The following is a 230686-nucleotide window of genomic DNA, read 5'->3' on the forward strand; positions in this document are numbered from 1 at the left end:
CAAGGGAGTGGGGCCCAGGTGCCGGGTGACCTCGGCGCAGTCCCGGCGTACCCCGGCGTCACCGAAGAAGGCGTCCGTCCACTCGTCGATCATTTCGTGGGGCAGTGCACCCTTGGTCAACAACCCGTAAGCGAAGGGGAGTCGGCGCACGGCGCGCAGTCGGAGCGACCGGAAGGACAGGCCGAGCAGGCCGGGTACCCGGGCGGCCGGCACGAGCGGCCGGAACCAGACGGGTGGGCAGTTGTCGAAGCACTCGCCGCTGGTGAGGACGAGTCGACCGATCCGCTCGGGGTGGCGGGCGGCGACGATCTGGGCGACGGCCGTGCCGAAGTCGTTGCCGACCAGGGTCACCCGCCGCAGGTCGAGTGCGGCGAGCAGGTCGGCCACCAGCCGGGCGATCCCCGCCGGGCTGAGGTCGGTGCCGCGGTTCAGCGGAACGCGGTGGGCGCCGAGGGGCAGGTCGGGGACGATGCAGCGGAAGTCCGGGGCCAACCGGTCGACGACCGGCTCCCAGAGCCTGCCGTCCATCAGGTAGCCGTGCAGCAGGAGCACCGGTTCGCCGTCTCCGGTGTCCCGGTAATGGACGGTGCCCTGGTCGAGCGTGAGTCGTGGCATGCGGAAGCCCCCTGCGTCAATTACATACAGACTGTATGTACGTAGGATGGGGTGCAGACTGTACGGAACACGAGGGGGCGGGATGGAATCGGCCGGCAACAAGCACGCACGGCGTTCCCGGGAGACCCGGGCGGCGCTCGTCGCCGCGGCCCGGGAGCTGTTCGCCGAGCGCGGCTACGCGGACGTGGGGACCGAGGAGATCGTCCGGGCGGCCGGAGTGACCCGCGGGGCGCTCTACCACCAGTTCCGGGACAAGGCCGACCTCTTCGACGCCACGGTGCAGACGGTCGAGGCCGAGCTGACCGAGCGGATCGCCGGAGGGGTCATGGCGGACGCCGTGGACCCGGTCGTGGCGTTGAAGGCGGGCGCACGCGCCTTCCTGGACGCCTTCGCCGAGCCGGACGTGGAGCGGATCCTCCTGCTGGACGCTCCGGGGGTGCTCGGTTGGCGCCGCTGGCGGGAGATCGGACAGGAACACGGGCTCGGGGTGATCGCGGCGGCGCTGGAAGCGGCGATGGCGAACGGCGCCCTGGGCCGCAGACCGGTGGCGCCCCTGGCCCACGTGCTCCTCGGCGCCCTCGACGAGGCGGCGTTGTTGGTCGCCCACTCCGACGACCCGGCGGCCACCCGCGCGGAGGTGGCCGACACCCTGGACCACCTGCTGGACGGACTCCTCGCCCGCGGGGAGCGCTGAGGCGTGGAGGAGGAGATCCTGACCGGGGGCGGGGTGAACCACGTCGTGCGCGTGGGGGACACCGTCCGCCGCCCGACCGGCCCTTGGACCCCGACGGTGCACGCCCTGCTGGCCCACCTCGCCGCCGTGGGCTTCACCGGCGCGCCCGAGGCGCACGGCCTGGACGGGCAGGGCCGGGAGGTGCTGGACTTCGTTCCCGGAGAGGTCGGCGCCCCACCACTGGCCGGACGGCACGGCGACGCGCGGCTGGTCGCCGCGGGCCGACTGCTCCGCGCCTTCCACGACGCCACCACGGGGTACCGGGCGCCTGCCGACGCCCACTGGTACTTCGCTCCCCGCGCGCCCGCCGAGGTGATGTGCCACGGTGACGTGGCGCCCTACAACACGGTGTTCCGCCAGGGCCTGCCGGTGGCCCTCATCGACTTCGACACCGCACACCCGGGGCCGAGGATCTGGGACGTGGCCTACGCCGCCTACCGCTTCGCTCCCCTGACCGTGGCGCCCGAAGAGGGCGCGGTGTCGACGGCCGAGCAGGCTCGACGGCTGCGGCTCTTCGCGGACGCCTACGGACTGGTCGAGGAGGACCGCACCGCCCTCGTCGACACGGCGATCGCCCGGCTCGAACACCTGGTGGCCCACATGAAGGCGCAGGCCGCCGCCGGCAGTGCGGCGTTCGCCGGACACCTGGCCGCCGGACACCACGTCCACTACCGGACCGACATGGACCACCTGGCGCGGTGCTCCGACGAACTCACCCGGGCACTCCTCGGCTGACGCGACCCCGGGGCGCCGACCCCCGGCCCCGGACGGCACGGGACCGACGGGCGGACCCGTGCCACGGACCGTCAACGCGTCCGGTGGGCACCACCGTTCACCTGGAGGACCTGACCGGTGAGGTGGCGTGCCCCGGGGGAGGCGAGGAAGGCGACGGCGGCGGCGACGTCCTCTGGGGCGCCGGCCCGTCCGATCGCGGTCGCGGCGACCAGCTGCTCCCTGCGGGTGGCGCTGAGCCGGTCGCGGAAGAACTCCGTCTCCCCGGTGTACCCGGGGGAGACCACGTTGGCGGTGACGTCCCGGGCTCCGAGTTCCGTCGCGACGTCCACGTTCCAGGCGGCCAGTGCCGCCTTCGCGGCGCCGTAGGAACCCGCCCCCTGGTCGGCGGCGATGGAACCGATCTGCACCACCGAGCCGCCCGCGGCGAGCCGGTCGGCGACCGCCCGGGTGGTCAGCACCGCGGTGAGGAGGTTGGCGTCCAGGTTCGCCCGGTAGGCCCGTGCGCAGGACGCCAGGTCCGCCTCGGTGCCCTCCGCCCCGGCGCCCTGTCCGGCATCGTCGAAGTCGGTGTTGCCGCCGGCGTTGTTGACCAGGACGTCGATCGTGGCGGGCAACTCCGCGAGGAGCGCGGCGAGTGCCCCGGGGTCGGTGTGGTCGCACACCACCGCTCGGGCGCCGATCTCCCGTGCGGTGGCAGCCAGGGGTTCGGGCCGCCGACCGGTGACGACCACCCGGTGGCCCGCCTCCGCGAAGTGTCGTGCGACGGCGCGGCCGATGCCCGTGCCGCCGCCGGTCACCAGGATGTCGCGAGTCATGGGAACTCCTCGTGCTGGTATGGTCCGATCTATATTTAGATCTAAATCTAACACCTGGGAGCGAGAGGCCATGACCGGAACATCCGATGGGGCGCCGGAGCCGACCCACCAGGCCCCCGAGGCCCCGGACACCGCGGAGGACATCGCCGCCGCCTGGGAACGGGAACGCCCCGGCACTCCGGTGGCGTCCATCGGGATCGTCACCCCCGTCTGGCAGTTGGCGAAACTGCTCGGGGACGACCGGCGCAGGGTGCTGGCCCGTGCGGGAGTGGACGCCGCCACCCTCGACCTGCTGAGCGTCCTGCGCCGGAGCGGACCGCCCTACACTCTCAGCACGCGTGAACTCGCCCGCCGTTCCCTGGTGACGGCGGGAGCCGTCTCCCAACGCGTCGCCCGGGCCGAGCGCGAGGGGCTGATCAACCGGGCGCCGGCCGGGACCCGCCCCCGCACCGTCCTCGTCACGCTGACCGCCGCCGGCCACGAACTGGTCGAGATCACCGTCGACCGGGTGCTGCGCCGGGAAGCCGAACTGCTCGCCGGGCTCACCCCCGCACAGCAACAGGACCTGGCCGCCCTGCTGCGGGTGTTCCTCCGCGACGTCCAGGACCGGGTGGGCGACCACGGGCTCACCCAGGTGGGGCAGGGCTGAGCCGACCGCGCGGCCGCCCGTGCGGTGCCGTCATCCGCCGTCGAACTCGGACGCGTGGTCGGCGGCCCACCTCGCGAAGGTGCCGGCCGGTCGACCGGTGAGGCGTTCGACGTGGTCGGTGACGAAGCGGGACTCCGGTCGTTGCACGGACGCGGTGATCAGCGCGTCCACCAGCGGCTCGGGGAGGCCGTCCGCCCGCATGCGCGCCCGGGCGAGCTCGGCGGGCAGCGCCTGGAAGCGGAGGGGACGGTTGAGTGCGGCGCCGAGGATCGCCACCTGGTCGGCGCGACCGAGCACCTCGGGTCCGGTCAGCGCGTACGGTTCGCGGCGGAGCCGTCCGTGCCGTCCGAGCAGGACGGCGACGGCGGCTTCGGCGACGTCGCGCTCGTCCACGACGGCGGTGCGTGCCGGGTCCGGTCCGGACACCACGTCGCCGCCCCGCAGTTGGGCGATCCAGCCGCGGGTGTTGGAGGCCAGGGTGTCGCTGCGCAGCACGACCGGACGCAGGCCGGCGCCGTGCAGCAGGGCCTCCATCCCGGCGTGCACCCGGGCGACGGGGTCACTCTGGCGAGCGGCTCCGTCGACCACCGCGGTCGTGGACAGATGGACGATCCGGGGGGTCGTCGCGGCGAGCTCCGCCACCAGGGCCCGGGCCGGGGCCACCTCCAGCAGCGGCCAGAGCAGGAACACCGTGTCGACGTCCACCAGCGCCTCGCGGACGGCCACGGGATCGGTGAGGTCACCGGTCAACGCCCGGACCCCCGGCCGGGGTTCGGTGTGGCGGCGCGCGAGGGTCCGCACCCGGGCCCCCCGGGCCAGGAGACGGTCGACGACCTCCCGGCCCAGGTTGCCCGAGGCGCCGGTGACCAGGACCGAGGAGGGGAGACGGGGGCGAGGGGAACGGAGGGGATGAGGCATGATCGAACGCTAGGGGTTCAGGTCGACCTGAAGGCAAGGTGTCGAGTGAAGACGATCGGCGAGGTGGCCGCCGAACTCGGCATCGGCGCACATGTGTTGCGGCACTGGGAGGACGCGGGCGCGCTCCTCGTGCCCCGGGACGGCAACGGCTACCGGGTGTACGACGAGGCGGCCGTGGAACGGGCGCGCACCGTGCTGACGCTCCGGCGCGTCGGACTGTCACTGACGGAGGTCGCCGCTGCCGTGTCGCCGACCAAGTCCGCGGCGCAGGTCGCGGTGCGGGCGAAGATCGCGGTGCTCCGGAGCGAAGTCCGCCAACGACAGCGGGCGATCGTCTTCCTGCAACACGCCGTCGAGTGCCGGCACCGCTATCTCGACGACTGCGCGGACTGTGCGGCCTTCGTCCGCGGTGCCTGAGCCGGGTGAGGGGGAGGGCACACCCCTCCGCCCGGGACGTCTGACCCGGGTGGAGGGGGCAGACGTCCCGTGGGCCGGTCGCCCCCGGGCAACTCCCCGCGGACCGGAGGCCGCTGCTGTCGCGACGGGCGCCTCCCACCCCCGGACGGGGCGGAACGGGACGCCGGTCACTTCCCGGCGGCGGGTGCTCCCGGTCGGGACGGTAGGGCGGCGAGCCAGTCGATCAGCAACCGGTTGACCTCCGTGGGACGTTCCTGCTGCACCCAGTGGCCGCAGCCGTCGAGGACGTGCGAGGCGATCAGGCCCGGCAGGGTGGCGGGGTAGGCGTCGATGGCGTCGGCCAACCAGGTCGTGGAGGCGTCCAGGGCGCCGCCGATGAACAGGGAGGGCTGGGTGAGCGGCGCGCCCCGGAAGGCGGCGAGCTCCTCCCAGTCGCGGTCCATGTTCCGATAGCGGTTGAGGGCTCCGCCCCAGCCGGTCCGCTCGAACTCGGCGGCGTAGAAGTCCAGGTCGTCCCCGTCGAGCCAGCTCGGCAGCCGATCGACCGGGAAGCGTTCGCGCATCGTCCCCGACCTTCCGACGAAGTGCGGATCGGGCGCCCCGGGCCCGGGCATGGTGTCGGCGGACAGAGCGGCGTAGAGCCCCGCGAGCCAGCCGCGGACATCGGGCTCGATCTCGGCTTCGGCCCGCCCGGGCTGCTGGAAGTACGCGACGTAGAACTCCTCCTCGCCGCCCATCCCGGCGAACGCCTCGCTGGGGCGGGGGCCACCCGGCGGTGTGTAGGGCACGCTCAGCAGCCCCACCGCGTGGAAGACGTCCGGCCGGATCAGGGCGGAGTGCGCGGCGATCGTCGCCCCCCAGTCGTGGCCGACGACCACCGCCGACTCCTCGCCCAGTCCGTGCACCACCGCCACGCCGTCGTCGACCAGGTCGAGCATCCGGTACGCCTCGACCGGGGCCGGCTTGCTGGAACGGCCGTATCCGCGGACGTCCACCGCGACCGCGCGGTAGCCCGCAGCCGCGAGCGCGGGCAGCTGGTGACGCCAGGAGTACCAGGATTCGGGGAAGCCGTGGAGGAGCAGCACCAGGGGGCCAGTGCCCTGCTCCACGAGGTGGATGCGGCCCCCCGGCGACGGGACCAGACGGTGGGTGAGCTCCGTGGTCTGCCCTGACATGCACTCTCCTCGCGGCATCGGTGCGCGGTGCGTCCCGGGCGGCCCGCGCGGTCGTACTGCTGATCGTGCAGAAGCCGTGCCGGGAACACGAGTCGGTTTGCCGATGCGGCAAGTCGCTCCGGATGCCGGCCGGCGGGGCCGGCCCGGGCCCGGTCAGCCCTGGTGGTCGGTCGGATCCCAGGCCCGGTGGCAGGCGCGGCACTCCAGCAGCCCGTTCAGCCGGTCGTCGCTGACCACGGTCCGTACGCGTCCGCCGCCGCATCCGGGGCAAGCGCGTCCCCGTCGACGGGCCCACCGGGGCGAGGGGCGCCAGGAGGACAGCAACCAGGCGATCCCCACGACCAGAACGCACAGAGCCACCAGCAGCACCACGCCCAGCACCACGGAACGACCCCTTTCGCGAACGCATGTGCGTCGCACGCATCGTAGCCCTGAGGTCGACGCGGGTCGGGGCGGGGCCCCCGGGCCCGGCGAGCTGCACCACATCTGACTAATCAAGTTTGATTAATTCCTCGCTCGGGGGTACTGTGCTCATAGTCAAATTTGATGAGCTCCTAGGAGGAGTGGCACCGATGATCCAGTTGCCCGATGTCGGATACGCGGCGACCGCCGACGACCACGCCGGCGTCCACGCGTGGTTCGCCGAGTACGACGCGGCAGCCGCACGCCGGGACGTCGAGGCCATGGCCGATCTCGCGGTCTTCCCGCTCAACCTCGTCAGCGACGACTCCGCCTCCGAAGGCGCCAGCGCCCAGTGGGACCGCAAGCAGTACGTGGACACCATGACGCACGTCATGGGCGACGGCACCGAGGACATCACCTTCGAGTCCGTCCGCACCCCGGTCTTCCTGAGCGCGGCGATGGTGATCGTCTTCACCGACTCCACCATGACGGCGGGCGGTACCGCCCAGCAGCTCCGGTACGCCGACGTCCTGATCAAGCGGAACGGTCGATGGGCCTTCCAGACCATGGCCCAGGGCGGCTGGGGCGACAACCTCCGCTGAGGGGAGGCGGCGGGCACCCATCGTCGGCGGCCCCGGCGCCGACGGCTCAACGCCGATCGGGCGCCGCCCCCGCGGCCCCGGCCGGTGCGCTCCGCGCCGTGCCCGCCGCCGTCTTCGGCGCCACGAACACCGTGGCCAGCAGGGCCAGCACCAACAGCCCCGCGCAGAGGTACCCGGACACCTCCAACCCCGCCGTCATCGCCTCCTGCGCGGCCCGCCCGGCCTCCGCGGTACGCGGGTCGCCCGCGAGGACGGGAACCGACGCTCCCGCGCCCTCCGTCACCGCCGAACTGAGTCCCTCGGCCTCCGGTGGCGGCAGCCCCTGCGCACGGAGACGGTCGCGCAGTCCGGACGTCATGGCGGTGAAGAAGAGCGTGGTGAGCGTCGCGATGCCCAGCGCCGCCCCCAGCTCGCGTGCCGCGCTCTGGATGCCCGACCCCTGCCCCACGCTGCGTTCCGGAACGTCCACCAGGGCGATGTTGGTCACCTGGGCGGTGGCGAAACCGACCCCGATCCCGTACCCGAACAGGCAACCCGCGATCACCCACCACCCGGTGTCCACCGAGGCTGTCAGCCCCAGGGCGACCAGCCCCGAGGCCTCCGCGGCCAGCCCGAGCCGCACCAACGCGAGCGGTGACGCGGAGGTCGAGAAGCTGGCGCCGCTCGCCAGCAGGCTCCCGACCGCGATCACCGCGAGGAACAGCCCGGCCTCCAACGCGGTGTGGCCGAGGGCGAACTGCAACCAGAGCGGAAGCACCGCGAGGATGCCGAACTCCCCGAGCCCGACCACGAGCGTGACGACGTTGCCGTTGCGGAACGAGGGGACGGCGAACAGCCGGACGTCCGTCAACGGCTCCTCGGCACGACGCAGCAGGGCCCGCTGCCGTCGCCAGAACACCAGGACCGCCAGCCCGGACACGAGGAACGCGACGCCCGCGGGTGAGGGGCCGGAACTCCACGACCAGCCCGCGACCTCCAACGGTGCGGTGGTGAGCAGCCACCCGTGCGTGCGCCCCTCGATCAAGGCGAAGGCGAGCGATCCCAGGGCGACGGCCGACAGGACGCCGCTCGGCGCGTCCACGCGCCCCTCGCTGCGCGGCGAGGCCGGCAGGCACGACAGAACGCCGAAGGCGACCAGCACGACCACCGGTACGTTCATCCCGAAGGCCCAGCGCCAGGAGAGACCGGCGAGCCAGCCGCCCAGCAGTGGCCCCACCGCTGCCGCCGCCCCGATCGTGGAACCCCACACCGCGAACGCCCGGCCCCGGGCCCGCCCGGTGAAGTGGGCGTTCACCAGGGCCAGCGACGAGGGCAGGACCAGCGCACCGCCCACGCCTTGGACGAAACGGGCCAGCACCAGCGGACCCCCGCCCGGGGCGAGCGCCGCCGCGATGCTCGTCAGGCCGAACACCGCCAGCCCGGCGAGGAGGACGCGCCGGGCCCCGCACAGATCGGTGAGCCGGCCGGTGACCAGGAGGAGCGCGGCGAAGGAGATCGCGTAGGACTCCTGGACCCACTGCGCCTGGACCGAGGTGGTGTCCAGGTCGTCGATGATCGGCGCGAGGATCACATTGACGATCGTGATGTCCACGACGATCAGGGCCACTCCGAGGGAGACGGCCACCAACCCCAGCCACTGCCGCCGCGACGGTGCTGCGGCGCCCCCGGGCGGTGCCGACCCCCCGCCCCTTCCCGTGCCGTGCGTCATGGCGCCCCCACGGTGAGTTACCTTGCGGCAAGGTAGTTCGGTGGGGTTTGGGCTGTCAATCGAACAGGAGCGCACGGGGAGCGGGACGGCCGGTACGCACCGCGGCGGACCACGCGAGCCACCCTGCTCACGCACGTCGCCGCCGCACCACGCGGATGCGACGGCGAACCCGTGCTCGGGCGGGCGGATCCAACGCCCGCGTCGGCCCTACCGGCCCCCTGCGTCGCCCGCCGCCGTACCGTCGGACGGCACGGCCGGGAACTCGCCGGCGAACGCGGCGGCCATCCGCAGGTGCGGAGCGGCCTCGGCGTCCCGGCCCTGGCGCTCCAGGGTGCGGCCCAGCATCAACCGGGCGTATCCCTCCACGGGGTCGCGCTCCAGGACCGCGCGCAGCTGCTCCTCGGCCCGGCCGAGCTGGGCGGAGTGGTAGTAGGCGCGCGCCAGCAACAGCCGCGGCGCGACCTGCTCCGGCTCCTCCTCCACGAGCCCCGACAGGATGCGCGCGGCCGTCAGGTACTCCTTGGAGTCGAAGAACATCCGGGCCCGGTCCCAGCGGTCCGCCGCCGTGCCGAACTCGTAGTACGTCGTGCTCACCGTGACCTCGCTCGATGTCGCCGTGGTGGTCGTCGCCGTAGCGACCCGTCGACTGCGCCAACCGGGTCCGGCACCCGGATATTCCACCGGGGGAGCGGGCCTGACGCTCCGGGGGCCGCGGGGTTAGGTTGTCCGGTATGAGCAACCTTGATCGTGAGGCGGTGCCCACCTTGTGCGGTGGGAGGGGTTTCGTCGTGGCGGAACCGGTACGGGAACTGTTGAGCCCCCGGCGCGTCCAACTCGGTGAGTCCACCGAGGTCCGGCGACTGCTGCCCAATCTGGGCCGACGCATGGTGGGGGCCTGGGCCTTCGTCGACCACTACGGTCCGGACGACATCGCGGACGAGCCGGGCATGCAGGTTCCGCCGCACCCCCACATCGGTCTCCAGACGGTGAGCTGGCTGCACGAGGGCGAGGTGCTGCACCGGGACAGCACCGGCAGCCTCCAGACGATCCGCCCGCGCGAACTGGGCCTGATGACCTCGGGAAGGGCGATCAGCCACTCGGAGGAGTCCCCCAAGTCACATGCGCGCTTCCTGCACGGCGCGCAGCTCTGGGTCGCCCTGCCCGACGCCCACCGGCACGTCGAACCGCACTTCGAGCACCACGCGGTGCTGCCGACCGTCACGGCCCCCGGCCTCACCGCCACGGTCCTGCTCGGGGACCTCGACGGCTCCGTCTCCCCGGGCACCGCGTACACCCCCATCGTCGGCGCCGATCTCGCCCTCACCCGCGGCGCCGACGTCCGCCTCCCGCTGGACCCCGACTTCGAGTACGCCGTCCTGTCCATGTCCGGCGAAGCCCGCGTGGACGGTGTCCCCGTCCTGCCCGGCTCCATGCTCTACCTCGGCTGCGGCCGGTCCGAGCTGCCGCTGCGCGCCGAGTCCGATGCGGGGCTCATGCTCCTGGGCGGCGAACCGTTCGCCGAGGAACTCGTCATGTGGTGGAACTTCGTCGGAAGGTCCCACGAGGACATCGCGCAGGCGCGCCGGGACTGGATGGAGGGCACCCGCTTCGGCGAGGTGAAGGGGTACGCCGGTGCCCCGCTGCCCGCGCCCGAACTCCCGCCGGGGCAGCTGAAGAAGCGGGGGCGTACGGGCTGACCTGGTGTTTCGGGGCGGTGGAGCATCCCGGGTACCTCGCGTGACCGCACCGCCCCGACGGAGCGATCGGCACGGGGCGGACGCCCCCTTCGAGGGTCCTGGTCAGGCTGTCGTCGGTCGCGGGTCCGGCTGTCTGTGGCTGGGTTGGGTAAACCTCATGCTGACCCCGTGCTGACTTTGCCGGCGAGCAGTCGGATCGGGTCGAGGCGGCCGATGGTCCGCGATCCTTGATTGGTTGCCCCTCCGTCGTTCTCCCGGCGGGGCGGGTACGCGGAGAGGGTGTGGTGTGCCGGTGGCACGCGGGAGTCCCCGCAGGGCGCCATCGGCTGACCTCTCCCTTGTCCTGTGGAGTCCCGAGCTGGTGGGCCCTCGATCCGGGGACATCCCACGGCGAACTGCGACGTGGGCACGGCCACGACCCAGCCGACGGGGGGAACTCACGTTCTGAGGTCCAGTTGAAATTTCAGGTTTCCCCCGACGAACCGGTGGCAGTCGCCTCATGGAGAAGTGTTCCCAACGATCGGAGAACCACGTGATACTCCTGGGCCTCGTTCTGTTGATCATCGGCATGGTGACGAGCATCGGGTTCCTGTGGACCGTCGGAGCCGTTCTGGTGGCAGTCGGTGCCTTGCTCTGGGTCCTGGGGAGCGTGGGGCGCGCGGTCGGTGGCCGGCGTCACTACTGGTGAGCGTGCTCGCCTGCACCCGATCCGGTGCCTCGGGGCCCACCCCGAGCCGGCCCTCGATCGGTATGGGGCAGCGGGGCGGCCGTGAGGTGCAGTGGGGCGCAGGCCCTGACCGGGCAAGATCCCTAATGAACTATTGTCGGTTCGATTGTAGAAGCGTGAGACGGAACAGGGCGGCGCATGACGAACGCGGGACGATCCGAGTGGTTGGTCGAGGTGTTGACCACGGAAAGGGAGGAGTTCACTGCCAATTGGGTGCGCACCGTGGGCGCGACGCTGCGCGGGCGGCTCAGTGGCGCCGAACTCTCCCGGGAGTTGGAGGAGATCTACACGGCGTTGCTGCAGGCCCTGGGCAGTGGTGACCTCGCCAGCCGTGGGGAGCATTTCCGTGAGGTCCGCAGTCTGCTGGTCGAGCTGTCCCGGAGTCGGGCCAGGCAGGGTTTCACCCCGACGGAGACTGCGTCCAGCGTCTTCGCGCTCAAGGAGGTGTTGGAGCCCGCCCTCGCCCAGTCGGCGGACGGTGTCCGCGCCTACCTGCAGTTCTCGCGGGTTCTCGACGACCTGGGCATGTTCACCGTGGAGGAACACGCCCGAACCCGTGAAGAGATCATCTCCTCCCAGGCGGAGCAACTCCTGGAATTGTCCACGCCGGTGGTCAAGCTGTGGGACGGCGTGGTCGGCGTGCCGCTGGTCGGCACCCTCGACTCGGCCCGTACGCAGGTCGTGATGGAGAAGCTGCTCCAGGCCCTGATCGACTCGGGCTCCGCGCACGCCATCATCGACATCACCGGCGTTCCCGCCGTGGACACCCAGGTCGCCCAGCACCTGCTCAAGACCGTGGTGGCGGCACGCATGATGGGGGCGCAGTGCACCATCTCCGGCATCAGGCCGCAGATCGCCCAGACCATCGTGGCCCTTGGGATCGAGTTCGGTGACATCCCCACCAAGGCCACCCTCGCGGACGCACTGCGGCAGACCCTGGCGGACATCGCCCAGGCCGCCGAGTCGAGGTCCGGGGGACTGCTGTGAGCGGGCGTGTGCCGGTACTGAAGATCGGGGATGTCCTCCTGGTCTCGATCCAGGTGGACCTGGAGGACCAGATGGTCATCGACCTCCAGGACGACCTCTCGGAGAGGATCGTGGCCACCGGTGCGCGGGGAGTGGTCATCGACATCTCCGCACTGGAGATCGTGGATTCGTTCGTCGGGCGCATGCTGGCGACCATCGCCGCCATCTCCCGCGTCCTGGGGGCCGAGACCGTCGTCGTCGGCATGCGCCCGGCGGTCGCGATCACCCTCGTCGAACTGGGCCTGTCCCTCAACGGGGTGCGCACCGCCATCGATCTGGAGCAGGGGCTCGGCCACCTCCGGCGCCTCCACGGCCGGTCGACGGCCGGCCGATGAAGGACTACGGCAGCGAAGCCGCCGATTCGGAGAGCGTCGAGATCAGCGGGAGCGGGGACGTGGTCAGGGCCCGCCAGATGGTGCGCCTCCTCGCCCAGCGCGGAGGGCTGTCGCTGGTGAACCAGACCAAACTCGTCACCGCCGCGAGCGAACTGGGCCGCAACGCCCTCGTCTACGGCAGCGGAGGCACCGCACGCGCCGCGGTGGTGCAGGACGGTGGCCGGCAGGGCGTGTGGGTCGAGTTCAGCGACCGGGGCCCGGGGATAGTCGACCTGGAACTCGCCCTGACCGACGGCTGGACCTCCGGGAGCGGGATGGGGCTGGGGTTGAGCGGAACCCGCCGGCTGGTCGACGAGTTCCACATCGAGTCCCAACCCGGCGTGGGGACCACGGTACGCGTGGTGAAGTGGGCCCGGTGAGCGCCTCCATCCCGTTCGAGGCGGAGAGCGTGGTCTGGCTGCGGGCGGGCGGGGCGCTGGCCGCCACGGCACGCCGCGAGGCGGCGGAGCTGGCCCGGCGCGTCAACATGGGACCGTCGCGGATCGCGGAGATCGAACTCGCGGTCACCGAGGCCGCGACCAACCTGCTCCGGCATGCCGACGACGGCGCGCTGGCGCTACGGGTGATCAGCTTCGGCGGCAGGGCCGCGGTGGAGTTCCTGTCCCTGGACCACGGCCCGGGGATCCCCGACCTCGGGTCCGCGCTGCGGGACGGGGTCTCCTCCACCGACACCCTCGGCATCGGTCTCGGCGCGCTCGCCCGGCTCGCCGACACCTTCGACATCCACTCGGTCCCGGGCAGGGGAACCACCGTCCTCGCCCGGTTCCGGGCGCCTGACAGTCCGACCACGGCCGACCGGGTCGCCTACGACACGATGACCCATGTCGCCGGTCTCACCCGCCCGATCAGCGGCGAGGCGGTGTGCGGGGACACCTGGTCCGCCCGCTTCGACGAGGCACACGACGGCGGTCCGGGCACCCTGACCGTCATGATGTGCGACGGCCTCGGTCACGGGCCGTTGGCCGCCCGGGTCAGTGAGCGGGCGCGACTGGCGTTCCGCGAGACCACCCGGCACACCCCGGCCGACGTCCTGCGCGAACTCCACCGCGACCTGCGCGGCACCCGCGGTGCGGCCGTGGCCGTGGCCGCGGTTGACCTCGCCACCCGTCGGGTGACCCTGTGCGGTGCAGGGAACATCAGCGCGTTCGTCGCCGGGCCGGACCAGCGCAGCGCACTGTTGTCGCAACCCGGGATCGTCGGTGCCCAGATGCCCCCGCCCCGTCTCTTCAGTGCTCTCCTTCCTACGGGCTCGGCTCTCGTGCTGCACTCGGACGGCCTTAGTGACCGCTGGGCCCCCAAGGACCTCCCCGGCCTGTTCTCGTGCCAACCGGCCGTGATCGCCGGACAGATCCTGGCCCAGGCCGGTGTGCGTCGGGACGACGCGGGCATCGTCGTCGTGGTGCCCGCCTCATGACCCGTGGGGTCGAGGAGCACGAGATCGTGGTCCTGCGGCTGGAGAGGCCGCAGGACGTGTTTGTCCTGCGGCGGTGCGGGCAGGTGGCGTGCCGGGCCCTGGAGGTACCGGAGCCCGGGCTCGTCCGGCTCGCGACCGTCGTGAGCGAGGCGGGACAGGACCTTCTGGGAGCACCCGAACTGACCGCACACATGAGCGTTGAGAAAACCGTCCCGGTCCGCCTCACGGTCCGGTTCCACTGGGACGGTGAGGCGAGCCCCGGTCCGGAGATCCTCTCCGCAGCCGAACGGCTGCTCGATCACGCCCGACATGCCGCAGACGAGGGCACGGGCACCCGTGCCCGTCTGTCCGTCGGACTGGACCTGTCGGCCCCCGACGGCCAACCGCTCGCGGCACTCGCCGCCCGTGCCTCCGCGGCCGTCAAGACCGTCGACGGCATCGACCTGACCGAGGACCTGCGGACGCAGAACCGGGAACTGCTGGCCGCACTCAGGGAGTCACGCGCCCAGCAGGAGGAACTACAGCGTCTCAACGCCGAGTTGGAGGAGACCAACAGCGGTGTCCTGGCACTCTACTCCGAGCTGGCCAGTGAGTTGGAGGAGACCAACAGCGGTGTGGTCGCCCTCTACGCCGAGTTGGAGGACAAGAGCCGCCAGCTCCGGCTCGCCAGTGAGTCCAAGACCCGTTTCTGGGCCAACGTCAGTCACGAGCTGCGCTCCCCCGTCAACTCGGTCATCTCCCTGGCGCGGCTCCTCCTCGACTCGGCCGCCGAACCCCTCTCCCTCGAACAACGCCAGCAGACAGCGATGATCGCCGCCTCGGGGAACACCCTCCTGGCCCTGGTCGAGGAGCTCCTCGACGTCGCCAAGGCGGAGTCAGGCCGTCTCGAACCCCATCTCGTCGACACCGATCTGCGTACCCTCCTGCACCAGCTCCGCGGCACCCTGAACGGCACCGCCCAGCACGGCGTGCGGCTCACCATCGCCGACCCGCCGTCCGAGAGCGCCTCGTCCCTGGTCACCGACGAGGTCATGCTCACCAGGATCCTCCGCAACGTGCTCTCGAACGGACTGAAGTTCACCGAGGCCGGAGAGGTCGCCCTCACCGTCGACAAGGAGGACCGGGACGGAACGTCCTGGTGGGTCTTCACCGTCCGGGATACCGGAGTCGGCATCCCGCAGGACCAGCAGGAACGCATCTTCGAGGAGTTCTACCAGGTCCGCGGCCCGCACCAGCTCCACAGGCCCGGAACCGGCCTCGGTCTGCCCTACGCCCGCCGCCTCACCGAACTTCTCGGCGGCCGCCTGACCCTCACCAGTGCCCTCGACGAGGGCACCCGTGTGGTGATCGAGATCCCGACCGCGAGCGCCGGAGCCGGAGAACCGGGGCACCTGCCCTCCGCCCTCTCCGAGCCCGAACGGCCCCCACTGGAATCCGTCGTGATCGTCGACGACGACCTCGCCTTCCTCACCACCCTGCGCCCCGTGCTGCGACGGCTGTCGCACACCACGGTCGAGGTCACCCGGAGCGGCGAAGCCGTCCACGCCATACGGGAAGCCCGGCCCGACGCGGTCCTCTTGGACCTGATGATGCCCGCACCCGACGGCTACCAGCTCCTGCAGATCCTCGGCGCCGATCCACGGACGGCGGACATTCCCGTCGTCGTCCTCACCTCGGCCGACCACGACGACATCGACCGGACCCGGCTCACCCGGGCGCGCGACGTCCTCGCCAAGACCCACCTCAGCGCCGCCAGGCTCGCATCCGTCCTCGCCACGGGCCGCACCCGCGAACCGTGCGGCGATCCGCGATGAGCCCCCACCCGGAACGGTCGATCCCATGCCCCATCAGTTGAAGGCCGACAGCGCTCCCGGCCTGGTCCTCGTCGTCGACGACAACCCCACCAACCGGTACGTGCTGTCCACCACCCTGCGCCGTGCCGGACACCGGGTCATCGAGGTCCAGGACGGCACCAGCGCCCTCGCCCTGCTGGGCACCGCGGACCCGCTGCCCGACGCCGCCGTCATCGACGTCCGACTCCCCGACATGACCGGCTTCGACGTCTGCGAGGGGATCAAGAACAGCCCCGCGACCGCTTCCCTGCCGGTCATCCACATCTCCGCGTCGGCGATCTCCGTCGCCGACCGCACCCAGGGGCTCAACCGAGGGGCCGACGCCTACCTCACCGAACCGATCGCTCCCGCCGAGCTCCTCGCCACCATCACGGCCAACGTCCGTTACGCCAGGGCACGACGCCGTGCCGAACGTCTCGCCCACCGGCTCCACCGCCTCCACCAGGGCACCCTCGCCCTCTACAGTGCGGGCCGGGCGTCGGAGCTGGCCGCCGCCGCGGCAGAGAGCGCCGCCGGAATCCTGGAGACCGGTGCCGTCGCCGTGCTCGTCTCCCCCACGGGAGAGGCCCTGCTCGGCCGCGCAGACTCCCTGAGGCCCGGCGAGGCCCACCACCAGCCGCTGTCCTCCAGGGATGAGCTGCCCGTCCGGCACGCCACCACGGCCCGCGCCGTGACCGTCCACACCGTGCCCGCCGACCGCTGGCCCCACCCCGTGGACGGCCACCCCGGGACGGGCGGGTACCGCGTGGCCGCAGCCGCTGCCACTGCAGGGCGCCCGCCCGTGCTCATCGCCGTCCCCGAGACGGCCGTCACCAGTCCCGACGAAGAGGACCTGCTCACCCAACTCGGCCACACCTGTGCCCTCGCGCTCGAAGCACTCCGAACCCAGCACGAGGAGCGTGAACTCGCCCTCACCCTCCAGCGCAGCTTCCTCCCGGACGCACTTCCCGCGACCGACCGAGCCGACCTCGCCGTCCGATATCTTCCGGCCAGCGAACACGCCGAGATCGGCGGTGACTTCTACGAGGCGCTGAACACCGCCGAGGGCCTCCTGATAGCCGTCGGCGACGTCGCCGGGCACTCCCTGGATGCCGCGATGGTCATGGGACAGCTCCGCCACGCACTGCGCGCCTACGCCACCGAGGGCCACCCGCCCCACACCGTCCTCACCCGTCTCGACCACCTGCTTACCACCCTTGCCCCCGGCGCCACGGCCACCCTGTGCATCATCCTGATCGAGCACCACCAGGACCGCGTCCACATCGCCAACGCCGGGCACCTGCCCCCTCTCCTACGGGCCCCGGGCGCTCCCGCCCGGTACGTGCGCGAGCACGGCCCGCTCCTGGGACTCGGCCTGTCCCATCCGACCGCCACGGCCGTGGCCACGCCTCCCGGGTCCTCGCTGCTGCTCCTCACCGACGGCCTGATCGAGCGGCGCGACGAGGACATCGAGGTGTCCCTCGCCTCACTGCTCACCGAAGCGGCGACCACCCCGCGCGACCCCGAGTCGGCCTGCTCCCACCTGTTGGAGCGGTTCCCGCCGGACGGCATGGACGATGTCGCCCTGATGGCCGTGCGTCTGAACCGGTCCGCCGCCTGAACGGCGCCCCTCTTCACCCCCGGGCAGCAGCGGCGGCCGGTCCCCGGGGACCCGGCCGCCCGGGCCTGTCGCGGCTCCGGCCGTCAGGCACGGGGCCAGTAGTGGGCACCGAGCGTGTCCCCATAGTCGGCGTCGGGGGAGTGGTCACGCCGTGGAACTCGGGCGCGACCCTGACCTGATCCTTCGTCAGGCCGGCGGCTTTGCCTCGGGCAGGTCGGAAGTCGAACCCGGCATCTTCCGCCCGTACGGCCTGGTGGACGAGTTCGCCCGGCCCGCATGTCTCCGACATCAGCTTGTAGCCGACTCTCATACGCCTCCTCCGCTACCGCGAGAACGGCTGTCGGGTACCCGGGAAAGAGTGGTGGTCACCCGCTCGGTTGGGTGTGGGACGCGGACCCCGTGGAACCCGACCCCCATACCCACGCGCCCGTCCTGGACTCCACCGCGTCCCTTCTGGTGAAGGGGTACGGATGGCTGCCCGATCTGCGCCGCCGAGCGCAGGGCGCCGAGGCCGTGCCGGTTCGACTGCTCATCCACCGAGGGGTGGCCCGGCACGGGCCGGAGGCCGTGCGCTTCTTCTACGACGAACGCCATGTGCGCAGCCAAGGAGCACTTCCGGGGCCCGTTCTGGACACGCTGTTCGGCCGGGGTGCCGTGCACACCCTCGACGGCGCCGCCCACCGGGGCCGCAAAGCCCTCTTCACGACTCTGCTCATCGACCCGGAACGGATCGCGGCCCTCAACGGCCGCGCCGCCGTCGCCTGGTTCCTCACCTTCGCCGCCCACGCGCTGCACCGGTGGCCCCACCACCGGGACCCGCTGTTGACGGGTGAGGGGAGCGCTCCGTGGGCATTCGTCCAGGAAGTGCGCCGCTTCTACCCCTTCGCCGCCGGGCTCGCCGCGACCGACACCGAGTGGGGCAGCGTCCCCATCCCGGAGGGCGGCCTCGTCCTGCTCGACCTGTACGGTCACAACCACGACCCCGCCCTGTGGCCCGACCCGTACGTCTTCGACCCGGCCCGCTTCACCGGACCCGCCGCGGCGATCGCGGTGGAAACGATGATCCCGCAGGGCGGCGGCGAGGCGGCGACCGGACACCGCTGCCCCGGCGAGGACGTCACCGCCGCCCTCCTGGCCTCCCTGGCGCCCCGGCTGGCCGCGCTCCACCACGCCGTGCCCGACCAGGACCTCACGATTCCGCTGCACCGAATTCCCACCCGGCCCCGCAGCGGCTACGCCATGACGGGCATCCACCCTCCGGGCTGGGAAGCGGGCGCAGCGTGAAGGCGCGGCGGAGAGGACGCACCCACACCCGGCGACCGGTCGTACTGTCCGGCCGTCCGCACCGAGGATCCGGAACAGGACATCGCGCGCACGGCGGTAGGAGAGGGCGGGAGGAGGGCGAGCCGGCGGGACGAACACCCGGCACGGAGCCGGGGTTCACAGCCGGAGCAGCCGCTGCCCTGGGATCCCCGGGACCGGCAGGCCACCGAGCACCACGACGTGACCCGCTCATGGTCCCCGATCTCGAACGGGTGGACGAATGCCGTGAGGAGAACGAGGACCCGTACCCTCCACCCCGGACACCGCGGAACCGGACGAGCCGACCGGCTGACCCCGCGCCCGCACGACGTCGGTGGCGCTCCCGGCAGGAGCACCGCCGACGCACACGGCCCACCGTGCTTGGTGGCCCTGCGGTCGGTTCAGGGCAGGGGCGCAGCCGGTGGCTTTGACGATGCCCCCGGTGATGTAGCTCGCCCTGGGAGGAGGCGAGGAACACGAACGCTGGGGCCATCTCTCCGCGGACTGCGCGGGGCGGCCGAGCGGTGACTGCTTCCCGAACTCGACCGTGTCCGGCACCGTCACCGGGTTGCGCGGCGTCCACACCGGGCCGGGTCGCTGCGTTGACCCGTAGGGACGGACAGGCCTCTGGCTTGCTCACCACGCGCTCACCCAAGATCGGCCCTTCCTGGCATGTGGTGCCTGTGTGAGCCTCGGCCCGCCGGTCGGCGCCATCACCGATGAGCTTCACGGGGGTGTGCCCGACGAGCGGAACAGCCAGGCTCCGGAAGGCCCGGCCGGCCCCGTCCCCGTTCGCGCAGTCCGTCTCGACGTGCACCGGCAGCCGGAGCTTCCACTCGACCGTGTGTACCGGTACGTCGCTGGCCATTTCCGCGATCGCTCACGTCCACTCGTATGGGCTCGGGGTACCCCGCTCGTCGGGACGACCCGCGGCGGGCACCCGCGCCCGCCGGGTTCAGCCCTCGATGCCGGTGGCGGTGTGCGGGGCGCCGAAAGGCTTGGACTCGGGGGAGCCGCGCTGGCGGAGGTAGACGGAGAGGACGGCCATGGAGGCGACGGCGAGGAGTTCGGACTGCCAGTTCTGTAGGGTCCGGCTCCAGAAGTCGGCGGAGACCAGGTACTCGCCCCAGCTGACGGGGGCCTGGAACTGCCGGAGCCGCTGTTCACCGAGGGCCGCGGTGCCGGTGATGGACTGGGCCAGCCAGCACAGCAGGAACAAGCCGCCCATGACGATGCCGAGGGAGCGGGAGAAGACCGTCTGACGCCAATCACCGGTGGCCGCCCACCGAGGGGAGTCCGGCCGGGCGTGGGGGCCCAAGCGCTGTTCGCGTTCCGTTTCCACGCCGGCGCGGTCGGTCTTCTTCGATTCGGGCGAACCGCGCTGGATCAGGTAGACGGTGCCAAAGACGTAGAGGAAGAACTGGAGGTACTCCGACTGCCAGTTCTCGGTGACGTCCACGGCGAAGTCGGAGGAGAGTAGATAGGCACCGAGGCCGATACCTGCGAGCCCGTCGTCCGCCAGAGCGTCGTTGAACTCGGCGTGCCCGGCCAGCGCTTGACCGGCCAGGGCAAGGAGGAAGGCGAGCCCGAAGGCCAGGGTGAGGGAGTTCTCCCTGAGGAAGCCCCGGATTCCGGTCCGCGTCATCGGTAGCTCAGTCCCACCCACGTGAAGAATGCCAGGCCGCCGACGACGGCCACCAGGCAGCCGGTGAACAGGACCCGCACCCCGTCAGCCCCCCTCGACCGCACATCGGTAAGGAAGATCACCTTGTGGTACGCATCCGGCCGCGACGACGCGCCAGCCGCCGGGGAACCGCGACAGGAACAGGGTGTCCCTCTCCAACGTGACCATGGCCTGCCGGCCCCGGACTTCCGTGCCCCGCACGTTACCGGCCCGCGGAAGCTCCTCGTGGGCCATGGCGGCACCGCAATCCTCACCAGTACCGGACTCAGTCAGCTCTTGCCGGGTCCGAGGGGCGAGCAACTCACACGCCGCCGACCCGTCCCCGGTATCGAGCGCGCGTTCGAAGTCGCGGGCCGCTCGCACGGCTTGGGCCCGGCTCTGGTCCGTCGTACCACAACCGCTCAGGCAGTACACCCCGAGGACGAGCGCGGCCGGCACGGAGAAGGACCTGTACCCTCCGCGACGACGCGGCTGCGTGCCTGTCATGGCCATGCTCTTCTCCCTGTCAACCCGGGGCCGGACGACATGATGCACGCAGGACGATCCCGAGTCGCCCTGCCCCGCAGGAGGCGGCAGCAAAGGAACCCGGACGGCACTGAAGCTCCGACGGACGCCTGGGCGAGCGGGCCCCTCGGGCGTCCGGGCATTGAGGGGCCGGACACACCAGCCTTCGCGGGCCGAGCGCCAGCAGACCGCCCTCAGCAGTTCTCTGGGGCCGAGACCTCGGGCCACCGACTTCCACCTGCTCCGGAGCGGTCAGGACCACCCCGCGCACGGCACCGGTCTCTGCAGGCGGATGCTCCACGTTGAAGTTGAAACGGATGTCCCAGCAGACCGGCGACGAGCGCGACGGCCGAGGCGGTCATCGCCTCGCACCACCGTGCGCCAACTTGCTGGGTAGGGCGCGGATCGGGCTGCGCGAGCCCGGGGCATACCGCTCCACCTGTGCTTCGACCCGGTTCGCCATCGCTTCCTGCTCCGACCGGTCCCACGCCCCCGGTGAGCCCCTGCCCGCCGGAGTCGGCAGGGAACCAAGGTGTGTGGCGGCGGACTTGGCGCAGTTGTCGGGTGGTGAGGCCGTCGATCGGGTGGCGAGACGGGGGTGCGAGGGGGTGGGGGGCCAGCGGGAGGGCAGGGCCGCGGGTCGATCCTCACGTGGGCGGCGAGCCGGTGCAGTTCAGTGCCGGGTGGCGGGCTCAGGATGCGACTATGCGTGCGGCGGTCAGGTGGCAGCGCGTCGCCCGGCCTTGCTGTTCGCCCCTGGTGCTCACAGCCCCGGTGCGCAGCAGCCGCAAGGAGGGGTGGCAAAGCGGCTGACGACGCCGAGCGGCGGGCCGGCGCCTGTGACCTCGCCGCACGGATCGGCGGCGCCCCGACCACGGCCGGGCGGGACGCGCGGCCGTCCTCGACGGCCCTGGCCTCCTCAACCGGGAATCCTCGCCCAGCTTCCGCTCGCCTTCGCAGTCTTGTTCGGCTGTGCCCATGTGCTCCTATGATTGCGCGGGCTCGGTGTCGCGCGTCACCTGGACCGACTGGGCGAGCACCTCCCAGGACAGGGACGTTCGGCTCGCCGTCAGGTACAGGGCCCGCAGGTCACCAAGCAGCACGAGGCCCGGGGAGACCGCAGCGGGCGCCGCCCGCGTCAGGTGGTGCTTCGTCCGTCGGCGGAAGACGAACGTGCGGTGCCGCGGGCAGCGTCCGGTGCCGTCAGCCGTTCGAGGTGGTGGTGTGACCAGCGGGCGAGGTCGGTGGCGACATGGTGGATCTCGTGGTCGGCGCGGTGGCGGTCGGCGAGGGTCAGCAGTGCGCGTTCCAGGGCCTGCTCGTCCTGGCGGACGGTGCGCAGGGCTAGGAGTTGTCCGGTCGATCTTGTGACTGCTTGGTGTCCGGGTCGTTGGTGTGGGCATGGGGCGGGGTGATCTGAGTGATGCCGAGTGGGAACGGCTGCGGCCGTTCCTGCAGTCAGTAACAGGCGTTGTGGCCGGTGGCGAGACCATCGGCAGGTGATCGACGGGATTCTGCACCGGGTGCGTACCGGGGTGCAGCGGCGTGACCTGCCCGAACGGTTTGGCTCGTGGAAGACCGTCTATGAACGCCACCGGCTGTGGTCGCTGACGGTACCTGGGAACGCCTGCTCCAGCAGGTCCAGGTCGAAGCCGACACGGCCGGGGAGATCGACTGGGACATCTCACTCGACTCGACCATCGTCCGCGCCCATCAGCACGCGGCCGGTGCCCGCACCGATCCGCCGCCGGCTCTCCCGGCAAAGGGGGACGCGGCGGCAGAACACCAGGACGAGACACTGTGGCAGAGTCTTCACGCCCGCCTGGTGGAGGTGGTGCGGGAGGTGAGGGCCTGGGCCGCTCGCGCGGCGGGTTCACCACCAAGCTTCATTTGAACGCGGACGGCCGCTGCCGCCCGCTGTCCCTGGTCGTCACGCCGGGACAGCGGGCGGACTGCACCCAGTTCACGTCCGTGCTGGAGAAGATCCGAGTCCCCCGCCCCGGGAAGGGCAGGCCCCGGAAGAAGCCGGACAGTCTGGCGGCCGACAAGGCCTACAGCAACGGCCCCGTCCGCGCATACCTGCGGCGGCGCGGCATCCGGCACACGATCCCGGAGAAGACCGACAGCCAGGCCGCCCACCTACGCAAAGGCTCACAAGGCGGACGGCCACCCGGCTTCGACGACGAGCGTTACAAGAAACGCAACACCGTCGAACGGGCCATCAACCGGCTCAAGAACGGCCGGGCAGTCGCCACCCGCTACGACAAGCGCGGCTACATCTACCTCGGCACCGTCACCGCCGCAACCCTCACCATCTGGCTCCGAACATGATCGACCGGACAACTCCTGGCCGGAACGGGCGAACAACCGGCATGTCCGCTGCTGCGGCCGGGGTGCCGTGCGGTGCGCGTCACACCCTGCGGGGACGCGTTTCGCAGCGCACGACCTCGTGCGCGAGAACGCTCGGGAGTCTGCGCGCCGGCTGGCCGTACCCGGGCCGATCCGACTGGGTCACAGGTCGACGCCTTGGGTTGGACCATCGGCCCGGAAACGAGCGAGTCTTGATTGACCGCTTAACAAGTTTGCAGGTGCGGGAGCCGCCGTCGTGCCCCACCATCGGAGGAACGTTCCGCAACGGGGCGCCCGGCGCCCGGATGAGCGGCGGACGGGACGCACGTTCGGGGGCAGGCGCTGTCGGGGTGACGCCCGGTGCCAACGGGTCGGCTTGGGTAGAAGGACGCGGGACCGCCCCCGAGGGCACCTGTGCCGCTTAAGTAGTCACGCGTGAGCTCGCGCGACAGCGAGTCGGCCCGTATCCCCACTTCAGGCGAGGGGAGGGCACCACTCGACAAGGGAGGCACCATGAGGGCTCTGACCTGGCACGGCAGGCGCGACGTACGCATCGACTCCGTCCCCGATCCGACGATCCAGGACCCCGCCGACATCATCGTGCGGATCACCTCGTCCGGGATCTGCGGCTCTGATCTGCACCTGTACGAGGTCCTCGGACCCTACCTTGACGAGGGCGACATTCTCGGCCATGAGCCGATGGGCATAGTCGAGGAGACCGGCCCGGAGGTCACCGCCGTGTCAGCCGGGGATCGGGTGGTCATACCGTTCAACGTGTCCTGCGGGACCTGTTGGATGTGCGAGTGGGGTCTCCACTCCCAGTGCGAGACCACTCAGGTCACCGAACGCGGCACGGGGGCCTCCCTCTTCGGCTTCTCCAAGCTCTACGGTCAGGTGCCCGGCGGGCAGGCGGAGTTCCTACGGGTCCCCTTCGGCAACACCTTGCCCGTGAAGGTTCCCCACGGACCGCCGGATGACCGCTTCGTCTACCTCTCGGACGTCCTGCCCACCGCCTGGCAGTCCGTGCAGTATGCAGACATCTCGCCCGGCGGTAGTGTCACCGTCGTGGGCCTCGGCCCGATCGGCGACATGGCCACGCGTATGGCCCTCCACCAAGGCGCCGAGTTGGTCATCGGCGTCGACCTGGTGCCCGAACGGCTCGCTCGCGCTCGCGCGAACGGCGTCCACACGCTGGACTTCGGCGAGCACGGCAAGGGCACCGGTGACGAGATCCGCCGGCTCACCCAGGGCCGAGGCACCGACGCGGTCATCGAGGCCGTCGGCATGGAGGCGCACGGAGCTCCGGTCACCAAGGCGGTCCAGCAGCTCGCCGGACTGCTGCCAGACGCGATCGGCGAAAGAATGATGGGCCGCGTCGGAGTCGACAGCATGGTGGCGTTCGACTTGGCCGTCGACGCGGTACGCCGCGGCGGCACCGTCTCGCTCATCGGTGTGTACGGCGGCGCCATCGACCCCGTGCCCCTGCTCACCCTCTTCGACAAGCAGATCCAGCTCCGCATGGGCCAGGCCAACGTCAAGCACTGGGTGGACGACCTCCTCCCGTTGCTCGTCGACACGGATCCACTGGGTGTCGACGGCTTCGCCACGCACCGTCTCCCTCTCGAAGACGGGCCGCAGGCGTACCGGACCTTCCAGGCCAAGCAAGACGGCATGGTCAAGACCCTGCTCACCCCCTGACCACCTTGCCGGCCCGACTCCGACCTTGGGCGGCTGCGACCGAGACCAACCACGGGAGACTGATGAACGACGACCCCGCCGAAGAGGAGCGGACCAGGCGATCACCCCGCCGGCCAGAGGGCGCGACTGACGCCACCGTCGAGGCGCTGGGTGTGCTTTCGGAGGCTCTGGAGACCGTGGAACGGGCCCGGGGGAGCCTCTACGCCTTTCACCAGCTGACCGGCGGTGCCGACTTGAAGCTGGACCGGGCACTGGAACGACTGCGCGCCGCCGGCCACGAGGCTCAGGCCGAACTGGTGGAACGCGAAATCGTGGGCCGAAACGTCATCCCCGGCTACTGGACATTCGAGATCATCGAGGCGTACGACACCCACTACTACCAGCCCTTCACCGAGATCGAGGCCCGCGTCCGGCGCGATCTGCTCGATGGCCGCCGGCACGTGTATGAGGCGGAGATGAAGGAGGCGCGGCGAACTCCGCCACCGTGACGCGGCACGCACTGACCGGACGCTCACGGTGGGTACCCGGACCCGGGCAGACGGGTGCAGAGGGACCGCCCCCCTGGTGATCGACGAGGGAGAGGACGGGACAGGGCGCTCCCTCCGGGGCGTCTGACGAGCCAGCGAAGGAGCCGTGCGGCCATGAACAGCGAGAAGATCAGCACGAGGATCGTGGTGACGGGCGCGACCGGGAACGTGGGATCGAGCCTGGTCCGGCTGCTGGCCGACGATCCGCGGGCCGGGTCGGTGGAGGGGTGGGCGCGCCGCGCCCCCGGCAGATCGCCTGCCGGTGTGGTTTGGCGGCAGGTGGACCTGAGCCATGACCGGGAAGACCTGGTGGCCCTCCTTGAAGACGTCGACGCCGTGGTCCATCTCGCGTGGCGCTTCCACCCGGCCCGCGATCCCGCCGTCACCTGGCGCACCAATGTCCTTGGCAGCCTGCGCCTGTTCGAGGCCGTCGCCGACGCCGGTGTGCCCGCGCTGGTGCACGCCTCGTCGGTCGGCGCGTACTCCCCAGGGCCGAAGAACCGGCCGGTGGACGAGGAGTGGCCGACCCACGGCTGGCCCGGGGCGTCGTACACCCGTGAGAAGGCGTATCTGGAGCGGGTCCTCGACACCTTCGAAGCACGCCACCCGGAGGTACGGGTGGTGCGGATGCGGCCGGGGTTCTGTTTCAAACGCGAGTCGGCCAGCCAGCAGCGGCGGATCTTCGCAGGCCGTTTCCTGCCCGGGAACGTCGTCCGGCCCGAGTTGCTGCCTGTCGTCCCGGACCTGCCCGGTCTCCGGTTTCAGGTGTTGCACACCGACGATGCCGCCGATGCGTACCGGCTCGCGGCCTTGGGGGATGAGCGCGGCCCGTTCAACCTCGCCGCCGACCCGCCGATCGACGCGGAGGTGCTCGCCGGGCTCTTCGGTTCCCGTAGGGTGCCCGTTCCGACATCCGTGGCGCGCTCCGCGCTGGCCGGAGCCTGGGCCGCCCGTCTCCTCCCGGTTCCCCCTCAGCTCTTCGACGCCGTCCTGAGGCTGCCCCTCCTGGACACCACGCGTGCCCGTACCGAGCTGGGCTGGGAGCCTGGCCACGGTGCCGTCGACGCCTTGCAGGAACTCCTCGAAGGCATGCGCGAAGGAGCCGGGGCAGCCACCCCGCCACTCACCGGACGCACGCTCGGGTGAGATGGGGCGACTCCCCGTCTTGTGCTGGGGGCGCCGGCGCATGCTCCCCCGTCTCACGGCCGCCGCTGAAACGTGGGGTCGCAAGCCGACCGGGCACAGCGTCCGGTTGCCCGTCGGCTACGCCCTCGGCCGCCTGCTTGGCCCTCTCCCCAAGCCCTGGCCGTCCGGGCTTCTGCAGGGCGGCCGGGGCTAGGCGCTCACAGAGATCGCGGTAGCGCGCTGTTTTCTCCTCCACGGCGAGCGTCACCACCCAGCCTGGCCGTATTCGGCCCTGACCGCGCCGACCAACTCGTCGGTAGGGAGGTCCGCCTCCTTCAGCTGCCGGCGGGCGGCGGCCAGCGCGTCGGCGACGGTGTACGTGCCGGTCGAGATGCACAGCGTGTACTCCGTGTCCAGGAGCTGACGGCGGGTGTGCACGGTCGCGGCGTCCTCGGACATCTTCTCGCGTAGGGACGTGTGGATGGCCAGCAGATTCCTGAGTACGGCCGGGTGTGCCTTGAGCATGAACTGCCTCCCCCTCCGTGGGTCAACCCACCGCAACGGAAGCCCTCCGTCCCGGCAGTCACCAGTGCAACGCCTGCCCCCGAACGCCCGTTGCATCCACTGTGAGGCCTCAGCGGTTTTGGCCTGGGGGAGCAGGGCGTTCGCCGGCGGGTGCTGCCGTCACAGTTACGCGTGTGCCGAGCCGGCCAACGTCCCGTCGCGTCCTGCCGCGCACCATGTACGACTGCGTCGACGTCAAGATCCGCGACGGTGTGGTGGCGAACCGTCCCATCTACGTCGTGCTTGCGGTCACCTGCGACGGTCACGGGGAGATCCTCGGACTGTGGGCCGGCGACGGCGGCGAGGGCGCCAAGTACTGGCAGAACGTCCTCGCCGAACTGCAGAACCGCGGCGTGAGGGATGTCCTCATGCTCGTCTGTGACGGTCTCAAGGGCCTACCCGAGGCGGTCAACACCGTCTTCCCCGCCACCGTGGTCCAGCTCTGCATCGTTCACCTCATCCGCACCACCCTGAGATACATCTCGCGCCAGGACTGGGAGGCCGCGGCCCGCGACCTCAAGCCCGTCCACACCGCCGCGAACGAGGACGAGGCCCTTGCCCGGCTTGCTGAGTTCGGCGAGAAATGGGAGGCCAAGTACCCGACCACAGTCCGCGCCTGGCAACGGTCCTGGAGCGAGGTGGTGCCCTTCCTCGCCTTCCCGCCACCGATCCGGAGGATCGTCTCGACGACGAACGCGATCGAGTCCCTGAACGCCCGCTACCGACGCTCGGTCAACGCCTGCGGGCACTTCCCCAATGAGACCGCCGCCCTCAAGCGGCTCTACCTCACCACCCTCGCCCTCGACCCGACCGGCAAGGGCCGCAAGCGGTGGACCAGCCGCTGGAAGGAGGCCATGAACGCGTTCGGCATAGTCTTCGACGGCCGCCTCTCCGCCGGACGGGTGTAGGCCGATCAGACCAACGAGAAACCTCTACGCCAACCGAGTGATGAACACCGCTTTCGTGATACTCCCGCCGGACGCCCCTGTTCGACCGCTTCCCCCGATTCGTGTGCCGCCCGGCGGGGGAGGCGGTCAGGTCCTGGAGCGGTTCGGGCAGGTCCGGTGGGCGCATGCGGCGATCATCGTGGGCAGGTCTCCGCCGTGACGGGTCAGCAGGTCGCGTTGGGTCCGGGCGCCGCTGCCGGTGGTGAGCAGGGCGGCCAGGGCCTCTTGGGCCGCGACGAGGTCGCCGTTGTCGTCCAGGGCGTCGCGGACATGGTCGAACAGGGCACGGACCACGGTTTCGGCGGGGGCGGGGCGCATGGTGAGCGGGTGAAGCAGCTCGCCCTCAAGGCCGGAGCGGGCGGCCCGCCAGGAGGCGAGGCGGAGCAGTTCCACCCGGTGCTGGGAGGGTGGCTCTCCGGCCTGCCACTGGCGTGCGGCCGTGTCGACGAGGGCGCGGGTGAGGGTGGCGATCAGGACGGTGGTGGAGGCGTCGAGGGGGACGTCGGCGATCCGGATCTCGACCGTGGGGTAGGAGGCGGAGAGGCGCGCGTCGAAGTAGACCATGCCCTCGTCCAGGAGTGTTCCGGTGCCGATCATGTCGGCGACTTGTGCGTGGTAGCGGTCGGCGGAGCCGAAGGGCTCGACCGGGCCCGCCGAGGGCCAGCGGCCCCACACCCGGCTGCGATAGCTGCTGTAGCCGCTGTCCCGGCCCTGCCAGAAGGGCGAGTTCGCGCTCAGCGCGAGGAGGACGGCCAGCCACGGGCGGATCCGGTCCAGGACCGCGACACCTTCCTCGTCCGACTCCACCGACACATGGACATGGCAGCCGCAGGTCAGCTGTTCCTGGGTGGTCAGTCCGAAGTGCTCCTGCAGCCAGCGGTGCCGCTCACTGAAGCCGATGGACGGGCTGACCTTCAGTGGCGAGGTGCCCATCGCCACCACCGTCGCACCCAGGTTCTCGGCGTGCCGGGCTGCCTCGGCCCGGCACGCGCTGATCTCACGCGCCAGCTCGCCCATTCCGGTCTGCGGACGGGTGGCGAACTCCACCTGCTGCCGGTGCAGCTCCGCCTCGAACACTTCCTCGCCGCCCGCCGCCTCGCGCACGGCTGCCGCCAGCACCGCGGTGGCCAGCGCGCGTGGCTCGCCGCTGACCGCGTCCACCAGGAGGAGTTCCTCCTCCACACCCACACTCCGCACCATTACTGCCCTTCCACCCCCGGCGCCCGCCCACCGGGGAGAGCCCGGTGAGCGCGGAGCCGGAAGATCTGCGAGAGATTCCTTCGTCGACGTCGCCGGTCCGTGGCCCGGACCGGACACATCCCGTCTGCCCCGACCCGCCTACGGCATACCTGCTCGGAATCGGTAAGCCTTCTCCCGCGCATCGGTGCCCGAAGGACCGCGGAGGGGGGAGCCGGTGCGTGGGCCCGTGCAGGCGGGTTGACGGCCAGCAGGTGGCCTGGGCTGGAGCCGCTGTCCCGGCCGGGCCGGCTTCGCGCAGGCGTGAGGGGGTAGCCGGGCATCAGGCTCCGCGCTCAGGGAGGTACCGCGCATGCGAGGGACGTGGCGGCGGGGCGGGAGGATCCGGCAGTCGGGTACCCGGACACTGAGCCCGGAGTGCATCCGTCGCCCGGAACGCTCCCGTGCGGGGGTCGGCGGAACAGTCCGTGTGGCGGCTCGCCCGGGCGGGTGGATCCGTTCGGTCACCTCCCTCGCCCGAGTGGGCGGGGGTGACAGCGTGGAAGGGGCACTGATGTGAAGAGGGATCACTCCCCAGGCGCCGGTCCTGGATGCGTTGGCCGACTATCACGCGAGTGGTCAAACACCGTTCACGCCGCCGGGGCACAAACAGGGCCGGGGCGCCGACCCGCGGGTGCGGAGGGTGCTGGGTGAGGCGGTGTTCGCCTCCGACGTGCTCGCGGTCGCGGGGCTGGACGACCGCAGGAGTACCCACCGGGTGCTGGCGCGGGCCGAGGAACTCATGGCGGACGCCGTCGGCGCTGAGCACACCTTCTTCGCCACCGCGGGCAGCTCCCTGTCCGTGAAGTCGGCGATACTCGCCGTCGCCCGCCCGCACGAGAAACTGGTCCTGGGACGGGACGCCCACAAGTCGGTCGTCGCCGGACTGGTCCTGGCCGGGATCGAACCGGTGTGGGTGGACCCCAACTGGGACAGCGCCCGACATCTGGCCCATCCACCCGGCCCGGAGGCGTTCGCCGCCGCGTTCGAGCACGCCCCCGACGCGCGAGGAGCACTGGTCACCTCTCCCACCCCCTACGGCACCTGCGCCGATCTCGCCGGAATCGCGGAGGTGTGCCACGACCGCGACGTGCCGCTGATCGTCGACGAGGCGTGGGGCGCGCACCTCCCCTTCCACGACGGGCTTCCCACCTGGGCGATGGACGCCGGGGCGGACATCTGCGTGACCTCCGTCCACAAGATGGGCTCCGGGCTGGAGCAGGGCTCGGTCTTCCACCTCCAGCACGACCGCGTCGACCCCCGCGTCCTCAAGAGTCGGGAGGACCTCCTCGGCACCACCAGCCCCTCCGTCCTCCTCTACGCCGCCCTCGACGGCTGGCGCCGTCAGATGGTCCAGCAGGGCACCGACCTGTACGACAAGGCTCTGGAACTCGCCGTACGCACGAAGGAGCGCATCGCCCGGATCGACGGATTCCACGTCGAGACACGGGACGACTTCTGCGGCCCCCGCCTCGCCGCCGACCTCGATCCCCTCCAGATCACCATCGACCTCACCCCCCTCGGCATCACCGGCTACCAGGCCGCCGACTGGATCCGCGAACACCACCGGGTCAACCTCCACATCGCCGACCACCGCCGCATCACGGCCCAGCTCACCCACGCCGACACCCCCGCCACCACCGGCGCCCTGACCGCGGCCCTCACCGAACTCGCCGGCCACGCCGAACACCTGAGCCACGGGCCCAGCATGACGGTCCCCAACCCGGGCGAACTGCGTCTGGAGCAGACGATGCTGCCCCGCGACGCCTTCTTCGGACCCATCGAGGACACCCCCTGGGACCAGGCCGCAGGCCGCGTCGCCGCCGAGATGCTCACTCCCTACCCGCCCGGCATCCCCACCGTCCTCCCCGGCGAACGTCTCAACAGGGCCGTACTCGACTATCTCCACAGCGGAGTTGCCGCGGGAATGGTCGTCCCCGACGCCGCCGACGCCGGCCTGGACACCGTCCGTGTCGTGGCCCTGCCCTGAACAACCGCGCCCCGCTCCTCCATCCGGGTGCCGCCCGTGTCGGGGACGACCATCCCGCAGGAGCCATCCCGCCGTCCGCTCCTCTGGGCGTCGTGCGGGCAGCTCGACCGAGTGCCGTCGTGGCTTGGCCCTTCGGGAGATGACCCGGGTCCGGGCTTGCGGACCAGGGGTTTCGTGGCGGTGGCTTCCTCATCCGACGGCCGGGAAATTCTCTGACGGCCTCGGCCCTACTCTGCGCGTGCACCACCCCCACACGGACAGGCGCTCCACTCGCCTTCCTCGATCTCCCCTGCGACCCGCTCCAAGACGCGCTCGACATCAGCGAGGACCCCAGCGGGAACGGGGGGCCTTGGGCACCCCTGTTGGGCCACAACGGTACCTATCTCGCAGATCAGGTCGATCACGTGCCGTGCTGTCTTCAGGTCCCCGTTGTTGGCCGCGCAGGTGGCGACCCGGGCCAAGGCGATCACGTGGTGTGGAGTGACAGTTCGATCGTCCGCGGGTCGGTTCGGGTCGGAGCAGCACGAGGGTGTCCCCTCGGTCTCCCACGGTCCGGTCTCGGCGGGCGCAACGTCCACCGCGTCTGCGGGCTGTTCGGCTTTCCCCCTCGAAGGACGAGGGCCTCCATTCCACACGTTGATCATGTCCACGACGTAAGCCTACGATCTTCCACACGCCCGCCCGGCCACCCTCGTTGGAGGCGGTCTGCGGCGCGCTGGGCCGGTTCGGGCCCGGCTACGGCTACCGGTCCGGCAACGCGATCACGACCCCCGGTCAGGCAAACAGGGGCCGGACGCGGTGTGCGCCCCGCCAAGGCCACTCGGGGAACGCGTCACCATGAGCAACGAGGCCAGACACAAGGTCACCTGCCCGAAACGGCGGCGCACTCTACCGGCATGTCGCCCGCCCCCCGGAGTGCGGGGGCGGAGGACGGGGGAGGGGGAGAGTGGTTGCCCCGTCCTCCGCTGTTGGTGGGCCCTGTCGGGCTGGTTCAGCTGGCGATCTCGTCGCGGCGGGGGTTGTTGCCGATGCTGATCTTGCAGGGCTTGGCGCGCTCGGCGATCGGGATGCGTAGGGTGAGTACGCCCGTGTCGTAGTCGGCCTGGATGTGCTCGGTGTCGAGTGTGTCGGCCAGGACGATCTGCCGGGAGAAGACGCCCAGCGGTCGTTCCGACAGCTCCATCTGCACGTCGTCGGCGTTCACCGCGGGGCGGCGTTCGGCCCTGACGGTCAGCATGTTGCGTTCGACGTCGATGTCGATCGCGTCCGGGCCGACGCCGGGCAGGTCGAAGGCCACCACGTACCGGTCGCCTTCGCGGTAGGCGTCCATCGGCATCGCGGAAGGCCGGGACCAGGTTCCGGGGCCCATCAGTTGCTGAGTGAGCCGGTCGAGCTCGCGGAAGGGGTCTGTGCGCATCAACATGAAGAACACCTCCAGAGGGTCGGGCAGTGGCTGCCAATGCGCCTCACGCCACTGTTGTAACATGTCATCCAACAGATGACAAACACTGGCGTCATCCCATCGACGACACACAGAGGGAGGTGGTCCCGTGCCCCTGGGTGACCAGCCGGAACCAGACGGCTCGCGGATACACGGCCCGGCATCATTCCTCTCCGCCGCGACCGCACTCCAGACCGTTGACGAAGCCCTCCGCGTCGCCCGCGACGATGCCCCGGGCGGCCCCGAGGGGCCGGTCGGACCGGAACAGGCCCTCGCCTCGCTCCTCCTACTACGACAGGTACGCGAACAACTCGCCACATGGGAAACCGGCCTGATCGAAACCGCCCGCGACGCCGGCGCCAGCTGGGCCGACCTCGCCCACCCCCTCGGCGTCGCCAGCCGACAAGCCGCCGAACGCCGCTACCTCCGAGGCCGCCCCGGAGCCACCGGAAGCACCGCCGAACAACGCGTCCAAGCCACCCGCCAACGCCGCGCCGCCGACCGCGACACCGCCGCCCGCGCCCGCCACAACGCCGCCGACCTACGCACCCTCGCCGCCCAGATCACCGCCCTGACCGACCTTCCCCCAGCCGCACACACCCCACTGCGCCAACTCCGCACCGCCCTCGCCCACGACGACCCCGCCGAACTGCTGGCCCCCCTGACCGCCGCACACCCCCACCTCACCCACCGACACCCCACCCTCGCCGCACGCGTAACCATCCTCACCTCCCCCTGAACCCCACCCACCACCGAGCACAAGGGGCCGGCACCTGGCCGGGGCGAGAGACGGGGACGCTGAGACCCGGGCAACAGGTGAACTCCCGGTGCTCCTGGGGCGGCCTTCGTCGCACCGGGAAGGCGCCCGGAGCGGCTGCCGTTGCGGCTTGGGGCCGGCGATGTCCCGCCGGCCCCCACGAATCACCGTCCGCGGTGGTTCGGCCGCGTGATGCAGAAGCGGGTCGTGCCCTGTTCGGTGGCCCATCTGCGGAAGCCGGCCTTTTCCCACACGCGGACGGAGGCCGCGTTCGACAGCTCCGCGTTGGCGGACACGGTATGGACACCGGGCGCCGTGAACGCGAACTCGGCGAGAGCCCGCGTGGCCTCGGAGGCGTAGCCCCGGCCCCGGCGGGAATCGACGATGCCGTACCCGATGTCGAGGGTTCCCTCGTCGGCGGCCAGAAGAGGCCGATCGAGCCCACCACCAGGCCACTGTCACGCTCGATGACCAGACGGTGGCCGAACTCGCCGAGCCAGGCGGGGTACTGGTCGAAGAGACCCGCGACGACGCGGTCGCCTTCGGCGGGGAAGTCGTCCGCCCAGTGGGCGACCGCGGCGTCCGCCGCCGGGCGGCCCGGGCGGTGCGGAACCGAGGTCCGCGCAGCGCGACCGGGTGCGGTGTGGCGCGGATCATGGTGCCGGAACCGCATTGCTGGTGGGGTGGGACGATGCGCCCCGCCACCACGCAACTGCCCTTTGCCGTCGCCCTCGTGGCGATCTCAGCCCTGACCGCCTGCGACGCTGGTACGGCCTCGGGCGGTGACGATTGCCGGATCGCGGTGTCCCCCTCGTCGGGGTCGGCCGGTGCCGGCGCGTCCGATGCGACGGGGGGCGTGCGGATCACCAGCACGACGGGGTTCGACCCGGCGCCCGAGCACTGCGCCGGCCGGGAGCGGACCGCCGAGTTCGAGGTGACCAACGGGCAGCGGGAGCCGTACACCTACGCCGTCGCCTTCTCCGTGACGAGCGTGTCCTCCGACGCGGTGCGCAGCACGGATCGGGTGACCGTGGAAGCCGTGCCGGCGGGCCGGAGCGTGCGGCGGACCTTCACCGCGCCGCCCCTCCCTCCGGAAGGGCGTGACGCCGCCCGGGTGGAGATCGCCGAGATCCGTTCGGTCCCCTCGGACGAGGTCGGGGCCCCGCCCGGTGCGTGTCCCCCGTCCGGCGTCCGGGTGACCGCGGACCAGGGGGACGCGGCGATGGGCCTCCGGGTCGTCGGCATCACCCTCACCAACTGCGGAACCCGCCCCTACGCGCTCGACGGACACCCCGGGCTGACCCCACTGGACGAGGACCACCGTCCGCTCCACGAGGTCCAAGTCCTGCCCGGCGGCGGGGATATCGCCGAGGTGACCGGCTTCGACGCGCCGCCGCGCCCGGTGACACTGGCACCGGGCGAGAGCGCGACGACGGGTCTGATGTGGCGCAACACCCATACCGGCACCGGCGGAGCGACGACCGCACCGTACGTCCGGCTGCTTCCGAAGCCGGGCGGCCGGCCGGTGACGTTGGTGCCGGAGCTGGACCTGGGGACGACCGGGAAACTGGGGGTCAGCGCCTGGAAGAAGAAGAACGGGTGACGGACGGCGGCCCTGACCCGACGGGTTCCGGGCCTCGCCCCCACACCGAGCGGTCCCGACCACCTGTCCACCTCCCGCCGAAGGAGCCGACACCACCGTGCTGCCACCCCACCGCCCTCCCGTTCCGCCACCACTCGACATCGCCCGACTCGTCCCCGAGCTGGCGCCGTTGGCCCGCCGGACCACGGCCCTGCGCCCGAAGCGGGGCGCACCGACGCCGCGGGAGAGTTCCCTCGGCGGCCCGCTGCTGTGGCCCCGGGAGACCCCGTGGCCCTTCTGTGACCGGCGGGACCACCATGACGGGGCCGGCACCGTACCGCCCGGCCCGGTACCCATGGTCCCGGTGCTCCAGCTCTTCGCCCGGGACGTCCCCGACCTGCCCTTCCCCGAAGGCGCGGACGTCCTCCAACTGCTCTGGTGCACCCTGCTCCACCCCGACGAGCCCTCCGAGGCGGTGCGTCCCGCCCTCCACTGGCGCACGGAGTCCGCGATCGTGCCCTCCGGCCGTCCCGACGAGGTGCCGCGCCCGGCTGACGGGGAGTACGAGGCGGACTTCCTTCCCAACCCGTGCACCCTGTCCCCGGTGGAGGCCCTCGACCATCCCCACGGGGACCTGCCGGAGGAACTGCGGGCGCTCGTGCTGCGGGCCGAGGAGGAGCACGGGTTCTTCCTGACGGAACTGGCCTGCGTGCTGGAGTCCAAGGTCGGTGGCTACCCCGCGTGGACCCAGCCACCGGACTGGCCGTTCTGCGCGGCCGGACACCGGATGGCCCACCTGCTGAGCGTCACGGGCGACGACGAGGTCGACATGGACATGGGCGACGCCGGAGGCGTCTACCTCTTCGTCTGCACCGAGTGCCCGGGTATGCCGCACGCCTTGCGACACGACTGCCACTGAGGGCCGCACCGCCCCGACCGCGGACGTCAGGGCGGGCGGGGATCGCAACCGCACGTGCGGCGGGCGACCCGCTCCTCCCCGGGCTCCGCAGGCACGCGCGCCGGTCGGCCACCTCGCGGGGGGAGGCGCATCGCTCCGGGGCGGGCCGCCGGGGTGCGGGGCCGGGGCCGGCCGGCGAGCACGGCCGTCAGGCGGCGTGCAGGGAGAGGGCGGGGAGCGGGGTGAGCGAGGCGTACTCCAGGGGCGCGGACGGGTCGATGGACACGTCCAGCGGTGCGGGCTCGGCCTCCGAGCGCACGAGGAGCTCGCCGACGGCCGCGATCATGGCGCCGTTGTCGGTGCACAGGGTCATCGGCGGTACGCGCAGCTCGATGCCGTTCCTGGCGCACCGTTCCTCGGCGAGAGCCCGGACCCGTGAGTTCGCCGCCACACCGCCGACCACGATCAGCGTCTTGACGTCGTACGCCGTGCAGGCGGCGACGGCCTTGCGGGTCAGCACGTCGGCGACGGCCTCCTGGAGGGCGGCTGCCCCGTCCGCCACGGGCAGCGCTTCGCCGCGCAGCCGGTGTCCCTCGGCCCAGCGGGCGGCGGCCGTCTTCAGACCCGAGAAGGAGAAGGCGTACGGGTCGTCGCCGGGCCGGGACAGCGGGCGCGGGAAGGTCACGGCGTGCGCATCGCCCGTCCGGGCCGCCCGGTCGATGGCGGGGCCGCCGGGGTAGGGCAGCCCCAGGACCCGCGCCACCTTGTCGAAGCACTCGCCGGCCGCGTCGTCGAGCGTGTCACCGAGGTGCAGGATCGGCTCGCCGACCAGGTCCCGCACCAGGAGGAGGGAGGTGTGACCGCCGGAGACGATCAGCACGACGCAGGGTGCCGGCAGCGGGCCGTGTTCCAGGGTGTCGGCGGCGACGTGCCCGGCGAGGTGGTGCACCCCGTACAGCGGCACCCCGACCGCGAAGGCGAGCGACTTGGCCCCGGCCAGCCCCACCTGGAGGGCTCCGGAGAGCCCGGGGCCCGTGGTGACGGCGACGGCGTCGAGCTGGCCCGGCCGCAGCCCGGCCCGGTCAAGGGCCTCGCGCACGACCGGGGTGAACGCCTGGAGGTGCGCCCGGGCCGCGATTTCGGGCACCACACCGCCGAAGCGGGCGTGCTCGTCCATGCTCGACGCCACGACGTGGGCGAGGAGTTTCCCGTCCCGGACGATCCCGGCGCCGGTCTCGTCGCACGAGGATTCGATCCCGAGTACCACCGGTCCGCCCATCGCCCATCTCCTTCTGCATGCTGCATGCACATGCAATATATGGGCAATAAGGCTCGGTGTTCACATCCGGTCCCGCGGGGCCTACAGCTCCTGGAGCACCCGGTTGATCAGCTTCACCGAATCCCGGGGAGAGAGCGATGCGGCCTGGAGGTGGTGGTAGGACCGCAGGAACGGCAGCACCCGGGCGTCGTCCTGTTCCAGGTCCCCCCTGAGCGCGGACTCCGAGTAGGACACGAGCGAGCGGTCGGGCATCGTGAGGATGGAGATCGGGAAATCGAAGGAGCGCGCCGCGCCCATGGCGAACGGGGCGATCTGGAGCCACACGGTGGGCAGCGAGGCGATCTCGATCAGCCGCTCCAACTGCTTTTCCATGACGGCTGGTTCGCCGACGCGTTGCCGGAGACAACTCTCGTCGAGGGCCACGAAGACCTGCGGTGGTCGCTCCCCGTCGAAGAGCGCGGATTGGCGCACCGCGACCCGGGCGACCCGCCTGGCCGCGTCGTCGATCGAGCGCATCCCGTACGTGACGGCCGCGTGTTCCACGGCGGCCGCGTACTCGGTCGTGGCCAACAGGCCGGAGATCACCCCGATCTCGAACGTGCGGATCACCGTCGCTTCCTCTTCGACGTCCAGGTACTCGGAGAACTCCGGCTCGAACGAGATCATGCGGTTCCTTCCTGGTCAGGCGATGGCCCCTGATCCCGAGCGTCCCGTGCGGGGCCGAAGAGGGCGCCGCCGTGCCGACGGAAAGCGCTCATCGCGGACTCTACGGCGAGGAGCGACGCCGTCCGGGCGGTTCGCGAGGAGCCCCGCAGCCGGGTTGACGAGTCGGGGCCGCCGCCGCGGCACCCCCCGGGAACGCGCCTCGACATCCCTCCGACATCGAGCGCAGGACGCATCCGACCGTCTCCGGAGCGAGCCGTCCCCTCCCGGGCCGAGCCGCCCCGCCGTCCGTCCCCCGCTGGGGAGGGGACGGCCCCGGTCGGACGGCCGAGGCCGCGCGGCGGGAGGAGGGCCACGACCACGGCGCCGGCGGCAGCGAGGCGGAGGGCCGGCAGTGACCGCAGCGCCGGCACGACGAGGCAAGGCGGGTCCCGGAGGTCGTCCCTCGCGTACGCGCTCGCGGTGCGCGGGGGCTGCGGGGCGAACGCCCGGACGCTCAGCGGACGTCGAGCACCCTCAGGCGATCGGACGCCGCCGGATCCCGGTCCGCGACCTGGACCGGTGCCCCGGCCCACTGCCAGACGCCCGTGCCGGGCACACGGGAGAAGCGGATCTGCCCACGGGTTCCCTCCACCACCAGGTGCGGCCAGGACCGGGCGACGGCCTCCCGGTCCGTGCCGTGGGTGCGCAGCGCTTCGGCGAGGACAACGATGCTGTCCCAGCCCTCGAAGGCGACGAAGGAGGGCGCTGTGCCGAGCCGCTCGTGGAGTTCCCGCCCGACGCGCTCACCCAACGGGCCGGGGGACTCGGGGAGGTAGCGGAGGAACGGGATCCCGGCGCCGTCCCCGCCCAACTCCGCGGCCCAACCGGCGAACTCCGGCTGCCCGGCCGGCGCGCCGATCAGGACCTCGGTCAGCCTGCGGTCCCCCCGGACGGCCCTGACCAGCGGCACCGCCGGTTCCGGAACCCCGACCAGCAGCAGGAGCGCGCTGGCACGGTGCTCGGCGAGCGCGTCGCACAGGGCCCGTGGAGGGAACGCGTGCGCGTCGAACTCGACGAGCGTGCCGCCGTGGCGGGCGAGGTGCCCCCGCAGCACCCGAGTCCCCGAGGACCAGTAGACGCTCGGCTGGGTCACCACGGCGATCCGGCGTCGGCCCGAACGGAGCAGGAACTCCGCGTACACCCGCCACCCGTGGGACTGGGGCGGAGCCAGTCGCGCCACCCACGGGGTCGGCCCCTCGGTGAGGGCGTCGAGCACCGCGGAGGAGCAGAGGAACGGCACGCCGAGGGCGTCGGCGCGGGACGCGGCGGCCCGGGCGACGACACTGTGGTACTCGCCCGCCAGGGCGACCACGCCCAGACCCGTCAACTCGTCCACGACCGCCACGGCCCGCGCCGGATCGGCAGCGGTGTCCCTTACCACCAACTCCAGGAGCCTGCCGTGGATGCCGCCACCGTCGTTGACCTCCCGCACGGCGAGGTCGAGTCCTGCGAGCAGGTGGCGACCCGCCTCGACCCACCCGGGCCGGGTCAGCGGGACGAGAACGCCCAGGCGTACGGGCGACCGGTCGGTGCGCTCCACCCCGGACGGTGCTGACGGCGTGTTCACGGACGCGGCCTCCCCCGGCACGATGTGGTCGCCGTCCACCCGGACCGTGCCTGCCCGGCCGGCGGTCCGCGCTCACCGGGAGTCTAGTGGTGCCGTCTCCGCGGGCGGCCGACCCGGAGAGGTAAGTCAAGCCTTACCTTCGAAGGGATGTGGCTGCATAGTGGAGGGCCGGGTCGAGGGGAAGGCGGCTTTTTGTCCCAGTCCAATGAGGTCGCCGCGGGGCAGGTCGAGGTGGAACAGGCCCGTGTGGCCGCCATGTACCGGGTGTTCGACGAGCGATTGACGGATGCACGGGTCCAGCTGGCGGACGTGCTGAGGTCGTCGGTCGACAGCGCGGGCGAGGTGTACGCGCGCGATGTCGCCGCAGAGCGTCTGGCCGGTCAGATCCGTCGGCTGGAGGGGGCCGAGGAGGGGTTGGCGTTCGGCCGGGTCGACGGCGCGGACGGAACGGTCCTGCACGTCGGACGGCTCGGCCTGCACACCGGTGACCGGGACCTGCCCCTGCTCGTCGACTGGCGGGCGGATGCGGCGCGGTCCTTCTACGAGGCGACGACCGTCCACCCCATGGGGCTGCGGCGGCGGCGACATCTGCGGGTCGACGGTCGTGCGGTACGTGCGGTGAGCGACGAGTTGCTGGACGGATCGCCGCCCGCGGCCGGCGACGTCGTCGGTGACGGTCCGCTGGCGGAGGCGCTGGAAGCGCAGCGCACGGGGCGGATGCGTGCGGCGGTGGCGACCTTGCAGACGGAGCAGGACGCGATCGTGAGGTCCCCGCACCGGGGAGTGACCGTGGTGCAGGGCGGCCCCGGTACGGGGAAGACCGTGGTTGCGCTGCACCGGGCGGCATACGTGCTGTACGCGTTCCCGGGAGCGGCCGCGCGCGGTGTGCTGGTGCTCGGGCCGAACGCGCGGTTCCTCGACTACGTGTCCCAGGTGCTCCCCTCGCTGGGGGAGAACGGCGTGCTCCTGACGACGTGCGCACGGCTGCCCGGGGCGGTGCCCGCAGCGGTGGACTCGCTCGTCGTCGCGCGCCTGAAGGGGAGTGCCGCGCTGGCCGGGGCGCTCGCGGAGCTGGTGCGTTCCCGGCAGGCACCTGCCGGCGGCTTCGCGGTCCGGGTGGGCCGGCAGTCGGCCCGGCTGGAGAGCGTGGAGGTCGCAGCGGCGCGGGAGGCCGCGCTGGCGAGCGGTCTGGCGCACAACCCCGCGCGGGAGGCGTTCAAGGAGCACCTGATCGGCGCGGTCACGGACGCCCTGGAGCGCGATGCCGTCGAGGCCCTCGAACGCGTCGATGCCGAGATCGCCGAGAGTACGGGCCTGGACCTCGACGCCGCCGCCGCAGCCGATCTGCGGGCCCTCGGCTTCGACGACGCACCGACCGCGGATCCGGCCGAGGTGTTCGATGCGGACGCCGTCCGCGCGGACCTCGCGGACGACGCCCACGTCGACCGTGCGGTGGAGGTGCTCTGGCCGCGGCTGACGCCCGACGCGGTCGTACGCACCCTGTTGGCGGACGCGCGCACGTTGGCGAGGCACCTGCCCTCGCTCACCGGCGACGACCGGTCCCGGCTGGTGCGTTCGCCCGACGCCCCCTGGACGGATGCCGACGTGCCGCTGCTGGACGAGGCGGCGGCCCTGGTGGACGGGTTGCCGGAGCGGTCGTTCGGGCACGTCGTGGTCGACGAGGCCCAGGAACTGACCGCGATGCAGTGGCGGATGGTGATGCGCCGTTGTCCGGCCAGGTCGATGACGCTGGTGGGCGACTTCGCCCAGGCGGGCCCTGCGACGGCGGCGAGCGACTGGTCCCAGGCGCTGGGCCCGCATCTCGGCAGCAGGTTCTCCCTGCACACGTTGACCGTCAGCTACCGCACGACCCGGGAGATCCTCGCGAGCACGCACGGCCTGCTGGCGCGGATCGCCCCCGGTCGCCCCCCGAGCCGGGCGATCCGCCACGGCGACGCTCCCCGCCACCTCACCGCCCGCCCGCACTCCGTCGCCACCACGGTGGTCGGGGAGCTCCGGGCACAGGCGGCAGCGCACCCGGGGGACCTGCTCGGCGTGATCTGCGCGGACGCCCGAGTCGCGGAGTTGACGTCGGCGGACGTCGCGCGGTGGGCGCGTCTCGTGCCGGCTTCCGAAGCCCGGGGCCTGGAGTTCGACGCGATCGTCGTCGTCTCCCCGGAGGAGATCGCGGCAGCCCGACCCTGCGGCGAGCGCGACCTGTACGTCGCCCTCACGCGTGCGACCAAGAGACTGTGCACCATCGCCGTCGTCACGGCCTGAACGGCTCGCCCCGGGGCCGGATCAGCGAACCGGTTCGAGGCGCGCGTACACCGTCACCCGTCGCCCACGGACCTGCCGGTCCGCCACCACGGCGAAGTGCTCCTTGAGCACGGACGCCTTCGCCCTGTCCCGAGCGGTCCACGGCGGCTTCGCCACCCCCGTCGCATCCGTGACCAGCAGGACGCGCCGCTGGGCCAGGATCGCGGCCCGGATCGGGGCCTCGTCCGCCTCCCTGCCCTTCAGCGTCCCGGACTCCTCCGGCCCCTCCACCAGGGCGATGTCCCGCAGACCGCTGAAGGCACCGGGGGAGAGGGCCTCGGTGTCGCGGCGTTCCGCCGGCATGAAGAGCACGGCGTCCCCGTTCCGCTTCAACTGCCGTACCTCCACGGCTATCGCCATGACGTCGTCCACCCGACTCGCCGGGGACCGCTTGGCCAGCGACTGCGGCAGCAGCGCCCCTGCGGTCAGGGCGACCACCACGGGCAGCAGCCAACTCGACGCCCCGGGGAACCGTGCGCCGGCCGCTCGGGCCGCCGCGTCCAGCGCGGTCCCGATCAGCAAGGCCAGACCCACCATGCTGAACAGGACGTACCGGTCCAGGAAGAGCGGCTTGACCAAGGAGAGGGAGACCAGGCCGAGTTGCGGCACGGCGAGCAGGGGGAACCCGACGGCGGCCGCCGACGGCCGGCCCGCCCGGGGCCGGTCCAGCAGGACCCCCAGCCCGCCGATCGCCAACAGGACCGCCGGGCCGATCATCATGTGCCAGGTCAACGGCGGTATCCAGGCGACCTGCTGGGACTGGCTCCGGGAGAACAGGACCAGTGGCAGCACACCCGCCACGGCGGTGGTCGAGGCGGCTGCCCAGCGCTTCCACGTGCCGCGCGGTGCCCGGGTCCACACCAGGGTCACCAGGTGGGCGGGCAGCACCAGCAACGACAACCAGTTCAGCAGCCCGCACAGCAGGACCGCGGTGCCGTACGCGGCCCAGTACGGCGACCGGTCGGGCCGCTCCGTTCCGGCCGCCAACAACAGGGTGGAGAGCGCGACCCCGGCCGTGACCAGGGCGTACGGTCGCCCCTCCTGGAGGTGGAACTGCACGGCCGGCAGCAGCCCGAGCACCAGTCCCGCGCCCAGTCCGGCCCGGGGCCCGACCAGTCGCTGACCGAGGACCGTGACGCACGCCGCGGCGACCGCGACGGCCAGCACGGACGGCAACCGCAGGGTCGTGGTGCCGGGCCCGAACACTTCGAAGAGCGCGTGCATCACCAGGTAGTAGAGCCCGTGCACGGCGTCGACGTGCTCCAGCGTGTGCCAGATCTCCGCGGTGGAGCGCTGGGCCACCTGCCAGGTCGCCGCCTCGTCCCGCCAGACGCTGTCCTGCCGGGAGAGCCCCCAGGCGCCGAGGAGCAGGGTCCACACCGCCGGGAGCAGCCAGAGGGGTGCACGGAACCTACGGACGGCGGTGTGGGAGGTCATGAAGGTGCTGGGCCCCGTGGAAGTGGCGCGGACCGTGGTCGGCGGTCCGCGGACGTGCAGGAAACGCGGTCGGTCCGGCCGCGGATCGAGGGCGGGCGCGACGCGGACGGACGCACCCGTCCCCCTGGTGGTGGCGGCCGGTGCGCAGGAGTCTATCGACGGCGCCGGGCCGGTGTTCCTCCGCCCCGGGCCGTCGCCGCCCCCGACCTCGTTGATGGCATGATCCCGGGCATGGACCGCATGACCGCAGCCGCCGACGGATCGTCGAAGGGGAACCCCGGGAGAGCAGGATGGGCATGGGTGATCGCCGACGAGCAGGGACGGCCGGAGCGCTGGGAGGCCGGCCCGCTGGGCACCGCCACCAACAACGTCGCCGAGCTCACCGCGCTGGAGCGCCTGTTGGACGCCACCCCGGCACGCACCCCGCTGGAGGTGCGCATGGACTCGCAGTACGCCATGAAGGCCGTGACCCAGTGGCTGCCGGGCTGGAAGCGCAACGGTTGGCGGACGGCCAGCGGCGGCCCGGTGGCCAACCGTGAACTCGTCGAACGCATCGACGCCCTGCTGGCGGGCCGTGAGGTGGAGTTCGTCCACGTCCGGGCGCACCAGCAGGGCGGTGACCTGCTGAACGCCATCGCCGACCAGGCCGCGAGCGACGCGGCCGACTCCCAGCAGGCCGGGGGCACCGCGCGCGGCCACGACCTGCCCGTCCCCGATCCGCAGCGGGCGGGCGCCCCGCGCCCCGCGGCACGGCGGTCCGGCACCCCGCGCAAGCGGAGCGCGACCCCCGCGCGCACCGGCGGCGCTCGGGTCATCACCGCGAAGTTCGCCGGCCGCTGTCCGTGCGGCACCGCGTACGCGGCAGGCAGCAAGATCACCAAAGTGGACGGGGGATGGGGGCATCCGGGATGCCGCACGGAGGGGCAGGAGGCGTGACCGTCCCCCGGCGCCGTCCTCACCGCCGGGCGGTGCGGACGGACCGGGGCCCGGGGGCTGGGGAACAGAGTTCGAGTTCGTCGGAACCGTGGGCCCGACAGCGCCCCAGGGCGTCCACGGCCACCACGTACCAGGGCGCGGGCCGTGCGTCGGGCGGGTCGGCGGAGACGACCAGGTGCCTGACCGTGCCGTGATGGGGCTCGCCCAGTATCCGGACCCGGGTGGCGGGGGCCAGGGCCACCCGGACCAGGTGCCGGACGGCAACGGGGTCGGGCGGTGCCTCGTACCGTGCGACGGCGGCGTGGAAGCCGAAGCGGTACGTGCTCCGGCCCGTGCGCCGCAGGTGGACCAGGGCCTCCACCAGGAGGCGCCGGTGCGGGAGGGGCCCCGGCAGACCGTGGGCACGGTGCAGCAGGTGCTCCAGCTCGGCGCGGGAGAGCCCGTCGAGGGCGCGGTGGAGGCGGGTCGGGGCCGTCGCCAGCAGCACGGCGTCCCCGGGAACGGCGCTCACGTCGGTGCTCCCCGCTCAGACCGTGAGCGCGTACACGGCGCTGCGGGGGGTCTGCGCGACCCTGCGCCAGCCGGTGAAACCGGCCTGCCGGGCGAGGTCGCGCAGCCGCTCCTCCCCGGCGTGGTTGCCGAGGGCGAGGGGCCCGTTCTGGGCCGCGGCCGCGGGCAGGCAGAGCGCGGTGGACAGTGCCATGAACAACCGGCCGACGGGGTGGGCGTTGGACTGCGGGTCCTCCCCGGCGTTGGGCTCGACGAGCATCACCGCCCCGCCCGGTGCGAGCAGCCTGCGGACGCCCCGCAGCGCGGCGAGCGGATCGCCCATGTCGTGCAGGCAGTTGAAGAGGGTGACCAGGTCGGCCGCCGGGAGGCCGGAGTCCAACTCCGCGGCGGCGAGCACGTGGAAGTGGGCGCGGTCGTCCAGACCGCGTTCCTCGGCGATGATCCTGGCCCGCTCGACGGACGGGTGGTGGTAGTCGTAGCCGTGGAAGGTCGAGCGGGGATACGCGTCGGCCATGAGCAGGGTGGAGTAGCCCACCCCGCACCCCACGTCCGCCACCGTCGCGCCGCGGGCGAGGCGTTCGGCCAGGCCGTCCACGGCGGGGATCCACTTCTGGACGATGTTGGCCCGGTAGGCGGGGCGGAAGAACCGGGCCACCGCCTTGAACATGCGCGGCGGGTACTCGCTCCAGTCCACTCCGCCGCCCCGCCGGAAGCAGTCCGCGAGCCGGTCCTCGACGGCGAAGAGGCTGCCCAGCGCCCCGAAGATGCCCACCGCCGCCTGCGGGGCGTCCGGTTCGGCCAGGACGAGCGCATGGGCGTCCGGGAGCGCGTAGCGCGGCGGGCCCGCCGCGTCGTGCATCGTGCGGACGTATCCCGATCCCGCCTGGGTGTGCAGCCACTCGCGGACGTAGTGCTCCTGGGTGGAGGTGCGGGCGGCGAGTTCGGCGGGGCTCAAGGGGCCGGCGCCGGCCATCGCCCGGTACAGCCCGAGCCGGTCGCCCAGGGAGACCGAGAGTGCGGTGGCGGCCGTTGCGGCGTCCGCGAAGACGGTGTCGGAGAAGGCCGCCGCGGCCTCGGCCAGCCCCCGGTCCGGCGGGGCGCCCACCGCCGTCGCGGGTGCGGACGCGGTGGCGGCGGCTGCGGGGGCCCGTTCGCTCGCCGGCCGGGCGGCGGGGGGAACGCCGGCTTTGGAGGAGGCCAGTTCGGCGAGGGCGCCGGTGAACGCGTCGACCTCCTCCTCGGTGGTGTACAGGTGGAAGGAGGCGCGGGCGGTGGCGGGGAGGCCGAAGCGCACGCAGGCCGGCTTGGCGCACAGGTGGCCGACCCGGATGGCGATGCCCCTCCGGTCCAGGTGCGCACCCACCTCGTCGGGGTACAGGTCCCGCACCGCGAACGAGATGGCAGGACCTCGGTCGAGGGTGTCCGGGGGGCCCACGATCCGCACTCCGTCCAGGGCGTGCAGTGCGTCGAGGGCCCGGGCGGTCAGCCGTCGCCCGTGCTCGGCGATCGCGTCCCGGCCCAGCCCGTCGAGATAGGTGCAGGCCGCCGCGAGCCCGACCATCTGGGCGATCACCGGAGTCCCCGCCTCGAAGCGTCGGGGCGGATCGGCGTACTCCGCGCCCGTCATGGACACGGAGTCGTTCATCTCGCCGCCGGTCAGGAAGGGCGGCATCGCGGCCAACAGTTCCGGCCGTGCCCAGAGCACGCCGATCCCGGTCGGCCCGCACATCTTGTGGCCCGAGAAGGCGAGGAAGTCCACGCCCAACTCCTGCACGTCCACGGGCATGTGGGGCACCGACTGGCAGGCGTCCAGGACCGTCAGCGCGCCCACCGCACGGGCGCGGGCCACCAGTACGTCCACCGGGTTGACCGTGCCGTACACATTGGACTGGTGGGTGAAGGCGAAGACCCGGGTGCGCTCGTCGACGGTCCTCTCCAGGCCGTCCAGGTCGAGTCGCCCGTCGGGGGTGATGGTGAGCCAGCGCAGTTCGGCCCCGGTGTGCCGGCACAACTGCTGCCAGGGCATCAGGTTGGAGTGGTGCTCCATCTCGGTGATCACCACGTTGTCCCCGGGACCCAGCGCCAAGGACCGCAACTCGCGGGGCGCGTGGGAGGCGTTCATCATCGCGTAGGCGACCAGGTTCAAGGCCTCGGACGCGTTCTTCGTCGTCACCACGGACTCGGGTGCCGCACCGATGAAGGCGGCGATCCTCGCCCGGGCCCGCTCCAGCAACTCCGTGGCCTCGTCGGCCAACGCGTGGTGACTGCGGTTCGCGTTCGCGTTGTGCAGCCGGTAGTAGTCGGCCTCCGCCTCCAACACCGCGGTGGGCTTCTGCGCGGTGGCCGCGCTGTCCAGGTAGACGAGGGGCAGCCCGTCGTGGACGGTGCGCTGGAGGAGGGGGAAGTCCTTCCGGATCACCGCCGCGTCCAGGGGCACGGGGGGCCGCCCGGGGGCGGCCGGTTCCGTGACCGCCCGGTGCGCGGCGCAGGTACAGGAACGGGAGAGCGGAGCGGAAGGATTCACGGGGTGCCTCCGTGGGTGTCGTCCGGCAGGAAGGACAAACCTCCCCGCTCCCTCGGGTGGGGACGGGAACGGGTCGTGCGGGGGTCGTGTCACCTTGCCCCGGCGGACGGGTGCTGTCACGGTCCGTCCGGCCCGGAAGCGGGAAGCGGCCCGGGGGCGTGAAGCGCGCTTCCTGCCGCAGTGGACCCGGCGGGGCCCGCCCGGGACGACGCAACTCGGGCGGAGGGAAACGGTGTTCCTGCCGAAGGCTGATTCCCTCCTCGCTCGGATGCATGACACCGCCCTCCTGCGGAAGACGTGAACCGCCTGCGCGGTCCGCCTCTGCGTCGACCCGTGCACCGCCCTCACCGGGGGCGGAGCGCCGTGCCCGGGAGCCGGACCCGGCCGCCGCCGTCCGCGCTGGTCGCGCCGGGGACCCGCCGATCGGCGGGCACGCAGGGGGCGTGGAGCGATGCCAGGGCTCCGCCGCCCTTCGGTATCCGTGCGGTTCCGGCCGCGGAGCAGGGCGGGCCGACCGGGCACTTGGGCTCGGGCCCATGCCCTTGGCATACTTTCTGGTCCACTCGGGACGACCGTGCACACCACCGGGGGGTGGATCCGATGACACCGCCGAGGACGCCCAACGTCGCGCTCAGGGGCCTGCTGGGAACCTGCGGCTGGAGCGGGGGACGGCTCGCCCGGGAGGTCAACCGGCTCGGCGCGGAGGCCGGCCTGGGCTTGCGGTACGAACGGACCTCGGTCGCCCAGTGGCTCCGCGGGAGCCGGCCGCGCGACCCCGTGCCCGAGTTGGTCGTCGAAGCGTTCGCCCGGAGGCTGGGTCGCCGTGTCACCACGGAGGAGGCCGGGTTCGCGCACCCGCCCGCCCCGCACCAGCCGCTTCCCTCCGCCGGACCCCTCGCCGCACTGGTGACCTGCGACGACCCGGCGGCCCGGTGCGGATACTCGCTGGCCGACCTGGTCGAACTGCCCCGCCGCCTCGGCCGCCCCGCCTCGGCGAGGGACCGTACCGGACCGGCCCTCGTCCGCGGCAGCGTCCGCTCCCTGCGCGCCATGACGGAACTCTTCGCCCGCAACGCCTACACCATCGGCTCCCGCCCGGTCCGCCAACCCCTCGTCGACTACCTCGCCGAAGCCGTCGCGCCCGACACGGACGCCTCCGCCCGTCCCGAGGCCCGCCGGCAGACGATGCGGGCCGTGGCCACCCTCACCCGGATCTGCGGTTCGGTCCACTACGACGACGAACTCCACGGAATCGCCCAGCGCGCCTATCTGACGAGTGCCGACCTGGCCGCCGGCAGCGGAGACCGCGAAGCCGTCGCCAAGGCGCTGCGCATGCTCAGCATGCAGGCGCGCTGGCTCGGCCACTACCAGGTCGCCACCGACCTGGCCCGCACGGCACTGGAGTACGGGCGGGACGCAGACGGCAAGCAACGAGCCCTGCTGATAGGTCAGTTGGCCGCGGCCAGCGCCGCCAACGGCGAGCACGAGGCAGCCCGTTCCGGCATCCGCGAGGCGCGGAGGCAGATCGCGGAGGTCACCCGGGGGCCGGACGCCGCCGTGCACCTGGTACGGGCGCACCTCGACTACTACGAGGCGCTCACCCACTACCACGGCGACGACGCCCCGGCGGCGATCCGGGCCCTCCGGCAGGGCGTGCGCACCTGTCCGGCCGGCTTTCCGTGGCCGCGTGCCTTCATGCTGGCCCGGACCGCCGAACTCCAGGTCCGCCGCGGCCAGGTGGAGGCCGCCTGCGCCAGTTGGGCGGCGTTCCTCGACCAGAGCGCGACCCTGTCCTCCGCGACCGTCGACACGGCCGTGCGCCAACTGCACGGACATCTGCGCCCGCACGGCCGCCACCCGGCCGCGGCCGAGGTCCTGCGGCGTGCCGCGCTGCGCTCCCGGCTCGATCTGACCTGGTCCGCCGGCACCTGAACCGGTCCGCAGAACGGGCGTTCCCCTACCGGAGGTTCGACGGCCCCGCCCGGAGCCGGGCCGTGGGGTCACCCGGTCGAGTGGTCGAGCTCCGCGCCCGGACGGTCGTGCCGTGTCGGACCCGGGAGTGCGCCGATCATGCTCGGGTGATGTTGCCCCGCCGTAGCGCCGCCCGACACGTGCTCCCCGTCGTGGCCGCCCTCAGCCTGTTGTCCTCGTCGCCCGCCCCGGCCGCGACCCCCGCCACCCCCGTCCCCGCGGGCGGCACCCCGCTCGGCGCCGCACCGGCGCCCCGTCCGGTGACCCCCGCCGAGGCCCGGACCGACGCCTTCCTCCAGTCGGTCCGTCAGGACCCCGACCGCGCACGGGAGTTCTTCCACCGGATGCCCAAGGGCGGGGAACTGCACAACCACCTGTCCGGGGCGGTCTCCCCCGAGTACCTGATCCGACTGGCCGCCGAGGACGGCCTGTGCATCGACACGGCCACTCTCACCGCACTCGCACCGCCCTGCGACCGGGGCACCCGGCCGGCCGCCGACGCGCTGACGGACGGGGAGTTCCGCGAGGCCGTGGTGCGCGCCTGGTCCATGCAGGACTTCCCCCCGGACGGCAACGGCCACGACCACTTCTTCGACACCTTCGGGAAGTTCGGCGAGGTGACCTGGCGGCACCGCGGCAAGCTCCTCGCCGAGTACGCGGACGTCGTCGCACGCCAGAACCAGTCGTACCTGGAGACGATGGTCAGCCCGGCCTCCGAGGAGGCGAAGGAACTCGCTGCCGAAGTCGGTTGGGACGCCGACCCCGCCGCCCTCCACCGCAAGCTGCTGCGGGACGGCAAGCTCGACGCGGTGGTGGCCCGTGCCCGTCAGGAGGCGGACGACGCCGACGCCGAGTTCCGCACCGAGGCGCGCTGCGGCACCGACCGGCCCCGCCCGGGCTGCGGGGTGACGGTGCGGTGGATCTCCCAGGTGTCCCGGGCCAGTGCCCCGGAGCGGGTCTTCACCCAGATCGCCCTCGGGATGCGGTTGGCCGAACGGGACCGGCGGTTCGTGGCGATCAACCTGGTCCAGCCCGAGGACTGGGAGACCTCCCTACGGGACTACCGCCTCCAGATGCGGATGATCGGATACCTGCGCGGGGTCTACCCGCGGGCCCACGTCACCCTGCACGCCGGCGAACTCCGGCCCGGCCTGGTGAAGCCGGCCGACCTCGCCTTCCACGTCAAGGAGGCCGTCGAAGTGGCCCGCGCGGAGCGGATCGGACACGGGGTGGACCTCGCCCACGAGGACGACTGGCAGGGCACCGTGCGCACCATGGCCGCCCGGGAGGTCGCCGTGGAGGTGCCCTTCACCAGCAACGCGCAGATCCTCGGGGTCCGGGGCGCCGAGCACCCCTTCGAGACCTACCGCGCCCACGGCGTGCCGGTGGTGCTGGCCACCGACGACCCGGGTGTGTCCCGCATCGACATCAGCCACGAGTACCGGTACGCCGCCGACACCTACCAGTTGGCCTACCCGGACCTGAAGGACCTGGCACGCGCCTCCCTGGAGTACGCGTTCCTGCCCGGCGCCAGCCTGTGGCGGGGCAACCCGACCACCGGCGGATACCGGCCTGTCGACGCCTGTCGGGGCGAACGCCCGGGCACCCCGGCCCGTTCCGGGGAGTGCCGCCGACTGATCGAGGAGAGCGCGAAGGCCCGGCTGCAATGGCGGCTGGAGACCTCCTTCGCCGCCTTCGAACGGGCCCACGCCACCCCCAGCCGCTGACCGCCCACCGGCCCTGCGGGGGTCGGGCCCACGATTCCGAGCCCCGGTCCGCGGCACACCGCGGACCGGGGCCCGTGTCCGCCCGGGGGATCAGCGGGCCAGGGCGGAGGTGAGCGCGGTGAGCAGGTCGCCCCGCGCGGTGTCACCGCGGAGGTTCGACAGGAACGCGCCGCCCATCCCGTTCTCCTTGAGGTAGGCGACCTTGCCGGCGATCGTCGTCGGCGTGTCGTAGGTCCAGTACTGGTCGCCGCAGACGGCGATCGCCGTCCTCCCCATCTGTCCGGTGGGGGCGCAGCGGGTGCTGATGGTGCGGTAGTCGTCCAGACCGGGGCCGTAGGCGCCGTCGGCCGGTCCCCTGGCGGTGTACTCGTTCGGCCACGGCTTCGCGACGAGGCCCCGCCACCCCCAGGCGTGCGTGGGGATGCCGAGCACCAGCTTGTTCGGGTGGATGCCGCGCTCCGTCAGGTTCCACACGTCGTGCTGGACGTCCTGGCAGCAGTCCCACACGTCCCAGGACACCAGGGGCGCATGGGGCGCGGTCACGTGCGCCCAGCGGTCGCTCTGCGGGTGGAAGTAGTCGTACGCCTCGACGTTGTACCAGTTGACGTGGGCGGCCGCGGAGACGAGGTCGTCGCGGGCGTAGGTGCCCTTGCCGACGCTGGCGCGGCGGATGGTCGCCGTCAGTAGCCGGTCGGCGCCCAGGGTGCTCCTCAGTTCCCGGGTCAGGGCGGTGACGGCTGCGCTGGAGTCCTCGTAGCAGCCGTTCTGGCTGGAGTAGCAGAGGCGGATGTCCAGGGACAGGTCGATGCCGTCGAAGAGGCCGGCCCAGCGTGGGTCGTCGAGGAGCCGGGCGCAGGAGGCCGCGAAGGCGGCCGGGTCCTGCCGGGCGGCGGCCCAGTCGGCGGGCCCGGTGCCCCGGAAGGACCAGAGGAGCTTGAGGTCCGGATACCGGTCCTTGAGGCCGCGCAACTGGTTCAGATGACCGCGCAGGGGCTGCTGCGCGGTGTCGGCCCGGCCGAAGACGCTGTCCCCGGCGGTGAAGGCCCGCTCCAGTGCGGCGTTGCGGTCCGCGATGCCGCACCGGCCGCCGCTGACGGTGCCGTGCCCGTAGGTGAGGTGGGTGAGCTTGGCGGCGGAGCCGCCCGTGACGAGGTCCTTGACGTGGAAGCCCCGCTCGTGGCTGTCCTTCTCCGGGAAGAGGCCCGTCACCACGGGCTCGGCGGGCGTCGACGGCGTCTCGCCGGTCGTGCGGACGGGCATGTGGTTGCTGGACCACCCGCCACCGTCGTGGTTGATGGCCTCGACCGCGAACGAGTACTTCCTGTTGGGAACGAGACGGGTCACGGTGAAGGAGGTGTCGCGGGTGGTGCCGACGGGCGTCCCGCCGTTCTTCACGATCCGGTAGTGGCGGACCTCTGCGGGGTGGGGGGCCGCAGCCCAGGTCAGGGAGACCGTGGTGTCGGTGACCGCCGTGACCACGGGGTCCCCCGGATGGTTGGGCGGTCCCGCCCAGGCGGGGGTCGCCGGACCGAGCAGCACCGCGAGTCCCGCCACCACGGCGGCGACCCGGCGACCCGGAGCACGTAACAGGTGTCTCTTCAACGTTCCTCCATGAGTGGAAGGGGACCCGGTCACGGACCGGTGCGCGCCGCACCGACGCAGGTGGGGGCGTCATGGTGTCCCCGCCGGCGCCCGGGCCTCCCCTCAGCCGCCTCCCGCGGGGCGGGGGGCGGGGACCGGCTTCCCGACGGGCGCAACGCCCGGTCTCAACGACGCTCCTCGCAACGGTCAGGGACCCGGACAGGTGGGGGCCTTCCCCGCGCCGCAGCACGACGGAAGGCCGAGCGTAGGGAGGGCGCGACCGGCCGGTCAATCACGGGGCCGGAGATGACAACGAGATGGCAGATCTCTCATCGGCGCCACGACGCACCGGACGCCGCGGGGTCACCCGAGCGCGTCCGCGCCGCCCTCGACCCACACCGTCAGGTGCGAGGGGCGGTCCGCGTCCATGTGCACGGTGTTGGTGGCGACGACGGTGCGACGGGCCGCCGCTTCCGGCTCCCCGGTGTTGGTGTTCACGTCGAAGCGCGGGAAGTTGCTGGAGGACACGTCGAGCCGGATGCGGTGACCGGCGGCGAACCGGTTGGCCGTGTCCGGAGCCGTCACCTCGATCTCGTACACCTCGCCCGGGACGAGCGGTTCCGGCTTCTCGAAGGAGCGGCGGAACCGGCAGCGCAGGATGCCGTCGGTCAGGTTCACCGCGAACCCGTGGGGGTAGTCGGCGTTGGGCGGATGGACGTCGACCAGCTTGATCGTGAAGTCCGTGTCCGGCGCCGTCGACGAGATGTGGAGCCTCGCCGTCACGGGACCGGCCAGCACCACGTCGCGCGTCAGGGGCCCGGTGCTGAGGCTGATCACGTCGGGCCGCGAGTCCAACGGCAGGTACGGTGCCCTGGCTCCGTGCACCCGGGCGTCCGGGGCGTTCTGGTCGTAGGCGCCGCCCGTCATCACGGGTTCGCCCGAGGTGACCTGGCCGCCCATGGTCGGCACCGGACGGCGCGGGTCGAAGTCGTAGCTCACCGACGCGGCGGGCGCCGTCGGCGGGGCGGGGGTCAGTCCGCCCCCGGGGGTGAGGTACAGGGCCACCGGGCTCGTCGTGGAGGGCGGCCACTGGACGTCGGTGCGCCAGGCGCCGCCGTGCCGCATCCGGCCGGCGGCGTCCCGACGGCCGTCGCCGCCCCCCATCAGGAAGTACTGGACGGTGGGCAGGTCGCCCTCCGCGGCGTGGCTCCGACCGAGTGCCCGGTCGAACCAGCGGCGCCGGAACTCCAGGTAGGACGGGGCGAGGTTGCCGTCCAGGGTGGCGGCCGGGCCGAAGTCCACGTCCCCGGCGAACGTGTCGCAGCGGTGCCCGTGCGTCCACGGGCCCATCACCAGGTACGAGGGCGCCGCCTTCAGTTCCTGGAGGGCGGTGAAGTTCTCGATGGTGGAGCGCACGTAGGGGTCGTACCAACTGCCCAGGTGCAGGCTGGGCGCGTCGGGGAACCGGTCGTAGTGGCCCCGCCCGTACAGTGCGGGGTTGCGGTAGTAGTCCCCGAACGCGTCCTGGCGCCACTGCTCCAGCAGGAAGTCCTCGTAGGCGGGGAGGTGCCGCAGGGGGGTGCAGCCCGGGCGCCAGGGCATCGCCCCGAACCAGCCCGCCACGTCGACCCGCCGCAGGGCCTCCGCCAGCACCGGGTCCGCCGCCGCCTCCGGGCTCCGCACCGCCTGGCGCAGCGCCCAGGTCGCCTGCTTCAGCTCGAAGGCGCCGCCCATCCGCATCCCCGCGTCGTACGCGGAGGAGAACCCGCCCGAGTCCTGGAACATGGCGACCAGCCCCTCCGCCCCCTCGGCGGCAGCGGCGGCCTGGCAGTGGGCGGAGTAGGACACGCCCGTCATCACGACCCGACCGTCGCACCAGGGCTGCCGGACGATCCAGTCGATGGTGTCCACCCCGTCCGGACCCTCCCCGAGGTACTTGACGAACGTCCCCTCGGAGTCGCCCCGGCCCCGGCAGTCCTGGCGCACCACGTGGTAGCGGGCGTCGGTGAAGTGGTGCGCGATGTCCTCGGGCGAGGGAAGCACCCCGGCCCGGTCCTGGTCCGAGCCGCGCTGGGCCCGCCGGCCGTACGGGGTGCGCTCCAACAGCACCGGCAGGGCCACCCGTTCCGGCTCGGGGGAGGCCGAGTACAGGTCGGCGGCGAGGCGGACGCCGTCCCGCAGGGGCACGCGCAGCGCGCGCCGCCACAGGGCGCCCCCCATCAGGGGCTCGGAGCGGTCGGCTGCGGGGGAGTCGTTCGAGGTCACGCCGGTGACGCTAGACAGTGGCCCAGGTCATGGCGATCACTTGACCTCATCAGGTCAACTGTTCCGCCGGACGGTGACGGGACCGGACGCGGGACCTACTGTGCAGCGCAGCCCAGAAAGCCCCGCGAGCCGTCACGACGGTGTGTGCGCGGCACTGGGACCCCGATGCGCATCGCTTGCGGCGTGGCCGCGCCATGTCCCGTTTCGCCGTTGTCTAGGAGCCCCGCCATGAGCAGTCCCGCCCCCAGCACCTCACCGGTGCCACCCGCCGAACCCGAGAAGGGCGGGCGCGGCTCCCGGATGCTCGACCTGGTCGAGCGCGCGGGCAACGCGCTGCCGCACCCGTTCTGGCTGTTCTGGATACTCTTCGCCGTCGTGGCCGTCGCCAGCTGGGCGCTGAACGCCAGTGGCCTGGAGGTGAAGGACCCGTCCTCCGGCGACATGGTCGGCGTGCGCAGCGCGCTCTCCTCGGAGGCCGTCCGGGACCTGATCACCGGGTCCAAGGAGTCCTTCGTCACCTTCGGCCCGTTGGGCACCGTGCTGCTGGTGATGCTCGGCGTCGCGGTCGCCGAGCGCTCGGGCCTCTTCGAGGCGATGGCCCGCCGGATGCTGTCGGGCCTCTCCCCGCGCACCGTGGTGCTGGGCGTCGCCCTCGGCGGTGTGCTCGGCAAGTTCCTCTCCGACTCCGCCTACGTGGTCCTCATCCCGCTCGGCGCGGTGGCGTTCCGGGCCGTGGGGCGCTCCCCGATGCTCGGCATGATCGTCGCGTTCGTCTCCATCAACGCCGCGGGCGACGCCAACCCGCTGATCGCCCCCGGTGACGCGCTCTTCGCCGAGGTGGCCACCGAGGCCGCGCAGATCATCGACAAGGACATGGTGGTCCGCCCGACGGACAACATGTACTTCACCACCGTCTCGGCCTTCGTCCTGGCCGGCACCATCGCCCTGGTCGTGGACAAGATCCTCGCCAAGCGCGAGCACCACCTGGTCCCCGACGCCGACCTGGAGGCCGCCGCGGCCCGTCAGGTGGTCGCCGCCAAGGTGGACGACGCGACCGAGCTGCGCGCCCTGAAGCTGACCGGTGCCGCCGTGATCGGCTACGCCCTGCTGATCGTCCTCGCGATGTGGCCCGCCTCCTCCCCGCTGCGCGGCGAGGGCGGCGCGATCGTCGAGTCCACCTTCATGGACTCCATCGCGGTCTTCCTCACCCTCTTCTTCCTGGTCATCGGTACCGTGTACGGCTGGTTGACCGGGCAGATCAAGGACAGCCAGGCGATCCCCGCCTTCATGGCGGAGGGCGTGCGCTCCATCGCGCCGCTGCTGGTGCTGTTCTTCGCGGTGTCCCAGTTCCTGGCCCTGTTCAAGTGGACCGGCATCGCCACGGTCGTCGCCGTCGAGGGCGCGGACTTCCTCAAGGAACTGGGTGCGCCCACCCTGGTGCTGTTCTCCGTGCTGATCGTTGCGATCGCCCTGCTGAACCTGGTCATCACCTCCGGCTCGGCCCTGTGGACCCTGGTCGCCCCGGCCCTGGTCCCGATGCTGATGCTGATCGGCACCAACCCGGCCACCACCATGGCGCTGTACCGCATCGCCGACTCCTGCACCAACTCCATCACCCCGATGAGCACCTCGTTCATGCTCTGCGTCGGCTACCTCCAGACCCTGCGCCGCAAGGCCGGCATCGGCACCCTGGTCTCCTTCACCCTGCCCGTCGCCATGATCATGCTGGCGGTCTGGACGGTGCTCTTCTTCGTCTGGTACGCCCTGGGCATCCCGCTGGGCCCGGGTGCGCCGGTGCGCTGAGGCGCCGTCGTACGCTGACCGTGTGAGCATCGTCCTCGACCTCGGAGGGCTCGGCCCCGCAGACCTGGCGGCCGGGCCCTCCGCGCTGTCGGAACTGATGGCGAGCCTGCACGTGCTCGCCGAACCGGAACACCACCCGGAGGCCGCCGACTGGACGGCGCGCGCCACCGCGGCGGGCCCCGGGCTGCGGGACGAGCTCTCCCTCTTCGCCCCGCTGTGGGCCCGCTTCCGCTGCCGGCTGTTCTTCCCCCGGACCCTGCCCCTCCCGGGAGACCTGGACGAGGAGCTCGCCGAGATCGGGGCGCTGTCGGCCGAGGAGTTCCTGGAGCTGGTGGCGCCCGGCGTCCTGGGCACCACCGCCGAGCCCGCCCCGGCACCCGGTGAACTGAGGGCCGGCACCACGACGGGCGAGGCGTACGTGCGTCGCTGCCTGCGCCGTTCCTACGCCCGCGGGGAGCTGGCGCGGCAGCTGCTGGCGGCCCCGCTGGACCTGCGCGACCGGTTGCTGGAGGTGCTGCGGGCGGCCGATGCGACGTTCTTCGCGGAGGACTGGCGCTCGCTGCGGCCGGCCCTGGAGGACCATGCGCGGGAGGTGCGCCGGCGGTTGGCGACCCGACCGCCGGCGCAGGTGCTCGCCGAGCTGTTGCCGACGGCGGTCCGGGTCGGCCCGGGGGAGCGGGTGCGGTTGGACAAGCTCCAGATCGACGAGGTGAAGGTGGCCCCGCGCCCCCTGGTCCTGGTGCCGTCCGCCCGGGTCTGGCCGCACCTGACGGTCAAGGACGAGCACCCGTCGTGCGTGGTGGTCCAGTACGCGGTGCGCGGGTCCGCCCCGGACGAACAGCTGACCCTGCGCGATCTGCACCAGCGGCTGATGGCGTTGACCTCGCCGGCCCGGATGGAGCTCTGCCGCCACCTGCTGGGCGAACCCATCACCACCTCGGAGCTCGCCGCCCGCCTGGGGTCCTCCGAACCCCAGGTCTCCCGGGCGTTGCGCACCCTGCGCGAGGCGGGCCTGGTGCGCTCGACCCGGGACGGGAAGCTGGTCCGGCACCGGCTGGCGACGGACGTGATCCGGCGGCTCGGCCAGGACGTCCTCGCCACCGTGGCGCGTTGAACCGGTGGGGCGGACGGGTCCGCCCCACCGACCTCACGCGGGCACGGGCAGGGCCACCTCCGGCCCGTCGCCCCGGGTGCCCCACCGGATGCGGGCGCAGGTGAGGACCGCGTACCAGCGCACGCAGCGCAGGACGGTCGCGGCCCACAGCAGGGCCACCGGAGTCAGCAACCAGGTGCCGACCTGGTGGGCCGTCGTCTCGTCGTCGCGTCGAACGGTGAGGTAGCGCAGGGCCTGGGCGTAGCCGAGGGCCAAGGGCACGGCGAGGACCCAGGGGGAGGGGGCGCTGCCGTGCAGGGCGTGCAGGACGGCCAGCCAGACGATCGCCCCGGTGCACACCAACTGGAGGAACCAGCACAGCAGTTGGGCGATGTACGCGGGGTGGGTGAGGGGGAGGTAGCGGCTGCGCCACAGGGAGCGGATCGTGGAGCCGCGCATCCACCGCAGGTACTGGCGGAGGTGGTGGCCGGTGCGCTCGGGCATGGCGGTGAGGGCGATCGCGCTGGACTGCTGCACCACGCGTCACTTGAGCAGGGCGAAGAGGGTCAACAGGGAGTCGTCGGAGAACTGCACGGGACGGCCGAGGAAGCGTTCGGTGAGGTAGGCGTCGAGGTTGTCCCGGAGCACGGGGGTCCGGTAGGCGGCGAGGCTGCCGGGGGCGACCATGACCGCGCCCAGCGGCGAGAGCGCGGAGCGGTCGACGAGTTGGTTGGCGACGAAGTACAGGTCGGTGACGCGGGACAGGAAGGTGGCCCGGTGGTTGGCGGCGAGGACCAGTCCGGCGCAGCCCTGCACCCGGGGGTCGGCGAAGGGCTGGAGCACCTCGTGGATCGCCTCGCGCACCAGGGTGGCGTCGGAGTCGACCGTGACGATGACGTCCGGGTTCCCCGCCTCCGTCAGGGCCAGGGCCTGGGCGTGGCGCTTGCCCCGGTTGGGGGTGCGCTGCCAGGTGGTGCGGATGCCGGCCTCGCGCGCGTGAGCGGTCCACCACGTCCGCAGGTCGGCGTAGTCCTGGGCCGAGCCGTCGTCGACGAGGTGGACGGCGTCGGGCCGGCGGGTCTGGGCCGCGAGCGCGGTGAGGGTGGCGCGCAGATAGGCGGGGTCCTCGTTGTAGACGGGGACGAGCACCGCCACCCGGAGCGAGGCGGTGGCCGAGGCCGCGGCCCGGTGGGGGCGCTCGCAGGCGTACAGGACGCTCTGGAGCAGCAGGATGCCGCCGACCGGCCCCCACAGCCAGGCGTGCGACCAGCCGGGTCCGTCGATCACCGCGGCGGCTTCCAGGCTCCGCACCGCCGCCCACACGCCGGCGACGACCAGGGGGAGGGCGGCGGCGGCCAGGAGGGTGCCCGAGCGCCTGCCGACCTCCGGCGCCGGCGTCATGACTGGGGACGTTCTCTGTGGAAGGCCCAACGGACGAGGACGGCACCGGAGACGACCAGCAGCGCGGAGACGGCGACCAGCCACTCCACGGCCAGGGAGAGGCCGCCGATCGCCACCGTGCCCATGCCGGTGTGGGCGAGTTTGTGTCCGTACATGAGGGGATGCTCCCGACTGATGATTCGATGAGCATCCTGGCGTGGTCGGGTCGGCGGAGCCTGCGGCCGTGCTGCGCGGCGTCGGAAAATCCCGTCGCGATCACCCGGACGGGCCCGCCGGACGTACCGCGGTGGCCCCTCCTGCCGGAGCCGGTGGCGACCGGTCCCGCGGGGTCAGACGCCGTTCGGCGTCGGACCGGCCGCACCGTCCGCGGCCGACGGCGCGTCGAGTCGGGCGAGCAACTCCCGCAGGCGCCGTGTCTCCCCGTCCGGCAAGGGTTGCAGCGGTGGACGCGGCCGGCCCAGCCCGCGTCGTTGGATCTCCCGTCCCGCCTTGACCGCGCGCGGCAGTCCGTGGCCGACGATGAACCGGAGGAAGGGCAGCAGCTCGGCGAGGAGCGCATCGGCGCGTTCCCGCTCGTCGTGGCGGGCCGCCTCGTAGAGGTCGAGGCACCAGCGGGGCACCAGACAGGGGGCGGCCGTGCACCAGCCGACCGCACCTGACCGGAATGCTTCGAGCGCGACCGGGTTGTTCCCGTTGTAGACCGAGAGGGTTCCCTCGGAGAGTTCGGGAATGGCCCGGAACCGGGCGACGTCCCCGGAACTCTCCTTGACCATGGTGAGGTTGGGGATCCCCCGGGCGAGCGCCACCACCGTCTCGGGGAGGAGGTCCACCCCGCTGGTGCCGGGGTTGTTGTAGAGCATCACGGGGAGGTCCACGGCGCCGGCGACGGTGGCGAAGTGCTGCCGGAGTTCGTCCTCGGTCAGCTTCCAGTAGACCTGGGGGAGCACCATGATCGCGGTGGCTCCGTGCCGGGCGGCGACCCGGGCGCGCCGCACCGTCCCCTCGGTGCTCCAGTGCGAGACCCCGACCAGCGTGGGCACCCGGCCGCCCACGGCCTGGAGGGTCGTTTCGCAGACCGCGTCCCACTCGACCTCCCGCAGGTAGGCGCTCTCGCCCGTGCTGCCCAGTGGGGCGACGGCGTGACTGCCCGCCGCCACCAGTTCGTGGGTGAGCCGGTCCAGCGCGGCCAGGTCGAGGTCACCGGTGTCGGGGTCGAAGGGGGTGACGGGATAGGAGATGACGCCCTGGAGCGGCGGCTGTGACATCAGAGGTCCACCGTGCCCTTCACGCAGTCGGGGTGGTTGCGCAGTGCCCTGCGCGCGTAGTAGGCGAAGTTCGCTCGGCTGCGCCGGTCCGTGGAGGTCCAGTCGTGGGCCTCGCGGGCGAGGGCGGGGTCCAGGGGCTGCACGGTTCCGGCGGCCATCGCCAGCAGTTGGAGACGGGCGGCGCGTTCGATGAGCACCGCCAGGTTGCACGCTTCCTCGACGGTGGCTCCGGTGACGAGCTGGCCGTGGTGGGCGAGCAGGATGGCCCGCTTGTCGCCCAGCGCCGCGGAGATGATCTCCCCCTCCTCGTTGCCCACCGGCACGCCGGGCCACTCCTTGAGGAAGGCGCAGTCGTCGTACAGGGGCGTGGTGTCCATCTGGGAGACGACCAGCGGCACTTCCAGCATGGCGAGCGCGGCGGTGTGCAGGGAGTGGGTGTGGATGATGCAGTTGACGTCCGTGCGCGCCCGGTAGATCCAGCTGTGGAACCGGTTCGCGGGGTTGGGCATGCCCTCGCCTTCGAGGACCCGGAGGTCCTCGTCGACGAGGAGGAGGTTGTCCTCGGTGATCTCGTCGAAGCCCAGCCCGAGGCGCTGGGTGTAGTAGGTGCCGGGCTGCTGTCCACGGGCGCTGATCTGGCCGGCGAGCCCCGAGTCGTGTCCGCCGTCGAAGGCGATGCGACAGGTCAGGGCCAGCTTCTGGCGCGTGGTCAGCCCCGAGTCGGGGAAGTGGTCGCGCATCTGCTGTCGGGCGCGGTCGACGAGGACGTCCTTCGTCTCCGCGAGGGTGTCTGCCATGTCTCTGCTCCAGTTCCTGGGCGTGTCCTCGGGCCGCCCCGCCGACGGGGCGGTGGTGGTGCGGGGGCGCCACCTTGAGGAAACAAGGTGGACTATAGGACACGAGGTGTCATGCGACAAGGAGGCGGGGGTGGGCTGCCGGGGCACGGAGCGGTTCGGGACATACTGGGGTTCGGTCGACCTCCTGTCCGGGGGTGCGGGAAGGGAGGCGAGCGGTGATCAACCGGGTGCGACAGTTGCGCAAGGAGCGACTGATGACGCTGGAGGTGCTCGCCGCGCGGGCCGGCGTCACCAAGAGCTACCTGTCCAAGGTCGAGCGGGGGCGGAGCGTGCCGTCGATCGCGGTCAGCGTCTCGCTGGCGAAGGCGTTGGACGTACCGCTCGACAGCCTCTTCGTCGATGCCGGAGAGCTGGTCGAGGTCACGGTCACCCGGGCCGGCGAGCGGCAGGCGCTCACCCCGGACGACGAGCCGGGGTCCCGCTACGAGGGCATCGCGCTCCAGGCCGGCACCAAGCGGATGACGCCCTTCGTGCTCCACCCGCCGCACGACGCCGACCCGGTCCCCTTCCGGGACCACCCGGGCGAGGAGTTCCTCTTCGTCCACCAGGGGCGGGTCGAACTCATCACCCCCTCCCGGGTCTTCCCGCTCGAACCGGGCGACAGCGCCTACTTCAAGGCCACCACGCCCCACAAGGTCCGCTCGGTGGGCGAGGAGCGTGCCACCGTCCTGCTGCTGGTGTGCGATGACCGGCCCGAGGGCGAGAGCGCGCACCCCCACCCGCCGCCCTGACCCCGCCCCCCTCCTCGGCGTGGCGCCGGGCGCCGGTGCCGACCCCGTCAGGGGTTGCCTTCCCAGGGATTCCGCATGCGCGCAAGAAGGCCCAACAAGCCGCCCGCGCGGGCGATTCGGCGTGATTTCGCGGATGTGGGAAGGCCGTGCGCAATCCTAAGATCATCGCGAAAATGTGCATGGGTATCCCGATGTGAGGATGTGAGTGGTGACCCACGGCCTGGCGCTTGACACCCCTACGGCTGCCGTCCTGCAAGAAGCCCTCCTCGGGCGCGACGATCGTCGGGCCCGGACCGTCGTGGCCGAAACGACCGTTCCGGGCGGCACGGAGCGGTCGTACCAGGAGCGGGCCCGCGCCGGCTACGAACAGCTGCGGCACGTGGTGGCCCGGCTGGGCCCGTCGAGCCGGGTCGCCGAGGACCTCCCCCTGCTCTTCGACCTGTTCGACTGGTCCCTGGTAACCTCCCCCGACCTGTTCTCCGTCCTCAGCGGCCACTTCACCCTGACGGTCGGGGCGATCCAGAGCCTCGGCACCGACACGGCCGAGCAGCGGGAGACCCTGGCCCTCCTGGACGACGCCGGGTACGCGGGCGTCTTCCTGCTGACCGAACTCGGGTACGGCAGCAACGTGCTGGAGTTGCGCACCGAGGCCCGCTGGGACTCCGCCCGGCGGCGGTTCACCCTGCACACCCCGGAGCCGGCGGCCGTGAAGTTCATGCCCAACGTGGCCGACGACCAGGTGGCGAAGGTGACCGTGATCGCGGCCCGGCTCATCGCCGACGGGCGCGACGAAGGGGTGTTCCCCTTCCTGCTGACGCTGCGCGGCCCCGACGGCCTCGCCCCCGGGGTCGAGGTGCAGCGGATGCCGGACAAGGGGTACTGCCCGATGGACAACGCCCTCATCCGCTTCGACGGAGCGGTGGTCCCCGAGGGCGGCTGGCTCTCGGGCGGGATCGCCGACTTCGACGAGCACGGCCGCTTCCGCAGCGAAGTGGCCACCCTGCGCGAGCGGTTCCACCGCACCGTCGCCCAGTTGCAGACCGGTCGGGTCGCGCTGTCGTCGGCCGCCGTCGCCGCGGCCCGCGCCGGGCTGTGGCTGACCGTCCACTACGCACGGCAGCGCCGCACCGCCGGCGGGACCCCGATGATCGCCCGGGACAACGTCCACCGCCCGCTCGTCCTCGCCACCGCCCGGGTCTGCGCCGTCACCGCGCTCTCCCGGGTGGCCCGGGAGACCTTCACCGACCCCGAACGCCGGCGCTCCGAGGGCCCGGTGCTGGCCATGCTGGCGAAACCCCTGCTGTCCGACATCGCCCTGGAGACCCTCCAGGAGTGCCGCGAGCGCCTCGGTGCCCAGGGCATGTTCCGGGCCAACATGATCACCGAGTACCTCGGGAGCACCCAGGGCGTGGTCACCGCCGAGGGCGACAACCAGGTCCTCCAGGTCGCGGCGGGCCGGGCCCTCGCTCACGCCCGCCGCACCCCCTTGCCCGCGCCGGCGCCCGGCGCACCCCGGTGGCAGGGCGTCCTCGACCGGCACGCCCGTGCCCTGGTCGAGCGGAGCGACCCCGACAGCGGCTGGGAGGCCCTGCGCACCGCCCAGGCCAACGCCGTCGCCTGGGCGGCCCACGCCCTGCTGGACACCGCACGGCGCACCGAGCACCCCGAGGCCCGAGGCCTCCTCGAAGACCTCGCCGAGCTCTACGCCCTGGACACCGTCCTCGACCACGCCGCCGAGTACCTGCACCACAAGGCGCTCGAATCCACCGAGCTCCCCGCGCTGGAGGAGCGGCGAGAGGACCTGGCCACCGCGTTGGCCCCCCGGCTTCCGCTGATCACCGGGGCGTTCGGCGTCAGCGCCGACACCCTGCCCACGGCCTTCATCGCCGGCGACTACCAGGACACCTGGATCCGCTCCACCGGGTGGACCTGGCCGGTCGGCGACCACGCGCCCGCCGCCGGCTGAGCCGGCCGAGCGGCCGTCCGGCCGGCCCGCCGTCGTCACTCCCGACCACGGGGTGACGGCGGTGGCGCCGCGGAAGCCGATCGCCGGCGCGGATCGGTGGCCTCCCGGCGCCCGGCGGGGCGGGTCGTAGACTCACCGGATGGCCAAGTACTTCGACGTGCACCCCGACAATCCCCAGCGGCGCATGATCAGCACCATCACCGACAGCGTCCGCTCCGGCGCCCTCATCGCGTATCCCACGGACTCCTGTTACGCCCTGGGCTGTCAGGTGGGCAACCGCGACGGACTGGCCCGCATCCGTGCGATCCGTCAGCTCGACGACCGGCACCACTTCACGCTGATGTGCGAGAACTTCGCCCAACTGGGCCAGTTCGTGCACATCGACAACGACGTGTTCCGGGCGATCAAGGCCGCGACGCCGGGAAGCTACACCTTCATCCTGCCCGCGACACGGGAAGTCCCCCGCCAGTTGCTGCACCCCAAGAAGAAGACCGTGGGCGTGCGCATCCCGGACCACAAGGTCACCCAGGCGCTCCTCGCCGAACTCGGCGAACCACTGCTCTCCAGCACCCTGCTGCTGCCCGACGAGGACGAGCCGCTGACCCAGGGCTGGGAGATCAAGGAACGGCTCGACCACGTCGTGGACGCGGTCGTGGACTCCGGGGACTGCGGCACCGAACCGACCACGGTCGTCGACTTCTCCGACGGCGAGCCCGAGGTCGTGCGGTACGGCGCGGGGGACCCGAACCGTTTCGAGTAGTGGCCCGCCGGGAGGTCAGGAGGGGCGGGGGACGCCGGGCAGCGGCAACCGGTACCCGCCCCGTTCGAGCACCAGCATGCCGCCGACCCCGGCTGCGATCCACAGCCCGAGGACGATCACGCCCGCGAGCACGCCGTCACCGTGGAAGTAGGCCAGGCCGTTGACGGCCCGCACCCCCACCCCGACCGGGAGGACCTCGGAGAAGGGCGCGAGCCACGGGGGCAGGAACTCGGCCGGCAGGCTGCCGCCGCTGGTCGCGTTGCCGACCGTCATGAAGACCACGGCGGCGGCGCTGGACCCCAGCACCCCCAGCGCCCGCACCAACACCATGGTGGCCGCGCCCACCGCCAGGGCGACCAGCGCCACCAACGCGGCCACCCCGGCGAACGGCGCGGGCAAGGCCCCGAACGCGGAGACCACGAGGGCCACCGTCACCCCGCCGACCGCCCCGAAGGCGGCCAGCCCGGCCAGCCTCCGGCGTACCGACACCCCGGGGGAGAGCTGGTACGTCATGATCCCGAACAGGTACCCCGCCAACACCAGCCCGAAGGTGGTGTAGAAGACCGCGAGGCCGCGGGTGTCCTGGGGTGAGGCGGGCACCGCGTCGACCACCTCCAGCCGTTGGCCGTCCGCCGCGGCCAGCGGTGCCAGCCCCTCGGTCACCAGCGCGGTGACCGCAGGTCCGTGCGCCCCCGCGTACCACAGCTCCGCACGGTCGGGCCCTGGCGAGTAGGCCGCGAACACCTCGCCGTGTTCGACGGCCGTCCGGGCCGCCCGCTCGTCCGCGACGGCGGTCACCCGGAACGTGTCCGCCGGCGGGCCCGGCAGACGGTCCGCCACCTGACGGGCCGTTCCGGCGTCCCCGACGACGGCCACCGGGAGGTCGCGCGCCACCGGGGCGTGGAAAGCGGAGAGGTAGACGCTGATGAAGATGGCGCCGATGGCCACGGCCACGGAGACCGGGAGCAGCACCGGGCGGGCGGCGGCCCCGGTCCGGTGGAGGAGCGTGCGCCGCGCCACGGGCGGGGCGGTCGCGGCCTCCTCCGTCCGGAGCGGCGCGGGAGGTGTCTGGGGCATGGGTCCGTTCCTCGAAACGGGTCAGGCGGAAGGGGTCGGGGCGGTGGTTCGTTCCGCTGCCGCGGCGAGCGCCCGGGCGACCGGCACCACGTCCCCGACCGCCATCTCGATCCGCTCGTAGACCTCCGGGTTGAGGACGGTCGTCCCGTCGAAGTCCCCGGCACTGAGGTAGATCCCGGCCGGCGCGGTCCACGCCTGGAGGAATCCGAACAGGGGGCGCATCGCGTGCTCGATGACCAGCGCGTGGCGGTCGCTGCCCCCGGTCGCGGCGAGCATCACCGGCGTGGCGGCGAGCCCGTAGGGGTCCACCAGGTCGAAGAAGTGCTTGAACAACCCGGTGTAGGAGCCGCGGAAGACCGGGGTCGCCGCGATTACCAGATCGGCCTCCTCCACCGCCCGCAGCGCCTCCTCCACCTCGGCGCCCACCTCGTCCCGCGCCACCGCTCCGGTGAACGTCCCCTTCAAGGAGTGCAGTTCGATGAGCCGGGACTCGACCGGGGTCCGGTCGGCCAGCGTCCGCAGGATCAACTCGACCAGGGCCGTCGTCTTCGAGGGGGTGCTCAGGGTGCCGACCACGGCGGTCACCCGCAGCGGGCGGTTCACGAGGCCACCCCCGCTTCGGCCGCGGTACGGGAGGCGATCTCCTTGCGGACCACCGGCGCCACCTCGGAGCCGATCAGTTCGATGGACTTGAGGGCTTCGCGCTGGGGCAGGTTGCCGAATCCCAGCTGGATCATCATGCGGTCGTGCGCGAAGAGTTCGTGTTGCGCCATGATCTTGTCGATGACCTCCTGCGCACTGCCCAGGAAGAAGGCTCCGGCCTCGGTGGCCTGGGCCTCGTAGGCCGCCTTCGGCATCGGCACGCCCTGACCGCGCTGGTGGTGGTTGGCCATCCAGCCCGCCTGGAAGTAGGGGTGCGACACCTCGATCGCCTCCCGGTGGCTCGGGGCGACGAAGCCCGGCGAGTTCACCGACACCTTCAGCGTCTTCGGATCGTGCCCCGCCTCGGCCGCGGCCCTGCGGTACAGGTCGACGAACGGCGCGAACTGCCGGTAACTGCCGCCGATGATCGCCAGGGAGAGCGGGAGCCCGAGCCGACCGGCCCGCACCACCGAGGCGGGGGTGCCGCCCACGGCCACCCACACCGGCAGTTCGCGGTCGGGCCGCGGGGTGATGTCGGCGTCCACCAGCGGGGCCCGCAGCGCCCCGTGCCAACTGACCGGGTTCTCCTCGCGGAGCTTGAGCAGGAGGTCCAGCTTCTGCGCGAACAGCTCGGAGTAGTCGCCCAGGTCGTAGCCGAAGACGGGGAAGGACTCGATGTACGAGCCGCGTCCCGCGATGATCTCCGCCCGGCCGCCGGACAGCAGGTCGACCGTGGCGAACTGCTGGAACACCCGGACCGGGTCGTCGGAGCTGAGGACGGTGACCGCGCTGGAGAGCTTGATGGAGCGGGTGTTCTCCGCCATGGCGGCCAGGACCACGGCGGGGGAGGAGACGACGAAGTCGGTGCGGTGGTGCTCGCCGACCGCGAAGACGTCCAGGCCCGCCTCGTCCGCGACCTTCGCCTGTTCGACCAGCTCCCGCAGCCGTGGCCCCGGTGCCGGCGTCTTTCCCGTGACCGGGTCGGGCGTCAGTTCGCCGAAGTGGTAGATGCCGAGTTCGAAAGCCATGGGATTGCTCCGGGAGAGGGTCTATTGGTTAGTTGCGCAACGAACAACATTGGGAGTGTGCGGCAGTATTCCCCCAGGGCCGGCAGGGCGGGGTCCCCCTGGTCAGACGTGGATGCCCAGCCGGTCCAGCGGCTCCAGGAGCTCGTCCTCCTCGTAGCGCAGATGAGAGGAGAGCACCCGGTCGAGCCGGGCGGTGAGGGCCCGTACGCGGTCCAGCCGCGCAGCGGAGCCGGCGGGGTCGCCCTCGACGAGGGCGACCAGGGCCGTGTCGAGGTTCGCCAGCGACTCGGCGATGACCCCGTGTTCCTGCTCCAGGCGCTCGACGACGGGGCCCAGTGACGGCTGCCGGTCGCGGAGCTCGGGGAACATCAACTGGTCCTCGATGGTGTGGTGCACCGTGAGCGTGCGGTGGTAGGCGGTGCAGAAGGCGCCCAGGGTGCGGTAGCCCTGCCGCGAGCTGAGCTGGTTGACGGCCCGGCGGGCACTGGTGGCGTCCAGCCGTCCGGCCGCGACCTGCTCCACGGCCGTGCGGATCTGTCGCATCTCGCGGCGCAGTCCGTCGTGGATGAGCTTGAGGCGCAGCCCGGTGCCGCCGGGGCGCGGCGGCCCGGCGGCAGGGTGCTTCGGTGCCCGCGGGCGGGTCGCCTCGTCGAGGGGATCGGCCGCGTCCGCGGGGGGACGGGCGTGCGGGAGGGAGGTCGCGGCGGGGCGTGCCCGCCGCTCGCGTTCGGTCATGGGTGGTGTGCCTCGTCGTCTCGGGTGGCGCGCCGTCGTCCCGGGGGACGGCGGCGGAACGCTCCGGCGCGGCTCAGCAGGCGTCGGCGCCGTCGTCGAAGCCGAGGGTGCGCCAGATGTCCGCGAGGGAGGCGAGCTGCTCCTCGCTGAGCCGGTCCAGGAACTCGCGCCGCAGATTGGTCAGGTGCACCTTCCGCGCCCGCCGGTACGCCTTCTTGCCCGCTTCGGTCAGGACGGCGTCGAATCCGCGTGCGTCGGTGGGGCACTTCTCCCGGATCGCCAGGCCCTGTCGCTCCAGGTCGTCCACGATCCGGGTGAGCCCGCTGCGGCTGATCAGCAGCGAGGCGGCGATGTCCTTCATCCGTAGCCGGCCCCCGGGCGCCTCGGCCAGGGTGAGCAGCACCTCGAAGGAGGACATCGGCAACCGCTCGGCGGACACCAGCTCCGCGTCCAGCGTGCGCAGCAGCCGCAGGTGGGTGGAGAGCAGGCCCAGCCACACCGCGCGCTCGGTGCGGTTGAGGGGGCGCGTGGGCGAGCCCCGGCGCGGTGCCTGCTGGTGCTCGCGCTCGGCGTGGGTCTCGGTGGTCAGATCCATGGCCCCTCCCGGCTGGTCGACTGTCCGTTCGTTCCCCAACGAATCGGTCTCGGATGGAATGATAGGACGGTCGTAGGGGGGACGGCCCGGCCCGCGGGGGCGGGGCCGGGCCGTCCGGCAGTGGCTCCGGTCAGCCGCGGGGCTGCGGCAGGATGAGCTTCTCGAAGGCGGTGACCATGCCGTACTCCAGGCGCAGGGCCTCCAGGATCGAGTAGGCGTGGTACTTGGTCATGACGTCCGCGCCGGCGAGCCGCTGGGCCCAGGTCTGGCCGTTGTCGGTGACCTTCTCCAGGGTCTTCTTGGTGACGTAGTTGGTCATCTCGTTGAAGTAGTTCTCCCAGAGGACCCACGCGTTGCTGAAGCCGATGCGCTCGATGTGCTCCAGCTCCTGGCCGTTGTCGAGGGCCTCCTTGGCGAAGGTGAGGATGTCGTTGGTGTAGTCGCGCGACGCCCTGGCGTCCTCGGGGGTGCCGTAGCGGTTGACGTGGCCGGAGACCACGCCCTTGAAGTCGTAGTCGAGGATCCAGTCGTGGGCCTCGGCCCAGCCGCGGATGTTCTCGGAGGCGTCGCAGTGCTTGAAGGCGCTCCATCCGGGACTGATGATGTCGATCGCGGCCAGGGCCTTCTGCTGGGGCGCGTAGATGAAGATGTTGCCCGGGGTGTGGTTCACCCCGTGGTAGTCGAGGTCGAAGCGGACCCCGTTGACGACCAGACTGTCGCTGCTGGTGATCGTCTCGGTCGGCACCGGGATGCCGCGCTCGCCGCCGAGGTCCGGCCAGCGCTGGATCATCTCGCGGGTGTAGTCGTGCGCGATGACCTTCGGCTTGGCGTCGGCGAAGATTCCGGCGGCGCCGATGTGGTCGCTGTGCCAGTGGCTGTAGATCAGATGGGTGACCGGCTCGTCGGTGACCTCCGCGATGGCGCGGTTCAGGTTCTCGCCGAGCAGCGGCGGGGCGTCCACCACCACCACGCCGTTCCCGGTGCGGACGAACATGGTGTCGTAGGCCCCCGAGGTCACGTAGTAGGCGCCGTCGTGGATCTCCTCGACGTGGTAGCCCTTGTCGAGCCGCTCGGGGAGGAACAGGGCCCCGTAGCCGTTCGCCGGGATCGGGCGGTAGTCGGCGAGGGTGTTGAGCGGCATGCCGGCCGCGCCCAACTGGTGGCGGTCGGTCGGGGTGCCGGGCTTCTGGTGATCGGTCATGATCGTGATGTCCTTGCTCTGGTGGTGCGTGAGGAGTGGTGGGGCGGGGCCGTGGTCAGGCCCCGATGCGGAGCACGGGCTTGATAGCCGCCCCGGTCCGCGTGTCGGTGACGGCCTCGTTGATCTCGTCGAAGCCGTAGTGGGTGACGAGCCGGTCGAAGGGGAAGCGCCCGGCCCGGTAGAGGTCGATGAGCTGCGGGATGAACAACTGGGGGATCGAGTCGCCCTGTGCCACGCCCCGCACGGTCCGCCCGCCGAGGAGGGCGTTCATGTTCACCGGTGCGTGGGCTCCGGCCGGGGCTCCGCCGATGAGCGCGGCGGTGCCGAGCGGTGCGAGGGAGTCCACGGCCAGGGTGAGCATCTCGGGACGCGCCGTGATCTCCAGGACGTAGTCCGCGCCGCCGCCGGTGATCTCGACGATCCGGGCGGCCGTGTCCTCGTCCTTGGCATTGACGGCGTGCGTCGCACCGAGGTCTCGGGCGAGGTCCAGCCGCTCCGGGACGATGTCCACGGCGATGATCGGCGAGGCCCCGGCGACCTTGGCCGCCATCACCGCGGCCAGTCCGACCGTGCCGGTGCCGATGACCACCACGGAGGAACCAGCCGGCACCGCCAGCGAGTTGAGCACGGCGCCCGCCCCGGTCTGGAGTCCGCAGCCGAGCGGCGCGAGCAGGTCCAGGGGGAGGTCCTCGGGCACCTTGACCACATTGCGCTCGGTGGCCAGGGAGAGGGTGGCGAAGGAGGACTGGCCGAAGAAGTGGCCGTGCACCGACTCGCCGTCGCCGTCCGTACCGCGTCGTAGCGCATTGCTGCCGTCGAGGCGGGAGCCGCCGAAGTTGGCGGGGAAGGAGAGCGCGCAGTACGCGGGGTTGCCGCTGCGGCAGGGCGTGCACTGCCCGCACGACTGGTACGACATCACCACGTGGTCGCCCGGTGCGATGGAGGTGACGCCCGCCCCGACCCGCTCGACCACACCGGCGCCCTCGTGTCCGAGGACCGCGGGCAAGGGCACGGGCAGTGCCTGGTCCCGTACGTGGACGTCGGTCTGGCAGACGCCGGTCGCCACCACCCGGACGAGGACCTCGTCGGGGCGGAGCGCGGTGTCGAGGACGAGGTCCTCGAAGGCGAAGGGGCCGCCCTTCTCCCTGACCACCGCCGCCCTGACCGGGGAGGCGGTGGGACGGGGGGCGTCCTGGGTGTGCGGGGCGGGGCCGCCGGATGATGCTGCCGCCATGATCGTTTCTCCCAACCGGATGCGCTCCCCGGGCGGGCCTGGGCCACGGGCGGGGGCGATCCACGGGCCGCCGAAGCGGCTGAAGAGGGATGGGTCGGGGGCGTCCGACGGCGGGCGGCTGTGCGTCCCTCGCCACCGGCGACCAAACCCATTTAGTTCGTTGTGCAACGAATGATAAGCATACTCTTGCGGGAGGGGCAAATGAATGCGCGCGCATCGTTCTCGGCGTCCCTCGGGTGGGGAATAGTTGACTCCGGTTGCGCGCTCAGCGGTATACGGTTGGTTGCGGAACGAACTAACCTGTCCCGTGTCCCACCCGGACGGCGGTCCGTCCCACCGTTCCACCGTCTCGCGTCGACGCGCGGCGCGCATCCCGCGCACTGAACGGCCACGGCTCCGCAACCGCAGACGCTTCCCACAGGAGTAGCCCGATGACCACCCAGAGCACCGCCCACGCCCGCAACTTCATCGACGGCGTGTGGACCGACTCCACGACCGTCGGCGAGTCCACCGACCCGGCCACCGGCGAGGTCATCGGCACCTACGCGGACGGCGGCACCGACGAGGCCCGCGCCGCGATCGACGCGGCCCGACGTGCCTTCCGCACCGGAGACTGGGCCCGGGACCGCGACCTGCGCGCCAGGGCCCTGTTCGAGATGGCGGACCGGATGGCCGCCCGTCGGGACGAGCTCGTCGCCCTGCTCTCCCGGGAGAACGGCAAGATCCCCGCGGAAGCCGCGCTGGAGGTCGACCTCACCGTCTCCAAGATCCGCTACTACGGTGCGCTGGCCCTGACGGAGTCGGGGCGCGCCGCGGAGGTCAAGCCCGGCCTCTACTCGATGACCCTGCGCCAGCCCGTCGGCGTCGCCGGAGTGATAGCCCCCTGGAACTCGCCGGTCATCCTCTCCGTGCGCTCCTTCGCTCCGGCGCTCGCGGCGGGCGCCACCGTGGTGCTCAAGCTGCCCGCACAGACCGCCCTCACCAATCACCTGCTGTACGAGATCGTGGCCGGCACCACGGCCCTGCCGCGCGGGGTGTTCAACGCCTTCACCGAATCCGGCAGCCGGGGTGCGCGACTGATCGTGTCCGACCCGGGAGTCGACGTGATCAGCTACACCGGCAGCACCCGGGTGGGACGCGCCATCATGGCCGACGCCTCCGCCTCGCTGAAGGGCATGTCGCTGGAACTCGGCGGCAAGACCCCGATGATCGTCTTCGACGACGCCGACCTGGACGCGGCCGTACCCGTCCTCACCAAGGCCGTCACCACCTTCACCGGACAGTTCTGCATGACGGGCAGCCGCATCCTCGTCCAGCGCGGCGTCGCGGACGAACTGCGCACCCGGCTGACGGCCGCGCTGGAGGCCGTCAAGGTCGGCCCCGGCACCGACCCCGCCAGCGAGATGGGCCCCCTGATCGACACGGCCAACGCCGACCGCGTCGACCGGGCCGTCGCCGAGGCCGCCGCCTACGCCGAGGTCCTGGTCCGCGGCGGACGCATCACCGAGGGTCCGCTCGCCCGGGGCGCCTTCGTCCGCCCCAGCCTGGTGGAGGTCGACGACGTCGACCGGCCCATCGTCCAGCAGGAGGTGTTCGGGCCCGTCGCCACCTTCGAGGTCTTCGACGACGAGGCCGACGCCATCGCCCGCGCCAACGCCACCGAGTTCGGCCTCGCCGCCAGCGTGTGGAGCCGGGACGCGGACCGGCCGCTGCGGGTCGCCCGCGAACTGGAGGCCGGCACCGTCTGGTCCAACACCTGGGCCGTCATCGTCGACCAGATGGAGGAGGGCGGCTTCAAGCAGAGCGGCGTGGGCCGGCTCAACGGCGAGCGCGCCCTGGAGGAGTTCCAGGAGATCAAGCACATCGTGCACCCCGCCCCCCGCACGTCCTGACCCGCGCCCCGCAGCACCGAGGAGGAACGCCATGACCACCGCAGCGGCCCGCTCCGAACACAGCGCGCAGCGGACCATGCGCGCCTTCCTCTCCGCCGCCCGACTGCTGTCCGAACAACTCGGCCAGGAACTGCGGCGGGAGAGCGACGTCTCGCAGATCCACTACGAGGTGCTGGCCTGGCTCGCCGACGCGCCCGACCGCCAACTGCCCATGAGCGAGCTCGCCCGCCGCACCGGGGTCTCCACCAGCCGGCTCTCCCACCTGGTCGACCGACTGGAACAGCAGGAACGGGTCGAACGCCACACCGACCCCGTCGACCGTCGCGTCCACCTGGCCCGGCTCACCCCCGCCGGACAACGGGCACTGGAGGACGCCGCCCCCTGGCACGCGGCCTGTGCCCGGACCCGGCTCCTGGACCACCTCACCGACGACGAACTCCGACAGCTGCACGACATCAGCGAACAGCTCCGCCAGCGGCTGACCACGCCCCGCGGCCCGGACCGGGAGGCGATGTGAGCACCCTGCGCGGCGCGCAGGACCGGGCCCCGCCCCGAGACCGAAGCCCCCGCCTCCACCCACACCCACCCTTCCGAGGAAACCCGTGCCCAAGATCGCCATCATCATCGGTGCCACCCGCCCCGGCCGCGTCGGCAGCTCCGTCGCCCGCTGGGTCCACGAGATCGCCCAGGAACGCGACGACGCCGAGTTCGACCTCGTCGACCTCCGCGACGTCCCCCTGCCGTTCCTGGACGAGGCCATGCCCCCCTCCCTCCAGCAGTACGCCAACGAACACACCAAGCAGTGGGCCGCCACCATCGACGGCTACGACGGCTTCGTGTTCGTCACCCCCGAGTACAACCACTCCACCTCGGCGGTCCTGAAGAACGCCATCGACTTCCTCTACGCCGAGTGGAACAACAAGGCCGCCGGATTCGTCGGCTACGGCAGCGCGGGCGGCTCCCGGGCCATCGAGCACCTCCGCCACATCATGGCCGAGGTCCAGGTCGCCACCGTCCGCAACCAGGTGATGCTGTCCCTCTTCAACGACTTCGAGGACTTCACGAAGCTCACCCCCCAGCCGCTCCAGAAGGACGCCGTCAACGCCATGCTGGACCAGCTGATCGCCTGGAGCACCGCACTGGCCCCGCTGCGCGCGCCCGCCGGCTGAGGCTCCCGCCGCCCGCTCACGCGGCCCCGTCGTCCTCCGGCTCCGGGGCCGCGCTGAGCTGTTCGTCCAACTCGTCGAAGACCAGGCCCTCGCGGCCCGCGTACCCCGTGCGGTACGCCACCCGCGCCACCAGGTGCGCCGCCACCGGCCCGGTCAACAGCTGGAAGAAGCCCACCAGCCCCAGGGTGCCCAGGTCGATGCCGCTGCGCAGCCGCAGCGCCACCCCCATCAACACCAACAACATGCCCAGCGCCTGGGGGTTGGTCGCCGCGTGGCTGCGGGAGAGCACATCGGGCATCAGGACCATTCCGAGCGCGCCGAACAGGCTGACCGCGGCGCCCACGAACAGCAACACCGCCCCCGTGGTGTCCGCGACCTGGGCCCAACCGCTCACCTGCCGGCCTCCCCGCTCGGCGGCTGGTCCGGGGCCCGGTCCCGCACCGCGATGAACCGGGCGATCCCCACCGACCCGGTGAACCCCAGGAACGCCAGCACCAGCATCGCCGGGAAGTAGAACGAATCCCGGCTCAGCGCCGAACGCACCCCGATCCCCGCGATCATCAACGCGGCGCACACGTCGAGGGCCATCGCCCGGTCCAACATGGACGGCCCGCGCCACACCCGGTACAGCACCAACGCCCCCGCGACCAGCAGCAGCACCGCGGCGGCCACCAACAGGCCCCGGTCCACGGCCTGCGCGGCGCTCACCGCGGACTCCGGGGCCGGGGCGGCGGCTGCCGGACCCGGGCGATCTCCTCGCGGTCGCCGAACGCCCGCACCACCAACTCCTCCATCCGCCACACCCCCTGCCGCGCCCGTTCCGGCGTCGCCGGGTTCTCGGCCTCCAGGACGTGCACGAACAGCGTCGCCTGCGCACGGTGCACCTCGACCACCGAACCGTCGGGCACGTTGGAGACGGCGATGGCGGTCGCGGTGAGCATCAGATCGCTGCGACAGCGCAGCGGCACGGCCAGGACACCCGCCCGGAACGGCCGCCGGTCCACCAACTGGTGCGACACCTTCGCCCCGGCCGTGTACATCTCCCACAGCAGTCGGACCGTCAACCGGACGATCCCCCACGGATGGAGCCGCAGCCCGATGTTGACCTGCGGCAGCGGGAACACCAGGCACACGGTCACCGCCACCAGGACGCCGGTGATCGCATTGGGCAGGCTGAGCGTGCCCCACAACAGCATCCACACCACGGTCAGCCAGGCGATCAGCGGCGCGTCCAGCACCCGGCGTCGACGTCCCACCACCGCGCAGCTGAAGGGCGGCAGCTTCGGGTCGCGGAACCGCAGCGAGATCACGGGAACGTCATTGGCCGAGCACCGCCTCGATGTAGGGGGAACGTTCCAGGAGTTCGGCCGCCGCCCGGTCGGTGAGCGCGGTGAAGGGGTCGCCCAGCACCGTGTAGGCCAAGGAGAGCACCACCAGCGCGACGGTCGCCCAGGTCATGCTGCGGGGCAGCCGGTCGGTGGTCGTCGTGATGGCCCGCCCGGACAGCGTCGCGGTGACCGCCTGCCCCGCGGGCGCCGGCCGCCGGTCCGAACCCGCCGCCCCGTCGCCTCCCTCGCCGTGCTCGTCCTGCTCCTCGTCCGGATCGGCCTCCTCCAAGACCGTGCCCCGGGCGGGCCGCCCGGGGGGAGCCGCCCGCCAGAACGCGAGGTTCCACACCTTCGCCATCACGTACAGGGTCAACAGGCTCGTCAGCGACGCCGCCGCGACCAGGAGGTACGCCAGGACCCCGGCGTCCGCGACGCCCGCCCGCAGCAGTTGCAGCTTCCCGATGAACCCGGACATCGGGGGGATGCCCGCCAGGTTCAGCGCCGGCACCAGGAACAGCGCCGCCAGCGCGGGCGCGGCCCGGGACAGCCCGCCGACCCGGGTCAGCTCGGTGGTGCCGGTACGGCGTTCGATCAACCCGGCCACCAGGAACAGCGCGGTCTGCACGGTGATGTGGTGGACGACGTACACGATCGCTCCGCCCAGCCCGGCCCGGGTGCCCACCCCGATCCCGAAGATCATGTACCCGATGTGGCTGATCAGCACGAAGGACAGCACCCGTTTGAGGTCGGTCTGCGCCACCGCGCCCAGCACCCCGATCACCAGGGAGGCCAGCGCCGCCCACATCAGCAGGTCGGCCAGCCGGTTGCCGGGGAACAGCAGGGTCTCCACCCGCAGCACGCAGTACACCCCGACCTTGGTGAGCAGACCCGCGAACACCGCCGTGACCGGCGCCGGTGTCGTCGGGTACGAGTCGGGCAGCCAGGCCGCGAGCGGGAACACGGCGGCCTTCACCGCGAACACCGTCAACAGCGTGGCCTCCAGCAGGGTCCGCACCCCCAGCGGCAGCTCGGCGAGGCGCACCCCGAGCTGCCCCAGGCTGACCGTGCCCGCCGCCGCGTAGGTCAGGGCGACCGCGGTGAAGAACACCATCGAGGAGACCAGCGACACCAGGACGTAGGTCGCGCCGGCCCGCAGCCGCGCGGCGGTGCCGCCCAGCGTCAGCAGGACGAAGCTGGCCACCAACATGATCTCGAAGCCGACGTACAGGTTGACCAGGTCGCCGGCGAGGAAGGTGCAGGACACCCCGGCCACCAGCACCATGTACGCGGGGTGGTAGACGGCCAGCGGCGACTGCTCCTCCCGGTCGGCCATGCCCTGGCCGATGGAGTACACCAGCACGCACAGGGTGACCGCCGCCGACACCGACAGCATCAGCGCCGACAGCCGGTCCGCGACCAGGGTGATCCCCACCGGCGGGGCGAAGTCCCCCAGGTGCACGGCGAGGGGTCCGTTCCGGTCCGCCGCCACCAGCATCGTCAGCGACAGGGCCAGCACCGCGCTCAACACCAGCACGCCCACCACCCGTTGGGCTCGGGGGAACCGGGTGCCGAGGGCCAACTCCAGACCGGCGGCCAGCAGCGGCAACAGCACGGGCAGCGGTACGAGCGCGTTCACCGGACGGTCCCCCCGGAGGTCTCGGAGTCGGCGGGGTCCTCTCCGAGGATGTCGTTCCACAGATCGCCCGAGGCGTCCCGGGCCCGTGCCTGGAGCGCCCGGTCCTCCCGCAGCACCCCCCGCAGCCGTCGACGCTCCGAGCGGTAGGCGTCCCGGTCGCCCTCCGGCCCCCGTCCGCGCGGTCCGTGCTGTTCCCGCAGCGCGGACCGCTGCTCCTGCACTTCGGCGCGGAGCGCGACCCGCCGGTCCTCGATGTCGTCCATCACCTCGTCGGTCCCGTTCACCCGCTGGCTGCGGTAGGCCATCGTCAGCAGGAACGCGGTCGTGGCCAGGGTGATGACGATGGCGGTCAGTGCGATGGCCTGCGGCAGCGGGTCGCTGATCCGATCGCGGTCGACCCCCGGGTACAACAGCGGCGCCGCCCCCGCCGCCCCGCTGGCGGCCAGCAGCAGGACGTTGATGCCGTTGCTGAGGACCACCGCGCCGACCAGGATGCGGGTGAGGGCGCGCATCAGCAGCAGGACGCCGCCGACGGCGCAGAGCAGGGCGCCCGTCACCAACAGGGTCAGGCTGACGCTCACCGGGCGGACCCCCCGGTCGTCTCGCGGGCCTCCCGCTCGATCTGCCGGTCCACCCGGGCCCCGAGCGCCCGCACGATGTCCAGCACCACCCCCAGCACCAGGAGGTAGACCCCGGTGTCGAACAGCACGGGGGTGCCGACGTGGACGTGACCGAAGACGGGCAGGTGCGTCTCGTAGGTCAGCGGATGGAGCACGGCGCCCTCGACCAGCCCGAGGATCCCGACGACCGCCGACAGCAGCAGCCCCAACCCGGTCAACAGCCCCGGATGGCCCGGGGCCGCGTCGGCCAACTCGTGCCGCCCGCCGGCCAGGTAGCGCGCCATCATGGCCAGGCCCGCCACCAACCCCCCGACGAACCCGCCGCCCGGGAGGTTCTCCGCGCACAGCAACAGGTAGACGGAGAGCACCAGCACCGGGTGGAACACCAGCCGGGCCACCACTTCGAAGACCACGGAACGGTACTCCGGGGCGAGCGTCCGTCCAGCGGCGAGCCAGGTCCGCTCGGGAGCGGTGTCCTCGGCCACCGGCCCGCGGACCACGAAGTGCGAACCGTAGGACCAGGCGGTGGGGCCGCCCGGCGGCTCGACGGCCTCCGCCACCGGGGCCGGCTCCACCGGCTCCACCACGCCGACCCGGCGGTGCACGTAGATCAGACTGGTCACGCCCACCGCCGCCACCGCGAGGACCGCCGACTCGCCCAGGGTGTCCCAGGCCCGGAACTCCACCAGGATCGTCGCCACCACCTCCTTCACCCCGTGGCCGGCGGTGGCCGCCACCAACGCCCCGCCCGCCGGCTCGGCCACCCGGGCGGCGGCGACCACCCACAGGGCGGTGGCTACCACGGCCGAGGCGACCAGGGCCAGCGGGATGCGCATCAGCAACCTGCGGCGGCTGATGGTCTCCTGGAAGTACACCGGCATCCTGCGCAGCACCAGCACGAACACCAGCAAGGACACGGTCTCCACGCAGAACTGGGTGAGCGCCAGGTCCGGAGCGCCGTGCACCACGAACAGCAGGGCGGTGCCGTACCCGGTGAGTCCGGCCAGCACCACCACCTTCATCCGCCGCTGCACCGGCAGGCACAGCAGGGCCGCCGCGCAGGTCAGCAGGGCGATGCCGCCCTGCGCACCGGAGTCCCACAACCGCGGAGCCACCGCCCCCGCCCAGGGCTCGTCGACCAGGAGCACGGCGAGTTGCCCACCGAGCAGCACGCTCAGCACCGTCGCCAGGTACACCGACACGGAACCCCGTTGGAAGAAGCCGGTCACCTGGAGGGCCATCCGCTCCAGCCCCAGCAGCCCGAGCCCGAACACCCGGTCCGCGGTGGGCCAGGCGATGCGCCGGGACAGCCGCACCACGGGGTCGCGCAGCAGGAACAGCACCGCACCACCGGCCCAGGCCGCGGCGGACAGCAGCAGGGCGGTGCCGAGGCCGTGCCACAGGGAGAGCGCGTACGGGTGTGCCGGTGCGGGGAAGGCGGCCGCGTACGCCCCCAGCAGCCCGTTCCACCAGGACACCCCCGGCCCGAAGACCACGCACGCGGCGGCGAGCAGCGCCGGCGGCCCCAGGAACGCCGGGCCCACCCGGTGGACGGGGGTGTCGTCGAGCCCCGGCTTGCGGGCGAACGCCCCCCACAGGAAGCGCAGGGTGTAGGCACAGGTCAGGGCCGAACCGACGGTGGCGACGGCCAGCGCCCAACGATCGGCGGCGTCGCCGTGCAGCAGGGCCTCGAAGGCCGCCTCCTTGGCGGCGAAGCCGAGCAGCGGCGGCAGTGCCGCCATCGAGGCCCCCGCGACCAGTGCGGTCCCCGCCACCCAGGGCAAGGCCCGCCCCACCCCCGACAGCCGCCGTAGGTCCCGGGTGCCCGCGGCGTGGTCGACGATGCCGGTGACGAGGAACAGCGGAGCCTTGAACAGCGCGTGGGCGAGGACGAGCACCGCGGCGGCTAGCGCGGCGTCCCGGTTGCCGACCCCGGCGAGCACGGTGAGGAAGCCGAGTTGGCTGACGGTGCCGTACGCCAGCACCAGCTTGAGGTCGCCCAGCCGCAGTGCTCGCCAACCGCCCAGCAGCATCGTCGCGGCCCCCAGCACCAGCAGCACCGGCCGCCAGAGCGGCACGTCCGCGAACGCGGGCGCCAGCCGGGCGACCAGGTACACCCCCGCCTTCACCATCGCCGCCGCGTGCAGATAGGCGCTGACCGGGGTCGGTGCGGCCATCGCATTGGGCAACCAGACGCTGAACGGCCAGATCGCCGACTTCGACAGGGCGCCCAGGAGCACCAGGGCGATCGCCGTGGAGACGGTGGCGGAGTCCGCGGGGGGAGCGGCCAGCAGTTCCGAGATCCGATAGGTGCCCGCTTCCTGACCGAGCATCAGGAAACCGACCAGCATCGCCAGTCCGCCCAGGGTGGTCACCGTCAACGCCTGGAGCGCGGACCGGCGGTTCTGCTTCCGTTCGCTGTCGTGGCCGATCAGCAGGTAGGAGAAGACGGTGGTCAGTTCCCAGAAGACGTAGAGGACCACCAGGTCGTCGGCGAGGACCAGGCCGAGCATGGCGCCCGCGAAGGCCAGGAGGTTGCCGGCGAAACCGCCGAGCCGGGGGGCTCCGTCCTCGAAGTACCGCACGCAGTACAGCAGGACCAGCGCCCCCACCCCGGCCGCCAGCAGCACCATGAGCAGCGCCAGCGCGTCCAAGCGGAGCGCGATCTCCACGTCGTACGCGGGGAGCCAGGCGAGCGACCAGCTCACCGCACCGCCCCGGGCGGCCGTGCCCCACTGGGCGAGTGCCCAGCCGAGGGCGGCGGCGGGGGGTACCGCGAGCAGGGCGAACGCCCGTGGGCCCAGCCGCCGTACGAGGGGGCCGGCGCACGCGGCGAGCAGGAAGTGGGCGAGGATCAGCGCCGCCATGCGGCCCCGGGAACCGATGGACCGCGCGCGGCGGTCCGATCAGGGCGAGGGGCACCGGGCACGGGACATAGCTATAAGCCGCGGCCCGCATTTCGCGCCCCGGCACGCCGTCGCGGCCCCGACCCGCCGCGAGGTGCCCCCCTCCGGCCCAGCCCCCGGCCCCTCGGCGGGCTGACGCCGAGTCAGCGGCGGGCGGTGTACCCGGGACCGGTCTCGGCGTGCACGACGAACCAGACGGCACGCGCGGTGCTGGTGCCGGTGTTGCGGAAGAGGTGGGGCAGGCCGGAGTCGAAGGCGACGGAGTCGCCCGGCCCCAGGGTGTGGCTCTCCGCGTCCACGTCGACGGTCAGTTCGCCCTCGACGACGACGCCGTATTCGACGCCGGGGTGGTCCACGGGGTGGTCGTCCTCGTCGGAGGAGCCGCCGGGCTCGTAGACGATCTCCAGGAAGTCGACCCGGGTGTCGGAGGTCGTGGTGAGCCGCTCCCAACGGACGCCGCCGCCGAAGCTGACGGTCTGCCGGTCCGTCGCCCGCTGCACCTGGACCCGCTGGGTCGGCGGGAGCGCGCGCAGCGCCCCGAAGCCCGCGGTCCGGGGGACCGGTGCGAGGGCGCGCGGTGCGGGGTCCTCCTGCGGGGCCGGCCCCAGCAGGTGGTCGGTGGAGACGTCCAGGGCGCGGGCCAACTGGTAGAGGACGCCGACCGAGGGGGCGGACTTCCCGAGTTCGATCTGGGAGAGCAGGCTCGCCGAGCACCCGATCCGTCGGGCGAGCCCGCGGATCGACTCGCCGCGCGCCCGGCGGGCGGACCTGAGCCGCTCGCCGAGCGTCGGAACACCGGAGGCGGGAGGCGCCGGAGGCGTCGTAGCAGTCACGGGCGTCAGTCTAGACCGCACATCCCGGTGTGTGGTGGAACTGCACGAAGGTGCTTGGCGCCGGGCGCCCGGTGCCGTTCTCGGGCCGGCTGTTGAGATGAAGTGAGCATGTCGGACTGGTCGTGGACGGAGAAGAAGAGTGTGCAGTGACACTTGACATCCGATTTGAGCGGTTCCTACGCTCTGGCGAACGTGAGGCGTGACACACGCCTGGCGCCAGGAGACGACGGACAGCGCGGCGACGCGGGGCAAACAGCACGAGGAGAACGTGGTGAAGCGCACTCTCATCCAGAACGCCAGTGTCATCAGCGTCGACCCGGCCATCGGCAACCTCGACCGGGCGGACCTGCTCATCGAGGGCACCCGGATCGCCGCGGTGGGCCCCGACCTGTCCGCCGCGGACGCCGAGGTCATCGACGGGCGGGGCACCATCGTGATGCCGGGCATGGTCGACACCCACCGCCACCTGTGGCAGACGGTGCTGCGCAACATCGCCGCGGACTGGACCCTGAGCCAGTACTTCGCCGGCGTCCGCGTGCAGTTGGGCGGCCACTTCCGGGCCGAGGACGTGTACGCGGGCAACCTCGCGGGAGCCTACGAGGCGCTCAACGCCGGGGTCACCACCGTGCTCGACTGGTCCCACAACATGAACACGCCCGAACACGCGGACGCCGCGGTGGAGGCCCTGCGGGAGACCCGGGGCCGGTTCGTGATGTGCTACGGCAACGCCAACGACGAGTGGCTCCCGGTCAGCGGCAAGCCCACCAACGCCGCCGACGCCCGCCGGGTGCGCTCCCAGCACTTCTCCTCTGACGACCAGCTCCTCCAGATGGGCATGGCGCTGCGCGGACCCCAGTACGCCACCCACGACGTCACCCGGGACGACTGGGCCCTCGCCCGGGAACTGGGCGTCCTCATCTCCGTGCACGTCGGGGACGGGGCCTGGGGACGCGACCGGCCGGTGGCCTGGCTCGCCGAGAACGGGCTGCTCGGCCCCGACGTGGTCTGCGCGCACTGCAACTCGCTGGCGGACGACGAGTTCCAGATCATGGCCGACGCGGGGTGCTCCGCCGCGATGACGCCCGAGATCGAGATGCAGATGGGGCACGGCTGGCCGGCCACCCGACGCCTCCTCGACGCCGGCATGGCCCCCAGCATCGGCATCGACATCGCCACGTGCAACAGCGGCCACCTCTTCCAGGTGATGCGCACCGTCCTGCTCGTCGAACGGGCCTTCGCCCACGCGGACGCCGAACGCAACGGCGGGACCCTGGAGGAGCAGTTGCCGCTCGACGCCCAGGACGCGATCGAGTTCGCCACCCTCAACGGAGCGAAGGCGTTGCGCCTGGACCACCGGATCGGCTCCCTCACCCCGGGCAAGGACGCGGACGTGGTGATGCTGCGGGCCGACGGCATCGAGATGGCCCCGATGAACAACGCGGCGGGCGCCGTCGTCCTCGCCGGGCACCCCGGCCTGGTCGACTCCGTCTGGGTCGCCGGACGCCGGGTCAAGGCGGCCGGCAGGCTCCTGGACGTGGACGAGTCGCGGGTGGTCGGCCTGGTGAACGGGGCCCGGGACGCCGTGCTCGCCCGGGCGGGCGTCGAGCCGGGCGGACGCTTCCGCCCCTCGGGCTACTGATCCGGTGGCGGGTGGGGCCGTCCGCCCCACCCGCCCTCCCGGCTACTGCCGGTGGGCGACGGTCAGTTCGCAGGTCCCGCCGGTGCAGGACCGGCGCAGCCGACCCCGGGTCACCGTCTGGACCAGCCCGATCGTCCAGCACATCGGGCAGCCCCGCAGGGCGAGCAGCCCGACCGGGGCGAGCAACAGGCTCCAGGCCCCGGCCACCGGCAGCAGCAGGAAGGAGCCGGCCAGGGAGCCGAACCCGATCAGTCCGCGCAGCAGGTGGACGGGGACCGAGCGGCTCGCGAACCTGGGGGCGTCCGTCACGACCGCCCCCCGTCCTCGCGGGCCGGCCGGGTCCCGTCCGCGGGGTCGAGGCTGCGCCGCACCGCTTCGCGTGCCCGGTGCAGCCGCGACTTCATCGCGGCGGTGGAGAGACCCAGCGCCTCGGCGGTCCGCCGTCCGCTGTACCCCTGGATGTCGCGCATGACGAGCACCCGACGCTGATCGGCCGGGAGCGCGAGGATCGCGTCCACCACCCACTGCGCCTCCAGCCGTTCCAGCACCTGCTGCTCCGCGGAGGGCAGTCGCCGGTCCGGCACCGGGGCGTCGGCCCGGCGCACCCCCGCCCGGATCCGGCGCAGGCACTCGTTGTGGACCACGCGGAACAGCCAGGAGGCCAACGCCCCCGAGGCCCTCAGCATGCCGATCTTCCGGTAGAGGACGATCAGTGCTTCCTGCGCCGCGTCCTCGGCGTCCTCCGGCGAGGCGCACAGGGCGTGGGCGAAGCGGCGCACGTGCGGATGGGAGCCGTTGACCAGGGTGGCGGTGGCCCGGACGTCCCCGCCCTGCGCGGCCCGCACCACCCCTTCCCCGGGCCAGTCGGGGTCAGCCACGGGAACCCCTCCGCCGACGCAGGACGAACACCGTGCACAGACACGCGAGCACGGCGGCGGTGACGATCGCACCGACGAGCATGGTTACCTCCAGGTTCCGTGCCCACGGGGTCGTCGGCACACCCATGAGAGCCACCTCGCCCCCGAAAGGATTCACCCCGATCCGAGTACCGTACGCGCGACGACGGCCCGTGGTCCGCCCCGCATCTCGTGCGGGGCGGACCACGGGCCGTCGCCCGGGCGGTGTCAGTCGCAGACGACCTCGTCGCGCGGGGTGTAGCGGGTGTGGAAGGGCTCGCGCTTCACCTCGACGCCGTCGTTGCGGAAGACGCGCTCCACGGTGACGTCGAACCCCTCCAACGGGGTCTGCGGCTGGCACTCCTCCTTGGCGCCCTCCCGGGTGCCGGGTTCCTTGACGTTCTTCCGGGGCCCGGTGACCGATTCCACCGAGTCGTACTTCTTGGTGCCGACGAAGGTCACCGTCACCGAGGTGTCGGTGGCGTCGGTCAGGATGTGCAGCGCCCTGCCCGAGTCGTTGGTGAACTTGAGGTCGAGGCTGCCCCAGGCGACGGTGGCCTCCCGGCCCTCGGGGTAGCGCTCGATGTAGAACGAGTGGGCCCCGTACTCCACGGGCTTGACGCCGGCGAAGAAGATGGCGTTGAACATCGCCGTGGCGACTGTGGAGACACCGCCGCCGGACGCCTTGGTGTACTTGTCGTTGAGGATGATGATGCCGTCGACGAAGCCGTTGGCGGCGGTCCGCTCGCCCACCGTGTCGTTGAAGCTCCAGGTCTCGCCCGGCAGGACCGTCGAGCCGTTGATGAGTTCGGCGGCCCGCCCGATGTTCTTCGTCCGGTACTCGGCCTTCTCGAAGTTGGCGGTGAAGGACGACACCTTCTCCGTCAGCCCCAGCTCCGGCAGCTTCGCCCGGCTCAGCGTCGGCTGCTCCTTCACCGTCTCCACCGCGCCGGTCCGGGCCCCGCCCGTCTTGGTGAGCAGCGGCAGCACCGCCTCGCCCAGGGCGTCGGCGGTGACCTTCTGGCCCGCTCTGCCCTCGGTCGCCACCGCGACCCGGTCGCCGTCCAGCCGCAGGGTCGCGTCCTGCGCCCGGGTGGTCACCGCGTCCACGGCACGGACCACGGCCGGGTCCTTGAACAGGCCCTTCTCGTCCAGCGCCGGCTGGAGCCGGTGGTTGCGGTCGGGGCGCAGGCTCAGGTGCTCGCCCAGGGTGGCGGGGGTGATCGTGATGCGTCCCTCGTCGGTGGTGAGGGTGACCGGCCCGGACATCGCGGGGCGGGCGAAGGCGCGCAGCGCGCGGTCGGTCTCGGCGGCGGTGACCCGCGGCGCGCTCTCCCGCACGGGCAGCACCACCGGACGGGGCCCCTCGGGGGCGAGGTACGCCTTTCGCAGGGCGTCCACGGCGCCGTCCACCTCCAGCGCCGTCCCGGTCCGGGCGGGGGTCACCTTCGGCGCGCCCCCGGAGAAGGTGACGGCTCCGTTCCGGACCGTGCGGTCGTGTTCCTCCGCCAGTTCGCGCACCGCGGCCCGGGTCGCCTCCTCGTCGGTGCGCACCACCGGGTCCACGGGACCGCCGTCGGAGGAGAACAGGTTGCCGATCACGGTGAACGGGTCCTTGCCGGCCCGGACGGCCCGCGCGGCGGTCTCCTCGGTGTCCACCTCGAACCCGGCGGCCCGCGGGGAGATCCGGTCGGTCCGCTCGCCCACCACGACCTCGATGGGAGCCGTGGCACGGGCCGCCAGTTCCCGGTCCAGCTTCTGCCGCGCGCCGTCCCGGTCCAGCCCTCCGATGGCCACGCCGAGCACGCTGGTGCCGGTGGGCGCCTCCTCGGCGGTGAGCGCCAACCCGGTCAGGTAGAGCGCACCCGTTCCGAGGACGACGGCACCGCCCACGAGGGCAGCGGGGTGTATTCGGCGGCGCATGGAACTCCCAGGGGTGACCGACACGGAAAGGGCCGGGCCACGGCCCGGCCGGTGCGATGCTACTCAGGACAGTACTGTCCCAAATATAGTCAAATGGTAAATGGCCGGAACATGTCGTTCCGCGGCCGATGAGCGAGGCCCGGCGGCTCCGGACCCGCTCACGCGTGCGGGACGACCGCCACCGGGCAGTGCGCGTGGTGGAGCGCGGCGTGGGCCACCGAACCGATGAGGCCCCCGGTGGGGGTGTAGCGGGCCCGACGCCCCACGACCAGCAGTGCGGCCCCGCCGGCCGCGGCCAGCAGCACCTGTCCGGCGCTCCCGATCTCCAGGTGCTCCACCACCGGCACCTCGGGGAACCGCTTCCGCCAGGGCGCGAGGACCTCGGCCAGTGCCGTGCGCTCCATCGGTTCCAGACCGCCCGCCTCGTCGGTGCGGCGCAGGAACTCGGGGTAGGCGTAGAAGGGCGGCAGACTCCAGGCCCGCACCACCCGCAGGGTCGCGCCGCGTGCCGCGGCGGCCTCGAAGGCGAAGCCGAGGGCCGGGTCGCTGTCCTCGGCGCCGCCCTGCTGGCCGACCACGACCTCCCCGCCCGCGGCCGCCGCCGCACCGGAGGGCACGCGCACGGACACCACGGGCCGGGGCGTGTGGGCGATCACCTGCTGACCGTGCGAGCCGAGCAGGAAGCCCAGGACGGGCCCCTGCGCCCGGGAGCCGAGGACCAGCATCTCGGCCCCGCGGGCCGCACCGAGCAGCGCGGGGACCGGTGCCTCGGTCAGGACCTCGGTGGTGACCGCCAACTCCGGGCGCCCGTCCACGGCGCGCTCCCGGGCCCCGGACACCACGGCCTCGGCGGCCCGGTCCAGGGCGTCGTCGCCCTCGACGACGGGGAAGTCCCGCGGCTCCCACCAGGGCGCGTGGACGATGCGGAGCGGGAGCCCCCGCAGGGCCGCCTCCCGGGCCGCCCAGTCGACGGCCGCCGTGCTCGCCGGTGAACCGTCCACCCCGACAGCGATAGCGCGGGTCATGTGCCATGCCTCCTCGTGACGCAACGGAGCGGCAAGGCTACCGCTCCCGCTCCAGCCTCCCCGACCCGGGCGCCCGGGGGCAGGGCCGATCGTCCCGAGATCCGGGTTTCCGCAGGTCCGCGCGGTCCGAGGGGCAGGCGCCCGACGCCGGGCGCATAGGCTGCCGGCATGACCTCACAGAGCTACCTGACGGAGCTGTTCTCCCTGGACGGCAGAGTGGCGGTGGTCACCGGCGGCAGTTCCGGGATAGGCCGGGCCGTCGCCGGGGCACTGGCGCGTGCCGGGGCCGGCGTGGTGGTCGTGGCCCGGGGCGAGCGGGACCTGGTGGCGACCGTGGACGAACTGACCGCCGCCGGCTGCCGCGCCGCCTGGGTCAGCGCGGACCTGAGCACCCGGGACGGGGTGCGCGCGGCGGCCGAGCGGGCCGCCGCGGTCTTCGGCGAACCCGACGTCCTCGTCAACAGCGCCGGGGTCAACCTCCGCCCGCCCCTGCGCCGACTCGACGAGGAGGTCTGGGACGCCACCATGGCCGTCAACCTGGAAGCGCCGTTCCTGCTGGGTCAGCGGTTCGGCCCCGGCATGGCCGACCGGGGCTTCGGCCGGATCATCCACATCACCTCGCAGCAAGCGCACCGCGCCTTCGTGGACAGCGGGGCCTACGGGGTGTCCAAGGGCGCCCTGGAGTCCCTCTCCCGTTCCCAGGCGGAGGCGTGGTCGCCGTACGGCGTCACCTCCAACACCCTGGTGCCCGGCTTCGTGATGACCCCCCTGAACAGGCGCCTGGCCTCCGACCCGGAACGGGTGACGGCCCTCGCCGCCCGCACCATGACCGGGCGCAACGGACTGCCCGCCGACTTCGCCGGCGCGGCGGTGTTCCTGGCCTCCGCCGCCTCCGCCTACGTCACCGGCCAGTCCCTCTTCGTGGACGGCGGCTTCTCGGTGCACTGACCGCCGTCCCGCCGGCTCCTTCGCCCGCTCGGACCGGACGGCGTTGCACCTCTCCGACCGGCCGTCGACGATGACGAGCGTGATGACACGCGCCCGCCCCCGCGGTCGGCGTCCGCTCCTGCGGCGGGCGGCGCCGGTCTCCCTGATCCTCCTGGCCGCCCTGGCCGCGTCGGTCCTGCCACATCCCGTGGCGCACGCCGGCGGCCCGACGCCCGGCGGGGCAGCCCCCGCGGTCGAGGACCGGGTCCGCACCCACGCCGGCTGGGTGCGCGGCACCCGTACCGACGCGCACCGCACCTTCCACGGCATCCCCTACGCCGACCCGCCCACCGGCGCGCACCGTTGGGCGCCACCCCGCCCGGTGTCGCCCTGGGCGGGCGTGCGGGACGCCACCCGGCCGGGGCCGCTGTGCCCCCAGGTGCCCTCGCCCTACACCTCGTCGGCCAGCACCGAGGAGGACTGCCTGGTCCTCGACGTGACCGCCCCCGCGACGCGCGGCGGGCGAGGGGCCCCGGTGCTGGTGTGGATCCACGGGGACGGCGCGGTCGGTGCCGGCTCGTTCTTCGACGGGCGGCGACTGGCCGACCGGGGGACCGTGGTGGTCACCGTGAACTACCGGCTCGGGATCTTCGGCGGGTTCGCGCATCCGGGCCTCCCCGGGTCCGGCACCTTCGGACTCCAGGACCAGCAGGCCGCGCTGCACTGGGTGCGGCGCAACGCGGCGGCCTTCGGCGGCGACCCCGCCCGGGTCACCGTCGCCGGATCCTCCTTCGGCGCCTCCGCCATCACCGCGCACCTGACCTCGCCCACCGCCCGCGGCCTGTTCGACCGGGCGGTCCTGGCCAGCGGCGAGGGGGTGATGGACATGCCCGCCGGAGCCATGGGCCCGGACGTCCCCGGCTACCGGTGGTACGTGTGGCGGACCCTGCGCGAAGTGGAGGAGGCCAGCGCCCACATCACCGCCCCGCTCGGCTGCGCCCGCGCCGACCCGGCCGCGGGCCTGCGCTGCCTGAGGGCCCTCCCGGTGGCGCGCATCCTGGAGGTGCCGTCGATCATGAACGTGTTCCAGGCGTTCGCCCACGGCACGCCCGTCCTCCCGGAACTGCCGCCGGAGGCGCTGCGCGCCGGGCGCTTCCACCGGGTGCCGGTGCTCTCCGGGGCAACCCTCGACGAGCACCGCACCTTCGTGGGCCTCCAGTACGACGCCGTCGGCACCCCCTTCACCCGTGACGACTACGCCACCGCCCTGGACACCGCGTTCGGCGCCGACGCGCCCCGGGTGCGGGCCGCCTACCCGCTGCGCGACTTCCCCTCGCCGGCCCTGGCCTGGGCCACGGTCGTCACCGACCGGATGTGGGCGCTCGGCACCGACGCCCAGCACACCGTGCTCGCCCGCCACGTGCCCGTGTACGCCTACGAGTTCGCCGACCGCGACGCCCCGATGTACCTGCCGCTGTCGGGGGACTTCGACTTCGGCGCGTTCCACGCGGGCGACACCCCCTACGTCTTCGAGGACCCACAGGCCCAACCGCTGTTCACCCCGGCCCAACTGCGGCTCTCGGACACCATGACCGACCAGTGGGCCGCCTTCGCCGACACCGGCGCGCCCGTGGGGGCCGGGCTGCCCCCCTGGCCCCGCCACCGCCCCGCGGCCGACGTCCCGTACACCCAGTCGCTCGCCCCGGACAGGATCGGGCCCGTCGACTACGCCCGCACGCACCGGCTGGGGTTCTGGCGCGGGCTGCCCAGCACCCCCGTCCGGTGACCTCCGGGAACCCGCCACCGGCACCGACCGACTACCTCCCCGAGGCGCCCTGCGGGTGACCGTCACCCGCAGCACCCCTCGTGGAGGCCCGAGTTGAGCACCATCAGACGCCGGAGCGCCCTCGCCACCGCCGCCGGAGCGGCCCTGGGTGCCGGCTTCGCCGGCCCCGCCGCTGCCGCCACCTCGGGCCGCCGCTCCGGTGACGCCCCGCGCGCGGACCGTCCACTGCGCGTGGACGTCGTCCTGTTCGACGGGGTCGAGGAACTCGACGTGTTCGGTCCCTTCGAGGTGTTCGCCGGGGCCGCGGCGATGGGCCACCCGGTGCGCGTCCGGCTGGTGACCGGGGGCGCTCCGGGGCCGGTGACCCTCGCCTTCGGCACCCGGGTGGAGGTCGCGCGCGGCTGGGAACCGGACGGCACCGAGGTGATCGTGGTGCCCGGCGGCGGGTTCCGGGACCGGGATCGGCCGGGCGTCTGGCCGGAGATCCGCGCCGGTGTCCTGCCCCGGAAGCTGCGGACGGCGGCCCGTCGGGGCTCCACCCTGCTCGGGGTCTGCACCGGCGTGGTGCTGCTGCAGGCGGCGGGACTCGTGGGCGACCGACCGTGCACCACGCACACCGGCGCCCGGCCGTACCTGCGGGAGCGGGGCTGCGACGTGCGCGACGCCCGGGTCGTCGACGACGGGGACCTCGTCACCGCGGGCGGCATCAGCTCCGGCATCGACGGCTCCCTGCACCTGTTGGACCGCGAGGTGGGGTCCGAGGCGGCGAAGGACGTGGAGTACCTGCTGGAGTTCGAACGGCGGGGCACGCCCCTGCGCACCTGAGGTCAACGGCGCAGCGAGGCGGCGTCCCCCATCACCACCACCGGGTGCGCCGCGGGGTCGAGACGGCGCAGCAACTCCCTCATCCGGCCCCGGGGCAGCGACACGCAGCCCTTCGTCGGGCCCCCGTGGTCGACGTGCAGCCAGATGCCGCTGCCCTTGTCGAGGCCGAGCGGGCGGGTCTTGTCCAGGGGGGACGTCCCGGGTACCCGGTTGTAGTCGATGGCCAGGACGTAGTCGAACGAGCCGGCCAAGGGCTCGTCGAGGAACCCGGTGCCCGAGTCGCCGAACCGGTCGTCCCGGTCGTAGGGCAGCTCCGTCCCGGGGTCGGGCAGCAGACCGCCGGCGTCGCCGAGCCCGAACACCCCGATCGGGGTGCGCAGGTCGCCCGCCCGGTGGTCGTCCGTCCACCCGCGCAGCGCGTTGTGCGCCGGCCAGGGGCCGGCGACCGTGCGCCAGGTCCCCTCTGCGTCCCGCTGGTGCAGGGCGGCCGTGCCCGCGCTGGAGTCCCGGCCGGTGCCGGTCACCACCAGCGCCTGCCGCGCCCCGGACGGTACCCGGGCCCGGGTCAGCGAGCCGAGTCCCGCGATCGCCGCCGTCTCACCGCCGGTTCCCGGCTCCGGCCGGCCCTCGATCGGAGGGCTGCCGGCCGGGGGCCCGGGCCGGCCGACGGACGCGGTGTCCTCGCCCCCGCCGGCACCTCCCGCACCCGGCGCGTCCGTCGGGTCGGCCCGGGAGCAGCCGCCCACCAGCAAGGCCGTGCAGCACAGGGTGGCGAGCACCCCCCGAACGGGGCGCTGCGGGCGGGTACGGGCTCGGGCGGGGCTCGCTGACACGGGGACACCTCTCGCTCGCGGGGCCGGACGCACGGCCCACCGGTGTGTCCATGTGTGCCCGTCCGCGCGGTGAACCCCGCACCCGTTGGGCCGACCCGACCACCCACCGGGTGCGCCCGGTCACCCGAGCGGACCCCGCGCCCGGGACCGGCGCTCCCGAACGGCCCAGCCCGCCGGGCGCGGCGCCGTGGACGCGCGCTGCAATGGGCAGATGACCGCGCCCCCGGACGACTGCCTGGCCCGCAACGAGTGGATCTGCGGCGCCTACCTCACCACCCGGAGCCACATCCTGGCCGACGCGGTCCTCCAGCACGTCCAACTGACCTTCCTCGCCGTGCTGATCGCCCTGGTCGTGGCGGTCCCCCTGGCCGTCGCCGCCCGACGCTGGCGCTGGGCCTCCGGACCCGTCCTGGTGGTGACCACGGTGCTCTACACGATCCCGTCCCTCGCCATGTTCTCGCTGCTGCTGCCCGCCTACGGGCTCTCCGCCTCCCTGGTCGTCGCCGGACTGGTCCTGTACTCACTGACCCTGCTGGTGCGCAACGTCCTGGCCGGGCTGCGCGCCGTACCCGAGGAGACCCGGCAAGCGGCCCGCGGCCTCGGCTTCGGGCCCGTCCGGCTGCTGCTGTCGGTCGAACTCCCGCTCGCCCTGCCGGCCTCGATGGCGGGTCTGCGGATCGCCACGGTCTCCGCGGTGTCGCTGGTCACCGTCGGGGCCATCGTCGGCTTCGGCGGACTCGGCAACCTGATCTACTCGGGCATGAACACCTACTTCAAGGCGCAGGTCCTCACCGCCTCGGTGCTGTGCGTGGTGATCGCGGTCCTCGCCGACCTGCTGTTGCTCGGGGTACAACGGCTGCTCACGCCCTGGACGAGGGCCGCCCGTGAATGACTTGCCCCCTGGCCAGGGGAGACGGCCCTGAACACCCTCGCCGAGGCATGGCACTGGCTCACCGACCCGGCGCACTGGTCCGGCGGCGACGGCATCGGACACCGGCTGCTCCAGCACGCGGTCCTGACCGCCGTCTGCCTGGTCGTCAGCTGCCTGATCGCGTTGCCCGTCGCCCTGGTCCTCGGCCACCTCGGCCGGGGCGGCGCGCTCGCCGTCAACCTGGCCAACGTCGGCCGTGCCGTGCCCACCTTCGCGGTCCTCGTCCTGTTGCTGCTGACACCGGTCGGGCAGTACGCGGAAGGGCCGACGGTCATCGCCCTGGTGCTGTTCGCGGTCCCGCCGCTGCTCACCAACGCCTACGTCGGGATGCGCGGGGTCGACCGGGACGTGGTCCGGGCCGCTCGGGGGATGGGCATGACGGGGCGACAGGTGTTGGTGCGGGTGGAGCTGCCGCTCGCCCTGCCCCTGGTGCTCACCGGAGTGCGGATCGCGGCCGTCCAACTCGTGGCCACCGCGACCATCGCGGCCCTCGCCGGCGGGGGAGGCCTGGGCCGGATCATCACCACCGGGTTCGCCCTCGCCAGCACCCCGATGGTCGTCGCGGGCGCGGTCCTGGTGGCCGCGTTCGCCCTCCTCGTGGAGGGCCTCTTCGAAGTGGTCGAACGCCTCGCCCCGTTCCGCGTCCGGGGCCGGCGGTGAGTGCCCGCCCGGCCCGCTTCGCCCGGCTGGCCGCCCTGCTCCTCGTCGCGGTGCTCAGCGGCTGCGCCTCCGGCCCGGCGTTGGAGGACCGGGACGCCGTCACCGCACCGCCCGGCGACAGCAAGCACCTGGTCATCGGCTCGGCGGGCTTCACCGAGAGCGATCTGCTCGCCCAGATGTACGCACTCCTCCTCGACGAGGCCGGCTACCGCACCCGACTGCTCACCGTCGCCAACCGCGAACTGTACGAACCCGCCCTGGAGTCGGGACAGATCGACGTCGTCGCCGAGTACGCGGCCACCTTCGCGGACTGGCTGAACGCCAAGGAGAACGGCCCCGACGCACCCCCCGTGGGCTCGCCCGACCTCACGGCCACCATGGAGGCCCTGCGCCGTCTCGCGACCCCCCGCGGGCTCACGGTCCTGGACCCGGGCCGCGCCGTCGACCAGAACGCGTTCGCGGTGTCCGCCGCCTACGCCCGTGAGCACGGGCTGAAGACCCTCAGCGACCTGGGGCGCTCCGGGCTGCCGGTGCGGCTCGCGGCGGGGGACGAGTGCGTCCAGCGGCCGTACTGCGAGCCCGGACTGAGGAAGGTGTACGGCATCGACATCACCGGGATCGACCCCAAGGGCGTCGGTACCACCCAGGCCAAGAAGGCCGTCCAGAGCGGCCAGGACCAGATGGTCCTCACCACCACCACCGATGCGACGCTCGACGAGTTCGGCCTGGTGATCCTCGCCGACGACAAGCACCTCCAGAACGCCGACTACGTCGTCCCCGTCGTCAACCGCTCCCGGGCCGGCGCCGAAGGGGTGACCGCCGCCCTCGACCGGCTCAACAAGGTCCTCACCACCGCGGACCTCGCCTCCCTGAACCGGGAGGTCGACAGTTGGCGACGGTTGCCCGAGGACGTCGCCCGGTCCTACCTCAGGAACCGGGGACTGCTGTGAGGCACCGGCGGGGGCACCCGGTCACACGTCCGCCACCGAGTCGAACGCGACCTCCCCGCGCGTCACCCCCTGGGCGTCCGCGTCCACCGACCTGCGCAGCGCCTCGTGGAGCTTCGCCGGGGTCAACACCCCGAGGAACCGCGCCCCGTCGAGGACCGCCACCCAACCCGCGTCGTGCTGGAGCATCACCCCGAACGCCTGCTTCAGCGACGCCCCCACCGCCACCCACGCGTTCATCCGGTGCGCCAGGTCCCCGACCGTGCCGCCCCGGCCGGCGAGCGCCAACTCGTCCGCGCCCACCCAGCCGTGCAGGTCCCCGCCGGCGTCCAGCACCACACCCCAGCGGGCGCCCGCCGCGCGCAACCGGCCCGCGGCCCGCTCGGCCGACTCCGCGGTGCGCACCACCACCGGCTGCTCCAGGTCGTCGGGTTCGACCGCGGTGACCGAGAGCCGCTTCAGTCCCCGGTCGGCTCCGACGAACCCGGCCACGTACGGGGTCGCGGGCGTCCCGAGGACCGCGCCGGGGGTGTCGTACTGCTCGATGCGCCCCTTCCCGTACACGGCGATCCGGTCGCCGAGGCGCACCGCCTCCTCGATGTCGTGGGTCACCAGCAGCACCGTCTTGCGCACGGCCGCCTGCATCCGCAGGAACTCGTCCTGCAACTGCTCCCGCACCACCGGGTCCACCGCACCGAACGGCTCGTCCATCAACAGCACCGGCGGATCGGCGGCCAGCGCCCGGGCCACGCCCACCCGCTGCCGTTGACCGCCGGAGAGCTGGTCGGGGTAGCGCGGTCCGTACGTCGCCGGGTCCAACCCCACCAACTCCAGGAGTTCGGCGGCCCGCGCCCGGGCCCGTCCGCGCTTCCAGCCGATCAGCGCCGGCACCGTCGCCGTGTTGTCGAGGACCGTGCGGTGCGGGAAGAGCCCCACCTGCTGGATCACGTACCCGATCCGCCGGCGCAGCCGCACGGGGTCGACCCCGGCGATGTCCTCCCCGTCGACGAGGATGCGTCCGGAGGTGGGTTCGATGAGCCGGTTGACCATCATCATGGTGGTCGTCTTCCCGCACCCGGAGGGTCCTACCAGGGTGACCAGTTCCCCCTCCGCCACTTCGAAGTCGAGGCCGTCCACCGCCGTCGTGCCGTCCGGGTAGCGCTTGCCGACCTGCTCGAACCGGATCATTCCCCCACGCTAGCCGTGGCGTCCGGCGCCCGCACACGGGGCCGTCGGCTGCCCGTCGGGTGCCGTACGGCCGCGCGGGGAGCTGTGGTCCACTGGTGGGACCACTCCCCAGGAACTACGCATCACAGGAGCATCCGAGTGCCTCTCACGTACCGCCAGCCGGGCGTCGTGTACACGGACCACCACTTCAGCGTCCCGTTGGACCACGGCCACCCGGCGGGGGAGCAGATCGAGCTGTTCGCCCGGGAGGCGGTCGCCCCCGGACGCGACCCGGAGGGCCTGCCCTGGCTGGTCTACCTCCAGGGCGGACCCGGCTTCGGCGCCAACCGCTTCGCGGGCGCCTCCGCCTGGCTCCCGCGGGCCCTGGAGGAGTACCGCGTCCTCCTGCTCGACCAGCGGGGCACCGGCCGCTCCACCCCCGCCACCCGGCAGACCCTGCCGCTGCGCGGCGGTCCGCAGGCCCAAGCCGACTACCTGGTGCACTTCCGCTCCGACTCCATCGTCCGGGACTGCGAGGCCATCCGCCCCGCCCTGACCGGCGGCGCGCCCTGGACGGTGCTGGGCCAGAGCTTCGGCGGCTTCTGCGCCACCCACTACCTGTCCGCCGCGCCCGAGGGGCTCTCCGCCGCCCTGATCACCGGCGGGCTGCCGTCCCTGGACGCCCACGCCGACGACGTCTACCGGGCTGCGTATCCGCGGATCGCCCGCAAGGTCGGGGGACACTACGCCCGCTACCCGATGGACGTGGAGCGGGCCTGGCGGATCGCCGGCCACCTGGAGGAGCGGGGGGCGGTCACCGACGGGGGCTACCTGCTGACCGTGGAGGCGTTCCAGTCCCTCGGCATCCTCCTGGGCGGCGGGGACGGCAGCCACCGTCTGCACTACCTGCTGGAGCACGCCTTCGCCCGCACCCCGAAGGGGCCCGTCCTCGCGGACGCCTTCCTGTCCCAGGTGCACGCCGTGCTCTCGCACGCCGAGCACCCGCTGTACGCGCTGGTCCACGAGTCCATCTACGCCCAGGACCGCCGACCGACCGCCTGGTCGGCGGAGCGGGTCCGGGCGGAGTTCCCGGAGTTCGACGCGCGCCGGTCCTTCGCCGGCGCGGGACCGCTGCTGTTCACCGGCGAGACCGTGCACCCGTGGATGTTCGAGGCGGACCCGGCGCTGAGCCCGTTGCGGGAGACGGCGGAGCTGCTGGCCGAGCGCACCGACTGGACCCCGCTCTACGACGCGGACCGGCTCGCCCGCAACGAGGTGCCGGTGGCCGCGGCCGTCTACCACGACGACATGTACGTGGACACCGCCCACTCGCTGGACACCGCCCGGACCGTGCGCGGGCTGCGCACCTGGGTGACCGACGAGTTCGAGCACGACGGGGTGCGGGTCGGTGGAGCACGCGTCCTGGACCGCCTGCTGGACCTGGTCCGTGGCGCAGCGTGACCGATCGGGGACTCAAGGCCACCGCCGTGCGGGCCGTGCGCTACGGCGGGGCGCAGCTCACGCAATGCGCCGGGGCGTGCGCCGGGCGCATACCCCGGCGGTCAGGAAAGGGATCTTTCCGTTGATGGTTCGTCAAAACCATGCAGGGCAAGGCTAGAGGCGTTCAGAGCTGATCCCCGGGAGCCCTGTCACCAGGTAAAACTGCTGGTCCAGACCACTTTGGGCATGCGTTACGGGTAGGAAACGAAGCGTTCGGATTCGTGCTCGGGCGGGCCTTTTGCCTACAGAATGTCACTCCACAAGTACCGTTCCCGTGGGGGGCTCGCCATGCGCACCAGGACTGCCGCACTACTCGCCATCACCGCCCTGTCAGCGACGCTCGTCGCCTGCGGCACCGACAGTCCGGGAGGGGCCGAGGAGACCAAGTCCAGCACGGCGGCCGAAGCCGGCAGTTCCGCGCCGGACAAGACCCCCAAGCCGGAGCTGCCCGAGCCGGGCCCGGACGGGACCTACGAGCAGACCTGGAAGCGGTCGAGCGCCGAGACCAGCTGCGACCAGTTCCGCGAGCAGATGACCCCCGAGGAGCGCTGGGTGATGGCCTTCGAGATCCTCACCGAGCAGCGGGGCGAGGACGCCGACGCCCCGGGTCGCTCCGAGGCGACCCGCTTCGAGGCCGACCTGGGCGTGGCCTGTCACAAGGCGGTGGCCGACAGCAAGATGACGGAGGTCGGGTCCACGCTCTACAAGTTGGACCCCAGCTACCGGTCCTGACCGGCCCCGCGGGCGGTCGGCCCTCCCTCCCGCCGGCCGCCCGCGGTCGCCGCGCCGGGTGCGCACCCGCTCCCCTCCCGGAATTGACAACCGGCATTGCCGAACCTGCAATGATCCCGTGACCGACGAGACGACCGGGCCCGCCTTCGAGGCGGCCGACGAGGACCGCACCCACGACGTCCTGGCGGGGGTCGGACCGAGACTCCGGGCCCTGCGCAAGGAACGGGGGGCGACGCTGGCGGGTCTGTCCGCCGCCACCGGGATCTCGGTGAGCACCCTGTCCCGACTGGAGTCGGGGCTGCGCAAGCCGAGCCTCGAACTGCTGCTGCCGCTGGCCCGCGCCCACCGGGTGCCGCTCGACGAACTGGTCGGGGCGGCCCCCGCGGCCGATCCCCGGGTCCGCTCCCGCCCCATCCACCGCCACGGCCGCACCCTCTTCCCGCTCACCCGCCAGCCCGGCGGGCTCCAGGCGTACAAGGTGATCGAACGGGCCCGGCAGGGGGAGCCCGACCCCCGGGTCCACGAGGGGTACGAGTGGCTGTACGTCCTGGCCGGACGGTTGCGACTGGTCCTCGGCGAACACGACGTGGTGCTCGCCGCCGGAGAGGCCGCGGAGTTCGACACCCGCGTCCCGCACTGGTTCGGCGCCGCCGGCGAAGGGCCGGTGGAGTACCTGAGCCTGTTCGGCCCGCAGGGCGAGCGCATGCACGTGCGCGCCCGCCCCGCCCGCTCCGCGCCCGACCCGACGTCCGACGGAGCGGGGCGGCCGGAGAGCGGGCATCCGGTGTGACGTCCCGCACACCCCTCCTCCCCGGTCCCCGCGCACATCCCGCCCCACGGGAACCACGCGGTGCCTCCCGTACGGACCGCCCTCGCCTCGTGCCCGTTACCTGATGCATAATCCACAGTTGCGCATCACACGCAACAACATCTGATCATCAAGAAACAGGAAGCCAGGGGTGTGGCATGAGGGGCCGATCGATACGTGGCACGGGCATCGCGGCGGTGACGGTGGCCGTCGCGGTGGTCGCGACGGCCTGCTCGACCCCCGGCGGCGGTGACTCCGGCGGCGGTCCCGCCGACTCCGCGGTCGTCGGCATCGCCTACGAGCCCGAGAGCCTGAGCCCGCTGCTCGGCTTCGGCAAGGACGGCAACTCGAAGGTCTTCGACGGGCTGCTCACCCACGACGCCGAGATGAACCTGAGACCCGCGCTCGCCGTCGAACTGCCGAAGGTCAGCGATGGCGGCCTGACGTACACCTACCGCCTGCGCGAGGGCGTGAAGTTCAGCGACGGCGAACCCTTCACCGCCGCGGACGTGGTCTTCACCTACCGCACCATCCTTGATCCGAAGACCAACAACGCCTCCAAGGGCGAACTCGACGCCCTGAAGACGGTGACCGCCCAGGGCGACGACACCGTGGTCTTCCGTCTGAAGTACCCCTACGCGCCCTTCGCCGAGCGGACCGTCCTGCCCATCGCCCCCGAGCACGTCGCGGGCCGCCAGGACGTCAACAACGGCCCCTTCACCACCAAGCCCGTCGGCACCGGCCCCTACGAGCTCGTCACCTGGTCCAAGGGCGAGAAGCTCTCCTTCCGGGCCAACCCCGAGTACTGGGGCGGGGCACCGAAGGTCAAGAACTTCACCATGGCCGTCATCAAGGACGACGACGTGCGCGCCACCCGGCTGCGCTCCGGCGACCTCGACGGCGCCATCCTCCCGCCCAACCTCGCGGAGACCTTCGCCGAGGACGCGGACCGCAAGACCCACACGGCCAAGACCTTCGACTACCGCGTCGTCACCCTGCCCACCGGCAACCCGGTCGCCGGGGACGTCGCCGTCCGTCGCGCCCTCGACCTTGCCGTGGACCGCCGTGCCATGGTCGACTCCATCCTCAACGGCGCCGGCAAGGAGGCGTACGGCCCCGTCCCCACCGACAGCGAGTGGTTCACCGAGGGCACCGAGCGCACCCACGACCTCGCCGCCGCCGAGAAGATCCTCGACGACGCCGGCTGGAAGCCCGGCGACGGAGGGGTCCGCGTCAAGGACGGCGTCCGCGCCGCCTTCCCGCTCTGGTACCCCTCCGGCGACAAGCTCCGCCAGGACCACGCCCTCGCCTACGCCTCCGACGCCAAGAAGGCCGGCATCGAGATCAAGGTGCAGGCCGGCACCTGGGAGGTCATCGAGCCGCGGATGTCCAAGGACGCCGTCCTCGCCGGCGGCGGCTCCCCGGCCGACCCCGACTTCGACCAGTACACGCTGCTCAAGTCCACCCTCGCGGGCGACGGGTTCAACAACATGGCCTGGTACGACAACCCGGTCGTCGACGAGGCCCTGGACGACGCCCGCCGCAGCGGTGACAAGGCCGAACGGGGCGCCGCCTACGACACCGTCCAGCGCGAGCTGGTGAAGAACCCCGGCTACACCTTCCTCACCCACATCGACCACCTCTACGTCACCGAGGACCGCTTCGGCCCGCTCACCACCCAGGTGGAGCCGCACGACCACGGCCTCGCCGCCGGCCCGTGGTGGAACGTCGAGGACTGGCAGCCCACCAAGTGACCACCCCCGTCGACGGTCGCACCGGCAGCCCCCGCGGCACGCGGGGGCTGCCCTGGGGCCCCATGGGCCGGCTGGCCGCCCGGCGCGCCCTGTTCGCCCTGCCGATCCTGTTCGCGGTCACCCTCGGCGTCTTCGCCGTCGCCGCGGCCTCCCCCTTCGACCCGGTGAAGGCGTACGCGGGCACCGCCGGTCTCACCGCCTCGCAGGAGAACCTCGACCAGCTCCGCGCCAACCTTGACCCGGACCGGTCCTTCGTCGCCCGGTGGTGGGACTGGCTCACCGCCGCCGTCACCGGCGACCTCGGCGACTCCGCGGTGATGCGACAGCCCGTCGCGGACGTCATCACCGAGCGCCTGGGCTGGTCCGTCCTGCTCGCCGCCACCGCGTTCGCCCTCGCCATCGTGCTGGGCACCCTGCTGGGCGTCCTCGCCGCCCGCCGCCGCGGCGGACCGCTGGACCGCGTGTTGACCTCGCTGGCGTACGGCCTGGAGGCCGCCCCGCCGTTCTGGCTCGGCCTCCTCGCCATCTGGCTCTTCGCCCTGAAGCTCGGGGTGCTCCCGGCCGGCGGCCTCACCGACACCGCCGCCACCACGGTCACCGCCGGCCAGGTGGCCCACCACCTGATCCTGCCCGCCCTGGTGCTCGCCGTCTCCCAGCTGCCCTGGTTCGCCCTCTACGTCCGCCAGGGCGTCGGGGACGCCCTGGACGAGGACCCGGTGCGCGGCGCCCGGGCCCGGGGCCTCGCCCCCCGCACCGTCCTCCTCGGTCACGCCCTGCGCTCGGGGCTGCTGCCGGTGCTCACCCTCATCGGCTCGCGGGTGCCCGAACTCATCACCGGCGCCCTCCTCGTCGAAACCGTGTTCAGTTGGCCCGGGATCGCCGCCGCCACCGTCGACGCCGCCACCTCCGTCGACTTCCCGCTGCTCGCCGCGCTCACCGTCCTCGCCACCGCCGCCGTACTGCTCGGCAACCTCTTCGCCGACCTGCTGTACGGCCTCGCCGACCCGAGAGTGGGCTTCGATGGCTGACACCACCGCCCAGGTCCCGCTCACCGAGGACGACGGTGCCACCACCGTCTGGACCTCCCGCGGCGGCCCCCGGCGTTCCACCCGGACCTGGCGGCTGTGGTCCTCCGCCACGATCGTCCTCGCCGTGGTCCTCGCGGTGCTGGTCGTCCCGCCGCTGGTGCACCTCGACGAGCAGGCGGTCGACCTCGCGGCCAAGCTCCAGCCCCCCTCCTGGGAACACCCGTTCGGCACCGACGACGTCGGCCGCGACCTGCTGCTGCGCTGCATCTACGGACTGCGGGTCTCGCTGCTGGTGGGACTCGTCGCCGCGCTGGTCGCCACCGTGATCGGCACCGCCGTGGGCACCGCCGCAGCCGTCTTCGGCGGCTGGGTCGACCGCCTGGTGATGCGACTCGTGGACGCCTTCGCCTCCGTGCCGCACCTGCTGCTCGGCATCTTCATCGTGGCGATGTTCCGCCCCGGGGTGTGGCCCGTCGTGTTCTCGGTCGCCCTCACCCACTGGCTCTCCACCGCCCGCATCGTCCGCTCCGAGGTGCTGTCGCTGCGCTCCCGTCCCTACATCGACGCCGCCGTCTCCGGCGGTGCCTCCCGCCGCCGGGTGGCCGTGCGGCACCTGCTCCCCGGCGTCCTGCCCCAGGCCGGCCTGGCCGCCGTCCTCATGGTGCCGCACGCCATCTGGCACGAGTCCGCGCTGTCCTTCCTGGGCCTCGGCCTGCCCACTCACCAGGCCAGCCTCGGCACCCTCGTCCAGACCGCCCGCAGCTCCCTGCTCGCCGGGGACTGGTGGCCGACCCTCTTCCCCGGACTCTTCGTCATCATCCCGACCCTGGCCATCGCCGGGCTCGCCGGAGTCTGGCGCGAACACCTCAATCCGCGACGCCGATCGGAGCTGATGCTGTGACCAGCACGGCGAAGAGGCCGCGCCCGCCCGCCGCCACCACGGCGGCGGAACCGGGCCGGCCGCCCCTCCTCACGGTGCGCGGCCTGTCCGTCCGCTTCCGCATGCGCGGCGGCGCCCACGTCCGCGCCGTCAGCGACGCCCGCTTCGACCTCCGGCGCGGCGAGTGCCTCGCCCTGGTGGGCGAGAGCGGCTGCGGCAAGTCGGTGCTCGCCTCCGCACTGCTCGGCCTGTTGCCCGCCAACGCCCAGACCGCGGGCAGCGCCCTGCTCGACGGCGCCGAGCCCGGCACGGAGACCGTCGACCTGCTCACCGCCGACGAGGCCACCCTCGCCCGCCGGGTGCGGGGCCGGCGCGTCGGGCTGGTGCCCCAGAGCCCGGCCGCCCACCTCACCCCGGTGCGCACCGTCCGCTCCCAACTGGAGGAGACGCTGCGGGAGGTGACCGGCACCCCGCGCGTCGAACTGCGGGCCGCAGCCCGGGCCGCGGCCGTGCGCGCCGCCTTCCCCGAGGACCACCTGGACCGCTACCCCCACGAACTCTCCGGCGGCCTCGCCCAGCGCGCCGCCACCGCACTCGCCCTGATCGGGGACGCCCCCCTGCTGCTGGCCGACGAACCCACCACCGGACTCGATCGCGAACTCGTCGACCGCACCGTCGACGAACTCCGCCGGCACACCGGCGACGACCGCGCCCTCCTGCTGATCACCCACGACCTGGCCGCCGCCGAGCGGATCGCCGACCGGGTCGCCGTCATGTACGCGGGCCGCATCGTGGAGATCGCCGACGCCCCCGCCTTCTTCGGCGCGCCCGGCCCCCGCCACCCCTACGCACGCGGCCTGCTCGACGCCCTGCCCGAGCGGGCGTTCACGCCCGTCCCCGGGATGCCGCCGGAACTCGCCGACCTCCCCGCCGGCTGCGCCTTCGCCCCCCGCTGCGACCGCGCCACCGACCGCTGCGGCACCCTCCCCGCCCTCCGGGCCCCCGAGGCCGTCGCCTGCCACCACCCGCTGCCCGCCCGGGTCGAAGCCGCGGAGGTCCCCGGTGCTTGAACTCCGTTCCGTCGTCGCCGGATACGACCGCCGCGCACCGGTCGTCCGGGGCGTGGACCTGCACGTCGCCCCCGGGGAGTCCGTCGGGCTGCTCGGCCCCAGCGGGTGCGGCAAGTCGACCCTCGCCCGGGTCGCCGCACTGCTGCACCGTCCCTACGCCGGCGAGGTCGACCTCGCCGGCGAACCCGTGCGCGGCTGGCGCCACCAGGCACCGCGGGCCCAACGCACCGCGATCGGCGTGGTGTTCCAACAGCCGAGGCTCGCCGCCGACCCCCGGCTCACCCTCGCCGACGTCATCGCCGAGCCGCTGCGCGCCACCGGCCGCCCCGCCGAGGCCCCCCGGCGGACCGAGGAACTGGCCCGGACCGTCGGCCTCGGCCCCGATCTCCTCGGTCGCCGCCCCCACGAGGTCAGCGACGGGCAGTTGCAGCGGGCCTGCCTGGCCCGCGCCCTGGTGCTGCGGCCCCGCCTCCTCATCGCCGACGAGATGACCGCGATGCTGGACGCCTCCACCACCGCCGCGCTGGTCGCCGTCGTGGAGGAGTACCGGGCGCGAACCGGCGCCGCGCTGCTCGCCGTGGGCCACGACCGCGTGCTGTTGGAGCGCTGGTGCGACCGCACCGTCACCTGGGCCGAGCTGACCGGGACCGCCGCACCCCCCTCGCACGCCTGACCGCCGCGTCCCCCGCCGGAAGGAGAACGGCTCCCCGCGCGGGGGACCCCGGGCGCGTACCCGCGGCGCCGTCCCCGGGACGCGACCAGAATGCGGCGGCATGCCAACCCATCGCTTCCGCTGGAAGAGCGGAACGTGGCCAAGTACGGCAACCCGCTCGGCCCGACCGCGGACCAGCTGTACGCCAAGTACGGCTCCTGGGAAGCGGTCACCGAGGCCGCCACCCGCACCAGTGCGGCCGTCGACGGCGAACTCGGCCTGGAGTACCGGCCCTGCCCCTGCGGGACGGACCGGCCCGCCTCCTGACCCCGCGGTCTTGCAGGCTCAGCCTTGGACGGCGTACACGATCAGGTTGTCGACCGGGTGCCCCGCGTCGTCGTAGGCACCGTCACAGGTGATCAACCGCAGCGCCCGTTCGGGCGTGTCGCCGTACACCTTCTCGGTGGGGAAGGACCGCTTGCGCACCGTCTCCCGGGCGGTGACCCGGAAGTGGACGTCCTTCCCAGCCGTGGTGCGCACGGTGATGCGCGCACCCTCGCGGATGTCCTTCAGCCGCTCGAACACGGCGGGCCCGTGCCGTGTGGTGTTGTGTCCGATGATCACCGCGGGCCCGGGCGCTCCGGGCACCGGGCGACCGGTGTACCACCCCGCCGTCATGCCCCGGTCGGCCGGCGGCACTTCGACGGTGCCGTCCTGGTTCAGCCCCAGCGGCATCAACCCGCTGGAGATGCCGAGCGAGGGGACCAGCACCCGGGTCGGGGTCGAGGCCCCGGCGGCACGGTCCGCTCGGCCCTTCGAAGGAGCGGGAGCGGCGCCGTCCGTCCGGGCGGACGGCGTCCCGGGGGGAGGCGTCGGTCGAGCGGACGAGCCGCAGCCGGCGAGGGCCGCGACCACGGCGAGCGCCAACAGGGCCGGCCCGAAGGCACGGAAGGGGGAAGGACGGAGCACGGCGGTCCCTGGGTCGTGGGGGCGAGGTGGCGGTGGCGCCGCCCGACGGGTGGCGCCACCGGTGGGTCAGGCGCTCGGTCGACCGGCCGTGCGGCGGCGCACGACGAAGCCGCCCGCGCCGGCCAGCATCAGCAGGCCGGCGGCGGAGCCGACCAGCGCTGCGGATCCGCCCCGCTCCGCAGGACGTTCGCCGGCGGCGACCCCGCCGCGGGGCGCGGCCCGCATGCCGGCGTCCTCGACGGGAGCCTCGCGCAGCCCCGGCGTCGGTGTCGCCTCGCCGGCCGCGACGCCGCCCCGCGGAGTGACGGGCACCAGTGACACCCGCTGGCCGCCGTCCCGAGCGGGGGCCGGGGACGCATCGGACGCGAACAGCGGGGCGGGTCGGTCGGCCGGAGGCTGCGAGGCCACGGCGACGGAGGTCGGGGCGAGCACCCCGCCGACCGCGATGGTCAGCAGGGCGGCCCGGCGCAGGGCGGTGCGGTGGGTCATGGAGAGGTCTCCCGAGTTCGGCTAGGGACGATCGGACGCCCGGTGACCGGTCGGGACCGGCCCACCGGGACGTCCGCAAGGCTCGCCCACCGATGTGAAGAACCTGTCAGCCCGCTGTGCGGATCGCATCAGCCCGCATCGGTCGCCCTGCTCCGCCCCCGGTCCGCCGGGGCGTCGAAGCGGGGCGGGATGCGCAGGGTGAACACCGAACCCGTACCCACGGCGCTCCGCACCTCCACCGTGCCCCCGTGCGCCTCGACCAACCGCCGGACGATCGCCAACCCCAGCCCGCTGCCCCCGGTCCGCCGGTTGCGGGACTTCTCCGCCCGCCAGAACCGGTCGAAGACGTAGGGGAGGTGCTCCGGCGCGATGCCCTCTCCCGTGTCGCGGACCTCCAGCACCAGATCCCCCCGCGGCCCGCCCCGAGACGCGCGCACCGTCACCTCACCGCCCGCCGGGGTGTGCCGGATCGCGTTGGAGACGAGGTTGCCGACCGCCTGCCGCAGCCGCACCGGATCCGCCGCGGGATGCACGTTCCTCGACGGCGGCCCGTCCGGACGCGCCCCCACGGTCAGGGTGACGCCCGCCGCGTCGGCGCGCGCCTGATGGGCCGCCGCGACCTGGGCCAACAGTTCCGCGATGCGCACCGGTTCCGGGCGCAGCCGCAGTGCCCCCGCATCGGCCTCGGCGAGGTCCTGGAGGTCGTCGATGATGTGCTGGAGTTGCACCGCCTCCTCCAGGAGGGAGGACACGAACGCCGAATCCGCCTCGGCGACGCCGTCCTGCGCACCCTCCAGCCAGCCCCGGATGTTGCTGAGCGGCGTCCGCAACTCGTGCGCGACATCGCTGACCATCACCTTCCGTTGCTCCTCCAGCCGGGCGCGGTGGGCCGCCATGTCGTTGAACGCCGCGGCCAGCCGCCCGACCTCGTTGTCCCCGGACACCGCAACGGGCGTCCACCGGTCCCCGTCCCCCTCGTCCTTCATGCGCTGCGCGGCGCCGGTCAGCGCGTGCAGCGGACGCACCAGCCGGGTGCCCGCCACCACGGAGACGCCGACGGTGAGGGCCAGCACCAGCGCCGCGACCCCGGCGATCTTCGCCGTGTTGGCGGTCGACAGGTCGAACCTCGAAGGACTGCCCCCGTCCGGCGCGGTGATGAACAGCAGGGCGCGGGGCGCCACGTGGGAGGACAACTGCTCGCGGCGGGCACTCTCCAGACAGTTCGCGATGGTCCGTCTGTCGACCGTGGACCGTGTCGGGTGCGGGTGGGGGTTCACGCTGGGCGCGTCCGACCAGCTCAGATCGAGGGCGATCGTCACGTGGGGGAGGAAGCTGCGGTCGAGGCAGGTGTTGGTGAGGCGGTTCAGCGCGTCGAGCGCGACCCGCTCGGAAGGGGTCGGGGAGTTCAGGGCGGCCGCTTCGCAGAGTTGCCCGTCCAGGAAGATCCGGGTCGAGGACCTCGACGGGTCGCCCCGTTCCACCCGGGGTCGCCCACTGTGACCCGTGACGATGGTGGCGGAGAATCCGCTCCGGAGGTGGCACCGGGCCTGCCGTTCGGCGAGGACCAGCAGCCGGGAGCGGTCCGCCGGGGAGAGCCGGAACGGGCCCACCGCCCGGGGGTCTATTCGACCGGATTCCGCTTCTCCCACCGTACGGGAGCCCTCGTCCGTCCCCTCTTGCGAGACGGCGGCCACGGGCGCCTCCCGGCGTCCGAGCGGTCGGCGGGGGCTGCCCGGCGCCGAGTCGGTGGGGACGAGGGCCCGGGGTTCGGCGGGCTCGGGGGTGACGGCCGGGGGGAGGTCGTCGGGTTCCAGGGTCCGCCGGGTCACCCGGGTCCCGCCGGTGCCCAGCGAACTCAGGGCGGTGTCCACGTAGGTCGGGTCGACGACGGCGGATTCGCGGGCGGGCAGGAACGGGCGCGGCCGCTGGGTGCTGGAGTCGGCCAGGGGGTTGCGGTGCTCGTCGGTGAGGGTGATCCGGCGTCCGGTCCGCCGTGCCAGTCCTTCCACGGTCTCCTGGACGTCGTCCCAGCGGGGACGGGTGGCCGCGTAGGCGAGGAGGGTGTCGTAGACGTGGGCGTCGTCGGCGAGCAACCGCCCCTGTTCCTTCCTGATCGCCCCGGACGTGGTCTGTGCGGCGAGCCATGCGGTGGCTGCCACCGAGCACGTGGCCACCAGCGCCGACACGGCGAGGAAGCGCCCCAGCAGGCTCTTGCGCAGGGGCAGTCGCCGGGTGCGCTCGGCGGCCCTACGCACCGCGCCCGCCCGGGTCGGTGAGCTTGTAGCCGACGCCGAACACGGTGAGCAGCCGTAGCGGACGGCGCGGGGAGCGCTCGATCTTCTTGCGCAGGTTCATCACGTGGACGTCGACGGTGCGGGCGCTGATGTACCGGTCGAAGCCGTGGAGTTCGGCGAGCAGCCGCTGCCGACTGAACACCCGGTCGGGTTCGGCTGCCAACGCGGCCAGCAGTCGGAACTCACCGGGCGTGCAGTCGACGGCCTCGCCGTCGACGTGCACCTCGTGCCGGGCGGGGTCCACGGTGAGCGTGCCCACCCGCAGCGCCGGCGGCTCCGGAGGGACGACGGGATCGGGCCCCGGGCGCCGGGAACGGCGCAGCAGGGTCCGGACCCGGGCCATCAACTCCCGCGGACTGTACGGCTTGGTCATGTAGTCGTCGGCACCGAGGTCGAGTCCGAGGAGCAGGTCGTCCTCGGTGCTGCGGGCGGTGAGCATCAGCACCGCCACCTCGCGGGACTCGGCCCGCAGGACGCGGACGACGTCCAGACCGTCGGCCTTCGGCATCATCACGTCCAGGATCAACAGGTCCGGTTCGCGCTGTCGGACCCGTTCCAGAGCGGCCAGACCGTCCCGGACCACGGTGACGCCGTGTCCCTCGCGCTCCAGGTATCGGCGGATCAGTTCGGCCTGTTTGTCGTCGTCCTCGGCGACCATGACGTCTGCGCACACAGCGACGATCGTAGAGGAGGTACGACTGTCGCCCCGGTGCTCCCGCCCGACTCCGGAGCCGCCGTCACTTCGGAGCGAACACGCCGATGCCGTTGGCCACCATCCGCTCCGACCCGTCCGTGGGATGGTTGCGCACCGACACCCCGCCGGCACCGGCGGAGCGCGCGGTCAAGGTCGACGAGCCGCCGCCGTCGAGGTTGAAGCCCTCCGCGGCGCCCGCCTCCACCAGGACCCGGGCCAGTTCCGCGACGGTCAGACCGGTGCGGTACGCGCGCGCCCCGTCCACCGCGAACAGCAGCAGCCGGCGCCCCCCGTCCGCGATCCCCACCGCGGTGCGCACCGCCGAAGCCGCCGTGTCCAGCCCGGCGATCGGAGTGCCCCCGCGCAACACCGGGAACCCGCCGATCGCGAACCGGTACGTCACGCCGGCCGTCGACGGGACGAGCCGGTGCCGCACCGTCACCTCGTCCCCCACCGAGAGCTTCCGCAACCGCTGGGCCCCCGCCTCCCGACCGACCAGCACCGTGGTGCCGCCCGCGATGCGCCCGCTGCCCGGCGTGTCACTGGTGTCGACCACCTCACCACCGCGCACCACCACCTCGTGGACGTCCGCACTGCACGGCGCGCCGCGGCTGGTGTCGCTGCCGCAGGTCGCGCGGAGCCGGGAGCGGCTGCCCCAATCGGAGGTGAACGCCCCCACCGAACCGTTCTTGAGGGCGTACTGGTTGAGCCCGTGGAGCTGCACCGTGCCGTCCGCGGTGGTGAAGGCGCCGTCGAGGCGGAGCCGATCGAGCCGGGCCCTGCCTCCGGTGTCGACGCCCAGCACGTCCTCGGGCGAGGTGCCGGAGGGCAGTGACGGGCCGAACCGCTGTTTGCGGGGGACCGCGGCCTTCAGGGCCCGTCCGTCGGCGACGGCCGGACCCACCGGCGCGTAGGTGGGCGACACGCCGGGGTGTTGCGTCTCGGAGATGTTGAAGAAGTCACCGTTCACGCCGGCGACCGCTCCTTCGGCGTCGGCCAGCGAGGACACCGTGGCCCGCGCCCCGACCACCGAGGGGTAGAGCAGTCCGACGCTCACCCCGGGGGCGCCGAGGTCCACGCTGAGCAGGTGGCCGTGGGTGACACCGCGCGGAGTGTCGATGTCGTAGTGCCGGTAGGTCACACCACCGGCGATCCGCTGGGTCACTCCCCGTGCGCCGTGCGCGCCGGGCGGTGCGCCGCGGACGGCGCCCCGGGCGGTCGCCCGGTCGGGGGACGCTCCGTGCGCGGGCGGCGCACCGGACAGGGCCGCGCCGGTGACGGCGGCACAGGCGAGGCACGCCGTCAGCAGCACGGTGACCCGAGGCCCCGGACGGTCGGCGCGGGGGCGCGGGCGCGCGTCGTCGTTCGTATCCGTACCGCGTGCGGTCACGGGTGGTGCTCCTTCCGCCGGCCGACGACCAACTTCCGTTCCGAGGAACGGCCTTCGATGATCGAGCAGTGAGTTCAGCAGAAGGGTGCGCCCCGTAGGGGGAGCCCGCCCTGACCGGAGGCGAACGGGGGACAAAACGCACTCCTTCGGGTGCCGGAGCCGGCTCCGCACGGCGCAGCGGACCGAAGGCACCTAGGGAATGCGTGCCACCGCCCCCCAACCCACGTCCGCGGCGACCCCCACCGTGCTTCCGTCCGGCCGCCAGCGGGGCATGGGCACCAGCCCCGGAGCCACCAACTCCAGCCCTTCGAAGAACCCGGCGATCTGCTCGGGCGTGCGCAGGGCGTAGGGGATGCCGCCGCCCCGGGCGTACGCGTCGTTCGCCAACGCCAGCCGGGGGAGCCGGGAGCTGGGGGCGGTGTGGCTGAGGATCAGCCAACTGCCCGGGGCTACCGCCTCGACCAGCCTCCGGACCAGGGCGTACGCCTCGTCCAGGTCGGTGACGTGACCGAGCATGTCACTGAACACGAGCGCGGTCGGCGAGGCCAGGTCCAGGGTGCGGGCGGCCTCGACCAGCACCCGCTCGGGCTCGCGGACGTCCGCGTGGGCGTAAGCGGTGGCCCCCTGCGGAGAACTCTCCAGATAGGCGGACCGATGGGCCGCGACCATCGGATCGTTGTCGACGTACACCACCCGGGCCCGGGGATCGACGGACTGCGCGATCTCATGGACGTTCGGTGCCGACGGCAGCCCGGCCCCGAGGTCGAGCACCTGCCGCACCCCCGCCTCGGCGACGGCCCAGCGCACCGTCCGCCGCAGGAACTGACGGCTCGACAGGGCCACCTGCCGGATCTCCGGCACCTGCGCCGCGAACGCCTCGCCGGCGATCCGGTCGGCCTCGTAGTGGAGGTCTCCGCCCTGCCAGAAGTTCCAGATCCGCGCCGAGTGCGGTACGGAGGTGTCGATGTCGGTCGGCGCCTGGGGCGGGGGAGTGGGCTCGGGCATGCTGCGACTCCTCGGGGCGACGGGCCGCGGCCCCTCGCGGCAGCGGGAGCCGCCGCGGGCCGGGGCCGGCGGGTGCGGTCCCGGTCATCCTCGTGTGCGGCCGCTGCACCGCCGGGGAGGCCCCCGCCGGTCACCCCGCGTGTCGGGCCGGTCGCCCGCTCGCTGCGCCGAACGGCGTACATTGCGCATGCACCGTATGGCGCGCATCGTGGAGACATGGCCGACCACGAGTGCCCCGAGCCCCGACCGGGCCGGCAGCGGAGCGCCCGTCCACCGGGGCGCCCGCGCCTGCTCGCCCGCTATGTGCAGGCAGGCCCGGAAGGGCCCCGGGAGGCGCGCGCCCATGTGCGGGCCGCCCTGGCCCGGTGGCACGTGGACCCCTCCACCACCGACACGGCGACCCTGCTGGCCTCGGAGATCGTCACGCACGCGGTGCGGCACGCCGGCGCCGAACCGGGACGCCCCGACGCGGACCGGGTGCGGTGCCAGGTCGAGCACTGGCAACGGGGTGCCGTGCGGGTCACCGTTCAGGGGCCGCCGTGCAGGTGCATGCCGAGCCCGCGTCCCGCTCCTTCGGCGGAGGGCGGTCGGGACCCGGTGGCGTCCTTGCGGGAGTACGCCCGGGGGTTGGAGATCGTGGTGGCCCTGTCGGACGCCTGGGGCACCCGGCAGACGGGTTCCGGTCAGACGGTCTGGGCGCAGGTGTAGGGACGGGGCGGGCCCGAAGCGCCGTGCGCGAGGCGGAGCGGCAGCCCTGTGGGGGCACGTCCGAGGACGTGCCCCCACAGCCGTGTCGTCGGCGGGAACGGCTGAGGACCCCGTCAACACGGCAAGTGTGGAATTGCAGATGTCTGCAATTCGCGGGCAAAGAAAAATGCGTCGACGGTCAGCCGCGGTGTCCGCCGTCGTACGGCGGCTGCGTCCAGCCGTTGCCGTCCCCGGGGTAGGGATCGCCGGGCCGGGCGGTGGGGTCCCAGGACGTCGGCCCGTACTCCGGGGCGGGACCTCCGGGTGTCGCGGCGCCCGGGTGCCCGTACTCCTGGGGCGGTACGGCGGCCTGGGCCTCCTGGGCGGCGTACCGCCGGTGGCTGTGCGCCGGGTGGGCGAGGTGGACCTGACCGTGCTGGACGGCCTGCTGCTGGTGGGCGGCCCTGGTGTAGACCTGTCCACCCATGCCCGGGTACTGCTGTGCGTAGGGGTGCGGGCGGGCCTGGGGGTGCGCGCCGTACGCACCGGAGCCGACGTAGTCGTGCATCGTCTCCGGGGAAGCGGCGTACGCCGGGGTGCTCGGCTGTTCGGGCGCCCAGGGCTGGCCGGCGGCCGGCGCCTCGGCCGCGAAGTCCCGGGCCCGGGGACTCGGAGCGTCCGCCACTTCGGGCTCCTCCTCGGCCGGCTGGTCGTTCGGCTCGTCGCCCGGCAGCAACAACTCGACGTACTCGGCACCCGACTTGCGCCGTTGCTCGGCCCACTCCTCCAACTGGGCCTTGCACGCCAGGTCGAGGTGGGTCACCGCATGGGCGTCCACGACGACCCGGTCCTTGTCGGCGACGGAGTCGAGGGCGCGGATCAGCCGGATGAGCCGGAGGAAGGTCGCGTTGCCCCGCAGCACCAGACGGGTGGTGTCCCCCTCGGTGGTGGTGCGCAACGTCAGGTGGGACATCCGCAGGGCGATCAGGACGATGGCGACGGCGAGGCCGCCGATCACGCCTTCCAGGAGGTCCGTGACCACGATGGCGCCCGTGGTGATGAACATGACCAAACCCTCACCGCGGTCGGTGCGCCACATCTTCACGAACGAGGGCGGGTTGAAGAGTTTCCACCCCGCGTGCAGCAGTACGCCCGCCAGGATGGTGACCGGGATCATCCCCAGCAGCCCCGGCAGCAGCAGTCCGAAGCCGAGCAGCCAGGCGCCGTGCAGGATGCGGGAGACCTTCGTCTTCGCGCCGGCCTGGAGGTTGGCCGCACTACGGACGATCACGGCGGTCATGGGCAGTGCTCCGAGGAAGCCGCACAGGGTGTTGCCGACGCCTTGGGAGAACAGTTCCGCGTTGTACTTGGTGCGCGGACCGGTGTGCATGCGGTCCACGGCCGCGGCGCTGAACAGGCTCTCCGCCGAGGCGATGACGGTGAAGGTGATGACCATCGTCAGGACCGCGGGGCTGGTCAGGTGGGAGAAGTCCGAGGGGCCGACGAAGTCCACCGCCTCCAGCATGTTGCCCACCTCGACCTTCTTGACCTCCAGGCCGGGGAACGCCGCCACGGCCGAGCCGAGCATCACGGCGATCAGGGGCGCCGGGACCTTGCCGAGCGGATCGGGGACCTTCTTCCAGACGAAGCAGATCACCACGGCCATCACGCCCAGTCCGAGTGCCGCGACCTTGTGGGTGTCGCCCACCACCTCGGCGGCGAGGTCCGGGAGGCCCGCGATGTTCTTGGTGGCGGTGCCGAGTTGCTTGGAGTCCACCAGGGCGTAGGTCTGGCTGAGGATCAGGGGCAGCCCGATGCCGGCCAACATGCCCTGGACCACCGAGAGCGAGATGGACTGGAAGACCCGGCCCATCTTCAGCACCCCCAGGATCATCTGGAGGATGCCGCTGACCAGGACCACCACGCCGAGCATTCCGACGCCGTGTTCGGTGGTGAACTCCAGGACGAGGACGGCGAGTCCGGCCGCCGGCCCGCTCACCTGGAAGGTGCTGCCGGGAAGGAAGCCGACCACGAGACCGCCGACGATGCCGGAGATGATGCCGAGGGACACGGGCACCCCCGAAGCGGCGGCGACGCCGATGCACAGGGGCAGCGCCACCAGGAAGACGACCACCGAGGCCATCAGGTCCGTGCCCAGGGAAGCGACGGAGAACGATCCGGATGCCTGGCCGGTCGTCGCTCCGCCGCTTCTACGGGCGTGTCGCCCTGTGGCGGGACGCGTGCGTTGAGTCGACACCTTGGTCCTTTCGTCGTGCTCCGATCGCCGGTCGGTCCCCGGAGCGTTCCGGGAGCCGTGCCGGGCGGACGGCCGCACGGGTTGGGGGGTGAGGGTGGATCGGCCGTTCCCGCTCCGTCGCCGGACCGGCGACGGAGTCCGCCCGCACCCCGGGGGCGCCCGGCGGTGACCGGTGCGGGGAAGCCGGGGCCGTGTCGGGGAGTCCGTGTCGACGGGACCGGTTCCTCGGGGGGATCGGTCGTCGCCTCACGTCGCGCTCCTCGCTCGGCAGGTGGGGGGAAGGCAGAAGTGTGTTGGGGCACCTGGGTGGGGCGCCTGGGGCGGGATCATGCGCGCACGGTGTGAGCCGTCCGTGAGATCACCGTGAGAGCGCCCTCACGAAACCCGTTCCGCACCAGCCGCGCGGGCCTTCGGCGGTACCGCTGCGACGAGCCGGAGCGGTGGGCAAGGCGAACCGTGTCGTTCCTGGTCAACGAGGTGGTGGCGGGTCTCCGGGACTAGAAGGAAGGGGTCGTTCCGAAGGCCGGACGGGCACGTTCCGGAGGGTCGTTCGCCAACTTGAAGAGTTCTTCAATTCATCAGGCGGCGCGAGGTCGCAGGGGTGGAACGGGGTGGTACGGACCGGTTCGTCGAAGTGGTCGGGGAGCGCGCCCGGGTCGGCGGCGTCCACGGTGCCCAGCGGGCCCGGGAGGAACGTGGGGACGCCGTGCGCCCGGCGTGCGAGCATGTCCTCAGCACGGGCGACGGCGAGGACGGGGTGAACGGCTGGTGAGCGCGGCGGTTCCGCTGTATCAGGCGAAGGCGGAGTTCTTCCGCATGTTGGGGCACCCGGTGCGGATCCGGGTCCTGGAGCTCCTCCAGGACGGCCCCACGCCGGTGCGTGACCTGCTGGCGGAGATCGAAGTGGAACCCTCCAGCCTGTCGCAACAACTGGCGGTGCTGCGACGCTCCGGCATCGTCACGGCCACCCGTGAGGGCTCCACGGTGGTGTACGCGCTGGCCGGCGGGGACGTCGCCGACTTGATGAGGGCCGCCCGCCGCATCCTCACCGAGATGCTCGCCGGGCAGAACGAGCTGTTGACCGAGCTGCGGGCCGCTGACGTCGGTACCGAGGAGTCCTAACGCCGCGGTGCGCGGGGGACGGGTCACCGGGGAAGCGTGATCGAGGCGTTCTTCCCGCGTTCGTCCGCGTCCGGTGCAGTGCGGCGGTTCTCCCCGAACTCCGCCGTCAGCTCCACGACGGCCGCCAGACCGGCCCCGGAGCCGCGCGAGGAAGCCGTAGCGCATGGGCGGCGGCGCCCTTCCTAGTGGACCGTCACCCGGAGCCATCGGGGGCGGGGAGGCGCTGTCGACCGGGGCGCGACGGGCCGGTGGGCGGAGCGCCGTGGTCCGGTTGTCGCGATCGGACCCCGATGGCAGGAAGGGGCGGGATTTGTAGCATACTCACCGGATACCAGCAGGACCGTGAAGCGGGGGGCCACAGTGACGATCGATGCTGCCGTTCGGGGGAACGCACAGGGAAGAGCGGCCGCGCCACCGGGCCCGGCCGATTCGGGGACCCGGAGGGACGGCGCCGCATGAGCGGCGCTTCCGCCGTCACGCTCGCCACGCCGTATCTGGACACCGACGCCGATCAACTCTCCTTCTCCCTCGACGAGCCCGCCCGTGCGGCCCTGGTGGTACGGGACCTGAGGGTCAACGGAACCGACGTCCAACTCAGGGTGTTGGGTGCTTCGCACCAGGTGTTCGTCGGGCCGGTTCGGGAGACGGTGGCCTGCCTGCCCGGCATCGAGGGCGGATTGACCGATACCACACGGATGTTCGACAAGTGGGAGTATCGTTTCTCCGCCCGGGTGGAGACCCTGGATACGGACGACTTCCGCGCGCGGGTGGAGCAGGTGCGCCGGCGGACCGACGCCCACCCCCGCGCTCTCTACGGAATCTTTCCCGGAGCATCGGAAGCGGTCACGGCGCTGACCGTGGACCCCCGTGTCACGGGGCTCGACTGGCACACCTGGCACACCTATCCGCAAAGCTGCCGGATCGTGGCGACGCACACCCGGCTGGAGGCCCGATGAAGACCGCACGACGCTTGGGCGCGGCATTGCTCGTCACGGTGGCGCTGTCCGCCTGCTCCAGCGACTCGGAGGACGCCAACTCCGTTCCCCACTACTGGATCAGTCAGCAGTACACCTCGGTGCCGCTCGGCTACGTGGACGAGAAGGACGGTCCGTCCGAAGTCGCGGAGGAGATCGACGACCACACGTCGGCCCGGGACCGCAGTGCAGCCGGAGACGCCTTCTTCCTCCGCTACCGGGACGACATCGTCTCCATCACCCCCCGCAAGCGCCGGGGCAGCCAGATCGAGGTGGCGGACTACCGCACCGGCTACCACCGGTGGAACACGAAGCTGCCCTCCAGCTGGCCGCACCCCGACAGCGACGCCTTCCGCGGTGGGGGCCCCGGCACCGGCAAGTAGTGCCGCACGCCGCTCCGTCCCGAGGGGCCGACCGCCCCTCTGCCGTCCTCCAACGAACCTTCGAAAGGCATCACAGTGACAGAGATATTCGAGTCGGCGGGCACCGCCCTGCTTTACGGACTCGTCGGTTTCGTCGTGATGGCGGCGGGCTTCGTCGCGCTCGACCTCGTCACCCCCGGCAAGCTCTTCCACGTGGTGTGGACGGAACGCAATCGTGGTGCCGCCGTTCTCCTCGCGGGGCAGACGGTCGCCATCGGCCTGGTCATCGAGCAGTCGATCCGCGCCAGTGAATCCGAGCAGGGCCTTGAGTACGGTCTGGTCAGCACCTTGCTGTACGGCCTGGCCGGTGTGGTCGTGATGACGGTCATCTCCTTGGTGGTCGGCCTGCTGACGCCGGGTCGTCTGGGGGCCGTGGTGCTGGAGGACAACGACGGCCGTCCCCACCCCGCGGCCTGGGTCCAGGCCGCCATGTACCTCGGTACGGCCTTCATGGTCGGTGCCGCCGTCTCCTGACCCGCCCATGACCGTCGACACCACCCCCCGCCCCGCCGACACCGCACCCACCACGGGAGGCGCCCAGTCGCGGGGGGCCCGGTTCCTGTTGCTGCTCGCGGTGTTCATCTGCGCCGCGTGCGGGCTCACCTACGAACTGGCTCTGACCGCACTCGGCAGCTACCTCATCGGCAACTCCGTGACGCAGACCTCCGTGGTCCTGTCCGTGATGGTCTTCGCCATGGGGATCGGCTCGCTGGCGGCCAAACCCCTCCAGAAGCGCGCGGCCGGCGGATTCGCCCTCGTGGAGGGCGCGTTGGCGCTCGTCGGCGGTCTGTCGGTGCTCGTCCTGTACGTCTCCTTCGCCTGGCTCCGCATCTACATGCCCGCCATGGTGGTCGTGTCCTTCGTGGTGGGGCTGTTGATCGGCGCGGAGATCCCGTTGCTGATGACGCTCCTCCAGCGCATCAGACGACAGGAGGCGGGCAGTGCCGTCGCCGACATGTTCGCGGTGGACTACATCGGTGCCCTCGTCGGCGGTCTGGCCTTCCCCTTCCTGCTGCTGCCCGCCTTCGGCCAGCTCCAGGGCGCGCTGGTGGTGGGGGCGGTCAATGCGACCGCCGGTGTCGTCGTGGTGTTGTGGATCTTCCGCCACGAGATGCGTCGGGTGGTCCGCCTCGGGTTGCTGACCGGGATGACGGCCGTCCTCGCCGTGCTCGCCACGGTCTACGTCCTGGCCGACGACATCGAGGTCGGCGCCCGGCAACAGCTCTACCGCGACCCGATCGTGCACGCCGAGACCACCCCCTACCAGGACATCGTCATCACCCGGTCCAGAGCCTTCACCGGAGCTCCGGACACCCGCCTGTTCCTCAACGGCGACCTCCAGTTCTCCTCCGTCGACGAGTACCGGTACCACGAGGCGCTGGTGCATCCCGGGCTGTCGAAGAAGCGTTCGTCGGTACTGATCCTGGGCGGCGGGGACGCGCTCGCGCTCCGGGAGGTGCTGCGCTACGAGGACGTCCGCGAGGTGACCCTGGTGGATCTCGACCCCGCCATGACCCGACTGGCGCGTTCCTTCCCCCCGCTGGTCGACCTCAACGAGCGGGCGCTCGACGATCCGCGGGTCACCGCGGTGCACGCGGACGCCTTCACCTGGCTCCGGGACGCCACCCGTCGCTACGACGCCGTGCTGATCGACTTCCCGGACCCGGACACCGCGTCCCTCGCCAAGCTGTACAGCGTCGAGTTCTACCACCTGCTCGGGCGCGTCCTGACCCCGCAGAGCCAGGTGCTGGTACAGGGCGGCTCCCCGTTCTTCGCCCCCAAGACGTACTGGTCCATCGGCGAAACGATCACCGAGGCGGGGTACGCGGTGACGCCCTATCAGGTCGATGTCCCCAGTTTCGGCAACTGGGGCTTCTTCCTGGCCGCACCGGGCGACACCGCTGCGGCACCGACTCCGCACCTCGCCGCGGGCGCGCCGCCGCTACGGTTCCTGGACCCCTCCGTCCTCCGGGCGGCGACCGTCTTTCCCGTTGACCGCCGCCCCCAGGACGTACGGGCCAGCACCCTGATGGATCCGGCCGTACTGGAGTACACCCGCCACGAGTGGCGCCACTACTAGGGTGACCGGGTGCGGCGGCTCAGGCCCGCTGGACCAGACGCAGGTACCGCGACCAGTCCCAGAAGTCACCGGGATCGGTGTGATCGGCGCCCGGGACCTCGTGGTGTCCGATGATGTGCTTCCGATCGACGGGGATCCCGTACTTCTCGCAGAGGACCGCGGTCAGCGCGGCCGAACTCTCGTAGAGGGCGTCGGTGAAGTACTCCGGCCGGTCGACCCACCCCTCGTGCTCGATGCCGATGCTGCGGGTGTTGTAGTTCCAGTTGCCGGCGTGCCAGCCGATGTCGCGTTCCCGGACGCACTGGGCGATGTGTCCGTCGAGGGAACGCACCACGTAGTGGGCCGACACCTTCCGCGACGGGTTCTGGAAGATGGCCAGGGTGTCCGGCCACGTCTCCTGGGTCACGTGGATGACGACGCGGTCGATGGCGTAGCTGGCCGGGCGGCGCGATGCGGTGTAGTTGGACGTGCTCGCGGGCGCGGGCTCCGCCAGCGGGTAGTCGACGGGGCTCCAGTGGGCCGCCTGCGCGTGCGATGCGGGGAGCGCGAGCGTGGGGAGCGAGGCGAGGGCGGCGCAGGACAACAGACGGCGCCGGCTCGGCTCCCCCTGGGATCGGGGCATGAACTCTCCTGACTCTCGGTCGTGGTGGGCACGGGAGTGCAGTACGGGACGGATCCGAACGGGAACCTCCCGCAGTGCGTGCTGGGGCACGGGGTCCGGAGGGGCGTCGGCGGCCCGCGCCCCGTCACGGTGCACCGTCAACGGGTCCCACCGGTGACGGCGCGCCGTACGCTCGCCTGGCTGGAGCCGCGCCGGGCGAGGCCGCGCACGGCCGCCGCCCCCGGTCGACCGCACGGGCCGGCCGCTCAGATCGAGGGCACCCCGGGCTTCGGGAGCGTTGCGGCGACGTCCCGGAGTCGTGCGTGGAGCCCGCGATGGGTCTCCCGGTCCGGGAGCCACTCCTTGCGGACCTTCGCGATGCAGGTGTAGTTGGTGTCGCAGACGTTCGCCACGGGTGATTCGACCGCCTGGGTGAGGAACTGGTAGGCGTCGAGCTCGCTGAACCCGTAGTCCCGCACCAGCCACTGCACCAGGTCGAGTTGGGAGATGCGGAAGGCGTCCTCCAGCGGGCGCGCCGAACCGGTGGAGATCAGGTGGGTGTCGGATTCGAGACGCGGCCAGGGAGTGGACACCCCCTTCAGCAGTTCTACGATGATCACGGTGTTCATGGCGCATTCGACCGCGACCCCGCAGGTCTCCCCCTCGCCCTGGCGGGCGTGGCCGTCGCCCAGGCTGAGCAGCGCGCCCTCCACGTTCACCCCCAGGTAGCAGGTGACGCCCGCCCTCATCTCCGGTGTGTCCATGTTCCCGCCGTGGGCATCGGGAGCCAGGGCGGACCGCACCTCCAGATGGGCGGGTGCGACGCCCACGGTGCCGTGCATGGGGTCCATGGGCAGAGCGAGCCGCAGGTCGCTCTCCTTGGCCTGGAACGTCGCCGTCCGCCGGGCCCGGTCCAACTGCCAGATCCAGACGGTTTCCGGAAGCGGAGCCTGGAGGGAGGCGGTCGTCGAGGTCGACGTCAGCGCCCCGAACAGCGGCACGGTCGTGGAGGCGGCCCAGTCCCGCGCCGGTTCGATGGAGACGAAGTGCACCGCCACCGTGTCACCGGGCTCCGCGCCCTCCACGTAGAACGGGCCGGTCTGCGGGTTGAGGTAGGGGAACTCGCAGACCTGGGACACGAGGTCCTTCTCCGACCGCACCCGGCCGCCGAAGCAGTCCTCGGTGAAGACGTCGAGCACCGTGCCCGGAGTGATGCGGGCGTAGGGGGCGGCCCCGCCGAAGGTCCAGGCGTAGTCGCCCGGTTCCGGGCGGACCGTGATCATCCGGGGGTCACTCATGGAGTACTGCTCCTTGCCGTCGTCGCTGCCGGAACCGTCGAACGGGCCCCGCTCCGACAAAGGTACGGTTCCCGAAGAGGGCAGCGGAAGGCTGATCACGGCATCTGAGGATGCAGGGGCGAATGTGGATAACTCCGGCACTCGAACGAGTAATTCCGCTTGCTTGTCCCCATATGGGAGAGCCCGGCGGGGTCGCCCACGGGGCAGTGCTCCCCCCCAGTTCCCCCCACAGCGTCACCCTTCATGGCCGGTGTCCGTCGAGCGGGATCAATCCTCACCCCGCGCCACCGCCAGAGCGGTTGCCGGATCCTCGGCCGCCGGCCCCGCGGGGGCCCAGCGTCCGTCCTCCCGTCGGAAGGGCCACCACCGGCCGCTTCCGTCGACCCCGATCCGGGCGCGCCCGTCCGGCGTCGTCCACGCACCCCCCTCGCCGTGCAGGGGCGGGGCCTCCTCCGCCTCCCACGCCGCGGCCACCACCGCCCGTGCCCGGGCCTCCTCCTCGTGCGTCGGGGTCCATGCGCGTTCCAGTGCGGACACCGCCCCGGCACCCCCGTACCGCCACGCGCGCACCGCGAGCGCCAACGTGTCCGGCGTCCGACCGGAAGCCGATGCCAACCGCAACACCGTGTCCTCGTCCGGATCGCCCGCGGCGAGCCGGACGGCATCCTGCGCCAGGGGCGGCTCCGTGACGGGAAGCCGTGCTCCGAGGCCGGAGGAGAGCGACTCGACGAGGAGCCGCCGGGCCTCCCGGGCCGTCTGGAGCGCCAGGAACTCCAGGGCGTCCGGGAGCAGGTCCGCCGAGGGCGACGTCCCGCCCCCCAACGAGGGGGCCGCCCGCGGTGGCTCCGGCACCGGGGGCGATCCGGGCAGGGGCGGCAGAAGGTACCCCGTGGCGAACGCCTCGACGGCGTCCACTCCCGGCCGGACGTCCTCCCGCAGGGCGCCCGCCGGGGTGGGTTCGGCTCGCGCCGCGGTGCGGTCCTGCACCGCGGCCAGCACCTCCCGCTCCCCCCTCCCCCGCAGGAGCAACAGGGCGAAGGGGTCCTGGTCCAGGATGCGGCCCACCTGGTAGGAGAGGGCCGCCGTGTGGCCGCACTGGTCCCACGCGCCGCAGTCGCACTCCGGTTCCAGATCGCCGATGCCCGGCAGGAGCTCCACGCCCGCCGCGGCGGCGTCCTCCACGAGGTCCGGCGGCATGTCGTGGTCGAGCAGCGCCGCGAGGTGGCCCGCGCGATCCACGGTCACCTCCAGGAACCGGTCCCACTCGTCCCCCGAGAACTGCTGGAGCAGCACGTCCGCGCGGTGCGCGGTGCCGTCACGGTCGCGCACCACACCCGTGATGCGCCCGGGGCGCACCGTGACCGCCCCCACCGCACCGGAGCGCGCAAGGGCACGCCCCGACTTCAACTGGGCCGCGTCCAGAGCCGTGTCCTCCAGCGCCTTCAGCCACGACCGTCCCCACCAGGTCCTCGCGAAGCCCCGACCGTGTGCAGGAGGCTGCGGGGCGAAGGTCCGCTCGTGCTCGGGAGTGGCGAAATCCTCGTGGTCCATGCGCTCCTCGTTCGTCCACGTGCTCTCGTCGGTGTCGGTCCGCCGTGCGGCACGGCGCCCGCTCACCGCGAGTCCTGCCGCAGCGACACCAACTCGCTCAGTTCGGCGTCGGACAACTCGGTCAGCCCCGACTCGCCGCCCCTCAGGACGGACTCGGCCAACTCGTGCTTGCGCACCAGCATCCGTGCGATGCGGTCCTCGACCGTGCCCTCGGCGATCAGCCGGTGCACCTGCACGGGCCTGGTCTGCCCGATGCGGTACGCACGGTCCGTGGCCTGCGCCTCCACGGCCGGGTTCCACCAGCGGTCGTAGTGCACCACGTGTTCCGCGCGAGTCAGGTTGAGCCCGGTGCCGGCAGCCTTCAAGGACAACAGGAACACCGGCACCCCACCGCTCTGGAAACGGTTCACCATGTTCTCGCGCTCCGCCACCGGTGTTCCGCCGTGCAGGAGTTGGCAGGGGACCCCGCGCTCGGCGAGGTGCTGCTCCAGCAGCCGTGCCATCTGGACGTACTGGGTGAACACCAGCACCCCCGCCCGCTCCGCGAGCATCGGGGTCAGCAACTCGTCGAGGAGTTCCAGCTTTCCGGACCGTCCGAGGAGCCGGGGCTCGTCCTCCTTCAGGTACTGCGCGGGGTGGTTGCAGATCTGCTTGAGTCCGGTCAGCAGCTTGACGATCATTCCGCGCCGGGCCATCCCGTCGGCGTCCGCGATGTCCGTGAGGGCCTCGCGGACCACCGCCTCGTAGAGCCCGGCCTGTTCCGGTGTGAGGGAGACCGCCCGGTCCGTCACCGTCTTGGGCGGCAGCTCCGGAGCGATGCCCGGGTCGGACTTGCGGCGGCGCAGCAGGAAGGGCCGCACCAGTGCCGAGAGCCGCTCGGCCGCCCCCGGGTCGCTCCCCGACTCCACCGCGCGCGCGTAGCGGTCGCGGAACTCGCCCAGCCGTCCCAGCAGCCCGGGAGTTGTCCAGTCGAGGATCGCCCACAGCTCGGAGAGGTTGTTCTCGACGGGGGTGCCGGTCAGGGCCACGCGCGCGCCGGCCCCGATGGTCCGCACCTGCCTGGCCGTCGCCGAGTAGGGGTTCTTCACGTGCTGTGCCTCGTCGGCGACCACGAGGCCCCATGCGACGCCGCCGAGCCGTGGTGCGTCCACGCGCATGGTCCCGTACGTGGTGAGCACGAACTCGCCGTCGGCCAAGTCGTCGAGGGAACGGTCCGCACCGTGGTACCGACGCAGGGCGGCGCCCGGTGCGAACTTCTCGACCTCCCGTTGCCAGTTGCCCAACAACGAGGTGGGGCAGACGACCAGGGTCGGCCCGGCCGTCGCCGGTTCCCGTTGGCGGTGCAGGTGCAGCGCGATGACGGTGATCGTCTTGCCGAGGCCCATGTCGTCGGCGAGGCAGGCGCCCAGCCCCATCGAGGTCATCCGCGCGAGCCAGGCGAGCCCCCGCGCCTGGTAGTCGCGCAGGGTGGCCGCGAGTGCCGCGGGCGGATCGACCGGGGGCATCCCCTCCGGGTCGGCCAGCCGTTCCCGCACCGACGCGAGCCAGCCGGCCGGTCTGACCTCCACCCGCTGTCCGTCGACCTCGGTCCGCCCGGTGAGGACGGCGCCGAGCGCCTCCACGGGGGACACCCGGCGGTCCTCCCGTTCCCGAGCGCGAGCGAGCTCGGTCGGATCGACGAGGACCCAACGGTCGCGCAGCCGGACCACCGGGCGCTTGGCTTCGGCCAGTTGGTCGAGTTCCGCCCTGCTCAGGCTGTGCTCCCCGAGCGCGAAACGCCAGTTGAAGGCGAGGAGCGCATCGGCCGACAGGAACGAGGGCGTCCCGTCCGGCGCGCGTCCGGTCGGCTCCGTGCCGTGGTCGGGCGGACCGATGACCGCATGGGCGGTCAGCCGGTGCGCGAGTTCCGCGGGCCAGTGGACGTCCACCCCCGCGAGGGCGAGCGCCCGTGACCCACCACCGAGCAGTTCGGTGACCTCTTCGTCCATCAACTCGATCGCGTTCGGCACGCTCGCCGACAGCAGCGGGGCGAGCGGCGCCCACGCCTGGGTGGCCCGCCGCAGCGCCAGCAGGACGTTCAACCGGACCCCCGGGGCGAGTCCGGTCGTGCCGCCGGGCGCCGTCCAGACGTCGGCCGCGTCCACGACCACGGTCGGGTCGGCCGGGTGGTGCACCTGGAGCACCACCCGGAAGCGGAGGTCGTCGTGGTCGGGCCGGTCGTCGGACAGCCCAGGCACCTCCACCCTGAGGGAGATCCGCACCCCGGAGTCGTGGGCGGCGGCCACCTGTGCCGCCCACGTCCGCAACTCCGGAACCGGTGAGCGCTCTCGGGTGGCGAACGGTCCCGCCCCCGTCACGAGCGCCGCGGCGGGGGAGCGGGGCAGGGCATCCGCCACGGCGTGGAGGAAGGCCCAGAGGTGCTGCTCGGGGTCCGGAAGGCGAACGGCCTCGTCGTCGTGCGGCAGTGGCAGGGCGTGCGCCTCCGGCGGCATGGCGGCCGCCAGTTCGCGCACGAGCTCCGCGTCATGGGCGCCGAGCGGCCCGAAGCGCCAGGCCGCGCGGTCATCGGCGGCCAGACCGGGAAGGAGGAGGCCGCGGGCCGCGAAGTGGAGGGCCAGCAGGGAGGCGCTGTGCCAGAAGGCCGCGGTGGCGCCGGCCGGGGGGAGCCCCTGGGACGGGGCGAGCACCGCCAGCGCCGCGCGGATCTCCAGGAGGCGCGCCGGGACGCTGATCGTCGTCACACCGGTCTCTTCGTCCGGTACGACGACGGTGATGTCCGTGGTCTCGCCGACGAGGGCAGGTGGCAGGAGCTCGTCCCAGGAGCTCCAGAAGGCCATCCGCTCCGCTCCGGCACGGTCGGAAGGGAGGAACAGGACGGTGAGACGGGCGAGGTCGGACACGGCATCGAGGGGAACGTCGGGCGTACGCGGCACTACCGGGCCACACTCCTCAAACTTGACTACTTAGCGGCGGGTAATGATACATGGAGTGATGGTGAGGGAAGAGTGGAATCTTGGTGATGGCAGTCACTCCACGCCGGTCGCATGGGCGGGCCCGCCTCTCTCCTCCGGGGATTCCCTCATGCGGAGGGGGTGGTGGATCGGGGTGGGTTCAGGGGTGGGTCGGGGGTGCCCATCGGAACCCGTGGCCCCGTTCCGTCGTTTTTCCATCAGGAGCAGTGCAGGTCCCCGAGGAGGTCGATCACCGGTGTCGAAGCAGACGAAGATCGTCGTGGGCTGTGTGGCGGTGGGGCTCGTCCTCTCCGCCTGGTTGCCGTTGTGGAGCGTTCTGTTGATCGTCCTCGGCGTCCCCGCGGCGGCCTACCTCGCCCTCGACCCCGCCCAGCGGCGCAGGCTGCGACGCGTGCGCCGCAAGGAAATCGGGCGGTGACGGGTCATCCGCGCCACCCGCCTGCCGGCCGCCGATGCGGCCCGATCGCCACGGGATGCCGTCGAGCCCGTCGGATGCGTGCGCGGTCCCCTGCGGCAGAACGAAGGCGAGAGGGGCGGTCGTCGTCCGTGCGGCGCACGACGCGCGGCCCGGTGGCCAAGTTTCGCCCCTTGACAGTCTCCTTCGCCGTGGTGAACACCCACTCGTCACCGTCCAGGACGAACCAGATCGGTCCGATGTGCGTGGCTTCCTTCGGCCCGAACGGTCGAAAGCATTCCGGGGTGAGTGTCCTGTGAAACGAAGGCCCTCCACCGCTCGTCGGTCATCTTCTCTGCCATGTGCCCATCCTGCTTGCCGAGGGGCCGAGGGTGGGGAAGGCTTGCGGAACGGAGACTCCGGCCGGTAGTCGATGAGGCCGAGAGCGTGGGGAGCGGGGAGCGGGACGATGGGGCAGAAGACGGGACTGAGTTGGCTGCTGGACGATCTGATCGATCGGGTCGAACACGTCCGGCACGTACTGGTCCTCTCCAACGACGGGCTCGTCACCGGCGCCAGCACCGCGCTCGCCCGTGAGGACGCCGAGCACCTCGCTGCCGTGGCGTCCGGACTGCACAGCCTGGCCAAGGGGTCCGGACGGCACTTCGGAGCCGGGCAGGTGCGGCAGACGATGATCGAGTTCGACGGAGCCGTCATGTTGGTGACCGCTGCCGGCGAAGGGAGTTGCCTCTGTGTTCTCAGCACCGCCGAGGTCGACATCGGTCAGGTCGCCTATGAGATGACCTTGCTGGTGAACCGGGTGGGGGAGCACCTCCGGGTGGGCGCCCGGTACTCCGAGCGCACCACGATCGTGGACGGTTGACGGGAGGAATCGCCGTCGGTCGAACGGACCTCCGGGCAAGGGAGGCGCCCCCCGGGCCGGGCGGCCCTGGACCGGCTGCCCTTACCCGTGCGGGATCGTGGAACGGCCCGCTGGCGGCGTCGTCACCGACGCCCGAGAACCAGCGACCGCAGCGGCTCGTCGACCGATCCGGCTGCCGACGAGATCCGTCGCCCCACGGGCGCCGGGACACCCGGGCGGGGAGCCGCGCGCCGTGTGCCCCGCCCCCTCACCACTGCCCGACCCCCGTGACCCGAACCACTGCCCGGCCCTCCGCATCGGAAGCCGTGAGGTCGACCTCGGCACTGATGCCCCAGTCGTGATCGCCGTTGGGGTCGGCGAAGGTCTGCCGCACCCGCCACAGCGCGTGCTCCGCATCCTCCTCGATCATCAACAGCTTCGGACCGCGCGCATCGGGGCCCGTGCCCAGGTCGTCGTACTCGTCCCAGTACCGGTCCATCGCCTCGCCCCAGGCGTCGGCGTCCCACCCGGCGTCCCCGTCCAACGCGCCCAGCTCGTCGACGTGGTCGAGAGCCGCTAGCTCCACCCGGCGGAACATCGCGTTGCGGACCAGCACCCGGAAGGCGCGGGCGTTGGCCGTCACGGGCTTCACCTGATCGGCGCGTTCCTGGGCCTCCTCGGCCGTCATCTCCGCCGGATTCGCGAGCTGTTCCCACTCGTCGAGGAGGCTGGAGTCCACCTGACGCACCAGCTCGCCGAGCCAGGCGATCAGATCCTCCAGGTCCTCCGACTTGAGGTCGTCCGGCACGGTGTGGTCCAGCGCCTTGTAGGCGCTCGCCAGGTACCGCAGCACGATCCCCTCGGTGCGTGCCAACTCGTAGAACGACACGAATTCCGTGAAGGTGAGCGCCCGTTCGTACATGTCGCGGATGACCGACTTGGGCGACAGCGGGTGATCGCCCACCCACGGGTGACTGCGGCGGTACGTGTCATAGGCGTGGGACAGCAACTCGTCCAAGGGCTTGGGGTACGACACCTCCTGGAGCCGTTCCATCCGCTCCTCGTACTCCACCCCGTCGGCCTTCATCGCGGCCACGGCTTCGCCCCGTGCCTTGTTCTGCTGGGCGGCGAGGATCTGTCGCGGGTCGTCCAGGGTGGACTCCACCACCGAAACCATGTCCAGGCCGTACGAGGGGGACTCCGGGTCCAGCAACTCGAACGCGGCGAGCGCGAAGGTCGACAGGGGCTGGTTCAGCGCGAAGTCCTGCTGGAGATCCACGGTCAGCCGGACGATCCGGCCCTCCGCGTCCGGCTCGTCCAGTTTCTCCACGATGCCGCCGTCCAGGAGGGACCGGTAGATCGCAATGGCGCGGCGGATGTGTCGCAACTGCTGCCGACGCGGCTCGTGGTTGTCCTCCAGCAGGTGCCGCATGGCGTCGAAGGCGTTGCCGGGCCGGGCGATCACCGACAGGAGCATGGTGTGCGTGACCCGGAACCGGGACGTCAAGGGCTCCGGCTGCGAGGCGATCAGCTTCTCGAAGGTGCTCTCCGTCCAGCCGACGAAGCCCTCCGGGGCCTTCTTGCGCACCACCTTGCGGCGCTTCTTCGGGTCGTCCCCGGCCTTGGCCAGGGCCTTCTCGTTCTCGATCACGTGCTCCGGAGCCTGGGCCACCACGAAGCCGGCGGTGTCGAAGCCCGCCCGTCCCGCCCGTCCGGCGATCTGGTGGAACTCCCGCGCGCGCAGCGTGCGCACCCGGTTCCCGTCGTACTTGGTCAGAGCGGTGAAGAGCACGGTGCGGATGGGCACGTTCACCCCGACGCCCAGGGTGTCCGTGCCGCAGATCACCTTCAGGAGACCGGCCTGCGCCAGCTTCTCCACGAGCCGACGGTACTTCGGCAACATGCCCGCGTGGTGCACCCCGATGCCGTGCCGCACGTATCGCGAGAGGTTCCGACCGAACTTGGTGGTGAAGCGGAAGTTTCCGATCAGCTCGGCGATGCGGTCCTTCTCCTCACGGGAACACATGTTGATGCTCATCAACGCCTGCGCCCGCTCCACGGCCTGGGCCTGGGTGAAGTGCACGATGTAGACCGGTGCCTGCTTCGTCTCCAGCAGTTCCGTCAGGGTGTCCGTGAGCGGCGTCAACCGGTACTCGTACGACAGCGGGACGGGGCGCGTCGCCGACCGCACGACCGCGGTCTCCCGCCCCGTCCGCCGCGTCAGGTCCTCCTCGAACATCGACATGTCGCCGAGCGTCGCCGACATGAGGACGAACTGTGCCTGGGGGAGTTCCAGCAGGGGGATCTGCCAGGCCCAGCCGCGGTCCCCCTCCGCGTAGAAGTGGAACTCGTCCATGACCACTTGACCGACGTCGGCGTTCCTACCGTCCCGCAGCGCGATCGACGCGAGCACCTCGGCCGTGCAGCAGATCACCGGTGCGTCGGAGTTGACCGAGGCGTCACCGGTGAGCATCCCGACGTTCTCGGTGCCGAACAGCTTGCACAACTCGAAGAACTTCTCCGAGACGAGGGCCTTGATCGGCGCCGTGTAGAAGGTGACCTCGTTCCGTGCCAGGGCCGCGAAGTGCGCGCCCGCCGCGATCATGCTCTTGCCGGAGCCGGTCGGCGTCGACACGATCACGTTCGCCCCGGAGACGGCCTCGATCAGGGCCTCCTCCTGATGGGGGTAGAGCGTGAGACCGCGCGCCTTCGCCCACGACTCGAATGCTTCGTAGAGGGCGTCGGGGTCGGCGGACTGCGGCAGCTGAGCGATAAGGGTCACCCGCCTATCTTGCCTGGCTCCCGCTCCGATCGGGGAATCGGTCGACACCTCGAAGATCGCGAACGCTACGCTGATCCGCCGGCACGACATCACCGCAGGTCCAGCGGCCGTGTCGGGCACGGCACGGCACGGGGCAGGGGATGCGCCCGGGCAGCCGGACCGGGCCGGGGACGATCCGTACGCGAACAGCAACAGAAAAGGGGCGGGGAACCATGATGGGACCGGCGCACTCCCTCTCAGGAGCGGCAGCATGGTTGGGGGTGGGGGCCGCGGCGGCAGCGGCGGGGCACAGCATGCCCTGGCCGGTCCTGCTCACCGGCGCGCTGATCTGCGCGGGCGCCGCACTCGCGCCCGACCTGGACCACAAGGCCGCGACGATATCCCGGGCCTTCGGACCGGTGTCCCGCGCCCTGTGCGAGATCGTCGACAAGTTCTCCTACTCCGTGTACAAGGCCACCAGGAAACCCGGAGACCCGCGCCGGTCGGGTGGCCACCGCACCCTGACGCACACCTGGCTCTGGGCCGTCCTGATGGGCGCCGGCGCCTCGGCGCTGGCGTTCACCGGCGACCGGTGGGCCGTGCTCGCGATCCTGTTCGTGCACCTGGTCCTCGCGATCGAGGGCCTGCTGTGGCGGGCCACCCGTGGGCAGGGCAGCGACGTCCTCGTCTGGTTGTTGGCCGCGGCCGGCTCGTGGATACTCGCCGGCGTGCTGGATCAGCCCGGCAACGGCTCGGGCTGGCTGTTCACCGCCCCGGGCCAGGAGTACCTGTGGCTCGGGCTGCCGATCGTGCTCGGAGCCCTGGTGCACGACCTCGGAGACGCACTGACCGTCTCCGGCTGCCCCGTGCTGTGGCCCCTCCCGATCGCAGGGCGGCGCTGGTACCCGTTGGGTCCGCCGAGGTTCATGCGGTTCCGCGCGGGGAGTTGGGTCGAACTGAAGGTGCTGATGCCCGCGTTCATGCTCTGCGGCGGAGTGGGTGGGGCCTTCGCGCTGAACGTCCTGTGACTCCCAGTGCTCCAGGAACCGGGGCGGGCCCCCGCTGCCGCCTCGACGGGCGATCGCGTGGCACTCACCGGGCGGGGGGACGCGTGGCCCGTTCCAGCCCCAACAGGACCGAGGAGTAGGCCCGACCCGTCGCGTGGTGCATGCCCACCTCGCACATGCGGTTCGCCGACCAGTGTCCGTCGTACGAACGGGCCGCCACCGCCGCGGCTTCGCGTCGGGTGGCCGACTCCGTCAACTCCCGGTGCAACATCCCCCGGTCGCCCGCGAACGCACAGCACCCCGCGTCATCCGGTACCTCGACCTCGTCGGCGCAGGCATCGGCCACCGCGCGGAGCTGTCCCTCGTTCCCGAGGTGGCGCATCGAGCAGGTCGGGTGGAGCACCGCCGACTCCACGGTGCGGTGCACGGTGAGCCGCGGCAGCAGCTCCTCCGCCGCCCACGCGATCGAGTCGACGACGGTGAGTTCCCGGTGCCGCGCCCCGTTCTCGGGAGTCAGGTACGGGACCACTTCGTGAGCCAGGCCCAGCGTGCACGATGAGGCGTCCACCACCAGCGGAAGGCGGCCACCCCGGGTCCATCCCCAGGCGGCTTCCACGATGCGGTTCGCCATCAGTGCGTTCCCGGCGGCGTACCCCTTGGAGTGCCAGATGGTGGCGCAGCAGGTTCCCGACACGTCGCGCGGGATCCACACCGGCCTGCCCGCCCGGGCGGAGACCTCCACCAGGGCTCGGGGGAGGGAGGGCCCCTGCTGCCCCGGGGAGTTGCCGAAGATGCGGTTGACGCAGGCCGGGTAGTAGACGGCGACCGCACCGGCCCGCGGGGTGCGCGGCAACCTGCGCGGGGCGGCCCCGGGGACGGAGGGCAGCCACTCCGGAACGAGGTCGGGACGGACCGCGCTGCGCGCGGCCCGCGTCACCGCGAGGAGCAGACGATCACTGATGCGGTGGGCGGCCGAGACGGCCAGCCGTGTGGACGCCTCCACCGCCGCGAAGCGTCGTGCTGCGAACGCGGCCACCCGCTCCTCCCGCGCCGAATGCCGCTGGTGCCGGAAGTCCCTCATCAACGCGCCCGTGTCGATCCCGACCGGGCAGGCCAACGTGCAGGTGGAATCGCCCGCGCAGGTGTCGACGGCGGCGTAGCCGTAGGCGCGCAACAGCCCCTGCTCGACCGGTGAACCCGCGGGCTGGCGCATCATCTCGCGGCGCAGCACGATCCGTTGGCGGGGCGTGGTGGTGAGGTCCTGGCTGGGGCAGGTGGGCTCGCAGAAGCCGCACTCGATGCAGGGGTCGGCGACGGCTTCCACCTCGGGGATGGTCTTGAGGCCGCGGAGGTGGGCTCTCGGGTCGCGGTCCAGCACGATCCGCGGCGCCAGCACTCCCGTGGGGTCGATCAGCCGTTTGAGCCGCCACATCAACGCGGTCGCCCGGGGGCCCCACTCCCGTTCGAGGAAGGGGGCGATGTTGCGGCCGGTGGCGTGCTCGGCCTTGAGGGAGCCGTCGAAGCGTTCCACGGTGAGCCGACAGAAGTCGTCCATGAAGGCGGCGTAGCGGTCCACGTCGGCCGGGTCGCCGGCGTCGAACGCGAGGAGGAAGTGCAGGTTGCCGTGGGCGGCGTGCCCTGCGACCGCTGCGTCGAAGCCGTGCCGGTGCTGGAGCTCCAGCAATGCCTCGCACGCCTCGGCCAGGCGGGCCGGAGGCACCGCGAAGTCCTCGGTGATCAAGGTGGTCCCGGAGGGGCGCGAACCGCCGACCGCGGTGACGAACGCCTTGCGGGCCTTCCAGTAGCCGGAGACGGTTCCCGGATCGCGGGTGAACGCGTTGGTGATCGAGGCGACCGGCGCGACCAGGTCGAGCGCCTCCGTCACCCGTCGGGCCGCGGCCTCGTGCACGCGTCGGGCGGCGGCGTCGGGGGCCCGGAACTCGACCAGCAACGCGGTGGTCCCCTCGGGCAACCCGGCCCAGTCGGCGGGCACCCCGGCAACCCTGACGGACGCCCGGAGCGTGTTGCCGTCCATCAGCTCGACGGCCACGGCCCCCGCCTCGTTGAACGCGGGCACGGCAGCCGCGGCTGCCGGCAGGGAGGGGAAGAACAGCAGCGCGGCCGTCACGTACCGGTCCAGCGGCAGGGTGTCGAAGACGACCTCGGAGATGAACCCGAAGGTGCCCTCGGAGCCCACCATCAGACCCCGCATGATCTCCACCGGAGTGGAACCGTCGAGGAAGGCGTCGAGACGGTAGCCGTTGGTGTTCTTGATCTCGTACTTCGCCCGGATGCGGGCGACCAGCTCCGGGTCCGCCTCGATCTCCGCCTTGAGTTCCCGCAGCCCTCTGCACAGCTCGGGTTCCGCCCGGGCCAGGTGGGCGTCCGCCTCGGGATCGCCGGTGTCCACGACCGTGCCGGACGGGAGGACGAAGGTAAGGGAGGCGACCGTCCGGTAGGAGTTGCGGGCGGTGCCGGCGGTCATCCCGGAGGCGTTGTTGGCGACCACGCCCCCGATGGTGCAGGCGACGGCACTCGCGGGATCAGGCCCGAGGACCCGTCCGTACCGCGCGAGTGCGGCATTGGCGCGGACGACCGTGGTGCCGGGGCCGATGCGGGCCCGGACGCCGCCGTCGAGGACCTCGACGCCCGCCCAGTGCCTGCGCACGTCCACCAGGATGTCCTCGCCCTGCGCCTGCCCGTTGAGCGAGGTGCCCGCGGCACGGAAGACCACTTCCCGCCCCTTGCCCCGCGCGTAGGAGAGGACCGCGGAGACGTCGTCGAGGTCCTCCGCCACCACGACGGCCTGCGGGAGGAAGCGGTACGGACTCGCGTCGGAGGCGTAGGCGACCAGGTCGGAGACCCCGGTGAGCACCTTGTCCGCACCGAGGAGGGAGACGAGTTCACTGCGCAACGGCTCCGGTGTGCCCCCCGCCCGGTCGACGCCGACCCGATCGGGAGCGGGCTCGTCCGGGCGGGAAGCGGGCTGCAGGGCGCCCGGGTCCGGTTCCAGCAGGGGCATGGCTCCTCCTCGTCCTGGGGTGCGCTTCGTGCCGCGGCGCCCGGCTGCCGTTCGTCACCGGCTGCCCGGCCGTCTCCGCCCCGGCTCCGTCAGGCCCGGCGGTCCGGGGCGGGGGTGCCCTGTCCGGGCGGGAGAACGGGACCGTCGATCAGGGTGGCCAGCAGCAGCCCGAGGGTCTCGCGCTGGTCGCCGTCGAGCGGGGCGAGGATGTCCTCGGCTGCGGCCCGCCGCACGGAGCGCAGGACCTCCAGGGTCCGGCGTCCGGCGTCGGTGAGTTCGATCCGGATGACCCGTCGATTCGTCGGATCGGGTGCTCGCCGCACCCGATCGGCGGCTTCGAGGCCGTCGACCAGGGTGGTGACGGCCCGCGGCACCACCTCCAGACGTTCCGCGAGGTCCGTCATGCGGGGCGGTGAGTCGTAGAGCGCGAGGGTCCTGAGGAGACGGGACTGGGCAGGGGTGACGCCGAGCCCCCGTGCCTCCAGATGACGCTTCTGAATGCGGTGCACGCGACGGGTGAACCGCAGCAACTGCTCGGCGAGGACGCCGTCCGGGTCCGGGGTGCTCATGGCCGAATCCTAGCGGGCGGAGGTTATAGTGAATATAGGTAACTATGAGCTATGCTCCTCGTGGAGTCGGGTCGCCCCACCTGTCCGCGCCAAGGGCGCGGCATACGGGGGACGGTGCCGCGCCTCCGCTCGCTCGTGAGTCCGTAGGAGTTCCATGCGCGCCGGATCGATGCCTTCGACGTCCCTGTCACCGGAGGTGGAAACGTCGCCCTCTCCGCCATGGAGATCTGGGCAACTGCTCCGCATCATGCAACTGTTCCGTCCGTACCGAGGCAGGCTCGCACTCGTTGCCCTGCTGGTCTGCGGCGCTTCCCTGATCTCGGTGTTCACCCCCTTCCTCCTCAAGGCGGTCATCGACACCGCGATCCCGGAGGGCCGTACCGGACTCCTGGGGCTGTTGGCGCTGGGCATGATCGTCGGTTCCGTGGCGACGAGCGTGTTGGGCGTGTGGCAAACCCAGATATCCACCACCGTCGGCCAGCGCGTCATGCACGATCTGCGGACGGCCGTGTACGCCCGCCTCCAGCGCATGTCCCTGGCGTTCTTCACCCGTACGAGGACCGGTGAGGTGCAGTCCCGCATCGCCCATGACATCGGCGGGATGCAGGCGACGGTCACGTCCACCGTGACCTCGCTGGTCTCCCACTTCACCTCGGTCGTGGCCACGCTGGTGGCGATGCTGGTGCTGGACTGGCGGCTCACCGCGGTGTCCGTGCTCCTGCTGCCGGTGTTCGTCTGGCTCAGTCGTCGTGTGGGGCGAGAGCGCAAACGGATCACCGCGCAGCGCCAGAAGCAGATGGCTGCCATGGCGGCCACGGTGACGGAGTCGTTGTCCGTCAGTGGCATCCTCCTGGGGCGCACCCTCGGGCGATCCGAGTCCCTGACCCGTGCCTTCGCCGTGGAGTCCGAGCGGCTGATCGACCTCGAAGTGCGCTCCAGCACGGCCGGACGGTGGCGGATGGCCGTCATCTCCATCGTCATGTCCGCCATGCCCGCGGTCCTCTACTGGTCGGCAGGCATGGCCTTCGCGTTCGGTGGGCCAGCCGTTTCCCTCGGCACCCTCGTCGCCTTCGTCTCGCTCCAGCAGGGGCTCTTCAGGCCCGCGGTCGGCCTGTTGTCCACCGGCGTGGACGTCCAGGCCTCACTCGCTCTGTTCCAGCGCATATTCGAGTACCTGGATCTACCCGTCGACATCGCCGAACCGGTGAATCCCGTTCGTCCAGGAGGGATCAAGGGTGACATCGCCTTCGAGGAGGTCGAGTTCCGGTACGACAGCCAGGGCGCATACGCCCTGCGAGGAATCGACATCATGCTCCCCGCGGGCGGCAGCCTCGCCGTCGTGGGAGCAACCGGCTCGGGGAAGTCGACCCTGGGTCACCTCGTCCCGCGCCTGTACGACGTCACGGCGGGTCGCGTGACCGTCGACGGGATCGACGTACGCGACTTGGACTTCGACACCCTTGCGGATGCCGTTGGCGTGGTGGCCCAAGAGACCTATCTGTTCCACGCGACCGTCGCAGAGAACCTGCGCTTCGCCCGCCCCGAGGCCACCGATGAGGACATCACGGCAGCCGCCCGTACCGCCCAGATACACGACCACATAGCTGCGCTTCCCGATGGCTACGACACGGTGGTCGGTGAGCGGGGCCACCGATTCTCCGGAGGGGAGAAGCAACGCCTCGCCATCGCCCGCACCATCCTCCGGGACCCACCGATCCTCCTGCTGGACGAGGCGACCAGCGCACTCGACACCCGGACGGAGGCGGCGGTGCAAGAAGCGCTCGACGCCCTGTCCGAGGGTCGCACCACCATCACCATTGCGCACCGGCTGTCCACCGTTCGAAACGCCGACCACATCGTGCTCCTGGAAGCCGGAAGGATCGTCGAGCGCGGCACGCATGAGGAACTGCTGGCCTTGGGCGGACGTTACGCCGCCCTGGTGCAACGGGATGCCGAACTGGAGACGACAGGGTGAATACCTACGGGATTCAGCGGCTTTGCCGGGTTAGCGTGCCGCCATGCAGACCAAGACCCCGCAACGTCGCTCCATCCGCCTGACCCGCCGGGGCCGGATTGCTCTGGTGGCCACCACCGCGGCGGTGATCGGTTCGGTGGTCGCCCTTCCCGTGGTTCTCTCGGGAGAGCAAGTCGAGGAGCCCACCTCTCTGACCATCCCGGTGGGCTGGCGCGCGGAACAGGTGTACACCGCCGTCGACAAGGTTCTGGCCCTTCGGAACGGCACCACGAAGAAGGAGCTGCCCGCCATGAAGCTGCCGCTCCCCGCCGAGGCGAAGGGGAACCCCGAAGGCTACCTCTTCCCCGCGACCTACCAGACCACGGAGGATTCCACTCCACGCTCGCTCCTGAGCCAGATGGTGGACGCGGCCAACAAGGAGCTGCGCGCCGTTCCTCTCGCCGCAGGCGCCAACTCGGCGCAGCAGAACGGTTATCGCACGGTCACCATTGCGAGCATCGTGCAAGCCGAATCCGGTGGAACGGCGGACATGGGAAAGGTGGCCAGAGTCATCCACAACCGCATGCAGCAGGAAATGCCCCTCCAACTGGACTCCACGATCGACTACGTCCGCGGCCGGAACACCGGACAGACGGAGAACCACAACGCGCCGCTCGACAACCCCTACAACACCTATGCGCGCCCCGGACTGCCACCCACTCCCATCTCCAGTCCCAGCAAGGAGGCGATGCGTGCGGCGATCGCGCCGACCCCGGGGGACTGGCTGTACTTCGTCACGGTGAAGAGCGGCGACACCCGCTTCACCGCGGAGTACCAGGAACACCAGCGCAATGTGGCCGAGTTGAAGGAGAATCGCCAACGGTCTGCTGCCTCGGCTTCACCCTGAGGTGCCGATCGACCTCGTGACTACACGCTCGTCAGTTCCCCCGACAGCAATCGGTGGATGTCGCGCACGGCCGCCCGCCCCGCCCGGTTGGCTCCGATGGTGCTCGCTGACGGCCCGTACCCCACCAGGTGGACCCTCGGATCCGCCGCAGTCCGGGTCCCCACCATACGAATGCCGCCACCCGGGTGCCTGAGCTTCAACGGCGCCAGGTGGTCGATCACCGCACGGAAGCCGGTGGCCCAGAGGATGACATCGACCTCCACTTTTCGGCCGTCCTGCCAGACAACTCCCCGTGGTGTGATCCGATCGAACATCGGCAACCGGTCCAGGACCCCGCTGGCACGTGCGGCCTTCACGGCATCGGTGAGGGGGAGGCCGGTCACCGACACGACGCTCCGGGGCGGCAAGCCGGCACGCACCCGCTCCTCCACCAATGCCACCGCGGACCGCCCCGCCTCCGCATCGAACGGTTCCTCCACGAACACCGGAGGCCGCCGCGTCACCCAGTGCGTCGCGGCAGCGTACGGAGCCAACTCCATCAGGTGTTGAGTTCCCGAAGCCCCGCCCCCCACCACGAGGATGCGCAGTCCCGTGAACTCGGCCGGCCCGCGGTACTGCGCCGTGTGCAGTTGGCGGCCCTGGAAGGAGTCCTGCCCGGGGTACCGCGGCCAGAAGGGCCGGTCCCATGTGCCCGTGGCATTGATCAGCGCACGGCTCGCCCAGCGACCCGCTGAGGTCTCGATCAGGAGCCGTCCCTCCTCGCCGTCCCGCACTGCCTCCACGGCGACAGGTCGCCGCACCCCCAGTGCGAAGGCGCGCTCGTAAGCAGCGAAGTACTCCCCGATCACCTCCGAGGAGGGGCGGTCCGAGGCGGCGCCGGTCAGCTCCATGCCGGGAAGCGCGTGCATGCCGTGGACCTTGCCGTAGGTCAGAGTGGGCCAGCGGAACTGCCAGGCCCCACCAGGCCGCGGCGAGCGATCGAGAACCACGAAACCGCGATCCGGGACGAGTCCCGTACGCCGCAGGTGATAGGCGGCGGACAAGCCGGCCTGTCCGGCTCCGACGACCACCACGTCCACGGGAGAGGGCGTCGTGTCCGGAGTGCTTCCGAGGTTCCCCATGTCGTTCACGCTTCTACTAACCAGGGGCGTGAGGAGAATCTTCCCCGCTCGCCCGCTCCCGCAGCGGTGAGGGGCGGCAACCGTCCGGATCGGAGCGGCGTCGGAGCGTTCGTCGTGCCGTGTGCGCCAGGATGATGCCATGCCCGACACCTTTGCCACCCATGTCCTCGACGTCGCCACCGGGACCCGGGAGACGGTCGTGGACCTCACGGACGACTGCGCGGCCTTCCTCACGGCCGTCGCCCCGGGCCGAAGCGGTCTGCTCAACGTGTTCGTCCCGCACGCCACGGCAGGGGTCGCCGTGCTGGAGACCGGCTCCGGCAGCGACGACGACCTCCTGGCCGCACTGCACCAACTGCTGCCGTCGGACGATCGCTGGCAGCACCGCCACGGCACCCCCGGGCACGGCCGGGACCACGTCCTCCCGGCCCTGGTGGCTCCGCATGCGACCCTCCCCGTCGTTTCCGGACGCCTTGCACTCGGGACCTGGCAGTCTGTGTGTCTGGTGGACACCAATATCGATAATGTCAACCGTCAAGTCCGGTTGTCGTTCCTGGGTGGCGGCGGCGAGGCATGACTGTCCGGGCCACGTCCGGCCGCACCAACTGTCAGGGGTCGTGGTGCGGTCCCAATCCGCCCGTTGGCATCGCCCGGCTGACGCCGGCCTGTCTCGGCGGACGCCTGAGATCGACGTGGCGATGGAGGCTGCGTCGAGAGCCGTGCACAGGTCGGTCGTGAGCGGAGTGACGCGCAGCGCCTGGCGGCCCTGCCAGTGAAGCGTGAAGTCGCCTGTCCGGGACCAGGTGACCGTCAACTGATCACCGCGCATGCGGCAGCGAGTGGTCCGGCCGGGAGCAGGGGCCGGCCGACAGCCCCCGCGCCGCGACCGCGAATCGGGCCTCTACGACGCGCCCGGCCACGCTCAGTGGTACCGCGGGCGGTACTGCTCGGCTGCTGCCCACAGGCAGCCGGCGCCCGCGCAGGCCCGCCGGTTCCGGGCTGGAACGGTCTGCGCGGGTGTCAGACGGGCAGCGCGTGCAGTTTCTTACCGTGTAGCGCGAAGACGCGCTTCCCGTCCGTGGCCACCAGCCACGCGTGATGGTCACCGGTCTTGTCGTTGAACGTCCATCGCACGGCACCGGTCTTCGCGTCTACGGCTATCACGCCGCCCCGCTGGTCCAGGTCTGTGGCCGCGTACAGGACGTCGCCCACCTTCACGTACTGCCGCGGCACCGTGAGATTCGCGTCGGCGAGCGCCGTCGACTGCCAGATCTCCTTGCCCGTACGGGGGTCGAGGGCGCGCATCGTGCGGTCGCCGTCGACGATGTAGAGCACGTCGTCCAGGACGGCCGGCTCCTTGAAAGCGACGTAGCTCTCGGCGGTCTCCACCGACCACTTCGCCGAGCCGTCGGCCAGGCCGAAAGCCAGAAGCTTCGGACCCTGCGGAACGATCACCAGATCCTTGTACACGGCGAAGAAGCCGTAGTTGGTCTTGGCGGTTTTGCGCGTCCACACCTGCTTGCCGGTGGCGGTGTCGCGCACCGTCAGGTTCTTCTTGAAGTCGGTGTACACGAGGCGGCCACCCTCGGCATGGGCGTGGATACCGTTCTGCTCGGTGCCGAAGTCGCGCTGTTCCTTCCACGCCACTCTGCCCGTGCTGCTGTTCAGCGCGGCGATGACGTTGGTCTTGGACGAGCCGTCGGCTTCCTGGACCTCGGCGATGACGTAGACCTGATCGCCGTCCACCGCGATCGGTCTCGGCTGCCGGTACTCCTTGCCCAGGTGGCTGCGCCAGGTCTGCTTGCCCGAGGCCGGGTCGTAGCCGGTGACGGTGCCGTCGTATGCTGCGCTGGCCAGGTACAGCGTGCCGCTGCCGAGCAGCATCGGTGCCCCGGGGGTCGCGCCGTCCTCCAGTGACCACTGCTCCTTGCCCGACGCCGCGTCCAGTGCGACCAGTGGAGCACCGCTGGCGATCACCACACCGCCGGCGGCCACGAGCTCGTCGTTGTCGCCGTAGGTCTGGGCGGATGTCGTCTTCGTCCACAGCGGCTCGGGAGCCTGGCCGTCCTTAGCGGCGCCGCCCCCGGCCGGCTTGTCCTCGCCGACCGGCTCGGACCCCCCGGATCCGCCGGCATCGGAGCCGTTCTCGCGACAACCGGCCACACCCGCGGTCAGTACGGCCAGCGTGAGACCGCCGCCGGCCAGCCGTAGTGCACGCCGCCGGGAGAACCTGCCACCCGGCATGCCGTCTCGTCGCATGGTCATGTCGCCGTACCTCCGTGGAGTCGTCAGATCAGAGCAGAAAGGTGCATGGTCGGCGCCGCACGGACGTGCGACCCCGAGGTCAGGAACGCTATCCGCCACTGCACCGCAAAGGGGACGGCCGGGTCCCAACCGCGACAGCTTCGTGAACCAATCAGGACACCACACGGGAATCACTCGTCGTCAGCGGGACCGGCCCGCGCATGCCGAGGCCGAAGTACAGTCGGGGTTGTCCTCGCGGACGTTGGTGGACACCAACGTCGACACCCCCCGGCGCCGGGTGCGGCTGAGCTTCCTCAGCTGATCGAGCTGAACAAGATCATCCTGGGACCGGCCCTCCTCTCTCCGTACTCCGCGCGTTCGAAACGGAGAGAGCGTGCGCGGTACGGAACGGAGCGTGGTCGAACGACCTTACGGCGGCTGCGGTATGGCAGCCCACGGCACCCTCACCGAGCCCGGGCGGTGAGGCCCCGGCCGCGTACCCGGATGCCCAGGTCGGCGGCCGTGGCGTCCTGGGCCTGGATGGCGAAGACCCGTCGGACGACCGCCTCGGCAGATGCCTCACGCGTTCCGTCGGCCAGGGCCTGCGCACAGGCCCGCAGCCTGCGGACGCTCCCGTGGTCAGGCGTCGGGCCCTGCCTCTCGGCCGGTGCGGTCAGGAGACGGCCCGGTCGAGGACGCGGGCGAGTTCGGCGGGTGCGGACAGCATCGGCCAGTGCCCGGTGGGCAGGTCGAAGCGCCGCCACGGCGGCTGGTTCAGGTAGGCCAGCATCGGTACCCCGGCATCCAGCAGCCCCGTGAAGTCATGGCACGCCACCAAGACGCGGTCCACACCGGGACCGGGTTCGGCCGCGTCGGCGAGGCGCTGGGTGTAGGTGCCGAACGGCTGAGGGGTGGCACCCGTGCGCAGGGCGTCCAACTGGCCCTCATCGAGCCCGTCGAGACTGCTGGACAGGCCCAGGACCTCGAACGGCGGCATCGGCAGCCGCCACCCGTCGCCGGACGCGTCGACCTGCCGGCGCAACTGGTCGGCTGCCTGCGGCGGCATGAGGTCGAGCATGCACATGCCCGCGGTAAATGGGGCGCTGTCCACATAGACCACGCGCTCCAGCCGGTCACCGAGACGTCCTGCCGCCCCGGTCACCGGAGCGCCCGCGTAGCTGTGGGCGACCAGCGTGACCTCGCGCAGATCGTTCCGCTCGACGCATCCCGTGATGTCCGCGATGTGTGTGTCCAGGTCCGTCCCGGGTCCGCCCCGGTCCGCGTGTTCGGCCAGGCCGGTCAGTGTCAGCGGCAGCGCCGTGTGGCCGCGCTCCCGCAGAGCGCGGGCGGTGTCCTCCCAGGCCCACGCGCCGAGCCAGGCGCCGGGAACGAGTACGAAGGTGGCCATGTGATCTCCCAGAAGTAGGTGCTGCCGGGAGCGTAGAGTCGATACAGGACAGAATCCGCCCTGAAATGCCGAGTGATCCGTGTCGCATCCCCTCACCCGCGTGCTGACCCTGCTGGAACTGCTCCAGTCCCATGCCCGGCTCACCGGAGCGGAGCTGGCAGACCGCCTGCACACCGACGTCCGCACCGTGCGCCGCTACACGGCCCACCTACGCGACGTGGGCATCCCCGTGGAGGCCGAACGCGGCCGCCACGGCGGCTACCGACTGGCCCGCGGCTACCGGATGCCACCGCTGGTCCTCACCAACGACGAGGCCCTCGCCGTCGTTCTCGGCCTGCTCGCGGCGGAACGTCTGGGCATGGGCACCGCCGCGCCGGCCAGTGCCGGTGCCTTGGCCAAGGTCGAGCGGGTGCTTCCGCACGCCTTGCGCGAACCGCTCGCCGCCATGCGGGAGACCCTGTCGTTCACCGCCAACGCCGTGACCGGCCAGGCACCCGGCACCGGCGTCCTCCTGGCACTGGCCCAGGCGTCCCGGGCCCGCACGACCGTCGGTATCAGCCACCACTCCTGGCGCCAGGAACACACCGAACGCGACATCGACCCCTACGGCGTGGTCTTCCACACCGGCCGCTGGTACGTCGTCGGCCACGACCACCTCCGCGACAGCCTGCGGACCTTCCGCATCGACCGCATCGCCTCCGTCACCGCCCGAGCCGACAGCTTCACCGCACCCGACGGCTTCGACCCCGTCGCCCACCTCACCTCGACCCTCGCCCAGGGGACATACCGCTGGCAGGTCGAGGTGACGATCCATGGCCCCCTCGATGAGGTCGCTCGCCGGCTACCTCGCTCAGCGGTGACCCTCACCGCCCGGCCCACCGGCGTCCTGATGCACGCACGGGCAGAACGGCTGGAGGGCATGGCCCGTGTGCTCGCCTCCCTGGAATGGCCCTTCACCGTCCACCAACCCGACGCACTACGGCAGGCGCTCATGGACCTGGCCGCCCAACTCGTCGCAGCCGCCCAGCGGAAGCCGGAAGAACCACCGCAGTAGACGCCGGATCCACCGCGGCAGAGCCCCTACCGTGATCACCGCGACCTGCGGGCGGGCCGTTCCGGACGCCGAGGGGAGGCGCACGCATCTGCTGCGGGGGACGGGCACACGTGCCCGCGCTGCGCGGTGAAGCGGCGTCACCGCGTCGAAGGTGACCCGGGCCTCCGGGGGCGTGCAGGCGCCGAGCGGCGTACCGGGGCCTCATGGACCAGGCGTTCCGGCCGTCCACGTAGGCACTGCCCGGCCTGCGGTCGGAGGTGTCGCTACACCGGCCAGGTCGGGGTGGACTTCCCCGAGCCCTTCGGTTGTGCGACTTGTTCGGAGAATCCGTTCGAGTGTTGATCGTGCGTCCGATTCGAGGGTCTCGGGGGTCCTGGGTGATTTCTCCGCGAAGAGGGGAGTTGTGCGGCGAAAATATGTGCTAGGAAACGCTGCTAATACCCGTGTGGGTGACTTCATCTCGCTGCCTCGTTCGAGTTTCTGCCCTGTGCTGTAGGGGTGGTGGACGAAGGGGATGCTGTGGTGTGGATGAGGAGTGGGTGGGGTGGCTCGGGAATGTCCGACCCGGTCCGACCAGGGTGTTCGTTGAGGGATGTGGGTGGCGGGCGGGTGGGGTGGAGTCGGTGGTGTTCCCGGGGAGGGGTGGTGATATGCCGCCCATCGGGCGGACGAATTCCTTCCCGCTGGCGTGATGTGCGCCCTTCGTGGCGCGCTCTGCGCTGGTGGGCGCCCGTAGTCCCCGAAAGGACACCGCGCGCTCATTGCTTCTCGTATTGCCTGTCGGGCCTACTTTGTTACGTTCATGTGAACGGGCATATTTTCGCCGGCGGTTCTCGCCGTTGAGGGGGACGTGCATGACGAGTCAGACCATGGGAGCCGACCTCGACGATGCATTCGGTCGGGGAGCACAGGGAGCTGCGGGGACGGGCGGGCGTTCGGGCCCGACGACCGGAGTCGACCTCGAAGGCGTTCTCGGCGAGGTGTTGCAGGAGACGGGCACGAGCGCGCGGTGGACGTCCCGTACCGACGAGATGTGGTGCCGTCTGACGCCCGACTCGGGGACGCGACGCCAGCAGGGCTGGAAGCTACACGTGTCAGCAACGGCTGCCTCCGCGCCGGAGGTGCTGGTGAAATCCCTGGGCGTGTTGCTGCGGGACGAGTCGGCGTTCAAGTTCGCCCGCTCGCTGGAACAGGTGAGCGCCCTCAACTCCCGAGCCACACCACGGGGGAGTTCGGGCAAGTTCATCACCGTGTACCCGTGCTCCGACGCCGACGCGGCCCGTCTCGCACAGGAGTTGCACCGGGCCACGGCGGGGTTGGCCGGTCCGCGGATCCTGTCGGACCAGCCGTACGCCGCGCACAGCCTGGTGCACTACCGCTACGGAGCCTTCGTCGGTCGGCGCCGGTTGTCGGACGACGGCCTGTTGGTGTGGTACATCGAGGACCCCGAGGGCAACCCCGTGGAGGACAAGCGCTCCGGGCAGTACGACCCGCCCCCCTGGGCGGTCAGCCCCTTCCCCGCGTCGGTACCGGTTCCGCCGCGCGCCGAGCGGACGGCGAGCGAACCGGTGCTGCTCGGCGGCCGCTTCTCGGTGCGGGAGGCGATCCGGCACACCAACAAGGGCGGCGTCTACCGGGGAACGGACGTCACCACCGGCGCCCCCGTGGTGATCAAGGAGGCCAGGCCGCACGTGGAGGCCGACCGGTCCGGCAGCGATGTCCGCGACTGGCTGCGGGCCGAGGCCCGGACGCTGGAGAAGCTCAAGGGCACCGGGTTGGCGCCGGAGGGTCTGGCGACCTTCGAGCACGGGGGCCACCTGTTCCTGGCCCAGGAGGAAGTGCCGGGCGTGCCCCTGCGCACCTGGGTGGCCGAGCGCTTCCGCGACGCGGGACACGGGCAGTACCGCGTCGAGGCGCTGGCCCAGGTCGGGCGGCTCGTGGACCTGGTGGCGGCGGCCCACGCCCACGGCTGCGTGCTGCGGGACCTCACCCCCGCCAACGTCATGGTCCGCCCGGACGGCGAACTACGCCTCATCGACCTGGAACTCGCCGTCCTGGAAGACGACCTCCCGCTGCCGACCCGGGTGGGCACCCCCGGCTTCAGCCCCCCCGAACGCCTGGCCGACGCGCCCGTCTCTCCCACCGGGGACTACTACAGCCTCGGTGCCACCATCTGCTTCGTCCTCCTCGGCAGAGTGCCGAACCTGCTCTCCGAGGAACCGGCCGACCGGCCCGCGGAACAGCGGCTCGCCGCCTGGCTGGCCGCCTGCACCGACCCGTTCCCCCTGCCGGAGGGCCTCTCGGAGACCATCCTCGGACTGATGAAGGACGAGCCCGTCGAGCGTTGGGATCCGGCCGGCGCGCGCGAGGCCCTCGACCGGGCGCAGGAGGCGGCGAACCCCGTGCGCACTGCCTCCGGGCAGGACCGGAGCGAGGAGTCGCACGAGGTGATCCAGGCTGCGGTGGCCGGGATCGTGGACCACCTCGTCGACTCGATCACCCCGCAGGACGACCGGCGGCTGTGGCCGGTGTCCACCACCGCGGGGGAGACCGACCCCTGCACCGTGCAGCAGGGCGCGGCCGGTGTCCTGGCGGTCCTGACGAGGTACTTCGAACTCACCGGCGACCCGCGCCTGCCGGCGCTGATCTCCACCGCAGGGCACTGGATCGCGGCCCGGACCGGTACCCGCTCCGTGCGTTCCGGACTGCACTTCGGCGGCCGTGGGACGGCTTGGGCCCTGTACGAGGCCGGGCGCGCCGTCGACGACCGCACCTTGACGGACCACGCGGTGGCCGTCGCCCTGGCCCCGCAGGATCCGACGCTCCACCACGACATCACCCACGGCTGGGCGGGCAGCGGACTGGCTGCCGCCCATCTGTGGCACCGCACCGGTGACGCGCGGTTCGCCGAGGCGGTCGTCGAGGCGGCCGACCGATTGACCACCGCCGTGCGGCGGGATCCCACCGGGGTGAGCTGGCCGGTGCCCGCAGAAGCGGCCTCCGCCGAGCCGGGCAAACGCTATCTCGGCTTCGCGCACGGAGCGTCGGGCATCGGCTGCTTCCTCCTCACCGCCGCGGACGTCTCCCGCCGTCGGGAACACCTGGACCTCGCCACCGCGGTGGGCGAGCGCCTGGTGGCCGATGCCGTGACGATCGGCGGGGCCGTCCAGTGGCCGGCCCAGAGCGCGGACGTGCCCACCGCCCCGTACTGGTGTCACGGGTCCGCGGGCATCGGGTCCTTCCTGTCCCGGCTGTGGCGGGTCACCGGCGACGAGCGGTTCGGGGACCTCGCCCGCGGTGCCGCGCGCGCCGTCGTGGAGCGTGCCTCCCGTGCCCCCCTCACCCAGTGCCACGGGCTCGCCGGCAACGGAGACTTCCTCCTCGACCTGGCCGAGGCCACGGGGGACACCGCCCACCGTGCGCACGCCGCCGACCTGGCCCGCCTCATCGTCTCCGAACGGGCCCACCGCAACGGGCACGTCGTCTTCCCCAACGAGTACGGGGACGTCTCGACGGGCTGGAGCGACGGCTCCGCGGGAATCCTGGCGTTCCTCCTGCGGGTACGCCACACCGACCCCCGGCACTGGATGGTCCAGCAGCCGGGTTGAGCGGCAGGGAACCTGTCGCCACCTCACTGGAGAAGGAGAATGTCATGGAGAACCAGGCCCTCGAACTGCTGGCCCGCCTGCACGCCCTTCCGGAGACCGACCCCGTCGGCGTCGACGGAGCCCCGTTCGCCGCGACGTGTGAGTGCGTCGGACTGCTGACCCTCCTCAACACCATCTGCATCGGCATCAGCTGCGCCTAGCAGAGACGGCCCTCCGGTCGGTGGCCGCCCCCGGGCAGCCGCCGACCGGAGCGGTCGGATTCCCCGCGCGCCCCCCGCCATCGCACCCCGCAGACGAGGATCACGACATGCAGCCGCACACCGGCGACCCCACCCCGCCCCGTGCAGCCCGTCCGACGTCCGCTCCGCAGAACCCGCACCCTACGCACGCCGTTCCCGGGACGGAACGCGCCATCAGCACCCGCGGGCTGGCCAAGTCCTACACGGGACCGGTGGGCACCACCCACGCCGTCCGCGGCCTCGACCTGGACGTGCTGCAAGGCGAGACCTTCGCCTTCCTCGGCCCCAACGGTGCCGGCAAGTCCACCACCATCGCCCTGCTCTGCGCCTTGGCCCGCCCCACCGCCGGACAGGCCGTCGTGGCGGGCGTCGACGTGCTCACCCACCCGGAGCGGGTACGGCGACGGGTCGGCATGGTCTTCCAACACAGCGCCCTGGACCCTGATCTGACGGTCGAGCAGAACCTGCACATCCACGCACGCCTCCACGGCATGCGCCGCCGCCGGGTCCGGCCGCGCGCCGCCGAGCTGCTCGACGTGGTCGGGCTGGGCGACCGCGGCCGTGCTCCCGTGCGGACCCTGTCCGGTGGCATGCGGCGTCGCCTGGAACTCGCGCGGGGCCTGCTGCACGCACCGCGGGTGCTCTTCCTCGACGAGCCGACCACCGGGCTCGACCCCCATGCCCGGGCCCAGATCTGGGAACACCTGCGCTCGCTGAGCGACCGGCACGGCAGCACCCCCTTCGTGACCACCCACTACCTGGAGGAGGCGGAGAACTGCGACCGCCTCGCCATCATCGACGCCGGCCGCATCGTGGCCCACGGCACGCCCGCGGTGCTGAAGGCCGCCATCGGCGACGACCGGGTGACGCTGCGCACCAGTGACGACGCCACGGCGGGCAAGGTCGTCCGCCGGATCACCCCCCAGAACACCACCGTCGCCGTGGACCCCGAGGGGGTGGGCCTGCGCATGCCCGACGGAAGCGCCTGGATCCCCCGGCTGTGTGCGGCACTGGAGGCCCACGGCATCGCCGTGCACGCTGCCTCCGCCACCCCGCCGACGCTGGACGACGTCTTCTTCCACCACACGGGCCGCAGCATCCACACCGTCGCCCGCCCCCGCCCCGTACCGAACTCCGGATCCTGAGAGGGCCCATGACCACCCCGCCCTCCCGGACCCCGGGCGCCGTCTCCCCCGAACCGGCCACCGCCGCTCCGCGCGGACCGGCGCGCGCCCCGCTGATCCGGGTGCGCCGTGAATTGCGTGCCGTGCACGCCCTGCTCCACCGCGATCTGCTGCGCCTGTCGGCCCAGCCCACCCACACCGCCCTGATGCTGATCCAGCCGGTGCTCTACCTCTTCATCCTGGGCGGGGGGCTGGCCGCGCTGATCCCCCACTCCTCGCTGGGCGTCGGCTACCAGACCTTCCTCTTCCCCGGCATCCTGATGATGACCGTTCAGGCGCCGGCCATCATGGTCGGCATCCGCCTGATCACCGACCGGCAGAGCGGCTATCTGCGGGAACTCCTGATGGCCCCGGTCAACCGGTCCACCCTGCTGCTGGGGAGTTGTGCCGGCGGTACCGCCGTCTCCACGATCCAGGGTGCCGTCCTGCTCGCTCTGTCCGGCGCGGTGGGCCTGCCCTACGACCCCCTCCTGCTGGTCCTGCTCCTCGCCGGCATGGTGATGACCTCCTTCACCATCACCGCCCTGTCCCTGGCACTGGCCGTGGGCCTCGATCGCCCCGAGGTGTTCCACACGCTGCTCGGGCTGGTGATGATGCCGCTGCTCTTCCTCTCCGGCGGCTTCTTCCCGCTCCAGTCCCTGCCGGGCTGGGCCAACGCACTGGCCGTCGCCAACCCCTTGGCCCACGGAGTGGAGTTGCTGCGCGGCTGCATCGAGCTGAGGGCACCGGACCGGGCCGGCGCGGGCATGGAGTGGTTCGGGCGGCAGCCCTCCCTCCTCGTCGAGGGCGCCCTCCTCCTGGCCGTCGGTGCGACCGCCCTGCTCTGGGCCGCCCGCCGCTTCAGCCGTCCGGCATGACCACCGGCGCTCGGGTCCCGGCCCGGCCGGGCGTTCGACCCGAGCGCCGGCAGGGTCCCGGCCCGGGCTCCTCCCGCCCCGCGCGATCAGCCTCGGGCCGATCTCCGGTCCGGTGGCGCTGACCGGGGTCTCGCCCGCCCGTGCGGTCCTGCGCCTGCGGAGGGCGTCCGAGGCCGACCTGATCGCGTCGTGCGTTCCCCCGTCCTTCGGGTGGCTCACCTCGCGCACCTCGTGCGCCCCCTGGCGCACGCCCCGGCGCAGAGGCAGCGGGATGCAACGGTCGAACTAGGTGGCGCAGAAGGGCAGTTGTGGATCACTCATCACTACTGCGTAGACGCGGCTCCGTCGTGATGCTCCTACTGGGGCTGTCAGCTGGACGGGGGAGCGTCCCGGCCGCGGCGCCGGTACGCCTCGGAGTTGTTGGTTCCGGGGGGCCCGGGAACGTCCGTCGGCGCAGGTCACCGAGCATGTCCCCGTTGTCCAAAGGCTGTTGGGCGGACACTCATCGGAAGATCCAGTTCCAAACCTTGAACACAAATTGCACACACCCCCTCTCCATACCGGCGCCGATGGTCTAGATTGACCGTGCTTCAGCTGCTCGGGAGCGAAACGAACGATGAACGATCTCTAGTCCGGCGTGACGAACAGCCAGCATTCGCCGCCCCCGCACCGCGGGGGGCGAGCGATCACGGAGCCCGAGGGGGGCCCTGGACGCGGGGAGCGTCCGAGGTCGAACGGGTTCTGCACACGGTGAAGGTTCAGCAGGGCACACCCGTGTCCGCTGCCGCCGGGGTGGGCTGTTCGCACGGCAGGGACCTCGTCGGAAAGGCATGCGCGGGAGACCGAGGTCTTCCGGGAGGAACAGCGCGGCGCGGGAGGCGGGGGCCTCTCGAAGGAACAGTGTAAGGCGCACACGTCGAACCGCTGGGAACCTGGGGGGTTCTGTGGAGCAGGGGGGATTAGCCAACCCGTTGCCGTCGGCACACGGGCGTCTGGCGAACGGGGTGATCGGCCGCCCCGAGATCGACTGGGAGGAACGTTACCGCCGTACCGTGATCGCCAGCGATGCCCTGGCCACCGCCTTCGTGGTGGCGGCCATCGGCAACTTCTTCGGGGTCCGGGACGCCGCCAACTGGCACGAGAAGTGGGGCATCCTCGCCTTCGGCACCGAGCTGCTGGTGTTGGGAGCGCTCGCGGTGAGCCGGTCCTGGTCCCCGGCCGTACTCGGCCAGGGAGCGGAGGAGTTCCGCCGGCTCGGGCACTCGCTGTTCATGGCCGCCGTCGTGCTGGCACTCGGCGGGATCGCCCTCACCTCGCGCAACATCAAACTCTGGATCTTCGTCGCGATCCCCGCGATCGCGCTGGTCACCATGAGCGCGCGCTACCTCCTGCGCCTCCGGCTGCACAAGCAGCGCAAGGAAGGGCGGTGCCTGAGACCGGTGCTCGCCGCCGGGAGCGCGGCCACCGTGCGCGACCTGATCACCCGGGCCCGCAAGTTCCCGCACCTCGGCTGGCGGGTGGACGCGGTCTGCACCACGGACGGCCGCGGGCTCGACGGCGACCAACTGGACGGAGTGCCGGTCGTCGGCCGGCTGGTGGACGTCGCCGACCACGTGCGCCGCGGCGGCTACCGCGTCGTCGCGGTCACCCCCGACCCGCACTGGACGCCCGACCGGCTCCAGCGGCTGGCCTGGAACCTGGAGGGCAGCGACGCCGACATGGTCGTCGCCCCCGTGCTCATGGAGGTCGCCGGTCCGCGGCTGCACGTCGACGCGGTGCTCGGGATACCGCTGCTGCGGGTCAGCATGCCGACCTTCACCGGAGGCCGCCGGGCGGTCAAGGCGGTCGTGGACCGGATGGGCGCCGCGATCCTGCTGATGCTGTTCGCGCCGCTGATGCTGCTCGTCGGAGCACTCGTCCTGGTGGACAGCAGGGGCGGGGCGTTCTACCGTCAGCGCAGGGTCGGCAAAGACGGTCGAGAGTTCACCATCCTCAAGTTCCGCACCATGGTGGCGGGGGCAGACCGGGCGCGTGCCGAGTTGGCCGACCGCAACGAGGGCGCCGGCCTGCTGTTCAAACTCCGCCGGGATCCGCGGGTGACCCGGGTGGGAGCGGTGCTGCGCCGCTACTCGATCGACGAACTCCCGCAACTCTTCAACGTGCTCACCGGATCGATGTCGTTGGTCGGTCCGCGACCTCCCTTGCCGGAGGAGTCGGCCGCCTACGGTCCGGACATCCGGCGGCGGTTGCTGGTCAAGCCCGGCCTCACCGGTCTGTGGCAGATCAGCGGACGCAGCGACCTGCCGTGGGAGGAAGCGGTCCGGCTGGACCTGCGGTACGTGGAGGACTGGTCGCTCGCCCTGGACACGGTGATCTTGTGGAAGACGCTGCGTGCGGTGTTCTACGGGCAGGGGGCCTACTGATGCGCGGGGGTCGTCGTTCGACCCGCGTGCGGACCGCAGGCCGTGGGGGCCTGCCTGGGCGGAGGGACGGAGCATGAGGATCAGCGTTTTCGGGCTCGGCTACGTGGGCTGCGTGTCGGCCGCGTGCCTGGCCGACATGGGGCACGAGGTCATCGGGGTGGACGTGAACCCGGTGAAGGTCGACCTGGTCAACGACGGCAAGGCCCCGGTGGTCGAGGAACGGATCGGCGAACTGACCGCCGAGGTCGTGCGGACCGGGGCGTTACGCGCCACCGGCGACGTCCGCGAGGCGATCCTCGGCAGCGAGGTGTCACTGGTCTGCGTGGGCACGCCCTCGGAGCCCAACGGCAGCCTGTGCACCACGTACCTGGAGCGGGTCACCGAGGAGATCGGCGCCGCCCTGGCCGAGCGGGGCGGCTGGCAGACCGTCGTGTTCCGCAGCACCATGCTTCCGGGCACCTGCACCGAGCTGCTGGTGCCGATCCTGGAGAAGAGCGCCGGCGGCACGGCCGGGGTGGACTTCGGGGTCGCGGTCAACCCGGAGTTCCTGCGCGAGGGCACCAGCGTGCGGGACTTCTTCGACCCGCCCAAGACGGTCATCGGCGAAATCGACCCGACCAGCGGCGACGCGGTGGCGGCGCTCTACGAGGGCCTGCCCGGCGAGGTGTTCCGGGTGCCGGTTCCCACGGCCGAGGCGATCAAGTACGCGGACAACGCGTTCCACGGCCTCAAGATCGGCTTCGCGAACGAACTGGGTGCGGTGTGCCAGGCCCTCGGCGTGGACTCGCACCAGGTGATGGACGTGTTCCTGGCCGACCGGAAGCTGAACATCAGCCCCGCCTACTTACGCCCCGGCTTCGCCTTCGGAGGCTCCTGCCTGCCCAAGGACCTGCGCAGCCTGGTCCACGCCGCGCGGCGTGCCGACGTCGACGTCCCCATCCTCGAACACGTGCTGCCCTCCAACTCGGCGCACCTGCAACGGGCGGTGGACCTGGTCGAACGCAGCGGCAAACGCCGGGTCGGACTCTTCGGCCTCTCCTTCAAGCCCGGCACCGACGACCTCCGCGAGAGCCCGCTCGTCGAATTGGCCGAGAGGCTCCTGGGCAAGGGCTACGACCTGCGGATCCACGACGCCAACGTGAGCCTCTCCCGACTGCTCGGCGCGAACCGCGAGTACATCGAGACCCGCCTGCCCCACCTGGCCCAACTGCTCGCCGACACCGTCGACGAGGTGCTCGAACACGCCGAGGTCTGCCTGATCGGGACCAGGGACCCGGCGGTTCTGGCGGCGCTGCCCCACGGCGACGCGCCGCTGCTCATCGATCTCATCCGTCTTCCCGACGCCGACGTGCGTCGTACCGAACCGGGGTACGTGGGCCTTGCTTGGTGATGCAATCAGCGGCGACCGGACCGGTCGGCGCGCTCTGATCCTGGTGGAGAACCTCTCGGTGCCGTTCGACCGGCGGGTGTGGCAGGAGTGCACGACGCTGCGCGACGCCGGCTGGGAGGTGCACGTCATCTGCCCCCGGGGGACCAAACGGGACACGGAGTCGTACGTGGTGATCGACGGGGTGCGGATCCACCGCTACCCGCTGCGGGCGGCCACCGGCGGTCCGGCCGGCTACCTGCGGGAGTACGGATCGGCGCTCTGGCACACCGCCCGGCTGGCCCGCAAGGTCGGCCCGGTGCACGTGGTCCACGCCTGCAACCCGCCCGACCTGCTGTTCCTGCCCGCGCTCCGGCTGAAGCGGCGCGGCGCCCGCTTCGTCTTCGACCAACACGACCTGGTGCCCGAGCTGTACCTCTCCCGGTTCGACCGGGGCGAGGACCTGCTCTACCGCGCCGTCTGCGCCCTGGAACGGCTGACCTACCGGGCCGCGGACGTGGTGCTCGCGACGAACGAGAGCTACCGGGACGTCGCGGTGCGCCGTGGCGGTCGCAGCCCCGAGGACGTGTTCGTGGTGCGCAGTGCGCCCGCCGTCGAGAGGTTCCAACCCGTTCCACCCGAAACGGAGTTGAAGAACGGGAAACCCCATCTGCTGTGCTACCTCGGGGTCATGGGGCCGCAGGACGGCGTCGACTACGCCCTGCGCGCCCTCGCGAAGCTCCGTGACGACCTCAAGCGGACCGACTGGCACGCGGTGTTCATCGGCTCCGGCGACGCCTTCGACGCGATGGTGGAACTGTCCCGGGAACTCGGTCTCTCCGATCAGGTGCAGTTCACCGGACGCATCCCGGACGCCGACCTGGTGCGCTACCTGTCCACCGCGGACGTGTGCCTGTCCCCCGACCCGCGCAATCCGCTCAACGACGTGTCGACCATGAACAAGGTCCTGGAGTACATGGCGATGGGCCGCCCGATCGTCTCGTTCGACCTCCGGGAGGCCAGGGTCTCCGCCGCCGACGCCGCTGTCTACGCGCCCGCCAACGACGAGGCCGCCTTCGCCGAACTCGTCGCGCTCCTGCTGGACGATCCGGAGAAGCGCGCGCGGATGGGCAAGATCGGCCAGGAGCGGATCACCGGAGAACTCTCCTGGCGCAACTCCCAGCGGGCGCTGCTCGCCGCCTACGCCGCTGCCTGCCGCGACCGCACCCGGACCTCGGCGGGCGCCCGGACACGGACAGGGAAGCGACCGCGTCGTTGAGCGAAGACACCATACGCCTGGTCACCATCGGGCGGATCCTCCGTCGGCGCGGGCGGCTCCTCACGGTCCTCGCCCTGACGGGCGCACTCGTCGGCTACGGCGCCTCGCTGGTGTTCCCTCCGCGGTACACCACGTCGACATCGGTACTGCTCCAGGGGCAGTGGGAAGAACGAGAACTGTTGACCCAGGTGGAGATCGCGACCAGTTCGACGGTGGTCGACCGCGCGGCCGCGGCACTCGGCTGGACCGGGGTCGGCTCCGCCGAACTCCGGGGCAGGGTGGGCGCCCAGGCCACGGACGGAACCATCATCAAGATCTCGGGCACCGCCGAAACCCCCGAGCGGGCGCAGCGCCTGTCCGACCGGGTGGCCCAGGAGTTCATCGCCTTCGCCACGCGGCTCGCCGGCGGCGGTGCCGAGACGGAAGCGGCCACGGGGCCCGAAGCGCTGCGGCAGAAGGTGGTGGAGACCAACCGTCGCATCACCGACCTGGCCGAAGCGGCGGATCCGGGGCGGACCGTGGAGAGCGTGCAGACCCGGACCACGCTCGAAAAGCTGCGCAGCGCGCTGGACGAGGCCGTGAAGAAGCTGGAGGAGGCCGATCCGGCGACCGGCAGGTCCGGCATGGTCGTCATGGGTCCGGCGGCCCGCCCGACCGAGGAGGCGCCACCGACACGGGTGCAACTCGTCGGCGCGGGGGCGGTGTCGTCCTTCCTGCTCGGGGTCGTCGGCCACCTCGCGGCCGCACGGGCGAGCCGCCGGTTGCGCACCGAGCCGGAGATCGCCGCGGCGCTGGGATCGGTGCTCCTGGGCACCGTCGACGTGCCCGTCGACCGCTCCACACGCCCGGCAGCTCGCGACCCACGGGCCCGGCTCCGGCGCCTGCTCGCCCTCGACACCCGGTGGGACGCACCACGCCCGTCCCCCGCGGGCGACGAGAGCGGCAGCCGGATCCGCTACCAGCGCGTGTGCGCCCGGCTCCGGGACGAACGGCCAGGCTCCCACGAGCTGTTGGTGGTCGTCCCGGAGGGGGACGAGACCGCTCGCCGTGCTGCGGAACGACTCGTCGTCGAAGCCCGGAACGCTCCCCCTCCGCCCGCGTCGGGCGGTGGCCGTCCGGCGCTGCGGGTGGTGCGGGTCTCGGTGTCCCGGCCGATGGTGCCGGACCGTGACGACACCGCAGCCGGCGCCCTGGTCGTGCTCAGCGCGCACCGGTGGACCGCCGAGGAACTCGCCGGTGTCGCCGGGGCCTGCACGGACGGCGGGTACGAACTCCTCGGCACCGTCGTCGCCGGCACGGCCCTGACCCGGCCGGCCGCATCCGCCGACCCGGCGTCGAAGGACGACGCTCCCGCGCCCGGGGACCGGGGCCAGGAGACGGGAGAGCCGGCGTGACGACGAGCACGACGGCGAAGTCGCCCGCCGCGACTCCGCTCCTGGACCTCCAGGCACTGGTGGTCTCGGTGATCAGACGCCGCCGACTCTGGTGCACCGCAGCACTGTTGGGGCTGGTGGCCGGTGCGGCACTGGCGGTGTTGCTGCCGCCCCCGCCGAGCGCGGTGACCAAGGTGCTGGTGGCGCACAAGGAGGACCAACCCAACGACACCGGAACGCTGATCCGCACCGACGTCGCCCTGCTGGGAACCACCCGGATCGCCGGCCAGGCCCTGCAAGCCCTCGGGTCCCCGGAGGAACCGGAGGACTTCATGCAGCAGTACTGGGGAACCGGCCTGACCAACAACCTGTTGCAGATCGACGTGACCGGAGACAGCGACGCGGACGCCGTGGCCCGGGCCCAGGCCCTGGCCGACGCGTTCGTCACGGACCACGTGCGCCGGATGAGGGAGGCGGCCGAGGCCGAGGCCGAGGCGCTGCTCGACCAGCGGGACCGCATGCGCAAGGAACTCGCCCAGGTCAACGAGACCATCGGGGACCGGCCGCCGGGCAGCGACCCGAAGGCGTCGGCGAGCACCGAGTCGCTCTTCGCCCGCCGTGCCGAACTCAACTCGCGCATCGCCGACTTCGACCAGCGCGCCGCCGAAGCGCGCACCGGCACGCCCCGACTCGTCTCCGGCACCCAGATCGTGGACGGGCCGCGCGCGGTACGGCACTCCCTGCCCAAGACGGCCGTCACCAACGCGGGCATCGGGCTCGTCCTCGGACTCGCCCTCGGCCTCGCACTGGCCGTGGTCGGCACGGTGGTGGCGGACCGCCCCGTGCTGCGCCGGCAGATCGCCGGCCACCTCGGCGCCTCGGTCCTCGCGGAGCTGCGCCGGCGGCCGGCGCCCTGGCACCGCCGACGGACCCGAGCGGCACGGGAGCGGCTGGCCACGACCCTGCTCCGTGCCGTGCGCGGACACGCGGAACCGGTCTCGCTGCTGGAACTGGGCGCCGCCCGCAGCGCCGCCGCGATCGCCGTGGACCTCGCCGCCGCACTCGCGGACGAGGGGCAGGTGGCCCTCGTCGACGCGCTGCCGGACCGCCGGCTCGTGGACGGCAGGCGCACGCCCGGGGACCTGACGGTGGTCAGCGCCGAGGACGCCGGGTCCCTGCCGCGGCCCACCCGCCGGATCGCCGTCGGCTCGGTCGCTCCCGGCACGGCCTGGACCGACCTGGAGCACCTCGGGCAGCACACCGTGCTCGTGGTGCGCGCCGGGCACGCCAGTGCGGCATGGCTGCACACCGTGGCACGACACCTCGCGGACCGGGACGTCCGGGTGATCGGCGTGGTGCTGATCGACCCCGACCCGCGGGACCGGACCGACGGCACGCTGTGGGACGGGCCGCACACCGCGCTGCGCGGCCCCGACGGGCGACCGGCACCGCAGGACAGGACGGGCGCACCGCGGACGCGGTCGGCCCGGCAGAACGGGACGAGGCAGCCGTCGACGACGGCCGCCGGCGCCCCGGACAGCGACCAGGAGGCGCGGTAGAACATGTGTGGCGTCGCAGGCACGTACCGATGGCCGGACGGGAAGGCCGTGATCGAGCGGCTCACCGATGTCCTCGCCCATCGCGGCCCGGACGGCTCGGGCCGGTACAGCCACCCCGCGGGCGACGGCGAAGTGCACCTCGGGCACCGCCGGTTGGCCATCATCGACCTCTCCGAGACCGGCGCCCAACCGATGGTCTCGGACGGCCTCGCGCTGACGTACAACGGCGAGCTGTACAACGCGCCCGAACTCCGGGCCGAACTGACCGGCGCCGGGGTGCGCTTCCGCGGCACCTCCGACACCGAGGTGCTGCTGGAGGCGTGGCGGCGCTGGGGCACGGACTGCCTGCCGCGACTGCGCGGCATGTTCGCCTTCGCGGTCTTCGACGAGCGCACCGGTGAGCTGGTGCTCGCGCGCGACCAACTCGGCATCAAACCGCTGTTCCTGCTCCGGCGGGGCACGGGCCTGGTGTTCGCCTCCGAGCTCAAGGCGCTCGCCGCCGTGACCGGCGGATCGCTCCAGGTGGACCACACGGCACTGGTGGCCTCGCTGCTGTACTACTGGGTGCCGGACTCGCGCTGCGCGTTCCGCGAAGCGGAGAAGCTGCCGCCGGGAACCTGGCTGCGGTGCCGGCCGGACGGCCGGGTGGAGCGGGGCCGCTTCTGGAACCTGCGGGACGTCGCCGCCGAGGGCCGGGAGCGGGCCCGCAGCGGCGAACTGCCGGACCTGGCCGCCGTCGTCGAGGAGTCCAACCGCAGGCACCTGCTTTCGGACGTGCCGGTGGCGACCTTCCTCTCCGGCGGTCTGGACTCCAGCTACCTCACCGCGCTGGCCGCCCGCCACCGGCCCGGGATCTCCGCCTACACGATCGGGTTCCGCGCCGCCGACGCCAAGTTCGAGGCGATGCCGGACGACCTGCGCTACGCCCGGCAGGTCGCCGAGCGGTTCGGCGTCGACCTGCACGAGATCGAGATCGCGCCGGACGTGCTCGACCTGCTGCCCCGGATGACGTACCACCTGGACGAGCCGATCGGTGATCCCGCCGCCATCAACACCTTCCTGATCTGCTCGGCCGCCCGCGAGGCGGGGGTCAAGGTGATGCTCTCGGGGATGGGCGCGGACGAACTGTTCGCCGGATACCGCAAACACCTGGCGAACCTGCTGGCGCTGCGCTACCAACGCGTTCCACGGCCCCTGCGGCGCGGGGCGTCCCGGATCGTGGACCGGCTTCCGGTCGCCACCTCCCGCCGGGGGTACCGCTCGGTGCGGTTCGCCAAGCGGTTCCTCTCCTTCGCCGACCTGCCGGAGGAGACCGCGTTCCGACGCAGCTACACCATGTACGACCGGGACGAACTGCTCGCCCTGGTCGATCCGGACCTGGCCCGGTCCGTCGAGGACGTGCTGAGCGAACACGCCGAGGTCTACCGGGACAACGACCTCGACGACTTCGTCAACCGCATGTGCCTGGGCGACGCCCGGATGTTCCTCCCGGGCCTGAACCTCGCCTACACGGACCGGTCCAGCATGGCCGCCTCGACCGAGGTGCGGGTGCCGTACGTGGACGTCGAGGTGGTCAAGGCGGCGTTCGCGGTGCCCGGCAACCGCAAGATCGTCGGGCGGCAGGGCAAGGCCGTCCTCAAGGAGGCGGCCACCTCCGTCCTGCCCCGGGAGATCGTCTACCGGCCCAAGGGCCTGTTCAGCGCCCCGCTGCGGGCCTGGATGAGCCGTGACCTCGCTCCGCTGGTGCGCGAGGTGGTGAACGACGGGGTGCTCGTCAGCTCCGGTCTGCTGCGTCGCGACGCGCTCGCCAGGCTCGTCGCCGAGGACGCCGCCGGGCAGCGGGACTTCTCCAAACACCTCTGGCACGTACTGACCCTTGAGTACTGGTACCGCGGCGCGACCTCTGGCTCCGGCCAGGGCCGGACGGCTTGACCGCGTAGAAACAAGAGGAGCTCGTGTGAAGCAAGTTGTGCAGAACTACAAGAGCGGCGAGTTGGCGCTGCTCGACGTGCCCGTGCCGGGGTGCAAGCCGAACGGCGTGCTCGTCCGGAGCGCCTACTCGCTGATCTCCACCGGCACCGAACTCATGAAGGTGTCCGAGGCCAGCATGTCGATGCTGGGCAAGGCGCGTTCCCGGCCCGACCAGGTGGCCAAGGTCATGCAGAGCGTGGCCACCAACGGACTGACCGCCACCTACCGCAAGGTGAACAACCGGCTGGACTCCTACACCCCGCTGGGCTACTCGCTGTGCGGGGTGGTCGAGCAGGTCGGCGCCGGGATCGACGACGTGGCGGTCGGTGACCTGGTGGCCTGCGCCGGCAACGAGCACGCCCTGCACGCCGAACTGAACTGGGTGCCGAAGAACCTCTACGCACGGGTGCCGGAGGGCCTCGCACCGCGGCACGCCGCCTTCGGCACCGTCGGGTCCATCGCGATGCAGGGCGTCCGCCGGGGCGAGCCGCAACTCGGCGACGTGGCCCTGGTCATCGGCCTCGGGCTGATCGGGCAACTGGTGGTGCAGTTGCTGGCCGCCTCGGGAGTCCGCGTGGTCGGAGTCGACCCGGACCCGGGGCGCTGCGAACTGGCCGAGCGGCTGGGCGCGGCGGCCTGCGGGGACCCCGAGTCCACGGCCGTGCAGAACGCCGTCGCCGAACTCACCGACGGCCACGGCGTGGACCAGGTGTACCTGGCCGCCGGCGGCGGCAGCAACCAGCCCGTCGAACTCGCCGCCCGGTTGAGCCGGGACCGCGGCCGGGTCGTCGACATCGGCAAGTGCCGTCTGGACCTGCCCTGGAACGCGTACTACGAGAAGGAGCTCGACGTCCGGTTCTCCCGTTCGTACGGTCCCGGGCGCTACGACCCGGAGTACGAGCTGGAGGGCCGGGACTACCCGATCGGCTACGTCCGCTGGACCGAGCGCCGCAACCTGGCGTGCTTCCTCGACCTCGCCGCCCGCGGACGCATCGACGTGGAGCCCCTCGTCTCCCACGTCGCCGACTTCGACGACGCCGTCGAGACCTACCAGCGGCTGAAGGACGGTGACCTGAAGGCCGTGGCCGTGCTGTTCCGCTACCCCGACCGCGCTCCCCGCGCGGTGGAGGCGCAGGCCCCCGAAGTGACGGTGCCCGCCGTGCGGCGCAGCGAGCCGGCGCCCGCCCCGACCCGTTCCGGCAAGGGACCGGTCCGGCTGGCCTTCGTGGGCGCCGGGAACTACGCGACGTCCATGCTGCTGCCGCACCTGGCGCAGCGCGAGGGCGTCGAGCTGTCCGCGGTCGTCACCACGACGGCGCTGTCCGCGGCCAACGCACAGCAGAAGTTCGGCTTCGCCGGGGCCACCACCGACCTCGACGCCGTGCTCGGCGACCCGTCCGTCGACGCGGTGTTCGTGGTCACCCGCCACAGCTCGCACGCCGAACTGACCCGCAAGGCGCTGCTGGCCGGCAAGGCCGTGTTCGTGGAGAAGCCGCTGGCGCTCACCGAGGACGAACTGGCCGACGTGCTCGCGGCGGTGAAGGAGTCCGGCAACGACCGGCTCCAGGTCGGCTTCAACCGCAGGTTCGCGCCCCTGCTGCGGGAGGGCCGCAAGCGGTTCGGCCCCACCACCGGTCCGGCGAACCTGCGCTACCTGGTGAACGCGGGCCGGCTGGACCACGGCAGCTGGTACCTCCAACAGGGCACCGAGGGCTCGCGGTTCGCCGGCGAGGGCGGACACTTCATCGACACGGCGAGCTGGCTGCTCGCGGCCGACCCGGTCTCGGTGTACGCGGTCGCCACGCCCGGCAACGAGGACCTCCAGGTCGTGCTGCGCTACCCCGGCGGATCCACCGCCACCATCAGCTACGTCACCACCGGACCCAGCGGCTTCCCCAAGGAGACCCTGGACCTGGTCGCGGACGGCCGTGCGCTGCGCCTGGACGACTTCGTCCGCGCCTCGGTGTACGGCGGCAAGCGGTGGGTCAGCTCCCGGCTGCCCCAGGCACGGGACAAGGGACAGCGCGCCGAACTGGACGCCTTCCTGCGTGCCGTGCGGGCCGGCGCCCCGATGCCGGTGCCGCTGGAGTCGCTGGTCGCCACCACGGCGGCCACCCTCGCGGTGCGGACCAGCCTGGCCGCGGGCGCGCCGGTGACGCTGGCGGGCGCGCGATGACCATGAGCACGGCCTGGTACCTGCGGCGACTGTCCCGGATGGGTCCGCAGGAGGTCGGCGGCCGGGCGGCCGACGCCCTGCGCCGACGGCGGTGGCGCTCGGCGCAGCCGCACTCCCCGGGTCCGACCGACGCCCGGTTCACCGCACCGCTGCCCGCCGGGGCCCTCGCCGCGGTGCCGCCGGACGCCGGCAAGCGCCTGGTCGCCGAGGCCGACCGGCTGATGGCCGGGCACGCCACGTACTTCGGGGTGGACCGCGACGACATGGTCGACCCGGACTGGTGGTGGGACCCCAAGACCGGGCGCCGGGCCACGGCCGGCTACGCCTTCGACGTGCCCTACCGCGACGAGGAGGCCATCGGGGACGTCAAGCAGATATGGGAGCCGTCCCGGCACCAGCACCTGACCGTGCTCGCCGCGGCCTACGCGCTCACCGGGAACGAGCGGTACGCCGAGCGGGTGGCCGAGCACCTGCGCTCCTGGTGGGCGGCGAACCCGCCGCTGTGCGGAGTCCACTGGACCAGCGGCATCGAGCTGGGCATCCGGCTGCTCTCCTGGGTGTGGATCCGTCGACTGCTCCACGACTGGCCCGGTGCGGCCGAACTGTTCGAGGGCAACCCGGTGGCGCTCCACCAGATCTGGCACCACCAGCGCTGGCTGGCAGCCTTCCCCAGCCGGGGGTCCTCGGCGAACAACCACGTCATCGCCGAGGCGGCCGGACAGTTCGCCGCGTCCTGCGCGTTCGGCTGGTTCCCCTCCTCGGCGCGCTGGCGGACCGAGGCGCTGCGGTCGCTGGAACGGCACCTGCGGCACAACACCTTCCCCTCCGGCCTCAACCGAGAGCTGGCCACCGAGTACCACGGTCTGGTGCTGGAGCTCGGACTGGCCGCGCTGGCCGAGGCGGACGCCGCCGGCGTCCCGGTCCCCGGCACCGTCCGGCTGGTGCTGCTGCGCATGACCGACGCGCTCGCGGCCGTCGTGGACGGTCGGCTGAGGCCGCCGCGCCAGGGCGACGCCGACGACGGACACGGGCTGGTGGTGGACGCTGGGGGCACCGACCGCTGGGCCTCGCTGCTGGTGACCGGGGACGCCGTGTTCGGGCGGCTGCCCTGGTGGCCGGTGGTGACCGGCACCGATGTGCGCACCCCGCTGTGGGCCGCGCTCATCCGGCCCTCGTCCCCGGCCGTCACCCGACCGGAGCACCGGCCGGCCCACTTCGCCGATGCGGGCATGACCATCCTGCGCGGCCCGGGCGGGATCTGGTGCCGGTGCGACGGCGGCCCGCACGGCTTCCTGTCGATCGCCGCCCACGCCCACGCGGACGCGCTCTCCGTGGAGGTCCGGCACGACGGGGTCGACGTGCTCGCGGACCCGGGAACCTACTGCTACCACGGGCAACCCGAGTGGCGGCAGTACTTCCGGTCCACCCTCGGCCACAACACCCTGCGGCTGGACGGCACCGACCAGTCCCTCTCCGGCGGCCCGTTCCTGTGGACCCGGCACGCCCGCAGCCGCGTCCTGACCGCCGACGCGTCCGACCCGGACACCGCCCGCTGGTGCGCCGAGCACGACGGGTACCCGGGCTCCGTGCACCGCCGGCGGGTGGAGCTGCTCGCCGACCGCCGGGAGGTGCACGTGCTCGACGAGGTGCGCGGACCGGGCCGGGCCGCGCAGCTGACGTTCCACCTGGGGCCGACGATCACCGCCGAGCTGGTGGCGAACCGGGCCGTGCTCACCTGGACCCGGGACGGGGAGGACCGCTCCGCGGTGCTCGACCTCCCGGGGCGACTGCACTGGCGGGCCCATCGCGGGGAGAACGACCCGCCGCTGGGCTGGTACTCGGCCGGCTTCGGACGCAAGGAGCCCGCCACGACGCTGGTCGGCACCGGCTTCGTGGACGGCACCGAGGAGTTCACCACCGTACTCGCGTTCCACGGCTAGGGAGGAAAGGCGCGTGGGGATCAAGTGGCGGAGCTGGACGGTGCCGGTGGTGGCGCCGGCCCTGCTGACGACCGGCTGCGTGGGCACCCAGGGCACCCCGGCGGAACCGACCGGCACGTCCTCGGCGACCGCGGCCCGGCCCGTGGCCAGGGTGTGCGCGGGGCCCGCGGCCGGGCCGGCGAAGGCACCGGCGGGCGCGGTGACGGTCGACCCCGACGTGGTCGGCGACCTGGCCGCGAAGACCCGCAGCAGCGGCCCGAACACCACGTTCTGGCTCCGGCCCGGCACCCATCGGCTCACGCCGGACCGCTACTCCCAGGTCGTCCCCAAGAAGGGGAACAGCTACCTCGGCGCACCGGGTGCCGTGCTGGACGGTCGAAAGACCAACCAGTACGCCTTCGGCGGCGCCGCCCCCGACGTCACCATCCGCCACCTGACCGTGCAGCGCTTCGTCGCCCCGCACGACGAGGGGGTCGTCAACCACGACTCGGCCGACGGGTGGCTGATCGAGCACACGAGGATCCAGCACAACTCCGGCGCCGGGCTGATGGCCGGCGACCGGCAGCGGGTCCGCGCCAACTGCCTGCGCGGCAACGGCCAGTACGGCATGAACGCCTACAAGGCCGAGGGCCGGATCCGCGGCCTGGTGGTCGAGGGCAACGAGATCGTCGGCAACAACACCGACGACTGGGAGCGGCGACGGCCGGGCTGCGGCTGCACGGCGGGCGTCAAGTTCTGGGCCGTCGACGGCGCCGACGTCCGCGGGAACTGGGTGCACGACAACCGTGGAACCGGCCTGTGGGCGGACACCAACAACAACGACTTCCGCATCGAGGACAACCTGCTCGAAGCCAACGACGGTGCCGCACTGATCTACGAGACCAGTTACAACGCGGTCATCCGGAAGAACACGATCCGGCGGAACAACTGGGTGGAGGGCCGCAAGCACGCCGAACGCGGCGACACCTTCCCCTACGCGACGGTCTACCTCTCCGAGTCCGGCGGCGAACCGCGGATCCGGGCCCGCACGGACAAGATCGAGATCTACCGGAACGTGTTGGAGGACAACTGGTCCGGCATCACCCTGTGGGAGAACGCCGACCGGTTCTGCAACAGCCCGGCCAACACCTCCTCCGGCCACTGCACCCTGCTGGTCCCCGACCCCGAGCGCTGCGCGCAGCCCGCCATCGCCACCGCACCGCTTTACGCCGACTGCCGGTGGAAGACCCAGCGGGTGGAGGTCCACGGCAACCGCTTCGCGCTGGACAAGTCCGTCGTCGGGTGCACGGAGAAGTGCGACCGGATGGCGGTGCTGGCCAACTACGGCACCTACCCCAACTGGTCGCCCTACCACGGGGAACGGATCTCCCGGGCGATCACCCACGAGCAGCGCAACCGCTGGTACGACAACGTCTACCTCGGACCGTGGGAGTTCGTCGCCCACGACCCCAGCCGGGTGCTCTACTTCGGACAGTGGCAGGGCACGCCCTACCAGCAGGACACGGGCAGCACCCTCGATACCCGGGCCGGTGGTTGACGGTGGGCCCGGACCTGTGCCGCGGCGCGCCCGCGAGCGGACCGGACGCGGCGGACCCGCCGCAGGACGCCGGCCCGCGCCCCGTGACCCCACCGAAGGCGGTCGGCCTCGCCTGGGGGCTGCTGATCCTCAACACCCTCGGCTCCGCCGGGGCGAAGACCGTCGTCCCGCTGCCCCGCTCCCTGATCCAGATGGTCACGATGGGCGCACTGGTCGCCGCGTTCGCCCTGGCGCTCGCGTGCAACCTCCGGCTGCGCGTGCGCCCCAGCGCCTTCGTCTTCCTGCTCACCCTGCTGCTGGTGCCCAGCCTGATCTCCAGCGTCCAGTTGGAGTCCGGCTTCGGGGCGCTGTTCCGCTGCACCAGGCTGGCCCTCTTCGTCGGCACGCTGTGGCTGCTCAGCCGCTGGTGGGACGGTGGCCTGGAGTTCGTCCGGTACCACGTCCGGTGGTACTTCGCCGTGTTGGTGCTGGTGGCCGCCGGTCTGGTCGTCGCGCCCGGCACGGCCATGCCCGAGTACTACGGCGGGCGGCTGGTGGGCGCGCTGTGGCCGCTCACCCCGCCGCAGATCGGACAGTACGCCGCAGTGATCATCGGGCTCACCGTGCTCCTGCTGCTGGGCCGCCGGGTCACCGGCTCCGGTGCGGCGGTGGTCATCGTGCCCGCGACGGTCCTCCTGGCGATGACCCACACCCGGACGGCGACGGTCGGACTGCTCACCGGACTGGTCGTGGCGATCGGCTCGCTCGTCCTGACCAGCCCTGCCGCCCGCCGCTTCTTCACCCGGGCGGTGGTGTGCGCGGTGGTGGCGGCGGTGGCCTTCAGCTCCGCGCTCCAGGCGTGGTTCCTCCGCGGGCAGAGCCAGGAGAACTTCTCCAACCTCACCGGTCGGGCCAAGGTCTGGGACGCCCTGTTGGCCGCGCCCCGGACGGCCGGGGAGAAGGCGTTCGGCACCGGTCTGGGCGACAAGTCGTTCGACGGACTACCCATCGACAACAGCTGGCTGGCCGTCTACGACGAGCAGGGCCTGCTCGGTGTCGTCCTGGTGGCGGCGATCATCGCCGTGCTGGGCGGCGTCGCCCTGCTCCGGCCGCCCTCGCTGTCGAGGGCCTGCGCGATCTTCCTGATCAGCTACTGCGCGATCTCCTCGTACACGGAGGTCGGGCTCGGCGACGCCTCGGCGTACCTGCTGCACCTGGCGCTGGCCGCCGCGCTGCTCGCGGTGCCCGCCGCGGACGCACCCGACCCGACGGTCGAGACGCCCCCACGACCCATCCCGCGACGGGCCCGGAGGATGACCTGAGCATGCACGTCCTGGTAGTGCACAACCGATACTCCTCGGCACAGCCGAGCGGGGAGAACAGGGTCGTCGACGAGGAGGTGGCGCTGCTGCGCGCGGCCGGCCACCGGGTCGACGCCTTCGAGCGGCGCAGCGACGACATCGCCGCCCGCTCCCTGCCGGCCAAGGTCGCGGTGCCCCTGCTGGTGCCGTGGAACCCGGCCGTCCGCACCGAACTCGCCGCCCGGCTCCGCGCCGAACGGCCGGACGTGGTGCACGTCCACAACGTCTTCCCGCTGCTGTCGCCCGCGGTGCTGGCCGCCTGTGCCGACGCCGACGTCCCCGTCGTCGCCACGTTGCACAACTACGCCCAAGTGTGCCCGCCCGGCACCCTGCACCGCGACGGCCGGCCGTGCACCGAGTGCGCGGGGCCGGCGTTGCCGCTGCCCGCCGTCCGGCACGGCTGCTACCGCGGCTCCCGGTTGGCGACGGTTCCGTTGGCGGTCGGCCTGGCGGTCAACCGACGGCGGTGGTGGTCCGGCGTGGAGCGGTTCTTCTGCATCTCCGCGGCGCAGCGCGACCTCCTGGTGCGCTCCGGGATGCCCACCGAACGGCTGGTGGTGAAGCACAACTTCGTGCCCGACCCGGGTGAGCGTCGCGAGGGCCCGGGCGAGCACCTGCTCTACCTCGGCCGGCTCGCGGAGCCCAAGGGCGTGCGTCTGCTCATGGCCGCGTGGGACCGGCTCGCGGCGGCCGGCGGGGTGGGCGCACCACTGGTGATCGCGGGTGCGGGACCGTTGGAACGGGAAGTGGCCGCCTGGGCGGCGGGCCGGGACGACGCGCGGTACGCCGGCCTCTGGGACCCGGCGGAGTGCCGCGCGGCCGTCGCACGCTCCGTCGCCGTGGTCGCCCCCTCGACGGCCCGGGAGACGTTCGGCCTGGTGGTCGCGGAGGCGATGGCGGCCGGGGTGCCGGCCGTCGCGGCCGACCACGGCGCCTTCGCCGAACTCGTCGAGGACGGGGTGAGCGGGCTGCTGCACCGGCCGGACGGGGTCGACTCGCTGGCGTCCCGGCTGCGTCTGGTCGCGGCCGATCCGGTCCGCAACCAGGAGATGGGCCGGGCGGCCCGGCGCCGGTACGAGCAGGGCTTCAGCCCGGCTGTCGGACTGGAGCGCCTGGAAGAGGGGTACCGCACCGCGATCGCGCTGCGGTCCGGCGGCGTGCACGACACGCCGTCGAGGGGCAACGACAAGGGCCCGCGGCGGGACGCCCGCGCGGGCAGGGATGGGGGAAGCGGATGACAGGATGCCGACTCTGCGGTTCGAAGGCGCTGGTGAGCGTCGTCGATCTCGGAGCGACCCCGCCGTGCGAGAGCTTTCTCGCCGAAGACCAACTGGACCGACCGGAGCCGGCGTACCCGCTGCACCTGCGGGTCTGCACCGACTGCTGGCTCGCGCAGATCCCGCCGCTGATCACCCCGGAGGAGACGTTCACCCAGTACGCGTACTTCTCCTCCTACTCCACCTCCTGGGTGGAGCACGCGGGCGCCTTCGTCGCCGACGCCGTGCAGCGGTTGGACCTCGGCCCCGACGCCTTCGTGGTCGAGGTCGCGAGCAACGACGGATACCTGCTGAAGCACCTGGTGGACCGCAAGGTCCGCTGCCTGGGCATCGAACCGTCGGTGAACGTGGGGGCCGCGGCGAGGGAAGCGGGCGTGCCCACGGTCACCGAGTTCCTGGACCCGGACACCGGTGCCGCGGTCCGCGCCGAGCACGGCCCGGCGGACCTGGTCGTGGCCAACAACGTGTACGCGCACATCCCCGACGTGGTCGGGTTCACCCGGGGGCTGCGCGCCCTGGTCGCCGACGACGGCTGGGTCTCCATCGAGGTGCAGCACCTGCTGACCCTGATCGAGCAGAACCAGTACGACACGATCTACCACGAGCACTTCCAGTACTACACGGTGGCGTCCGCGGCCCGGGCCCTGGCGAGCGGCGGGCTGACGCTCGTGGACGTGGACCTGCTGCCCACGCACGGCGGCTCCATCCGCCTCTGGGCCCGACCGGCCGAAGCCGCCGGCGAACCGACCCGGCGGGTGGCCGAGGCGCTGGACCGGGAGAAGGCCGCGGGGCTCCAGGAACTGTCCGGGTACACCGAGTTCTCCGCCCGGGTGGCGAAGGTGCGCCGGGACCTCCTGAAGTTCCTCATCGAGGCGGCCGAGTGCGGCGAGACAGTCGTCGGCTACGGCGCCCCGGGCAAGGGCAACACCCTGCTCAACCACTGCGGCATCCGCCCCGACCTGCTTCCGTACACGGTCGACCGCAACCCCTACAAGCACGGCAGGTTCACCCCCGGCACCCGCATCCCGATCCTCTCGCCCGAGCAGATCGCCGCAGACCGACCGGACTACGTGCTCGTCCTGCCCTGGAACCTGCGGGACGAACTCGTCGAGCAACTCTCCTTCGTGCACGCCTGGGGCGGCCGGCTGGTCTTCCCCATCCCGGAACTGAGCATTGTCGAGGTCAAGCCATGAAGGTCGTCCTGTTCTGCGGCGGTTACGGGCTGCGCATGCGCAGCGGAGCCTCCGACGACGTGCCCAAGCCGATGGCGATGGTCGGCCCGCGTCCGCTGATCTGGCACGTCATGCGCTACTACGCGCACTACGGGCACACCGAGTTCATCCTGTGCCTCGGCTACGGCGCCCACCACATCAAGGACTTCTTCCTCAACTACGAGGAGACCACGTCCAACGACTTCGTGCTGCGCGGCGGCCGGACCGAACTCCTCTCCACCGACATCTCCTCCTGGACGATCACCTTCGTGCAGACCGGCATCGAGTCGCCGATCGGGGAGCGGCTGCGCCGGGTGCGGCACCACCTGGACGGCGAGGAGATGTTCCTCGCCAACTACGCCGACGTGCTCACCGACGCCCCGCTGCCGGAGATGATCGACCAGTTCGCCCGGCGCGACGCCGGTGCCTCGATGACGGTGGTTCCGCCGCAGTCCTCCTTCCACTGCGTGGAGTTGGGCGAGGACGGACTGGTGGGGGGCATCACCGCGGTCAGCGAACTGCCGCTGTGGGAGAACGGCGGCTACTTCGTGCTGCGGCAGGAGGTCTTCGACCACATCCCCGAGGGCGGCGACCTGGTCGCCGACGGATGCGCCCAACTGGCCAAGCGCGGCAGGCTGGTGGCGTACCAGCACCGCGGCTTCTGGAAGCCCACCGACACCGTCAAGGAACGGGCCGCACTCGACTCCGCCTACGCCCGGGGAGACCGCCCGTGGGCCGTGTGGGAGCGGGCCGGCGCCGAAGCGGGGAACCGGTGATCCGGCTCGGCGCGGGCCGCCTGGCCGGGATCGTCGCGGTGGGCGCGCACTGCGACGACATCGCCATCGGCGCCGGCGGCACCCTGCTGACCCTGTGCCTCGCCCACCCGGGCCTGCGCGTCGACGCGCTGGTGCTCTCCGGCGGCGGCAGCGAGCGGGAACAGGAGGAGCGGGACGCGCTCGCCGCCTTCTGCCCGGGCGCCGACCTGCGGCTGACCGTGCTCAAGCTGACGGACGGCCGGCTCCCCGCCCAGTGGGACGAGGCCAAGACCGCGGTCGAGGAACTGCGGGCCCGCACCGAACCGGACCTCGTGCTGGCCCCGCGCACCGAGGACGCGCACCAGGACCACCGCGGGCTGGCGAAGCTGGTGTCCACCGGGTTCCGCGACCACCTCGTGCTCGGCTACGAGATCGTCAAGTGGGACGGCGACCTCGGCCGTCCGACCGCGTACCAGCCGCTGTCCCCGGAGACCGCCGAACGGAAGGCGGCCCTGCTCCAGGAGCACTACCCCTCGCAACGCCACCGGCCCTGGTACGACCGGGAGGCGTTCCTCGGGCTGGCGCGGATCCGCGGCATCGAATGCCACACCCGCTACGCCGAGGCGTTCGCCGTCACCAAACTCACTCTCGACCTGGGGGAATGAACGTGCGCGTACTACTGACCGGACACCAGGGCTATCTGGGCACCGTGATGGCCCCGGTCCTCGCCGCCGCCGGCCACGAGGTCGTCGGGCTGGACTCCGGCCTGTTCGCCGACTGCGTGCTGGGCCCGGCACCCGCGGACCCGCCGGGGCACCGGGTGGACCTGCGCGACCTCACGGCCGACCACGTGGCCGGGGTGGACGCCGTGATCCACCTGGCCGCGCTCTCCAACGACCCGCTGGGAGCGCTGGCCCCGGACCTCACCTACGACATCAACCACCACGCCTCGGTGCGGCTGGCCCGGCTGGCCCGCGACGCCGGGGTGGGACGCTTCCTGTACGCGTCGACCTGCTCCGTCTACGGTGCCGCCGGCGGCGACGAACTGGTCGCCGAGGACGCCCCGTTGCGTCCGGTGACGCCGTACGCCGAGTCGAAGGTGCGGGTGGAGGACGACCTGCACGCGCTGTCCGACGACGACTTCAGCCCGGTGTACATGCGCAACGCCACCGCCTTCGGCTACTCGCCCCGGCTGCGCGCGGACATCGTGCTCAACAACCTGGTGGGCCACGCGCTCCTGTCCGGCGAGGTGCTGGTGCTCTCCGACGGCACCCCCTGGCGCCCCCTGGTGCACGCCGTCGACATCGCACGGGCCTTTGAAGCCGCCCTGACCGCGCCCCGCGAGGCGGTGCACGACCGGGCCTTCAACATCGGCAGCGAGACCAACAACGTCACGGTCGCCGAGATCGCCGAGCAGGTCGCCGAGGCGGTGGCCGGCTCACGGGTGGTGATCACGGGCGAGACCGGTGCCGATCCGCGGTCGTACCGGGTGGACTTCTCCCGCTTCCGCGCCGCGGTGCCGGGCTTCGACTGCGAGTGGACGGTGAAGCGGGGCGCGCTGGAACTCGCCGACGCCTACCGCGAACACCGGCTGACCCGGGAGGACTTCGAACGCCGCTTCACCCGGCTGGCCGTGCTGCGCGCGGCGGCCGAGGCCGACACCGTCGACGACACCCTGCGGTGGCGCCGATGACCTCGACCGGCGAACGGATGCACGCCCTCGTGGAGCGGTTGTACCCGCTCTGCCGGAGCATCACCGGCGACGGGGTGCGCGCCACCCTGGAGATCATCGGCGAACAGCTCCCGCTCCAGATGCACGAGGTGCCCACCGGCACGCAGGTGCTCGACTGGACGGTGCCCCAGGAATGGAACATCACGGACGCGTACGTCGCCGACGGCGCGGGCAACCGGGTCGTCGACTTCGCCGCGTCCAGCCTGCACGTGCTCGGCTACAGCGTGCCGGTGTCGGCGACCATGCCGCTCGCCGAACTCCGCAACCACCTGCACACCCTGCCGGACCACCCGACCTGGGTGCCGTACCGCACCAGCTACTACCGGCCGGAGTGGGGGTTCTGCCTGTCCCAGGAGACCCTGGACGCACTGCCGGACGGCGAGTACGAGGTGCGCATCGACTCCACGCTCGCCGACGGCCACCTCACCTACGCCGAACACGTGGTCCCCGGGCAGGTCCCCGACGAGGTGCTCGTCTCCTGCCACGTCTGCCACCCCTCGCTGGCCAACGACAACCTGGCCGGCATCGCGGTGGCGACCCAACTGGCCCGCGAACTGGCCGAGGGCACCCCCTGGTACACCTACCGGTTCCTGTTCGCACCCGGCACCATCGGGGCGATCACCTGGCTGGCCCGCAACGAGGAGCGGGTGGGCCGGGCGTCCCCGGTGCCGGGGGAGGGGCCGCGGACCGGGGGGAGGGTCGCGCACGGACTGGTGCTGGCCTGCGCCGGCGACCGGGGCCAGGTGACCTACAAGCAGAGCAGACGCGGCGACGCGGAGATCGACCGGGTGATGCGGCACGTGCTCCGCACCTCCGAACGGCCCCACCGCATCAACGAGTTCACCCCGTACGGCTACGACGAGCGGCAGTTCTGTTCGCCCGGGTTCGACCTCGGGGTGGGCTCCCTCACCCGGACCCCGTACGCCGGCTACCCCGAGTACCACACCTCCGCGGACAACCCGGACTTCGTCTCCCCGGAGGCGATGGCGGACACCCTCGCCGTCTGCCGCGAAGCGTGCGCGGTACTGGACCGCAACCGGCGCTACCTCAACCTCAGCCCCCACGGCGAACCCCAGCTCGGCCGGCGCGGGCTGTACGCCTCGCTCGGCGGCCGGAGCGACGCCCGGCAGGCCCAGATGGCCATGCTCTGGGTGCTGAACCTCTCCGACGGCGAGCACGACCTGCTGGACGTCGCCGAGCGGTCCGGGCTGCCGTTCGACACCGTCGCCGCCGCGGCCGACGCCCTGCACGGCGCCGGGCTGATCAAGACGTGAGCTCGATGACCACCGAGGGGGAGGAGACGACGGCCGCCGCCCGGCCCACCGCCCGGCGGGCCCTCGTCGGCCGGCTGTCCTGGGGACTGGCCGACCAGGCGGTGTGCAGCATGACCAACTTCGCGGTGGGCATCTACGTGGCCCGCTCGCTGGGGTTGACCGCGTTCGGCGTGTTCAGCCTGGCCTGGGTCACCTACGGCGTGGTGCTCGGCGTCTCCCGCGGAGTGGCCACCGACCCGCTGATGGTCCGCTTCAGCGGCGTGCCGGACGCCAGCTGGCGCATGGCGGCGGCCCGGTCCTCGGGCACCGCGCTCGGGGTCGGCGCCGTCGTCGGCGCCGTCTGCCTGGTGGTCGGGCTGGGCGTGGGCGGCCGGGTGGGGCTCGCGTTCGCGGCGCTCGGCGTCGTCCTACCCGGCCTGCTCCTCCAGGACGCCTGGCGGTTCTCGTTCTTCGCCGCCGGCACCGGGCGCAAGGCGTTCGTCAACGACCTCCTGGGCGGCATCGCCCTGGTCCCGGCCATGGTGGCGGCCGACCACCTGGGCAGCGTGACCGCCTTCGTGCTGGCCTGGGGCGCGGCCGCCTCGGTCGCCGCCGGCTACGGCTGGCTCCAGTCCGGCATCCGACCCCGACCGGCCGGGGCACGCGCCTGGCTCCGCGACCACCGCGACCTCGGCTACCGGTACCTGGTCGAGAACGTCGGGGTCAGCGGCGCCGCCCAACTGCGGGGGTACGGCCTCGGCGCGATCGTCGGAGTCAGCGCGGTGGGGGTGGTCCGGGGCGCCGAACTCCTGCTCGGCCCGTTCCTCGCCGTGCTGATGGGCCTGTCGCTGGTCACCGTCGCGGAGGCGGCCCGGGTGCTGCGACGGGCCCCGCACCGGCTGCGCGCCTTCTGCCTCCTGCTCGGCGCCGGACAGGCCGTCGGCGCCCTTCTCTGGGGCGCGGCGCTGCTCCTGGTGCCGGACCGGGTCGGCGCACTCGTGCTCGGCGAGGTCTGGGGCGCCGCCTCGGAGCTCATCGTGCCGGCCGCGCTCGGCGTCGCCGGAGCCGGCCTCGGCGTCGGCGCCGCGGCCGGGCTGCGCGCCCTCGCCGCGGCCCGGCGCAGCCTGCGCTGCCAACTGTTCGCCTCCGCCTGCTACGTCGGCGGCGGCCTCGGCGGAGCGGCCGTGGCCGGCACGGTCGGCTCGGCCTGGGGCGTCGCCGCCGCGACCGTCAGCGGCTCGGCCCTGTGGTGGCTGCACCTGCACGCGGCCCTGCGCGAGCACCACCGGAACACCCTTCGTGAAGTGAGGACACCATGACCCCCCGGCTGAGCATCGGCCTACCCGTCTACAACGGCGAGGAGTACCTCGCCGAGGCGCTCGACGCCCTCCTCGGCCAGACCTACGAGGACTTCGAGCTGGTCGTCTCCGACAACGCCTCGACCGACGGGACCCCGGACATCTGCCGCCGCTACGCCGCGCAGGACCCGCGCATCCGCTACCTGCGGCTGCCCCGCAACATCGGCGCCGCCCCCAACCACAACTACGTGTTCACCCAGTGCCGCGGCGAACTCTTCAAGTGGGCCTCCCACGACGACCTGTACGCCCGCGACCTCCTGCGGAGCTGCGTGGAGGCGCTGGACGAACGACCGGAGGTGATCCTCGCGCACAGCGGCCAGGCGGTCATCGACGGCGACGGCCGGGTGAAGGTCCCCTACGAGTACGGGCTCGCCACCGACTCGCCCCGCGCGCCCGAGCGCTTCCGCAGCATGCTGTTCGAGCCCGGCGGCGACGACTTCTACGGGGTGATGCGCGCCGAGGTGCTGCGCCGGGTGAAACCGCACGACAGCTACCACCACGCGGACCGCACCTTCGTCTCCGAGATCGGCCTGCACGGTCCCTTCCACCAGGTGCCCGAACTGCTGTACTTCCGGCGCGACCACCCCACCCGCGCCGAGCGGGCCAACCCCTCCAAGCGTTCCCGGTGCGTCAACCTGGACCCCCGCAGGGCCGGACTCCTGCACCCGACGCCCCGGCTGCTCGCCGAGTACGTGTGGGGATTCGTCGCCGCGATCCGACGGGCGCCGCTCTCCCCGGCGGACCGCCGCGCCTGCTACCGCCACCTGGCCGCCTGGGCGACCAGCCGGGCACGACCGGGCAGCGGTGAACGGGTCGAGGACCGCGCCCCGGTCGACCCGCACCGGTTCGACGTCTCCATCGACGCCCTCGTCGCCGGCCGCGAGGGGCGGCGGGCATGACCTCCGCGGACGCGACCCCGGTGCGCGTCGGGGTGTTCGGGCTGCTCGGCTCCGGCAACATCGGCAACGACGGGTCGCTGGAGGCGGTGCTCGGCTACCTGCGCGCCGCGCACCCGGACGCGGTGGTCGACGCGCTGTGCGGCGGCCCCGAAGTCGTCACCGCCCGGTACGGGATCCCCGCGACTCGGCTGCACTGGTACCGCGGCGAGTACCGGACCGCGTCGCGGGCGGGCGCGATCGCGGGCAAGGGCCTGGGCAAACTCGTCGACGCCTTCCGCACCGCGGCGTGGGTGCGCCGGCACGACGTGGTGATCGTGCCGGGCATGGGCGTCCTGGAGGCCACCCTGCCCCTGCGGCCGTGGGGCTTCCCGTACGCGCTCTTCCTGCTCTGCGCGAGCGGCCGACTGTTCGGCACTCGCGTCGCGCTGGTCAGCGTCGGCGCCGCCGCCGTCAGCCGCCGGCCCACCCGGGTGCTGATGCGCTGGTCGGCACGGCTGGCCGCCTACCGCTCGTACCGGGACGAGATGTCCCGCGAGGCGATGCGGGCGATGGGCGTGGACACCGCCCGCGACGAGGTCTACCCCGACCTGGCCTTCGCCCTGCCGACACTCCGCGGGGACCGCCCGGACGCACCGGGCCCGGTCTGCGTGGGCGTCATGGCCTTCCACGGGGGCAACGACGACCGCGCCCGGGCCGAGGAGATCCACCGGCGCTACCTGGACGGGACGACCCGCTTCGTCCGGGCGCTGGTGGCGGACGGCCGGCGGGTCCGCTTGCTCACCGGGGACGCGTGCGACGCGCCGGTGGTCGCCGCGATCCTCGACGCGGTCGACTCCCCGCTGGTCACCGCCGCCGAAGCGGGCTCGCTGGCCGACCTGATGAAGGAGGCGGCAGCCGCCGATGCCGTGGTGGCGACCCGGTACCACAACCTGATCTGCGCGCTGAAGGTCGGTACGCCGACGCTCGCACTCAGCTACGCGGCCAAGAGCGACGCGCTCATGGCCCGGATGGGGCTGGACGCCCACCGCCATCCGGCCCGCGAGGTCGACGCCGACCGACTGCTCGAACAGTTCCGGTCGCTGGAGGCGGCGGCGGTGCAGCTGCGGAAGACCCTCACCGAGCGGAACCGGCTCGTCGCCCGGAGCCTCGACCAGCAGTTCACCGCCCTGACCGCGGCCCTCTTCCCGGCGGCCGCACCCACCCACACCCTGAGAGAGGCACCGTGAAAGCGACCGCAGTCCCGGCGATCGACGGCGCGTACCTGTTCGAGCCGACGCCGTACGCCGACGAGCGCGGCTTCTTCTGCCGCACCTTCGACGCCGAAGCGGCCCGCTCCGTCGGCCTCGACCCGGACGCCTTCGTCCAGGACAGCGTGTCCCGCTCGGTGCAGGGGGTGCTGCGCGGACTGCACCTGCGCTCCGGGGCCGGCGAGGCGAAGCTGGTGCGGTGCTCGTACGGCCGGGTCTTCGACGTGGTCGTGGACCTGCGGGCCGATTCGCCGACCTACCGCAACCGGGCCTTCTTCGAACTGTCCGGCGAGACGCAGACGACCCTGTACGTCCCGGCGGGGTGCGCACACGGCTTCCAGGCGCTCACCGAGACCGCCGACGTCTCCTACCGGATCGACCGCGAGCACGATCCGGCCGAGGACGTGACGATCGCCTTCGACGACCCCGAACTCGCCATTCCGTGGCCGCTGCCGGCCACCTCGGTGTCCCCCCGGGACCGTGGGGCCCCGAGCCTCGCCGAGGTCCTGCACCGGCGAGAGAAGTGAGGTCGGCGTGGACGCGGACGAGTTCCACCTGCCCCGGTCCCGACGGGCCAACGAACGGCTGCATGCCGCGATCCCCGGCGGCGCCCACACCTATGCCAAGGGCGACGACCAGTACCCCGAGGACCTGGCCCCGGTCATCAGCCACGGCCGTGGCGCCCACGTCTGGGACGTCGACGGCAACCGCTACGTCGAGTACGGGTCCGGGCTGCGGTCGGTCAGCCTGGGCCATGCCCACCCCCGGGTGCTCGAAGCGGTGCGCCGGGAACTCGACCGCGGCAGCAACTTCGTGCGGCCGTCCCTCGTGGAGGCCGAGGCGGCGGAGCGCTTCCTGGCCACCGTGCCGACCGCCGAGATGGTGAAGTTCGCGAAGAACGGCTCCGACGCCACCACCGCCGCGGTACGCCTCGCCCGCGCCGTCACCGGGCGCCCACGGGTGGCCGTCTGCGGCGACCACCCGTTCTTCTCCGTCGACGACTGGTTCATCGGCACCACCCCGATGGACGCCGGCATCCCGGCGACGACCACCGAGCTCACCGTGGCCTTCCCCTACGGGGACCTGGTGGCCACCGAGGAACTCCTCAGCCGGTACCGGGGCGAGATCGCCTGCCTGATCCTCGAACCCACCGGACACACCGAGCCACCGCCCCGTGCGAACGGCGCCGACCCCGCCCCCGGGTACCTGGCCGGCCTGCGCGAACTGGCCGACCGGCACGGCTGCGTCCTGGTCTTCGACGAGATGATCACCGGCCTCCGCTGGTCCGAAGCGGGCGCCCAGGGCCTGTACGGGGTGGTCCCCGACCTCTCCACCTTCGGCAAGGCGCTCGGCAACGGCTTCGCCGTCTCCGCGCTGGCCGGCCGCCGGGAGCTCATGGAACGGGGCGGGCTGCGCCACGCCCACGACCGGGTGTTCCTGCTGTCCACCACGCACGGTGCGGAAACGCACTCGCTGGCCGCCGCGATGGCCGTGCTCACCACCTACGTCGAGGAGGGGATCACCGCGCGGCTGCACGCCCTCGGCGAGCGGCTGGCCACCGGTGTCCGCGAGGCCGCCGCCGGCGCGGGCGTCGGCGACCACCTCGTGGTCCGGGGCCGGGCCAGCAACCTGGTCTTCGCCACCCTCGACGAGAACCGGCAGCCCTCGCAGCCCTACCGCACCCTGTTCCTGCGACAACTCCTCGCGGGCGGGGTGCTCGCCCCGTCGTTCGTGGTGAGCAGCGCGCTCACCGACGCCGACATCGACCACACCGTCGACACCGTGGCCCGGGCGTGCGCGGTCTACCGGAAGGCACTGGACGCCGACGACCCCGCCCCCTGGACGGGCGGGCGGCCGGTGCGGCCCGTCTTCCGCCGCCGGGCCTGACGCACCGTCACCGGCGCTCCCGCCGCCCGGCGGGAGCCGCCCGGTCGACCAGCCACGCGGTCGCCGGAACCACCGCCAGCGCCGTGCACCAGCCGCCGAGGGCGTCGGTGGGATAGTGCGCGCCCAGAGCGACCTGCGCCCAGCCCATGGCGCCGCCGGCGACCAGCGCCGCGGCGAGCACCCAGGAGAGGCCGACCGCCCTCCCCGGAGCGAGCCGTCCGACCAGCAGCAGGGCCAGGACGAGGGCGAACGCGGTCAGGAAGGCGGTGTGCCCGCTCGGGTAGGCCAGGTGGCCGTCATGGATGGTGCGCCCCACCAGGGGCTTCAGCAGCTTCGTGGTCACCACGGCGGTGCCGGTGCCGACCACGACGAGCGCCGCGGCACGAGGCCGCCGAAGCCGCAGACAGCCCACCACGGCGACCAGGACCAGCGCCGCCGCCCCCAGGGGTTCCCCCAGGAAGTCGGTGGCCAGGGCGACGCGCCGCCACGAGGGCCCCAGGCCCTCCGCCGCCGGCCACCACCACGCGTCCACCCCGCCGGGCCGGTCGTGACCGGCGTACCGGACCCCGAGCGCCCCGACCACCAGTGCGGCCAGCACCGCGACCGCACCGAGCCGGGTGCGCAGCGAGGGCGGGAGCACCGGTCCACCCGCCCCCGCGGTCCGGCGGCGGTCCGCGGGGGCGGATGGACCGCCCTCCGGGTCACGACCGTTCGAGGCGGGAGGAGGGGGCGTCCCCTGCTCCGACCGTTGGGCAGCCATGAAGCAGCGGCCTCCTGTATCGCTCCGGCCGGGCGGTCCGGTACCCGTGCCGGGCGCCGGTGGACCCGTCGCCGGCCCGTGTCCCGGTACCCGCTCCCCGTGGTGGGGCCCTTCGGGTCCGAACACGGGTCGCACGGACGGTCGTTGGACCCGGGTCAGTTCCTTCGCGTCACCCTAGCCAACGTTCCCCTCGTGGCAACACCACCGAAAGGGTGCCGTTTCGGACCGAACGTGTCGACATGGTGCCTCTCCCGTAGGGGACTTGAGGGAACGCGCCAGCGCCACGGGGACCGGAAGCGGTCGACCGTGCGGCGGATTGCCCGTCCCGCCCGCGGGTGGCCGTCCGCGAACCTATGCTGGCACCGAAGGCACGGGACGACCGGGGGGAGCGTTTCATGAGGGCAGTGGACAGGGGCACGGCAGCGGCGAGGGCGGCGGTCAAACGGCTCATCGGCCGTACCGGCTTCGACGTCGTGCGCAGCACCAACAACCGCGGGGGCGTCGACGACTTCCTCCCCTTCGAGGCGACGATGAGGGCCGCCCGGGCGTCCGGCCTGTCGGTGGGCGACCACATCGACGAGGTCATGAACGGAACGCCCGGCGCCACCCAGTCCACCGTCGACGAACTGCGCACCCTCGGCGTCTACGCCGCGAAGCCCGACACGGTGCTGGAGATCGGCCCCGGTTCCGGGCGGTACCTGGAGAAGACGCTGAAGGAGTGCTCGCCGAGCCGCTACGAGATCTACGAGACCGCCGCGCCCTGGGCCGCACACCTGGTGGACACCTTCGGCGTGGTGGCCCGGCCGACCGAGGGGAGCAGCCTCGCCCCGACACCGGACGGCAGCGTCGACCTCGTCCAGGCCCACAAGGTCTTCAACACCGTGACCTTCCTCTGCGCCGCCCGCTACTTCCTCGAAATGGCCCGGGTGACCCGGCCCGGCGGCCGGATCGTCTTCGACGTGATGACGGAGACCTGCCTGGACCCGGCCGCGGTGCACGCCTGGGCGGCCCGGGGCGGCGCGGGCCACGACTCCTACCCGGCGGCCCTGCCGCGTCAGACGTGCGTCGACCTCTTCGAGAGCCTCGGATGCGGCCTGGAGGCCAGCTTCCTGGCGCCCATGGGCATCGGCTCCACGGAGGTGCTCGTCTTCGCGAAGGGGGACTGACAGTGAGGATGTGACGTGGCTTCTCCGCTGGGTCTGACTCACGGACTGACCGACGCCGACTGGCTGTCCTTTGCGGGATTCGTCGGCCCGCGCGGAGGAGCCACCGCACGCGACCGGACGGGCGCCCGTGACCTTATAGGAGCTTGGTCAAGAAGCCCCGCCACTGTCTTGTCCGCCCGCCTGGCCGGCGCGTGCCGCCTACCGGGATCAGCGAGAGGACGGCAGTGACCAGCATGACGGACCAGGCCCTGGAAGTCACAGGGGGTGTGGACACGCACGGCGAGACCCACCACGCGGCCGTGATCGATCGGCTCGGCCGCCACCTGGCCGACCGCGAGTTCCCCGCCACCGGTGCCGGATACCGGCAACTGCTGGCCTGGCTGCGCTCGTTTGGGCACGTCACCCGGGTCGGGGTGGAGGGCACCGGCGCCTACGGCGCTGAGCTCGCCCGCACCCTGGGCCGGGCCGGGCTGACGGTGATCGAGGTCGACCGCCCGGACCGCAAGACGCGCCGGATGAAGGGCAAGTCCGACCCGATCGACGCCTACGCCGCCGCCGAGGCGGTGGCCTCCGGCCGGGCCAGCGGCACTCCCAAGACCCGGGACGGCATCGTGGAAGCGGTCCGCGCGCTGCGGGTGGTGCGCCGATCGGCGGTCAAGTCCCGCACTCAGGCTGTCAACCAGGCCCGGCAGCTGCTGGTTACCGCACCTGAAGCCCTGCGCGCCCAGCTGCGCGGACTGTCGACCGCCGCCCTGGCCAGGGCATGCGCCCGGCTCCGACCTGGCGACGACCTCACCGACCCCGCCCACGCGGTCAAGGCCGCCCTGCGCCGCCTGGGCAAACGCATCCTGGCGCTGACCGAGGAGGCCGACGAGCTGCAGGCCGAGCTGAAGACCCTCACCGCCCAGGCCGCCCCGGACCTGCTGGCCCTCAAGGGCGTAGGCACGGACGTGGCCGGACAGCTCCTGGCCACCGTCGGCGACAACCCTGACCGGCTACGCTCCGAGGCCGCCTTCGCCCACCTGTGCGGGGTGGCACCGATACCAGCCTCGTCCGGCCGCCGGGACCGGCACCGCCTCAACCGCGGCGGCGACCGCGCCGCCAACCATGCCCTGCACACCATCGTGCTGTGCCGCATGCGCTGGGACGAACGCACCCGCGCCTACGTCGCACGGCGTACCGCCGACGGACTCGCGACCAAGGACATCATGCGCTGCCTGAAACGACATGTTGCCCGCGAGGTCTACCGCGTCCTGATGCGGTCGATCCGGACCACCGACACCAACCCGCAAACCACTCAAAGCGACCTCACTGAAGCCGCTTGACATCCATAGGAGCATCCCGAGGGAGGCTTCCGCGCGGCGGCGGGGCCCGGCTCAAGCGGGCTTGGCGTAGTCCCCGTATCCGGTCCAGTCCAGTGCCACGCAGGCTTCGTCGCCGATCACCCAGGCGTCGTGACCGGGCGACACCTCGATGAAGTCGCCCGCAGCGGCTTCGGCGCTCTCCCCGTCGTCCATGACGATCTTCAGACGGCCACTGACCACGTAGCCGGTGTGGGCCGACCGGCAGCTGTCGGTCCCCGCCAGCGGTTTGACGTGCTCCGACCAGCGCCAGCCCGGTTGGAAGACGGCCAGGCCGACGGGGCCGCCGGCCGTGTGCAGCAGGTCCAACCTGCCCTTGCCCTCTTCGAACGGCCGTGTTTCGTCCGCAGCATCGAAGTTACGGATCACCAGCCCAGCCATGGTCACTCGCCTCCCGGAGTGGAGCGGCCCCGAGTCCTCTACCAGCCTAGTCCGGTGCACGGCGAAGGCCCAGGTGACGCTCGGAACCGGACGCCTCGCGAAGGGTGCGCGCCCCGGCCCGGAACGTCGCCAGACCGGCGTCGAAGTCGAGGGCCGAGCCCACGAAGAGAACGCTCCCGTCGGGAGCGACGTAGACCTTGCCGCCCCCGCGGACGGCGTGCACCAGACAGATGCCCAGGCCCTCGGGAAGTCGGACGGTGGTCAGCGCCGGCGCCTCCGCGCGGCCGACGAAGAGGGCGCGGCCGATCTCGACCAGTCGGTCCTCGTCGAGGGCGTCGGCGGGCGGGCGGGGGCTCGCAGGGTTCGTCAAGGCGCCTTCCTCGGGTCGGAGCGTGCCGCGGCCGGGCCCGGGCAGCTCGTCCGGTGCGGCGGGGGAACGGCCGTCATCATCCGTCCGAGGGTAGCCCGTGCGCCCGCGTCCGCAGCGGATGCGTCCTCGTCGGAACGACGGTGATCGCCGCAACTCGCCTGCCCCGGAACGCTGTTACACAACGATCATTGAGTGCGTCGAAACGGCCTGGGCATACTGCGCGGGTTACCGGGGCGTACACCCATCGAGGGCGCCCCCCAGGGGCGGGCCCCCGCCCGCCCCCTTCACTCCTGAGCAGGGGGAATCTTGCGCACACCAGCAAAGAGGGCGTGCCCGGCCGTTGTTGCCGCCGGGTGCGTCGTGGCCCTGACGGCGGGCATGACCGGCCCGGCGTCGGCCGCCGAGGCCGGTCCGGGGCCGGGCCCGTCGGCGGCGGCGAAGCGCCTCGCCGACGGGGCCGGAACCGTCCGCACCGTCACCCTGATCACCGGCGACCGGGTCCGCGTGGACGCGCGGGGCCGTGTCGGCGGCATCCAACGGGCCGACGGCCGCGAGGACATGCCCTTCTTCACCCAGGTCCACGACGGCCGCACCTACGTGGTGCCGCGGGACGCCCGGCGGTTGATCGCGGACGGCACCTTGGACCGGCGGCTGTTCGACGTCACCGAACTGACGAGGCCGGAGACCCGCAGGGCCCACCGGGCGGGACTCAAGGTGATCGTCGGCTACCGGGGCGGCGCCGCCGACGCCGCCCGTGCGGGGGTGCGGTCCGCCGAGGGCACCACCGTCCGCCGGACCCTCTCCGCCCTCGACGCGGACGCCGTCACCAGCGCCACCGACAGCACCGGGGCGTTGTGGGACGCCCTGACCCGTCCGACCCGCGACGGTTCGGCGGCCAGGACCTCCGGCATCGCCCGGATCTGGCTGGACGGGGTGCGCAAGGCGTCGCTCGACCGCAGCACCGGGCGGATCGGCGCGCCGTCCGCCTGGGCCCGCTCGTACGACGGCACCGGGGTGAAGATCGCCGTCGTGGACACCGGGATCGACGCCACCCATCCGGACCTCGCGGGACGGGTGGTGGCGGAGCGGAACTTCAGCAGGTCCCCGGACGCCCGCGACCGTGACGGGCACGGAACGCACGTGGCCTCCGTCGCCGCCGGCAGCGGAACGAAGGACGGCAGGTTCAAGGGGGTCGCCCCCGGAGCCCAGCTGATCAGCGCCAAGGTGCTGGACGACCGGGGCGAGGGGGAGGACTCGGGCATCCTGGCCGGGGTCGACTGGGCCGTGGCCCAGGGCGCCGACATCGTCAACATGAGCCTGGGCAGCCCCGACACGCCGGGCATCGACCCGACCGAAGCCCAGATCAACAAGCTCTCCGCGGAGAAGGGCGTCCTGTTCGCCGTCGCCGCCGGCAACAGCGGCCCGGGCCGGTCCACGGTGGCCTCCCCGGGCAGCGCCGACGCCGCGCTGACCGTCGGTGCGGTCGACGACAACGATCTGACTGCCGACTTCTCCGCGGTGGGGCCGCGCACCGGCGACCACGCGATCAAGCCGGACGTCACCGCGCCGGGCGTCGGGATCACGGCGGCGGCCGCCGAGGGCACCGGCGGACAGTACCCGCCCGGGTACGTCAGCAAGGACGGCACGTCCATGGCGACCCCGCACGTCGCGGGCGCCGCGGCGCTCCTGAAGCAGAAGAACCCCACCTGGACGGGCGCCCGGCTCAAGGCGGTGCTCACGGCCTCCGCCCAGGGCGGTGCCTCCTCGGTGTTCCACCAGGGCGCGGGTCGCATCGCGGTCGACCGGGCGATCGACCAGACGGTCGTCGCCGAGCCCGGCTCGATCGACCTGGGCGTCCAACACTGGCCCCACCAGGACGACACGCCCGTCACCCGGCAGGTGACGTACCGCAACGGCGGCACCACCGACGTGGTGCTGGACCTGGCGTTGGCGGCGCCCACCGGAGGCGACGGACAGCCGGCCCCCGCCGGCTTCTTCACCCTGGGGACCCCGCGCGTCACGGTTCCGGCGGGCGGCACCGCCGCCGTGGAGCTGACGGCCGACACCCGGATCGGCGGTGCCGTCGACGGCTCGTACACGACGACCGTCGTCGCCTCCGGCGGCGGCCAGACCGTCCGGACCGCGGCCGCGGTGGAACGCGAGGGCGAGTCGTACGACGTCACCTTCGAGACCTTCGGGCGCGACGGCGCTCCGGGCACCGGCTGGCAGGCGGAACTGCTGGGCTACGCGGGCGCCGCCACCGACCGCCGTTTCCTGCCCGACCTCTCGTCCGGCTCCACCACGATACGGATGCCGCGCGGCACCTACGCCCTCGCGGCCAACCTGCTGGTCGATCCCGCCGCTCCGGCCAAGGGAGCCGATCTGATCGACAACCCGCAGTTCTCCGTGACCGGCCCCACGACCGTCACCCTCGACGCCCGCACCACCAAGCCGGTGACGATCACGGTGCCGGACCCGGCCGCGCGTCCGACGCGGGCGGGCATGCTGTACGTGCTGGAGACGAACGGGACGGCCTTCCTCCAGGGCGGCGAGTTCACCAGCTTCGACAACCTCCGCACCGCCTACCAGGGTCCGCAGCGGCTCGACGGAACGCTCCGGCAGTCCTGGTCCGGTCACTGGGCCCGGGGCGCCGACGAGTACTACGTCCTCACCGGCGGCCCGGTGCAGCGCCTCGCCGACGGGTACCACCGGACCTTCGCGGCCGGGGACCTCGCCCTGGTGAAGGCGGGCATCGGCGCCTCGGGGCCCGGAGCCCAGGGCGCCCTCGCCGCGCACGGCGAACTGCCCGGCGGTTCCGGCGTGGTATCGGCCTTCCGGGTGCAGCCGGCGCCGGGCACCCGCAACGTGCACCTGTCCACGGACGACGGGGCGGCCTGGCAGATCGAGGCGGGGGTGCTGGGGGAGCCGGACGCCCAGGGGTTCCGGTCCTTCGACGCGGCCTACGGCACCGTCTCGCGCCGGTACGCGGCGGGCAGCACGCGCACCGAGGACTTCCACGCCGGTGTGCTGGGCCCGCAGATGGACGCCGGCAGCGGAATCGTGCGCGACGGCGACCAGTTGTACGGCTCGCTGACGCTCGCCGGTGACGGTGCGGGGCACCTCGGCTTCGCCCGGTACACCAGCGCGAGCACCACCATCCACCGCAACGGCGTGCTGTACGCGCAGGAGGACGCGGCCGTCGACGCGCGGACGTTCGCGCTGCCCCCGGAGGCCGCCGCGTACACGGTGTCCACCACGGTCCGGCGCAACCCCGCCCTCCACCGTGCCGGCACCCGGATCGACGCCTCGTGGACCTTCACCTCGGCCCGCACCGACGCCCCGACGATGCTGCCGGTGTCCACGGTCCGCTTCCGCCCGGAGCTCGCACTGGACTCCACCGTCCCCGCGGGCGGCAGGGTGCGCGTTCCGGTCGTGGTGCAGGGCGCGGCGGCCGGCGCCGGCCTGAAGAAGCTCCGGGTCTCGGTGTCCTACGACGGCAAGAAGTGGCAGTCCGCCCCGGTCAGCGCGGACGAGGTCATCGTGCGGGCACCTGCGGGGGGCAGGGCGGTGTCGCTGCGGGCCGTGGTCACCGACACCCGGGGCAACCGGTCGACGGTCACGCTCCACGACGCCTTCCTCGGTAGGTAGCCCCCCGTCGGGCACGCCCCGGCGGCCCGTGTGACGGGTGCACCGGCCGGGCAGCCCCGGGGGCCGGCTTCCACAACGGAAGCCGGCCCCCACTTGCGGTGACGTTTAGGTACGCCTTACCGTGCTCAATCGCACCACTCGGGGCTCGGCCGTCACACGGCCCGCCCGCGGCGAGCGCTCCACCGACGCAGCCTGGCCGTCCGCTGCCGGTTTTCTCGCTGACGGGACCCATGTGAACGACTCTGCCTTCGGTCTGTACGACCCTGCCCGCGACCACAGTGCCTGCGGCGTGGGCTTCATCACCCGCCTCGACGGGACCCCCCACCACGAGGTCATCCGCAAGGGCGACGAGGCGCTGCGCACCATCCCGCACCGCGGAGGCACATCGGCCGAAGGCGTGGGCGACGGGGCGGGCGTGAGCATCGACCTGTCGGTGGAGTTCTTCGGCGTGATCACCGGTGAGGAACTGCGCGCCGGACACTTCGGCGTCGCGAACTGCTTCGTCCCCGTCGACGCCGACCGCCGCGCCGGCGCACTGGACCTGGTGGCTCGGAGCATCGCCGAACAGGGCTTCGAGGTACTGGTGGTGCGCGAGGTCCCGGTGGACCACGCAGTGGCCCGGGCTGCCGCCGAGCAGTACCAACTCCCCATCGTGCAATGGGTGTTCAGGGCGCCCGAGGGCTGGGAGCGCAGCGACGTGGACGCTGCCGCCCACCGCTGCCTCCTGGCGGTCGAGGCCGCCGCCTACGCGGACGACGCCTACGCGGGGCTCTACCCCCTGTCGCTGAGCGCACGGACCCAGGTGCTCAAGGGGCGGCTCAACTCCGGTGAGGTCATCGGTTACTTCCGTGACCTGTGCGATCCACGGCACTCGGTGCGCTCGCTGTACTTCCACACCCGGTTCTCCACCAACACCGAACCGCACCCGACCATGGCACAGCCGTTCCGGCTCATGGCGCACAACGGAGAGTTGAACACCGACCGCAAGAACCGTCTGTCCGACGAGGCGCTCGCCCGCGCCCGCACCCGCAGCATCGTGCGCCCCCCGGGCCAGTCCGACTCCAGCCGGCTCGACCAGACCCTCCAGAGCAGGGTGTTCGACGACGGCCTGGACCTCGTCGAGGCCGTGGTGTCGCTGATGCCGCCCGCGTGGGAGAACGACCGGACCCTGCCCGTCGCGGTGCGCGACATGCTGGAGTACTTCTCGCTGTACGAGGAGAAGAACGACGGCCCGGCCGCCGTGATCTTCAGCGACGGAGACGTCGTCGGAGCCCGTCTGGACCGGCTCGGCCTGCGACCGCTGCGGACCGTCGAGACCGCCGAGTACCTCATGGTGGCCTCCGAGGCCGGCCAGGTCGCCTTCCCGGACGAGGAGGTCGTGCACCGGGGCCGCATCGAGGCCGGCGGCATGCTCGTCGTCGACCACCGCACCGGCCGTCGGCTGCGCACCTCCCAGGTGCTCGCCGCGCTCGCCGCCCGCCGTCCGTACTCCGAACTGCTGGCCGCGGCCCGGGTGAACCTCGACGACCTGCCCGCACCCGACTACGACCGCGGCACCACCACCCTCGGCTACGACGGGGACCTGTCCACCGCCGGCCGGTACGTCGCCTACTCGCTGAACCAGGAGAGCTTCCGGTTCATGCTCGATCCGATGCTCGCCAACGGGGCGGAGCGGATCTCGGCGATGGGGTACGGCAACGCCATCAACGCGCTCAGCGACACCGAGGGCGGCATGGCGAAGTACTTCTCCCAGCGCTTCGCCCAGGTGACCAACCCCCCGCTGGACAGCATCCGCGAAGCGGACGGCATGAGCATGCGGGTCGCACTCGGCCCCAAGCCGGACGGCACCGGCCACACCAACGGCCGGCAACTCGTGCTGTCCTCGCCCGTGCTCGGCCACCTCGACATGGTCCGACTGCGTGACCAGCGGATCGTGCCCCTGGAACGGTTCGACCTGCTCTACGTCCCCGTGCCCGGCGAGGTGACCGCGAACGCCGACGCCCTGCGCACCGCCCTCGGACGGCTCTGCGACGACGTCGAGCGGTTCGCCGCGGAGCGGGGCGGCATCGCCCTCCTCACCGACCGGGCGGTCTCCTCCTCGAAGGCGCCGCTCCCGGTCGTCCTCGCCGTCGCGGCGGTGAACCAGCGCCTCATCGAAACGGGACTGCGACTGCGGGTCTCGTTGGTGGCGGAGAGCGGCCAACTCGCCTCCTCGCACCACGTCGCCACCGCCCTCGGCTTCGGGGCCTCGGCGGTCTACAGCCTCAGCGCACGACTGCGCGCGGAGGAGAAGTACCCGAGCGCACCGGCACCCGCCGGGGAGACCACCGCAACCGACCGGGCCCTGGCACGGTTCCGCAAGGCGGCCGAGAAGTCGCTCGCCAAGACCATGGGCCGGGTCGGGCTGTGCACCGCCGAGAGCTACATCGGCGGCGAGTTCTTCGAACCGAACTACCTCGACACCCGCGACGACGTGTTCGCGACGATCTTCCCGCACCACCGGGCCCCGGTCGGCGGCGTGGGCTTCGCCCGCATCGCCGAGGCCGCGACGGAGTGGCACGAGCGGGCCCGCACCGTGCAGGGCGAACAGCAGATCCCCCTGCTCGGCCTCTTCAAGGAACGCTCGGACGGCGCCGGGCACTCCTTCGGCACCACGGCCGTCCGCGGCTTCGGCGGCATGACCGAGGAGCGCCCGGAGTTCGGCCGCCCGGATGACGCGGACGCGCTGCGCCTGCTCACGCTCGGCCAACTCGACGACGCGTTCGGCATCACCGACACCGCCTACCGCAACACCGGGTACGACGCACTCGGCGACGCCGAGATCGACGCCTTCCGGATCACCCCCGGATACCGCGCCTTCCTCCGGGCGACGCACGAGGAGCGCGCCCGGCGCCCGGCCGCCCTGCGCGACGTGCTCGCGCTGCCCGCGGACCTGACGGGACCGCGCACCCCCGAGGACTTCGCCCGTGAACTCGGCCGGTTCTCCACCACCGGCAACGCCAGCATCACGGTCCGCGGGCTCGTCACCGAAGTCACCCACGATTCCCCCGACGGGACCACCCTGCGCCTGCGCCTCACCGCCCCCGGGGCGGACGGCGCGGAGCGCCACACCGCGCTCGCGGCCGGCCTCGCCCTCGCGTACCCGGGCGAGGTCGAGACCCTCGACGCCGACGCCCGGAGCGTCACCGTCCACGTCGTCGGCGCCGCCGCGCGCCTGCTCGCCCTCCTCGACGGCGCACCCGACAGCATCGCCCTCGACGAGGTGCAGCCCGCGCACCGGATCACCGCCGCGCTCGCCTCCGGCGCCATGAGCCACGGCGCCCTCGTGGCCAGCGCGCACGAGGCCGTCGCACACGGGGCGAACATGGTCGGTGCCCTGTCCAACAGCGGCGAGGGCGGTGAGCACCACTCCCGGTACGGCACCATCCGCGGCTCCCGGATCAAGCAGTTCGCGTCCGGCCGGTTCGGCATCTGGGCGGGCTACCTCGCCGATCCGATGCTCCAGGAACTGGAGATCAAGATCGGTCAGGGGGCGAAGCCCGGCGAAGGCGGTCAACTGCCCGCGCCGAAGGTCACCGTCGACATCGCCGCAGCCCGCGGCGGGACCCCGGGCATCGAACTCGTCTCGCCGCCGCCGCACCACGACACCTACTCGATCGAGGACCTCGCACAGCTCATCCACGACTGCAAGGCCGCCCGGGTGCGCGTGATCGTGAAGCTGGTGTCCTCGGAGGGCATCGGCACCATCGCGGTCGGCGTCGCCAAGGCCGGCGCCGACGTGATCAACGTCGCCGGGAACACCGGCGGCACCGGCGCGGCCGCCGTCACCAGCCTCAAGTACGCCGGCCGGTCGGCGGAGATCGGGGTCGCCGAGGTGCACCAGGCGCTCCTCGCGAACGGGCTGCGCGAGAAGGTCGTCCTGCGCTGCTCCGGCGCGCACCAGACCGGCGGGGACGTCGTCACCTCGGCCCTGCTGGGCGCCGACAGCTTCGAGTTCGGCACCACCGCGCTGATGATGCTCGGCTGCGTCATGGCGAAGAACTGCAATGTGAAGTGCCCCGCCGGACTCACCACCAACCCCGAGGCGTTCGAGGGCGACCCGCGGGCGCTGGCCCAGTACCTGCTCAACGTCGCCCACGACGTGCGGGGGATCCTCGCCCGCCTCGGCCTGGGCTCGCTGCGCGCGGCCCGGGGCCGTACCGACCTGCTCCAACTCCTGGACCACCCGGCGGGCGTCGGCCAACTGGACGTCCGCCGGCTGCTCGCCCGGGTCCCCGAGAAGACGGTGGCCGAACCGGAGTACCTGGAGAAGGACTTCACCACCGACGACGCCCTGATCGAGCGGGTGCGGGCCGCCCTGATCGAGCGGCGCGAGCCGTCCGTCCTCGTCGACGGCATCCGCCTCGGCAACAGCGACAAGTCGGTCGGCGGCCAGCTCGGCATCGACGTGGAGCGGCTGCTGAACCACCGTCTCGACGCCGCGGAGTTGGCCGGAGCCCCCGCCGTCACCACCGACGACCGCGGTCGCCGCCGGCTGGTGGACGACGCCGTCCTGGTCCGCACCACCGGGTCCGCCGGCCAGTCCTACGGAGTGTTCTGCAACGACGGCATCACCCTGGAGCACACCGGTACCGCCAACGACGGCGTCGGCAAGAGCCAGAGCGGCGGCCGGATCGTGGTCCGTGCTCCGGGCGGCGGCGCCGACGAGCACGGCGGCAACGTGCTCGTCGGGAACTTCGCCCTGTTCGGCGCCACCGGCGGCCGGACGTTCGTCCAGGGGGAGGCCGGCGACCGCTTCGCGGTGCGCAACTCCGGCGCGACCGCGGTCGTGGAGGGCCTCGGCGACTTCGGCTGCGAGTACATGACCGGCGGCACCGTGCTCAACCTCGGCGGCTTCGGCAAGGGCCTCGGCAACGGCATGAGCGGTGGCTTCCTGTACCAGTACGACCCCACCGGCGAACTGCGCGAGCGGGTGAGCGCGGACTCGCTCCTGGTGTTCCCGGTGACCGACACCGAGCACGGGGTCTTCCACCAGGAAGCCGTGCGCCTGCTCCTCCAGTGGCACCTGGAGGCCACCGGCTCCCGGCTAGCGGCCCGGCTCCTCGCCGACTGGGAGCACGAACGCCGCCACGTGTACTGCGGAATGCCCCGCGCGCTGCTGCTGTACCAGGACGCCACCGAGATCCTCGCCGCGGCCACCCGCGGCGAACTGCTCGACGAACTCGCCACCTCCATCGCGACGGACAAGCTCCGCGCCTTCAAGGTCGACTACCGCGACCGTCGCACCGTGCTCGGCGGACGCGCCCCCGCGCTCGGCGACCGGGACGGCGACGACATGTTCTCGCTGCTCTCCTCGTACACCGTGCTCACCGTCGCCCAGGACCTGGCGCTCGCCCGGGTGCCCGGCGCGAGCGACCCGGACGACCCGCGGGTCGCCGAGGCGGTCCGCAACCTGGTGCTCACCGAGGACTTCGCCGTCAAGCAGCGGGTGGTGAAGTACCTGCGCGGCACTCTGGAGCGGTTCGACGACGACGAACTCGCCACGCTCATCGCCATCAAGCGCCTCGACGACTACAAGCGCGCCCTGAGCAGCCGCAACAACTTCAGCATGGACGCCCCCGGCACCTACGGCTGGATCCTCCACCAGAACGCCAAGAACACCGGCCGCGTCCGGGCCGCCCGGTTCGACGAACTGCTCGCGACCGCGGCCCTGGCGGACATCGCCGAGCGCCGGACCCCGCAGACCCCCACCCAGGCGGTGACCGCATGACCCTCATGGCCCCCACCGGAACCCTCATCCCGGCCGACGCCCCCTTCTCCGCCGCACAGGAGTCGTGGCTGGCCGGTTTCCTCGCCGGCATCGCCACCGCCGGCCGTCGGGAGGCCTGGGCGGTCGACGCACCCACCACGACCGTGGACGTCCTGTTCGGCACACAGACCGGGACCGCCGAGTTCCTCGCCGACGAACTGGTCTCCGGGGCCCGCGCCCGGGGCCTCGGTGCGACCCCCGCCGCCCTCGACGCCGTCACACCCGAGCGCCTCGCCGCCATGTCCCACCTGCTGGTCGTCACCTCGACGTACGGCGAGGGGGAGATGCCCGACAACGCCGGGCTGTTCTGGGAAGCGCTGAGCGCCGATGCGGCACCGCGGCTGGAGGGACTGCGCTACGCGGTGCTCGGCCTCGGCGACCGCGGGTACGACGACTTCTGCCAGGCGGCGAAGCTCATCGACACCCGACTGGAGCAACTCGGCGCCGTCCGCGTGCACGACCGCGTGGACTGCGACGTCGACTTCGAGGAGCCGGCCGCGGCGTGGACGACCGCGGTCCTGGACCGGCTCGCCGCCGAGACCGGCGCCCCGACGACCCCCGCGCCCGCCCCGTCGAGCGCCCCGGGCCCGGCCCCCCGGACCCGTTCCCCGTGGAACAAGCGCACCCCGTACCGGTCCCGGCTCGCCGTGAACAGGCTGCTGTCCTCGCCGGACAGCGCCAAGGAGATCCGCCACTACGAGTTCGAACTCGGCGACAGCGGCATCACCTACACCGCCGGCGATGCGCTCGCCGTCCTCCCGGTGAACGACGACGCCCTGGTCGGCGCCCTCCTCGAACACCTGGGCGCGCACGGCGACGAGGACGTCGACGGGCAGCCGCTCGTCGAGGTGCTGCGTACCGGTCGCGAGGTCCGCACCCCCTCCAAGGAACTCGTCGCCGAACTCGTCGAACGGGCGCCGGGCAGTGACCTCGCCGCGGTCGTCGGGCACGGCGACCGGGCCGCCCTCGACTCCTGGCTGTGGGGACGGGACGTGCTCGACCTGCTGCGGGACGCCGGACCGGCCGCCCCCGAGCTACCCGAACTGCTGCCACTGCTACGCCCGTTGCAGGCTCGGCAGTACTCGATCTCGTCGAGTCCGCTCGCCCACCCGGACCGCATCCACCTGACCGTCGCCTCGGTCCGGTACACCACCGGGCACCGCCGGTACGAGGGGGTCGCCTCGACCTACCTCGCGGACCGGGCGGGCGGGGGGACCGACGAGCCGTCCGCCGGCGTCTACCTCCAGCCGAACACCTCCTTCGGCGTTCCCGCGGACGACGACGCTCCGATGGTCATGATCGGCCCCGGTACCGGCATCGCCCCGTTCCGCGGCTTCCTCCACGAGCGGGCTGCTCGGGGTGCCGCCGGACGCAACTGGCTCTTCTTCGGCGACCAACACCGCCGCACCGACTTCGTCTACGAGGACGAGCTCGCCCGGTTGCGGGAGAGCGGCGTGCTCACCCGGCTCGACCTGGCGTTCTCGCGCGACCAGGCGGAGAAGGTCTACGTGCAGACGCGCATGCGCGAGCAGTCGCGCGAGTTGTACGGATGGCTGGAGGAGGGGGCGCACGTGTACGTGTGCGGCGACGCCTCCCGCATGGCGAAGGACGTCGAGGCGGAGCTGCTCGGCGTCATCGCCCGGGAGCGCGGGCGCGGTGAGGAGGACGCCGCCCAGTACCTGGCGGACCTGCGGCGCGCCAAGCGCTACGTGCGGGACGTGTACTGAGGCGCGCCGGGCCGGCAGCCGGAGCCCCGCGGCGCCGACGAACCGCGCGCCGTGCAGGAGGGGCGCGGTAGACGGAACGGCACCGTGCGGCTGGTCGGGGCGGGGAACCGGCACTCGCCCCGACCACCCGATGCCGTTCCCGTCGTCCAAGCGGTCACCGGCGGGCCGGTGGCCCGGATCGCGCAGGTCGGGAGCCTGGGCGGGGCCGCGCCCGGCGTCCGACCGGGCTCGTTCGTGCTCCGCATCGACCCCGAGGAGACCGTGTCGGCCGTCGTGGGACGGGACGGCCGGCACGCCGCGCATCGGGAGGCCGAACTCGTCGGCCCGTCCTCAGGACCGTGGCACGTCCTTGAGGAACAGGATCCCGTCGAGGTCCGCCAGCCGATCCGGGTCCAACGGGGCGTAGAAGTGGGGCGAGGTGCGGGTGACGATCCGCGCGGCGCCGAGGGCGGCGGCCAACACCGGGGCGTCGACGAGGCAGCGGTCCCGGTCGAGCGCGTACAGGAGCCCCTCGATGCTGTCCGGCTCCGGTGCCCCCACCCCCCGGTGCCGCATCGTGCCCAGGGCGGTGGCCAGGAAGGCGTACTCCGCGCCCAGCCGTGCGCTCGCCAGCGCACCCGCCCCCCACCACCTCAGCGGCTCCGGCCGGTCGGGCAGACGCCACCTGCTCTCGCCCCGTTCGAGGTGGCCGTTGTGCGCGAAGGCCAACACCGGACCCCGCTCGGTGAGGGCCAGAAGGTTCTCGGCCATGATCGAATCCCGTAGTCCGAGCAGCCGCCCCATCCGGTTCGGCGAGGGGTCGGCCATCCAGTAGTGGTAGCGCAGCAGCCCGGTGGCGGTGCGCCCGTACAGGCGTGCCCGGTCCCAGTCCTCCCGTGAGGCGGCCGTGATCAGCCGGGGTGCCTGTGCGTCGAGGACCGCCACCAGGTCGTCGGCGAGCACCCGCAGCTCCGTCGCTCCGGCGGAGCGTCCCACCGAGCGGGAGGCGTCCCGCATGGCCCCGGGCTCCGTCCACCGGTCGTCGGGACCGAGCAACCGGTCGAGGGCGTCCGCGGTACAGGGCAGCAGCTCCGCGTCGCCGTGGTCGGCGAGGTACGCGTGGAGTGCGGTCAGGGCCTGCCGGGGGCTCGCCGCGCCAGTCATCTCCAACGGACCGTCGAAGCCGGCGAAGCGGATCCGCTCGGACGCGGGCCGGCCCTCGTTGTGGGCACGCATCCAGCGCACCAGCTCGCGGTTGGCGGCGAACGCGCCGAAGCCGTGGCTGAAGCCCTGTGCCATGACGGCGTCGAGGGTGCCCCGACCCGAGGTGACGTAGTCGTCCACGACCAGCCCCCGCAGGCAGTCGCTCTCGACGGCGACCGTGCGGTAGCCCTCCTGCTCGATGAGTTCGCGGAAGAGTTCGTTGCGCACGTCGAGCGGTGCACGCTCGCCGTGGACGGGTTCGCCCAGGGCGAGCAGCCGCGGTCGGGTCGGGAGCAGCTTCATCACGGCGGGAGCGTCGACGGCACCGACGGAGTCCTCGAAGTCGATATCCATGCCTTCGACGCTATCGCTGAACCATCTGTTGAGGCTTTGCGCGATAACGTCGGCCCCATGGGGAGAAACCTTCAAAGCGGTAGGCGACTCAGGCCGATCGATCTGGCGCGCAGGCACGGTCTGTCCGCCCAGGCGGTCAGGAACTACGAGGAGGCCGGCATCCTCCCGGCGGCCGATCGCACCCCGCACGGGCACCGCGTGTACACCCCGCTGCACGCGAGCGCCCTGCGCGCGTTCCTGGCCCTGGTGCCCGGGCACGGCCACGGCAGGGCCACGGAGATCATGCGGGCGGTGAACCGGGGCGCCGCGACGGAGGCGTTCCGGCTCATCGACGAGAGCCACGCCCAACTCCTCGACGACCGGCGGACCCTCCGCGCCGTGGAGGACGCCCTGCGGGACCTGGAGCCCGCCTCGACGCCCGGACCGAGCGCGGGGCCCGGGCCCCGCGCCGCGTTCATCGGGGAACTGGCGGGCCGGTTGGGCCTGCGCCCGGCGACCCTGCGCAAGTGGGAGGACGCCGGGCTGGTGCGTCCGCGCCGCGACCCGCGGACCGGGTACCGGGTCTACGACGAGGCCGACGTGCGGGACGCGCGGCTGGCCCACCAACTCCGGCGGGGCGGCTACCTCCTGCGGCAGATCGCTCCGCTGCTCGACCGGGTCAGGGCCGCCGGCGGGCTGGACCCCTTGCAGTCCGCACTGCACGACTGGCACGGCCGGTTGTCCACCCGCGGGCGGGACATGCTCACCGGGGCCGCGGAACTCGACGCGTACCTCCGCGAGCGCGGCTGACGCCGGGCGGGAGAGGGCGTCCCCCCGCCCGGCGGGACGCGGGGCCGCGCGCCGGATCAGGTCCGGGGCGCCGCGTCGACGAGTTGCGCGAGGTGGACGGCCGCGTCCCGGAGCGGGGTGTCGTCCGCGGTGACGCGGCTCAGCAGCTCCGCTCCCTCCAGCATGCTGATGACCGTCCCGGCCAGGGAACGCGCCGCGTGCGGGGCGATGCCGCCCGCGGACCCCGGTGCGGTCCGCGACGCCATGCGTCAACGGACGAGCGGTTGGTGCGCGTGCCCCGGGGCGGGGTCGCCGACCGAGGACCTGAGGCGCGCGAGGCCACGCACCGCCGCGGCGGGGCGGACCGTACCCGGGCCGAACCTGTTCCGGGCCCGGTCGACGGCGGCTTCGACCCGCCGGGCCCGTTCGTCGAGCGGGTCGAACACCAGCTGACGCGGAGCGAGGCGCGCCGGCAGCAGGTCGTCCGCACACAGGGCGAAGGAGCGGACCCGGGCGCGTTGCAGGGCGAGGCGGTCGTGGAGCCCGTAGGCGAGCGCGGTCAGCGCCGGTGTGTGTGCCGTGGCCTCGTGCAGGGAACGGGTCCGGGTGGTCGTGGTGCGGTCCGCGTAGCGGACGGTGAGGGTGAGCGCGCGGGCGGCACGGGATTCCCCGCGGAGCCGCAGACCGAGCCGATCGGAGAGGCCGAGGAGGGCGGCGCGTTGCCGCTCGCGGTCCAACTCGTCCCAGGCGAAGTGGTGTTCCACACGGATCGAGGGGGCCGGTCCGCCGGGGACCACCGGAGTGGGGTCCAGCCCGTGGGCCGCGTCGTGCATCCTGCGCCCCGCGGTGGCCCCCAGGACGCGCTGGAGGGTGCCCAGCGGTGCGGCGGCGAGCCGACCGACGCTGTCCAGGCCGTACGAGGACAGGGTGCGAACGGTCGCGGGCCCCACGTCGGGCAGCGCGGCGGCGGGCAGCGGAGCGAGGAAGGCCGCGACCGCGTCCGGGTCGTCGGGCAGCGCCCGCACCGCCGAGGGCGGCCCGTCCGCGACGAGCATGCGGGCGAGCATCGGGTTGGCGGCGACCCCGATCGTCGAGCGCACTCCGTGCAGACCGCCGGCGCGTGCCCGGACGCGTTCGGCGAGGTCGGGGGCGTCGGTGCCGAAGTAGCGCAGGCTGCCGGAGACGTCGGCCAGGGCGGCGTCCGGCGGCAGCGCCTGCACCACGGGGGTGAACTCGGACAACAGGGCGAGCAGACGGGGGTGGACCCGCTCGTCCGCCAGGTCGTGGAAGTGGACGTGGAGGATCTTCATCCCGCGCTCCCCGGGCTCCGGTGCCACAGGGCCCGGCTCTGCTTGACGGCTGCGCCCGGCGGTTGGAGGTCCGCCCACGGGTGCAGGGCGTAACCGGTCTCCAGGGGGATGCTGCGGGCGGTCGGTGCGGTTGCCGGCGGACGCTCGGCGGTCAGGCGCTCGGTGACCGCCGACAGACCGCCCGTGCGGCGCAGTTCGGCGAGTTCGGCGAGGTCCCAGGCGGCCGACCCGGTCACCGACAGGGCCTTGCCGCCGCCGTCGCCGCGACGCTGCACCACCCCCCGCACCAACAGCAGCCAGGAGTGGAAGACGGTGTGGGCGCAGGCGTCGTGGCTGTCCTCGAAGAACGCGCAGTCCACCAGCCCCGAGGCGTCGTCGAGCGTGGCGAAGACGACCCGCTTGCCGGAACGGATCGGCGGGGTCTGCACGGCGCCCTTCGCGCCGGCGACGAGGACCACCTGGCCGTGCGGCAGGTCCTTCAGACGACGGGCGGACACCACGCCGAGTTCGTCGAGCAACTCCTGGTGGTCGCGCATCAGATGGCGCGAGGCGTCCATGCCGAGCACCCCGAGTTCGGCGCTCAGTCGCTCCGCCTCGTCCAGGTCGGGGAGTCGGGCGGGGGCCGCGGGGACGGGTTCTCCCGTGTTCTCCACCAAGGGCAGCTGGTCGGCTGTCGAACGGCGTGGTGCCCGGTGCGCCTCGGCGATGTGCAGCATCAGGTCGCGTCGGTTGCGCCCGAAGGCGTCCAACGCGCCGACCTGCGCGAGGCGTTCGGCGACCGGACGGGAGGGGCGGGCTCGTGCGATGAAGTCCTGGAGCGAGGAGTAGGGCCGGCCCCCGACGATGCGTTCCGCCTCGGCGTCGCTCATCCCGCGTACGTCGGCGAGGGCGAGGCGCACGCCCGGTTCCGGGGCCCGCACGCCCTCCACGTCGGGCACCAGTTCGATTCTGTGGGTGGTGTCCGAGGCGTTCACGTCCAACGGGAGGATCAGCACGCCCCGTCGTCGGGCGTCCGCGAGCAGCAGCCGTTTCGGGTACATGCCGGGGTCGTGGGTGAGGAGCCCCGTGTAGAAGGCGGCCGGGTGGTGGGCCTTCAGCCAGGCCGACTGGTACGACGGCACGGCGAACGCGACGGCGTGCGCCTTGCAGAACCCGTAGGCGCCGAACGCCTCGACGATCTTCCAGGTCCGTTCGACGACCTCCTCGTCGTAACCGCGTCGGTGCGCCCGCTCGGCGAACCACGCCCTGATCCGCCCGACCTGGTCGGGGCGGGCCAGGGCGCGCCGGGTGTGGTCGCCGAAGTCGCGGCTGCACCCGGTCATCACGTGCAGGATCTCGATGACCTGTTCGTGGAAGACGACCACGCCGCGGGTTTCGCGCAGCGCGGGTTCGAGGTCCGGGTGCGGGTACTCGGGGGCCTTGCGCCCGTGCCGGGCGGCGATGAACGGGTCGACCATGTTGGCCGCCACCGGCCCGGGGCGGAACAGCGAGATGTCGACGACCAGGTCGTGGAAGGTCTCCGGTCGGAGCCGCGCGATGAGGTCGCGTTGGCCCGGTGACTCGGTCTGGAAGCACCCCAGCGTCTGTGCGGAGGTGATGAGCCGGTACGTCGCGGGGTCGTCCGGCGGCACCTGTGCGGGGTCGTCCAGGTCGATGCGGTGCCCGGAGGTCCGCTCGACCTCGGCGACGGCGTGGGCCATCGCGGACTGCATCCGCACGCCGAGGACGTCGAGCTTGAGCAGCCCGAGGTCCTCCACGTCCTCCTTGTCGAACGGGGACATGGGGAAGCCCCCGGTGCTGGTCGGCAGGACGGGGGTGCGACGCAGCAGGGTGGCGTCGGAGAGCAGGACGCCGCACGGGTGCATGGCGATGCCGCGCGGCAGTGCGTCGAGCCCCTCGACCAGGTCCCACAGGCGCGGCCCGTACGCCTCCGGGTCGATGCCGCGTAGTTCCGGGAGCTCCCGCAGGGCGGTGCGCGCGTCCCGGGCGCGGATGTGGGGGAAGGACTTCGCGAGGCGGTCCACCTCGGCCGGGTCCAGGCCGAGGGCGAGTCCCACGTCGCGCACCGCGTGCCGTACCCGGTAGGTCTCCGGCATGGACACCGCGGCTACCCGTTCGGGGCCGAAGCGGTCCAGGATCGCCCGGTAGACCTCGGAGCGGCGGGCGGACTCCACGTCGATGTCGATGTCGGGCAGTTCCTCCCGCCACACGGACAGGAAGCGCTCCATGAGCAGCCCGTGCTCGACCGGGTCGGCGGTGGCGATGCCGAGCAGGTGGGTGACCAGGGACCCCGCTCCGGAACCCCGGGCCGCCACCCTGATGCCCAGCTCCCTGGTGTCGGAGACGACCTGGGCCACGGTGAGGAAGTACGAGGCGAGGCCCCGCTGTTCGATCAGGCGCAGTTCGTCCTCCAGGCGCTCCCAGTAGCCGCGCTTGCGGTCGTAGCGGTGCCGGAGGACCGCGGCGGCGCAGCGCGAGCGCAGCACCCGTTCGGGGGTGCGTCGCCCGGCCCCGACGAGCTGCGGTTCGGGGAAGTGCACCCGGCCGAGGCCCAGGTCGTCCTCGGGGTCGACGCGACAGGCCGCGGCGGTCTCCTCCGTCACGTCGAGGAGCCGGCGTGCGGTGGCGGCCCGGTGCCCGGCGGCCTCGGCCACCCGTCCGGCGATCCGGGCCATGCGGTCGGCGGGCTTGAGCCACCGTTCGCCGCTGTCGAGCGTGCCCCGGGGGTCGATCGGCACCAGACGGCGGGCGGAGTCCAGCACGTCCGCCACTGCCCCCTGCCCGGGGTCGGCGTACCGTACGGCGTTGCTCAGCACCGGTGTGATCCGTTGGTCGACGGCGAACCCGAGGGCCCGGGCGGCCGCCCGGAGCGAGCCCGGCCCGGTGCCGCTCAGGCCGTGGCTGACCACCTCGATGCGCAACTGTTCCGTTCCGTACCGCTCCCGCCAGGGCGCGAGCAGTCGGGCGGCCCGGTCCGGACGGCCGGCGGCCAGGGCCCGGCCGACGGCCGAGTCGGGGCCGAGCAGCACGGTGACGTGCGAGCCCTCCACGGCCTCCCAGGGCAGCAGGGGGTGGTGTCCGTCCACCGCGTCCGCACGGTCCGCGTGTGCGGCACTGACCAGCCGGCAGAGCTCCGCCCAGCCCGCCGCCCCGTCCCGGGCGAGGAACGTCACGCGCGGTGTCGTCTCGTCGACGAAGGCGCCGCCCTTGACCGGGGCGCGGCGCCGCTCGGTGCGGCCGGCCGTCTCGACGGGTGCCGCCACCGCGAGGTCGACCCCGAACAGTGGCCGGATTCCGACTCTGCCCGCGGCCTTGGCGAAGCGGACGGCGCCGCCGAGGGTGTCCCGGTCGGTCAGGGCGAGCGCGTCCATGCCCCGCTCGGCGGCCTGCTCGGCGAGCCGCTCGGGGTGGGAGGCGCCGTAGCGGAGGGAGAACCCCGAGGCGGTGTGCAGATGCGTAAAGCCTCGCACCGTGACCACCACCTCACCCTTCGAAACCCCCTGTGTCGTTCTGTCCGCACCCGTCCCATGGGTCGATGTCCTCACCATAGACCAGTGTCGAATGTTTGTGCGATTTGAGGGGGTGAGGGCGTCCCGGGCAGGGCTCCCGGGCGAGCGGGAGGGAGAGGGGCGGCAGGGCGGCGGTCGTCCGACTCCGGGGGCGCGGCCCGTGGTGGCGAAAAAACGATCTTGCCGATGGCGAACGTGCGGTTCATGCTTCCTCAGGCGTGGCGCCGCACCCCCCACCCTCGGAGCCGCGTCCCCCCACCTTGAGGACCACCGTTGACCCTCGTGCGTTCCGCGCCGCCGTCCGTCCGCCGCTGTCCGGCCGTGCCCGGTCCGGCGGGTTCCCCCACGGCGGTCTGACCGTCCGCTCGACCCGTCTCCCCGGTGCGTGAGCTCCCCGTCACCGGGCCCTTCGCTCCGCCCCGGGCGAGGACCTGCCCCGCGCTCCCTCCGAAAGGACCCCCACCGTGCCCGTGTCAGGACCGAGTGCCCAGGAGTACGAGCCGCGCGTCCGCGTGGCGATCGGTCGCCCCGCCGTCGTCGTGCCCGAGCACCGGGTGTCCCAGGAGGAGATCACCGCCGCAGTGGGGAACCTCTTCGCGGACGCCCCCCAGGTGGAGCGCGGCCTGGAGCTGATGCGCAGCACCACGGTCAGGACCCGTCACCTCGTGGACGGCCTCGCCGACCTGCTCGCCCCGCGCAGCTTCGGCGCCCGCAACGCCCGGTACACGACGGAGGCCGTCCGCCTCGGTGCCCGCGCCGCCGAACGGGCCCTGGCCGCCGCGGGAGTGACCGCCGCGGACGTGGACCACCTGGTCCTCGTCTCCTGCACCGGTTACGCACTGCCCGGCCCGGACGCGTACATCGCCCAGGAGATCGGCTGCCGGCCGACGGTGCGGCGGACCCCCATCCAGCAACTGGGGTGCGCGGCCGGAGCCTCAGCCCTCGCCGAGGCGTTCCACTTCCTCCAGGCGTACCCGGACGCGACCGCGCTGGTCGTCGCCGTGGAACTGAGTTCCCTCTCCTTCCAGCGAAACCAGCACTCGCTCAGCGACTTCATATCCAACGGGATCTTCGGCGACGCGGCAGCCGCCACCGTCCTGCGCCGTGCGACCCCGAACGCCACGGGATTCCACGTCCAGGCCGTCCGGCAACACCTCCTCCCGCAGTCCCACTCGGTCATCGCGGGCACCACCACCGAACACGGCTTCCACTTCAAGACCGACCCCCGGGTGCGGGCCACCGTGCCCCGGGTGGTCCCCGAGATCCTCTCCTTCCTCGCCGAACTCGGCTGGCCCGCCGACGGGGTGGACTTCTGCGTCTCCCACACCGGCGGGCCGCTGATCATGGACGGGGTGGAGCGGGGGCTGGGGCTCGTGCCGGGCGCCCTGCGACACAGCCGGGAGAGCATGGCGCAGATCGGCAACACCTCCAGCGCCTCCGTCCTCGACGTCCTGCGCCGGCACCACGAGGACGGCTCCCCCGAGCACGGCGCCCGGGGCCTCGTCCTCGCCTTCGGCCCGGGCTTCACCACGGAGGTCATCGCCGGGTCCTGGCACGACGGGGCCCGCCGCGTGCCGGAGGGGCCCGGCCTTCCCGCCCCGGCCGGTGAAGCCTGAAGAACCGGACCCGGCGCCGCTCCCGGCGGGACGCCCGGGCGGCGACCCGGACCGGGTGCGGAGGCGGTCCACCGATGCCTGGAGCGCTCCGCCCGTTCGGCCGGGAGCGACCGGCTGTCGTTCGGGAGGACAACTCCTGCTGCTGGAGCGGGGCGTGAGCCTCGGCACCGGGTGCGGACGGGGGAGTGCGGGGCCGCGGCGGAGGGGCGGCAGTATCCCAATCCGTCATGCGCATTTCAACCGTGGTCATCGGGTGGCCCACGGGGTATGTTGTCGCACGCGCAGCGGACACGAAGTTCCGAATAGCGGCGATCCCGCTCATGGACCACCGTGCCGGAGCGTGCCTGCCGCTCCGTCACGAGGGACGGGGCGCAGGGCACTCGGCCGTCCTCGTCATCGCCCGCTCCCTCGCTGTGCCCTCCCCACACCGCCGCTAGCAGCGGTGAGCTGTTCCACCTTCCGCGTCCCGTTCCCCTCTCCACCTCGCGGTCACTCCCCGAGTGACGTGCGCACGAGGCGCGTTCCCCCACTTCCGACCGCCCTCATCCGCGGTCGGACCCACGAAAGGTGTCAGCCCTCCCCATGCGTACCACCCACCTCGGCGGCCTCGCCGCCGGCACCCTCGGTCTCGCCCTTCCGCTCGCCCTCATCCCCACCAGCGGATCCGCCGCGCCCGCCCCCACGCCGCTGCTCAAGGTCACGCAGGCCCCGGCCGAGACCGAGATCAAGGGCCAGTACATCGTCACCGTCAAGGCGGGCAACGACCCGGCTGCCGTCGCCGAGGCCCGCTCGGTCACACCGGAGTACGTGTACGACGAGGTCCTCAACGGATTCGCCGCCACCCTCACGTCCGGTGAACTCGCCGCGCTGCGCGCCGATGCGCGCGTCCAGTCCATCGAGGAGGACCAGAAGGCCGCTCCCTCCGCCACCCAGAACAACGCCCCCTGGGGGCTGGACCGAATAGACCAGCGCAGCGGTCGCAACGGTTCCTACACGTACACCGGCACCGGCGCGGGCGTCACCGCCTACGTCATCGACACTGGCATCGACACCGGCCACCCCGACTTCGGCGGCCGGGCCCGCAACGTCTTCGACGCCTTCGGCGGCAACGGCCGGGACTGCAACGGCCACGGCACCCACGTCGCCGGCACGGTCGGCGGTTCGACCTACGGCGTGGCCAAGGGCGTCCAGCTGCGCGGGGTGAAGGTCCTCGACTGTCAGGGCTCCGGGTCGTTCTCCGGCATCATCGCGGGCTTCGACTGGGTGCGGCAGAACGCCGCGAAGCCCGCGGTCGCCAACGCCTCGCTCGGCGGCGGCTACTCGGCGGCCCTCAACAACGCGGCCACCAACCTGGCCAACTCGGGCGTCCACACCACCGTCGCCGCCGGCAACAGCAACCAGGACGCCTGCAACTTCTCCCCGGCGAGCGCGGCCAACGCCCTCTCGGTCGCGGCCTCCGACTCCGGAGACGCCAAGGCGGGCTTCAGCAACTACGGCCGCTGCACCGACCTCTACGCGCCCGGAGTGGGCATCAACTCCGCCCGCATGGGCGGCGGTAGCACCGGCATGAGCGGCACCTCGATGGCCGCCCCGCACGCGGCGGGCGTGGCGGCGCTCTACAAGGCGTCCTACGGCGACGCCTCCAGCGCCACGGTCAACAACTGGTTGATCAACAACAGCACGCCCAACGCGATCCGGGGCAACGTCAGCGGCACCCCGAACCGCCTGCTGTTCAAGTCGACCCTGTGAGTCCGCGCGGATAGGCGGCGAGCGTCGAAGGGCCCGGCCGGGCATGCGCCACGGCCGGGCCCTTCGCGGCGTCTTCAGGGCTCCGGTGGACCCGCCCTCACCCTCCTCCGCCCCGCTGGGCGCGGCGGAAGGCGCCCGGGGTGGTGCCGGTGTGCCGGACGAAGTAGGTGCCGAAGTTGGTGGGTTCGGAGAAGCCCAGCTGACGGGCGATGCCGGCGACCGGATCGTCGGTGTGCGCGAGCAGGCGCTTGGCCTGGAGGACGACCCGTGCGTCGATGACCTGCTTGACGGGCTGCCCGGTGGCCGCCAGACAGGCGCGGGTGAGCGACTTGACCGAGTAGCCGAGGGCCGTGGCGTAGTCCTCGGCCCGGCGGGTGCGGTGGTAGGAGCGCTCCAACTCGGCCCGGAACCCGGCGTAGGTGCCCGGGGCGTCGGCGACGGAGGGGCCGGAGTCGGAGCGCGGCAGACGTCCCACGTGCAGCAGCAGCGCCGTCAGGAGGAACCGGAGGACCTCGGCGGACACCCGGCCGGGCGGGCGTCCGTACTCGGCGACCAGCTGGGAGAAGAGGCCGGAGGTCGGGGTGAGGTCCGGGTCGTCGGACAGGTCCCAGGCGGTGGGACCGAAGGGCGCTGCCAGCAGGTGCCCGAGGCCGTCCGGAACCGGCGGGAAGTCCGTGGTGAAGATCAGGTGGGGTCCGTCCGGCCGTCCGGCGGGGTGGAAACGCTGCACCTGACCGGGGCGCACCCACAACAGGGTGCCGGGACGGAGCGGGTGCGCCACGAAGTCGACGGTGTGCCGACCCTTCCCCCGGGTGATCAGCATCAGGGCGTGGAAGTCGGTGCGGTGGACCTGCTGGAGCACCCGGCCGGCGACCCGGTGGCGAAGGGTCTCCAGGTCCGTGACCTCGATCCCGGGGACCGGTGCGTCGGGGGCGTGGAAACCGTAGTGGGGGATCGGCGGGTTCCCCGACTCGGTGCGTCCTGCTGCCGAGCCGAGCCCGTCCTTCGGAACGTGTCCGTTCTTCACCATGATGAGTCCCCAGTCTATCTCGCGGGGGAGCCCGCTACGGCAGAGGCTGGTGAGGACGGGAGCTCCCCGACGAAACCCTCTGAGCAGCGAACGGAGCATCCACATGCAGGGCACCATGACGATCATCGATCGGCAGCCGATCCGCGTCCACAGCTACATGGCGCCGGACAACAGTCTGAATGTGACCACTCACCTGATCGAAACGCCCCACCGGCTGATCGCCGTGGATGCGCAGTTCGCGCTGGGGTGCGCGCAGGAGGTGGTCGCCTACGCGGGCACCCTCGGCAAGCCGCTCGACCGGGTGGTCATCAGCCACGCCCACCCCGACCACTTCCAGGGGGCCGGCCGCTTCGGTGCCCCGGTGCACGCCCTGGCCGCCGTTCGGGACGGCATCGTGGCCCAGGGCGACGGGCGCGACCCCTCCGGCACGGTGATCCCCGTCGCCGACATCACCCCGACGCGGATCATCGAACCCGGTGTCGAGGTGATCGACGGGGTCCGGCTGGAGTTCGCGGCGCTCTCCGGTGGGGAAGCGGCCGAGGAACTGGTGGTCCGGTTGCCCGAGCAGGGCGTGCTGATCGCCCAGGACCTGGTGTTCCACCGCACCCACCTCTTCGTCGGCAACAACGACCTCGCGGGCTGGCGGGCGGCCCTGGACGCGCTCGCCGCCGACCCCGGCCACGACACGGTCCTGCCCGGGCACGGGCTGCCCGCCGGGCGCGAGGTCTTCACCGAGATGGCGCAGTACCTCGCCGACGCCCGGGAGTTGCTCGGCGACGACGGCGAGGCGTACAAGAAGGCGATCGTGGAGCGCTACCCCGACTGGCGCGCCCCCGCCCTGATCGACATCGGCAACCAGTACCTCTTCGGTCCGCTGCCGGGTTGAGCCGGGGGCGGGCCGGCCCCCGCCCCGGCCCGGAGCCGCCGCGGCGCGCTTCAGGCGTGCTGGGGCACCTCGTCCTTCAACACCCCCCGGAGCTGCTCACGGAGTTCCGGGGTGTCCTCGTGCCCGTGGACGGACGCCGCGTGCTCCGCGGCGGCCCGGACCACCTCCTCTTCCTCGCCCGCGATGGTGAGGGTGCAGTTCGACTCGCTCGGGTAGTCCCGGCAGTCGGCGACCTTGCGCATGACGTGCCTCCAACGACGGGCCGCCCCGCCCACCGTCCCGGCCGCCCGTACGGCCGCCGGGGCGAGGCCGGCGGAGACGGGATGTGGGGTGTGCTCTCCCTCCAGCGTCCCTCCGCTTGCGCGGAGGGGAAAGCGGTGGACCCCTCCCGTGGCGCACGGTCGCCGGTGGTGGCGCACGGTGCGCGTGCCGTTCCCGCGCCCGCCCGCAGCGATCACGCGGTGGTCGGGGGCCGGGGTGAGCAACGAAGGATTCGATGCTCAGGCGTGAATGGCTTCATCATCTTCCGCTCGGTGACGGGTGGCTGCCAGCATCAGCGCACTGTCACCGGCTGAGGGAGAGAAATGGCCATCCTGACTGAATCCAGACGGCTGCGCGCCCTCGTGGCCCTGGTCGCCGCGGCCGCTCTGGCGCTCACCGCCTGCGGGCGGTCCGACCAGGGCGGGGACGCGGAGACGGACGGCGGCGACACCGCCGGCAAGACCGCCAAGGAGATGCTCCCCGAGGCGTTCGAGAAGGGCGGGGTGCTGAGGGTCGCCACCGCCGTGGGCTACCCGCCGATGGAGATGTACAAGCCCGGCACCACCGAACTCACCGGGGTGGACCCGGACCTCGCCCGGGCCCTCGCCGACGAACTCGGCCTCGAACTCAAGCTCACCAACGCCGCCTTCGACGGACTCATCCCGGGCCTGAAGTCGGGACGCTTCGACCTCGTCATGTCCTCCATGACCGACAGCCCGCAGCGCCGGCAGGCCGTCGACTTCGTCGACTACTTCCGCACCGGCGGAGTGATCATGGTCAAGAAGGGCAACCCCGAGGGCATCACCACTCTGGACGGCCTCTGCGGCAAGGCCGTCGTCCTCGCCAAGGGCAGTTCCAACCTGGAGATCGGTCAGCAGCAGAACGCCAAGTGCGGCGAGAAGATGCGGATCTCGCAGAGCGAGGACGCCCCGACCGGCCTCCTCCAGCTGGAGAGCGGACGCGCGGTCGCCACCATCGTCGACTACCCGGTGGCCCAGATGTTCGCCGAGAAGAACCCCGCGTACGAGGTCGTCCCCACCCAGTACGGCGCGGCGCCCTGGGGCATCGCGGTCAGCAAGGAGCAGAGCGGACTGCGCGACGCCGTGCACCGGGCCCTCCAGACCCTGATCGACAACGGCGCGTACAAGAAGGTCCTCGACGAGTACGGGGTCGCGGGCAGCGCCGTGCCCCGGGCCACCATCAACGACGGTCAGTGAGCCGGGACGGTGGAGGAAGACGTGCGTCTGAGCAAGGACGATCCCCCGCAGACGGTCGGGGCCGCCGACGGGGTGCGCCCTCCGGCCGCCCCCGCGCGGCCCCCGGCGCCGGACCGGGAGCAACCCGACGCGGCGACCGGTCCGGACGACGCGTTCGCCTTCCGGATCACCCGGCGCCCCCGCCCCGGCCGCTGGTGCGCGGTGGTGATCGCCCTGGCCGTGGCCGTGTGGCTCGGGTACACCGTCGTCGTCAACCCCAACCTGCACTGGGACGTCATCGTCGACTACCAGTTCGACGCGGTGATCCTCGAAGGGCTGTGGGTGACGATCCAGCTCACCCTCGTCTCGATGACCGCCGGCATCGCCATCGGCGTCCTCGTCGCCGTGATGCAGTTGTCCGAGAGCCCGGTGCTCCGCCTCACCGCGAGCGCCTACACCTGGTTCTTCCGCGGCACCCCGCTGCTCGTCCAACTCATCTTCTGGTTCAACCTCGCCCTGCTCTTCCCCGTGATCGGCATCGGCGTCCCCTTCGACGGCCCCAAGCTCGTCGAGTGGCAGACCAACGCGGTCATCACCGGCTTCGTCGCGGCCCTGCTCGGGCTGTCGATCAACGAGGGCGCCTACCTCGCCGAGATCGTCCGGGCCGGCATCCAGAGCGTGGACCCGGGCCAGCGGGAAGCGGGCGCCTCCCTCGGACTGTCGAACCGGCAGATCCTCACCCGGGTCGTCCTGCCCCAGGCCATGCGGGTCATCATCCCGCCCTTCGGCAACCAGTTCATCTCGATGCTCAAGACCACCTCCCTCGTCTCCGTCATCGCGGGCGCCGACCTCATGACCGTCTCCCAGCACCTCTACCTCGCCAACTTCGAGGTGATCGCCCTGCTGATGGTCGCCTCCCTCTGGTACCTCGCGCTGACCACCGTCGCCAGCGTCGCCCAACACTTCGTCGAACGCCGCTACAGCCCCGGCGCCGCACCCCTGCGCCGTCGGGTGCTGACCAACCTCGTCCCCGGGCGCACCGGCAAGGGAGCCGTCTCGTGACCGACCTCGTCCTCAGGGCCCAGCAGGTCCGCAAACGGTTCGGCGACACCGAGGTGCTCCGCGGCATCGACCTGGAGGTCGACACCGGCGAGGTGCTGTGCCTGATCGGACCCTCCGGCTCCGGCAAGTCCACGCTGCTGCGCTGCTTCAACCACCTGGAGGCGCCCGACGCCGGCCGCGTCTGGCTGCACGGCGAACTCGTCGGCTACGAACCGCACGGGTCCTCCGGCCGCGTCCTGCGCGAACGGCGCGCCAAGGAGGTGCGGGCCCAGCGCGAACGCATCGGCATGGTGTTCCAACGCTTCCACCTCTTCCCGCACCGCACCGCCGTGCAGAACGTCATGGAAGGGCCGCTCGCCGTCAAGCGCCGCCCCCGCGCCGAAGCGGAGCGCGCGGCCCGGGCCCTGCTGGAACGGGTCGGCCTCGCCGACCGCGCCGACCACTACCCCGGCCAGCTCTCCGGCGGCCAACAGCAACGCGTCGCCATCGCCCGGGCCCTGGCCATGGAGCCCGTCCTGATGCTCTTCGACGAACCCACCTCCGCACTCGACCCCGAACTCGTCGGCGAAGTCCTCGGCGTCATGAAGGACCTGGCCCGCAGCGGCATGACGATGGTCGTGGTCACCCACGAGATGGGCTTCGCCCGGGAGGTGGCGGACCGGGTGGTCTTCATGGACGACGGCGTCGTCGTGGAGTCCGGACCCCCCGCGCAACTGTTCGGCGCCCCGCGGCACGACCGCACCCGGGCCTTCCTCTCCACGGTGCTGTGATGGGGCGCCCCCTCGACCTGCTGCTGCACGGCGGCACGGTCATCGACGGCACCGGCGCACCGGCCCGCACCGCCGACATCGGGGTCGCCGCCGGGTGGATCACCCTGCTGCCCGCGGGCCACCGGGCCTCCGCGACCACCGTCATCGACGCCACCGACCGGGTCGTCACCCCCGGCTTCGTCGACGTGCACACCCACTCCGACGCCCTCGCCGTGCCGCGGGACGCCGAGGACGCCGGGGACCCCGCCCTCGCCGCGCTCCGGCTGGCGCCGCTGCTCCAGGGGGTCACCACCGAGATCGCCGGGAACTGCGGCTCCAGCCTCTTCCCGACCCTCCCCGAGCGGCTCCCCGCCCTCGCCGCCCACACCCGGGTGACCTTCGGCATCGGCCCCGTCCCGCCCACGACCGACTTCACGGCCTTCGCCGCGGGCCAGGCCCCCCACCTGCGCGCCACCCACCTCGCCTCCCTCGTCGGCCACGGCACGCTGCGCGCCGGGGTCATGGGCTTCGACGCCCGGCCCCCCACCGCCGACGAACTGCGCACCATGGCCGACCTCCTCGACCGGGCCCTCGCCCAGGGCGCCGCCGGGCTCTCCACCGGACTCATCTACCCGCCCGGCGGCTACGCCGACACCGAGGAGATCGTGGCGCTCGCCCGGGTCGCCGCACGGCACCGCAAGCCCTACGTGACCCATCTGCGGGACGAGATGTCACGGGTGGACGCCGCACTGGAGGAGGCCCTGGAGATCGCCGCACGCTCCGGCGCACCGCTCCAGGTCTCCCACCACAAGACCGCCGGACGGCACGCCTGGGGCGCCACCTCGCGTACCCTGCCCAGGCTGGAACGGGCCCGGACGGAAGGGGTGGACGTGTACTGCGACGTCTACCCCTACACCGCGGGCAGCACCGTGCTGCACGCCATGCTCCCGCCCTGGGCCAACGAGGGCGGCATCGGCGCACTGCTGGCCCGGCTGCACGAGGACGCGGTGCGCACCCGCATCCGCCGCGACATCGCGGAAGGCGTCCCGGGCTGGGAGAACACCGTCGGAAACGGCGGCTGGGACCTCATCACCGTCGCCGCCGCCCCCACCCATCCGCACGTCCAGGGACGACGGATCGCCGACCTCGCCGCCGAACGCGGCTGCGACCCCGTGGACTACGCCTGCGACCTGCTGCTCGCCGAACGGGGCGAAGTGACGATCATCAGCCACTCGATGCGCGAGGACGACGTCCGTCGGGTCATCGCCAGCCCCCTGTCCATGATCGGCTCGGACGGCGTGCCCAAACCCGGCCGCCCGCACCCCCGCTGGGCCGGCAGCTTCGCCCGCGTCCTCGGCCACTACGCACGGGACGAGGGCCTGCTGACCCCGGAGGAAGCCGTCCACAAGATGACCGGGCTGCCCGCCGCCCGCTTCCGACTCGCCGGACGCGGCACCGTCACCGAGGGGGCCCACGCCGACCTCGTCGTCCTCGACCCCGCCGCGGTGCGCGACCGCGCCACCTTCGACACCCCGCTGTCGCCCCCCGAGGGCATCGACGCGGTCGTCGTCGCCGGGCGCGTCGCGGTCCGCGACGGAGCGCCGACCGGCGTGTGCGCCGGCCGGGTCCTGGAGGTGCGGTGAGCCTCGCCCGCATCGCCGCGGCGGCCGGTCGCGCCACCGCACTGCCCCTGGTCCTCGCCGTCAGCGCAGTCGACCTCGACGCCACCGGCCCGGACACGGAGGCCGGCGTCCACGAGGACCGGGTGCTGCCCGTCGCCTCCGCCTCCAAACTGCTCCTCCTCGCCGAGGTCGCCCGCCGCCTCGACACCGGGGAACTCCCCGCCGACCGGATCGTCGACGTCCTGCCCGAGGACCGGGCCGGCGGCACCGGTCTGCTGTCCCGGCTCGGACGCGGCGGCTGGACCGTCGAGGACCTGTGCTGGTTGACCGCCTCGGTCAGCGACAACACGGCCACCAACGCCCTGCTGCGCCTCGTCGGACCGGACGCCACCGCCGGGCTCGCCGCCCGGCTGGGGCTGGGCCACCTGGCCCTGCACGACCGCGTCCGCGACGAACGCGGCCCCGGGGTGCCCCCGGTCTTCGCCACCGGCACCGCCCGGGACCTCGCCCACCTGGTGGCCCACGCCGCCCGCGGCACCCTGGTCTCCACCGGGGCCTCCGCCCGGCTGCTGCGCTGGATGCGCTCCAACACCGACCACGGCCTGGTCCCCGCGCTGGTCGCCCACGACCCCTATGCACCCGGCTTCCCCCGGCCGCTCCCCGGCGCCCTGCTCGTCGCCAACAAGACCGGCACCGACCGCGGGGTGCGCGCCGACGCCGGACTGCTCGTCGGCACCCGACGGCTCGCCTACGCGGTCGTCGCGCACTGGGACACGGCGCTGGGACCCAGCACCGAACGGGCTGCCGTGCACGCCATCCGGGACGTGGGGCGCACCCTCGCCGCCTGCGCGACCGACCCCGGGCGGGACTGACGCACCGGGTGGTGCACGGTGGAGCTGCACCACCCGGTCTCAGCCCCGGGAGAGCCCGAACTGGCTGCCCAGCAGGGTGCCCACCGCGCGCGCGGCCGTCCGCAGCTCGACCAGGAAGTGGTCGAGCAACGGATTCACCCGGGTGGGCCGGGTCGCGACCCCGATCCGCCGGTGCAACTGGGGGTGGTCCAGTCGGCACACGTGCACGCCGGCGGTGTCGCCGAGGCCGAGCGCGGGCACCAGGGCGATGCCCATGCCCACCCGGGCGAGGTTCACCGTCACCTGGTAGTGGTCGCTGCGGCACCGCACCCGCGGTAGGAAGCCCTCCGCCGCGCAGGCCCGCTCCAACACCGGCTCGCCCGTGCTGCCGCCCCGGGTGCCGATCCAGGTCTCGCCCTCCAGGGCCGCGAGCCGCACCGTCGACCGACGCCCCAACCGGTGGCGCAGCGGCACCACGATCAGCTGGGGTTCGTCGAAGAACATCTCCACGTCCACCGAGGCGTCGCGGCACCAGGGATCGAGCGGATGCTCGAAGACCACCACGGCGTCGAGCCGGCCGGCCTCCAGATCGGGCACCAACTCGTGCGGCTGCCCCAGGATCAACTCCAACTCGACGTGCGGCCGGCGCGCCGAGAACCCGGCGAGCGCCCGGGGGAGCAACTCCAGCCCGGACGAGGCGAAGAACCCCAACCGCAGCACCCCCGCCTCACCGGCCGCATGACCGCGCAGATCGTCCTCGGCCACCGCCATGAGGTCCGCGATGGCCTGCGCGTGGTCCGCGAGCCGCTGCCCCGCGGCCGTCAGCCGCAGGCTCTGCGGGGCCCGCTCGACCAGGGCCACCCCCACTTCCTGCTCCAGCCGGGCCAACTGGTGCGAAACCGCGGACGGGCTCAGGTGCAGGGCCTGGGCGGCGGCCACGATGGTGCCCTTGCGGGCGATCTCCAGCAGGACGAGCAGACGTGCGCTGTTCAGCATCGCGTCAGCCTAGGCCGCCCCGTGCCCCCGCCACGCCCGGACCGCGCCGGGCGTGGCGGCCCACCCCTGCGGACGGACCGTCGGCGCCGTGACGTCGAGCCGCAGCAGGTCCTCCTCGGTCTCCCGACGCACCACCAGCTGGGCGTGCCCGTCCCGCACGAAGACCACGGCGGGCCGTGGGAGCTTGTTGTAGTTGGAGGCCATCGCATAGCCGTACGCCCCGGTCACCGGGGTGGCGAGGACGTCCGACACGGCGAGGTCGGCGGGGAGCGCCGCCTCGTCGACCAGGACGTCCCCGCTCTCGCAGTGCTTGCCGACCAACCGGGCCCGCAACGGGCGAGGGGCCCGTGGGCAGCGCGGCAGGAACGCCTCGTACCGGCTGCCGTACAGCGCCGGGCGCAGGTTGTCGCTCATCCCCCCGTCGACGCTGACGTAGGTGCGCACCCCCTCGATGCGCTTGACGGTGCCGACCCGGTACAGCGTCAGCCCGGCCCGGGCCGTGATCGACCGGCCCGGCTCCACCGACACCGCCCCCGTCCAACCGGCGCCGCGCACCGCGCCGTGCACCGCGTCCGCCCAGGCGGCGAACGTCGGCACCCGCTGGCCGGCCAGGTACGCCACCCCGAGCCCACCGCCGACGGTGAGGTCCGCCGCACCGACCCCGACCGCGAACCCGGCCACCGCCGCGGCGCCCGCTGCCAGTTCGGCGGGGTCGAGCACCTGGGAACCGACGTGTGCGTGCACCCCGTCGAAACGCGTCGCGGGGCTGCGCCGGACCCGTCGCACCGCCTCCGCGGCGGTGCCGTCGACCAGGCCGAATCCGAACTTCGAATCCCGACCGCCGGTGCGGATGGCCTCGTGCGCCCCGGCGGCCACCCCGGGCGCCACCCGCACCAGTACCGGCAGCGGGCCTGGGGCGCCGTCCCGGTGCGACTCCTCGATGCGGTCCAACTCGTCGAAGCTGTCCACCACGACGTGCCGGACGCCGACCTCCGCGGCCGTCCGCAACTCCGCGACGTCCTTGTTGTTGCCGTGCAGCACGATCCGGTCGGCCGGCACCCCGGCCCGCAGGGCGGTCCGCAACTCCCCGCCGGAGGCCACGTCGAGGAGCAGGCCCTCCTCGTGGGCGAGCCGTGCCATGGCCGTGCACAGGAACGCCTTGGAGGCGTAGGCCACCCGGTCCGTGCCGAAGGCGGCGACCGCCTCGCGGCACCGCCGCCGCAGGTGCTCCTCGTCGTACACGAACAGCGGCGTGCCGAAGCGCTCCGCCAACTCGGTCAGCGGCACCCCTCCCACGGCCAGCCCCGCGGGGCCGGTCGTGGCGGTGCGGGGGAGCAGGTCCGGGTCGATGGCTGACGGGGTCACGGTTCCTCCCACGGGCAGACGGGCTCCCCGCCATCCTGCGGCCCGCCGCTGGCACACGAAAGCGGATTCTTCGATGGCTGAGCGCGCACGTCTTCGATGCTCCCCGACTGCCGCGGACTACTCCACCAGACCGGCCGCGTGGTCCGGCACGTACGACTGGAGGTCCTTCGGCGGGCGCCGGTAGCCGGAGGCGGGCGGTCGGGGAGGGATGGTGACGTCCGGTGGCGGGACCTCGCGGTAGGGGACCGTCGACAGCAGATGAGCGATCATGTTGAGCCGCGCCCGGCGCTTGTCGTCGCTCTCCACGATGTGCCAGGGGGCCTCGGGGATGTCCGTGTGCACCAGCATCTCGTCCTTCGCCCGTGAGTACGCCTCCCACCGGGTGATGGACTCCAGGTCCATGGGCGACAGCTTCCACCGTCGCAAGGGGTCCTCCAGCCGCTTGCGGAAGCGACGTTCCTGCTCCGCGTCGCTCACCGAGAACCAGTACTTGCGCAGCAGCACACCGTCCTCGACCAGCATCCGCTCGAAGATCGGGCACTGGTGCAGGAAGCGCTGGTGCTCCGCCTTGGTGCAGAAGCCCATCACGTGCTCCACCCCGGCCCGGTTGTACCAGCTCCGGTCGAACAGCCGGATCTCCCCGGTCGTCGGCAGGTGCTCCACGTAGCGCTGGAAGTACCACTGGCCGCGTTCCCGCTCCGTGGGCCGTGGCAGGGCCACGATCCGCGCCACACGGGGATTGAGGTACTCGGTCACCCGCTTGATCGTGCCGCCCTTGCCGGCCGCGTCGCGTCCCTCGAAGACGATGACGAGACGGACCCCCTCGGCCCGCACCCACTCCTGGAGCTTCACCAACTCGCTCTGCAACCGGTACAACTCGCGCTCGTACGGTTCCCGCGGCAGCTTCCGCCCGCCGCCCGACCCCGTGCCCTTCGCCGTCATCCGTACGCCTTCCTCGCCGTCGGTCGTCGCCTGGGCCGCCCCGTCGCGGCCTTCCGACGCATGATCAGCACGTTAACCGACCGCCGCGGCCGGCCCGCCTCCGAGGCGGGCCGACCCGCTCGCACGGACCCCGCCAACGATCCGCGCGGGAACCGGCATTGCGGTCCGCACGGAAGGCGTTAAGGTCAGGCGCACGGGGGCGTTGCGAACCGGTTGCCCCCACCCGTCACGGAACCCCACGTCCACGGAGACCATCGGTGAGTCCCTCCTCCGTTCCGCCTCGCACACCCTTCGCGCGGCAGGACGCGGCCCATCGCCGCCCGGCAGGCCCCGCACGTTTGCACACCGTCACGCGGGAACCCTCCGCCGCCGCGAGCGGAAGTCCGCGGCGATGAACATCAACCGGAGGATGCGGCGCCTCGCCCTGAACCTCTCCGACTCGGTGACCGCCCGGGGCCTCGAACTCCCCGCCGGGGCACCGGTGCTCTGCGCCGCCCTGTGCGAGGTGATGGCCCAGCGCCGTGGCCGCCCCATCGTGCTCCGCTTCGAGACCTTCCCCGACCAGGCGGGCGTCACCGGACTCATGCTGAACTTCGACGACTACGACATGATCCTGGTCGAGCAGCGCCACGACCCCGTCCAACAGGTCGTCATCGTCGGCCACGAGCTGTGGCACCTGACCGAGGGCCACGGCCGCCCCGCCGCGCACGATCCGGCCGCCGCCCGTGCCCTCGCCGGGGAACACCCCTCCGACGAGGCGGACTGCCGGTGGACGGACATGCTGCGCTCGTTCGCCGCCCGCAGCCACTGCCACGACCACCACGAGCGCGAGGCCGAGTCCTTCGGCCTGCTGCTCGGCAGTCGACTGCGCGCCCTGATCGAGGACCCCCACCGCCGGCGCCCGGTGCGACAGGACGGGATCAGCATCCGCATCCAAGCGTCCCTCGGCGTCCGGTAGCCGCGTGAGACCCTCCGACCTGGACGTCACCTACCTCGTACCCGCCGCCGTCCTCATCGCCGCCCTGCTCTACAAGGCCCCGGCCATCGTCCGGTTCTGGCGCGACAAACTGCTGCGCGCCGTCGGCGGACTGCTGGTGCTCGCGTGCGGGGTGTTCCTCTTCGCCAACCCCCGGACCATCGTCTGGCTCAACCGGGTCACCGGCGTCCCGAACGTCTCCGCGCCCTGGGTGTACACCCTGCTGACCGCGTTCTGCGCGTCCTGCCTCATCCTGATCATCGTCTGGAAGAACGACGACCGCGCGGCCACCCGTCGCGCGGTGTGCTGGGTCACGGTCGTCTACAGCACGGTGATCGTGGGGCTGTGGGTCCTCTTCGCCCTCGCCGAGGTGCCCGAGGAACGAGTCCACGACCTCGACACCCACTACGCCGACACGCCGTTCATCCGCGAAGTGGTGGTCCTCTACCTGCTGGCGCACACGGTGGCGGTGCTCATCACCTCCTACCTCATCTGGTCCTGGCAAGGACGCCTGCACGGATGGCTGCGCAGCGGGGTCGTCTGCCTCGGCATCGGCTACGTGGCGAACCTCGGCTTCGACACCGTCAAGTGGACCGCCGTGGTGGCCCGGTGGGCCGGCGGGAACCTGGACCACCTGAGCACCCGGGTCGCCCCGCCGGTCGCCTGCGTCAGCGCCGTCTTCATCGGGGCCGGCTTCATCCTCCCGCACGCGGGACAAGCCGCCCAGGACTGGTGGCACGCCCGCGCCAGCCACTGGCGGCTGCGCCCGCTGTACCGACTGCTGAAGTCCCACGCCGACGTGAAGCCCGCCCTACGGGTGGGACGTTCGCGCAGCGCCGCCCTCGCCCTGACCGCCCGCGAGACCTACATCGGCGACGAGGTCATCCACCTGGGCCCGTACATCGACTACGCACTGTGGCGCCGGGCCCGCGACGAGGCGCTGGACGGGGGAGCCGCCCCCGGGGAGGCCGCCGGCATCGCGGGCGCCGTCACCCTGCTCACCGCGATCGAGCACCGGGCCGTCCGCTCCCGCGACGACGCGGTCCGGGGCGAGGCCCCCGGCGCGCCGCTCGGCGGTCAGGCCCAGGAGATCGCCCGGGCCCTGCGCTCGCCGGCCGTCGTCGAGGCGGTCCGCGCACGTGTGAACGCCCGAACAGAAAGCGTGCCCCCATGAGTGACCGCTCCGCCCGCTCCGGCAGATCCGTCGTCGTCCTCGGCGGCGGACTCGCCGGTGTGCTGACCGCCCAGGCCCTGTCCGCCGTCGCCCACGTGACGCTGGTGGAACGCGACGTGCTCCCGGCCCAGCCGGCGCCCCGCCGGGGCCTGCCCCAGGCGCGCCACGTCCACCTGCTGTGGTCCGGTGGCGCGGACGCCATGGAGGAACTCCTCCCCGGCGTCACCCACCGGCTGTTGGCCCGCGGAGCCCGCCGCCTCGCCCTGCCCGACGACATGGTCGGGCTCTCGCCGCAGGGGTGGTTCCGGCGCTGGGCGGGTGCCCACTACATGCTCCTGTCCTCCCGGGACCTCCTCGACGCGACGGTCCGGGCCCAGGTGCTCGCCTGCGACCGGGTCACCCTGCGGCAGGGCACGGAGGCCCTCGGACTGGTCGGTGACGCTTCGAAGGTCATCGGCGTCCGGGTCCGGGACGGCGACGGCGTGCGGTACGCGCTCCGGGCCGATCTGGTCGTGGACGCCACCGGGCGGGCCTCGCGCGCCCCCGCCTGGCTGCGCGACCTCGGCCTGCCCCCGGTCCCGCAACGGACGGTCTCCTCCGGGCTGGTCTACGCGAGCCGGTTGTTCCGGGCGCCGAAGGCGACCCACGACGGGTTCCCCGCGGTCAACATCCAGGCCGACCCGCGCGGGCTCGGCCCGGGGCGCGCCGGCACCCTGATCCCCGTCGAGGGGGGCCGCTGGCACGTGACCCTCTCCGGTACCACCGGAGGCGAACCCACCCGTGGCAACGACGCGTTCGAACGGTTCGCCCGCGGGCTGCGCCACCCGGTGCTGGCCGACCTCATCAGCAGGGCGGAACCCCTGGAGGACGTGGCGCTCACCCGGACCACGGCCAACCGCCGCCACTACTACGAGCGCGCCCGGCGCTGGCCCGAGGGCTTCGTCGCCCTCGGCGACGCCGTCGCCGCCTACAACCCGACCTACGGCCAGGGCATGTCGGTCGCGGCGCAGAGCGCCCGGGCCGTGCGGGCGGTGGTGCGCAGCCGGGGCTGGGAGACACCGGGGCTCGCCCGCCACCTGCAACGGGCCGTCGCCGGACCGGTGTCGGTCGCGTGGTCCATGGCGACCAGCCAGGACGTGTTCTACCCCGGGGCCACGCCTCACGGCCCCACCCTGCGCGAACGGGCCTCGGCCGCCTATCTGGACCGGTTGCTGCACACCGCGACCGGCAACGGTCGCATCGCCCGCGAGGTCACCCGGGTGACCTCCATGGAGCACGGCCCCCTGCTCCTGCTCAAACCGTCCGTGCTGCTCGCCGCCGCCCGTGGGCCGCTGCGCCCCCCACTGACCGGGCCGCCCCTGACCCGGGGCGAGCGGGAGGCGGTCGTCGGCGGGTGAGGGGCGGGCCGCGGCCGGCGGATCGTTCCTGCGCCCCGGTTGTCACTGCCTTCTGGGAGAGTGACGGCATGACCACGACGCCGAACCCCGAGTCCAGCCCCGGTCCGCCGGTGGCCCGCATCCCCCCTGCCGTCCGGGAGGAGGCGATCCCCGTGCTCAGGGTGCGCGACGCCGACCGGGCCGCCCGCTGGTACGCCCGCCTGGGCTTCGCCCGGCAGTGGGAGCACCGCTTCGAGCCCGGTCTGCCCGCCTTCGTGGAGGTGGCCCGCGGCGCGGTCCGGCTGTTCCTCTCCGAGCACGTGGGGGACGCCCGCCCCGGCACGCTGGTGTACCTGAGGGTCACCGACGTGGACGCGGTGGCGGGCGAGTTCGGCGTCACGGCCGAGGACGTCCCCTGGGCGCGGGAGATCGAGTTGACCGACCCGGACGGGAACCGGCTGCGGGTGGGCACCCCCCTGGACTGAGCCCGTCCTCAGTGCTCCTCGCCCGCCACCTCCATGGTGCGGTCGAAGGTCTTCCCGCCGTCCCGGGACTCGTACACCCCGTCCTGGGAGGCGACCACGAGCCGCTTCGCGTCGACCGCGGTCAGGGCCTGGGGCGCGCCGCCGGGGACGGTGCCCCGGCTGCTCCAGGTCTTCCCGCCGTCCGCGCTCACCCGCAACGCGCCCGCCGGGTCGACGCCGTACAGGCTCGCGGCCTCGGGCCAGGACACGAAGGCCAGCACGGGCTCGGCTGCGGCACCGAAGGCGTCGCCGCCGTCCGTGCTGCGGACGAGTCCCTGCTGGGTGGTCGCCAGGACGGTGTCCGGGTCCTCGGGGCTGACCGCGATGTCCACGGCGGTCAGGGAGGCCCGGTCGTCCCACCGCACGCCGTCCGCGCTCACCCGCAGCAGGCCGTTGGTGCTGTCGTAGCCGTAGACCGTGTCGTGGGCGTACTCCAGGGAGTGGAAGTCGACCTCGCCGCCGAGGGACTTCTCCTTCCAACTGCGTCCGGTGTCGGTGCTCTCGATGAGTCCGAGGTTGTGGGGGGCGTCCCGGCCGGGTGCGGGGTGACCGCTGGCGAGGAACGCACCGGACTTCCCGAGCGTGAAGCCCATGAAGTCGTCCTTGCGTTCGCCGACCAACTGCGGCCGACCCTCGCCGTCCGGGGTGTAGATGCCGTTGTGCGTGGCGACGTACAGCGCGTCGTCCTTCGGGTCGATCTCCACCCCGTGGATGTGGCTGATGGCGGTCCCGGCGTCGTTCCCGGCCGCATCGTCGGAGGAGTCGGACGAGCAGGCGGTCACGGTGAGGCCGAGGGCGAGGGCACAGACGGACAGGGTCATGCGGTGCTTCATCGGAAAGTCCTGATCAGGTGTCGGGCGCGGCCGGTTCCCGCTGGGGAGCGCCGGCCGCGGGCGGGGGAGGGGGGTACGGGCCCGGGGCACCCGGGTGCCCCGGGCCCGTACCGTCATGGCTCAGAGCCGGTCGAGGATCTTCTTCAGCTGGTCGATCTCGTCGGTCTGGGCCTTCACCACGTCATCGGCGAGCGCCTTGGCCGTCGCGTTCCTGCCGTTCTTCAACTCGTCCTCGGCCATCTCGACCGCACCCTCGTGATGGGCGATCATCAGCTCGGCGAACTTCTTGTCGAAGGCGGTGCCCTTGGCGTCCTTGAGGGACGCCATCTCCTCGTCCGTCATCATTCCGGACATCTCCCCCGAGCCGCCCGAGTGCCCGGCATGGCCGCCGGCGCCCTCCGCGGACTCGGGCTTGCCCCACGCCCGGAGCCAGGACCTCATCTTCTGGATCTCGGGGTCCTGAGCCTCGGAGATCGCCTCGGTGAGCTCCTTGACCTCGGAGTCCTTCACCCGCCCGGGAGCGAGCGCGGACATCTGGAGGGCCTGCTCGTGATGGGGGATCATCATCTGCGCGAACATCACGTCCGCGTCGTTGAAGGCGCCCGGCGCCGGGTTCTCGCCGGTGGGCGAGGCGGGTGCGGGGGAGGCACTGGCACTGGCCGGGGCGGAGCCCTTGCCGCCGTGGTCCATGCCGTCCATGTCGTCGTCGCTGCCGCACGCGGCGAGCACGAGGCTCGCGGCGGCGACGACGGCGGCGAGGGCGAAACGGCGGGCGGGGGTACGGCGCTGAGCGCGCGTGAAGGCAGTCATGTCACAACCTCTGGAAGCTGTCGGTCTCGACGGAGGGCAGACGGGGACACGGACGCGCCGCGCTGCGAGGGCAGCGCGCGGGCCCGTGGTGACGTCGGCCTAAATCCGCAGGATCGACAGCTGTGCGAGGTCGGGGCCGCGCGGCGGGGGCAGCGGCAGGAGCGTGCGCAGGGCGCCCGCGCGGAGCCGGACGAGCCACTCGCGCCGACCCTGCAGCGCAGCCCGGAGCAGCGCCAGGAGGACGAAGGCGCCGAGCACCGCCACGCACAGGGAGATCAGATCCATCGCCGCGCCGGAGCCGTGCGAGGAGTCTTCCCCGTGGCCCGACGGGGCCGGCCCGGCGTCCGCCGCCGGGAACGCCGCGACGGACGCGACCACGGCGGTCCCGGGCGTCGAGACGGCTGCCGGGTGCCCGGTCCGGGCACCGGAGGCGTTGTCGGACGGGGTGTCCGGGTGGCCCACCGTGTGCATCATGAACACGCCGAGCGCCAGCACCGTCACGAGCAGGAGGTGCCCCCAGGCACCCGCCGCCCGCAGGGTCCGGCTCGCTCGCACGTGGTCCGTCCTCATGGCATCGCACGGTCAGGGCGCCCCGAGTGGTGGTGCCCACCCCTGACGATACCCAAGGGGGGCATGCGATGCCGAACGCGGCCGGTCCTTCCCGCCGTGGGGCCGCGACAGGGGACGGGTCATGACGTCGGAGGTCATCGACCCGCCACCGAAGCCCGGGCAGGGTGGAGCCACCGGCGTCCGGGGCGGCGCACTCCGCCCCGGGAGCCGGCCTGCCAGGCCCGTTCCCCCTTGGAGGGTGATCCCCCGTGTCCGTCGCGCTTCCGCTCGCCGTCCTCGCCCGCACCGCCGAACCGGTGGCGGTGGTGCGGCGCTTCCTCGCCCTCGACGCCGTCGTCACCGGCGCCAACGGCCTCGCCTACCTCGCGGCCGCCGGGCCGCTCGGCCGCCTGCTGGGCGTCGATCCGGGACTGCTGACGGGGCTCGGCGCCTTCCTCGCCCTGTACGGGCTCGGAGTGGGGGCGTTGGCGAGGCGCCGAGAGCCGTGGAGGACGGGCGTGCGCGCCGTGGTCGAGGTCAACGCGGCGTGGACCCTGCTGAGCGCGGTGGCCCTGGCCCTCTGGCTCTCGCCCACGACGGCGGGGGCGGTGTGGACCGTGCTCCAGGCCGTGACGGTCGGCGGCTTCGCCCTCCTTCAGCACCTGGCGCTGCGGGCGGTGGAGGACGCCGGCTGAGGCCCCGTGCCACACCGTACGTCCTGCGCGACGGTGGGGTGACGGATCGTGGTCGATCTCCGACGGGGAGGGCTCCGGGCGCCGATTTTCCTCCCCCAAAGGAGTGACGAAAGGGATGAATCGGGGTAAGAGAATCGCACGCACCCCGCGCGTGGCGCCCATCGAGCGGGGAGGTCCCCGTGTGCGGGCGGCACGTGCGCGACCGCTCACGAGGAGGCCCGGCATGACGACCGTGAAGAGGCTGCTCACGACGCTGCCCGCCGATCATCGCCAGCGCCTCATGGACCTGGCCCAGGAGGTGTCCTTCCCCCAGGACGCCCGGATCTTCGAAGAGGGCGGAACCGCGGACCGGCTGTGGGTGATCCGCTCCGGCACGGTCGCCCTCGATCTCCGGGTGCCCGGCCGGCGCGGGGTCGTCGTGGAGACCCTGCACCCCGGTGACCTCCTGGGATGGTCCTGGCTGTTCCCCCCGCACGAGTGGGACTTCGGGGCGGAGGCGTTCAGCCCGGTGCGCGCCTACGAGTTCGACGCGCCCAAGGTGCGGGCCCTGTGCGAGGAGGAGCCCGCGCTCGGGCTGGTGCTGCTGCGCGCGGTCGCCGAGGTCCTCGCCCATCGGCTGGCCGGCGCCCGCGCCCGGTTGATCGAGAACTACGCCAAACACGGCGGGGCCACGCTGTAGGCACCGGCCGGGCGCGGCGGTCAGACCCCTCCGACCAGCTCACGCACCAACAGGCCCACCTGCTCGGTCTCCAGGAGGAACCCGTCGTGCCCGTAGGGCGAAGCGAGAACCCGCAGGGCGTCGGAGTGCGGCAGCCCGGCCGCGAGTTCGCGCTGTCGGGCCAACGGGTACAGCCGGTCCGAATCCACGCCGGCGACCAGGCACCGGGCGGTGACCCGGCGCAGGGCGGCGGCCGTCCCCCCGCGCCCCCTCCCCACGTCGTGGCTGCTCATCGCCTCGGTCAGGGTGACGTAGCTGCCCGCGTCGAACCGGTGCGCCAGCTTGTCGGCGTGGTGGTCCAGGTACGACTCCACCGCGTACCGGCCGCCCCGCCACGGATCCTCGCCGCTCTGGGGCGCCCGCCCGAACCGGGAGCCCAGTTCGGCCCCGGTGCGGTAGGTGACGTGGGCCAGACGTCGGGCGGTGCCGAGCCCCCGGTGCGGGCCCTCGCCGACGGGGGCGTCGTGGTAGTGGCCGCCCCGCCACCGCTCGTCGTCGCGGATCGCCCGGAGTTGGACGTGGGACCAGGCGACCTGCTCGGCGTCCGAGGCGGCCGGGCAGGCCAGCACCAGCAGCGAAGCGACCCGCTGCGGATGACCCACGGCCCACTCCAACGCCCGCATGCCACCCATGGAACCGCCCACCACCAGGGCCCAGCGGTCGATGCCGAGCGCGTCGGCCAGGGCCACTTCGGCGGCCACCTGGTCACGTGGGGTGAGGAAGGGGAAGGCGCCGCCCCAGCGCACGCCGTCGGCACGCACCGACGAGGGGCCGGTGCTGCCCTGACAGCCGCCCAGGACGTTCGGCGCCACCACGAACCACCTGTCGGTGTCCAGGGCCAGGCCGGGACCCACGAGCGGGTCCCACCACCCGGGAGTCGGGTGACCCGGCCCCGCGGGGCCGCTGACGTGACTGTCACCGGTCAGGGCGTGCAGCACCAGCACGGCGTTGGAGGCGTCGGGGGCGAGCCGGCCCCAGGTCTCGTACGCCAGGCGCACGCCGGGCAACTCGCCGCCGGCCTCCAGCCGCAAGGGCGCGAGCAGCGAAACCCAGCGGCGTTCCCCGGGCGGGTCCCCCTCCCGCCAGGCCCCGGAGGCCGGCGGGAGGGGGACGGTGAGCGGACCCGCCGGGGCGTGGGGCGGTGCCCCGGTCAGGACGCCTCCTTGGCCGCGCGGAACCCCGCCGCCAGGTCGGCCTTGAGGTCGTCGACGTGTTCGATCCCCACCGACAGCCGTACCAGCCCGGGCGCCGTGCCCGTGGCGGCCAGTGCCTCGGCATCCAGCTGGCTGTGCGTGGTGGAGGCCGGGTGGATGATCAACGACCGGACGTCCCCGACGTTGGCGAGGTGGCTGAACAGGGAGACGGCGTCGACGAACCGCTTGCCCGCCTCCACCCCGTCCTTGAGCTCGAACGCCAGCACCGCGCCGGCCCCGCGCGGAAGGTAGTGCCGCGCCGCCCGGTGCCAGCGGTTCGACGCCAGCCCCGGGTAGTGCACCGCCGCCACGTCCTCCCGCTGCTCCAGCCACTCCGCGAGGGCGAGCGCGTTCGCCGAGTGCCGTTCGATGCGCAGGCTGAGCGTCTCGACGCCCTGGAGCAACAGGAAGGCGGAGTGCGGGGAGAGCGCGGGTCCGATGTCGCGCAGCAACTGCACCCGCAGCTTCACCGCGAAGGCCCCCGCGCCCAGGTCCGGCCAGTAGCGCAGGCCGTGGTAACTCGGGTCGGGCTCGACGAAGTCGGGGAAGCGCTCGGGGCGGCTGCCGAAGTCGAAGGTGCCGCCGTCCACCACGACGCCCGCGATGGTGGTGCCGTGGCCGCCGAGGAACTTCGTCGCCGAGTGCACCACGATGTCCGCGCCGTGCTCGATCGGGCGGAGCAGGAAGGGGGTGGCCAGGGTGTTGTCGACGATCAGCGGCACGCCCGCCGTGTGTGCCACGTCGGCGACGCCCCGAACGTCCAGCACGTTGCCCCGGGGGTTGCCGAGGCTCTCGGCGAACAGCGCCTTGGTGTGCGGGCGGATCGCGGCCCGCCAGGCGTCCAGGTCGTCGGGGTCGTCCACGAAGCTGACCTCGATGCCGAACCGGGGCAGGGTGTGCCGCAGCAGGTTGTAGGTCCCGCCGTAGAGGGAGGTGCTGGACACGATGTGGTCGCCGGCACCGGCGAGGGTGAGGAGCGCGAGGGTCTCGGCCGCCTGGCCCGACGCCAGGGCCACGGCGGCCACTCCGCCCTCCAGGGAGGCGATCCGCTGCTCGAAGACGTCCTGCGTCGGATTGTGGATGCGGGTGTAGATGTTCCCGGGCTCCGCGAGCGAGAAGAGGTCCGCTGCGTGCTGGGTGTCCCGGAAGACGAAGGAAGTGGTCTGGTAGATCGGCACCGCCCGGGCGCCGGTCGCCGGGTCGGGCTCCGCCCCGGCGTGGATCTGGCGCGTCTCGAACGACCACCCGGCACCGGGCTCCACCGCGTCGTCGGGGGTGTGGCCGGCGGCCACCGAGTCGAGGGGCTGGCTCATGCGGTTCCTTCGTGCGAGGGTCGGGAGGGGTACGGAGGCGGTACCGGGTCGGACCCGTACCGCCTCCCTGCCGCGGATTCGGGGAGAAGGACCCAAAACACCCGGCGCACCGCAAAGTAGCCGGCTGTGGACCGGTTCGGTAGTACGCCTCCGGGGTGGCCACGAGCCTGCAACACTCCCGCAACACACCACGGCCGCGGACCCCACCACGTCCCGGGCACACGGCCCGACCGGAACGAAGGGCTTCGGTCAACTTCCGTTCCCCGGGCGCAAGGCGTAGCCTCGCCTCCCGCCCGCCCGTGGAGGCGACCGGTCGACCCGAAGGGGGCGGGTGGGGCCGGTGTTCCGGATGCCCCCGCGCGCCGTGACGACGCGGAGCCAGCGCTCATTGCCGGCCATCCTCGGGGTTCCGACGAACAAGTCCCTTTTCGAACAAGAAAATCGCTCGTGTGACCTACCCGTACCAAGCGCCCTCCACCGGCGCCGGACCAGGAAGTCTCATGACGAAACAGAACGTTCCGCACCCGCTGAACCCGTCGAGTCCCTCCGGTCCGTCGAACCTGGGGCACAAGGTGGCCGTCGTCACCGGCGGGGGTTCCGGCATCGGCCGGGCCACCGCCACCGTCCTGGCCGAACGCGGGGCCAGCGTCGTGGTGGCCGACGTCGACGGGGCCGCCGCGGCCGACGTCGCCGTCGCGCTGACCGCACGCGGACTGTCCGCCCTCCCGGTGGTGGTGGACGTGGGCGAGGAGGAACAGGTCCGGGCGATGATCGCCACCACGGTGGCGGCCTTCGGAGGACTGGACGTCCTGCACAACAACGCGGCCCTGCTCTCCCCGGACGTCCTCGGGCGGGACCAGCGCATCACCGACATCGACCCCGAACTGTTCGCCCGGGTGCTGCGCGTGAACGTGCTCGGCTACATGCTCGCCGCCAAGCACGCGATACCGCACATGATCGTGCGCGGTGGTGGGGTCGTCATCAACACCGGTTCCGCGGCGGGGCTCCTCGCCGAGTTCGTGCGCCCCATGTACGGCACCTCCAAGGCGGCGATCCTCGGCCTCACCCGCAGCATCGCCGCCCAGTACGGGAAGCAGGGGGTCCGTGCGGTGGGCATCGCCCCGGGGCCGGTGCTCACGCCCGCCCTGGTGGACAACCTCACCCCCGAGGAACGGCGCGCGCTCACCCGGCACATCCTCACCCCGCGGGCCGGCGTACCCGAGGACGTCGCCTACCTGGTGGCCTTCCTGGTGTCGGACGAGGCCGGGTACATCACCGGCACCACCATCTCGGTGGACGGCGGCTTCACTTCGCACCTGGCCACCTACGGGGACGAGGCCGACCTCGGCGAAGGCGTCGCGGTCCCACCGCCCCCACCGGTCGCCGAGGCCGGGCTCACCCAGCCTGCGGGGAGGTGACCCCTCGTGCGTGCCCCAGCGCGGCCATCCCTCGAACAGGCGAAGGGACCCTCCCGAGTGAATCGAACGCCGCGTCACAGGTCGGCGAGCGTGCCGTACCGGCCCTCGGGAAGCGTCGTCGAACCCTCCATCGAAGATTCGTCCGGAAGTGAGCGTGACGTGCCCGTGATCTGGTGCGTTGTGCTTGCGTCAAGACCCCACCCTCGAATCGGGAGATCCCGTGCATCCTGTTCCCGCGCCCTTTCGCCGTCATGTGGTGTTCGACTGCCGGACCGCCCCTGCGGTGTGCTTCCCGCGCCCCCTTGACGGGGCGTCGCAGACCTCCGCCCCGTCGCCACGACGAGCCCCGGGGCGGTGGGCATGCGGCTGCTGAACCACCTGCCCGACACCATCGACGCCTGGGCGCGCGGGGCCGTCGGTGCCTTCGACACGGTCCGGGAGGTCCACGGCCGGCGGGCACCGGGCACCTGCCGGGTGTGGGAACTGACCCGGCCGGACCGCTCCACCCGCTTCATCGTCAAGGTCGCCCGCAACGCCACCGCCTACCGCACCGAGACCTTCGCCTACCGCCACGCCGTACCCGCCGTCCCGGCGGGGGGCGCGCCGCTGTTGCTGGACTGCGAACCCGCCCACTTCGCCCTGCTGCTCACCGCCGTGCCCGGCCACCCCCTGCGGGAACTGCGGCTGCCCCCGACCGAGGAGCGGGAGGCGTACCGGCGTGCGGGCGCCCTCCTGGCACGGATCCACACGGCGGGGGAGTTGACGCCCCAACGCCGGGCGGCGGTGCAGGAGGTCCTGGACCGGGCGCCGCAGCGGCTGGAACGCCTCCTCCACGTCTGCGGGGACCGCGTCGGCAGCCGCGAACGCGCTCTGCTGCGGGCCCTGGTGGCGGAGCTCCCGCACCTCGGGCCGCTGCCGATCGCCTTCGTGCACGGAGACGCCCAGCCCCGCAACCTGATGTGGTCCGCCGCGGGGCGCGCCGCCTGGATCGACTTCGAGCGGGCTCGGTTCGCCCCCGCCGTCCAGGACTTCGTCCGACTGGCCGCCGGCCCCTGGGCCGACCGTCCGGCACTGCGGTCCGCGTTCCTGGCCGGCTACGGCCGGCGGCCCGGCCCCGTCGAGCGCCACGCACTGCGCTGCTTCGCCGCCCTCGACGCGGCCGGAGCCCTGGTGTGGGGCGCCCAGCAGGGAGACGCCGAGATCGTCGCACGGGGGCGGCGCACCCTGGCCCGGCTGACCGAAGGGGAGTTCGCATGAGCACCCCGGCCCCACCCGACCACGGTGAGCACCCCTCGGGCGGGCGTCGTCCCGGGTCCGGAGCGGCTTCCGTCCGCCCGGTCCTCGATCAGGACCGGAAGCCGACCACGCCGAAGCCGGGCAGCGCCTTCGCGCGCCGCATCCAGCCGAGGCACTGCGCGACGGCCTGTGCGACCTCCGGATCCTGCGGGGGCGTCCGGTGCGACCCGGCGGCCTCGTACTGCTCCAGGGCCCGGGCGATGTCGTCGGGCGTCCACTCGCCGCAGGCCGGGGTGAAGGAGGACGGCAGGGGAGCGGGCGGTCCGCCGTGGCCGAAGGCCTCCACGGACACGGCGGTGATGCCCAGCGCGCCCAGTCCCCGGTCGACCACGGACAGCCAGTCGCCGCGGTGCGGCGTGAACCAGTCGTTGGGCAGGAAGGCGCCGCCGAACGAGCACAGCCGCTCGTAGGCGTAGCCGTACTGGAAGGCATGGCTGCGGTCCTTGCTGAAGGGTCCGCCGTGGACGACCGCGTGCAGCGCCGCCTCCGCCGTCGGGGCGCCCCGCTCGATCGCGTCGCGGTGGTACTCGTCGTCGCGGGTCAGGTCGTGGGCGAAGCGCTCGCGCAGCACGTCCAGCAATCGGTCGTCGCGGCATCCGATCAGGGCGCGGGTGGCCGTCGCGTCGAGCAGGTAGAGGCTCAGGGAAGAACTCATGGCGCGAGCCTAGGAGAGGCCACTGACACGGCGGTGCACGGCTGTCGCCCCGGATCACGGCTGGGCGGGGCGGGAGTTCTGACCCTTGCACGGGCGGGTCGCGGCGGTCGCGCCGGCGAGAGGGCGACGTGGGGGAACCGGTCGCCGGGAGCGGTTCCGAGTCGCCGGTGGGGTCCGCGGACGGTGACGGGTGAGCGGCGGGGTCGTGGTCCCACCGCCGTCATGGTCCGGGAACGGGTCGGTCAGGCCGCGCCCGTTCGGTCGCGCCAGTAGGTGAAGGCCTTCACCGGATCCTCCAACGCGTCCCAGGGGAACATCGTCATGTGCCGCCCGATGCGCTGGAAGACCTCGGCGGCCTCGGTCAGCCAACGCGCCCGGACCAGCGCGAACGCCAGGAGGTTGAGGTCCGAGATGGCCTCGGCGTGCGGTGGCGCCGGGGTGCGGAACCAGTTGTTCAGGGCGAGTTCCAGTTCGCTGGCCGCCGCCTTCTCGTGCCAGATGCGGTGGGCGCCGAGCGCCCTGGTGCCGCCGGCCTCGACGACGTGGGCGAAGTGCTCGGCGCGGGCGGTCAGCGGCAGCAGCACCAGCGGTGAGCCCACCGGTGCCCGGGAGGCGGAGTGCCAGGCGAAGGTGGTCATGTCGCTCACCGAACCGTAGCCGCGGGGGGACAGGTAGCGCAGCACCACGTGATGGGCCGCGCGGTTGTCCGGGTCCCGGCTGATGATCTCCCGCCAGATGGCGGCCGCCCGACGGGACGGGACCCGGCAGGCCCGCATCAGGTCCAGGAGGGCGATCAGCGGCGTGGGGTCCCGGGGATGGGCGTGCGCGGCCCGCACGCAGAGGGTCTGCGCCCGGTCCACCACCCGGTGCGTTCCCGAGGCGGCGCGCAAGGCCTCCACGCACGCCTGCATCACCACGGCGTCCGGGCTGTCCGGTGCGTAGTCGACCCAGTGGTCCGCAGCGGCCGGGGACAGCACGCGGGAGAGCACCGACACCCGGTGGGTGCGGCGGTCCCAGTCCGGGCCGGTGGCGTCCAGCAGGTCGGCCACCGGTTGCCAGGCGGGGCGGATGCGGTCCACTCCGAGCGCCGGGAACGGGGGGATGGGGCGGATGTCGGTGATCACTTGGCGCAGCTCGCGGTCGTCCAACTCCGGGCGGATGCGCACCGTTGTGCTTCTTCGCATCATCACACGTCCTCTGTGGGGGAGGGAGGGCGCCGCGCGTGGCGCGCGGCGCCCGTACTGATCGGGGCGGTGAGGGTGAGGGGGACGTCGTCAGCAGCACCTGGACGGGGAGGCGGCCTCCCTACGTTCGGCCTGGAGCCGTTGGTACTGCCGCGCGGTGGGCACGGGCTCCCCGGGATGTCGTTCGCGGTGCCGGGCGCAGTACTGCTCGTAGGCGGAGTCCCCGGTCACCTCCCTGAGGTACCACAGGGCCCAGCGCAGGGCCCGCAGGGCGGTCCCGCCCGCGCTCACGAGCCGTTCCCCGGTCCTGCGGCCGGACCGGTGCCCGCAGGGGTCTTCTCGCGGCGCGGTGGTGCGACGATGGCGGACGGGACGTGCGGGGTCTCCGTGGAGACGACGCGTTCGGGACGGCGGACCGCCCTGAAGCACACCACGCCGGCATTGCCGATCACCGTGAGCACCAGGAGCACGAACAGCACGATCAGCACGCCGTCGACGGTGGAGTTGGTGACCACGGTGTGCATGTCGTCCATCGAGGTGGCGGGCCGCAGCACCTCCCCGGCGTCGATCGCGTCGGCGAACCGCTCGCGCTGGGCGAAGAAGCCGACCCGGGGGTCGTCGGAGAAGACCTTCTGCCAACTCGCGGTGAAGGTGACCGTCACGATCCAGGCGAGCGGCACCCCGGTCACCCAGGCCCAGCGCAGCCGGCCCGAGGTGACGAGCAGGGTCGTCGCGACGGTGAGGGCCACCGCGGCGAGCAACTGGTTGGCGATGCCGAACAGGGGGAAGAGCTGGTTGATCCCGCCCAAGGGGTCGGTGGCGCCGGCGTACAGGAAGTAGCCCCAGCCGGCGACGACCGCGGCACTGGCGAGCCAGGCGCCGGGCTTCCAGTTCACCCGGCCCATGGGCTTCCACACGTTGCCCAGCATGTCCTGGAGCATGAACCGGCCGACCCGGGTGCCGGCGTCCACGGTCGTCAGGATGAACAGGGCCTCGAACATGATGGCGAAGTGGTACCAGAACGCCTTCATGCCCTCGCCGCCCACCACCTCCGAGAAGATCTGCGCCATCCCCACCGCCAGGGTCGGGGCGCCCCCGGTGCGGGCGACCAGGCTGCTCTCCTCCACCGACTTGGCGGCTGCGGCGAGTTCCTCCGGCGAGATGGTGAAGCCCAGGCCGGAGACCGCCTGGGCGGCGGACTCCACGGTCGGACCCAGCAGACCGGCCGGCGCGTTCATCGCGTAGTACAACCCCGGATCGAGCACTGCGGCGGCGATCAGCGCCATGACGGCGACGAACGCCTCCATCAGCATCGCCCCGTACCCGATCATCCGGACCTGCGACTCCTTCTGGATCAGCTTCGGAGTCGTCCCCGAGGACACCAGGGCGTGGAACCCCGACAGCGCGCCGCACGCGATGGTGATGAACAGGAACGGGAACAGCGAGCCCGCGAAGACCGGTCCGGCCCCCGAGGAGGCGAACTCCGTCACCGCGTCGGCCTGCAACCGAGGGGCGGCGATCACCACACCCGCCGCCAGCAGCACGATGGTGCCGATCTTCATGAACGTCGACAGGTAGTCACGGGGCGCCAGCAGCATCCACACCGGCAGCACCGACGCCACGAACCCGTAGCCCACCAGACAGAAGACGAGCGTGGTCGGGCTCAGGGTGAAGACCTCCGCGAGGGAGGAGTGCTCGATCCAGCCGCCGCCCACGATCGCGAGCAGGAGCAGTGCCACCCCGATCACACTGGTCTCCAACACCCGCCCCGGCCGCAGGACGTGCAGGTAGAGGCCCATGAACAGGGCGATGGGGATCGTCATCGCCACGGAGAAGGTGCCCCACGGAGACTCCGCCAACGCCCCCACGACGACCAGTGCCAGCACCGCCAACAGAATGATCATGATGCTGAACACCGCGAGCAGCGCCGCGGTTCCGCCCACCCGGCCCAACTGTTCCCGGGCCATCTGCCCCAGGCTCTTCCCGTCGCGTCGCATCGACAGGAACAGCACCACCATGTCCTGCACCGCCCCCGCGAAGATCACGCCCGCGACGATCCACAGGGTCCCCGGCAGATAGCCCATCTGCATGGCGAGCACCGGGCCGACCAACGGCCCGGCGCCCGCGATGGCGGCGAAGTGGTGCCCCAACAGCACTCTGCGGTCGGTGGGTTGGAAGTCCACGCCGTCATCGAGGCGTTCGGCCGGGGTGGCCCGGGTGTCGTCGAGGCGCAGCACCTTGCGCGCGATGAACCGCGCGTAGAAGCGGTACGCGATGGCGAAGGAGCCGAGTGCGGCGGCCAACAGCCAGACGGCGGAGACCTCTTCACCCCGGGAGAGGGCGAGCACCCCCCAGGAGAGAGCACCCGCCAGAGCGACGAGGGACCAGATGAAGACGGATTTCCAGCGGAGCCGGGACGGCGGTACGAGGGTTCCGGACACGATGAATCCTTCGGTTCGCGGGAGAGAACACAACGAGTCGTACGGGTACCGGGCAACCGGCCCATCGGTCACGGATTTCACGGAACGTACGTGAAGCACTCACACAACACCCCGCGCACCGCCACCGATGCGACCTCCGAGTCCGCCCCCGGGGTCGCTCACGACCCGGGCGAACCGCGGCTCCCCCTGGTCAACAGGTGAGCGATCGACAACGCCACCGCGCACCCCGGGATCCACGCCAACTGGTACCAGTAGAAGAACGGCACGCCCGCCCACATCGGCTGCGCACCCGCGTACCAGGGCACCCAGACCAAGGCGACGACCGGAGCGAGGAGACAGAAAGCCGCCACGACCCGTCGTGCCGCGCCCCGGCCGGAAAGCTGCGTCCGTCCCTCGTCTGTCACGGGTTCCTCCTCGTTCCCCCGGTTCCCCGCTCCCGTACCGCGTCGGTCTGTGGAAGAGTTGCCGGCACCCCCGGTTCGGTTGACAGCTGTCGGCGGTGGATCTCGGTCGGATTCCCCCCGCGATTTTCCGCCATGCACATCGTTCGAACGCCGCGACGGGGGACCGGCGCACGCGAAGGGGCGGACCGGCCGGCACGGAACCGGGGCACAGCGACCC

The 230686-nt window shown here is 72.6% G+C and carries 192 protein-coding genes and 5 pseudogenes (1 of these 197 cut by a window edge); 112 read left to right on the forward strand and 85 right to left on the reverse strand.

What is annotated here, in order from left to right; genetic code table 11:
• Positions 1 to 615, reverse strand: the 5' portion of a protein-coding gene (locus ACSMX9_RS28575; RefSeq protein ID WP_445398348.1) for an alpha/beta fold hydrolase. It extends 261 nt beyond the left edge of the window; only the first 615 of its 876 coding nucleotides appear in the window; the start codon lies at positions 613 to 615; its stop codon lies beyond the left edge, outside the window.
• Positions 616 to 697: 82 nt separating this feature from the next.
• On the opposite strand from ACSMX9_RS28575, the gene ACSMX9_RS28580 reads away from it, so the two are divergent.
• Both ACSMX9_RS28580 and ACSMX9_RS28585 read left to right on the forward strand, forming a co-directional pair.
• The gene (locus ACSMX9_RS28580; RefSeq protein WP_351247623.1) at positions 698 to 1309 is read left to right on the forward strand and encodes a TetR/AcrR family transcriptional regulator; all 612 of its coding nucleotides are present in this window, start codon (positions 698 to 700) and stop codon (positions 1307 to 1309) included.
• A 3-nt stretch (positions 1310 to 1312) separates the two neighbouring features.
• Positions 1313 to 2083, forward strand: coding sequence for a phosphotransferase (locus tag ACSMX9_RS28585; RefSeq protein ID WP_445398350.1), 771 nt, complete (start codon positions 1313 to 1315; stop codon positions 2081 to 2083).
• Positions 2084 to 2154: 71 nt separating this feature from the next.
• Here ACSMX9_RS28585 and ACSMX9_RS28590 read toward each other — a convergent pair whose 3' ends face one another.
• Positions 2155 to 2898 carry an SDR family NAD(P)-dependent oxidoreductase gene (locus ACSMX9_RS28590; protein ID WP_445398351.1) on the reverse strand — a complete coding sequence of 248 codons (744 nt, stop codon included), beginning with the start codon at positions 2896 to 2898 and terminating at the stop codon, positions 2155 to 2157.
• Positions 2899 to 2968: 70 nt separating this feature from the next.
• On the opposite strand from ACSMX9_RS28590, the gene ACSMX9_RS28595 reads away from it, so the two are divergent.
• Positions 2969 to 3547 (forward strand): MarR family winged helix-turn-helix transcriptional regulator, encoded by a 579-nt coding sequence (locus ACSMX9_RS28595; RefSeq protein ID WP_445398353.1) that lies wholly within the window; start codon positions 2969 to 2971, stop codon positions 3545 to 3547.
• 30 nt (positions 3548 to 3577) lie between these two features.
• Here the strand turns inward: ACSMX9_RS28595 and ACSMX9_RS28600 are convergent, their stop codons facing one another.
• Positions 3578 to 4465: an NAD(P)H-binding protein gene (locus ACSMX9_RS28600; protein ID WP_445398355.1), complete on the reverse strand. Its 888-nt coding sequence runs from the start codon at positions 4463 to 4465 to the stop codon at positions 3578 to 3580.
• A 45-nt stretch (positions 4466 to 4510) separates the two neighbouring features.
• On the opposite strand from ACSMX9_RS28600, the gene ACSMX9_RS28605 reads away from it, so the two are divergent.
• On the forward strand, positions 4511 to 4882 hold the full coding sequence (locus ACSMX9_RS28605) for a MerR family transcriptional regulator (RefSeq protein ID WP_445398356.1): 372 nt from the start codon (positions 4511 to 4513) through the stop codon (positions 4880 to 4882).
• A 167-nt stretch (positions 4883 to 5049) separates the two neighbouring features.
• Here ACSMX9_RS28605 and ACSMX9_RS28610 read toward each other — a convergent pair whose 3' ends face one another.
• The gene (locus ACSMX9_RS28610) at positions 5050 to 6057 is read right to left on the reverse strand and encodes an alpha/beta fold hydrolase (RefSeq protein ID WP_445398357.1); all 1008 of its coding nucleotides are present in this window, start codon (positions 6055 to 6057) and stop codon (positions 5050 to 5052) included.
• Positions 6058 to 6210: 153 nt separating this feature from the next.
• Positions 6211 to 6441: a hypothetical protein gene (locus tag ACSMX9_RS28615; RefSeq protein ID WP_445398358.1), complete on the reverse strand. Its 231-nt coding sequence runs from the start codon at positions 6439 to 6441 to the stop codon at positions 6211 to 6213.
• A gap of 188 nt (positions 6442 to 6629) precedes the next feature.
• On the opposite strand from ACSMX9_RS28615, the gene ACSMX9_RS28620 reads away from it, so the two are divergent.
• Complete coding sequence (locus ACSMX9_RS28620; RefSeq protein ID WP_445398360.1) at positions 6630 to 7061, forward strand: nuclear transport factor 2 family protein; 432 nt, start codon at positions 6630 to 6632, stop codon at positions 7059 to 7061.
• 46 nt (positions 7062 to 7107) lie between these two features.
• Here the strand turns inward: ACSMX9_RS28620 and ACSMX9_RS28625 are convergent, their stop codons facing one another.
• Together ACSMX9_RS28625 and ACSMX9_RS28630 are read right to left on the reverse strand one after the other, a co-directional pair.
• Positions 7108 to 8769 carry an MFS transporter gene (locus tag ACSMX9_RS28625; RefSeq protein ID WP_445398361.1) on the reverse strand — a complete coding sequence of 554 codons (1662 nt, stop codon included), beginning with the start codon at positions 8767 to 8769 and terminating at the stop codon, positions 7108 to 7110.
• A gap of 207 nt (positions 8770 to 8976) precedes the next feature.
• Entirely contained in the window at positions 8977 to 9363 is a 387-nt protein-coding gene (locus tag ACSMX9_RS28630; RefSeq protein WP_445398363.1) for a tetratricopeptide repeat protein, read from the reverse strand.
• A 137-nt stretch (positions 9364 to 9500) separates the two neighbouring features.
• Here ACSMX9_RS28630 and ACSMX9_RS28635 point away from each other — a divergent pair, with 137 nt between their 5' ends.
• From ACSMX9_RS28635 to ACSMX9_RS28675, 9 genes are all read left to right on the forward strand, one after another.
• Complete coding sequence (locus tag ACSMX9_RS28635; RefSeq protein WP_445398365.1) at positions 9501 to 10466, forward strand: pirin family protein; 966 nt, start codon at positions 9501 to 9503, stop codon at positions 10464 to 10466.
• A 532-nt stretch (positions 10467 to 10998) separates the two neighbouring features.
• Positions 10999 to 11154: a hypothetical protein gene (locus ACSMX9_RS28640; protein ID WP_445398366.1), complete on the forward strand. Its 156-nt coding sequence runs from the start codon at positions 10999 to 11001 to the stop codon at positions 11152 to 11154.
• A gap of 177 nt (positions 11155 to 11331) precedes the next feature.
• Positions 11332 to 12180, forward strand: a complete 849-nt coding sequence (locus ACSMX9_RS28645) for an STAS domain-containing protein (RefSeq protein WP_445398367.1) — start codon at positions 11332 to 11334, stop codon at positions 12178 to 12180.
• Positions 12177 to 12554 (forward strand): STAS domain-containing protein, encoded by a 378-nt coding sequence (locus ACSMX9_RS28650; RefSeq protein ID WP_445398368.1) that lies wholly within the window; start codon positions 12177 to 12179, stop codon positions 12552 to 12554. Before ACSMX9_RS28645 ends, ACSMX9_RS28650 begins: the two co-directional genes overlap by 4 nt.
• On the forward strand, positions 12551 to 12973 hold the full coding sequence (locus ACSMX9_RS28655) for an ATP-binding protein (protein WP_445398370.1): 423 nt from the start codon (positions 12551 to 12553) through the stop codon (positions 12971 to 12973). Before ACSMX9_RS28650 ends, ACSMX9_RS28655 begins: the two co-directional genes overlap by 4 nt.
• Positions 12970 to 14028, forward strand: a complete 1059-nt coding sequence (locus ACSMX9_RS28660) for an ATP-binding SpoIIE family protein phosphatase (protein WP_445398372.1) — start codon at positions 12970 to 12972, stop codon at positions 14026 to 14028. The genes ACSMX9_RS28655 and ACSMX9_RS28660 overlap by 4 nt, the downstream gene beginning before the upstream one ends.
• Positions 14025 to 15842 carry an ATP-binding response regulator gene (locus ACSMX9_RS28665; RefSeq protein WP_445398374.1) on the forward strand — a complete coding sequence of 606 codons (1818 nt, stop codon included), beginning with the start codon at positions 14025 to 14027 and terminating at the stop codon, positions 15840 to 15842. The genes ACSMX9_RS28660 and ACSMX9_RS28665 overlap by 4 nt, the downstream gene beginning before the upstream one ends.
• A 25-nt stretch (positions 15843 to 15867) precedes the next feature.
• Positions 15868 to 17481: a SpoIIE family protein phosphatase gene (locus tag ACSMX9_RS28670; protein WP_445398376.1), complete on the forward strand. Its 1614-nt coding sequence runs from the start codon at positions 15868 to 15870 to the stop codon at positions 17479 to 17481.
• A gap of 399 nt (positions 17482 to 17880) precedes the next feature.
• Positions 17881 to 18765: a cytochrome P450 gene (locus ACSMX9_RS28675; protein ID WP_445398378.1), complete on the forward strand. Its 885-nt coding sequence runs from the start codon at positions 17881 to 17883 to the stop codon at positions 18763 to 18765.
• A gap of 426 nt (positions 18766 to 19191) precedes the next feature.
• Here the strand turns inward: ACSMX9_RS28675 and ACSMX9_RS28680 are convergent.
• Positions 19192 to 19377 (reverse strand): annotated as a pseudogene (locus tag ACSMX9_RS28680) (SDR family oxidoreductase); the annotation flags it as partial.
• 361 nt (positions 19378 to 19738) lie between these two features.
• Entirely contained in the window at positions 19739 to 20428 is a 690-nt protein-coding gene (locus ACSMX9_RS28685) for a DUF6766 family protein (protein WP_445398380.1), read from the reverse strand.
• Positions 20429 to 22372: 1944 nt separating this feature from the next.
• Here ACSMX9_RS28685 and ACSMX9_RS28690 point away from each other — a divergent pair.
• The 4 genes and pseudogenes from ACSMX9_RS28690 (at position 22373) to ACSMX9_RS28705 (ending at position 26691) form a co-directional block, all read left to right on the forward strand.
• Positions 22373 to 23302, forward strand: a pseudogene (locus tag ACSMX9_RS28690) (IS5 family transposase).
• Positions 23303 to 23833: 531 nt separating this feature from the next.
• Positions 23834 to 25018 carry an alcohol dehydrogenase catalytic domain-containing protein gene (locus ACSMX9_RS28695; protein ID WP_445398382.1) on the forward strand — a complete coding sequence of 395 codons (1185 nt, stop codon included), beginning with the start codon at positions 23834 to 23836 and terminating at the stop codon, positions 25016 to 25018.
• A gap of 62 nt (positions 25019 to 25080) precedes the next feature.
• The gene (locus ACSMX9_RS28700) at positions 25081 to 25506 is read left to right on the forward strand and encodes a hypothetical protein (RefSeq protein WP_445398384.1); all 426 of its coding nucleotides are present in this window, start codon (positions 25081 to 25083) and stop codon (positions 25504 to 25506) included.
• A gap of 153 nt (positions 25507 to 25659) precedes the next feature.
• A complete protein-coding gene (locus ACSMX9_RS28705; RefSeq protein ID WP_445398386.1) occupies positions 25660 to 26691 on the forward strand; it encodes an NAD-dependent epimerase/dehydratase family protein in 1032 nt (343 codons plus the stop codon).
• A gap of 243 nt (positions 26692 to 26934) precedes the next feature.
• Here ACSMX9_RS28705 and ACSMX9_RS28710 read toward each other — a convergent pair whose 3' ends face one another.
• Positions 26935 to 27195, reverse strand: a complete 261-nt coding sequence (locus ACSMX9_RS28710; RefSeq protein ID WP_445398388.1) for a DUF5133 domain-containing protein — start codon at positions 27193 to 27195, stop codon at positions 26935 to 26937.
• A 179-nt stretch (positions 27196 to 27374) separates the two neighbouring features.
• On the opposite strand from ACSMX9_RS28710, the pseudogene ACSMX9_RS28715 reads away from it, so the two are divergent.
• A pseudogene (locus ACSMX9_RS28715) lies at positions 27375 to 28142 on the forward strand (IS256 family transposase); the annotation flags it as partial.
• A 126-nt stretch (positions 28143 to 28268) separates the two neighbouring features.
• On the opposite strand, the gene ACSMX9_RS28720 reads toward ACSMX9_RS28715, so the two are convergent.
• Positions 28269 to 29381, reverse strand: coding sequence for a glutamate--cysteine ligase (locus tag ACSMX9_RS28720; protein WP_445398390.1), 1113 nt, complete (start codon positions 29379 to 29381; stop codon positions 28269 to 28271).
• Positions 29382 to 29943: 562 nt separating this feature from the next.
• Between ACSMX9_RS28720 and ACSMX9_RS28725 the strand changes: the two genes are divergently transcribed.
• A complete protein-coding gene (locus ACSMX9_RS28725; protein WP_445403123.1) occupies positions 29944 to 31407 on the forward strand; it encodes an aminotransferase class I/II-fold pyridoxal phosphate-dependent enzyme in 1464 nt (487 codons plus the stop codon).
• A 991-nt stretch (positions 31408 to 32398) separates the two neighbouring features.
• Here the strand turns inward: ACSMX9_RS28725 and ACSMX9_RS28730 are convergent.
• Complete coding sequence (locus ACSMX9_RS28730) at positions 32399 to 32830, reverse strand: Hsp20/alpha crystallin family protein (RefSeq protein ID WP_445398392.1); 432 nt, start codon at positions 32828 to 32830, stop codon at positions 32399 to 32401.
• Positions 32831 to 32957: 127 nt separating this feature from the next.
• Here ACSMX9_RS28730 and ACSMX9_RS28735 point away from each other — a divergent pair, with 127 nt between their 5' ends.
• Complete coding sequence (locus tag ACSMX9_RS28735; protein WP_445398394.1) at positions 32958 to 33587, forward strand: type III effector protein; 630 nt, start codon at positions 32958 to 32960, stop codon at positions 33585 to 33587.
• A gap of 182 nt (positions 33588 to 33769) precedes the next feature.
• Here the strand turns inward: ACSMX9_RS28735 and ACSMX9_RS28740 are convergent.
• Positions 33770 to 34173 (reverse strand): annotated as a pseudogene (locus ACSMX9_RS28740) (GNAT family N-acetyltransferase); the annotation flags it as partial.
• A 165-nt stretch (positions 34174 to 34338) separates the two neighbouring features.
• Here ACSMX9_RS28740 and ACSMX9_RS28745 point away from each other — a divergent pair.
• Entirely contained in the window at positions 34339 to 35208 is an 870-nt protein-coding gene (locus ACSMX9_RS28745) for a DUF4232 domain-containing protein (RefSeq protein ID WP_445398396.1), read from the forward strand.
• 97 nt (positions 35209 to 35305) lie between these two features.
• Positions 35306 to 36106, forward strand: a complete 801-nt coding sequence (locus ACSMX9_RS28750) for a DUF1963 domain-containing protein (protein ID WP_445398398.1) — start codon at positions 35306 to 35308, stop codon at positions 36104 to 36106.
• Between the two features lie 187 nt (positions 36107 to 36293).
• Here ACSMX9_RS28750 and tsaD read toward each other — a convergent pair whose 3' ends face one another.
• The 3 genes from tsaD to ACSMX9_RS28765 form a co-directional block, all read right to left on the reverse strand.
• Entirely contained in the window at positions 36294 to 37364 is a 1071-nt protein-coding gene (gene tsaD / locus ACSMX9_RS28755) for a tRNA (adenosine(37)-N6)-threonylcarbamoyltransferase complex transferase subunit TsaD (protein ID WP_445398400.1), read from the reverse strand.
• Positions 37365 to 37445: 81 nt separating this feature from the next.
• A complete protein-coding gene (locus ACSMX9_RS28760; protein WP_445398402.1) occupies positions 37446 to 38030 on the reverse strand; it encodes a DUF5753 domain-containing protein in 585 nt (194 codons plus the stop codon).
• Positions 38031 to 38523: 493 nt separating this feature from the next.
• Entirely contained in the window at positions 38524 to 39636 is a 1113-nt protein-coding gene (locus ACSMX9_RS28765; RefSeq protein WP_445398404.1) for an ABC transporter substrate-binding protein, read from the reverse strand.
• A gap of 255 nt (positions 39637 to 39891) precedes the next feature.
• Between ACSMX9_RS28765 and ACSMX9_RS28770 the strand changes: the two genes are divergently transcribed.
• Complete coding sequence (locus tag ACSMX9_RS28770) at positions 39892 to 41916, forward strand: HelD family protein (RefSeq protein ID WP_445403124.1); 2025 nt, start codon at positions 39892 to 39894, stop codon at positions 41914 to 41916.
• A 21-nt stretch (positions 41917 to 41937) separates the two neighbouring features.
• Here the strand turns inward: ACSMX9_RS28770 and ACSMX9_RS28775 are convergent, their stop codons facing one another.
• Positions 41938 to 43392 (reverse strand): glycosyltransferase family 39 protein, encoded by a 1455-nt coding sequence (locus tag ACSMX9_RS28775; RefSeq protein ID WP_445398406.1) that lies wholly within the window; start codon positions 43390 to 43392, stop codon positions 41938 to 41940.
• A gap of 231 nt (positions 43393 to 43623) precedes the next feature.
• Here ACSMX9_RS28775 and ACSMX9_RS28780 point away from each other — a divergent pair, with 231 nt between their 5' ends.
• Positions 43624 to 44328 carry a ribonuclease H family protein gene (locus ACSMX9_RS28780; protein ID WP_445398408.1) on the forward strand — a complete coding sequence of 235 codons (705 nt, stop codon included), beginning with the start codon at positions 43624 to 43626 and terminating at the stop codon, positions 44326 to 44328.
• 19 nt (positions 44329 to 44347) lie between these two features.
• Here ACSMX9_RS28780 and ACSMX9_RS28785 read toward each other — a convergent pair whose 3' ends face one another.
• Both ACSMX9_RS28785 and ACSMX9_RS28790 read right to left on the reverse strand, forming a co-directional pair.
• Complete coding sequence (locus ACSMX9_RS28785) at positions 44348 to 44839, reverse strand: hypothetical protein (protein ID WP_445398410.1); 492 nt, start codon at positions 44837 to 44839, stop codon at positions 44348 to 44350.
• Between the two features lie 15 nt (positions 44840 to 44854).
• Positions 44855 to 47362, reverse strand: coding sequence for a SufS family cysteine desulfurase (locus tag ACSMX9_RS28790; RefSeq protein WP_445398412.1), 2508 nt, complete (start codon positions 47360 to 47362; stop codon positions 44855 to 44857).
• 600 nt (positions 47363 to 47962) lie between these two features.
• Between ACSMX9_RS28790 and ACSMX9_RS28795 the strand changes: the two genes are divergently transcribed.
• Together ACSMX9_RS28795 and ACSMX9_RS28800 are read left to right on the forward strand one after the other, a co-directional pair.
• Positions 47963 to 49294, forward strand: a complete 1332-nt coding sequence (locus ACSMX9_RS28795) for a hypothetical protein (protein WP_445398414.1) — start codon at positions 47963 to 47965, stop codon at positions 49292 to 49294.
• A gap of 149 nt (positions 49295 to 49443) precedes the next feature.
• Entirely contained in the window at positions 49444 to 51060 is a 1617-nt protein-coding gene (locus ACSMX9_RS28800; protein ID WP_445398416.1) for an adenosine deaminase family protein, read from the forward strand.
• Between the two features lie 90 nt (positions 51061 to 51150).
• Here ACSMX9_RS28800 and ACSMX9_RS28805 read toward each other — a convergent pair whose 3' ends face one another.
• On the reverse strand, positions 51151 to 52662 hold the full coding sequence (locus ACSMX9_RS28805) for a glycosyl hydrolase family 18 protein (RefSeq protein WP_445398418.1): 1512 nt from the start codon (positions 52660 to 52662) through the stop codon (positions 51151 to 51153).
• A 342-nt stretch (positions 52663 to 53004) separates the two neighbouring features.
• Positions 53005 to 54906 (reverse strand): CocE/NonD family hydrolase, encoded by a 1902-nt coding sequence (locus ACSMX9_RS28810; RefSeq protein WP_445398420.1) that lies wholly within the window; start codon positions 54904 to 54906, stop codon positions 53005 to 53007.
• A 228-nt stretch (positions 54907 to 55134) separates the two neighbouring features.
• Here ACSMX9_RS28810 and ACSMX9_RS28815 point away from each other — a divergent pair, with 228 nt between their 5' ends.
• Together ACSMX9_RS28815 and ACSMX9_RS28820 are read left to right on the forward strand one after the other, a co-directional pair.
• A complete protein-coding gene (locus tag ACSMX9_RS28815; protein ID WP_351242063.1) occupies positions 55135 to 56709 on the forward strand; it encodes an AbgT family transporter in 1575 nt (524 codons plus the stop codon).
• Positions 56710 to 56731: 22 nt separating this feature from the next.
• On the forward strand, positions 56732 to 57823 hold the full coding sequence (locus ACSMX9_RS28820) for a DUF5937 family protein (RefSeq protein ID WP_445398422.1): 1092 nt from the start codon (positions 56732 to 56734) through the stop codon (positions 57821 to 57823).
• A 33-nt stretch (positions 57824 to 57856) separates the two neighbouring features.
• Here ACSMX9_RS28820 and ACSMX9_RS28825 read toward each other — a convergent pair whose 3' ends face one another.
• From ACSMX9_RS28825 to ACSMX9_RS28845, 5 genes are all read right to left on the reverse strand, one after another.
• A complete protein-coding gene (locus ACSMX9_RS28825; RefSeq protein WP_445398424.1) occupies positions 57857 to 58339 on the reverse strand; it encodes a hypothetical protein in 483 nt (160 codons plus the stop codon).
• A 6-nt stretch (positions 58340 to 58345) separates the two neighbouring features.
• Positions 58346 to 59203, reverse strand: coding sequence for a glycosyltransferase (locus ACSMX9_RS28830; RefSeq protein ID WP_445398425.1), 858 nt, complete (start codon positions 59201 to 59203; stop codon positions 58346 to 58348).
• On the reverse strand, positions 59200 to 59358 hold the full coding sequence (locus ACSMX9_RS28835) for a hypothetical protein (RefSeq protein ID WP_445398427.1): 159 nt from the start codon (positions 59356 to 59358) through the stop codon (positions 59200 to 59202). Before ACSMX9_RS28835 ends, ACSMX9_RS28830 begins: the two co-directional genes overlap by 4 nt.
• Positions 59359 to 59532: 174 nt before the next feature.
• Positions 59533 to 60468 carry a dihydrodipicolinate synthase family protein gene (locus ACSMX9_RS28840; RefSeq protein ID WP_445398429.1) on the reverse strand — a complete coding sequence of 312 codons (936 nt, stop codon included), beginning with the start codon at positions 60466 to 60468 and terminating at the stop codon, positions 59533 to 59535.
• Positions 60468 to 61265 carry an aldolase gene (locus tag ACSMX9_RS28845; protein WP_445398431.1) on the reverse strand — a complete coding sequence of 266 codons (798 nt, stop codon included), beginning with the start codon at positions 61263 to 61265 and terminating at the stop codon, positions 60468 to 60470. Before ACSMX9_RS28845 ends, ACSMX9_RS28840 begins: the two co-directional genes overlap by 1 nt.
• A 215-nt stretch (positions 61266 to 61480) precedes the next feature.
• Here ACSMX9_RS28845 and ACSMX9_RS28850 point away from each other — a divergent pair, with 215 nt between their 5' ends.
• The 3 genes from ACSMX9_RS28850 to ACSMX9_RS28860 all read left to right on the forward strand — a co-directional run bounded on the left by ACSMX9_RS28850 (position 61481) and on the right by ACSMX9_RS28860 (position 64782).
• Positions 61481 to 62056, forward strand: a complete 576-nt coding sequence (locus ACSMX9_RS28850; protein ID WP_445398433.1) for a helix-turn-helix domain-containing protein — start codon at positions 61481 to 61483, stop codon at positions 62054 to 62056.
• Positions 62057 to 62264: 208 nt separating this feature from the next.
• On the forward strand, positions 62265 to 64022 hold the full coding sequence (locus ACSMX9_RS28855; RefSeq protein WP_445398435.1) for an acyl-CoA dehydrogenase family protein: 1758 nt from the start codon (positions 62265 to 62267) through the stop codon (positions 64020 to 64022).
• A 139-nt stretch (positions 64023 to 64161) separates the two neighbouring features.
• On the forward strand, positions 64162 to 64782 hold the full coding sequence (locus ACSMX9_RS28860) for an L-threonylcarbamoyladenylate synthase (RefSeq protein ID WP_445398437.1): 621 nt from the start codon (positions 64162 to 64164) through the stop codon (positions 64780 to 64782).
• Positions 64783 to 64797: 15 nt separating this feature from the next.
• Here the strand turns inward: ACSMX9_RS28860 and ACSMX9_RS28865 are convergent, their stop codons facing one another.
• The 7 genes from ACSMX9_RS28865 to ACSMX9_RS28895 form a co-directional block, all read right to left on the reverse strand.
• The gene (locus tag ACSMX9_RS28865; RefSeq protein WP_445398439.1) at positions 64798 to 65859 is read right to left on the reverse strand and encodes an ABC transporter permease; all 1062 of its coding nucleotides are present in this window, start codon (positions 65857 to 65859) and stop codon (positions 64798 to 64800) included.
• A 21-nt stretch (positions 65860 to 65880) separates the two neighbouring features.
• The gene (locus tag ACSMX9_RS28870) at positions 65881 to 66462 is read right to left on the reverse strand and encodes an NAD(P)H-dependent oxidoreductase (protein ID WP_445398441.1); all 582 of its coding nucleotides are present in this window, start codon (positions 66460 to 66462) and stop codon (positions 65881 to 65883) included.
• Positions 66459 to 67529, reverse strand: coding sequence for an LLM class flavin-dependent oxidoreductase (locus ACSMX9_RS28875; protein WP_445398443.1), 1071 nt, complete (start codon positions 67527 to 67529; stop codon positions 66459 to 66461). Before ACSMX9_RS28875 ends, ACSMX9_RS28870 begins: the two co-directional genes overlap by 4 nt.
• Before the next feature lie 102 nt (positions 67530 to 67631).
• The gene (locus ACSMX9_RS28880; RefSeq protein WP_445398445.1) at positions 67632 to 68264 is read right to left on the reverse strand and encodes a hemerythrin domain-containing protein; all 633 of its coding nucleotides are present in this window, start codon (positions 68262 to 68264) and stop codon (positions 67632 to 67634) included.
• A gap of 73 nt (positions 68265 to 68337) precedes the next feature.
• Positions 68338 to 68859 (reverse strand): MarR family winged helix-turn-helix transcriptional regulator, encoded by a 522-nt coding sequence (locus ACSMX9_RS28885; RefSeq protein ID WP_445398447.1) that lies wholly within the window; start codon positions 68857 to 68859, stop codon positions 68338 to 68340.
• A gap of 130 nt (positions 68860 to 68989) precedes the next feature.
• Positions 68990 to 70060, reverse strand: coding sequence for an MBL fold metallo-hydrolase (locus tag ACSMX9_RS28890; RefSeq protein WP_445398449.1), 1071 nt, complete (start codon positions 70058 to 70060; stop codon positions 68990 to 68992).
• A gap of 55 nt (positions 70061 to 70115) precedes the next feature.
• Positions 70116 to 71294: an NAD(P)-dependent alcohol dehydrogenase gene (locus tag ACSMX9_RS28895; RefSeq protein WP_445398451.1), complete on the reverse strand. Its 1179-nt coding sequence runs from the start codon at positions 71292 to 71294 to the stop codon at positions 70116 to 70118.
• Positions 71295 to 71725: 431 nt separating this feature from the next.
• Between ACSMX9_RS28895 and ACSMX9_RS28900 the strand changes: the two genes are divergently transcribed.
• From ACSMX9_RS28900 to ACSMX9_RS28910, 3 genes are all read left to right on the forward strand, one after another.
• Positions 71726 to 73186 (forward strand): aldehyde dehydrogenase family protein, encoded by a 1461-nt coding sequence (locus ACSMX9_RS28900; protein WP_445398453.1) that lies wholly within the window; start codon positions 71726 to 71728, stop codon positions 73184 to 73186.
• Positions 73187 to 73217: 31 nt separating this feature from the next.
• Complete coding sequence (locus ACSMX9_RS28905; protein WP_445398456.1) at positions 73218 to 73703, forward strand: MarR family winged helix-turn-helix transcriptional regulator; 486 nt, start codon at positions 73218 to 73220, stop codon at positions 73701 to 73703.
• Between the two features lie 85 nt (positions 73704 to 73788).
• Entirely contained in the window at positions 73789 to 74355 is a 567-nt protein-coding gene (locus ACSMX9_RS28910) for an NADPH-dependent FMN reductase (RefSeq protein WP_445398458.1), read from the forward strand.
• A gap of 16 nt (positions 74356 to 74371) precedes the next feature.
• Here ACSMX9_RS28910 and mnhG read toward each other — a convergent pair whose 3' ends face one another.
• The 7 genes from mnhG to ACSMX9_RS28945 form a co-directional block, all read right to left on the reverse strand.
• Positions 74372 to 74749, reverse strand: coding sequence for a monovalent cation/H(+) antiporter subunit G (mnhG, locus tag ACSMX9_RS28915; protein ID WP_366112905.1), 378 nt, complete (start codon positions 74747 to 74749; stop codon positions 74372 to 74374).
• The gene (locus ACSMX9_RS28920; protein WP_351242013.1) at positions 74746 to 75063 is read right to left on the reverse strand and encodes a monovalent cation/H+ antiporter complex subunit F; all 318 of its coding nucleotides are present in this window, start codon (positions 75061 to 75063) and stop codon (positions 74746 to 74748) included. Before ACSMX9_RS28920 ends, mnhG begins: the two co-directional genes overlap by 4 nt.
• Positions 75060 to 75665: a Na+/H+ antiporter subunit E gene (locus ACSMX9_RS28925; RefSeq protein WP_445398460.1), complete on the reverse strand. Its 606-nt coding sequence runs from the start codon at positions 75663 to 75665 to the stop codon at positions 75060 to 75062. Before ACSMX9_RS28925 ends, ACSMX9_RS28920 begins: the two co-directional genes overlap by 4 nt.
• Positions 75666 to 75672: 7 nt before the next feature.
• Complete coding sequence (locus ACSMX9_RS28930; RefSeq protein WP_445398462.1) at positions 75673 to 77319, reverse strand: Na+/H+ antiporter subunit D; 1647 nt, start codon at positions 77317 to 77319, stop codon at positions 75673 to 75675.
• Positions 77316 to 77900 carry a Na(+)/H(+) antiporter subunit C gene (locus ACSMX9_RS28935; protein WP_445398464.1) on the reverse strand — a complete coding sequence of 195 codons (585 nt, stop codon included), beginning with the start codon at positions 77898 to 77900 and terminating at the stop codon, positions 77316 to 77318. The genes ACSMX9_RS28930 and ACSMX9_RS28935 overlap by 4 nt, the downstream gene beginning before the upstream one ends.
• Positions 77897 to 80806 (reverse strand): Na+/H+ antiporter subunit A, encoded by a 2910-nt coding sequence (locus ACSMX9_RS28940; protein WP_445398466.1) that lies wholly within the window; start codon positions 80804 to 80806, stop codon positions 77897 to 77899. The genes ACSMX9_RS28935 and ACSMX9_RS28940 overlap by 4 nt, the downstream gene beginning before the upstream one ends.
• 182 nt (positions 80807 to 80988) lie before the next feature.
• Positions 80989 to 81678, reverse strand: a complete 690-nt coding sequence (locus tag ACSMX9_RS28945; protein ID WP_445398468.1) for a helix-turn-helix domain-containing protein — start codon at positions 81676 to 81678, stop codon at positions 80989 to 80991.
• 271 nt (positions 81679 to 81949) lie between these two features.
• Between ACSMX9_RS28945 and ACSMX9_RS28950 the strand changes: the two genes are divergently transcribed.
• Positions 81950 to 83317 carry an amidohydrolase family protein gene (locus ACSMX9_RS28950; protein ID WP_445398470.1) on the forward strand — a complete coding sequence of 456 codons (1368 nt, stop codon included), beginning with the start codon at positions 81950 to 81952 and terminating at the stop codon, positions 83315 to 83317.
• 42 nt (positions 83318 to 83359) lie between these two features.
• Here the strand turns inward: ACSMX9_RS28950 and ACSMX9_RS28955 are convergent, their stop codons facing one another.
• From ACSMX9_RS28955 to ACSMX9_RS28970, 4 genes are all read right to left on the reverse strand, one after another.
• On the reverse strand, positions 83360 to 83626 hold the full coding sequence (locus ACSMX9_RS28955) for a hypothetical protein (RefSeq protein ID WP_445398472.1): 267 nt from the start codon (positions 83624 to 83626) through the stop codon (positions 83360 to 83362).
• Positions 83623 to 84195 carry an RNA polymerase sigma factor gene (locus tag ACSMX9_RS28960; protein ID WP_445398474.1) on the reverse strand — a complete coding sequence of 191 codons (573 nt, stop codon included), beginning with the start codon at positions 84193 to 84195 and terminating at the stop codon, positions 83623 to 83625. Before ACSMX9_RS28960 ends, ACSMX9_RS28955 begins: the two co-directional genes overlap by 4 nt.
• Positions 84196 to 84441: 246 nt before the next feature.
• Entirely contained in the window at positions 84442 to 86136 is a 1695-nt protein-coding gene (locus ACSMX9_RS28965) for a VanW family protein (RefSeq protein ID WP_445398476.1), read from the reverse strand.
• Between the two features lie 158 nt (positions 86137 to 86294).
• Positions 86295 to 87161 (reverse strand): universal stress protein, encoded by an 867-nt coding sequence (locus ACSMX9_RS28970; protein WP_445398478.1) that lies wholly within the window; start codon positions 87159 to 87161, stop codon positions 86295 to 86297.
• Between the two features lie 168 nt (positions 87162 to 87329).
• On the opposite strand from ACSMX9_RS28970, the gene ACSMX9_RS28975 reads away from it, so the two are divergent.
• From ACSMX9_RS28975 to ACSMX9_RS28985, 3 genes are all read left to right on the forward strand, one after another.
• On the forward strand, positions 87330 to 88109 hold the full coding sequence (locus tag ACSMX9_RS28975) for an SDR family NAD(P)-dependent oxidoreductase (protein WP_445398480.1): 780 nt from the start codon (positions 87330 to 87332) through the stop codon (positions 88107 to 88109).
• A gap of 82 nt (positions 88110 to 88191) precedes the next feature.
• The gene (locus ACSMX9_RS28980) at positions 88192 to 89874 is read left to right on the forward strand and encodes a carboxylesterase/lipase family protein (protein ID WP_445403125.1); all 1683 of its coding nucleotides are present in this window, start codon (positions 88192 to 88194) and stop codon (positions 89872 to 89874) included.
• Between the two features lie 93 nt (positions 89875 to 89967).
• Positions 89968 to 90699 (forward strand): DJ-1/PfpI family protein, encoded by a 732-nt coding sequence (locus tag ACSMX9_RS28985; RefSeq protein WP_445398482.1) that lies wholly within the window; start codon positions 89968 to 89970, stop codon positions 90697 to 90699.
• A gap of 2 nt (positions 90700 to 90701) precedes the next feature.
• On the opposite strand, the gene ACSMX9_RS28990 is transcribed toward ACSMX9_RS28985, so the two are convergent.
• Positions 90702 to 91532: a L,D-transpeptidase family protein gene (locus ACSMX9_RS28990; RefSeq protein ID WP_445398484.1), complete on the reverse strand. Its 831-nt coding sequence runs from the start codon at positions 91530 to 91532 to the stop codon at positions 90702 to 90704.
• A gap of 211 nt (positions 91533 to 91743) precedes the next feature.
• Here ACSMX9_RS28990 and ACSMX9_RS28995 point away from each other — a divergent pair, with 211 nt between their 5' ends.
• From ACSMX9_RS28995 to ACSMX9_RS29005, 3 genes are read left to right on the forward strand one after another with little or no spacing between them, the layout of a single operon-like run.
• Complete coding sequence (locus tag ACSMX9_RS28995) at positions 91744 to 92424, forward strand: ABC transporter permease (RefSeq protein ID WP_445398486.1); 681 nt, start codon at positions 91744 to 91746, stop codon at positions 92422 to 92424.
• A gap of 27 nt (positions 92425 to 92451) precedes the next feature.
• Positions 92452 to 93123: an ABC transporter permease gene (locus tag ACSMX9_RS29000; protein WP_445403126.1), complete on the forward strand. Its 672-nt coding sequence runs from the start codon at positions 92452 to 92454 to the stop codon at positions 93121 to 93123.
• The gene (locus tag ACSMX9_RS29005) at positions 93120 to 94073 is read left to right on the forward strand and encodes an ABC transporter substrate-binding protein (RefSeq protein ID WP_445398488.1); all 954 of its coding nucleotides are present in this window, start codon (positions 93120 to 93122) and stop codon (positions 94071 to 94073) included. The genes ACSMX9_RS29000 and ACSMX9_RS29005 overlap by 4 nt, the downstream gene beginning before the upstream one ends.
• 21 nt (positions 94074 to 94094) lie before the next feature.
• Here ACSMX9_RS29005 and ACSMX9_RS29010 read toward each other — a convergent pair whose 3' ends face one another.
• Positions 94095 to 95258: an ABC transporter ATP-binding protein gene (locus ACSMX9_RS29010; RefSeq protein WP_445398490.1), complete on the reverse strand. Its 1164-nt coding sequence runs from the start codon at positions 95256 to 95258 to the stop codon at positions 94095 to 94097.
• Between the two features lie 138 nt (positions 95259 to 95396).
• Here ACSMX9_RS29010 and ACSMX9_RS29015 point away from each other — a divergent pair, with 138 nt between their 5' ends.
• From ACSMX9_RS29015 to ACSMX9_RS29055, 9 genes and pseudogenes are all read left to right on the forward strand, one after another.
• Positions 95397 to 96698, forward strand: coding sequence for an alpha/beta fold hydrolase (locus ACSMX9_RS29015; RefSeq protein ID WP_445398492.1), 1302 nt, complete (start codon positions 95397 to 95399; stop codon positions 96696 to 96698).
• A gap of 327 nt (positions 96699 to 97025) precedes the next feature.
• Positions 97026 to 97469: a hypothetical protein gene (locus tag ACSMX9_RS29020; protein ID WP_445398494.1), complete on the forward strand. Its 444-nt coding sequence runs from the start codon at positions 97026 to 97028 to the stop codon at positions 97467 to 97469.
• 118 nt (positions 97470 to 97587) lie between these two features.
• Positions 97588 to 98259, forward strand: a complete 672-nt coding sequence (locus tag ACSMX9_RS29025) for a helix-turn-helix domain-containing protein (protein WP_445398496.1) — start codon at positions 97588 to 97590, stop codon at positions 98257 to 98259.
• Between the two features lie 176 nt (positions 98260 to 98435).
• Positions 98436 to 100031, forward strand: coding sequence for an ABC transporter substrate-binding protein (locus ACSMX9_RS29030; protein WP_445398498.1), 1596 nt, complete (start codon positions 98436 to 98438; stop codon positions 100029 to 100031).
• A 62-nt stretch (positions 100032 to 100093) separates the two neighbouring features.
• Positions 100094 to 101059 carry an ABC transporter permease gene (locus tag ACSMX9_RS29035; protein WP_445403127.1) on the forward strand — a complete coding sequence of 322 codons (966 nt, stop codon included), beginning with the start codon at positions 100094 to 100096 and terminating at the stop codon, positions 101057 to 101059.
• Positions 101052 to 101960, forward strand: a complete 909-nt coding sequence (locus tag ACSMX9_RS29040; RefSeq protein ID WP_351241970.1) for an ABC transporter permease — start codon at positions 101052 to 101054, stop codon at positions 101958 to 101960. The genes ACSMX9_RS29035 and ACSMX9_RS29040 overlap by 8 nt, the downstream gene beginning before the upstream one ends.
• A gap of 101 nt (positions 101961 to 102061) precedes the next feature.
• Positions 102062 to 103009 (forward strand): ABC transporter ATP-binding protein, encoded by a 948-nt coding sequence (locus tag ACSMX9_RS29045; protein WP_445403128.1) that lies wholly within the window; start codon positions 102062 to 102064, stop codon positions 103007 to 103009.
• Positions 103002 to 103682: an ABC transporter ATP-binding protein gene (locus ACSMX9_RS29050; protein WP_445398500.1), complete on the forward strand. Its 681-nt coding sequence runs from the start codon at positions 103002 to 103004 to the stop codon at positions 103680 to 103682. The genes ACSMX9_RS29045 and ACSMX9_RS29050 overlap by 8 nt, the downstream gene beginning before the upstream one ends.
• 117 nt (positions 103683 to 103799) lie before the next feature.
• Positions 103800 to 103988 (forward strand): annotated as a pseudogene (locus ACSMX9_RS29055) (hypothetical protein); the annotation flags it as partial.
• An 18-nt stretch (positions 103989 to 104006) separates the two neighbouring features.
• Here ACSMX9_RS29055 and ACSMX9_RS29060 read toward each other — a convergent pair.
• The 6 genes from ACSMX9_RS29060 to ACSMX9_RS29085 all read right to left on the reverse strand — a co-directional run bounded on the left by ACSMX9_RS29060 (position 104007) and on the right by ACSMX9_RS29085 (position 110502).
• Positions 104007 to 104630 carry a class F sortase gene (locus tag ACSMX9_RS29060; protein WP_445398502.1) on the reverse strand — a complete coding sequence of 208 codons (624 nt, stop codon included), beginning with the start codon at positions 104628 to 104630 and terminating at the stop codon, positions 104007 to 104009.
• Between the two features lie 66 nt (positions 104631 to 104696).
• A complete protein-coding gene (locus tag ACSMX9_RS29065) occupies positions 104697 to 105119 on the reverse strand; it encodes a hypothetical protein (protein ID WP_445403142.1) in 423 nt (140 codons plus the stop codon).
• A gap of 128 nt (positions 105120 to 105247) precedes the next feature.
• Positions 105248 to 107374, reverse strand: coding sequence for a sensor histidine kinase (locus ACSMX9_RS29070; protein ID WP_445398504.1), 2127 nt, complete (start codon positions 107372 to 107374; stop codon positions 105248 to 105250).
• Positions 107367 to 108086 carry a response regulator transcription factor gene (locus ACSMX9_RS29075; protein WP_445398506.1) on the reverse strand — a complete coding sequence of 240 codons (720 nt, stop codon included), beginning with the start codon at positions 108084 to 108086 and terminating at the stop codon, positions 107367 to 107369. Before ACSMX9_RS29075 ends, ACSMX9_RS29070 begins: the two co-directional genes overlap by 8 nt.
• A 64-nt stretch (positions 108087 to 108150) precedes the next feature.
• Positions 108151 to 109371, reverse strand: coding sequence for a phosphodiester glycosidase family protein (locus ACSMX9_RS29080; RefSeq protein ID WP_445403129.1), 1221 nt, complete (start codon positions 109369 to 109371; stop codon positions 108151 to 108153).
• A gap of 318 nt (positions 109372 to 109689) precedes the next feature.
• A complete protein-coding gene (locus ACSMX9_RS29085; RefSeq protein ID WP_366112931.1) occupies positions 109690 to 110502 on the reverse strand; it encodes an SAM-dependent methyltransferase in 813 nt (270 codons plus the stop codon).
• Between the two features lie 216 nt (positions 110503 to 110718).
• On the opposite strand from ACSMX9_RS29085, the gene ACSMX9_RS29090 reads away from it, so the two are divergent.
• Positions 110719 to 111210 (forward strand): ATP-binding protein, encoded by a 492-nt coding sequence (locus ACSMX9_RS29090; protein ID WP_445398509.1) that lies wholly within the window; start codon positions 110719 to 110721, stop codon positions 111208 to 111210.
• A 178-nt stretch (positions 111211 to 111388) separates the two neighbouring features.
• On the opposite strand, the gene ACSMX9_RS29095 is transcribed toward ACSMX9_RS29090, so the two are convergent.
• Positions 111389 to 113332 (reverse strand): SulP family inorganic anion transporter, encoded by a 1944-nt coding sequence (locus ACSMX9_RS29095; protein ID WP_445398511.1) that lies wholly within the window; start codon positions 113330 to 113332, stop codon positions 111389 to 111391.
• 715 nt (positions 113333 to 114047) lie between these two features.
• Between ACSMX9_RS29095 and ACSMX9_RS29100 the strand changes: the two genes are divergently transcribed.
• From ACSMX9_RS29100 to ACSMX9_RS29125, 6 genes are all read left to right on the forward strand, one after another.
• Positions 114048 to 114218: a hypothetical protein gene (locus ACSMX9_RS29100; protein WP_445398517.1), complete on the forward strand. Its 171-nt coding sequence runs from the start codon at positions 114048 to 114050 to the stop codon at positions 114216 to 114218.
• On the forward strand, positions 114215 to 114568 hold the full coding sequence (locus tag ACSMX9_RS29105; RefSeq protein WP_445398520.1) for an ArsR/SmtB family transcription factor: 354 nt from the start codon (positions 114215 to 114217) through the stop codon (positions 114566 to 114568). Before ACSMX9_RS29100 ends, ACSMX9_RS29105 begins: the two co-directional genes overlap by 4 nt.
• Positions 114569 to 115023: 455 nt before the next feature.
• On the forward strand, positions 115024 to 115524 hold the full coding sequence (locus tag ACSMX9_RS29110; protein WP_445398522.1) for a DUF2617 family protein: 501 nt from the start codon (positions 115024 to 115026) through the stop codon (positions 115522 to 115524).
• Positions 115521 to 115925 (forward strand): DUF4247 domain-containing protein, encoded by a 405-nt coding sequence (locus ACSMX9_RS29115; RefSeq protein WP_445398524.1) that lies wholly within the window; start codon positions 115521 to 115523, stop codon positions 115923 to 115925. The genes ACSMX9_RS29110 and ACSMX9_RS29115 overlap by 4 nt, the downstream gene beginning before the upstream one ends.
• Positions 115926 to 116000: 75 nt before the next feature.
• On the forward strand, positions 116001 to 116438 hold the full coding sequence (locus ACSMX9_RS29120; RefSeq protein WP_351241948.1) for a DUF350 domain-containing protein: 438 nt from the start codon (positions 116001 to 116003) through the stop codon (positions 116436 to 116438).
• A gap of 7 nt (positions 116439 to 116445) precedes the next feature.
• Entirely contained in the window at positions 116446 to 118044 is a 1599-nt protein-coding gene (locus tag ACSMX9_RS29125) for a polyamine aminopropyltransferase (protein WP_445398526.1), read from the forward strand.
• A 19-nt stretch (positions 118045 to 118063) separates the two neighbouring features.
• On the opposite strand, the gene ACSMX9_RS29130 is transcribed toward ACSMX9_RS29125, so the two are convergent.
• The 4 genes from ACSMX9_RS29130 to ACSMX9_RS29145 form a co-directional block, all read right to left on the reverse strand.
• The gene (locus ACSMX9_RS29130) at positions 118064 to 118666 is read right to left on the reverse strand and encodes an N-acetylmuramoyl-L-alanine amidase (RefSeq protein ID WP_445398528.1); all 603 of its coding nucleotides are present in this window, start codon (positions 118664 to 118666) and stop codon (positions 118064 to 118066) included.
• A 245-nt stretch (positions 118667 to 118911) separates the two neighbouring features.
• Positions 118912 to 119943 (reverse strand): acetamidase/formamidase family protein, encoded by a 1032-nt coding sequence (locus tag ACSMX9_RS29135; RefSeq protein ID WP_445398530.1) that lies wholly within the window; start codon positions 119941 to 119943, stop codon positions 118912 to 118914.
• Between the two features lie 267 nt (positions 119944 to 120210).
• Positions 120211 to 121494 carry an SWIM zinc finger family protein gene (locus ACSMX9_RS29140; protein ID WP_445398532.1) on the reverse strand — a complete coding sequence of 428 codons (1284 nt, stop codon included), beginning with the start codon at positions 121492 to 121494 and terminating at the stop codon, positions 120211 to 120213.
• Positions 121495 to 121556: 62 nt separating this feature from the next.
• Positions 121557 to 124427: a DEAD/DEAH box helicase gene (locus tag ACSMX9_RS29145; protein ID WP_445398534.1), complete on the reverse strand. Its 2871-nt coding sequence runs from the start codon at positions 124425 to 124427 to the stop codon at positions 121557 to 121559.
• Between the two features lie 274 nt (positions 124428 to 124701).
• Between ACSMX9_RS29145 and ACSMX9_RS29150 the strand changes: the two genes are divergently transcribed.
• The gene (locus ACSMX9_RS29150) at positions 124702 to 124884 is read left to right on the forward strand and encodes a hypothetical protein (RefSeq protein ID WP_351241938.1); all 183 of its coding nucleotides are present in this window, start codon (positions 124702 to 124704) and stop codon (positions 124882 to 124884) included.
• A gap of 445 nt (positions 124885 to 125329) precedes the next feature.
• Complete coding sequence (locus tag ACSMX9_RS29155; RefSeq protein ID WP_351241936.1) at positions 125330 to 125743, forward strand: roadblock/LC7 domain-containing protein; 414 nt, start codon at positions 125330 to 125332, stop codon at positions 125741 to 125743.
• Positions 125744 to 125990: 247 nt separating this feature from the next.
• Here ACSMX9_RS29155 and ACSMX9_RS29160 read toward each other — a convergent pair whose 3' ends face one another.
• Positions 125991 to 128504 carry a DEAD/DEAH box helicase gene (locus tag ACSMX9_RS29160; RefSeq protein ID WP_445398536.1) on the reverse strand — a complete coding sequence of 838 codons (2514 nt, stop codon included), beginning with the start codon at positions 128502 to 128504 and terminating at the stop codon, positions 125991 to 125993.
• A 212-nt stretch (positions 128505 to 128716) separates the two neighbouring features.
• Between ACSMX9_RS29160 and ACSMX9_RS29165 the strand changes: the two genes are divergently transcribed.
• Positions 128717 to 129511: a metal-dependent hydrolase gene (locus tag ACSMX9_RS29165; protein ID WP_445398538.1), complete on the forward strand. Its 795-nt coding sequence runs from the start codon at positions 128717 to 128719 to the stop codon at positions 129509 to 129511.
• A 64-nt stretch (positions 129512 to 129575) separates the two neighbouring features.
• Here the strand turns inward: ACSMX9_RS29165 and ACSMX9_RS29170 are convergent, their stop codons facing one another.
• The gene (locus ACSMX9_RS29170) at positions 129576 to 132512 is read right to left on the reverse strand and encodes an FAD-binding and (Fe-S)-binding domain-containing protein (protein ID WP_445398540.1); all 2937 of its coding nucleotides are present in this window, start codon (positions 132510 to 132512) and stop codon (positions 129576 to 129578) included.
• Positions 132513 to 132601: 89 nt separating this feature from the next.
• Positions 132602 to 133081: a MarR family winged helix-turn-helix transcriptional regulator gene (locus ACSMX9_RS29175; RefSeq protein ID WP_445398542.1), complete on the reverse strand. Its 480-nt coding sequence runs from the start codon at positions 133079 to 133081 to the stop codon at positions 132602 to 132604.
• Between the two features lie 247 nt (positions 133082 to 133328).
• Here ACSMX9_RS29175 and ACSMX9_RS29180 point away from each other — a divergent pair, with 247 nt between their 5' ends.
• Positions 133329 to 135056 carry an ABC transporter ATP-binding protein gene (locus tag ACSMX9_RS29180; RefSeq protein ID WP_445398544.1) on the forward strand — a complete coding sequence of 576 codons (1728 nt, stop codon included), beginning with the start codon at positions 133329 to 133331 and terminating at the stop codon, positions 135054 to 135056.
• A 43-nt stretch (positions 135057 to 135099) separates the two neighbouring features.
• Positions 135100 to 135942 (forward strand): endolytic transglycosylase MltG, encoded by an 843-nt coding sequence (gene mltG, locus ACSMX9_RS29185; protein ID WP_445398546.1) that lies wholly within the window; start codon positions 135100 to 135102, stop codon positions 135940 to 135942.
• Positions 135943 to 135962: 20 nt separating this feature from the next.
• Here mltG and ACSMX9_RS29190 read toward each other — a convergent pair whose 3' ends face one another.
• A complete protein-coding gene (locus ACSMX9_RS29190; RefSeq protein ID WP_445398548.1) occupies positions 135963 to 137063 on the reverse strand; it encodes an NAD(P)-binding domain-containing protein in 1101 nt (366 codons plus the stop codon).
• A 139-nt stretch (positions 137064 to 137202) separates the two neighbouring features.
• On the opposite strand from ACSMX9_RS29190, the gene ACSMX9_RS29195 reads away from it, so the two are divergent.
• Complete coding sequence (locus ACSMX9_RS29195; protein WP_445398550.1) at positions 137203 to 137640, forward strand: secondary thiamine-phosphate synthase enzyme YjbQ; 438 nt, start codon at positions 137203 to 137205, stop codon at positions 137638 to 137640.
• A gap of 443 nt (positions 137641 to 138083) precedes the next feature.
• Here ACSMX9_RS29195 and ACSMX9_RS29200 read toward each other — a convergent pair whose 3' ends face one another.
• Together ACSMX9_RS29200 and ACSMX9_RS29205 are read right to left on the reverse strand one after the other, a co-directional pair.
• A complete protein-coding gene (locus tag ACSMX9_RS29200; RefSeq protein ID WP_445398553.1) occupies positions 138084 to 139328 on the reverse strand; it encodes an outer membrane protein assembly factor BamB family protein in 1245 nt (414 codons plus the stop codon).
• 652 nt (positions 139329 to 139980) lie between these two features.
• Complete coding sequence (locus tag ACSMX9_RS29205; protein WP_445398555.1) at positions 139981 to 140715, reverse strand: alpha/beta fold hydrolase; 735 nt, start codon at positions 140713 to 140715, stop codon at positions 139981 to 139983.
• Between the two features lie 79 nt (positions 140716 to 140794).
• Here ACSMX9_RS29205 and ACSMX9_RS29210 point away from each other — a divergent pair, with 79 nt between their 5' ends.
• The 26 genes from ACSMX9_RS29210 to ACSMX9_RS29335 all read left to right on the forward strand — a co-directional run bounded on the left by ACSMX9_RS29210 (position 140795) and on the right by ACSMX9_RS29335 (position 176240).
• Positions 140795 to 141769: a helix-turn-helix transcriptional regulator gene (locus tag ACSMX9_RS29210; RefSeq protein ID WP_445398557.1), complete on the forward strand. Its 975-nt coding sequence runs from the start codon at positions 140795 to 140797 to the stop codon at positions 141767 to 141769.
• Positions 141770 to 142623: 854 nt separating this feature from the next.
• Positions 142624 to 145377 (forward strand): class IV lanthionine synthetase LanL, encoded by a 2754-nt coding sequence (lanL, locus tag ACSMX9_RS29215; RefSeq protein WP_445398559.1) that lies wholly within the window; start codon positions 142624 to 142626, stop codon positions 145375 to 145377.
• Positions 145378 to 145421: 44 nt separating this feature from the next.
• Positions 145422 to 145577: a VenA family class IV lanthipeptide gene (locus ACSMX9_RS29220; protein ID WP_351241900.1), complete on the forward strand. Its 156-nt coding sequence runs from the start codon at positions 145422 to 145424 to the stop codon at positions 145575 to 145577.
• Positions 145578 to 145684: 107 nt separating this feature from the next.
• Positions 145685 to 146761, forward strand: a complete 1077-nt coding sequence (locus ACSMX9_RS29225; protein ID WP_445398560.1) for an ATP-binding cassette domain-containing protein — start codon at positions 145685 to 145687, stop codon at positions 146759 to 146761.
• 8 nt (positions 146762 to 146769) lie between these two features.
• Positions 146770 to 147657, forward strand: a complete 888-nt coding sequence (locus ACSMX9_RS29230; protein ID WP_445398562.1) for an ABC transporter permease — start codon at positions 146770 to 146772, stop codon at positions 147655 to 147657.
• Between the two features lie 944 nt (positions 147658 to 148601).
• A complete protein-coding gene (locus ACSMX9_RS29235; RefSeq protein ID WP_445398564.1) occupies positions 148602 to 150080 on the forward strand; it encodes a sugar transferase in 1479 nt (492 codons plus the stop codon).
• Positions 150081 to 150153: 73 nt separating this feature from the next.
• Complete coding sequence (locus ACSMX9_RS29240) at positions 150154 to 151470, forward strand: nucleotide sugar dehydrogenase (RefSeq protein WP_445398566.1); 1317 nt, start codon at positions 150154 to 150156, stop codon at positions 151468 to 151470.
• Positions 151460 to 152725, forward strand: a complete 1266-nt coding sequence (locus ACSMX9_RS29245) for a glycosyltransferase family 4 protein (RefSeq protein ID WP_445398568.1) — start codon at positions 151460 to 151462, stop codon at positions 152723 to 152725. Before ACSMX9_RS29240 ends, ACSMX9_RS29245 begins: the two co-directional genes overlap by 11 nt.
• Positions 152722 to 154119 (forward strand): polysaccharide biosynthesis protein, encoded by a 1398-nt coding sequence (locus tag ACSMX9_RS29250; RefSeq protein WP_445398570.1) that lies wholly within the window; start codon positions 152722 to 152724, stop codon positions 154117 to 154119. Before ACSMX9_RS29245 ends, ACSMX9_RS29250 begins: the two co-directional genes overlap by 4 nt.
• Complete coding sequence (locus ACSMX9_RS29255) at positions 154116 to 155657, forward strand: Wzz/FepE/Etk N-terminal domain-containing protein (RefSeq protein ID WP_445398572.1); 1542 nt, start codon at positions 154116 to 154118, stop codon at positions 155655 to 155657. Before ACSMX9_RS29250 ends, ACSMX9_RS29255 begins: the two co-directional genes overlap by 4 nt.
• Before the next feature lie 3 nt (positions 155658 to 155660).
• The gene (gene asnB / locus ACSMX9_RS29260; protein WP_445398574.1) at positions 155661 to 157589 is read left to right on the forward strand and encodes an asparagine synthase (glutamine-hydrolyzing); all 1929 of its coding nucleotides are present in this window, start codon (positions 155661 to 155663) and stop codon (positions 157587 to 157589) included.
• Between the two features lie 25 nt (positions 157590 to 157614).
• Positions 157615 to 159804, forward strand: coding sequence for a bi-domain-containing oxidoreductase (locus tag ACSMX9_RS29265; RefSeq protein ID WP_445398576.1), 2190 nt, complete (start codon positions 157615 to 157617; stop codon positions 159802 to 159804).
• The gene (locus ACSMX9_RS29270; RefSeq protein ID WP_445398578.1) at positions 159801 to 161744 is read left to right on the forward strand and encodes an alginate lyase family protein; all 1944 of its coding nucleotides are present in this window, start codon (positions 159801 to 159803) and stop codon (positions 161742 to 161744) included. The genes ACSMX9_RS29265 and ACSMX9_RS29270 overlap by 4 nt, the downstream gene beginning before the upstream one ends.
• 13 nt (positions 161745 to 161757) lie before the next feature.
• On the forward strand, positions 161758 to 163281 hold the full coding sequence (locus ACSMX9_RS29275; protein ID WP_445398582.1) for a right-handed parallel beta-helix repeat-containing protein: 1524 nt from the start codon (positions 161758 to 161760) through the stop codon (positions 163279 to 163281).
• A 2-nt stretch (positions 163282 to 163283) separates the two neighbouring features.
• Complete coding sequence (locus ACSMX9_RS29280) at positions 163284 to 164582, forward strand: O-antigen ligase domain-containing protein (protein WP_445398584.1); 1299 nt, start codon at positions 163284 to 163286, stop codon at positions 164580 to 164582.
• 2 nt (positions 164583 to 164584) lie between these two features.
• Positions 164585 to 165859 (forward strand): glycosyltransferase family 4 protein, encoded by a 1275-nt coding sequence (locus ACSMX9_RS29285; RefSeq protein WP_445398586.1) that lies wholly within the window; start codon positions 164585 to 164587, stop codon positions 165857 to 165859.
• Positions 165856 to 167091: a class I SAM-dependent methyltransferase gene (locus tag ACSMX9_RS29290; protein WP_445398588.1), complete on the forward strand. Its 1236-nt coding sequence runs from the start codon at positions 165856 to 165858 to the stop codon at positions 167089 to 167091. Before ACSMX9_RS29285 ends, ACSMX9_RS29290 begins: the two co-directional genes overlap by 4 nt.
• Positions 167088 to 167885, forward strand: a complete 798-nt coding sequence (locus tag ACSMX9_RS29295; protein WP_351241872.1) for a glucose-1-phosphate cytidylyltransferase — start codon at positions 167088 to 167090, stop codon at positions 167883 to 167885. Before ACSMX9_RS29290 ends, ACSMX9_RS29295 begins: the two co-directional genes overlap by 4 nt.
• Positions 167882 to 168529 carry a PIG-L deacetylase family protein gene (locus tag ACSMX9_RS29300; RefSeq protein WP_445398590.1) on the forward strand — a complete coding sequence of 216 codons (648 nt, stop codon included), beginning with the start codon at positions 167882 to 167884 and terminating at the stop codon, positions 168527 to 168529. The genes ACSMX9_RS29295 and ACSMX9_RS29300 overlap by 4 nt, the downstream gene beginning before the upstream one ends.
• A 2-nt stretch (positions 168530 to 168531) precedes the next feature.
• Positions 168532 to 169557, forward strand: a complete 1026-nt coding sequence (locus ACSMX9_RS29305; protein ID WP_366112969.1) for an NAD-dependent epimerase/dehydratase family protein — start codon at positions 168532 to 168534, stop codon at positions 169555 to 169557.
• Positions 169554 to 170870 (forward strand): DUF4910 domain-containing protein, encoded by a 1317-nt coding sequence (locus tag ACSMX9_RS29310; RefSeq protein WP_445398592.1) that lies wholly within the window; start codon positions 169554 to 169556, stop codon positions 170868 to 170870. Before ACSMX9_RS29305 ends, ACSMX9_RS29310 begins: the two co-directional genes overlap by 4 nt.
• Before the next feature lie 5 nt (positions 170871 to 170875).
• Complete coding sequence (locus ACSMX9_RS29315; protein WP_445403130.1) at positions 170876 to 172168, forward strand: hypothetical protein; 1293 nt, start codon at positions 170876 to 170878, stop codon at positions 172166 to 172168.
• Positions 172165 to 173106, forward strand: a complete 942-nt coding sequence (locus ACSMX9_RS29320; protein WP_445398594.1) for a glycosyltransferase family 2 protein — start codon at positions 172165 to 172167, stop codon at positions 173104 to 173106. The genes ACSMX9_RS29315 and ACSMX9_RS29320 overlap by 4 nt, the downstream gene beginning before the upstream one ends.
• Positions 173103 to 174332, forward strand: coding sequence for a polysaccharide pyruvyl transferase family protein (locus tag ACSMX9_RS29325; protein WP_445398596.1), 1230 nt, complete (start codon positions 173103 to 173105; stop codon positions 174330 to 174332). The genes ACSMX9_RS29320 and ACSMX9_RS29325 overlap by 4 nt, the downstream gene beginning before the upstream one ends.
• On the forward strand, positions 174329 to 174880 hold the full coding sequence (gene rfbC, locus ACSMX9_RS29330) for a dTDP-4-dehydrorhamnose 3,5-epimerase (RefSeq protein ID WP_366112973.1): 552 nt from the start codon (positions 174329 to 174331) through the stop codon (positions 174878 to 174880). Before ACSMX9_RS29325 ends, rfbC begins: the two co-directional genes overlap by 4 nt.
• Positions 174881 to 174887: 7 nt before the next feature.
• Positions 174888 to 176240: a glutamate-1-semialdehyde 2,1-aminomutase gene (locus ACSMX9_RS29335; RefSeq protein WP_445398598.1), complete on the forward strand. Its 1353-nt coding sequence runs from the start codon at positions 174888 to 174890 to the stop codon at positions 176238 to 176240.
• A 7-nt stretch (positions 176241 to 176247) separates the two neighbouring features.
• Here ACSMX9_RS29335 and ACSMX9_RS29340 read toward each other — a convergent pair whose 3' ends face one another.
• Positions 176248 to 177000, reverse strand: a complete 753-nt coding sequence (locus ACSMX9_RS29340; RefSeq protein WP_445398600.1) for a phosphatase PAP2 family protein — start codon at positions 176998 to 177000, stop codon at positions 176248 to 176250.
• A gap of 395 nt (positions 177001 to 177395) precedes the next feature.
• Here ACSMX9_RS29340 and ACSMX9_RS29345 point away from each other — a divergent pair, with 395 nt between their 5' ends.
• Together ACSMX9_RS29345 and ACSMX9_RS29350 are read left to right on the forward strand one after the other, a co-directional pair.
• Complete coding sequence (locus ACSMX9_RS29345) at positions 177396 to 178166, forward strand: methyltransferase domain-containing protein (protein WP_445398602.1); 771 nt, start codon at positions 177396 to 177398, stop codon at positions 178164 to 178166.
• A 224-nt stretch (positions 178167 to 178390) separates the two neighbouring features.
• On the forward strand, positions 178391 to 179491 hold the full coding sequence (locus ACSMX9_RS29350; RefSeq protein WP_445398604.1) for an IS110 family transposase: 1101 nt from the start codon (positions 178391 to 178393) through the stop codon (positions 179489 to 179491).
• 51 nt (positions 179492 to 179542) lie between these two features.
• Here ACSMX9_RS29350 and ACSMX9_RS29355 read toward each other — a convergent pair whose 3' ends face one another.
• Together ACSMX9_RS29355 and ACSMX9_RS29360 are read right to left on the reverse strand one after the other, a co-directional pair.
• Complete coding sequence (locus ACSMX9_RS29355; RefSeq protein ID WP_445398606.1) at positions 179543 to 179908, reverse strand: cupin domain-containing protein; 366 nt, start codon at positions 179906 to 179908, stop codon at positions 179543 to 179545.
• A 46-nt stretch (positions 179909 to 179954) separates the two neighbouring features.
• A complete protein-coding gene (locus tag ACSMX9_RS29360) occupies positions 179955 to 180278 on the reverse strand; it encodes a hypothetical protein (RefSeq protein WP_366112978.1) in 324 nt (107 codons plus the stop codon).
• A gap of 378 nt (positions 180279 to 180656) precedes the next feature.
• On the opposite strand from ACSMX9_RS29360, the gene ACSMX9_RS29365 reads away from it, so the two are divergent.
• The 3 genes from ACSMX9_RS29365 to ACSMX9_RS29375 all read left to right on the forward strand — a co-directional run bounded on the left by ACSMX9_RS29365 (position 180657) and on the right by ACSMX9_RS29375 (position 191462).
• Entirely contained in the window at positions 180657 to 183926 is a 3270-nt protein-coding gene (locus tag ACSMX9_RS29365; protein ID WP_445403131.1) for a S8 family serine peptidase, read from the forward strand.
• A gap of 232 nt (positions 183927 to 184158) precedes the next feature.
• Positions 184159 to 189696: a glutamate synthase-related protein gene (locus ACSMX9_RS29370; protein ID WP_445398608.1), complete on the forward strand. Its 5538-nt coding sequence runs from the start codon at positions 184159 to 184161 to the stop codon at positions 189694 to 189696.
• The gene (locus tag ACSMX9_RS29375; RefSeq protein WP_445398610.1) at positions 189693 to 191462 is read left to right on the forward strand and encodes a diflavin oxidoreductase; all 1770 of its coding nucleotides are present in this window, start codon (positions 189693 to 189695) and stop codon (positions 191460 to 191462) included. Before ACSMX9_RS29370 ends, ACSMX9_RS29375 begins: the two co-directional genes overlap by 4 nt.
• A gap of 330 nt (positions 191463 to 191792) precedes the next feature.
• On the opposite strand, the gene ACSMX9_RS29380 is transcribed toward ACSMX9_RS29375, so the two are convergent.
• On the reverse strand, positions 191793 to 192998 hold the full coding sequence (locus ACSMX9_RS29380) for an erythromycin esterase family protein (RefSeq protein ID WP_445398612.1): 1206 nt from the start codon (positions 192996 to 192998) through the stop codon (positions 191793 to 191795).
• 57 nt (positions 192999 to 193055) lie between these two features.
• Here ACSMX9_RS29380 and ACSMX9_RS29385 point away from each other — a divergent pair, with 57 nt between their 5' ends.
• Positions 193056 to 193787: a TioE family transcriptional regulator gene (locus ACSMX9_RS29385; RefSeq protein ID WP_445398614.1), complete on the forward strand. Its 732-nt coding sequence runs from the start codon at positions 193056 to 193058 to the stop codon at positions 193785 to 193787.
• Between the two features lie 56 nt (positions 193788 to 193843).
• On the opposite strand, the gene ACSMX9_RS29390 is transcribed toward ACSMX9_RS29385, so the two are convergent.
• The 3 genes from ACSMX9_RS29390 to ACSMX9_RS29400 are packed head-to-tail and all read right to left on the reverse strand — an operon-like array spanning position 193844 to position 198546.
• On the reverse strand, positions 193844 to 194032 hold the full coding sequence (locus ACSMX9_RS29390; protein WP_445398616.1) for an LmrA/YxaF family transcription factor: 189 nt from the start codon (positions 194030 to 194032) through the stop codon (positions 193844 to 193846).
• Between the two features lie 3 nt (positions 194033 to 194035).
• Entirely contained in the window at positions 194036 to 195076 is a 1041-nt protein-coding gene (locus ACSMX9_RS29395; RefSeq protein WP_445398618.1) for a DNA polymerase Y family protein, read from the reverse strand.
• Complete coding sequence (locus ACSMX9_RS29400; RefSeq protein ID WP_445403132.1) at positions 195073 to 198546, reverse strand: DNA polymerase III subunit alpha; 3474 nt, start codon at positions 198544 to 198546, stop codon at positions 195073 to 195075. The genes ACSMX9_RS29395 and ACSMX9_RS29400 overlap by 4 nt, the downstream gene beginning before the upstream one ends.
• 509 nt (positions 198547 to 199055) lie before the next feature.
• Between ACSMX9_RS29400 and ACSMX9_RS29405 the strand changes: the two genes are divergently transcribed.
• Both ACSMX9_RS29405 and ACSMX9_RS29410 read left to right on the forward strand, forming a co-directional pair.
• Positions 199056 to 200201, forward strand: coding sequence for a type III polyketide synthase (locus tag ACSMX9_RS29405; protein WP_445398620.1), 1146 nt, complete (start codon positions 199056 to 199058; stop codon positions 200199 to 200201).
• A 582-nt stretch (positions 200202 to 200783) separates the two neighbouring features.
• Positions 200784 to 201950 carry a S8 family peptidase gene (locus ACSMX9_RS29410; RefSeq protein WP_445398622.1) on the forward strand — a complete coding sequence of 389 codons (1167 nt, stop codon included), beginning with the start codon at positions 200784 to 200786 and terminating at the stop codon, positions 201948 to 201950.
• A gap of 97 nt (positions 201951 to 202047) precedes the next feature.
• Here ACSMX9_RS29410 and ACSMX9_RS29415 read toward each other — a convergent pair whose 3' ends face one another.
• Positions 202048 to 202980 carry a helix-turn-helix domain-containing protein gene (locus ACSMX9_RS29415; RefSeq protein ID WP_445398624.1) on the reverse strand — a complete coding sequence of 311 codons (933 nt, stop codon included), beginning with the start codon at positions 202978 to 202980 and terminating at the stop codon, positions 202048 to 202050.
• A 115-nt stretch (positions 202981 to 203095) separates the two neighbouring features.
• Between ACSMX9_RS29415 and ACSMX9_RS29420 the strand changes: the two genes are divergently transcribed.
• Entirely contained in the window at positions 203096 to 203866 is a 771-nt protein-coding gene (locus tag ACSMX9_RS29420) for an MBL fold metallo-hydrolase (RefSeq protein ID WP_445398626.1), read from the forward strand.
• Positions 203867 to 203916: 50 nt separating this feature from the next.
• Here ACSMX9_RS29420 and ACSMX9_RS29425 read toward each other — a convergent pair whose 3' ends face one another.
• Entirely contained in the window at positions 203917 to 204108 is a 192-nt protein-coding gene (locus ACSMX9_RS29425; protein WP_351245652.1) for a DUF1059 domain-containing protein, read from the reverse strand.
• A gap of 342 nt (positions 204109 to 204450) precedes the next feature.
• Here ACSMX9_RS29425 and ACSMX9_RS29430 point away from each other — a divergent pair, with 342 nt between their 5' ends.
• The 5 genes from ACSMX9_RS29430 to ACSMX9_RS29450 are packed head-to-tail and all read left to right on the forward strand — an operon-like array spanning position 204451 to position 209628.
• Complete coding sequence (locus tag ACSMX9_RS29430) at positions 204451 to 205344, forward strand: ABC transporter substrate-binding protein (protein WP_445398628.1); 894 nt, start codon at positions 204451 to 204453, stop codon at positions 205342 to 205344.
• Between the two features lie 21 nt (positions 205345 to 205365).
• The gene (locus ACSMX9_RS29435) at positions 205366 to 206385 is read left to right on the forward strand and encodes an amino acid ABC transporter permease (protein WP_445398630.1); all 1020 of its coding nucleotides are present in this window, start codon (positions 205366 to 205368) and stop codon (positions 206383 to 206385) included.
• Positions 206382 to 207155 (forward strand): amino acid ABC transporter ATP-binding protein, encoded by a 774-nt coding sequence (locus ACSMX9_RS29440; protein WP_366113003.1) that lies wholly within the window; start codon positions 206382 to 206384, stop codon positions 207153 to 207155. The genes ACSMX9_RS29435 and ACSMX9_RS29440 overlap by 4 nt, the downstream gene beginning before the upstream one ends.
• Positions 207155 to 208777: an N-acyl-D-amino-acid deacylase family protein gene (locus ACSMX9_RS29445; RefSeq protein ID WP_445398632.1), complete on the forward strand. Its 1623-nt coding sequence runs from the start codon at positions 207155 to 207157 to the stop codon at positions 208775 to 208777. Before ACSMX9_RS29440 ends, ACSMX9_RS29445 begins: the two co-directional genes overlap by 1 nt.
• Positions 208774 to 209628 (forward strand): serine hydrolase, encoded by an 855-nt coding sequence (locus tag ACSMX9_RS29450; RefSeq protein WP_445398634.1) that lies wholly within the window; start codon positions 208774 to 208776, stop codon positions 209626 to 209628. Before ACSMX9_RS29445 ends, ACSMX9_RS29450 begins: the two co-directional genes overlap by 4 nt.
• 39 nt (positions 209629 to 209667) lie before the next feature.
• Here ACSMX9_RS29450 and ACSMX9_RS29455 read toward each other — a convergent pair whose 3' ends face one another.
• From ACSMX9_RS29455 to ppk2, 3 genes are read right to left on the reverse strand one after another with little or no spacing between them, the layout of a single operon-like run.
• A complete protein-coding gene (locus tag ACSMX9_RS29455; RefSeq protein WP_445398636.1) occupies positions 209668 to 210603 on the reverse strand; it encodes a LysR family transcriptional regulator in 936 nt (311 codons plus the stop codon).
• Positions 210604 to 210612: 9 nt separating this feature from the next.
• Positions 210613 to 212025, reverse strand: coding sequence for a diaminopimelate decarboxylase (lysA, locus tag ACSMX9_RS29460; protein WP_445398638.1), 1413 nt, complete (start codon positions 212023 to 212025; stop codon positions 210613 to 210615).
• Between the two features lie 60 nt (positions 212026 to 212085).
• Complete coding sequence (ppk2, locus tag ACSMX9_RS29465; protein ID WP_445398640.1) at positions 212086 to 212910, reverse strand: polyphosphate kinase 2; 825 nt, start codon at positions 212908 to 212910, stop codon at positions 212086 to 212088.
• 391 nt (positions 212911 to 213301) lie between these two features.
• Here ppk2 and ACSMX9_RS29470 point away from each other — a divergent pair, with 391 nt between their 5' ends.
• The 4 genes from ACSMX9_RS29470 to ACSMX9_RS29485 all read left to right on the forward strand — a co-directional run bounded on the left by ACSMX9_RS29470 (position 213302) and on the right by ACSMX9_RS29485 (position 216921).
• Positions 213302 to 213868: a toxin-antitoxin system, toxin component gene (locus ACSMX9_RS29470; protein ID WP_445398642.1), complete on the forward strand. Its 567-nt coding sequence runs from the start codon at positions 213302 to 213304 to the stop codon at positions 213866 to 213868.
• A gap of 4 nt (positions 213869 to 213872) precedes the next feature.
• Entirely contained in the window at positions 213873 to 215060 is a 1188-nt protein-coding gene (locus tag ACSMX9_RS29475; RefSeq protein WP_445398644.1) for a hypothetical protein, read from the forward strand.
• Complete coding sequence (locus tag ACSMX9_RS29480) at positions 215057 to 216457, forward strand: FAD-dependent monooxygenase (protein ID WP_445398646.1); 1401 nt, start codon at positions 215057 to 215059, stop codon at positions 216455 to 216457. The genes ACSMX9_RS29475 and ACSMX9_RS29480 overlap by 4 nt, the downstream gene beginning before the upstream one ends.
• Positions 216458 to 216525: 68 nt before the next feature.
• Positions 216526 to 216921 (forward strand): glyoxalase superfamily protein, encoded by a 396-nt coding sequence (locus ACSMX9_RS29485; RefSeq protein ID WP_351245676.1) that lies wholly within the window; start codon positions 216526 to 216528, stop codon positions 216919 to 216921.
• Between the two features lie 8 nt (positions 216922 to 216929).
• Here ACSMX9_RS29485 and ACSMX9_RS29490 read toward each other — a convergent pair whose 3' ends face one another.
• The 3 genes from ACSMX9_RS29490 to ACSMX9_RS29500 form a co-directional block, all read right to left on the reverse strand.
• Positions 216930 to 217781 carry a F510_1955 family glycosylhydrolase gene (locus ACSMX9_RS29490; protein ID WP_445398648.1) on the reverse strand — a complete coding sequence of 284 codons (852 nt, stop codon included), beginning with the start codon at positions 217779 to 217781 and terminating at the stop codon, positions 216930 to 216932.
• 132 nt (positions 217782 to 217913) lie between these two features.
• A complete protein-coding gene (locus ACSMX9_RS29495; protein ID WP_445398650.1) occupies positions 217914 to 218603 on the reverse strand; it encodes a DUF305 domain-containing protein in 690 nt (229 codons plus the stop codon).
• Between the two features lie 99 nt (positions 218604 to 218702).
• Positions 218703 to 219173, reverse strand: coding sequence for a DUF6153 family protein (locus ACSMX9_RS29500; protein WP_445398652.1), 471 nt, complete (start codon positions 219171 to 219173; stop codon positions 218703 to 218705).
• 248 nt (positions 219174 to 219421) lie between these two features.
• On the opposite strand from ACSMX9_RS29500, the gene ACSMX9_RS29505 reads away from it, so the two are divergent.
• Together ACSMX9_RS29505 and ACSMX9_RS29510 are read left to right on the forward strand one after the other, a co-directional pair.
• Positions 219422 to 219847 carry a hypothetical protein gene (locus tag ACSMX9_RS29505; RefSeq protein WP_445398654.1) on the forward strand — a complete coding sequence of 142 codons (426 nt, stop codon included), beginning with the start codon at positions 219422 to 219424 and terminating at the stop codon, positions 219845 to 219847.
• 223 nt (positions 219848 to 220070) lie between these two features.
• Positions 220071 to 220526 (forward strand): cyclic nucleotide-binding domain-containing protein, encoded by a 456-nt coding sequence (locus tag ACSMX9_RS29510; RefSeq protein ID WP_445398656.1) that lies wholly within the window; start codon positions 220071 to 220073, stop codon positions 220524 to 220526.
• Positions 220527 to 220546: 20 nt separating this feature from the next.
• Here ACSMX9_RS29510 and metX read toward each other — a convergent pair whose 3' ends face one another.
• Together metX and ACSMX9_RS29520 are read right to left on the reverse strand one after the other, a co-directional pair.
• Positions 220547 to 221719, reverse strand: a complete 1173-nt coding sequence (gene metX, locus ACSMX9_RS29515) for a homoserine O-acetyltransferase MetX (protein ID WP_445403133.1) — start codon at positions 221717 to 221719, stop codon at positions 220547 to 220549.
• Positions 221716 to 223071, reverse strand: coding sequence for a bifunctional o-acetylhomoserine/o-acetylserine sulfhydrylase (locus ACSMX9_RS29520; RefSeq protein WP_445398658.1), 1356 nt, complete (start codon positions 223069 to 223071; stop codon positions 221716 to 221718). The genes metX and ACSMX9_RS29520 overlap by 4 nt, the downstream gene beginning before the upstream one ends.
• A gap of 500 nt (positions 223072 to 223571) precedes the next feature.
• Here ACSMX9_RS29520 and ACSMX9_RS29525 point away from each other — a divergent pair, with 500 nt between their 5' ends.
• Together ACSMX9_RS29525 and ACSMX9_RS29530 are read left to right on the forward strand one after the other, a co-directional pair.
• Positions 223572 to 224489 carry an SDR family NAD(P)-dependent oxidoreductase gene (locus ACSMX9_RS29525; protein ID WP_445398659.1) on the forward strand — a complete coding sequence of 306 codons (918 nt, stop codon included), beginning with the start codon at positions 223572 to 223574 and terminating at the stop codon, positions 224487 to 224489.
• Between the two features lie 360 nt (positions 224490 to 224849).
• Positions 224850 to 225746, forward strand: coding sequence for a phosphotransferase enzyme family protein (locus ACSMX9_RS29530; protein ID WP_445398661.1), 897 nt, complete (start codon positions 224850 to 224852; stop codon positions 225744 to 225746).
• Positions 225747 to 225834: 88 nt separating this feature from the next.
• On the opposite strand, the gene ACSMX9_RS29535 is transcribed toward ACSMX9_RS29530, so the two are convergent.
• From ACSMX9_RS29535 to ACSMX9_RS29555, 5 genes are all read right to left on the reverse strand, one after another.
• Entirely contained in the window at positions 225835 to 226440 is a 606-nt protein-coding gene (locus tag ACSMX9_RS29535; RefSeq protein ID WP_445398663.1) for a DUF7691 family protein, read from the reverse strand.
• A 242-nt stretch (positions 226441 to 226682) separates the two neighbouring features.
• Positions 226683 to 227624: a hypothetical protein gene (locus ACSMX9_RS29540; protein ID WP_445398665.1), complete on the reverse strand. Its 942-nt coding sequence runs from the start codon at positions 227622 to 227624 to the stop codon at positions 226683 to 226685.
• Positions 227625 to 227714: 90 nt separating this feature from the next.
• Positions 227715 to 227915 (reverse strand): YbdD/YjiX family protein, encoded by a 201-nt coding sequence (locus ACSMX9_RS29545; protein WP_445398667.1) that lies wholly within the window; start codon positions 227913 to 227915, stop codon positions 227715 to 227717.
• Complete coding sequence (locus ACSMX9_RS29550; protein ID WP_445398669.1) at positions 227912 to 230065, reverse strand: carbon starvation CstA family protein; 2154 nt, start codon at positions 230063 to 230065, stop codon at positions 227912 to 227914. The genes ACSMX9_RS29545 and ACSMX9_RS29550 overlap by 4 nt, the downstream gene beginning before the upstream one ends.
• Positions 230066 to 230223: 158 nt before the next feature.
• Positions 230224 to 230469: a DUF3311 domain-containing protein gene (locus ACSMX9_RS29555; RefSeq protein WP_445398670.1), complete on the reverse strand. Its 246-nt coding sequence runs from the start codon at positions 230467 to 230469 to the stop codon at positions 230224 to 230226.
• Positions 230470 to 230686 lie beyond the last annotated feature (217 nt).

The organism is Streptomyces sp. LE64 (genome assembly GCF_052606915.1).

What these genes read in the sequence shown, in the direction of transcription:
- ACSMX9_RS29325 (WP_445398596.1), top strand. Translation starts at nt 173,103, where the DNA reads ATGACCTCCGCGGACGCGACCCCGGTGCGCGTCGGGGTGTTCGGGCTG.
- asnB (WP_445398574.1), top strand. Translation starts at nt 155,661, where the DNA reads ATGTGTGGCGTCGCAGGCACGTACCGATGGCCGGACGGGAAGGCCGTG.
- ACSMX9_RS29315 (WP_445403130.1), top strand. Translation starts at nt 170,876, where the DNA reads ATGACCACCGAGGGGGAGGAGACGACGGCCGCCGCCCGGCCCACCGCC.
- ACSMX9_RS28710 (WP_445398388.1), bottom strand. Translation starts at nt 27,195, where the DNA reads ATGCTCAAGGCACACCCGGCCGTACTCAGGAATCTGCTGGCCATCCAC.
- ACSMX9_RS28890 (WP_445398449.1), bottom strand. Translation starts at nt 70,060, where the DNA reads ATGACCGATCACCAGAAGCCCGGCACCCCGACCGACCGCCACCAGTTG.
- ACSMX9_RS28720 (WP_445398390.1), bottom strand. Translation starts at nt 29,381, where the DNA reads ATGGTGCGGAGTGTGGGTGTGGAGGAGGAACTCCTCCTGGTGGACGCG.
- ACSMX9_RS29490 (WP_445398648.1), bottom strand. Translation starts at nt 217,781, where the DNA reads ATGACCCTGTCCGTCTGTGCCCTCGCCCTCGGCCTCACCGTGACCGCC.
- ACSMX9_RS29030 (WP_445398498.1), top strand. Translation starts at nt 98,436, where the DNA reads ATGAGGGGCCGATCGATACGTGGCACGGGCATCGCGGCGGTGACGGTG.
- ACSMX9_RS29135 (WP_445398530.1), bottom strand. Translation starts at nt 119,943, where the DNA reads ATGAGTGACCCCCGGATGATCACGGTCCGCCCGGAACCGGGCGACTAC.
- ACSMX9_RS29295 (WP_351241872.1), top strand. Translation starts at nt 167,088, where the DNA reads ATGAAGGTCGTCCTGTTCTGCGGCGGTTACGGGCTGCGCATGCGCAGC.
- ACSMX9_RS29445 (WP_445398632.1), top strand. Translation starts at nt 207,155, where the DNA reads ATGGGGCGCCCCCTCGACCTGCTGCTGCACGGCGGCACGGTCATCGAC.
- ACSMX9_RS29125 (WP_445398526.1), top strand. Translation starts at nt 116,446, where the DNA reads ATGACCGTCGACACCACCCCCCGCCCCGCCGACACCGCACCCACCACG.
- ACSMX9_RS29165 (WP_445398538.1), top strand. Translation starts at nt 128,717, where the DNA reads ATGATGGGACCGGCGCACTCCCTCTCAGGAGCGGCAGCATGGTTGGGG.
- ACSMX9_RS29340 (WP_445398600.1), bottom strand. Translation starts at nt 177,000, where the DNA reads ATGGCTGCCCAACGGTCGGAGCAGGGGACGCCCCCTCCTCCCGCCTCG.
- ACSMX9_RS29485 (WP_351245676.1), top strand. Translation starts at nt 216,526, where the DNA reads ATGACCACGACGCCGAACCCCGAGTCCAGCCCCGGTCCGCCGGTGGCC.
- ACSMX9_RS29540 (WP_445398665.1), bottom strand. Translation starts at nt 227,624, where the DNA reads ATGCGAAGAAGCACAACGGTGCGCATCCGCCCGGAGTTGGACGACCGC.
- ACSMX9_RS29525 (WP_445398659.1), top strand. Translation starts at nt 223,572, where the DNA reads ATGACGAAACAGAACGTTCCGCACCCGCTGAACCCGTCGAGTCCCTCC.
- ACSMX9_RS29230 (WP_445398562.1), top strand. Translation starts at nt 146,770, where the DNA reads ATGACCACCCCGCCCTCCCGGACCCCGGGCGCCGTCTCCCCCGAACCG.
- ACSMX9_RS29425 (WP_351245652.1), bottom strand. Translation starts at nt 204,108, where the DNA reads ATGCGCAAGGTCGCCGACTGCCGGGACTACCCGAGCGAGTCGAACTGC.
- ACSMX9_RS28840 (WP_445398429.1), bottom strand. Translation starts at nt 60,468, where the DNA reads ATGTCACAGCCGCCGCTCCAGGGCGTCATCTCCTATCCCGTCACCCCC.
- ACSMX9_RS29020 (WP_445398494.1), top strand. Translation starts at nt 97,026, where the DNA reads ATGCGCACCAGGACTGCCGCACTACTCGCCATCACCGCCCTGTCAGCG.
- ACSMX9_RS29270 (WP_445398578.1), top strand. Translation starts at nt 159,801, where the DNA reads ATGACCATGAGCACGGCCTGGTACCTGCGGCGACTGTCCCGGATGGGT.
- ACSMX9_RS29480 (WP_445398646.1), top strand. Translation starts at nt 215,057, where the DNA reads ATGAGTGACCGCTCCGCCCGCTCCGGCAGATCCGTCGTCGTCCTCGGC.
- ACSMX9_RS29240 (WP_445398566.1), top strand. Translation starts at nt 150,154, where the DNA reads ATGAGGATCAGCGTTTTCGGGCTCGGCTACGTGGGCTGCGTGTCGGCC.
- ACSMX9_RS29200 (WP_445398553.1), bottom strand. Translation starts at nt 139,328, where the DNA reads ATGACCATGCGACGAGACGGCATGCCGGGTGGCAGGTTCTCCCGGCGG.
- ACSMX9_RS29290 (WP_445398588.1), top strand. Translation starts at nt 165,856, where the DNA reads ATGACAGGATGCCGACTCTGCGGTTCGAAGGCGCTGGTGAGCGTCGTC.
- ACSMX9_RS29205 (WP_445398555.1), bottom strand. Translation starts at nt 140,715, where the DNA reads ATGGCCACCTTCGTACTCGTTCCCGGCGCCTGGCTCGGCGCGTGGGCC.
- ACSMX9_RS29510 (WP_445398656.1), top strand. Translation starts at nt 220,071, where the DNA reads ATGACGACCGTGAAGAGGCTGCTCACGACGCTGCCCGCCGATCATCGC.
- ACSMX9_RS28705 (WP_445398386.1), top strand. Translation starts at nt 25,660, where the DNA reads ATGAACAGCGAGAAGATCAGCACGAGGATCGTGGTGACGGGCGCGACC.
- ACSMX9_RS29410 (WP_445398622.1), top strand. Translation starts at nt 200,784, where the DNA reads ATGCGTACCACCCACCTCGGCGGCCTCGCCGCCGGCACCCTCGGTCTC.
- ACSMX9_RS28670 (WP_445398376.1), top strand. Translation starts at nt 15,868, where the DNA reads ATGCCCCATCAGTTGAAGGCCGACAGCGCTCCCGGCCTGGTCCTCGTC.
- ACSMX9_RS29365 (WP_445403131.1), top strand. Translation starts at nt 180,657, where the DNA reads ATGACCGGCCCGGCGTCGGCCGCCGAGGCCGGTCCGGGGCCGGGCCCG.
- ACSMX9_RS29430 (WP_445398628.1), top strand. Translation starts at nt 204,451, where the DNA reads ATGGCCATCCTGACTGAATCCAGACGGCTGCGCGCCCTCGTGGCCCTG.
- ACSMX9_RS28875 (WP_445398443.1), bottom strand. Translation starts at nt 67,529, where the DNA reads ATGGCTTTCGAACTCGGCATCTACCACTTCGGCGAACTGACGCCCGAC.
- ACSMX9_RS28610 (WP_445398357.1), bottom strand. Translation starts at nt 6,057, where the DNA reads ATGTCAGGGCAGACCACGGAGCTCACCCACCGTCTGGTCCCGTCGCCG.
- ACSMX9_RS29320 (WP_445398594.1), top strand. Translation starts at nt 172,165, where the DNA reads ATGACCCCCCGGCTGAGCATCGGCCTACCCGTCTACAACGGCGAGGAG.
- ACSMX9_RS29090 (WP_445398509.1), top strand. Translation starts at nt 110,719, where the DNA reads ATGGCCGACCACGAGTGCCCCGAGCCCCGACCGGGCCGGCAGCGGAGC.
- ACSMX9_RS29310 (WP_445398592.1), top strand. Translation starts at nt 169,554, where the DNA reads ATGACCTCGACCGGCGAACGGATGCACGCCCTCGTGGAGCGGTTGTAC.
- ACSMX9_RS29225 (WP_445398560.1), top strand. Translation starts at nt 145,685, where the DNA reads ATGCAGCCGCACACCGGCGACCCCACCCCGCCCCGTGCAGCCCGTCCG.
- ACSMX9_RS28700 (WP_445398384.1), top strand. Translation starts at nt 25,081, where the DNA reads ATGAACGACGACCCCGCCGAAGAGGAGCGGACCAGGCGATCACCCCGC.
- ACSMX9_RS28905 (WP_445398456.1), top strand. Translation starts at nt 73,218, where the DNA reads ATGACCACCGCAGCGGCCCGCTCCGAACACAGCGCGCAGCGGACCATG.
- ACSMX9_RS28730 (WP_445398392.1), bottom strand. Translation starts at nt 32,830, where the DNA reads ATGTTGATGCGCACAGACCCCTTCCGCGAGCTCGACCGGCTCACTCAG.
- ACSMX9_RS29190 (WP_445398548.1), bottom strand. Translation starts at nt 137,063, where the DNA reads ATGGGGAACCTCGGAAGCACTCCGGACACGACGCCCTCTCCCGTGGAC.
- ACSMX9_RS29455 (WP_445398636.1), bottom strand. Translation starts at nt 210,603, where the DNA reads ATGCTGAACAGCGCACGTCTGCTCGTCCTGCTGGAGATCGCCCGCAAG.
- ACSMX9_RS28595 (WP_445398353.1), top strand. Translation starts at nt 2,969, where the DNA reads ATGACCGGAACATCCGATGGGGCGCCGGAGCCGACCCACCAGGCCCCC.
- ACSMX9_RS28590 (WP_445398351.1), bottom strand. Translation starts at nt 2,898, where the DNA reads ATGACTCGCGACATCCTGGTGACCGGCGGCGGCACGGGCATCGGCCGC.
- ACSMX9_RS29380 (WP_445398612.1), bottom strand. Translation starts at nt 192,998, where the DNA reads ATGGATATCGACTTCGAGGACTCCGTCGGTGCCGTCGACGCTCCCGCC.
- ACSMX9_RS29115 (WP_445398524.1), top strand. Translation starts at nt 115,521, where the DNA reads ATGAAGACCGCACGACGCTTGGGCGCGGCATTGCTCGTCACGGTGGCG.
- ACSMX9_RS28970 (WP_445398478.1), bottom strand. Translation starts at nt 87,161, where the DNA reads ATGACCCGCGCTATCGCTGTCGGGGTGGACGGTTCACCGGCGAGCACG.
- ACSMX9_RS29085 (WP_366112931.1), bottom strand. Translation starts at nt 110,502, where the DNA reads ATGCCCGAGCCCACTCCCCCGCCCCAGGCGCCGACCGACATCGACACC.
- ACSMX9_RS29415 (WP_445398624.1), bottom strand. Translation starts at nt 202,980, where the DNA reads ATGGTGAAGAACGGACACGTTCCGAAGGACGGGCTCGGCTCGGCAGCA.
- ACSMX9_RS28620 (WP_445398360.1), top strand. Translation starts at nt 6,630, where the DNA reads ATGATCCAGTTGCCCGATGTCGGATACGCGGCGACCGCCGACGACCAC.
- ACSMX9_RS29155 (WP_351241936.1), top strand. Translation starts at nt 125,330, where the DNA reads ATGGGGCAGAAGACGGGACTGAGTTGGCTGCTGGACGATCTGATCGAT.
- ACSMX9_RS29385 (WP_445398614.1), top strand. Translation starts at nt 193,056, where the DNA reads ATGGGGAGAAACCTTCAAAGCGGTAGGCGACTCAGGCCGATCGATCTG.
- ACSMX9_RS28830 (WP_445398425.1), bottom strand. Translation starts at nt 59,203, where the DNA reads ATGACGCCGGCGCCGGAGGTCGGCAGGCGCTCGGGCACCCTCCTGGCC.
- ACSMX9_RS28685 (WP_445398380.1), bottom strand. Translation starts at nt 20,428, where the DNA reads ATGACGCGGACCGGAATCCGGGGCTTCCTCAGGGAGAACTCCCTCACC.
- ACSMX9_RS29355 (WP_445398606.1), bottom strand. Translation starts at nt 179,908, where the DNA reads ATGGCTGGGCTGGTGATCCGTAACTTCGATGCTGCGGACGAAACACGG.
- ACSMX9_RS29065 (WP_445403142.1), bottom strand. Translation starts at nt 105,119, where the DNA reads ATGACCCACCGCACCGCCCTGCGCCGGGCCGCCCTGCTGACCATCGCG.
- ACSMX9_RS28655 (WP_445398370.1), top strand. Translation starts at nt 12,551, where the DNA reads ATGAAGGACTACGGCAGCGAAGCCGCCGATTCGGAGAGCGTCGAGATC.
- ACSMX9_RS28900 (WP_445398453.1), top strand. Translation starts at nt 71,726, where the DNA reads ATGACCACCCAGAGCACCGCCCACGCCCGCAACTTCATCGACGGCGTG.
- ACSMX9_RS28845 (WP_445398431.1), bottom strand. Translation starts at nt 61,265, where the DNA reads ATGGCAGACACCCTCGCGGAGACGAAGGACGTCCTCGTCGACCGCGCC.
- ACSMX9_RS28880 (WP_445398445.1), bottom strand. Translation starts at nt 68,264, where the DNA reads ATGACCGAACGCGAGCGGCGGGCACGCCCCGCCGCGACCTCCCTCCCG.
- ACSMX9_RS28665 (WP_445398374.1), top strand. Translation starts at nt 14,025, where the DNA reads ATGACCCGTGGGGTCGAGGAGCACGAGATCGTGGTCCTGCGGCTGGAG.
- ACSMX9_RS29140 (WP_445398532.1), bottom strand. Translation starts at nt 121,494, where the DNA reads ATGGACCACGAGGATTTCGCCACTCCCGAGCACGAGCGGACCTTCGCC.
- ACSMX9_RS28995 (WP_445398486.1), top strand. Translation starts at nt 91,744, where the DNA reads ATGACCGCGCCCCCGGACGACTGCCTGGCCCGCAACGAGTGGATCTGC.
- ACSMX9_RS29390 (WP_445398616.1), bottom strand. Translation starts at nt 194,032, where the DNA reads ATGGCGTCGCGGACCGCACCGGGGTCCGCGGGCGGCATCGCCCCGCAC.
- ACSMX9_RS28980 (WP_445403125.1), top strand. Translation starts at nt 88,192, where the DNA reads ATGACACGCGCCCGCCCCCGCGGTCGGCGTCCGCTCCTGCGGCGGGCG.
- ACSMX9_RS28625 (WP_445398361.1), bottom strand. Translation starts at nt 8,769, where the DNA reads ATGACGCACGGCACGGGAAGGGGCGGGGGGTCGGCACCGCCCGGGGGC.
- ACSMX9_RS28760 (WP_445398402.1), bottom strand. Translation starts at nt 38,030, where the DNA reads ATGATCTCGTTCGAGCCGGAGTTCTCCGAGTACCTGGACGTCGAAGAG.
- ACSMX9_RS28800 (WP_445398416.1), top strand. Translation starts at nt 49,444, where the DNA reads ATGTTGCCCCGCCGTAGCGCCGCCCGACACGTGCTCCCCGTCGTGGCC.
- ACSMX9_RS28885 (WP_445398447.1), bottom strand. Translation starts at nt 68,859, where the DNA reads ATGGATCTGACCACCGAGACCCACGCCGAGCGCGAGCACCAGCAGGCA.
- ACSMX9_RS29500 (WP_445398652.1), bottom strand. Translation starts at nt 219,173, where the DNA reads ATGAGGACGGACCACGTGCGAGCGAGCCGGACCCTGCGGGCGGCGGGT.
- ACSMX9_RS29470 (WP_445398642.1), top strand. Translation starts at nt 213,302, where the DNA reads ATGAACATCAACCGGAGGATGCGGCGCCTCGCCCTGAACCTCTCCGAC.
- ACSMX9_RS29175 (WP_445398542.1), bottom strand. Translation starts at nt 133,081, where the DNA reads ATGAGCACCCCGGACCCGGACGGCGTCCTCGCCGAGCAGTTGCTGCGG.
- ACSMX9_RS28645 (WP_445398367.1), top strand. Translation starts at nt 11,332, where the DNA reads ATGACGAACGCGGGACGATCCGAGTGGTTGGTCGAGGTGTTGACCACG.
- ACSMX9_RS29035 (WP_445403127.1), top strand. Translation starts at nt 100,094, where the DNA reads ATGGGCCGGCTGGCCGCCCGGCGCGCCCTGTTCGCCCTGCCGATCCTG.
- ACSMX9_RS29220 (WP_351241900.1), top strand. Translation starts at nt 145,422, where the DNA reads ATGGAGAACCAGGCCCTCGAACTGCTGGCCCGCCTGCACGCCCTTCCG.
- ACSMX9_RS29130 (WP_445398528.1), bottom strand. Translation starts at nt 118,666, where the DNA reads ATGCCCCGATCCCAGGGGGAGCCGAGCCGGCGCCGTCTGTTGTCCTGC.
- ACSMX9_RS29110 (WP_445398522.1), top strand. Translation starts at nt 115,024, where the DNA reads ATGAGCGGCGCTTCCGCCGTCACGCTCGCCACGCCGTATCTGGACACC.
- ACSMX9_RS29495 (WP_445398650.1), bottom strand. Translation starts at nt 218,603, where the DNA reads ATGACTGCCTTCACGCGCGCTCAGCGCCGTACCCCCGCCCGCCGTTTC.
- mltG (WP_445398546.1), top strand. Translation starts at nt 135,100, where the DNA reads ATGCAGACCAAGACCCCGCAACGTCGCTCCATCCGCCTGACCCGCCGG.
- ACSMX9_RS29180 (WP_445398544.1), top strand. Translation starts at nt 133,329, where the DNA reads ATGCAACTGTTCCGTCCGTACCGAGGCAGGCTCGCACTCGTTGCCCTG.
- ACSMX9_RS29095 (WP_445398511.1), bottom strand. Translation starts at nt 113,332, where the DNA reads ATGGCCTCGGTGGTCGTCTTCCTGGTGGCGCTGCCCCTGTGCATCGGC.
- ppk2 (WP_445398640.1), bottom strand. Translation starts at nt 212,910, where the DNA reads ATGACGGCGAAGGGCACGGGGTCGGGCGGCGGGCGGAAGCTGCCGCGG.
- ACSMX9_RS28940 (WP_445398466.1), bottom strand. Translation starts at nt 80,806, where the DNA reads ATGGCGGCGCTGATCCTCGCCCACTTCCTGCTCGCCGCGTGCGCCGGC.
- ACSMX9_RS29530 (WP_445398661.1), top strand. Translation starts at nt 224,850, where the DNA reads ATGCGGCTGCTGAACCACCTGCCCGACACCATCGACGCCTGGGCGCGC.
- ACSMX9_RS29045 (WP_445403128.1), top strand. Translation starts at nt 102,062, where the DNA reads ATGCGCGGCGGCGCCCACGTCCGCGCCGTCAGCGACGCCCGCTTCGAC.
- ACSMX9_RS29170 (WP_445398540.1), bottom strand. Translation starts at nt 132,512, where the DNA reads ATGCCCCTGCTGGAACCGGACCCGGGCGCCCTGCAGCCCGCTTCCCGC.
- ACSMX9_RS28865 (WP_445398439.1), bottom strand. Translation starts at nt 65,859, where the DNA reads ATGCCCCAGACACCTCCCGCGCCGCTCCGGACGGAGGAGGCCGCGACC.
- ACSMX9_RS28815 (WP_351242063.1), top strand. Translation starts at nt 55,135, where the DNA reads ATGAGCAGTCCCGCCCCCAGCACCTCACCGGTGCCACCCGCCGAACCC.
- ACSMX9_RS29195 (WP_445398550.1), top strand. Translation starts at nt 137,203, where the DNA reads ATGCCCGACACCTTTGCCACCCATGTCCTCGACGTCGCCACCGGGACC.
- ACSMX9_RS29345 (WP_445398602.1), top strand. Translation starts at nt 177,396, where the DNA reads ATGAGGGCAGTGGACAGGGGCACGGCAGCGGCGAGGGCGGCGGTCAAA.
- ACSMX9_RS28695 (WP_445398382.1), top strand. Translation starts at nt 23,834, where the DNA reads ATGAGGGCTCTGACCTGGCACGGCAGGCGCGACGTACGCATCGACTCC.
- ACSMX9_RS29285 (WP_445398586.1), top strand. Translation starts at nt 164,585, where the DNA reads ATGCACGTCCTGGTAGTGCACAACCGATACTCCTCGGCACAGCCGAGC.
- lanL (WP_445398559.1), top strand. Translation starts at nt 142,624, where the DNA reads ATGACGAGTCAGACCATGGGAGCCGACCTCGACGATGCATTCGGTCGG.
- ACSMX9_RS28600 (WP_445398355.1), bottom strand. Translation starts at nt 4,465, where the DNA reads ATGCCTCATCCCCTCCGTTCCCCTCGCCCCCGTCTCCCCTCCTCGGTC.
- ACSMX9_RS29535 (WP_445398663.1), bottom strand. Translation starts at nt 226,440, where the DNA reads ATGAGTTCTTCCCTGAGCCTCTACCTGCTCGACGCGACGGCCACCCGC.
- ACSMX9_RS28780 (WP_445398408.1), top strand. Translation starts at nt 43,624, where the DNA reads ATGGACCGCATGACCGCAGCCGCCGACGGATCGTCGAAGGGGAACCCC.
- ACSMX9_RS29040 (WP_351241970.1), top strand. Translation starts at nt 101,052, where the DNA reads ATGGCTGACACCACCGCCCAGGTCCCGCTCACCGAGGACGACGGTGCC.
- ACSMX9_RS28775 (WP_445398406.1), bottom strand. Translation starts at nt 43,392, where the DNA reads ATGACCTCCCACACCGCCGTCCGTAGGTTCCGTGCACCCCTCTGGCTG.
- ACSMX9_RS29010 (WP_445398490.1), bottom strand. Translation starts at nt 95,258, where the DNA reads ATGATCCGGTTCGAGCAGGTCGGCAAGCGCTACCCGGACGGCACGACG.
- ACSMX9_RS28975 (WP_445398480.1), top strand. Translation starts at nt 87,330, where the DNA reads ATGACCTCACAGAGCTACCTGACGGAGCTGTTCTCCCTGGACGGCAGA.
- ACSMX9_RS29520 (WP_445398658.1), bottom strand. Translation starts at nt 223,071, where the DNA reads ATGAGCCAGCCCCTCGACTCGGTGGCCGCCGGCCACACCCCCGACGAC.
- ACSMX9_RS28770 (WP_445403124.1), top strand. Translation starts at nt 39,892, where the DNA reads ATGTACCGGGTGTTCGACGAGCGATTGACGGATGCACGGGTCCAGCTG.
- ACSMX9_RS28635 (WP_445398365.1), top strand. Translation starts at nt 9,501, where the DNA reads ATGAGCAACCTTGATCGTGAGGCGGTGCCCACCTTGTGCGGTGGGAGG.
- ACSMX9_RS28835 (WP_445398427.1), bottom strand. Translation starts at nt 59,358, where the DNA reads ATGTACGGACACAAACTCGCCCACACCGGCATGGGCACGGTGGCGATC.
- ACSMX9_RS28795 (WP_445398414.1), top strand. Translation starts at nt 47,963, where the DNA reads ATGACACCGCCGAGGACGCCCAACGTCGCGCTCAGGGGCCTGCTGGGA.
- ACSMX9_RS29420 (WP_445398626.1), top strand. Translation starts at nt 203,096, where the DNA reads ATGACGATCATCGATCGGCAGCCGATCCGCGTCCACAGCTACATGGCG.
- ACSMX9_RS28895 (WP_445398451.1), bottom strand. Translation starts at nt 71,294, where the DNA reads ATGGCGGCAGCATCATCCGGCGGCCCCGCCCCGCACACCCAGGACGCC.
- tsaD (WP_445398400.1), bottom strand. Translation starts at nt 37,364, where the DNA reads ATGGGCGGACCGGTGGTACTCGGGATCGAATCCTCGTGCGACGAGACC.
- ACSMX9_RS28965 (WP_445398476.1), bottom strand. Translation starts at nt 86,136, where the DNA reads ATGCGCCGCCGAATACACCCCGCTGCCCTCGTGGGCGGTGCCGTCGTC.
- ACSMX9_RS29395 (WP_445398618.1), bottom strand. Translation starts at nt 195,076, where the DNA reads ATGAAGATCCTCCACGTCCACTTCCACGACCTGGCGGACGAGCGGGTC.
- ACSMX9_RS28580 (WP_351247623.1), top strand. Translation starts at nt 698, where the DNA reads ATGGAATCGGCCGGCAACAAGCACGCACGGCGTTCCCGGGAGACCCGG.
- ACSMX9_RS28860 (WP_445398437.1), top strand. Translation starts at nt 64,162, where the DNA reads ATGGCCAAGTACTTCGACGTGCACCCCGACAATCCCCAGCGGCGCATG.
- ACSMX9_RS29375 (WP_445398610.1), top strand. Translation starts at nt 189,693, where the DNA reads ATGACCCTCATGGCCCCCACCGGAACCCTCATCCCGGCCGACGCCCCC.